Here is a 226,618-nt window from a genome sequence, read left to right as displayed (position 1 = left end):
CGGCCGCCGATTTCCACGGTCTGGGCCTGCAGCCGGTTCACGCCATCGCCGCGACGCGCGGTCGTGGGGTGGGCGAGCTGCTGGACGCCGTCTTCGCGCTCCTGCCTCCCGCTGAGCCGGATGCGGTGGGCTCCGATGGCCCAGGCGGGATTCCGGTGGCGATGATCGGCCGGCCCAACGTCGGCAAATCCACGCTGGTCAATCGCCTCCTCGGCGAGGAGCGGGTGGTGGTCTACGACGAGCCGGGCACCACCCGCGACAGTATTGCCGTGCCGTTCGAGCGCGACGGGCAGCACTACACCCTCATCGACACCGCCGGGGTGCGGCGTCGCGCGCGGGTTCAGGAGACGGTCGAGAAGTTCAGCGTGGTCAAGACCCTCGAGGCCATCGAGCGGGCCTCGGTGGTGATGCTGGTGACCGATGCCCAGGAAGGGATCACCGAGCAGGACGCGCACTTGGCCGGGCACGTCCTGCAGGCCGGGCGGGCGCTGGTATTGGTCATCAACAAGTGGGACGGCCTGGATCCCGATCAGCGCCGCAAGGTACGGCGGGATCTGGATCTGCGCTTCGCCTTCCTCGGTTTCGCCCGCCACCACTTCGTTTCGGCCCTGCACGGCAGTGGCGTCGGCCTGCTGCTCGAATCGGTGGAGCGCGCCCACGCCGCGGCACACCGGGATCTGGCCACGCCGGAACTCAACGACGCCCTGCAGGAGGCGCTGGCCAACCATCAGCCGCCGCTCTCGCGGGGGCGGCGGATCAAGCTGCGCTACGCCCACCAGGGCGGCCACAACCCGCCGGTGATCGTGATCCACGGCAACCAGGTGCAGCGGCTGCCGCGGGCCTATATGCGCTACCTGGAGAACTTCTTCCGCGACACCTTTGACCTCTACGGGACGCCGGTGCGCATCGAGTGCCGGGCCAGCGATAACCCCTTTGCCGACAAGCCCAACCAGCTTACCGAGCGCCAGCGCCGGCGGCGCCAGCGGGTGATTCACCACGCCAAGAAGCGCGAGAAGAAGCGCAAGCGCCGCCGCTAGACGGTCGGCGGGCTAGGTGCGGACCAGCACCACGGAGACGTTGTCCGGTCCGCCGGCATCCAGGGTGGCTTCGATCAGGTCCTGGGCGCGCTGGTTCAGTGAGCGGTCCTCCTCGGCCAGGATGGCGGCGATGGCGGCGTCCTCCAGGGGTTCGGTGAGGCCGTCGGAGCAGAGCAAAAACAGCTCCCCGGGCCGGCGGGGCAACCGGGTGACGTCGGATTCCGCCCAGGTCACGGCGCCAAGGGCGCGCTCCAGGACGTTGCGCTCCGGGGAGCGACGCCCCTCGGCCTCGGTCATCTCGCCGGTCTCCACCGCGCGCTGCACCGGCGTGTGGTCGCGGGTCAAGCGCTCCAGGCGGCCCTCGCTGAAGCGGTAGATGCGCGAGTCGCCCACGTGGGCCAGGGCCACCTCGTCGGGGGCCGCGCAGAGCAGGGCGAGGGTGGTGCCCATGCCCTCGTAGCGGCGGTCGCGCTCCGTGTAGGAGAGCACGGCCCGGTTGGCCAGCTGGACCAGATCCGCCGGGTCTCCACCGGACTCCAGCCAGGTGTGGTCGCTGCCGTGGTGCGTGCGCGCGATGCGGATGACCGCTTCCACCGCCAGCCGCGCCGCCTCGGCCCCGTAGGGCAGGCCGCCCATGCCGTCGGCCAGTACCGCCACCCCGGCCTCTTCATCCCAGTCGATGCGGTCCTCGTTGCGAGGTCGCTGGTGGCCGCGATGGGTCTCGCCGACGATCTCCATGGTTCGAGGCCTCCTGTCGTGGTTCCGAGCGTTCAATCCGGCCATCCTAGCCCGCAGGGCGCGACACGGGAACCGTTGACCGATTTGATATATGGAGAAACGTATATAACAATGGCGCCAGATATCGAAACCCTGGTCGCCCATCATGCTTGAGCTCTTCGCCCAGTTCGCCACCCTGATCGTTCACGAACTGCTGCGCATCGAGGCCGGTACGCCGTTCGGCGATGCGGCACACTTCTTCGTCGAGAGCACGGCGAAGATCTTCGTCCTGTTGGCCGTGCTGATCTATGTTATCGCCCTGGCCCGGGCCTCGCTCAACGTGGAGCGGGTGCGGGCCTTCCTGGCCGGTCGCAACCGCTTCCTCGGCTACTTCCTCGGCTCGACCTTCGGGGCGGTCACGCCGTTCTGCTCCTGCTCGAGTGTACCGGTGTTCATCGGTTTCACCACGGCGCGGATCCCCATCGGCGTCACCATGGCCTTTCTGATTACCTCGCCGATGATCAACGAGGTGGCCGTCGTCCTGCTCTGGGGCCTGCTCGGCTGGGAGTTGACCCTGATCTATGTGGCCGTTGGCTTTGTGATCGGTATGGTCGGCGGCGCCTTCCTCGACGCCATCCGTGCCGAGCGGTATCTGCAGCCGTTCCTGGCCAAGGCGTACGCCGAGGGCAACGCGGCGGCCGCTGGGGATGCCCGCGCGGAACGCTTGACCCTGCAGCAGCGCCACGACTTCGCCTGGAAGGAGGTGCGCGAGATCTTCGGCCGGGTCTGGAAGTGGGTCTTCATCGGCGTGGGCCTGGGGGCGGCCCTCTACGGCTTCGTTCCGGACGGGTGGATCGAGGAGAATCTCGGTGCCGGGCACTGGTGGCAAGTGCCGGCGGCGGTGCTGGTCGCCATCCCCCTGTATACGAATATCACCGGCGTGGTCCCGGTGATGGAGAGCCTGATCGTTCAGGGGCTGCCGATCGGCACCACGCTGGCCTTCTGCATGAGTACGGTGGCCGCGAGCTTCCCCGAGTTCGTGCTGCTCAAGCAGGTCATGCAGTGGCGGCTGTTGGCGATCTTCTTCGTCCTGCTGCTGGTGGCCTTCACCTTGGCCGGGTGGATCCTCAATGCGGTCGAACCGCTACTATTCGCCGGGGTGTGAGGGGCTCGGCAGCCCGTTATCATGTCTGTGCAAACGGAGGAGCTTGTCCGATGAAAGCCATCAAGGTACTGGGTAGCGGCTGTGCCAAGTGCAACAACACCGCCGAGCGGATCGAGCAGGTGGCTGCCGATCTGGGTTTGGCTGCACAGGTGCAGAAGGAGACGGGGCCGGAGGCCCTGGTTCAGTATGGTGTGATGTCGACACCGGCCGTGGTGGTGGACGAGCAACTGGTCCACAGTGGCTCGGTGCCTGAACCCGAGCAGATCAAGGAGTGGCTGCAGTGAGTCTTTTGATTTTTATCGCATTTCTCGGCGCCTGCATGGCGGCGGCGGCTACCGGAGCGATGTTCGGCCCGGGGCGCTGGTACGACGAACTGGACAAGCCGAGCTGGACGCCGCCGAACTGGCTGTTCCCGGTGGCGTGGACGGTACTCTACCTGGCGATCGCCGTGGCTGCCTGGCGGGTGGCGATGTCCGGTTCCGAGGTCCTGGCCCTGGGCCTGGCCCTGTGGGCGCTGCAGATCGCCCTGAACACCCTGTGGACGCCGGTGTTCTTCGGTCTGCAGCAGCTCTTTGGCGGCCTGGTGGTCCTCGGGGCCCTGTGGCTTTCGGTGCTGCTGACGACGGCGGCGTTCCTGGCGGCCGACTGGCTGGCCGGGCTGCTGTTCATCCCGTATCTGGCCTGGGTCAGCTTCGCCGGCGCCCTGAACTACGACATCTGGCGGCGCAACGGTGACGCGCCCTCGGCGGGTGCCACCGAGCAGCGCGGCGCCTGAGTCGTTCCCGGGGCCCCGGAGACGGGGTCCCGGGGCCGTGGAGGCGGCTGTCGAACCCACCCGCTGTGGGGTGTGACGGGCCGGACCGGCGCCGAACGAGCGCGCCCCGCTGGCGGGGTCCCTTGCGCGCCTCGCCCCGGCGGGGCCGCTCGCTTAACTCGCGGCGCTGCGCGCCGCTCGGACAAAACCTCGCTGATCAGCGCGAACCGGCAAAGGTTCGCGCTGAACCCCCGCCGGGGCTGCGGTGCTCAGCGCGCTCAATGGCGCCGGTCCGGCCCGTCACACCCCACAGCGGGTGGTGTCCGGCCGCTCGGTGTCGCGGTCAGGGCAAGACCGGCTTGAACGGCCGGACCTCCACCTGCTCGTAGACGCCCGCCGCCACGTAGGGGTCGGCATCGGCCCACGCCTGCGCCGCCTCCAGGGAGTCGAATTCGGCAACCACCAGGCTCCCCGTGAAGCCGGCGTCGCCGGGGGTCTCGGTGTCCACCGCTGGATACGGTCCGGCCAGCAACAGCCGCCCCTCGTCCCGAAGCTGCTCCAGCCGGGCCAGGTGATCCGCCCGTGCCGACTGGCGCAGCGGCAGGCTGTTCTCCACATCTTGGCTGATGATGGCGTAATACATGGCTCGTTACCTTATCGCTCCGAAAAGGGGTCCGGTACAATGAAGCCGTGCCCCGGGATGGCCGGGGCGTGTCCACGGGAGAGGAAGTCATGGCGCAGTACTTTGAAGTCCATCCGGAGACGCCCCAACAGCGCCTGATCAACCAGGCCGTGCAGATCCTCGCCGATGGTGGCGTTATCGCCTACCCGACGGATTCGAGCTACGCCCTCGGGTGTCGCCTCGGCGACAAGGCGGCCCTCGACCGCATCCGCGAGATCCGGCGTCTGGACAATAGCCATAACTTCACCATGGCGTGCAAGGATCTCAAGGATATCGGCACCTACGCCAAGATGGAAAACTACGCCTATCGCCTGCTCAAGTCCCATACCCCGGGGCCGTACACCTTCATCCTGCGGGCGACCTCCGAAGTCCCCCGGCGCTTGCAGCACCCCAAGCGCAAGACCATCGGCATCCGCGTGCCGGATCACCCGGCGAGCCGGGCGTTGCTCAACACCCTCGGTGAGCCCCTGATGAGCGTCACGCTGCAAATGCCCGGTGACGACATGCCGCTCAATGACCCCGAGGCGATCCAGGAGCGCATCGGCAAGCTGATCGATGCCGTCGTGGCCGGCGGTCCCACCGGCGGTGGCGTCAGTACCGTGATCGATCTCACCGGCGAGGCCGCCGAGGTCATCCGCGAAGGGGTCGGCGATACCCGCGTCTTCCAGGGCGCTTGAGCGCCCCGGCTCGAATCGCGAATCAACGATAAGGAGCGTTGCTTGGCTAACATCAACCAACGACCCAGCCGCGTCCTGTCGGGCATGCGCCCGACGGGACGGCTGCATCTGGGCCATTACCACGGCGTGCTCAAGAACTGGGTGCGCCTGCAGAACGAGTACGAATGCTTCTTCTTCGTTGCCGACTGGCACGCCCTAACCACCCACTACGAGACCCCCTGGGTGGTCGGGGACAATGTCTGGGACATGGTCATCGACTGGCTGGCCTGCGGCGTCAACCCGAAGCTGGCACGGCTGTTCATCCAGTCCCGGGTGCCCGAGCACGCGGAGCTCCATCTACTGCTGTCGATGATGACCCCGCTGGGCTGGCTCGAGCGGGTGCCAACGTTCCGTGATCAGCAGGAGCAGCTGAACGACCGCGACCTGTCCACCTACGGTTTCCTCGGGTACCCGTTGCTTCAATCGGCGGATGTGCTCATCTACAAGGCCACCGAGGTGCCGGTGGGCGAAGACCAGGTGGCCCACCTGGAGCTCACCCGCGAGGTGGCCCGCCGTTTCAACCACCTCTACGGCGTCGAGCCGGATTTTGAAGAGAAGGCCCAGGAGGCGGCGCGCAAGATGGGCAAGAAAAACGCCCGCCTCTACCAGGACCTGCGCCGGCGCTACCAGCAGGATGGCGATCGCGAGGCCCTGGAGGTGGCGCACGCGTTGCTCGAGGGGCAGCCGAACATCACCGTGGCCGACCGCGAGCGCCTCTTCGGCTACCTCGACGGCACCACACGGGAGCTGCTGCCGGAGCCCGAGGTGCTGCTGACGCCGACGGCGAAGATGCCCGGGCTCGATGGCCGTAAGATGTCCAAGTCCTACGACAACACCATTGGCCTGCGTGAGCCCACCGACGACGTGGTCCGCAAGCTGCGCACCATGCCCACGGACCCGGCCCGGGTGCGCCGCAATGACCCCGGGAATCCCGAGAAGTGCCCGGTCTGGGACTTCCACCAGGTCTACTCTGACGAGTCGACCCGTGCGTGGGTGCAGGAGGGCTGCACCACCGCCGGCATCGGCTGCCTGGAGTGCAAGCGCTGCATCATCGACGCCGTCGAGGCCGAGCTGTCGCCGATCCGCGAGCGGGCGCGGGAGTACGAGGACGATCCCGAGCATGTGCGCTCGGTCATCGTCGACGGCTGTGAGCAGGCCCGCGAGGAGGCGCGAGAGACCCTTGGCGAGGTGCGCAGTGCCATGGGCCTGGAGTACCGGTGAGCGAGACCGCCGCCGAGGCGACCCCTGCCGAGGATCCAGCCGGCGGCGGCGAGCCGGTGGCCCGCGTCGGCGATGAAGCGCTGCGGCGGCTGCCGGACGACCTTTACATCCCCCCGGACGCCCTCGAGGTCTTCCTCGAGGCGTTCGAGGGGCCGCTGGACCTGCTCCTCTACCTGATCCGGCGACAGAACCTCGACATCCTCGATATCCCCATCGCCGAGATCACACGGCAGTACATGGAGTATGTCGAGCTGATGCGGGAGATGCGCCTGGAGCTGGCCGCCGAGTACCTGGTGATGGCGGCCATGCTCGCGGAGATCAAATCGCGCATGCTGCTCCCCCGGCCGGCGGCGGCCGAGGAGGACGAGGAGGAGGACCACGACCCGCGGGCCGAGCTGATCCGTCGGCTGCAGGAGTACGAGCGCTTCAAGAAGGTGGCCGAGCAGATCGACGAACTCCCCCGGGTGGGGCGGGACATCTTCCCGGCGGCGGCCGAGGCGCCGGCGTGCCAGCCCCAGGCGCAACCGCCGGCGGTCAGCCTGCGCGAGCTGGTGCTGGCCTTCTCGGAGGTCATGCGCCGGGCGCAGCTGAACGAGAACCACCAGGTTGAGCGTGAGGCGATCAGCATCCGTGAGCGGATGAGCGATACCCTGAGTCGGCTCAACAATGAGCGCTACACCCCGTTCCAGGCGCTGTTTCAGGTCGAGGAGGGGCGCACCGGAGTGGTCGTGACCTTCCTCGCGCTGCTCGAACTGGTGCGCGAGTCCATGGTGGAACTGGTCCAGGCCGACGCCTTTGCCCCGATCTATATCCGCGCGCGATGAACATGCCACCACTCAAGCAGATCATCGAGGCGGCGTTGCTCGCCGCCGGCGAAGCCCTGACCTTCGAGCGCATCCAGGGTCTGTTCGATGCCGACCGGGCCCCGAGCCGGGATGACATCCGTCGGGCCGTGGCCGAGCTCTCCGCGGACTACCAGGGTCGCGGGATCGAGATCCGCGAGGTGGCCGGCGGCTACCGCATCCAGGTTGGCGCCGAGATGGCCCCATGGGTCTCGCGGCTCTGGGAGGAGAGGCCGGCCCGTTACTCACGGGCTGTCCTCGAGACGTTGGCCCTGATCGCCTACCGCCAGCCGATCACCCGGGGGGAGATCGAACAGGTGCGCGGGGTCAGCGTCAGCACCTCGATCATCCGCACGCTCGAAGAGCGCGGCTGGATCCGCGTGGTGGGGCGCCGGGACGTGCCGGGGCGCCCGGCGATGTACGCCACCACCCGGGGGTTCCTCGAACACTTCAACCTGCGCGGGCTGGATCAGCTTCCGGATCTGGCCACGCTGCAGGATCCGGACCAGGCGCATCTGGAGCTGGATCTGCGTCTGCCCGACGAGGGCGACGAAAGCGACGAGGATCCGGCAACCAGCGATGAACAACAGGGGGCGACCCGTGACGAGTGACGGTGGGAATCAACCCGCAGGGGAGAAACTGCAGAAGGTGCTGGCGCGTGCCGGGCTCGGCTCGCGCCGCGAGATGGAGGCGGCCATCCAGGCCGGACGCGTGCGCATCGAGGGGCGTACGGCCAAGCTCGGCGACCGCGCACGGCCCCGCGATCACGTGGAGCTGGACGGCCGCACGGTGCAGCGGGTCCACCGCGAGCCGCCGCGGCGGGTCCTGCTCTATAACAAGCCCGAGGGCGAGGTGACCACCCGCTCCGATCCGGAAGGTCGGTCGACGGTCTTTGAGCGGCTGCCGCGCACGCCCGGGCGGTGGATCGCCGTCGGGCGGCTGGATATCAACAGCCAGGGCCTGCTCCTGTTCACCAATGATGGCGAGTTGGCCAACGCCCTGATGCACCCCTCCACCGGTGTCGAGCGCGAGTACGCCTGCCGGATCCACGGTGAAGTCACCGAGGAGATGGTCCATCGGCTGGTGGACGGCGTCGAGCTGGAGGACGGTCCCGCCCACTTCGAGGTCGTGGAGTCGGGGATGCCGGTGGACGAACCCCAGGAGGGCACCAACGCCTGGTACCACGTCATTGTCACCGAGGGCCGCCGCCGGGAGGTGCGCCGGCTATGGGAGTCGCAGGGGGTCACGGTCAGCCGCCTGATCCGCGTGCGCTACGGGCCCATGGTGATGCCACGGGATCTGCGCCGCGGCCAGTTGCGCGAGCTGGATGAGGCCGGCAAGCGCGAGCTCTATGAGCACGTCGGTCTGACCCCGCCGGAGCCGGTCAGGCGGCCGGCCCCGCAGCGTCGCCGGCGGCGTGGGCGCAAGCGGCGTTGAGCGGGCAGTCCGGGCAGCGCGGCGTGGGGCGACAGGTGTCCTTACCCAGAGCGACGATCTGGGCGTGCAGCTCGTTGAAGGCCGCGGTGTTCGGCCCCAGGGCCGCCTCGACGCCGCCCCGTAGCCGCTCGTAGCCCTCGTCGCCCTGGATCCAGCCCAGGCGCTGGAGGATCCGCCGGGTATAGGCGTCGACCACGAACACCGGGCGGTGGAAGGCGTAGAGCAGGATGTCGTCGGCGGTCTCGCGTCCGACCCCGTTGACCGCCAACAGCTTCTCGCGCAGCGCCTCGGTGCGCTGGAGCTGCATGCCCTCCATGCAGCCTTCCTGCAGGTAGGTGATGCACAGGTTGCGTAGTCGTCTGGTCTTGACGTTGAAGTATCCCGCCGGGCGGATGGCCGTGGCCACTTCCTCCGGGTCGGCCTCGATCAGCGCCACCGGATCGAGCAGCCCGGCCACCCGGAGCTGCTCCATGGCGCGCTCGACGTGACTCCAGGCGGTGTTCTGCGTCAGGATCGCCCCGACCAGCACCTCGAAGGCGGTCTCCGCCGGCCACCAGTGCTGCTCACCGTGGTGGGCCACCAGCCGCTCGAGCAGCCAGGCCAGACGCTCCTCGGTCAGACCGGGGTGAGGGCGTGGCGCCGTCGTGCTCACGCCTGCGCGGGCTCGACGCTCAAGGCCTGGCCGTGGCAATCCCGCCCGTCGGGGCCGAGCAGGCGCAGGAAGGCCCCGGCCACCTGCTGGGGCTGGGTGAGTTCCAGCGGGTTCTCGAACGGGAACTCCTTCTGCCGCAAGCCGGTGGCGACGATGCCCGGGTCGAGGGTGTTGACGCAGACGCTGGTGTTTTCGGCCAGCTCGGCCGCGAGCACCCGCATCAGACCCTCGAGCCCGGCGTTGGCGACGGCGTAGGCGCCGCCGTAAGCCTTGCGCCCATTGCGGCCGCTGGCGTCGCTGGTGAAGAGGATGCTGCCCTGGTCGGACTCGCGCAGCAGGGGCAGGCACGCCTGGGTGAGCATGAAGGCGGCGTTGAGGTTGACCTGCAGGGTCTTGTACCAGGTCTCCATGTCGTAGAGCTCGATGGGGGCGGGCTTGCCCATGGTCGCCGCGGCGTGGAGGAGGCCGTCGAGGCGCCCGAGCCCTTCCCGGATGCGTTGTGCGACCTCGGGGAAGTTGTCGAAGGTGGCGCCTTCGAGGTTCATCGGGTAGATCGCCGGCTCCGGGTGGTTGTCCTCGACGATGCGGTCGTAGAGGGCCTCGAGGGCCTTGAGGTCCTTATCGAGGATGACCAAGGTCGCACCGGCGGCGGCGAGGCGGCGGCAGACGGCGCTGCCGATGCCGCCGGTGGCGCCGGTAACCAGGATGACGCGCCCGTCAAAGGCGTCTTGGGCGGGCTGGTAGTCGGCGGAGATCAACGCTTGTTCGGCCACGATTATCCCCTGATGGTGGTGAACGACGGGAAACGCCGTACCTTACCCAGCGCTCCGGTGGCGAGCAAGGCAGGCCGGGAGGGGCCCGGGGCCGAACACCGGGGAATGGGCGGTCCATCGAGCCCTCCGGGACAGCGGCGCTCGTCCTCAGGCAGGCGTTCCCCGGGGGTTCGTCTCCACGGGGAAGCACTTGGCTTCGGCAGCCACCAGTTCCTTGGCGGCAAGCATCCGCACCGGCGGACTGGCTTGCCCGAGGGACTCGTAGAGGGCCCGGCACTCTGGCACGTAGCGACGCGCGAAGGCGAGGTCGTGGTCAGCAATGGAGGCGAGGTTGCTGGCCAGGTCGGCGCACTTGATCGTCTGCACCCAGCCTGGCGCCTGACGCAGCTGCTTAACGGCGCGGGCCGTGCGCTGGTCGCGGGGTTCGTCTTCCTGGCTCGCGGGGCAGGTCAGCCACATCACACCGGAGCGCACCTGCTCACCAAACTGGGCGCAGAGCATCCCGGGTTCCAGGCTGGAGTCCTCGACGGCATCGTGGAGCCATGCGGTGATCAGCGCGTCGGTCTCTTCTGTCCCGAGCCGCGTCAGGGCCGCCACCTCGGCGAGGTGCTTCCAGTACGGCTCGCCGGTATAGCGCCGCCGCTGATCGCGGTGGATGTACATGGCCAGGGTGATCGCTTCGTAGAGGCGCTGCTCGTCGCGGGCCGATGGCTGCTGCGGATCGGTCATGGGCCTGCTCTCGCGGTCTGTGGTGGCCGACGGGGTCGCATTTGCTGCATCTACTTTACCGGTTTCGCAACCTGCTGCCCATGCAGGGGAGAAGGGGTGAGAGCCGCCCGGCAGGCAAGCGCTGCCAGCGGGCCTCGTGGGTAACGCGAGCAGCCGCCCTCCGGCCGCAGGCCCCGGGCCGGATCGGCGGACGCGCCCCTGCGGGGTCCCCTGTGCTGTTCGCCCGCGCAGGGCCGCGCGCAAAGGAACGGCGCTGGTGCGCCGTTCTGCGCTGCGCGCTGACCAGAGCGCGAACCAGGAAAGGTTCGCGCTGGCCCCCTGCTTGGGCTGTGCTGCTCGGCGCGTCCGCAAAGATCCGGCCCGGGGCCTGCGGCCGGGGGCTACGGCTGCCCCCGCCAAGCGACCCACACCTTGCGCAACGGCGTGAGCGTCAGCCGGCCACGGATCAGCTCCGCCGGCCCGCGGCGCAGGATCTCCGCGATCAGCGCCTGGTGCAGCGCAGCGTACGCCGTCACCGGGCGCAAGGCAGCCACCCGCCGACGGTCCTCCGGCGCCTGCCCGCGCGCCGCCGGAAACAACGGCGCGATGGCATCGGCCTGCACGGCCAGCGCCCGAAGCAACGAGGGCAGGGCCGTGCCATCGGACTGGAGCAACGGCCCCTCCGCCGGCACCCCGGCCTGGCGCAGCGTCTCCCGGGGCAGATCACTGTCGCCGTAGCGCGCAGCCAGCCCCTGCAGGCGCAGACTGCGGGTGAGCCCGACAGCGCTGCCCAGGGCCGTGGCGTACCCAGTGGCGCTAGCGTCGCCGACCAGCACCTGCGCTGCCAGACGCAGCGGGGCCGCAGCGTGGCGCTCGGCCAGACGGAGCTGCTCGGGAAAAGTCTCCGGCCGGTCGCCGTCCAGCGCACGGTCCGCCTCATCGAGGATCGCGCGCAGCTCCGCGCCCGGGAGTTGGTGCTCATGCACTGCAGCGGCCAGCGGCGCCGCCAGCGGGTGCTGCCCGCCGCCCTCGAGGATCCGGGCCAGCTCGGTGCGCCACCAGTGCAGCGTGGCGCGGCCGACTTCGGCCTCCTGGGTATGCCACGGGATGCGCCGGATCTCGCCCGTGAACGCCGCGATGGCCTGCAGCGGTTCGCGCTGGTGCGCCGGTGCCAGGCGCAGGGCGTAGTCCAGGCTCGAGCCTGGCGGCGCCGCGCGGGCCAGGGTCTCGGGAGGGATGTGGCTTGGGCTCATGATGCGCTGCTAGGCGGTGGAAGGTTCGAGTCTGGCGTTCAGCCCCGGATCGATCCAACCCAGCAACTCCGCGGGTTGCCGGATCAGCCCGTGGGCGCCCCACAGGGCGGGGCGATCGCCGGCGTGGAGGTAGCCGAACAGCGCCACCAGCCCTCGGGCGCCGGCTGCCGCTGCGGCGTCGATATCCCGCCGGGCGTCGCCCAGGCTCCAGCACGCCTCGGGCGGGCAGCCCAGGGTGGCCGCGGCGTGGCGGATCGGATCGGGGTGGGGTTTGGCCCGGGCCAGGGTGTCGCCGCAAACCACGGCCCCGGCACGGGTATCCAGCCCCAGGCGCTCCAGCAGTGGCTCCGTGAGGTCGGTGGGCTTGTTGGTCACGATGCCCCAGGGGATGCCCTGGGCCTCCAGGGTGTCGAGTACCGACGCCATACCCGGAAACAGGCGGCTCTCATCGGCGATGCGGGCCCGGTAGCGCCGGACCAGCTCCTGCTCCAGGGCGACGGCGTGCGGATCACTCGGGGGCAGCGAAAAGGCGTGGCTGACCATGATCCGCGCCCCGTGGGAGACCGTGGCCTGCAGGGCGGCGCTAGGCGCCGGGGTGCGGCCGGCCTCGGCGAGTAACCCCTGGAGGCAGGCGATCAGATCCGGCGCCGTGTCGACCAGCGTGCCGTCAAGATCGAAGAGGACGCCGTGCCGGGCCGTCATGCCTTGCGCAGATGCGCGAAGTAGTTCACCGAGGCGTCTCGCTTCAGCCAGGCCGTGCGGGCGAACGGGTTGTAGCCCAGCCCGGTCACCTGCTGGAGGGCCAGGCCGTGGGGGCGGCCCCAGCGGGCCAGCTCCGAGGGGCGCACGAAGCGCTCGTGCTGGTGGGTCCCCCGGGGCAGCAGGCCGAGGATGTACTCGGCGCCGACAATGGCCAGGGCGTAGGCGCGCAGGGTGCGGTTGATGGTCGAGAAACAGGCATCGCCGCCGTCGCGCAGCAGGGTGGCGATGGCGGCCACCACCGATTCCGGGCGCGGAGTGTGTTCGATCATCTCCATGCAGACCACGGCGTCGAAGGGCTCGATCTCGCCGCGGCGGGCTTCCTCGGCCAGTTCCTCCACCGTGCAGACGCGGTAGTCCAACGTGGTGATCTCCGCCTCCAGGGCGTGGAGCTTGGCGGTCTGCAGCGCCTGGCGTGCCGTGTCGATGCCCAGAACCTGCGCGCCCTGCCGGGCCATGGCCTCGGCCAGCAGGCCACCACCAGCGCCGACGTCGAGGATGCGCTTGCCGGCCAGCCCGCCGAGCCGTGCCTCGACCCACTCCAGGCGGATCGGGTTGATGTCGTGCAGCGCCCGCTGGCTGCCGTCCGGCTCCCACCAGTCCCCGGTGGCGTCGAACTGCGCTGTCTCGCGGGTGTCCTCGTTGCGTTCGCTGCCCTGGTCGTCGGCCCGGGTCATGGGCTTCCCTCCGTCACCGTGTGCGCCTATTGCGCCCGTTCTGCGGCGATCCGCTCCCGCCACTGCTCGGCACGGGCAATGGTCTCGGCGGTATCCAGCGTGGTCAGCTGGCCGTTGCGCACCCGGGGCTGACCGCCCACCCAGACGTCAGTGACGTGCTGGCGGTTGGCGGCGTAGACCAGCTGCGAGAGCGGGTTGTAGATCGGGTGCTGGTTGAGGTCCGCCAACGAGATGGCGGTCAGGTCGGCGGCCTTGCCGGGGACGATGGAGCCGATCTCGTCGTCCAGGCCGAAGGCCCGTGCCGCGTTGATGGTGACCATAGCCAGGGCCTGCTCGGCGGGGAGGGCAGCGGCGTCGCCGGAGACCGCCTTGGCCAGCAGGGCCGCGGTGCGCATCTCGCCGATCAGATCGAGATCGTTGTTGCTGGCCACGCCATCGGTGCCCAGGGCTACATTGACCCCGGCCCGGGTGAGCGCCGCGGCAGGGCAGAAGCCGCTGGCCAGCTTGAGGTTGGCCTCCGGGCAATGCAGCACGTGGGCACCCGCGGCAGCCAGGCGCTCGATCTCGGCGGATTCGAGCTGGGTGGCGTGGACGGCGAGCAGCCGGGGCGAGACCAGACCGACCTCATCCAGCCGCTGCAGGGGCCGCTTGCCGGTCTCACGCAGGCTCTGCTGGACCTCGTCGGCAGTCTCCTGGACGTGGATGTGGATGGGCACGTCCAGCCGCTCGGCGTGCTCGCCGATCCGGCCGAGGAAGCTGTCGTCTACGGTGTAGGGCGAGTGGGGCGCGAACAGGGTGCGCACCAAAGGGTCGTCGCGGAACTGCTCGTGGAGCGCCAGCCCCTTCTCCAGGTACTCGTCCAGGCTCTGCGCGTAGCCACTGGGGACGCCGATGACGATCATCCCGAGCAGTGCCCGCATGCCCACCTGGCGGGCGGCCTCGCCGGTGACTTCGGGGTAGAAGTACATGTCGTTGAAGCAGGTCACCCCGCCGCGGAGCATCTCGCCCATGGCCAGGGTGCTGCCGTCGCGCACGAAGGCCTCGCTCACCCAGCGCTGCTCGGCTGGCCAGATGTGCTCGGTCAGCCAGGTCATCAGCGGCAGGTCGTCGGCCATGCCGCGCAGCAGGGTCATGGCGGTGTGCGTGTGGGCGTTGATCAGCCCCGGGATGAGGACGTGCTCGCCGAGTTCGCGTTGCTCGTCGGCCTGGTAGGCTCGGCGCAGGTCGTCGTTACCGGCCACGGCCACGATGCGCCCGTCGCGTAGCGCGACCCCGTGGTCCTCAAGCACGTGCCCGGTCGGCTCGACCGGGATCACCCAGCGGGCGTGGATCAGAGTGTCGACACGTTCCATAATACGCTCCGTTTTCACTGCAGCGAGGGTACCACGACTTGAATACTGCCTCCCACGACACGGTTCGGGCGCTGGAGTGGCGCGACGAGGGGCTCTATCTGCTCGATCAGCGCCTGCTCCCCGACCAGGAGCAATACCTGTGCTGCGCCGATGCCGCCAGCGTGGCCCAGGCCATCACCGACATGGTGGTCCGGGGTGCCCCGGCCATCGGCGTGGCCGCCGGCTACGGGGCAGCGCTGGCCGGGGCGGCGGCCTGGCGGACCCATGGGTCGGGCTGGCAGGCCGGCATGGCCGAGGACATCGACACCCTGCGCCGCTCGCGGCCCACGGCCGTCAATCTCGGCTGGGCCCTGAGGCGTATGGAGGCCTTTGCCGCCCGGCTGCCCGAGGATCAGGACCCGGCGCCGGCCCTGCTCGCCGAGGCTCAGGCTATCCATGAGGAGGATGTGGCGGCCAACCGGCGGATGGGACGTTCTGGCGCCGGCTTGATCCAGCCGGGCAGCGGCGTGCTGACCCACTGCAACACGGGCTCGCTGGCGACCGGCGGGCTGGGTACGGCGCTGGGGGTGATCCGGACCGCCTGGGCGGACGGTCGGGTCGAGCGGGTCTTCGCCGACGAGACCCGCCCCTGGCTGCAGGGATCCCGGCTGACCGCCTGGGAGCTGGCCGCCGACGGCATCCCGGTGGACCTGCTGGCTGATGGCGCGGCGGCGGCCCTGATGCGCACCGGGCAGGTGCAGTGGGCCATCGTGGGCGCCGACCGGATCGCCGCCAACGGCGACGTCGCCAACAAGATCGGTACCTATGCGGTGGCCCTGGCCGCGCGCCAGCACGGTGTCCGCTTGATGGTGGTGGCCCCCACTTCGACCATCGATCTGGCCACCCCCGCCGGCGAGCAGATCCCTATCGAGACCCGGGATGCCCGGGAGGTCCTCTATGCGGGGGGGCGCCGGATCGCCCCGGAGTCCGAGGCGGTCGGCGCCTGGAACCCGGTCTTCGATGTCACGCCGGCGGAGCTGGTGGATGTGATCGTCACCGAGCGCGGGGTGGTCCACCAGCCGGACGCCGACGGCATCGCTCGGTTATTCGAGGGCGCTGGCTGACTCCCGGAAGCGGCCCCGCACCCGCCGGGGGGTGATCGGGCGCATTCCGAACGCGCCGAGCAGCGCAGCCCAAGCAGGGGGCCAGCGCGAACCTTTCCTGGTTCGCGCTGGTCAGCGCGCAGCGCAGAACGGCGCTCCAGCGCCGTTCCTTTGCGCGCGGCCCTGCGCGGGCAAGCAGCGCAGGGGACCCCGCCGGGGCGCGTTCGGCGAGCCCGATCACCCCCCGGCGGGTGCGGGGCCGCTTCCGGGGGATGGGGCGAGTCCGCGTGTTCCGTTCAGCCCCGTTGTCCGATGCGCATGCCCACCTTGGCGATGCGCCCCTCCTGGATCTCCCGGATGGTGAACTGCAGGTTGTCGATTCGCACCCGGTCGCCGACCACCGCCCGGTTGTTAAAGATCCACAGCAGGTAATCACTCAGGGACTGCTCGGGCTGGGCACCGCTCGGCATGGTAATGCCGTAGGCGCTGGCAATATCCCCCAATCGCGCCGCCCCATCCAGGGTGAACTCGCCAAAGAAGCGCTGCTCCTCAAGATACGCCGGCCCGCTGGGGGCAACGAAGAGGCGATCCAGGTCGGCAATGTCCCGGGGCAGGGCGAGCAGGTAGAGGTAGTCCCGGGGACGCAGCACCTCGCGCTGCGGATGGCGCAGCGCCTCACCGCTGCGGAATAGCGCCACCGCCTGGGCCGAGGGCGGCAGGTTGAGCCGGCTGACCGGCTCGTAGAGGGTCGGTGAGGTCTCGGTGATCCGGTAGGCGATGAACGCATAGTCGGTCTGCTGCGGCACGTCGATCACCTGCCGCTGGGATGCGCCGGTATCCGGCGGGACCTCAAGGCCCAGCAGCCGGGCTGCCGGGGCGATGGTCCAGCCCTGGACGACCAGCGACACCAGCACCACGAAGAAGGCCACATTGAAGAACAGGTCTGCCTGATCGATCCCGGCCAGCAGCGGGAACAGCCCGAGGATGATCGGCACGGCGCCGCGCAGCCCCACCCACGAGATGAACAGCTGCTCGCGCCACGGGAAACGGAACGGCGCCAGGCAGGCGAAGACCGCCACCGGGCGGGCGACCAGGATCAGGACCGCGGCCGCCAGCAGGCCCTGGGCGGCGACGGGGAGTAGTTCCGAGGGGGTGACCAGCAGGCCGAGCACCACGAACATGGTGATCTGCGCCAGCCAGGCGAAGCCGTCGTGGAAGCGGCGGATGTTCTGCGCCGCCTGCAGGCGGCGGTTGCCAACGATCAGCCCGGCGAGGTAGACGGCCAGGAAGCCGCTGCCGCCGAGGACTGCCGCGGCGCCGAAGATGGCCAGGCCGCCGCCGAGGGCGAGCAGCGGGTAGAGCCCGGGAGTGAGGTTGATGCGGTTGATCAGCCCGGCCAGGGCCAGGCCGCCCAGGGCGCCGAAGGCCGCGCCCAGGCCGAGCTGCTGGGCAAACTCCAGGGCCGCCGCCGCGGCGAGCAGGTCTGGCTGCTGGACCAGGATCTCCACCAGCATGATGGTCAGGAAGATCGCCATCGGGTCGTTGGAGCCCGATTCGATCTCCAGCGTGGCGGCCACGCGTTGTTTGAGCTCCAGGCCGCGGGCGTGGAGCAGCCCGAAGACTGCCGCGGCGTCGGTGGAGCCGACAATGGCGCCGAGGAGCAGCCCCTGTTTCCAGTCGAGGTCGAAGACCCAGGCCAGCACCCCGCCGGTGATAGCGGCGGTGATGATCACGCCGACGGTGGCGAGGGTCAGCGCTGGTTTGAGCGCTACGCGGAATGTCGAGGTCTGGGTGCGCAGCCCGCCGTCGAAGAGGATGATCGCCAGCGCCAGGCTGCCGATGAGGTGGGCGGCCTGGATGTCGTCGAAGTCGATCCCGAACAGCCCCTCCTCGCCGAGGAGCATGCCGATGCCCAGGAAGACCAGCAGCATCGGCGCGCCGACTCGATCGGAGACCACGCTGGCGAGCACGCTCACCAGCAGTAGAGCGGCGCCGAACAGGATCAGTTGGTTGGTCAAGTCCAAGCGGACGGCTCCCTGCGCTCCCGGTCGGGCGGCGGTATGATACCATCGGCCTTTTCCCCAGGAGAGTCTTGAGAAGAGCGCATGACCGGCGTTGCCCGCGAGATCCTCCCTGTAAACCTCGAAGACGAGATGCGGCAGTCGTACCTCGATTACGCCATGAGCGTAATCGTCGGGCGTGCCCTTCCCGATGTCCGCGACGGCCTCAAGCCCGTGCACCGGCGTGTTCTCTACGCCATGCGCGAGCTGGGCAACGACTACAATAAGCCGTACAAGAAGTCGGCGCGTGTGGTCGGTGACGTCATCGGTAAGTACCACCCCCACGGCGACGCCGCGGTCTACGACACCATTGTGCGCCTGGCCCAGAGCTTTAGCATGCGCTACCGGCTGGTGGACGGCCAGGGCAACTTCGGCTCCATCGATGGCGACTCGCCGGCGGCCATGCGGTACACCGAGGTGCGCATGGCGCGCCTGGCGCACGAGCTGCTGGCCGATATCGACAAGGAGACGGTGGACTTCGTCGACAACTACGACGGCTCCGAGCAGGAGCCGCACGTGTTGCCGACCCGGCTGCCCAACCTGTTGGTCAACGGCGGCTCCGGCATCGCCGTGGGCATGGCCACCAACATCCCGCCGCACAACCTGCGCGAGGTGATCGACGCCTGCGTGGCCCTGGTCGACGACCCGGAACTGCCCGTCGAGTCGCTGATCGAGTATGTGCCGGCGCCGGATCTGCCCACCGGCGGCATCATCTTCGGTACCGCGGGCATCCATCAGGCCTTCCGCACTGGCCGCGGGCGCATGGTCCTGCGCGCCCGCGCGGAGGTCGAGGAGATGACCGCCGACCGCGAGCGCATCGTGGTCACCGAGCTCCCCTACCAGGTCAACAAGGCGCGGCTGGTCGAGAAGATCGCCGAGCTGGTCAAGGAGCGCCGCCTGGAGGGCATCTCCGAGCTGCGTGACGAATCCGACAAGGAAGGCATCCGCATCGTCCTTGAGCTCAAGCGCGGCGAGGCCGGCGAGATCGTCCTCAACAACCTCTACCGCCACACCCAGATGCAGACCGTCTTCGGCATCAACGTGGTGGCACTGCACGAAGGCCAGCCGCGCACGCTCAACCTCAGGCAGGTGCTCGAGGCCTTCATCCGCCACCGCCGCGAGGTGGTCACCCGGCGGACCATCTACGAGCTGCGCAAGGCCCGCGAGCGGGCCCACGTGCTCGAGGGGCTGGCGGTCGCCCTGGCCAACATCGACGAGGTCATCGCCCTGATCAAGGGGTCCTCGGGGCCGGCCGAGGCGAAGGCCGAGCTGGTCGCGCGTGAGTGGCGCCCGGGGGTGGTCACCGAGATGCTCGAGCGCGCCGGTGCCGCCGCCACCCGCCCGGAGGATCTGGCCGATCACTTCGGCCTCGATGCCGACTCCGGCATCTACCGCCTCTCCGAGGCCCAGGCCCAGGCGATCCTCGATCTGCGCCTGCACCGCTTGACGGCCATGGAGCAGGACAAGATCGTCGAGGAGTACAGCAACCTCCTCGAGCGCATCGCCGAACTGATTCACATCCTCGACAGCGGCGAGCGGCTGATGGAGGTGATCCGCGAGGAGCTGGTGGCCATCCGCGATCAGTACGGCGACGAGCGCAAGACCGAGATCCGCGAGGACACCGCCGAGCTCTCGCTGGAGGACCTGATCAGCGAGGAGGACATGGTGGTCACGCTCTCCCACCACGGCTATGTCAAGGCGCAGCCGCTCGACGGCTACCGCGCGCAGCGCCGTGGCGGGCGGGGCAAGAGCGCCACCGCGATGAAGGACGAGGACTTCATCGACAAGCTGTTCATCGCCAACACCCACGATACGCTGCTGTGCTTCTCGAGCACCGGCAAGTGCTACTGGCGCAAGGTCTACGAGCTCCCGCAGGGCAGCCGCACCTCCCGTGGGCGGCCGATGGTCAACCTGCTGCCGCTCGAAGAGGACGAGCGCATCAACGCCGTGGTCCCCGTTCGCGAGTTCGACGAGGACCACTTCGTGTTTATGGCCACGCGCAACGGGACGGTCAAGAAGACGCCCCTGTCGCACTTCTCGCGGCCGCGTTCGAGCGGGATCATCGCCGTGGAGCTGCGCGGCGACGACACCCTGGTGGATGCCGAGATCACCAATGGGGATCGCGAGGTGATGCTGCTCTCCGACGCCGGCAAGGCGCTGCGCTTCCACGAGTCGGACGTGCGGGCCATGGGCCGCACGGCCGGCGGCGTGCGGGGCATCCGCCTGGAGTCCGGGCAGCGGGTGATCGCGCTGCTGATCCTTGGCGAGGGCGATATCCTCACCGCCACCGAGCACGGCTACGGCAAGCGCACCCCGGTGGAGGACTACCCGCGGCGGGGCCGTGGCGGCATGGGTGTGATCTGCATCCGGACCACCGAGCGCAACGGCCGGGTGGTCGGCGCGGTGCAGGCCGCCGAGGACGACGAGATCATGCTGGTCAGCCGCAGTGGCACGCTGGTCCGCACGCCGGTGGCCGATGTCTCGCGGGTCGGGCGCAACACCCAGGGGGTCAAGCTCATCAGCCTCGACGAGGCCGAGCAGTTGGTCGGCCTCGAGCGGGTCGAAGGGCTCGCCGAGGGGGAGGCACCGGAGGCGCCGGATGCGCCCGAGATGTAGGCAGTCAGGGGTCGACGGCCGGCGGTGTCGCTGCCGGGGCCCGGGTATTCGTGTTTCGCAACCGAGGATCACCGCATGAGTAGAGTCTTCAACTTCAGTGCCGGCCCGGCCATGCTCCCCGAGGCGGTGATGCGCCAGGCCGCCGAGGAGATGCTCGATTGGCAGGGCACCGGCATGTCGGTCATGGAGATGAGCCACCGTGGCAAGGCATACGTCTCCATCGCCGAGAAGGCCGAGGCCGATCTGCGGGCGTTGCTGCAGATCCCGGACAACTACAAGGTCCTGTTCCTGCAGGGCGGGGCCACCGGACAGTTCTCGGCCATCCCCATGAACCTGCTGCGTGGCGGCAAGCGCGCCGACTACATCTACACCGGTCAGTGGTCGAAGAAGGCCATCGCCGAGGCGAAGAAGTTCTGCGAGGTCAACGTTGCCGCCTCCGGCGAGCCGGACATGATGCACGTGCCGCCGCAGTCGCAGTGGCAGCTCTCCGACGACGCCGCCTACGTCCACTTCACCCCCAACGAGACCATCAGCGGCGTGGAGTTCCACTGGCTGCCCGACGTCGGCGACAAGCCGCTGGTGGCGGACATGTCCTCGACGCTGCTGTCGCGGCCGATCGACGTCAGCCGCTACGGGCTGATCTACGCCGGGGCGCAGAAGAACATCGGCCCGGCCGGCGTGACCCTGGTGATCGTCCGCGAGGACCTGCTCGGCGAGGCGATGCCGCAGACGCCCACGGTCTGGGACTACCAGCAGCAGGTCGACGCCGACTCCATGCTCAACACCCCCGCTACGTATCCGCTCTACATCGCCGGGCTGGTGTTCCAGTGGCTGAAGGACCTCGGCGGTCTCGAGGCCATGGCCGAGATCAACCACCGCAAGGCGCAGAAGCTCTACGACGCTATCGACGCCTCGCCGTTCTACTCGAACCCGGTGGATCCGCAGGCGCGCTCGTGGATGAACGTGCCCTTTGTCCTGGCCGATGACGGCCTCGACAAGCTCTTCCTCGAGGAGGCCGAGGCCGCCGGTCTGACCACGCTCAAGGGGCACCGCTCGGTGGGTGGCATGCGGGCCTCAATCTACAATGCCATGCCGGAGGCCGGCGTGGACCGGCTCGTCGAGTTCATGGCCGATTTCGAGAGGCGAAACGGGTGAATCCCATGTACCGCATCCTCACGCTGAACAACATCTCGGTGAAGGGCCTGGATCGGCTGCCGCGCGAACGCTTCGAGACCTCCTCGGACATCGCGCACCCGGACGCCATCCTGGTGCGCTCCGCCGATCTACACGGCCAGGAGATCCCCGACTCGGTGGTGGCCATCGGCCGCGCCGGGGCGGGGGTCAACAACATCCCGGTCGCCGACATGACCGAGCGGGGGGTGCCGGTCTTCAACGCCCCCGGCGCCAACGCCAATGCGGTCAAGGAGCTGGTCATCGCCGGACTGTTCCTGGCGGCGCGCAACATCTGCCCGGCCTGGGAGTACGGCCGCGGCCTGCAGGGCAGTGACGCCGAGCTGCACGAGGCCATGGAGGCCAATAAGAAGCGCTTCGTCGGCTTCGAGCTCCCGGGCCGGACCCTCGGCGTGGTCGGTCTCGGGGCCATCGGCGTCCAGGTGGCCAACACGGCCCGGGCCCTGGGGATGAAAGTCGTCGGCTTCGATCCGCAGATCACCGTGGACGCTGCCTGGGCCCTGGACTCCGGCGTCGAGGCGGCGCACAGCGTCGGCGATGTCATGGCCCGCTCGGACATGATCAGTGTCCACGTGCCGCTGCTCGATGCGACCCGCGGGCTGATCAACGCCTCGCGCCTGGCGCAGGCCCGGGAGGGGGCCACCCTGCTGAACTTCTCCCGTGCCGAGGTGGTGGACGAGGCCGACGTGCTCCAGGCGCTCAACGAGGAGCGGCTCCACGCCTACGTCTGCGATTTCCCCAGCAACGCCCTCAAGGACCATCCGCGGGCGGTGACGCTGCCCCACCTCGGCGCCTCGACCCACGAGGCCCAGGAGAACTGCGCCATCATGGTGGCCGACCAGGTGCGCGATTACCTGGAGACCGGCAACGTACGCAATGCGGTCAACTTCCCGGATATGGGCATGCCGCGCAGCGGCAAGGGTGACCGGCTGTGCGTGGTCAACGCCAATGTGCCGAACATGCTTGGTCAGATCTCCAGCCTGCTGGCGCAGCACGGGTTGAACATCGACGACATGTTCAACAAGGCCCAGGAGCAGCTCGCCTATACCCTGGTGGATGTCGAGGGGCAGGTTCCCGACGCGGTGGCCGAGGAACTGCGCGCCATCGAGGGGGTTCTGAAGGTCCGCGTGATCAGCTGAGGGGGAGCGATGTCCGTCGACAATGACGACCTCGCCGCGCTGCGGCAACGGATCGACGGGATCGACGACCAGATCCTCGAGCTGGTCAGTGAGCGGGCCCGCCTGGCCGAGGAGGTGGCCCGCGCCAAGGCCCGCCGCGGCGAGGCGCTCAAGGTCTACCGCCCGGAGCGCGAGGCGGAGATCCTGCGCCGGTTGACCGAGCACAACCGTGGGCCGCTGACCCGTGAGCAGGTCACGGTGCTCTTCCGCGAGGTGATGTCCGCCTGCCGGGCGCTCCAGCAGCCGCTGACCGTCGCCTTTCTCGGCCCCCAGGGGACCTTCACCGAAGAGGCGGCCAGCAAGCACTTCGGCCACGATGCCGGGATGTCGCCCCAGGCCACCATCGGCGGGGTCTTCCGCGAGGTGGAGTCGGGCGCGGCGCACTACGGGGTGGTGCCGGTGGAGAACTCCTCCGAGGGCGTCGTCAGTCATACCCTGGATCGCTTCCTGGATTCGGAGCTGGCCATCGTCGGTGAGGTGGAGCTACGCATCCACCACGCCCTGGCCAGTCACGCCGGGGGGCTGACCTCGATTGACCGGGTCTACTCCCACCAGCAGGGGCTGTCGCAGTGCCGCGCGTGGCTGGAGACCCACCTCCCGCAGGCCGAGCGCCACCCGGTCTCCAGCACGGCCGAAGCGGCCCGGCTGGCGGCCCTGGAGCCGAGCGCGGCGGCCATCGCCAGCGAGGCGGCCGCGGAGCGCTACGGCGTGCCGCTGCTTCAGGAGCGCATCGAGGACTACCACGGCAACACCACCCGTTTTCTGGTTCTGGGCTACCAGTCCCCGCCGCCCAGCGGCCACGACAAGACCTCGCTGGTGGTCTCCAGCGCCAACCGCTCCGGGTTGCTCTTTCAGCTGCTCGAGCCGCTGGCGCGCAACGGCATCGACATGACCCGGATCGAGTCGCGTCCGGCACGCCAGCGCGGGGTTTGGGAGTACGTCTTCTTCATCGATATCCTCGGGCACGCCGAGGACGAGAGCCTGCGCGGTCCCCTTGCGGAGATGCGCGAGCGTGCCAGCCTCTTCCGTATCCTCGGCTCCTATCCAAGGGCGATCTGATCCATGGCTGTACCCGAACCCCCGTTCCTCGAACAGGCCAACCCGGGCGTACGCGGGCTCGCTCCCTACGAGCCGGGCAAGCCCATCGAGGCGCTGCGCCGCGAGTACGGTGTCGAGGAGGTGATCAAACTCGCCTCCAACGAGAATCCGCTGGGGCCCTCGCCCCGGGCATCCGAGGCCGCTGCCGCGGCGGTGCAGGAAGGCCACCGCTATCCCGACGGCAACGGCTTCGAGCTTCGCCACGCCATCGCCGAGCGCCACGGCATCGACCCGCAGCGGGTCACCCTGGGCAACGGCTCCAACGATGTCCTCGCCCTGGTGGCCCAGACCTTCCTCGGTCCCGGGCGGTGCGCGGTGTTCTCGGCGCACGCCTTCGCCGTCTATCCGATCGTGACCCAGGCCGTGGGGGCCGAGGCGCGGGTGGTGCCGGCGCTCGCTGCCGATCACCCGGCGCAGCCCCGCGGCCACGACCTGGAGGCCATGGCGGCGGCGACCGACGATACGGTCCAGGTGGTCTTCGTCGCCAATCCCAACAACCCCACCGGCACCTGGGTCGGGGCCGAGGCCCTGCGTCGCTTCCTCGACGCCGTGCCGGCGCGGACCCTGGCCGTGGTCGACGAGGCGTACTTCGAGTACGCGGTGGAGGAGGCCGACTATCCGGACGCCAGCCGCTGGCTCGACGACTACCCGAATCTGATCGTCACCCGCAGCTTCTCGAAGGTCCACGGCCTGGGCGGGCTGCGGGCCGGGTACGCCCTGTCGCACCCGGCGGTGGCCGAGCTGATGAACCGGGTCCGTCAGCCCTTCAACTGCTCGGGTCCGGCGCAGGCCGCGGCGGCGGCGTCGTTGGCCGATGCCGAGCACCTGGAGCGCTCGGTGGCGCTGAACACCGAGCAGCGTGCACTGCTGCGCCGCGGGCTGGAGGAGCTGGGCTTTGTCCCCCTGCCGTCCGCCGGCAACTTCCTGACCTTCGACGCCGGGGCGCGGGCTGCCGAGCTCAACGAGGGGCTGCTGCGCAGCGGCGTTATCGTCCGCCCGGTGGACGCCTACGACCTGCCCGGACACCTGCGGGTGAGCGTCGGCACGCCGACGGAGAACCGCACCTTCCTGGCCGCGCTGTCCCGGCAGCTGCATGGAGGCGCGGCGTGATCCGGCGTCTGGCCATCATCGGCGTCGGCCTGATCGGCGGCTCGCTGGCCCTGTCGCTGCGCCGCAGCGGGGCGGTCGAGGAGGTGATCGGCTGCGGGCGCAGCGCCGAGAACCTGGAGCGGGCCCAGGCCCTGGGGGTGATCGACCGCGGTTGTCACGATCCGGCCGAAGCCGCCGCCGGGGCCGACCTGGTGGTGATCTGCGTCCCCCTGCGTGCCATGCGCGGTGTCTTTGCCGCCCTGGAGCATGCGGTGGAGCCCGGGACCGTGGTTACCGACGCCGGCAGCGTAAAGGGCTCGGTGGTCGAGGATGCCCGGGCTGTCTTTGGTACCCCGCCGCCGTGGCTGGTGCCCGGCCATCCCATCGCCGGCACCGAGAACAGCGGCGTCGAGGCCGCCTTTGCCGAACTCTACGACCGGCGTCGGGTGATCCTGACCCCCACGCCGCAGAACCCGCAAGACGCCGTGGAGCGGGTCGCCGCCATGTGGCGCGCCGCCGGTGCGCAGGTCGTGCGCATGGAGGCCGACCACCACGACGAGGTGCTGGCGGCCACCTCCCACCTGCCGCATGCGCTGGCCTACGCGCTGGTGGATGCCCTGGCCGGCTGGGACGATCGTCAGGAGATCTTCGAGTACGCTGCCGGCGGCTTCCGGGACTTCACTCGCATCGCCTCTTCGGACCCGGCCATGTGGCGGGATATCTGTACTGCCAATCGCGACCATCTGGTCGCGGCGCTGCGCCGGTACCAGCAGGACCTGGGGCGGCTGACCGATGCGTTGGCCGCCGGCGACGACGAGCAGGTCCTGCGTGTCTTCGAAAACGCCCAGGAGGCCCGCGCCGGCTTCCTGCGCCTGCTGGAGGGCCGCTCGTGAGCGCAATGGAGGGCGAAAACTGGCGGGTTGCCCCGGGCGGGGCCCTGCACGGCGAGGCCCGGGTGCCGGGGGACAAGTCCATCTCCCACCGGGCGGTGATGCTCGGCGCCCTGGCCGACGGCACGACACGGATCACCGGGATGCTGGAGGGGGCCGACGTCCTGGCGACCATCGATGTCTTCCGCGCCCTGGGGGTGGCCATCGAGGGCCCGGAGCAGGGTGCGGTCACGGTGCACGGGGTGGGCTGGGAAGGGCTGCGCCCGCCCGCCCGGGAGCTGGACGTGGGCAACTCCGGCACCTCCATGCGCCTGCTCGCCGGGCTACTGGCCGGATTGCCGTTCGACACCGTGCTCACCGGCGACGCCTCGCTCAACCGCCGGCCCATGCGGCGGGTCACCGAGCCCCTGGCGGAGATGGGCGCGCGGATCACCACCAGCGACGCCGGCACCGCGCCGTTGCGTATCCACGGCGGCAGCCCGCTGGCCGGCATCGACTACACGCTGCCGGTGGCCAGTGCCCAGGTGAAATCGGCGTTGCTGCTCGCCGGCATGCGCGCCGAGGGCCACACCTGCGTCACCGAGCCGGCCCCCACCCGGGATCACACCGAGCGGATGCTGCAGGGGTTCGGCTACCCGGTCTCCCGCGATCTGGCTACAGTCTGTCTCGAAGGCGGGCGGCGGCTCTACGGCACCGGCGTCGACGTGCCGGCGGACATCTCCTCGGCCGCCTTCCTGCTGGTCGCGGCGAGCATCGCCCCGGGCTCGGACTTGACCCTGCGCCACGTGGGCTGGAACCCCACGCGCACCGGCGTGGTGGAGATCCTCCGGCGCATGGGGGCCGATATCGAGGTACTGAGCACCGACGAGGTCGGCGGCGAGCCGGTGGCGGACCTGCGCGTCCGCTCCGCCGCGTTGCGCGGTATCGCCATCCCCGAGGAGCTGGTGCCGCTGGCCATCGACGAGTTCCCGGCGCTGTTCATCGCCGCCGCCTGCGCCGAGGGCGAGACGCAGCTCACCGGCGCCGCCGAGCTGCGCGTCAAGGAGTCGGATCGCATCGCGGTGATGGCCGAGGGGCTGCAGACACTGGGCGTGACCGTCGAGCCCCGCGAGGACGGTGTGCGCATCGTCGGCCAGCCCGTGCTCGGCGGCGGCCGGGTGCACAGCCATACCGACCACCGCATCGCCATGGCCTTCGCCGTCGCCGCCCTGCGCGCCGAGGCGCCCGTGGAGATCGAGGCCTGCGAGAACGTGCGCACCTCTTTCCCCGGGTTCGTGGAGCTCCTGCGCCGCCTGGGCATGGGGGTTGAGGTCGATGGCCCCCACGATCGCGGCACCGCCTGAACAGTGAACCCTGACCCCTAACCCCTGGACCCGCACAAACCTCATGACCGAAACCGACCTCCCCCCCGTACTCGCCATCGACGGACCCAGCGGCGCCGGCAAGGGCACCGTGGCCAAGGCCGTGGTGCGTGCCCTCGGCTGGCACTTCCTGGACAGCGGCGCGCTCTACCGGCTGACCGGTCTCTACTGCCAGCGCCAGGGGGTGGCACCCGACGATGCGCGGCGTGCCGCGGAGCTGGCGGCGGTGTTGCCGGCGGAGTTCCAGGTCGCCGGCGAGGCCGAGCGGATTCTCCTGGACGGCGACGATGTGTCCACCGAGCTGCGCACCGAGACCACCGGGGCTCTGGCCTCGCAGGTGGCCGCCCTGCAGGCGGTCCGCGACGCGCTGCTGCAACGCCAGCGCGATTTCCGCCGCTGCCCGGGGCTGGTGGCCGACGGGCGGGACATGGGCACCGTGGTCTTCCCCGATGCGCCGGTGAAGGTCTTTCTCACTGCCAGCGCCGAGGAGCGCGCCCGGCGGCGCTATAACCAGTTGAAGGAGCAAGGGGCCGATGTTAGCCTTGCGAGCCTGTCGGAAGAGATAGCCGAGCGAGACCGACGAGACGCCTCCCGCACCACGGCGCCACTGAAGCCCGCCCCGGACGCCGAATACCTCGATACCACTGGTCTGGACATCGAAACGGTGATCGAGCGGGTACTGGCACAGGTGCGGGGGCGCCTGGGATAATCGGCACAAATGCGCTGTCGCCTCGCGGCGGTGGCGTGTTGTCTATTCGATGAAGGAAGAGCCGGCGGCGTGGCCGCCGAAATCCACCATCAACAACTGACCGTGACACGGTCCTGGATCGACTGAGCGATGACCGAAAGCTTTGCGGAACTCTTTGAGGAGAGCCTTGCGAACACCGATATGCGGCCTGGCGCCATTGTTACGGCGAAGGTCATGGGGATCGACAACGAGGACGTGATCGTCAACGCCGGTCTCAAGTCCGAGGCGGTGATCCCTGTCTCGCAGTTCTATGACGAGGCCGGCAACCTAGAGGTGAGCGTCGGCGACGAGGTCGAGGTGGCCCTCGACACCGTCGAGGACGGCTTCGGCGAGACGCGGCTCTCCCGCGAGCGGGCCAAGCGCGCCTACGCCTGGCGCGCCCTCGAGCAGGCCTACGAGAACAGCGAGACCGTGTCCGGTCAGATCAGCGGCAAGGTCAAGGGCGGCTTCACCGTCGATCTGGGCCACATCCGCGCCTTCCTGCCGGGATCCCTGGTGGACATCCGCCCGGTGCGCGACACCACCTACCTGGAAGGCAAGGACCTCGAGTTCAAGGTCATCAAGCTCGACGCCCGTCGCAACAACGTGGTGGTCTCCCGCCGCGCGGTGGTCGAGGAGGAGTACAGCGCCGAGCGCGAGGCGCTGCTCGAGAAGCTGCAGGAGGGCGAGACCCTCAAGGGTATCGTCAAGAACCTGACCGACTACGGCGCCTTCGTCGACCTCGGCGGGATCGACGGGCTGCTGCACATCACCGACATGGCCTGGCGGCGCGTCAAGAACCCCTCCGAGGTGGTGGAAGTCGGCCAGGAGATCGAGGTCAAAGTCCTCAAGTTCGACCGCGAGCGCAACCGCGTCTCCCTCGGTCTCAAGCAGCTCGGCGCCGACCCGTGGGAGGCCATCGCCCAGCGCTACCCCGAGGGTGCGCGCGTCCCGGGCAAGGTCACCAACATCACCGAGTACGGCTGCTTCGTCGAGATCGAAGAGGGTGTCGAGGGCCTGGTCCACGTCTCCGAGATGGACTGGACCAACAAGAACGTCAACCCGGCCAAGCTGGTGGCCGTTGGCGACGACGTCGAGGTGATGATCCTCGACATCGACGAGGAGCGCCGCCGCATCTCCCTGGGCATGAAGCAGTGCCAGCCGAACCCCTGGGATGAGTTCGCCGCCAAGTACGCCAAGGGGGACCGGGTGGTCGGCCAGATCAAGTCGATCACCGACTTCGGCATCTTCGTTGGCCTCGAGGGCGGTATCGACGGCCTGGTCCACCTCTCCGACCTGTCCTGGGACGAGGCCGGCGAGGAGGCGGTGCGCAACTACCGCAAGGGCGAGGAGGTCGAGACCGTTGTCCTCTCCATCGATCCCGAGCGCGAGCGCATCTCTCTGGGCATCAAGCAGCTCGAGCAGGATCCGCTGAGCCAGTGGCTGGCTGATCACCAGAAGGGCGCCACCGTCAACGCCAAGGTCCTCTCCGTCGAGGCCAAGGGCGCCACGCTGGACGTCGGCGGCGGGGTCGAGGGCTACATCCGCGCCTCCGACCTGGCCAAGGAGCGCGTCGAGGACGCCCGTTCGGTCCTCGAGGAGGGCCAGGATCTGGAGGCCAAGTTCGTCGGCGTCGATCGTCGCAACCGGACCGTCAACCTCTCCCTGCGTGCCCAGGAGGCCGAGGAGGAGCAGGTGGCCGTGCAGGAGCACGCCCGTCCGGGGCCAAGTGCCGGCACCACGCAGCTCGGCGATCTGCTCAAGGAGCAGATGAAGGGCAATCAGGACAACTGAGTCCGGTGACACCGGGGGGCCTCGGGCCCCCCGGTCCTGCCGATCCGAGCCAGCAAGCAGAGATCCCCGATCCATGACGAAGTCCGAGCTCATCGAGGCCATCGCGTCCAAGCAGCCGCATCTGGCGCATAAGGACGTCGAGGACGCTGTCAAAAAGATGCTCGAGCACATGAGCGAGACCCTGGCCAACGGCAAGCGGATCGAGATCCGTGGCTTCGGGAGCTTCTCCCTGCACCATCGCCCAGCGCGGATGGGCCGCAACCCCAAGACCGGGGAACCCGTGGCGCTGCCAGCGAAGTACGTGCCACACTTCAAGCCGGGTAAAGAGCTGCGGGAGCGCGTGAACAGCAGCCGCCACCAGGCGCCGCTGCGCTCGCAGTGAATCGTTTCCAGCCATAGAGGGTGAGAGCCGGCCCATGCGACGCATATTCGCCATCATCGGTATCCTTCTGATTATTCTCATTGGGCTTGCCTTCTCCGTGCTGAATGCGGATCCGGTCGCCGTGGACATCTTCTTTGCGGAGTTCCAGGTGGCGCTGTCCGTGGCCCTGGTGATCACGCTCATCGTGGGTGCCGCCCTCGGTGCCCTGACCAGCATCGGCGCTGTCTGGCGCCGTCGTCGCGAAATCTCCCGGCTCCGGCGGCAGCTCGGCTACGCCGAGCGGCAGCTGCAGGCCATGCGCCGCGTGCCGCTGGGAGACAGTGACTGACACCCATGCATGAACTGTTGTGGCTACTGCTGCCAGTAGCCGCCCTTTCCGGATGGTGGATCGGCCGGCGCGGCGGGAGTGACGAGCACCACGACGCATTCTCTCCTCAGATTTCCGACGCCTACTTCCAGGGCCTGAACTACCTGCTCAACGAGGAGCGGGACAAGGCGCTGGAGGTGTTTACCCGCATGGTCGAGGTCGACAGCGATACCGCTGAGACCCACCTGGCCCTGGGCAGTGTCTTCCGCCGGCGGGGCGAGGTCGACCGGGCCATCCGCATCCACCAGAACCTCATCGCCCGCCCGTCGCTGACCCGGCGGCAGCGCACCTACGCCCTGCTGGCGCTGGGCGAGGACTACATGAAGGCGGGGGTCTTCGACCGGGCCGAGAAGCTCTTCCAGGAGGTGGTGGAGCAGGACGCCCACGTAGAGCAGGCCCTGCGCCGGCTGCTGACCATCTACGAGCATGAACGCGAATGGGATCGTGCCATCGAGACCGCCGAGCGGCTCGAGCAGGTGGGCGAGGGCGACTACCGTGTGCGGATCGGCCAGCTGCGCTGCGAGCAGGCCGCCCATGCCCTGGCGCGGGGCTACACTGAACACGCGCGCAAGGCACTGCGTCGTGCGCTGAGCGCCGATCCCGACTGTGCCCGGGCCAACATGCTGCTCGGCGACCTGGAGCGCGAACTGGGACGTTACAAGGCTGCCGTCAAGGCCTACGAGGCCGTCGGGCAGCAGGACCCGGCGCTGCTGCCGGAGGTCCTTGATGGCCTGGCCGCCGCCTACCGTGGGCTGGGTCGCTCTGGGCAGATGGAGACCTTCCTGCGGGATACCGTCACCCGCATGCCCGACGGCCGGCTGATGGTCCGGCTGGCGGAGGTCATTCGCGAGCGCCGCGGTACCCAGGCGGCGATCCGCGAGCTGACGCTGATGCTGCGGCGCCAGCCGTCACTGGACGGTATCCGCCGGCTGGTGGCCCTGACCCACTCGGTGGGTGAGCCCATCGGCCCGCGGGAGATGCAGATCCTGCTGGATCTGTTCGAGAAGCTCGAGGCCGGGCGTGCCCTCTACCGTTGCCGGCGCTGCGGATTCTCGGCGCGGACGTTGTTCTGGCAGTGCCCGGGTTGCCAGGGCTGGGCGAGCATCCGGCCGCAGACCGAGACGGAGGACCGATGAGCGTACCTGGCCCGCCGCGGTTGGTCGTGGCGCTGGACTTCCCGGCCGCAGCCCCGGCCGAGGCCCTGGCGGCACAGCTCGATCCACGCCTGTGCCGCTTAAAGGTGGGCAAGGAGCTGTTCACCCGCGCTGGGCCGCAGTTGGTGGAGCGACTTCACGCCCGGGGCTTCGAGGTCTTCCTCGACCTCAAGTACCACGACATTCCCAACACCGTGGCCGGCGCCTGCCGTGCGGCCGCGGATCTCGGCGTGTGGATGGTCAACGTCCACGCCCTGGGCGGCCGACGGATGCTCGAGGCCGCCGCCGAGGCGGTGGCGGCCGCCGAGGGTCGGACCCTGATCACCGCAGTGACCGTCCTGACCAGCCACGACGCGGCGACCCTCGAGGAGATCGGCCTGGCCGGACCGCCCCGCGAGGCGGTCCTGCGCCTGGCCGGCCTAGCCCAGGCGAGCGGGCTCGACGGCGTGGTCTGCTCCCCGGAGGAGGCGGCGGCGATTGGTGAGCGGTTCGGCGCCGGGCTGCTGCGGGTGACCCCGGGGGTGCGTCCGGCCGGTGCGGCTTTGGGGGACCAGCAGCGCATCGCAACACCGGCTGCCGCGGTAGCGGCGGGCTGCGATCACTTGGTCGTGGGGCGACCGATCACCGCGGCGGAGGATCCCGCCGCCGCCGCGGCGGCCATCGCCGCGGAGATCGCCGCCGCCGGATGAGGGCGGGCCTGGGGCTCCACCCGATTGGCGTCGTCGGGACAGACTGCTAAAGTGACTCATGCACCGTCGACACGACGGTGCGCGTCGCCAGGGAGTGGCGACCACAGGCAACCATGATCAGGGAGGATTCGATATGCCTGAGCGATTCAGTGGCGCCGGCCGTGCGCTCATCTCCACCGTATGCACCGCGACCACCCTGCTCCTTGCCGGGGCCGTACAGGCTGCCGGAGGCGTGGATATCAATGCCGCCTCGGCGGATGAACTCGCTTCGGTCCTCAACGGCGTCGGCGAGGCCCGGGCGGAGGCCATTATCGAGGAGCGGGAGGCCAACGGCCCCTTCCAGGATGCCGAGGACCTCTCCCGGGTCAGCGGGGTCGGCCCGGCCACGCTCGAGGAGAACCGGGAGCAGATCCGGGTGGACGGCGCCGACTAGGGGCGCCAGAGCGGGGGGCAGGGCGGCCTGTCCCCCGCCATCGGCGGTTACTCCATGTGCAGCCCGCCGTTGATATCCAGGTTGGCGCCGGTGATGAAGCCGGCGTTTTCCGAGGCGAGGTACTCGATCAGCGAGGCCACCTCGTCGGGCTCGCCGAGCCGCCGTACCGGGATGGTGTCGACGATCTGCTGACGCACCTCCTCTTTCATGGCCATGACCATGTCGGTGGCGAGGTAACCCGGCGAGACGGTGTTGACCGTGACGCCCTTGTGCGCCAGCTCGCGCGCCAGGGACATGGTGAAGCCGTGCATGCCCGCCTTGGTGGCGGCGTAGTTGCACTGCCCGAACTGCCCCTTACGGCCATTGACCGAGGCCACGTTGACGATCCGGCCCCAGCCGCGTCCGGCCATGTCGTCGGCGAACTGCTTGGTGACATTGAAGACGCTGTCCAGGTTGGTCCGCATCACGGCGTCCCAGTTCTCCCGGGTCATCTTCTTGAAGCTGCCGTCCTTGGTGATCCCGGCGTTGTTGACCAGGATGTCCACGGGGCCGGCCTGCTCGTGGACCGCCTCGGCCATGGCCGCGCAGGAATCCCAGTCGGCGACGTCGCACTGGACCGCGTGGATCGGAGCCGTCACGCCGCGCTCCTGCAGCCGCTCCCGCCACTGCGCAACCCGGCCGTTGTCCGCGGTGTAGGTGGTCACGACGGTGTGGCCACTGCGGCCCAGGCGCTCGCACACCGCCGCGCCGAGCCCACCGAGGCCGCCGGTTACCAGTGCCGTCTTCTGGCTCATAAGGTCTCCCCCTTTGATGCCGTTCCTTGTCCGTTTTGTTAGCGCGTGGCAGATGCCGCTGCCCGCCACTTTTTCCCCAGAATAGGGGCTATGCAACCTTTTGCAAATGACGCAGCGCAGCGTCCCCGTAGGTTATGCTGCACATCGGAAATGGCCCTGCGAACCCGATGCCCGGAGGTGGAATGACCGATATGGAGGCGCCCGCGCCCGAAGGCGGGCGGATCTACGACGACTTCGTGGCCACCATCGGCGAGACCCCGCTGGTGCGGCTGTCGCGCCTGGGTGCCGAAGCCGGTTTGGCCGCAGAGCTGCTGGCCAAGCTGGAGATGTTCAATCCGCTGAGTTCGGTGAAGGATCGCATCGCCCTGGCGATGATCGAGGCCGCGGAAGCGGAGGGACGCATCACGCCGGGGCGCTCGACGCTCATCGAGCCTACCTCGGGGAACACCGGCATTGGCCTGGCCTTCATCGCCGCGGCCCGTGGGTACCGGTTGATCCTCACCATGCCGGCGAACATGTCCGCCGAGCGTCGCAAGCTGTTTGCCTTCTACGGTGCCCGGGTGGAACTGACCGACCCGGCGGCGGGCATGCGCGGCGCCATCGACCGGGCCGAGGCTCTGCTCGAGGAGATCCCGGATAGCTTCACGCCGGCGCAATTCAGCAATCCGGCCAATCCCCGCGCACACCGCCTGCGTACCGCGGAGGAGATCTGGCGCGATACCGGCGGGTCGGTGGACGGTCTGATCGCCGGGGTGGGGACCGGCGGGACCCTGACCGGGATCGCCGGGGTGCTCAAGGAGCGCCGGCCCGGTTTCCGCGCCTACGCCGTGGAGCCGGCCGGGTCGCCGGTGCTCTCCGGTGGGGCGCCGGGGCCCCACGGTCTGCAGGGCATCGGTGCCGGCTTTCTGCCGGATACCCTGGATGCCACCCTGGTCGATGAGACCCTGCAGGTGACGGACGACGAGGCGCTGGCCATGAGCCGTCGGGTGGCGAGGCTGGAAGGGATCCCGTGCGGAATCTCCAGTGGGGCGGCGCTGTCGGCGGCGGTCCAGGTGGCCGCCCGGCCGGAGCTGGCCGGACAGCGTCTGGTGGTCATCCTCGCCTCTGGCGCCGAGCGCTATCTATCCACACCCCTGTTCGAGGGGCTGGACGACGAGGCTTAGACAGTGGCGAGGGAGCCGGTGGGCAGGCGGTCGACCGTGCTTGCGTGCCGGAACGCTCCAGAGCCGGTGGGTGCTCCGGCCGTGGGCGGTGGGGGCGTGACAACGGCGCATTGAGCGCACCGAGCAGCGCAGGGGACCCCGAAGGGGTGCGCTCGTCAGCGCCGTTGTCACGCCCCCACCGCCCACGGTTTCACGGAACTGCCCCCGGGCTTCGTCAGCCGCATCGCGCAAGCACGGTCGACCGCCTGCCCACCGGCTCCCTCAACGCTTACGCCTCGTCGTCCTCCCCCAAGGCGAAGAGGGAGGCGTTGCCGCCGGCCGCCGCCGTGTTCTCGGTGACCACCCGTTCGTTGACGAAGCGCAGCAGATAGTTCGGTCCGCCGGCCTTGAACCCGGTACCCGACAGCCCCTCGCCGCCGAAGGGCTGGGAGCCCACCACCGCGCCGACGATGTCCCGGTTGACGTAGGCGTTTCCGGCGCGGATCGAGCGCGTGGCCATCTCCCGGTGGCTGTCGATGCGGCTGTGGACGCCGAAGGTGAGACCGTAGCCGGCGGCGTTGATCCGCTCCACCACCGAGTCGAGCTCCCCCGCCCGCCAGGTGGTGTAGTGGAGCATCGGCCCGAAGAACTCCTCCTGCAGATCCTCGATGGCATCCAGCCGGTAGAGCGACGGCGGCACAAAGTGCCCGCGCTCTCCGGCCTGGCCGAGCGGTGTCCGATGGACCACGCGGCCGGCGGCGGCCATCGCCTCGTGATGGGCCTCCAGCCGCGCCCGGGCGTCGCTGTCGATCACCGGGCCGACGTCGGTGGCCAGCCAGCGCGGATCACCAACCCGCAGGGCGTCCATGGCCCCGCGCAGCATCGCCAGGAACGGCTCAGCGATGTCCTCCTGGATGCACAGCAGGCGCAGCGCCGAGCAGCGCTGGCCGGCGCTGAAGAACGCCGAGCGCAGTACATCCACCACCGCCTGCTCGGGCAGGGCGCTGGAGTCGACGATCAGGGCGTTGAGGCCGCCGGTCTCGGCGATCAGCGGAACGATGGGGCCATCGCGCTCGGCCAGGGTGCGGTGGATCTGCTGCGCCGTGGCCACCGAGCCGGTGAAGGCGACCCCGTCGATCCGCCGATCGGCCACCAGCGGCGGCCCGATGCGCCGGCCCTCGCCGGGCAGAAGGTGGAGCACGTCACCGGGGATGCCCGCCTGATGCATGAGCTCCACGGCTCGGTGGGCGATCAGCGGCGTCTGCTCCGCCGGCTTGGCGATCACCGCATTGCCGGCGGCCAGGGCGGCGGTGATCTGCCCGGTGAAGATCGCCAGCGGCAGGTTCCAGGGGCTGATGCACAGGTAGGTGCCGCGGCCGTGCAGCTGCAGGGCGTTGGTCTCGCCGGTGGGGCCGGGTAACGGGGTCGGTTCGCCCATCAGCCGCCGCGCCTGGACGGCGTAGTAGCGGCAGAAGTCCACCGCCTCGCGCACCTCGGCGATGCCGTCCTTAAGGGTCTTGCCGCCTTCCAGGGTGCACAGGGTCATCAGCTCGGCGGTGTGCGCCTCGTAGAGGTCGGCGAGGCGCTCCAGGGCTCGGGCGCGCTCGTCCACCGGCGTCGCGGCCCAGCGCGGCCAGGCCGCTGCGGCACTGGCTAGGGCCTGCTCCAGGTGCTCGTGGCCGGCCCACAGCACCCGGCCGACGTGCTGGGCGGTATCCGTGGGGCTGCAGACCTCGGCCCAGGTGCCGTCGGCCTCGGTGGCGCCCTGGCCGTTGATGATCGGCCGCGCCTCGCGGGCAGGCTCGGCGGCGGTGGTCATGGCAGCAGCCAGGGCGGCGGTCTCTTGCCGGTTGGAGAAGTCGATACCGCGGCTGTTGACCCGCTCCGGGCCGAAAATCCCGGACGGCAGCGGCAGGTGCGGGTGGCGCAGGGTCGTCCGCGAGCGCAGGTGCTCCACCGGGTCGGCGATCAGCTCTTCCACGTCGCCTTCGTGGATCCGATTGACGAAGGAGGAGTTGGCGCCGTTCTCCAGCAGCCGGCGGACGAGATAGGGCAGCAGCGCCTCGTGCTGGCCCACCGGGGCGTAGATGCGCACCGGCACCCCGCGGCCGGGGCGGGCGTCGACCAGTTGATCGTAGAGGTCATCAGCCATGCCGTGCAGGCGCTGAAACTCGAAGGGCTGCTCGTCGGCCAGTTCCATCACCGCGGCGACGGTGTGGGCGTTGTGGGTGGCGAACTGCGGATAGATCTGCTGCGGGTGGCGGAGCATGCGCCGGGCGCAGGCCAGGAAGCAGACATCGCTGGCCGCCTTGCGGGTGAAGACCGGGTAGTCGTCCAGGCCCTGGATCTGTGAGTCCTTGATCTCGGTATCCCAGTAGGCGCCCTTGACCAGCCGGATGCGCAGGCGGCGCCGGTAGTGCCCGGCCCGCTCGGCCAGCCAGTCGATCCACTCCGGGGCGCGCTTCTGGTACGCCTGCACCGCAATTCCCAGCCCGTCCCAGTCGGCGAGTTCCGGGTCGGCCATCACCGCCTCAAGCACATCCAGTGTCAGGTCGATCCGGGCGGCCTCCTCGGCGTCCACGCATAGGGCGATGCCGGCCTCCCGGGCGCGCCGGCACAGCGCCTGCAAGCGGGGGATGACCGTGGCCTGGACGCGTTCCTCCTGACCGGGCTCGAAGCGCGGGTCGAGGGCCGAGAGCTTCACCGAGACCTCGGCCCGGGCGTCCATGGGCGCATCCGGGTCGGCACTGCGCCCGAAGTGCTCGATGCCGCGGCAGTAGGCCTGGAAGAAGTGCTCGGCGTCGGCCTCGGTGCGCGCCGCCTCGCCGAGCATGTCGTAGGAGTAGCGGTACCCCTTGGCTTCGAGTTTGCGGGCGCGCCGCTGCGCCTCGGGGATGTCGCGGCCGAGGACGAAGGTCTCACCAAGCAGTCCCATCGAGCGCCGCACCGCCCGGCGGATCAGCGGGGCCCCGCGACGGGCGATGGCGGTGTGGAGGCGATCTCCAAACCAGCGCTCGGCGTCGCGGGTGTCCAGGATCCGGCCGGTCAGGGCCAGGCCGAGGGTGGCGGCGTTGACCAGCAACCGCCGGTCGCGCCCCAGGTGCGACGACCAGCCCCCGGTGCCGAGCTTGTCGTGGATCAGCTGATCGGCAGTCGGCGCGTCGGGGATACGCAGCAATGCCTCCGCCAGGCACATCAGCGCCACTCCTTCCTCGCTGGAGAGGTCGTACTCGTGGAGCAGGGCGGTCAGCGAGGACTGGCGGCGCTGGGCGCGGATCATGCCGTGGACCAGGCCCCGGGCGCGCTCCTGGATACGGGAGCGGGTCGCCGGATCGCAGTCGGCCTCCTCAAGCAGGGCGCGGCTGCGGGTGGGTTCATCGATGCGGTAGGCCGCGGCCAGGGCGCGGCGCTCGGCGGGCAGCAGCTGCTCGGGCTCCGGGTGGACGAACGCGCTCATGGCACCTCCTCTGAAGGGTCGGATCGGGCAGCGGATGGCGCTTCTCCCTGCAGGGGGCGTGCCACTGTCCGGATCGCGGGCGGTGGGCTGCGGTCGGGGTGGTCGTGGGGGGAGTGTGGTTCCTGCCAGCCGGATCGGCCAGGGGGGTATCCGGGCGCAGAGCCTTGCACGAAAGCGGTGCCTGGTATTTCATTCCCGCTCACCCGTGGTGCATTCACTGCGCCGATGACGGTCGATCCCGCGGGTGCGGGTCGCGGCACAAAAACTGCACTCAACGGGCGATGATCGTGCCCTGCAGCGGATGGGCCGCGGGGCTTTGCAAGCGAAGGGAGCGGGCTATGGAAGAGAACCTGACTGCGGCCACCTGGTTCTGGCTGTTGGTGCCCATGCTGCTGGTGGTGGCGCTCGCCCTGGTGAGCCTGGTGCGCCACAAGATGCGGGAGGAAGACCGATGAACGGCGAACTCGATCTCAACATCCCGCTACTGGCGACCTTTGTCGTCTACCTGATCCTGATGATCCTGGTGGGGCTGTTCGCCTACCGCTTCACCAAGAGCCTCGCCGACTACATCCTCGGCGGGCGTCGCCTGGGTTCGGGGACGGCGGCCCTCTCGGCCGGCGCCTCGGACATGAGCGGCTGGCTCCTGCTTGGTCTGCCCGGTGCGGTCTACGCCTCCGGGATGAACCAGATCTGGATTGCGGTGGGCCTGACCATCGGCGCCTACCTCAACTGGCAGTTCATTGCCGAGCGTCTGCGTCGCTACACCGAGGTGGCGCGGGACTCGATTACCATCCCGGCCTACTTCGAGAATCGCTTCCGGGACCAGACCTCGGCGCTGCGCGTGGTCTCGGCCCTGGTGATCCTGCTGTTCTTTACCTTCTACACCTCGGCCGGTCTGGTGGCGGCGGGGACGCTGTTCGAGGACACCTTCGGGGTGGAGTACACCCTGGCGCTGGCGATCGGCGCCTCGGTGATCCTGGTGTACACGCTGCTGGGCGGTTTCCTGGCGGTTAGCTGGACCGACTTCATCCAGGGCATCCTGATGTTCGTCGCCCTGATCCTGGTGCCGGTGATCACCGTGATGAACCTCGGCGGCTGGTCGGAGACCGCCGGCGCCGTCGGGGAGCTGGAGCCGGGCGCGCTGGACGCCTTCCACGACGTGACCCTGTTCAGCATCATCTCGCTGATGGCCTGGGGCCTGGGCTACTTCGGGCAGCCCCACGTGCTGACCCGTTTCATGGCCATCCGCAGTCCTCGGGATATCCCCGCGGCCCGGTTCATCGGCATGAGCTGGATGGTCTTCGCCCTGTTCGGCGCCATCTTTACGGGCTTTGCCGGCATCGCCTTCTTCGAGGGCACTGGCACCCTGGACAACCCCGAGACGGTCTTCATGGCCCTGATCCAGGCGCTGTTCAATCCGTGGGTGGCCGGCTGTCTGCTGGCGGCGGTGCTGGCGGCGATCATGAGCACCATCGACTCCCAGCTGCTGGTCTCCTCCTCGGCCCTGTCCGAGGACTTCTACAAGCGCTTCCTGCGTCCGCGGGCCGGTGACCGGGAGCTGGTCTGGGTCGGTCGCGGTACGGTGCTCGGCATCGGGATCTTCGCCACCCTGCTGGCGCTCAATCCGGATGCCGCGGTCCTCGACCTGGTCGCTTACGCCTGGGCCGGCTTCGGCGCTGCCTTCGGGCCGGTGATCATCCTCTCGGTCTTCTGGCGCGGTGCTACGCGCAACGGGGCCCTGGCGGGGATCATCGTCGGCGCGGTGACGGTGGTGGTCTGGGATCTGCTTGAGGGCGGGCTCTTCGATATGTACGAGATCCTGCCCGGCTTCATCCTGGGTACCCTGGCGATCCTGATCTTCAGCCGCGTTGGTGGTCGTCCGAGTGCGGAGATCGAGCGGGAGTTCGACAAGGTCGAACAAGGCACCCGCTAAACCGCGCGTCCATGCCCCCGGGCGTTGGCCCGGGGGCATGGACGGTGGTGGCCGGTTAGTGGTGGCCGATCCAGAAGATCCGGCAATCGCTCACGTAATCAATGGCTTCCGCTGTTTCGGCCAGGGCGGCGGCCTCGGCGTGCTGGCGGGCGGGGTCGCCCTCGGCCTGCCAGGCCAGGTGGAGCTCCACCTCCAGCCGCCCTTGCAGGTAGTGCAGATCGAGGCGGTGGATGCGGTCGGCCAGGGGTTGGTCCGACCAGTGTCGACGCAGGGTGCGCTCCACCTCACGGCGCCTCGGCAGCTGGCGGGTCTGCTCATGCCATGCCGGGTCCTCGTGTTCGACGTGGACCAGCACCTCGGCCACCTCCGGGTTGGCGGCAACCAGGTGCTCGCGCACCGCCTCGGCCACGCGGTGGCCCTCGGAGACGCTGATCCGCGGGTCGACCACCACATGGACATCGATCAGGGTGGATTCGGCCATGTATCGGCTGCGCAGTCCGTGCACGCCGCGGACACCGTCCAGGGCGTGGATCTGGGCCTCCAGCTCGCGCACCTGCTCGGCGGTCAGGCCGGTGTCCACCAGCTCGCGCAGGGACTGCCAGACGAAGCGCAGCCCCATATAGCCGAGCATCGAGGCGACGACGATGGCGCCGACGGCGTCGAGCCACGGCACGCCCGCCAGTACACCGAGGATGCCCACCACCACGACCACCGAGGAGAGGGCGTCGGAGCGGTGGTGCCAGGCGTTGGCGTGGATGATATTCGAGCGCGCCCGCCGGGCCACCACGCGGGTGTACTGGTAGAGGGCCTCCTTGGCGAGGATCGAGGCGAGGGCGGCGGACAGCGCCAGCCAGCCCGGCACCAGCAGGGTCTCCGGGGCGAAGAACAGGCGGTGGACGGCGTCGTAGATGAATCCGCCGGCGATCACCATCAGGGCGGCGCCGATGAACGCCGTGGCGACGGTCTCGATGCGGGCGTGGCCGTAGGGGTGTTCCTGATCGGCGCCGCGGCTGCCGTAGGTGGTGGCACCCAACACCACGCCGTCGGAGATCAGGTCGCTGAGCGAGTGGGCGCCATCGGCGATCAGCGCCTGGGACTGGCCGACGATGCCGGCGCCGACCTTGCCGATGCCGAGCAGCAGGTTGACCACGGCGCCGATCACGGTAACCCGCTGCTTGGCCGGGAGGTGCTCAGCACCGGGTGTTGCGGCATCATCCGTCACGGTGTAGCGCACTCCCTGGCTCGGGCCGGTCCCCCAAACTAGCAGCTCCGTGGTGTGGCGTCCGCGGTCGCGCTGCTGAAAACCCTTTTCAGCAGCCTGCTTTCACCGCTGACGCGGTGGGCCAGGATGAGGCGTTTCCAGGAAAGCCTGGAAAAGCAATGAGTTAGGTCTTTTTAGAGCAAGCGGAACCTGCCGGTTCCGCTTCTACCAGGGTGATGAGAAGACTTTTTCATCACCCTGCTAGAGAAGGAGCAGACCATGATCGAGATGCAACCCATCGGGGTGATTCGCACCCCGCACACCGAGCGCCGCGGCATGCCCGTTCAGCCCAGCGGTGCTGCAGACCATACCGGCGAGGTCGAGGTCGATCCCGCCTACGCCGCCGGGCTCAAGGATCTGGACGGGTTCTCCCACATCACCCTGATCTTCCTCTTCGACCGCAGTGAGGGTTACGAGCTGGAGGTGGTGCCCTTTCTCGACGACCGGCCCCACGGCGTCTTCGCCACCCGGGCGCCGCGGCGGCCGAATCCCATCGGCCTGTCCACGGTGCGCCTGGAAGGGGTGCGCGGCAACATCCTCGATATCCGCGGGCCGGATATGCTCGACGGCACGCCGCTGCTCGACATCAAGCCGTGCACGCCGGAGCTGGGGCCGGAGGAGCCGGTCCGGCGCGGTTGGCTGGATGAGGCCCGCGCGCGCTTCGCTGATGGACGTTCCGATGAGCGCTTCCAAGGAGGTGAGGCATAACGCCGCGGCAGCTGGGGCTGGGCGGTGTTCACCTTTAAAATGAACGAGAAGCGTTCGCAAATGCATGAAGGAGGCACGATGAAGCACCGGGTTCGGCGCATTGCGACCCCCTGGCGTGGCGTGTTGCCGGTGGCCGGAATCGCCGGACTGGCGGCGCCGGCCACGGTCCTGGGCGACTCGGGGGTCGAGGTCCTGCCGCAGGTGACGGTCACCGGGGATCCGCTCGGCAGCCGCACCGAAGGCGAGCTGGTCCGGCCGATCTCGGTGGTGGAGGGCGAGGCGCTGGAGCGCCGTCGCGACGGGGGGACCATCGGTGAGGTCCTCGACGGCCTGCCGGGGATCAGCAATGCCGACTTCGGTCCCGGCGTGGGGCGGCCGACCATCCGCGGCCTGCAGGGCTCCCGGGTGGAGGAGCTGCAGGACGGCATGCGGATCAGCGATGTCTCGGACGAGGGCGTCGATCACGCCGTCGGCGGCGACACCCGGCGGGCGCAGTCGGTGGAGCTGATCCGCGGCCCGGCGACCCTGATGTACGGCTCCGGTGCCGCCGGCGGCGCGGTGAATATCGTCACCAACCGGTTCGACCCGTTCATTGAGGAGCAGGTCTCCGGCAGCCTCTACGGTGCCTACACGGACAACGCCAACCAGCGCCAGGGCTATGCCGGGGTGGAAGTCCCCCTGACCGAGGGCTTCGCCCTGCGCACCGACTACAGCCTGCGCCGCAGCGACGACGCCGACATCTCCGGCTTCCAGCTCGAGGACGGCCGCGAGGGCGATCACTTGATCCGCGACACGCTGGTCAACAGCGACGTGGAGGACGACAGCTGGTCGCTGACCGGCATGTGGTCCGAGGAGTGGGGCTACATCGGCATCGGCTACGACCGCTGGGAGATCGAGTACGGCGTCCCCGAGCCCTTCTTCCCGGTGCATACGGACGATATCAATCTCTCCGACGAGTACGAGCGGATCTACGCCGAGCACGACCGCTTCGACCTGCGCAGCGAGTTCTACGATCCGTTCAACGGCTTCTCGGCGGCCCGGTTCAACCTCTCCTACACCGAGTTCGTCCAGGACGAGGTCGAGTACGACTACGATACGGACACCGGGCGGCTGGACGAGCGGGAGACCGAGGCCGCCTTCGAGCAGGACGAGCTGGACGCCCGGCTGGAGCTGACCCACGATCCCCTGGACGCCCTCGGCGGGCTGCGCGGGACCCTCGGCATCGACTTCCACGACGTGGACTACGTCGGCGCCGATCCCCGCGAGGACAGTGACGACCTCATCCGGCCCAACGAGACCACCTCCACCGGGGTCTTCCTGGTCGAGGAGCTGCCCACCGGCTTCGGCGCCGTGGAGTTCGGCGCCCGGCTGAACCACGAGCGGTCACGGCCGGCGGATGTTTATGACCCGGTGATTGACTCGGTTGGAGATGGCCTGACTGATGTTCCCACTCGGACCTTCGAAGAGGAGTTGGGCAGCCGCACCTTCACCACCGGCAGCGCCTCCGCCGGCGCCCGCTTCGACCTGGACGATCGGCACCGCCTGCGCAGTTCCGTCACCTACGCCGAGCGGGCCCCCTCCGCCGAGCAGCTCTACGCCTTCGGCCGCCACGGCGCCGCCGGTACCTGGGAGGTGGGCAACCCGGACCTCGACGAGGAGCAGTATCTCAACCTGGATATCGCCTTGGAGCGCCACCAGGGCGAGGTCCGCTACGACGCCGCGCTCTTCTACAACCGGGTGGACGACTACATCTACTTCCGGAGCTTCGACGACAACGGCGAGCCGCTGCGCGTTGACAGGGACGCAACTTACGATGCCGAAGGCGATCAGCTGGTCTACAACACCGCCGACGACGTCCACCTCTACGGCCTGGAGTTCGAGGCCGAGCGCGATCTCACGGTGGCGGACTGGCCGCTAACCGCCCGGGCCAGCGGCGACTACCTGCGCGGGCGGTTCCGGGATGGCGGGAGCCTGCCGCGGATGACGGCGCCGCGTCTGGGGATCGGCGTGGACACCGCCTGGCGGACCCTGGACTTCTCGGTGGACTGGCGCCACGTCTTCCGGCAGACCGACACCGGCCCAGCGGAGACCGAGACCGGCAGCTACAACCTGTTGGGCTTCGATATCGGCTGGGACCCCCAGGAGGTCGAAGACCTGCGTGTCTTCGTCCGCGGCCGCAACCTCCTCGACGAGGGAGGCCGGCGGCATGAGAGCTTCTTCAAGGACCGGGCGCCGATCCTCGGCCGCTCGTTCACCGCCGGGGCCCGCTACAATTTCTAGATCGCCGGCTCGCCCGCCCCAGGGCGTTGACCCGGGGCGGGCGGGCCGCTAGCTTGCAGCGATCATGAGCGACTCCTCCGCATCCCGCCTGCCCGCATCCGCGGCCCCCGAGGGGCCCCTCGGGGTGGTGATCACCGGCGGCAGCCGTGGCCTGGGGCTGGCCATGGCGCAGCGCTTCCTCGCCGCTGGTGATGCGGTGGTCCTCTGCGCCCGGGATGCGGAGCGGCTGGAAGTGGCGCGGGCGGAGCTGGTCACGGCCACCGGTGCCGGTGAGCGGCTGCACACGGTGGCCTGCGATGTGGCCGATCCCGAGGCCGCGGAGCGGCTGGCCGATTTCGCCGTCGAGCGGCTGGGGAGCATCCACCGCTGGCTCAACAACGCCGGTACCGCCGGTCGGCACAAGCGGCCGCTGGTTGAGCTGTCCGCGGCGGATATCGCCGAGACCTGCACCACCAATCTCACTGGCTCGATGCAGCTTTGCGCGGCGGCGCTGCGGCGCATGCAGGCGCAGCCGGCGGCACCGGAGCCGCGCTACCACCTGTTCAACTTCGGCTTCTCCGGGCTGGGGGCGCATTTCTCGCGGACCTCCATCCCCCATCGGGTCAGCAAGCTGGGGGTGGCGGAGCTCTCCCGACAGCTGCGCCGGGAGCTGCAGGCGAGTGGCGAGCAAGGCATCGGCGTCCACGAGCTGCGCCCGGGGCTGGTGCGCACCGAGCTGCTGCTCGCCGACCTGCCGGAGCAGGCCCGGCCGATCATCGACCGTCTGGCCGAACCCCCGGAGCAGGTAGCCGACGCCCTGGTGCCCCGGGTGCGCGGCATCACCGGGACCGGACGCACGCTCCAGTACCGCTCACCGCTGGCCACGCTGGTGCGAGCCCTGTCGGCGGTGCCGACCCTGCGCCGCGTGCGCTGACCGGGGCAGCCTGGTCAGCGCACGCGGAACTGCCCCACGCGATCCTGCAGGTCCGCGGCCAGCCGGGCCACCTCCTCGCTGGCGGATGCAACCTGGGAGGCGCCGCTGGCGGTGGCGTCAATGGTCGCCTTGATCTGATTGAGTGAGCGGTTGATCTCCTCGGAGGCCGCGGACTGCTCCTCCGCGGCACTGGCGATCTGGGTGTTCATGTCGGTGATGGTGCTCACCGAGTCGGTGATCGCGCCCAGTGACTCGGATGCCCGTGCGGCGATGGTCACCGCCTGGTTCGAGCTGCTGCGGCCGTTCTCCATCGCCTGCGCGGCGTCTTCGATGCGTCCGCGCAGGGTGTCGAGGATCTCGCGGATCTCTTCCGTGGAAGACTGCGTGCGGGTGGCTAGCTTGCGCACCTCCTCGGCCACCACCGAGAACCCGCGGCCGTTCTCGCCGGCGCGGGCCGCCTCGATGGCGGCGTTGAGGGCGAGGAGGTTGGTCTGCTCGGTGATCTCGTGGATCACGTCGAGCACCTTGGTGACCCGCTCGGCGTCCTGGTTGAGCTGCTGGACGACGCCGGCGGCGGTCTCGGCCTGCTCGGCCACCTGGCGGATCTCGTTGGCATTCTCCTGCACGACATCCGCGCCGGAGTGGGCGGCCTGATCGGATCTCCGGGCCGCCTCGGAGGCGTCCGAGGCGTTCTCGGCGACCTGCTGGATGGTGGCGGCCATCTCATTCATGGAGGTGGCCACCTGCTCGGTCTCGGACTGCTGCTCGCGCAATTGGCCGCTGGTCTCGCGCACCGAGGCGGAGAGCTCCTCGGCAGAGGCCGAGAGCTGGGTCGAAGCGTCCGAGACCGAGCCAATCAGTTCCTGCATCCGATCGACGAAGGCGTTGAAGTTGCTCGCCAGCTCGCCGACCTCATCCCGGGTCTGAACTTCCAGCCGCTGGGTGAGGTCGGCATCGCCGCTGGCGATCTCGCCCAGGGCTCGGCTGGTGGCGGCGATGGGGCGGGCGATTCGCCGGGCCACCAGTACGATGATACCGCCGAGCACCAGAACCGCTGCGCCGAAAATCACCAGCAGGTTCTGCCGCAGGTCGCGGGCCGCGGCCATCAGTTCCGACTCCGGAACGGCGATCCCCAGGGACCAGCCGGAGAGCCCGGAGACCGGGGCGAAGGATGCGGTATAGGCGGTGCCGTCGGCGTCGGTGAAGGTGCCCACGCCGCGTTCGCCGTCGACCATGCGCTGGGCGATCGCACGATAGTCCTCGTCCCCGGATTCCAGCGCGTTCTGCTCCATGCGCACGTCCTCGTCGGGGTGGGCGACGGTCAGGCCGTCGGCGCCGAGCGCCCACGGCAGGGCGCCGGTGCGGTCCGTTGCCGTGGCCACGACATCGGCCAGGGTATCCAGGGTGACGGTCACGGCCACAAGGCCGACGACCTCGCCGCGTTCATCGGTGACCGCCTCGGCGATGACGGTGATCGGGTTGCCGGTGCTGGCCGAATGAACCGGATCCGAGATGGCCTGCGTCTCTTGCTGCTCCTCGACTAGGTTCTGCCAATAGTCGCGTCCGGACAGGTCGGTTTGCTCACCGCCGTGGTGGTAGGTGGCGGTTCCTTCGGTGTCGACGAAGATCAGCACCTCGTATTCGTCGCTCATGTGCTCACCCTGCCGGGCGAGGAACTCGCTGATCCGGTCCGGCTCGTCCGAACTGAGCGCCTCGCTTTGGGCCAGGGCGGATACGAAGGCCGTGTGGGTGTCCAGCCACTGGCTGATGGCCTCGGCACCGGCCTCGCTGAGTTCCTGGGTCGAGTCGGTGATCTCGGTGCTGAACCGATCACTCGCCTGTTGGGTGACGACCCCTCCGACGATCACGAAGGCCAGCAGGGTGGGGATGCCGAACAGGATGAGGAGCTTCGGGGTCAGACGGACAGCGCTGAACATGGGGATTCGCTCTGCGGTGGCAGGCGGCGCCGGCCGCCCGCGTGGTTATTCATGGGCGATGCTATTTCCGGATGCAATACCCAGGTTTGGCGGATAATGCCTTTGGCGGGCCCCCGGGTGCAATCGGCGAGGTGCAGTGAGAAGGCCGGGGTTGGGGGCGGCCAGGCCGCCCCCAACCCCGGCGTTGCCGCGAGGTTAGCGTCGCCGGTAGCGGTCGAAGGCCCGCTCCAGCTCCTCGGGGTCGAGATCGGCGGAGTTAACCACACCGCCCTGGACCATGATCGACTCATGGTTGTCTTGCCAGCGGCGCTGCTCCTCCTCGCTGGCCCGGGGCATGAACCACCCGGTGGCCGCGAAGAACAGGCCGATGATCGGCGACAGCCAGCAGACGATGGCGAACGGCGCGTAGACCAGGGTGGGGATACCCAGGGCTCCGGCGGTAAAGGCGCCGCCTGCGCCCCATGGGATCAGCGGGTTGATCATCGTCCCGCCTTCCTCCACCGAACGCGACAGGTTGAGGGTCGACTGCCCCTGCCCCCGGTAGACCGGCGCGAACATCCGCCCCGGCAGCGCGATGGACAGGTACGGGTCGCCGGAGATGAGGTTAGTGCCGGCGGAGCTACCAGTGCTGGCGGCGAACAGCGAGAAGCGGCCGCGGATTCGCTGGATGATGGCGTTCAGGACCGCCTCGACGCTGCGCGTCTGCTCCAGGATGCCGCCGAAGGCCAGCGCGATCAGCACCAGCGAGATGGTCCACATCATCGACTGGATGCCGCCGGTGGAGAGCAGATCGTCCACTGACTCCACACCGGTTTCGCTGACGAAGCCGTCCTGCATGGCCATCACCGCGGCGGCGACGTCGGTGCCCTGGACGAGGACCGCCATCACCGCACCGGCCACGGCACCGGAGAAGAGGGTGGGTAGCACCGGGAAGCGCATCAGCGCCAGCGCCATGACCAGCACCGCCGGCAGCAGCAGGACCGGGTGCAGGGTGAACTGTGCCTCCAGGCCCTCGAGGATGGTCTCGATGCGCCCGGTTTCCAGGTCCGTGCCGGCGTAGCCGAAGCCGATGACCCAGTAGGCCGCGCCGGCCACGATCAGCGCGGGCACGGAGGTGGCCATCATGTTGCGGATGTGGCTGAACAGGTTGGTGCCGGTCACCGCCGGCGCAAGGTTGGTGGTATCCGACAGCGGCGACATCTTATCGCCGAAAAAGGCGCCAGAGACGATGGCGCCGCCGGTCAGGGCCAGCGGGATGCCCAACCCCTCGCCGACGCCGACCAGGGCCAGGCCCACGGTGCCTACCGTGCCCCAGGAGGTGCCCACGGCCATGGAGACCACGGCGGTGAGGATCATGGCAGCGAGCAGGAACAGCTCCGGGGTGATCAGCAGCAGCCCGTAGTAGATGAGCAGCGGCACCGTGCCGGAGAGGATCCACGTACCGATGATCATGCCCACCGTGATGAGGATGGCCACCGACTGCAGGCCGATGTGCACCACGTGGTAGAGCCCGTTCTCCATCCGCCACCAGCGGATGCCGTGGTACCAGCCGAGCAGGCCGGTGAAGGCGATGCCCAGGGCCAGCGGGACGTGGGGGACGAAGTCGTCGAAGGCGAGGATCTGGAAGACCATCAAGCCCATGGTGAAGGCGATGGGCAGGAGGGCTGTGGTCACGCTGGGAAGCGGGATCTCGGACTCCCGCACCGAGTTCTCTTCCTGTTCACTCATACCGACTCCAGGGTGGCTAAGGGAGCCGGCATTATCTCGATGGGGCGCGTTCTTTCAAGTGATGCGTTACGTTGAGGGGAGATCGAGGTGTCGATGAAGCCGCGGACCGGGCGTCACACTGTAATTGGCATATTCGATCAGGTGGCCGTCTTGTGAGAGATTCCATGCAGGTGCAAAATGGAATTGTTCAAAACGGCACTGGCAGGAAGCAACGGAGAAGACGATGGCAGATCAACAGAAGGCGGGCGGTTGCCCGGTGATGCACGGTGCGATGACCCAGGTCGGCGAGTCCAACCTGGACATGTGGCCCAACGCCCTGAACCTCGACATCCTCCATCAGCATGATCGCAAGCCCGATCCGATGGGTGAGGGGTTCAACTACCGGGAAGAGGTCAAGAAGCTCGATCTCGACGCGGTCAAGCAAGACCTCCACCAGCTGATGACCGACAGCCAGGCGTGGTGGCCGGCAGACTGGGGGCACTACGGCGGGCTGATGATCCGCATGGCCTGGCACGCCGCCGGCACCTACCGGGTGGCGGATGGCCGTGGCGGTGGCGGTACCGGCAATCAGCGCTTCGCCCCGATCAACAGCTGGCCGGACAACGTCAACCTCGACAAGGCGCGGCGGCTGCTCTGGCCGATCAAGAAGAAGTACGGCAACCGGCTCAGCTGGGCCGACCTGATCATCCTCGCCGGCAACGTGGCCTACGAGTCCATGGGGCTGAAGACCTTCGGCTTCTCCCTGGGGCGCGAGGACATCTGGCACCCGGAAAAGGATATCTACTGGGGCTCCGAGAAGGAGTGGCTGGCGCCGAGCGATAGCGAAGACAGCCGCTACGGCGAGGACCGTGCCTCGTTGGAGAATCCGCTGGCGGCGGTGATGATGGGGCTGATCTACGTCAACCCCGAAGGTGTGGACGGCAATCCGGACCCGCTGCGGACCGCCGAGGACGTGCGCATCACCTTCGAGCGCATGGCCATGAACGACGAGGAGACCGTCGCCCTCACCGCCGGCGGCCACACGGTCGGCAAGTGCCACGGCAATGGCGATGTCGAGAACCTCGGGCCGGATCCGGAGTCGGCGGACGTCGAGGAGCAGGGGCTCGGCTGGAACAACAAGGTGACCCGCGGAGTGGGCCGGGACACCGTCAGCAGCGGCATCGAGGGGGCCTGGACCACCTATCCCACCCGCTGGGACAACGGCTACTTCCACCTGCTGCTCAACTACGAGTGGGAACTGACCAAGAGCCCCGCCGGGGCCTGGCAGTGGGAGCCGGTGGATATCAAGGAGGAAGACAAGCCGGTCGATGTTGAAGACCCGTCCATCCGCCTCAATCCGATCATGACCGATGCGGATATGGCGATGAAGATGGATCCGGCCTACCGCAAGATCTCCGAGCGGTTCTACAACGATCCGGCCTACTTCGACGAGGTCTTCGCCCGAGCCTGGTTCAAGCTCACTCACCGGGATCTGGGGCCACGGACCCGTTATATCGGCCCGGAGGCCCCCCAGGAAGATCTGATTTGGCAGGATCCGGTGCCGGCGGGTCGGACCGATTACGACGTAGAGGCGCTCAAGGCGAAGATCGCCGATAGCGGGCTGAGCATCGGCGAGATGGTCAGCACTGCCTGGGACAGTGCCCGCACCTTCCGCGGCTCGGATAACCGGGGCGGGGCCAATGGGGCCCGGATTCGCCTGGCGCCGCAGAAGGACTGGGAGGGTAATGAGCCCGAGCGGCTGTCGAAGGTCCTCGGCGTCCTCGAGGGCATCGCCGCCGATGCCGGTGCCAGTCTGGCCGATACCATCGTGCTCGCCGGCAACGTGGGGATCGAGCAGGCGGCCCGGGCAGCCGGCCACGACATCACCGTTCCCTTCGCCCCCGGCCGCGGTGATGCCAGCCAGGAGATGACCGACGTGGACTCCTTCCAGTACCTGGAGCCGCTCGCCGACGGCTACCGCAACTGGGTCAAGAAGGAGTATGCGGTGCAGCCCGAGGAGATGATGCTCGATCGCACCCAGCTGATGGGGCTGACCGCGCCGGAGATGACCGTCCTGGTCGGCGGCATGCGGGTGCTGGGGACCAACCACGGTGGCACCAAGCACGGTGTGCTCACCGACCGCGAGGGCCAGCTGACCAACGACTTCTTCGTCAATCTCACGGACATGGCCTACACCTGGAAGCCGGTGGGCAGCAACCGTTACGAGATCCGCCAGCGCAGCAGCGATGCGGTGAAGTGGACGGCGACCCGTGTGGATCTCGTCTTCGGGTCCAACTCGATCCTGCGCTCGTACGCCGAGGTCTACGCCCAGGACGACAACCGGGAGAAGTTCGTCCACGACTTCGTGGCGGCCTGGACCAAGGTGATGAACGCCGACCGATTCGACCTGGTGGCGTAACCGCGGTGAGCCGGCTTCGGCCGGCTCGCTACCGGCGCCCGACACCGCAGCCCGGGTGTCGGGCGTCATCCGCCCCAGTCTTTGTTTCTCCCTGTACCCAGGAGCGTTCGGATGAGCGATCACGTCTACAAGATTGTCGAGCTGACCGGTTCCTCCCCGAACGGGATCGAGGAGGCCGTGAACAACGCCATCGCCCGTGCCGGCGAGACCCTCCGCCATCTACGCTGGTTCGAGGTGGTGGATACCCGGGGGCATATCGAGGGCGGCCGGGTGAACCACTGGCAGGTCACGGTCAAGGTCGGGTTTACCCTGGAAGGGGGCTGAAACGCCCTCTGGCCCGAAAAATGCTAGCAGGTGGTGCGTTGAGCCATTCTCCGCTGATTGAGCGAACCAAGGAGCACCACCATGCCAAATGTGACGTTTCGGCACCCGGAGCACGGGGACCGCACCGTGCAAGCGGTCGCGGGCAGTCATACGGAGCCGGTCCTGAAACTGGCCCGCCGCCACAACATCCCGATCTCTTTCGATTGTCAGGATGGCCAGTGTGGCAGTTGCCTCGTTTATGTCCGCTACGGTGTCACAAAAGGAACAATGGCGGGGCCGTTGACGGACCGCGAGGAGCGGGTCCTGCTGGAGCTGGGCAAGGTCACGCAGGCGGAAATCGACCGCATGCGCGTCGACGACTTCCCGACCAACTGGCGGTTGATGTGCCAGATGGTTGTTCGCGATGAGGATCTGGTGATCGAGTATGGCCACCGCTGACCATGAGGCCACTGGCCTGGACTGTGACCACGCGATCCGGCGGCTGCTCCGCCGGATCGATGCCCACATCGCGGATGAGCCCCGGGACAGTCCGGTGAGGCGCTACCTGGAGCGTGAACTCGGCGGGCGAGAGGGCACGGAAGCGGATACCCGGCTGGTGGTCCATGCGCAGATCAATGTCGTACGGGAGCTGTTCGAGCGGCGCTCGGACGCGGACGGCCTGAGGCTCTTGTCGAATATCGAGCGGGAGTGTTGCTGAGCAGCGGTCCGATCAGCTCGAACTCGGCTGATCAACAGGGGTGTCGATGAAAAGAGGAGGGATTGGCTCCCCGGGACGGATTCGAACCGCCGACCCAGTGATTAACAGTCACTTGCTCTACCGCTGAGCTACCGGGGAAACGCTGATCGTGTCTCACGATTCGCTGCGTATTCTGCCGATGTCGGATTGCCGGGGTCAAGCCTTGATTGGCCGCGCCGCACCCTGGCCCCACCCCCGCCCGCAACGCGCAGGCGGGGGTGGCTGGGGGCGTCAGCCGCCCAGGGCTTGCTGCAGCCGATCCATGGCCCGCTCCAGGTTCTCCATGCTGGTCGCATAAGAGATGCGGGCGTATCCCGGCAGGCCGAAGGCCGAGCCCGGCACCAGGGCTACACCGGCGTCGTTGATCAGCTGCTCGGCGAAGGCGACGTCGTCCTCGGCGCCGGTGCGGTTCATGGCCTCTTCCATGTGCGGGAAGCAGTAGAAGGTGCCGTCGCACGGCGTGCAGCTTACCCCCGGCATGGCGTTGAGGCGCTCGACGACGAAATCGTGGCGCGCCTTGAACTGCTCCAGCATGGGCTGGATGCAGCCCTGATCGCCGTTGAGGGCGGCCAGCGCAGCGGCCTGAGAGATCGAGGCCGGGTTGGATGTGCTCTGCGACTGCACCTTCTTCATGGCGCCGATCAGCGGGGCCGGGCCGGCCGCGTAGCCGATACGCCAGCCGGTCATGGCGTACGCCTTGGAGACGCCGTTGACCACGATGGTCCGCTCGAAGAGCTGCGGTGCCGCCATGGCGATGTTGGAGAAAGCCTCGTCGCGCCAGAGGATGTGCTCGTAGATGTCGTCACTGACCACCACGACCTGCGGATGGCGCTCGAGGACCGCGCCCAGCGCCGCCAGCTCGTCCCGGGTGTAGGCGGTGCCGGTGGGGTTGGACGGACTGTTGAGGATGACCATGCGGGTCTTGCGGGTCAGCGCCTGCTCAAGCTGCTCCGGGGTGATCTTGAAACGGCTCTCGGCACCGGCGGCCACGAAGACCGGCTGTGCGCCGAAGACCAGGGCCATGTCCGGGTAGGAGACCCAGTAGGGCGCCGGGATGACCACCTCGTCGCCCTCGTTGAGGACGGCGGCCATGGCGTTGAACAGCGACTGCTTGGCGCCGCTGGAGACCAGGATCTGGTTGGCTTCGTAGCTCAGCTGGTTGTCGCGCTGGAGCTTGTCGATGACCGCCTGCTTGAGTTCGGTGGTGCCGTCCACGGCGGTGTAGCGCGTCTGCCCCTGCTGGGCGGCCTGGACGGCGGCCTCGATGATGTGTGCCGGGGTGTCGAAGTCCGGCTCGCCGGCGCCGAGGCCGATGACGTCGTGGCCGGCGGCGCGCAGCTCCGCGGCGCGGGCGGTGACGGCGAGCGTCGGCGATGGCTTGATGCGCTGGACGCGATCGGCAAGCTGAAGGTCCATGGTTTGGCTCCGCGTTGAAAGTTGGGCTCGGGGAGTATGATAAGGGTTTTGGGTTCAGTGTTCAGGGTTCAGACTTTATGACCGCCGGAGTCAGAGGTGTAGCTTGCAGAGCGTGATGCGGAACGACCTGCCGAAGGCGTGTGCGGGGGGGGAATGACTGAGCGGTTCAAGCTGAACGCCCGTTTCCAGCCCGCTGGGGATCAGCCCCAGGCGATCGACGAGCTCGTCGACGGGATCGAGTCGGGGCTCTCGGACCAGACCCTGCTTGGGGTGACCGGTTCGGGCAAGACCTTCACCGTCGCCAACGTGATCGAGCGGCTGCAGCGTCCGGCGATCCTGCTGGCGCCGAACAAGACCCTGGCCGCGCAGCTCTACGGCGAGATGCGCGAGTTCTTGCCGGAGAACCGCGTCGAGTACTTCGTCTCCTACTACGACTACTACCAGCCCGAGGCGTACGTGCCCTCCTCGGATACCTTCATTGAGAAGGACGCCTCGGTGAACGAGCACATCGAGCAGATGCGCCTGTCCGCCACCAAGGCGGTGCTCGAGCACAAGGATACGGTCATCGTCGCCTCGGTCTCCTCCATCTACGGGCTGGGCGACCCGCAGGCGTATATGTCGATGCTCCTGCACCTGGTGCGCGGTGAGCAGATCGACCAGCGGGCGATCCTGCGCCGGCTGGCCGAACTGCAGTACACCCGCAACGACACCGAGCTGACCCGGGGCACCTACCGCGCCAGGGGCGAGGTGATCGACATCTTCCCCGCCGAGTCCCCCGAAGAGGCGGTCCGGGTGCAGCTCTTCGACGACGAGATCGAGGAGATCAGCTGGTTCGATCCGCTCACCGGCGAGGTGCTGCGCCGGGTGCCGCGTGTGACCATCTACCCCAAGACCCACTACGTCACCCCGAAGGAGCAGATCCACCAGGCCGTGGAGCAGATCAAGGAGGAGCTGCGCGAGCGCCTGGATGAGCTGCGGGCTGCCGACAAGCTGGTGGAGGCGCAGCGGCTGGAAGAGCGGACCCGCTTCGATATGGAGATGATGCTCGAGCTCGGCTACTGCAACGGCATCGAGAACTACTCCCGCTATCTCTCCGGCCGCGGGCCGGGAGAGCCGCCGCCGACTCTGTTCGACTACATCCCGCCGGAGGCCGTGCTGTTCATCGATGAGTCCCACGTCACCGTTCCGCAGATCGGCGGCATGTACAAGGGCGACCGCTCGCGCAAGCAGACCCTGGTCGAATACGGGTTCCGGCTGCCCTCGGCGCTGGACAACCGGCCGCTGAAGTTCGAGGAGTTCCGCCGCCTGGCGCCGCAGACGGTCTACGTCTCGGCCACGCCGGGCCCCTTCGAAGAGGAGCACGCCGGGCAGGTGGTGGAGCAGGTGGTCCGCCCCACCGGGCTAGTGGACCCGGAGGTGGAGGTGCGTCCGGCTACTGCCCAGGTCGACGATGTCTACGGCGAGATCCGCGCGCGCGCCGAGCGGGACGAGCGGGTGTTGGTCACCACGCTGACCAAGCGTATGGCCGAGGACCTGACCGAATACCTGGAGGAGAACGGCGTCCGGGTCCGCTACCTCCACTCCGACGTGGACACGGTCGAGCGCACCGAGATCATTCGTGACCTGCGCCTGGGCCACTTCGATGTGCTGGTCGGCATCAACCTCCTGCGCGAGGGGCTGGACATCCCCGAGGTCTCGCTGGTGGCTATCCTCGATGCCGATAAGGAGGGCTTTCTGCGTTCTACCCGCTCGCTGATCCAGACCATCGGTCGGGCCGCCCGCAATATCGATGGACGGGCGATCCTCTACGCTGATCAGATGACGGACTCCATGCGCCGCGCCATCGACGAGACGGAGCGGCGGCGGGCCAAGCAGATCGCCCACAATGAGGCCCACGGCATCACCCCGCAGGGGATCCGCAAGGAGGTGCCCGACATCATGGAGCGCGGTGGTGTGCCGGCGCCGGGGGCCCCGCAGCGGGCGGCCCGGGTGGCCGAAGAGGCGGGCGAGTACGCCGGGCTGTCCCCCGCCGAGGCGGTGCGGCGGATCCGCGAGCTAGAGAAGCGTATGCAGGAGCACGCCCGGGAGCTGGAGTTCGAGGAGGCGGCCCGGGTGCGCGACGAGATCCGCCGCATCGAGCAGCACGCCCTGGGCGGAGGCGGCGCCGCGGCTGCCGCGTCCTGAACCGGCCGCGGCCTCAGCTCGGGCGGCGGTTCTGCATCAGCGTTTCGATATCCAGCTGCTTGTCGCCGTGGCGGGTGCGCATGAGCACGTCGTGCTCGTAGTGGTAGTAGCGCGCGATGAAGTACGCCGAGCGCAGGGCCGCGATCTCGCTGTGCGAGTTGCCGATGTGCTGGACACGGCCCTGCTCGTCGTAGAAGACCACCTCCCAGCCGTTGTCCCGTTCCTCGATGATCAGCCGGTAGGTGGTGCGCAGTCGCGGCTTGTGCGGCTGAGGGGTCAACAGTAGCCCTCCTGACAGGTTGAAACAGACTCCATCCTCCCATGGATCGGCACGGCTGTGGTGATCTTCAGCCCGGGGGGTGTCTGTCTGTAAGTGTTCTAAAAAGTCTTCCCTTCCCCGATTGGAATATGTACCCTCTGGGTACGGATTGAGGGAAATCAGACACCATGCTCCGAATCAACCGCGAGACTGACTATGGCGTGGTCATCCTCTCGGCGATGGCGCGCCGCCCGGGGGAACGGGTCAATGCCGCCCAGCTGGCGGGGGCCCACGGGCTGCCCCAGCCGATGGTGAGCAAGGTCATGAAGCAGCTGGTGCACGCCGGACTGCTGTGCTCCTATCGCGGCGCCAAGGGCGGCTACGGACTGGCCCGGCCACCCGAGGAGATCTCGGTGGCCGAGGTCATCGAGGCCCTTGAGGGACCCATTGCCTTCACCGAGTGCGTCGAGAGCGGGACCGATACTTGCACGCATGTTGAGGATTGCAACGCCAGCGCCGCCTGGTCGCGGATCAGCTCTGTGGTCCGTCAGGCCCTGGCGGCGGTGAGTCTGGCGGAGATGGGCGAACCGGCCAGCGCGCCGGTGGGGATCTACCCCCGTCAACAGGTTATTGGCCACTGAGCAGCCGGAGGCTTGGGCGACATGGCGAGCAGCAACGAGACCATCGAACGGTTCACCAGCCGGGGTTACGAGGCCGGCTTCTTCACCGATATCGAGCAGGAGTTTGCACCACCGGGGCTCAACGAGGAGACCATCCGGTTCATCTCCGAGAAGAAGGGCGAGCCGGAGTGGATGCTCCAGTGGCGGCTCGAGGCCTACCGCGGCTGGCTGGAGATGGCCGTTCCGGAGTGGCAGAACGTACAGTTCCCGCCCATCGACTTCCAGGCCATCTCCTATTACGCCGCTCCCAAGGAGGGGCCGAAGAGCCTCGATGAGGTCGATCCCAAGCTGCTCGAGACCTATGAAAAGCTCGGCATCCCGCTGCACGAGCAGAAGATGCTCGCCGGTGTCCAGGAGGCGGAGGAGGGGACCGAGCGCCCCAACGTGGCGGTGGATGCGGTCTTCGACTCGGTCTCCGTGGCCACCACCTTCAAGGAGGAGCTGGCCAAGCACGGCGTGATCTTCTGCTCGATCTCCGAGGCGCTGCACGAGTATCCGGAGCTGGTGCGGCAGTACATCGGCAGCGTTGTGCCGCGCAAGGACAACTTCTTCGCCGCCCTGAACTCGGCGGTGTTCTCCGATGGCTCGTTCGTCTACATCCCCGAGGGGGTGGAGTGCCCCATGGAGCTCTCCACCTACTTCCGCATCAACGCCGGGCATACCGGGCAGTTCGAGCGCACGCTGATCATCGCCGAGAAGGGCAGCTCGGTGTCCTACCTGGAGGGGTGCACCGCACCGCAGCGTGACGAGAACCAGCTCCACGCCGCCGTAGTTGAGCTCTACGCCCACGATGATGCGCAGATCAAATACTCCACGGTGCAGAACTGGTACCCCGGCGACGCCAACGGCGTCGGTGGCGTCTATAACTTCGTCACCAAGCGCGGCCTGTGCGCCGGTAAACGCTCGAAGATCTCCTGGACCCAGGTGGAGACCGGCTCGGCGATCACCTGGAAGTACCCGAGCTGCGTGCTCAAGGGCGACGACTCCATAGGTGAGTTCTACTCCGTGGCGGTGACCCGGGGCCGGCAGCAGGCCGATACCGGCACCAAGATGATCCACATCGGCAACAACACCCGCAGTCACATCATCTCCAAGGGGATCTCGGCGGACTACGGGCAACAGAGCTACCGTGGTCTGGTCAAGGTGCTGCCCACGGCGGGCAACGCCCGCAACTATTCGCAGTGCGACTCCATGCTGATGAGTTCCCACTGCGGTGCCCACACCTTCCCGTACATCGACATCCAGAACCCCACGGCGCAGCTCGAGCACGAGGCGACCACCTCCAAGATCGGCGATGACCAGATCTTCTACTGCAAGCAGCGCGGGATCAGCGAAGAGGATGCGGTCTCCATGATCGTCAACGGCTTCTGCAAGGAGGTCTTCCAGAAGCTGCCCATGGAGTTCGCCGTCGAGGCGCAGAAGCTGCTCGAGGTCACCCTCGAGGATAGCGTTGGATAAGACAGAATCCCAGGAGAGGCAGACCATGCTGAAGATCAACAACCTCCATGCCAGCGTCGAGGCGACCGAGATCCTCAAGGGCATCGATTTCGAGATGGGCCCCGGCGAGGTCCACGCCATCATGGGGCCCAACGGCTCGGGCAAGAGCACGCTGTCCAAGATCCTCGCCGGCGACGAGAGCTACGAGGTCACTGACGGCTCGGTGACCTTCGACGGGCAGGACCTGTTCGAGATGGAGCCCGAGGAGCGGGCCCGGGCCGGTGTCTTCCTCGGCTTCCAGTACCCTGTGGAGATCCCCGGGGTGAGCAACAGCTACTTCCTCAAGGCTGCCGTCAACGCCGCCCGCGAGGCTCGGGGCGAGGGCGAGATCGACCCGGTCAGCTTCCTCAAGATGGCCCGCGAGCGGGCGCAGTGGGTGAAGCTGGATGAGTCGCTGCTCAGCCGGCCGGTCAATGCCGGCTTCTCCGGCGGCGAGAAGAAGCGCAACGAGATCTTCCACATGGCCATGCTTGAGCCGCGGCTGTGCATCCTCGACGAGACCGACTCGGGGCTGGACATCGACGCGCTGCGTGCCGTGGCCGATGGCGTGAACAGCATGCGCGATCCGCAGCGCTCGTTTCTGATTATCACCCACTACCAGCGGCTGCTCAGCTACATCGTGCCGGACCATGTGCACGTCATGGTCAACGGGCGCATCGTGCGCTCCGGCGGCAAGGAGCTGGCCGAGGAGCTGGAGCGGACCGGCTACGCTCTGTTCGAGGACGAGGAGGCTGCCTGACATGGGAGCAGTGGAAGAGCTCAAGAGCGTGCCCCGCGCCGTCTTCGACGGCCGTACGGCACGGGGGCCGGAGTGGCTGGCCGAGCGCCGCCGCGCGGCCATGGCCACCTTCGATGCCCACGGCTTCCCGACCCGACGCTGGGAGGCGTGGAAGCACATCGATCTGACCCCGGTGCTGCGCAGCGACTTTCATCCGCCGCAGACCGCCGGGGCGGTGGATGACGGTCTCGCCGGCCGGGTCGATCAGCTCCTGCCGCGCTCGGATGGGCCGCGGCTGGTCTTCATCGATGGTTACCTGGATGCATCGCGTTCGGACTACGCCGAACTGCCGGCCGGCCTCTCCGTCCAGCCCCTGAGCCAGGCGCTGGCCGACGACGTGGCGTGGCTGCAGCAGCACCTGGCGGCCCATGCCGACCCGGCCAACAGCCCCTTCATTGCCCTCAACACGGCACTGATGGACGAAGGGGTGGCGATCCACGTTGCCCGCGGGGCGATGATCGAGGCGCCACTGCTGATTGTCTGCTACACCAGTGCGGCCTGCGCCGGGCACGCCGTCTATCCGCGGGTGATCGTCCACGGTGAGGAGGCCAGCCACCTGCGCGTGGTGGAGTACCACAGCGGTGACCCTGAGGCCGCCTACCTAAGCTGCCCGGTCACCGAGTTGGTGGCCGATGCCGGCGCCCAGGTGGATCTGACCCGGATCAGCGAAGAGGGCGATGCCGGCTGCCAACTTGGCGCGGTCAGCGGCACCGCCGCGCGCGACGCCCGGGTCGGCGCCCACTCCTTCGTCTGGGGGGGCGACAAGGTGCGCGTGGACATCGAGGCGACGGTCCAGGGCGACAACGGCGAGGGGGATCTCACCGGGGTCCACCTCAGTGACGGCCAGCGCTTCGTGGACCACCACACCTGGGTCCACCACGACGCCGAGCACACCCGCAGCCGTCAGGTCTTCAAGGGGGTGCTCGACGGCCGCTCGGAGAGCGTCTTCGATGGACTGATCAAGGTCCACCCGGGGGCGCAGAAGACCGACGCGGAGCAGGAGAACCGCAACCTGCTCCTCAGCCCGCGGGCGTTCGCGCACTCCAATCCGCGCCTGGAGATCTTCGCCGACGACGTCCGCTGCACCCACGGCTCCACCGTGGGGGAGCTCGACGAGCAGGCGCTGTTCTACATGCGCGCCCGCGGCATCGATCCGCTGGTGGCCAAAAGCCTGCTTACCTACGCCTTTGTCGCCGAAGTCCTGGAGACCGTGCGCTGTTCGCAGGCCGCCGACTACGAGCGTGCGCTCCTGCGTCGGTTTCTGCCCGGTGGCGAGCAACTGGAGGGGTTCGAGGCATGAGCATGGTCGAGGAGCCGGCCCGTGAGGGGCTCGTGGACATGGATCGGCTGCGCGCCGAGTTTCCGGTGCTCCGCCGGGAGGTCAACGGACGGCCGCTGGTCTACCTCGACAGCGCGGCCAGTGCGCAGAAGCCGCAGTCGGTGATCGATGCCGAGCTCGATTGTTATCAGCACTACTACGCCAACGTGCACCGCGGGGTGCACACCCTCTCCCAGGAGGCCACCACCGCCTTTGAAGGGGCGCGGAGCGAGGCCCAGCGGTTCCTCAATGCCCCCAGCGAGCGGGAGATTATCTTCCTGCGCGGGGTGACCGAGGCGATCAACCTGGTGGCCCACAGCTTTGTGGCGCCGCGGGTCGGTCCCGGTGACGAGATCCTGGTCACCCACATGGAGCACCACTCCAACATCGTCCCCTGGCAGCTGGTCTGTGAGCGCACCGGGGCGCAGCTGCGGGTGGTGCCCATCGACGACAACGGGGATGTGGACCTGGAGACGGTGCGCGGCATGATCCACGAGCGCACCCGGCTGGTCAGCGTGGTCCACGTCTCCAACGCCCTGGGGGCGGTCAATCCGGTGGCGGAGATCGCCGCCATGGCCCGAGCCCAAGGCGTGCCGGTGCTGCTCGACGGCGCCCAGGCGGCCCCGCATCTGCCGGTGGATATTCAGGAGCTGGGAGTCGACTTCTACGCCTTTTCCGGGCACAAGGCCTACGGCCCGACCGGGATCGGCGTCCTCTGGGGCCGCTATGAGCACCTGGCGGGCATGGTGCCCTACCAGGGGGGCGGCGACATGATCCGCCACGTCTCCTTCTCCGGCACCGAGTACGCCGCGCCGCCGGCGCGTTTCGAGGCGGGGACGCCGAATATCGCTGGCGCCATCGGTCTGGGCGAGGCCCTGCGCTACATCGACGCCATCGGCCGTGAGCGGATCGCCGCCCGCGAAGAGGACCTGGTCAACCACGCCGCCGAGGCCATCGCCGCCGTGCCGGGGGTGCAGCTGATCGGCCGGCCCCAACGCCGGGCCGGTGCCGTGTCTTTCGTGATGGAAGGGACGCACCCCAACGATCTGGCCATGCTCCTCGATGAGCAGGGGATCGCGATCCGCGCCGGCCATCACTGCGCCCAGCCGGTGATGGAGCGCTTCGGTGTGCCCGCCACGGCGCGCGCCTCGTTCGGGGTCTACAACACCCACGATGAGGTGGAGAGCCTGGTGGTCGGCCTGGAGAAGATCCGCCGCCTGTTCGGCTGACCGACCGTCGGCGGCGGGATGGCTCCCGCCGCCGCGCGGTGGTGGTCGCGGTTCCGCGAGCAGCTACGGTTCGTAGAGCATCCGCACCGCCCCCCAGTGCTTGCCGCGGACGCGGACGGGGGCGGAGACGTCGCGGATCAGGTCGAAGCGGCCGCCGCCCATGTCCCGCCGATAGGTCTGGAGCAGGAAGGGCTGCTCGTTGCGTGCCGCCGACTGGGCGGTGCGATCCTCCCAGATGCGCCGCTGCCGGGCGTGGCGGGCGTTCCACTGCGGGTCGCCGGGCCGCTGCGGGTGGGATACGTGGCGGTTGTGGGTGGGGATGTAGCCGCGGTTGTCGATGACGAAGCAGCCGGAAATGTGGGCATCCTCCAGCGGCGGCTCCTGGATCTCCGGCAGGACCCGGTCGGTGAAGGCCACGAAGCGGGTCTGGTACTGCTGCGGGTCCGTCCCCGGGATCGGCTGGTAGTCGCGGTCAAACAGGTCCGCCTCGCTGATCTCGCCTGCGCGGATGGCCGCCTCGAAGCGCTCCGACACCTGCCGCGCCACCTCCATGACTCGGTGGATGTACGGGGTGTCCTCCGTCTCCAGATCCGAGGCGTTGGCCAGATTCATTAGATCCTCGGTGAAGGCCAGGAAGCGGTCGATCTGGGCCCGCCCGCGTTCGAGGTCGGCGTGGGAGGCCTCCAGCTCAGCGGTGTTGTCGTCGAATCGCTCGATGGTGCGCTCGCTCTGGGTGTCGATCTCCTGGACCGCCTCGGCGATCCGTGCCGACTCCGAGTCGACGGCCCCCATGGAGTGCTCGAGCTGCTCGAAAAGGCTCTGCATCTGCCCGGTGGCCTGCTCCACTCGCTGGGCTCGCCGCGTGCTTTGGTGGCCGACGGTGATCAGCTCCTGGGTCTGCTCGGTGAGGTTCTGCAGGGTGCGGTCCATGTCCCCGGTGGCCTCGCTGGTCTGGGCGGCCAGGGATTTGACCTGCTCGGCCACCACCGCGAAGCCCTGGCCGGCGTCGCCGGCGCGGGCCGCCTCGATGGAGGCGTTGAGGGCGAGCAGGTTGGTCTGCTTGGCGATCGCCCCGATCCCCCGGGCCACCTTGGTGACCCGCTGCATGGCCTCGTTGAGGTGCTCCAGGTCGCTCTCGATCTCGCGCACCGAGGTGCTGAGCCCGGCGATCCGCTGCAGGGCGTCCCGGATGCGGTCCTCGGAGCGGCGCATATCGGCGCGGGCCGCTCCCGAGACGTGCTGTGCGTTGCGCGCGGCCGCGTCCACGACCTTGTTGGCTTCGGAGAGGCGCTGACACGACTCACGCAGCTCCTGGAACAGGCGGGCCTCCCGCTCCATCTGCGCCGCGGTGTCGTCCACGTTGCCGTGGACATCGGAGACCTCCAGGCCCAGTTGGCTGGTCTCCTCGGAGACGCCGCGGATCGCCTGGGCCAGGGCGTGCTCCCGCGCGTCCCGGCCGGCGCCGCGCTGGGGGGGGCTGGAAGCGCGCGGTAAGCCGCGGCCCTTCAAAAAGTCGATGAACGCCATATCCGCTGCTCCGTCGCTGTCCGTCACTCGCCGCCGTAAATCACCCGCAGGCAGCCCCAGGTCTGCCCCCCGACCTGCACGGGGGCGCTGATCTCCTGGACCACCGGGCCCTCGCCGCCGTACTGCAGCCGGTAGGTCTGTAGCAGGTACGGCTCACGGCTGCGCAGGGCCGAGCGGGTCGGGCGGTCGTCCAGCTGCTGTCCCTGCACGGCGTCGCGCAGCGCCGGTGCGCCGCCGCTCGGCAGGCTGGCGATCGGGCAGTAGCCCTGGCTGTCGCAGATCAGGGCCACGCGGACCCCGGTCTCGTCGTGGGCGAGCTGTTCGAGTCCGGATTGTGCCTGGTTGGTCACCTGCTCGGCCCCGGCGCCGACCGGCAGGGTAGTGCCGAGTTCACTGGCGATCTCGCGGATCCGGCGAATCAGCCGCGTGTCCCGGGTCTCGACCCCGTCGACGGCGGTGCGCCGGATCAGCTCGTGGGCATGGCCGCTGATCTTCTCGGCCCGCTGGTCCGCCGCCTGTAGCGTCTGGGTGGCCTGGCGCACGGCTTCGGCCAACTCCTCCAGGCCCTCGACGGTGCGCCGGCAGTAGTGATCGATGGTGTGGACGGATTCGCGCACACGGCCGGAGTCGGTATCGATGTCGGCCATGGCGCTGCCGGCGGTCTCCATGATCTCCTGGATCGCCTCGGTGCCGTCGCGCACGGCCTCGGCCTGCAGGGTGCTCTCGCCGCCTTTCTGGACCAGGCGATCGATGATCTGGGTCAGCTCATCGAGGATGGTGTGGATATCATCGGTGGCGTCGGCGGTCTGTTTGGCCAGCGCCTTGACGTGTTCGGCCACCACGGCGAAACCGCGCCCCACCTCACCGGCGCGGTTGGCCTCGATGGTGGCGTTCAGCGCCAGCAGGTTGGTCTGCTTGGCGATGGTGGCGATCTCGCTGGAGACCTTCGAGACCCCCTGCAGCGCCTCGTTGAGGGCGCCGAGCTGGCGCTCCACCCGGGTGACCGAGTCGGCCAGCTCGCGGATCTCCTCCAGCGCCTTGTCGATTTGAGCGCGGGAGTGCTCGACGTTGCTGCCCGCCTCGGTGGCCACCTGCTGGGCGCGGTCCACGGCCTGGTGGACCACCTCGTTGCTCTTGGCCATGCTGCGGGCGTTGGCGCGCAGATCGCTGAAGGACTCGTTCTGGCGCTCGAAGGCAGCGGCCAGGGTGTTGAGGACCTCGGTGATCTGCACCGCCTCAATGCCGATCGCCGAGCTGCGCTCGGCCACCTGCTCGGCCACTTCCTGGCGCGAGCGGGTGGCGGTCTGGGGATCGGGGTGTGCGTTTTCCGGGGGCGTGGCCATGCGTTCTGTCCTGGCTGTGGTTGCCGTGCGGGCGCGGTTCCCGCCGCCGGTGGCGCAGGGTTGTGGCGCCCGCGCGTGCCCCTTATAGCGTGGCGGCTGTCCGGCCGTAAAGGTCCACGCCCGGCGGGCTCCGGCTCTGGTATCCTTGGCGGCAGCGAAGCCCGGATCTGAAACGAGGCCCCGAGATGACGCGATGGCGGATGTTCTCCGCGCTCCCGGCCCTGGTATTGCTGGCGCCGGTGGCTTGTTATGTGCCGCCTGATGACGGGATCGCCCGGAGCGATCATGATACGGCCGAGCAGGCCGATGCGTCTCGGGGGGATGCCCCGGAGCGAGAGACGGAGCAAGAGCAGGAGGATCAGGGCGGCTGGTGGTCGCAGCCGCAGCCCGCGCCTCGGCAGGAGGAGGACCAGACCCGGGGCGACGACGTGGCGACGCTGGCCCAGCGGGCCCGGGAGGCGTACGAGGGGCGCGACTACGACGGCGCCGTGCGGCATCTGGAACAGGCCCTGGACCAGGCCCCGGAACAGGGGGTGCTTTGGCAGAACCTGGCTGCGGTGCGGTATCAGCAGGGTCACTACCAGCGAGCGGAGGAGCTGGCCCTGCGCGCTGTGGATACCGGCGATCAGGACCTCGCCGTGATGCGTGAGGCGTGGTGGCTGGTGGCGGCGGCGCGCATGGAGCGGGGGGATCGTGGCGGGGCGCGGGATGCGGCGTCCACGGCGCGACGCTTCGGCGAGGCCGGAGACGGCGGCCTTGGTGGATTCTAGCCCGGCTACCGGGGCCTTCGCCGAGGCGGTGGTCTCCGAGCTCGACGTCGGCGGGGCGGTCAGCCGGGCCATCGAGGGCTTCGCCCCGCGCCCGGGGCAGCTACGCCTGGGGGCGGCGGTGGCCGACGCCCTGGCCGATGACGAGGTCCTGGTGGCGGAGGCCGGCACGGGCATTGGCAAGACCTACGCCTACCTGGTGCCCACGCTGCTCGACGGGCGCCGGGTCATCATCTCCACCGGGACGCGCACCCTGCAGGATCAGCTCTACCACCGCGATCTCCCGCGGGTGCGGGCGGCGCTGCAGGCTGCCACGCCCCGCCCGATGCGTGCGGCGCTGCTCAAGGGGCGGGCCAACTACCTGTGCCGCTATCGGCTGCAGCGGGCGGTGGAGGAGGGGCCGTTCACGGCCCCTGATGAAGTTGAGCAGATCGAGACGGCCGCGCAGTGGGCCCGGCAGACGGAAAGCGGCGATCTGGCCGAGGCGCCGGAGGGCGTCGAGGGCGTGGCCGAACGCATCACCTCCACCCCGGAACGCTGCCTCGGTCAGGGGTGTCCGGCCTACGACGAGTGCTTCTTCTACGAGGCCCGCCGGCGCGCCCACGAGGCCGACGTGCTGGTGGTCAACCACCACCTGTTGCTGGCCGACTGGGCGGTCAAGGACGCCGGTTACGGCGCCGTGCTGCCCGAGGCGCAGGCGGTGGTCCTCGATGAGGCCCATCTCCTTCCGGACACCGCCGCACGCTTCTTCGGCCACTCGGTCTCGGCGCGGGCCCTGCGCGATCTGGTGCGGGACGTGCGCATCGCCGATCGGCGCGAGGCCGGTGACATGCCGGACCTGCGCGCGGCCGTGGATACGCTGGAGAGCGCGGTCGCCGAGCTGCGCCTGGCCCTGGAGGGCGGGGAGCAGCGGGATGCCTGGTACGTGGTGGCCGAGCAGGGGGCCGCCGAGGCGGCCGCGGCCCTGCGCGGCGCGACCGCCGGCCTGGAGCGGGTCCTCGCCGCGGCGGCCGAGCGCGGCCCCGAGCTGGAGGCGTGCCACCGGCGCGCCGGTGAGCTGGGCGAGGCGCTCGGGCGCTTCCTGGCTCCGGAGGCGGAGGGCGAGGTGCAGTGGTACGAGACCCGCGGGCGGGGCTTCGCCCTGCACCTGACGCCGCTGGATGTGGGCGGCAGCTTCCGCCGGCGCATGGAGCGCGAGGCCAGCGCCTGGGTCCTGCTCTCGGCCACCCTCGCCGTGGGCAGCTCCTTCGCCGCCTTTCGCCGCCGCCTGGGGCTGGCCGAGTCGGTGCGCACCGAGCAGCTGGCCAGTCCCTTCGACTACGCCCGCCAATCCCTGCTGTACTGCCCCAGCGGTCTCCCGCTGCCCAATCAGGCGGGGTACGATCAGGCAGTGGTGGCCCGGGCGCAGGAGGTGATCGACTGTACGCCTGGCGGGGTCTTCCTGCTGTTCACCAGTCATCGGGCCCTGCGGCTGGCCCGTGAGCAGCTGGAGACGAGCCTGACGCGCCCTCTGCTGGTTCAGGGTGATGCCCCCCAGGGGCGGCTGCTGGACGCCTTTTCGCGGGCGGGTGATGCCGTCCTGCTCGGTACGGCGAGCTTCTGGCAGGGGGTAGACATCCGCGGGGCGGCGCTCTCGGCGGTGATCATCGACCGCCTGCCCTTCGCCGCTCCCGGGGACCCGGTCACCGCCGCGCGTCAGCGCGCAGTGGAGGAGGCCGGGGGCGTGGCGTTTCGGGATATCCTCCTGCCCGAGGCGGTCATCGCCCTGAAGCAGGGGGCCGGGCGCCTGATCCGCGACGATGCCGACCGCGGCGTGCTGATGATTGCGGATCCGCGCCTGCTCGGTAAGCCGTACGGCAGGCTGTTCCGGAGCAGCCTGCCGGAGATGCCGCTCACCCGCCGTGTTGAGGATGTACAAGCCTTCTGGGAGGACGAGTCGTGAGCCTCATCGACCAGATTGCCGAGCGTCGCCTGGAGGAGGCCGTGGAGCAGGGCGAGCTGCAGGATCTCCCCGGGGCCGGGCAGCCCTTGGTGCTCGATGACGACTCCATGGTTCCTGAGCACCTGCGCACCGCCTACCGGGTGCTCAAGAACGCCAACTGCATCCCGCCGGAGCTGGCCGAGCGTCAGGAGATCCGCAGCCTCGAGGATCTCATCGACGCTCTCTACACCGACGCCTCCGACCAGGCGGCGGAACAGCGTAGCCAGGCCGAGCGCCGGCTGTCGCTGCTACGGGCCCGGCTCGAGAGCAGCGGCCGGGGGGACGACGCCCTGTGCGTCGCCGAGCAGCGCTACCGGGAGCGGCTGCTGCATCGGTTCAGCGGCCCCGACCGGGGCGACGACAGCGGCTGAGGGCCGTGCTTTTCTCGGTGTGGACCCTTCCCTTCAGTGACAAAGCGAGTACAATGCCCGGTTTACTCAAGTACGTATCAGAAGCCCCCACTTGGGGGCCGATGACTCAACGTAACGGGAATCGCAAGGGCGCATATGGTTACCATTCGACTGGCAAGGGCGGGCGCGAAGAAGCGGCCCTTCTACCACATCGTAGTTACCGAGGCGAAGAAGCCGCGGGACGGCGCCTTTATCGAGCGCCTGGGCTACTTCAATCCGGTGGCCTCGGGGCAAGAGGCGCCGCTGAAGCTGGACGTCGAGCGCTCCAAGGCGTGGATCGCCAAGGGGGCGCAGCCGACGGAGCGCGCCGCGCAGCTGATCCGCCAGGCCGAGCGCGCCGAGCAAGCGGCTCAGTAAGTCGGTTCGCGATCCATGCCGGATCGTGAGCCCAGGCGGGTCATCGTCGGCCGGGTTGTCGGCCTGTTCGGTGTCAACGGCTGGGTCAAGGTCTACTCTTACACCCAGCCCAAGGCCGGGCTGTTCGAGTACCCCGATTGGCACCTGGCTACCGCCGATGGCTGGCAGGCTGCGCGGCTCGAAGCGGGACAGGAGCAGGGCAAGAGACTGATCGCCCGTATCGCCGGCGTAGAGGATCGCGACCAGGCGAGGCAGTGGGTCGGCAGCGACATCGCGGTGGCGCGGGAGCTGTTGCCGGAGCCGTAACCCGGCGAGTACTACTGGGTCGACCTGGAAAGTCTCACGGTCCGGACCGTCGACGGCGTCGAACTCGGCGTGGTCAGCCATCTGTTCGAGACCGGCGCCAACGATGTGATGGTCGTGCGCGGCGAGCGAGAGCGGCTGATCCCGTTCACCCTCGACCACGTCGTTCAGCGGGTCGATCAGCAGGAAGGCGTCATCGAGGTTGACTGGGACCCCGAATTCTAGACGCATCGACGTCATCACCGTCTTCCCGGAGATGGTCGAGCAGGTGGCGCGCTTCGGGGTGGTCGGGCGCGCGGCCGAGCGGGGCCTGATCGAGCTGAGCGCCTGGAATCCGCGGGATTATGCCGAGGACCGCCACGCCACCGTGGACGATCGGCCCTACGGCGGCGGGCCGGGCATGGTGATGAAGGTGGCGCCGCTGCACCGGGCCATCCAGGCAGCGCGGGCGGCCGATCCCCGCCCGGCCCGGGTGATCCACCTCAGCCCCCAGGGGGCGCGGCTGGATCAGGATAGGGTGGCGCGGCTGGCGGCCTGCGAACGCGTGATCTACCTCTGCGGCCGCTACGAGGGCATCGACGAGCGGCTGCTCGAGGCCGAGGTGGACGAGGAGTTGTCCATCGGCGACTACGTCCTCAGCGGTGGCGAGCTGGCGGCCATGGTGGCCATCGACGCCGCCACGCGACTGGTGCCGGGGGCGCTCGGCCACGAAGATTCGGCGGCCGAGGACTCCTTCGCCACCGGGTTGCTGGACCACCCGCACTATACGCGCCCGGAGGTCTACGAGAGGCGCGGCGTGCCGGAGGTGCTGCGCTCCGGTGACCACGGGGCGGTCGACACCTGGCGGCTCAAGCAGGCCCTGGGGCGGACTTGGTTGCGTCGCCCGGATCTGCTCGCCGGGCGGGAGCTGGACGAGCGGCAGCGCCGCTTGCTGGATGAATTCATCGCCGAGCACCGCGCTGAGGCGCGGGCCGGCAACGATCACGACGAAACGTAGAACCGAGGGGAATCGTCATGAACGTCATCGACGAACTGGAGCGCGAGCAGATCGAGACGTGCAAGCACACGGTGCCGGAGTTCGCCCCGGGCGACACCGTGCTGGTGCAGGTGTGGGTGCGTGAGGGCGGTCGCGAGCGCGTCCAGCCCTTCGAGGGCGTGGTCATCGCCAAGCGCAAGCGAGGCCTGAACTCCTCGTTCACCCTGCGCAAGACGTCCCACGGCGAGGGTGTGGAGCGCGTCTTTCAGACCTACAGCCCGCAGATCGAGAGCATCAAGGTCAAGCGTCGCGGCGACGTGCGCCAGGCCAAGCTCTACCACCTGCGCGAGCTCAGCGGCAAGGCGGCGCGCATCAAAGAGAAGATCAACTAAGGGCGTCGATCGCCCGGCTCATCCGGCTGGCGGCGGGTTCGTGGGCGGTGTCGCGCACGGACTCGGCCGCCCGCTCCGGATTGTCCAGGATGCGCTCCCGGGTCTCCTCGGCCAGGGCGCGTGCCTCCTCCCGATCACGCGGTACCTCCCCGGTGGCCGATTCCGGCTGCGAGGCGGTGACCGCCACCCGATCGTCGACACGCATCGACGTGGGGTCCCGATCGCGGCTCCCGCCCACGCGCTGTTCGTCCTGGATCCGTTCCGCAGTCCCCCCAACGGTCCCGTCCCGCTCCGCCCGTAGGGCCTCTTCGCGACGTTGCTCGGCGCCCCGCTCGGCGTGGTGCGGGCGTGACGCCTCGTGGCTGGCTGTGGCGGGGTCGATTTCGGTCATGGCTGCCTCCCTCGTTCCATCCCATCAAGATAGCACGTGGGCGGCGGAGGGAAGGGTCGCTCAGGCCTGGGTGATGCGCCGGGAGCGATCGCTGGTGGTGTAGCCGCCGTGGGTCCCGTAGGTGAGCTCGTCGGTGCGCTGGTGGGCCCCGGTGGCGAGGTCGAGCAGGCGTCGGGTGTGGTCGAGGTTGCGGTGGATGAGGCGGCCGTTGGCCTCGTTGCGGGCCTGGATGGTTCGCAGCAGCTGCTCCAGCTCGCCCCAGGCGGTGCGGAGCGACTCGGGCGCCGTGCGGAGCATCGCCCGCACGCCGGCGGTTCCTGCCGGGTAACCGGCCTCGGTGAGGACGCGGCGCAGTTGCTGCTCGGCCTCTTCCAGTGCCTCCACCTGCGCGGCCTTGTGACGCAGTATCTCATCGAAGCCGTCGAGTTCCCGGTCGATCAGTCTCCGGGCCTCGAGCTCAAGAGTCTCGGCGAGCTCGCCAGCCCGCACCTGGCAGCGTTCGACACGCACAGCCAACCTCTGCGCCAGCTCCGTATCCAGGGGCTGGCGGGGTGGATGACCACTGCGGTCATGCTCCGCCGGGGTCATCACGACTCGACCAGGGCCTCAAGCTCAGCGAACTTCTTGGCGACCTTCTCGGCGTCGACCGGGTAGTCGCCGTTGGCGATCCGTTCCTTGATGGCCTCGACCCGGTCCCGGTCGACTTCCGGGGTCTGGTCGATGCGCTCGCGGACCGTCTGCAGTCGTTCCGAGGTCGCTGCCTCGTCGGCGCCGCCAGCGGCGCCCTTGCTCGGGGCGTTCGGCGCCTCATCAGCGCCGCCGCTCTTCTGCCCCTTGCCCGGTTGCGCAGTAGCGGGTCCGACGGGGCGTGGACCCCCTCCTTCAATCGGATTGGACATCGGGCTCTCCTCAAAACCTTTCCTGTGCGGGCTGCACCACCGATCCCTGGCGTGCATGGACCCGTGCTATCCGTTTCTATCGGCGGGCCAGGCAGGAACTTGAGTCCTCGCTGCCGACACTTTGGCCCAGGACGTCGCCAACAGCAACTCCTTGCGTATGCGGTCTAATCGCCGACCCGGACCTGCCCCTCGCCGACCACGCGTGCCTGGATCTCCCGTCCGGAGTCCAGGTTCTCCACCCGGATCCGCTCGCCCTCCTGCCCGTGCTCTAGCGCGCGACCTCGGCTGCTGATCTGAATGGCGCCGCCGTTGCCGGCCGTGATGGTCACCCGATCGTTGCGCTCGACCAGGCGCGGGGGCTGAACATGGTTGCCGGTGATCGCCGCCCCCTCGCGCAAACTACGCCGCACCGCCTGGCCGATGAGTGGCGCCGGGTCGCGGTAGAACTCGCCGCGGATCCGCCGTGCATCCCGCGTGGCGGTGCGCAGATCCCCCGCCGACACCCGCTGCCCCCGCCGCAGGTTGCGCGTGGCCACTACCATCTCGGTCTTCAGGGTGGTCTCCATGCGCACGTAGACCGTCCACGGTGCCTCGCCGCCGCAGCTCACGCCGACGGTGCTCGTCTGCTGGGGGCTGCGGCCGCGAGGGATAAACGCCTCCAGGTCGCCCTCGTCACAGGCGCGCAGATTCAGTCGCTGGTCCACCCCGCGCGCTTCGACCGCCACCTCGTCGTACTCCCCGATCAGTTCCTCCCGCAGGAACGACTCCGCCGCCTCGCGGATCGCATCCGGCGACTGGGTGTTGGCCTCCACTGTCGCCGCCGGCGTCCACAGCGACAGCGCCAACAATACGACGCCGAGGCGCCAGCCGGGCGACGGTGGCACGCCGCCCCGGGGACGGCGGGCGTGGGCGGTGCCGGCGGGTTGGTTCATCGTCTCGGGTGCAACCTCCATTCGATTCGCGGTCCCCGCACAAGAATGCAAAGGGCATGCCGCAGCGGTGCCGGCTTTCCCTCATCCGGCTGCCGGATTAACATGGCGCGAGTGGACGGGGGGTCCTCCCCCGAGGCGCACGCCGAGTAAGGAGCTGTCAGTGATGGCCGGAATCATGAGCTCCGTCGACCAGCGGACCCAGCTGGCCGGCCATAACCGCATGGAGTTGCTGCTCTTCCGCTTCGAGGGGCGGCAGCGCTACGGGATCAACGTGTTCAAGGTCCGCGAGGTCATTCCCGCGCCGGAGCTGAGCTACGTGCCCCACGCCCATCCGGCCTCCTGCGGCATCGCCTACATCCGCGGCCACACGCTCTCGGTTCTGGACCTTAGCTACGCCACTGGTAACGGTCCCGTCACCAAGGAAGAGGGCAACTACATCATCGTCACCGAGTACAACCGTCAGGTCCAGGGGTTCCTGGTCGGCGGTGTGGACCGGATCGTCAACATCAACTGGCAGGATGTCCTTCCGCCGCCGAGTGGCGGCAGCGCCGGCAGCTACCTGACCGCCGTGGCGCGCTACGATGGACAAATGATCCAGATCGTCGACGTCGAGAAGGTCCTGGCCGAGGTCCAGCGCGCCGGCGGCGCCGATCCCGAGGTCACCGAGGGCGGCGGTGTGGATCGTGCCGAGGGGTCTGAGGCTTACAAGGTCCTGGTGGTGGACGACTCGGCGGTGGCTCGGGGGCAGATCAAACGCACCCTCGAGGAGATCGGCGTGCGCGTAGTCACCAAGAACAACGGGCGCGAAGCGCTGGAGCAGCTGCGCGCCTGGAAGGACCAGGACCCCTCGGGGCTCCGCGATCTGCTGATGGTGGTCTCCGATATCGAGATGCCGGTGCTCGACGGCTATACCCTGACGCGCTCCATCCGGCAGGATCCGGGGCTTTCCGGGGTTCACGTCTTGCTCCACTCCTCGCTCAGCGGTGTGTTCAACACCGAGATGGTGCGCCGGGTGGGAGCCGACGAGTTCCTGGCCAAGTTCCACTCCCAGGAGCTGGCCGAGCGGGTCGGCGCCCGGCTGGCCGAGCGAGGTGGGTGAGCATGAAAGGAGGACGGTTTGGCCGCGCTTTCCATCGGTGAGGAGGAGTACCAGGCGTTTGCGCGGTTTCTGGAGCGCGCCTGCGGCATCGTGCTTGGCCCGAGCAAGCAGTACTTGGTCGCCAGCCGGCTCGGGCCGCTGCTTGAGGCCGAAGGCATCCCGGATCTGGCCACCCTGGTCCAGCGCCTGGAGCAGCGGCCCACGGCGGATCTCAAGGGCCGGGTGATCGAGGCGATGACCACCAACGAGACCCAGTGGTTCCGCGACAGCTTCCCCTTTGACGTGCTGCGCAAACACCTGCTCCCCGAGATGGAGCGCCGCCGCGTCTGGCCGGTGCGCATCTGGTCCGCCGCCTGCTCGTCGGGCCAGGAGGCTTATTCAATCAGCATGACCGTGGACGAGTACAACGATGGTGGTGGCCGCATGGAGGCGGAGATTGTCGGGACCGACATCTCCGCCGGCATGGTTGAGGAAGCCCGCCGTGGGCGGTATACCGCCAATGTGGCGCGCCGGGGGCTGGCGCCCGAGCGTCAAAAGCGGTTCTTCGATGCCGTGGGGGAGAACGCCTGGGAGGTCAAACCGGCCGTCCGTCGGCGGACCAGTTTCCGCGTCCATAACCTGCTGGAGAGCTACGCCGGCCTGGGGCGTTTCGATATCGTTTACTGCCGTAACGTGCTGATCTACTTTGGGTGGGAGTCGCGGCGGGATATCGTCCAGCGGATCGCCGGGGTGACGCGACCTGGCGGGTATCTGATTGTCGGTGCCTCAGAGTCCCTCGCCCGTCACTCCGATGAGTTCGAACTCGTCCGTCTCGACGGCGGGGTGATCTACCGGCGGCGCGGCTGACGGAGGCATCCTGCCGCCGGGCGGCAAAGGTGTGCCGCCTATTGCCGCCGTGTTCCGCCTTAGTCGTTGATCTGTAACCCCCGTGCGTCTGGCACGCGAACTGCATAGAAATCCCGTGGACGAACAACACGGGAGCCCGCCACCATGCGGATCGGCTTCGATCAGGCCTTCTCGGTACCCGAGCAGGCCATGCGACTGCGCGGCGAGCGCAACGAGCTGCTCGCCTCCAACATCGCCAATGCGGACACGCCCGGCTACAAGGCGCGGGACATGGACTTTCGCGAGGCCATGCGCCAGGCCAGCGAGCCCCAGCCCCAACCGCTTCAGGCGACGAGCCCGCAGCACGTTCAGCCGCCGCCTTCATCCTCCATGGCGGCGGGTGATCCGAAATCTTTATACCGGGAGCCCCACGCCGCCTCCCTCGACGGCAACACCGTCGAGATGCACGTCGAGCAGGCCAAGTTTGCCGAGAACGCGGTGAACTACCAGGCCGCCGTGGACTTTCTCAACGGCCGGATCCAGAAGCTCACCGGCGCGATCCGAGGGGAGTAATCCGATATGTCCTTGATGAACGCCATCGACGTCGCCGGGACCGGGATGAACGCCCAGCAGCTGCGGCTCAATACCGTGGCCAGCAACCTCGCCAACGCCGAGACCGTGGCTTCCAGCCCCGAGGAGGCGTACCGCGCCCGGCAGCCGGTGTTCGCTGCGGCCCTGCATCAGGCCCAGGGCGGCTATCCCCAGGGGGGCGGTCCGCAGCCGGCGCATACGCCGACCTGGGCCGAGTCCGGTGGCCCCGTGGACCGGATCAGCCCGGTGAGCTTCCAGCGTCAGTTCTTTGGCGGCGAGCCCGCCGGTGTGCCGTCGGCCGGCGACCCTTACGCCAGTCCGTCGCCCAGCGTGCCGGTGTTCATGCCGGGGGTGGTGGAGAGCGATGCCGAGATCGAGCCGCTCTACCAACCGCACCATCCCCAGGCGGATGACGACGGCTACGTCTACCGCTCCAACGTCAATACCGTCGAGGAGATGACCAACATGATCTCGGCCTCGCGGTCGTTCCAGAACAACGTCGAAGTCATGAATACCTCGCGGGATCTCATGCTCGAGACCCTGCGGCTCGGCCGCTGATACCGGGAGGAGCGACGATGCTCGATCCGAGTCAACTGATGGGCGGGGCCGCCGGTGGCGGCCAGAAGGCCCCCAAACCGCCGAGCGCCGGTGACAGCGGCGCGGCAGGCAAACAGGGGGGTGGCGGGCCCGCGGAAGGCGTCCAGGCGGCCCAGAAGGCGGCCGAGAAGCCCGTTGGCAGCGGTCTCTCGGGCGGGTTGTCGGGCGGCGACCGGGCCGAGTCTGCCGCCAAGTCCGGCTACGAGGCATTACCCGAGGATCTGCGCAGCATCCCCGAGGACAAGGACGAGGGGGATCCGCAGAGCATCGGGCACGAGGACTTCCTCGAGCTGATGATGGTCCAGCTCCAGAACCAGGACCCGACCGATCCCCAGGACACCGAGCAGATGATGGGGCAGATCGCCCAATTCACGACGGCCTCGGGGATCGAGCAGCTGCAGTCGGACTTCCGGGAATTCTTCGAGCACATGCGCTCGGATCAGTCCCTGCGTGCCTCGCAGCTGGTTGGTCGCGAGGTGGTGACTGAGAGCCGCCAGGCCTACCTGCCCGAGGACGGCGAGATGGAGGCGCTGCTGCAACTCGAGCGCTCGGCGCCGAACCTCACCGTGGAGATTGAGAACGCGGCCGGAGAGCGGGTCCATCGCGAGCAGCTCGGCGAGATGGAAGAGGGCGAGCACCCCTTCGCCTGGGATGGGACCAATAACGACGGTCAGCGCCTGCCGCAGGGGACGTACCAGGTCAACGCCTACGTCGAAGACGGTGATGAGCGCGAGCCGGTGCCTACCCTCGTCGGTGCGCCAGTGACCAGCGTCTCGGTGGGGATGGATGGCCGGCCGCCGGAGCTGAGCGTGGCCGGTCTGGGCGAGATGTCGCTGTCCGACGTCAAGCGCATCCGATAAGACGAACAAGAGCAGCGGGGATCGAGGAGATTAGCCATGTCATTCAACATCTCGCTTACCGGGATCAACTCCGCCTCCAAGGATCTGGAGACCACCAGTAACAACCTGGCCAACGCCGGTACGACGGGCTTCAAGGAGTCCCGGGCCGAGTTCAATGACCTCTTCGCCATGGGGCCGATGGGTATCCCGCAGCTGGCTGTCGGACAGGGCTCGCGGCTGGCCAATGTCGGCCAGATGTTCAGCCAGGGGTCCTTCGACTTCACGGAGCGCAGTCTCGACCTGGGCATCGAGGGGCGCGGCTTCTTCCGCATGGAGGACGATGGCGAGGTGAGCTACACCCGGGCCGGTCAGTTCGAGGTGGACCGTGACGGCTACATCGTCAACAACACCGGTAAGCGCCTGACCGGTTTCCAGACCGACGAGGACGGCAGTCGCATCGGCGATGGTCGCGACCAGCTCCAGCTACCCACCGACGGCATTCCGGCCCGGGCTAGCGAGAACGTCGAGATTGCGGCCAATCTCAGCGCGGACGCCGACGTGATCGACGAGGGGGTGGCCTTCGATCCGGACGACAACGAGACCTTCACTGAGTCCACAACGACCACGCTCTACGACTCCCAGGGATCGGCCCGGGATGCGACCTTCTACTTCCGCAAGGTCGGCAATAACGAGTGGGACGTCTACACCCAGGTCGACGGGGTGGACTACGAGCAGGCCGATACCGAGGGCGACTACTTCGGCCCGCACCGGCTCTCCTTTGATACCTCCGGGTCCCTGGTCGATGCCGAGGGCGATGACGAAGGGCGGATCGCCAGCCTCGAGGATGTCCCGCTGCTCGCCGAGGTGGACGACCTGGACCTCGACATCGACTTCGGTGAGATGACCCAGTTCGCCCGGCCGTTCAACGTCACCAACGTCTCCCAGGACGGCTACGCCGCCGGGGAGTTCGAGAACATCAACGTCGAGGGCGACGGCACCATCCTGGCCCGTTACAGCAACGGCGAGGCCCAGGCCGTGGGTCAGGTGGCGCTGACCAGCTTCCCGTCGGAGGAGAAGCTCCAGTCCGTCGGTGAGACCTCCTGGCAGGCCACCCGCGACGCCGGCGATCCGCTGATCGGTGTCCCCGGCCAGGGGCAGTTCGGTCGGGTGGAGAATGGCGCCCTGGAGCAGTCCAACGTGGAGGTCTCCGATCAGCTGGTGAACATGATCACCGCGCAGCGCAACTTCTCCGCCAATGCGCAGATGGTCAGCACCCAGGACCAGGTGACCCAGGAGATCCTCAACATCCGCTAAGGCGGGTCTTCCTCCCGCTGATGCGGGGTAGAACGGGGCAGGGCGTATGGATCGTCAACTGTATGTGGCCATGACCGGGGCGAAGCACTCCCTGGAGGCGCAGCATCACAACAACCAGAACCTGGCCAACGCCAGCACCCCCGGGTTCCGTGCCGATCTGGACAGCTTCTACCAGGCGCCGGTCTACGGGCCCGGCTTCGCGACGCGCGCCTACGCCGAGGAGCTGCGGGCCGGGACCGACTTCAACCCGGGGCCGATCGAGACCACCGGGCGCGATCTCGACGTGGCCATCCAGGATGAGGGCTGGTTCGTGGTCCAGGCCCCGGACGGGGACGAGGCGTACACGCGGCGCGGCGACTTCCAGACTACCCCCGAGGGGCTGCTGACCACCGGCGATGGCCACATGGTCATGGGGGAGGCGGGGCCGATCTCCATCCCGCCGGATACCAAGGTGGACATCGCCGACGACGGGGTGATCACGGCCACCCCCCAGGGTGGCGCCGGGGCGCCCATCGAGCTTGACCGGCTGCGCCTGGTCAATCCGGACCCGACGCAGCTGGTCAAGGGCGAGGATGGACTGATCCGCCACGCCGAGGGCGAGCCGGCCGCCGACGACGCCCAGGTGAGGGTCCGCGGCGGCGCGCTGGAGGGCAGCAACGTGAACATGGCCGAGTCGCTGGTGAACATGATCGACCATGCGCGGCAGTTCGAGACCCACATCAAGATGCTCACCGCGGCCGAGGAGAACGAGCAGACCAGCGCCCAGCTCCTCAACCACCCGGGCTGAGGCGGCACGCTCCGTCCGGCACCGCGATAACCGAACAACAATGAGGTGACGCCATGGATCCCGCGCTCTGGGTAGCCAAGACCGGACTCGACGCCCAGCAGAAGAGCATGCAGGTGACGTCGAACAACCTGGCCAACGTCAACACCAACGGCTTCAAGAAGGACCGGGCCAACTTCGAGGATCTGTTCTACCAGACCGTCCGGCAGCCCGGCTCCCGCGCCAGCCAGGACAACCTGCTGCCCTCGGGGCTGATGCTCGGCACCGGCTCGCGGGTCATGGGCACCGAGAAGATCCACTCCCAGGGCAATGTGCAGCAGACCGAGCGCAGCCTCGACGTGGCCATCGAGGGCAAGGGCTTCCTGCAGGTCCTTCGCCCCGACGGCCAGGTGGGCTACACCCGGGACGGCGCCCTGCAGCTCAACGAGAATGGCGAGATCGTCACCTCCGGTGGCTACCTGCTCGAGCCGGGCATCCAGGTCCCCGAAGAGGCCGAGACCATCAGCATCGGCAGCGACGGCACGGTCAGCGCCAAGATCCCCGGCGACGAGGAGCCCGAAGAGATCGGTCAGATCGAGCTGGCCGACTTCATCAACCCCTCCGGGCTGGAGCCGGTGGGCGAGAACATGTTCCTCGAGACCGCTGCGAGCGGTGCTCCCGAGGTCGGCGCCCCCGGGGAAGGGGCGCTGGGCAATGTCATGCAGGGGGCCCTGGAGACCTCCAACGTGAACATCGCCGAAGAGCTGGTGAACATGATCGAGAACCAGCGCGGCTTTGAGACCAACACCCGGGCCATCTCGACCACCGACGAGATGCTGCAGTTCCTCAACCAGAACGTCTAAGGGGACCGAGATGGGCGCACGGCCTCGGCTGATACGCGGTTGCGCCGCGGCCCTGGTGGCCGGGGTGGCAGCGGCGGCGTGTACGCCGTTGCCGCAAGAGGCGCCGGAGCCGTCGCCGATCACGGCGCCGCGGGTCGATGTCCCCGACGACCCGGACGAGCGCACCGGCTCGGTCTTCGACGAGGAGCGCAGCATGCGCCTCTTCGAGGACCGCAGCGCGCGACGCACTGGTGATCTGATCACGGTGGTCATCGAGGAAGAGATCGCCGGTGATCGCTCGATCAATTCGGAGATGGCGCGCCAGCAGGAGGCGGACATGCCCGCGCCGCAGATCGGCGGCGAGGACCTGGAGATCTTCGGCCGCCCCTTCGCCTTCGAACAGGAGGGTGAGGCGAGTTTCGAGGGCGGTGGCAGCGCGGACCAAGAGACCAATCTCACCGGGACCATCAATGCCGTGGTGGTGGACACCACCCCCAATGGCCATTTGGTCATACGCGGCGAGAAGAACGTGCGGGTGAGCCAGGGTCAGGAGACGTTGCGGATCTCCGGGATCGTGCGGACTGACGATGTGGGGGCGAACAACGAGGTCTCGTCCAATCGGGTGGCGAACATGCAGGTCGGCTACACCGGCGAGGAGGCGCTCAGTGACTCGGCGCAGCCAGGGTGGCTGACGCGTTTCCTGATGAGGCGCTACTGACTGATCGTCGCGGCCGCCTCAAAGCGGCGCGCACGGGAGGACGCGAGGCTATGGGCATGCGCAGAATCGATACACGCTGGCTTCAGGGGGCCGTGGGGGTGGTCCTGGTGCTGCTCGCGGCGAGTGTCTCCGCCGCCGAGCGCATCAAGGATATCGCCTCGGTGGGCGGTGTGCGCAGCAACCAGTTGGTCGGCTACGGCCTGGTGGTGGGGCTGGATGGCACCGGTGACGACACCCCCTTCACCGAGCAGAGTGTGCGCTCGATGCTCGCCAGCCAGGGGGTCAACATCCCCCACGACGTGGACCCCGATGCCGATAACACCGCGGCGGTGATGATCACGGCGGAGCTGCCGGCGTTTACCCGCCCCGGGCAGCAAATCGACGTCAGCGTCTCGTCCCTGGGCGACGCCGACAGCCTGCAAGGCGGCGAGCTGCTGATGACGCCGCTGCGCGCCGCCGACGGCGAGGTCTACGCCGTCGCCCAGGGGCGTGTGGTGATCGGCGGCTTCGGGGCCGAGGATACCGAGATCCCCGTGGACAACCAGCTCGGCGGCTCGATCCCCAACGGCGCCATGGTCGAGCGCCGCATCGATACCGGCTTCCAGGATCGGGACGAGGTGGTGCTCAACCTCCACGAGCCCGATTTCACCACCGCCCGCCGGACCGCCGAGGTGATCAACCACAACCTGGGGCCGCGCACCGCGCGGGCCGAGGATGCCGGGTCGGTTCGCGTGCGCGCCCCGCAGGACTCGGATCAGCGGGTGAGCTTCATCTCCTTTCTGGAAGAGCTGCGTGTCGAGCCGGGCGAGGCGCCGGCGGAGGTGATCGTCAACGCCCGTACCGGGACCATCGTCATGGGCTCCAACGTCCGGGTACGCCCGGCGGCGGTCAGTCACGGCAACATGACCGTGGCCATCGGCGCCGGCGGCCCCGAGCAGATCGCCGAAGACCCCTTCGGCCTGGACGAGCCCCTGATGGTCCCCGACGAGGAGATGGACGAGGGGCTGGAGGGCGAGAACCCGGCCTTCGTCTTCCAGGCCGGCGCCGATCTCGACGAGATCGTCGACGCGATCAACGCCGTGGGGGCGGCCCCCGGCGACCTGGTGGCTATCCTCGAGGCCCTCAAGCGTGCCGGCGCCCTGCGCGCCGAGCTGACCATCATCTAGGAGGGGCACCATGCACAACGCCGGCGGCGCCCTTGGTAACGCCCTTGAACCCCAGGGGCTGCAGCAGCTTCGCTCGATGACGCGCAACCCCAGCGAGGAGGACCTCGCCGAGGTGGCGCGGCAGTTCGAGGCGGTCTTCGTCGAGATGATGCTCGGCCAGATGCGCCAGGCGACCCCGGGCGACGAGATCTTCGGCGGCAACGCCGAGGAGACCTACCGCGATCTGTTCGATCGGCAGATGGCGGTGCAGATGTCCCGCGAGGGCGGGGGCATGGGCCTGGCCCCGATGATCGAGGAGCAGCTGCGCGAGAACGCCGGCTTCGAGACCGACCGCACCCAGGGGCTGCCCCGGGATGTCGCCGACTACCGCCACTCGGCGGTGCCCGTCCAGCCCGACGACGAAGAGCGGGCAGCGGCCGCCGAAGAGGGGGACGAGACGGGCCGTGGTGGCGGTCTCGGCGGCAAGGGGGCCGGCTGGTCGAGCCCGCAGGCCTTCGTCGAGGAGATCACCCCGGCGGCCAAGGAGACCGCCGAGCGCCTGGGGGTGCCGGCGGTGGCCCTGGTGGCCCAGGCAGCCCTGGAGACCGGCTGGGGGCAGCACATGGTGGCCGACAGCGACGGGCGCAGCTCCAACAACCTGTTTAACATCAAGGCCCACTCGGCGGATTGGCAGGGCGATGCCGTACGGGTGCCCACCCTCGAGTACCGCAACGGCATCCCCCAGCGCGAGATGGCCGACTTCCGCGCCTACGAGTCGGTGGCGGACAGCTTCGCCGACTACGCCGACTTCCTCGAGCGCAACCCGCGCTATCGCGAGGCGCTGGAGGTTGGCGAGGACGCCGGGCAGTATGTCGAGGCCCTGCAGCGGGCCGGGTACGCCACCGATCCGCAGTACGCCGAGAAGCTGCAGCGGATCATGGAGCTCGGCGACGACAGTCACGGGGTGCGGATTGGAGGCGAGACCCTCAAGATTTCCGATTCCGTGCCGAAAGGCTAGATAGGGCAGGGTGGGCCCGCGGGCCCCAACGAGGCGGAATCTATGGTCGATATCCTGCAGACGGGCATCTCCGGGCTGCGCGCATCGCAGCGCGGCCTGGCGACCACGTCGCACAACATCTCCAACGTCAACACCGATGGCTACAGCCGCCAGCGGGTGGAGCAGGATACGAGCATCCCGCACTACCACTCCCGAGGGGCCATCGGCACCGGCACGCAGGTGCAGACCATCCAGCGTCTGAGCGAGGACCACCGCGTCGACGCCCTGCGCAACAACCACGCCGAGTACGAGCGGCTGGACCGGCTGGCCGAGATGACCGGGCGCATCGACAATCTGGTCGCCGACCAGGACGCCGGCCTCAGCCCGTCCCTGCGTCAATTCTTCGACGCCGTCGAAGAGGTGGCCAACGACCCGTCGAACACCGTCTCGCGGCAGCAGCTGCTCACCCAGGGCCAGGCCCTGGCGGACCGTTTCCACACCCTGGACAACCGCTTGCTGACCCTGGAGGAGGACGTCAACAAGCGGGTGCGGGCCGAGGCCGACAAGATCAACGGCCTGGCCGAGTCCATCGCCGAACTCAACGGCGAGATCCGCAGCCGCTGGACCAACCCGCAGCGTCCGCCCAACGACCTGCTCGACCAGCGCGACGAAAAGATCCGCCAACTCTCCGAACACGTGACTGTCCGGGTCACCGAGCAGGACGATCGCTCGCTGAACGTCGGTATCGGCAACGGCCAGCCGCTGGTCACCGGCGACCGGGCCAATACCCTGGAAGTCACCCGTAACGCCTTCGACCCGGAGCGCCCGGAGCTGGCTGTCCGCCGCGGCGACCGCGAGGTACAGATCACCAGCGCCGTGCAGGGCGGCTCCCTGGGCGGGCTGCTGGAGTTCCGCAACGGCGTGCTGGACGAGACCCGCGATGAGATCGGCCGGGTGGCCACCTCGCTGGCCGGGGCCATGAACGAGCAGCACCGCAGCGGCATCCAGTTCGACAGCGGCTACCCCGAGGCCGGCGACGACTTCTTCGACTACGCCCGCGAGGCCGGCGTCTCGGCCCACCGGGGCAACGCCGGTGACGGCCAGCCCCAGGTGGTCATCGACGAGGAGCGCATCGGCGATCTGCGCCGCGAGAACTATCAGGCGCGGGTGGTCGACGGGCAGCTGCAGGTCCTCACCGAGGACACCAATGAGGTGCGCACCCTGGGCACGGGCGAGGATGCGGACATCCAGCCCGATGCCGACGGCGGCTACCGCTTCGACGGGCTCATCCTCTATCCGCCGGACCCCGAAGCCGGCGATCTCCAGGAGGGGGATCGCTTCCTGATCGAGCCCACACGCAACGCGGCCCAGGGCATCGAGGGGCGGCTCTCCCGCCCGACCCAGGTGGCCGCCGCCGCCCCGGTGGTCACCGGCGAGGCGCCCCGCGAGGACGGCCAGACTGAGAACACCGGTCGGGCGCGCATCGGACCGCCGGATGTCGGCCGGGCCGACGGCGTGATGGCCGCCCTGGAGGAGGGGGGTGCCCTGCAGCAGGGGGTCGAGATGACCTACTCGGACGACGGCACCTTCAACGTGACCATCGGCGGCGACACCGTCGGGACGTTCGAGTACGATCCCGAGGATCCCGAGCGCGGCCAGGTGGTGAATCTGTCCGAGGACGTGGAGCCGGTCAGCGGCGCCGCGGCCGAGGCGCTGGCCGAGCTGGACATCTCGGTGCGCATCTCTGGTGTGCCGGATGACGGCGACCGCTTCGGGCTCTACGGCAACTACGAGGGCGTGGGCGACAACACCAACGCCCTGCGCATGGCCGAGCTCATGGAAGACACCGTCATGGACAACGGCAACAGCACCTTCCAGGAGGCCTACAGCGCCATGGTCGGCGAGCTCGGCGGCTTCAGCCAGCGCGTGCAGACCAACCGCGATGCCCAGGAGGCCCTGCTCAACCAGGCCAAGGAGCAGTGGGAGGAGCTCTCCGGCGTCAACCTGGATGAGGAGGCGGCCAACATGATGGAGTATCAGCAGGCCTATCAGGCCGCCGCTCAGATCATCACCAGTGCCGATGAGGTCTTCCAGGAGATGCTCAACGCGGTGCGTCGTTAGGGGGTGAGCCGTGCGCGTATCCACGAGTCACATGCAGAACACGGCCGTTCAGAACATGACCGGCCAGCAGAGCGAGATCAACGACACCCAGACCCAGCTCTCCAGTGGGCGCCGGGTGCTGCGGCCGTCGGATGATCCCACCTCGGCGGCGCGCACCCTCGACCTCAAGCGGGCCACCGAGTCGTTGGAGCGGTTCAACCGCAACGGCGACCTGGCGCGCACCCGGCTGTCCATGTCCGAGTCCGCCCTGGAGCAGGCCGGCAACGAGCTGCAGCGGATCCGTGAGCTCACCGTGCAGGCGGCCAACGGGACCCAGGATGCCAGCACCCGGAGCTACATCGCCTCGGAGATCGAGGAGCGCTACAAGCAGCTGGTGGAGCTGGGCAACAGCCGCGACGGCAACGGCGAGTACCTCTTCTCCGGATCACGCACCCGCACCCAGCCGTTCAACATGGGGACCGACGGCCACGTGACCTACCACGGCGACCAGAACAGCCGCGAGGTGCGCATCGGCCCCGGCCGGCAGATCGGGGTCGACCACTCCGGCTTCGACGCCTTCATGAAGGTCCCCGATGGCAACGGCCAGTACCAGGCCTTCCAGGGCGAGGGCAACCGCGGAACCGGCGTGGTCAGCGTCGTCGACGGCAAGGTGCGCAGCCCCACCGCCGAGCAGTACCGCATCCGCTTCGCCGAGGACGAGGACGGTAACACTCGCTACGCCGTGCAGCGCACCGACAATCCTGAGGACGAGAACGCCTGGGAGTGGGTGGGCACTGAGGACGGTGGCCCACCGGCGGTGGAGGATGCCCCGCTCTACGAGCCGGGGGCGACCATCGAGGTCGACGACGGGGTGCGGGTGAAGATCGAGGGCCATCCGGAGCCCGGGGAGGACGGTGACGGCGATTTCTTCACCATCACCGGCAGTCGGTCGCAGTCGATCTTCGCCACCGTCAACGAGCTGATCGGGGCCCTCAAGGAGGGCGAGGGCCCCGACTTCCGCAACGCCGCTGACCGTGCCCTGGGCGACCTCGACCTGGCCATGGAGAACACCTACCGGGTCCGCTCCGAGATCGGCGCCCGCCTGTCTACCCTGGACAGCGAGAAAGCCAGCAACGAGGCGGCGATCATCGATCTCAAGCAGGCCACCTCCGACGAGCGCGACCTCGACTACGCCGAGGCCACCGGCCGCTTCAACCAAGAGCTCACCGGCCTCGAGGCGGCCCAGTCCACCTTCGGCCGCGTGCAGAACCTCTCTTTGTTCGACTACATCTGATCTCTGCTACCTTCTGGGCTGGGTTTCCGCTCGGCGTGATCCGGGCAGGCCTCAAGGTTTCGGCCTGCCGGCCGACCCCTATCGTAAGAGACACTCAATTGTGGACAGAGAGGCCAACGCCATGCGGCGACCGGGTATCGGTGTAAGGAGAGGGGCCATCACGCTGGCCGCGGTTGCAGGGATCGTTGCGCCGTCCCTGGCCAGCGCGCAGTTCGGCCAGCAGAACACCACCGGATTCTTCGACCGCACCCTGCCGTTCGAGGGGCCCTACTTCGGCATCCATGCTGCAGCGACCCTGCCCTCGGTGGCCATGGAAGTAGGCGCCTCCGGGTTTGACGTCGACGACGTCTCTTTTGACGAGGGTGACGCCACCCTGAGCTTCAGCACCGATGCGGTGGGTGCCCGGGGCGAGCTGTTTGTCGGCGCCGGCCTGCAATCCCAGTCGCTCTATTACGGTGCCGAGATCAACTACGCCCTGGGCCATGCCATGGCCGACGACGCACTCGAGGCTGCGGAAGGCCTGACGGCGCAGGTGAGCGACGGGTACGGCCTTTCGGTCCGGCTTGGCGGGGTCCTCGAGGAGGGCACCAGCATGCTCTACGGCAGGCTCAGCTATCAGGTGCGGAACCTGGAAGTCCAGGCCGAGAGTGGCGGCGATCAGGCGTCGGATGACACCACGTTCGTTGGCATCGGTGTCGGGGTGGGGCTCGAGTACCGCTCCACCCAGCTGCCGGTGATGATGCGTGTCGAGGGCAACCTCTACCAGTACGGGGATGAGGACCTCTTCTCTGGTGCCCATGAAGTCGAGTTTACCGAAGCTGCCATGAACCTCGGCGTCGGCTACGCCTGGTAAACCAGCACACCGACCCAACCCGCTCCCGGGCGTCTCCCACGGCGTCCGGGTACACCGCCCTCAACGACCCCACCGCCTCCGTTCCCGCCATTGATTTGCGCTGGCTCAATCCTGGGCGCCCTGGTTATCGAGAATAGCGATGGGGAAAGCCCGCCTGAGGCCCTCTTGTGTATTGGAAACGCGAATCGTTCTCACTAGAATGCGCAAAAGCACATCACAGTGACAGCGCCACGCATAGGGGGGGGCATGAACCAGACCGTGAAACCTTGGGGGGTTGCTGCTGCTGCAGTCATGGCCGGAGGGACCCTGGGCGCCGCCCAGGCCGATGCCGACGACGGGTCCTCACGACTGCTCGATCGGATCATGATCACCGGCGGCCCGGACCGGGTGCAGGATACCGCCGGATCGGCCCAGGTGCTCAGCCGCGAAGACATCGATCGGCAGGGATACAGCGACCCCCACCGCATCCTGCGCCAGATCCCTGGCGTCAATGTTGCCGAGGAGGAGGGCTACGGCCAGTTCCCGCATATCAGCATGCGCGGCGTGAACCCGGAGCGAAACGGCCGCATCACGGTTATGGAGGACGGGGTGCTGACGGCTTCGCCGGCGCCCTACGCCGCCCCGGCGGCCTACTACTTCCCGCCCATGGGGCGCATGGACAACGTGGAGGTGCGCAAGGGCTCGAGTGCGATCAAGCACGGCCCCTACACCGTGGGCGGCGCCCTGAACATGACCTCCACCCCGATCCCGCAGGAGACCTCCGGCAAGGTCGAAGGGCGTCTGGGGTCGGACAATGGGCGGCGAACCCACGCCCACATCGGCGGGCGTGAGGGGCAGTTCGGGTGGTTGCTGGAGAGTTACACGGAGCAGAGCGACGGCTTCAAGGAGCTCGATCACCCGCTCTCCGGGGATCAATCCAACAAGCCGAACAACCCGGTGCCGAACACGGGCTTCGATCGCAACAACTTCGTCGCTAAGGGCCTATGGGCCAGCGATCCTACTGCCGAGGTCTATCAGGAACTCGAGTTCAAGTACGCCCGCGACCGGCGCACTATCTACGACACCTACCTCGGCCTGCTTCCCGGGGACTTCGACGACAACCCGCACCGGCGCTACGCCGGCTCACAGCTCGACGAGATCAACACCGAGAACGACCTCTATCAGGTCCGCCACTACATCCAGCCCACGGTGGACACCGACGTCACCACCACCGTCTACCGCACCGACACCGTGCGCAACTGGTACAAGCTGCATGAGGTGGATGGTGACGGTACCGGTGATTTTACGGGCATCTCCGACATCCTCCGCGACCCGGGTGATCATGAGGACGAGCTGGCGTGGATCCTCGGCGGTTTCGATACTGCCTATGACGGGGATCTGAGCATTGATGACGATGCCCGCGGCAATGTCCGCGCCAACAACCGCGAATACTACGCCCAGGGCATCCAGGTGCAGGTGGGTCATCTCTTCGAGGCCTTCGGCTGGGACCACGACATGGAGGTGGGCTTCCGCTACCACGAGGACGAAGAGGACCGGGAGCAGTGGCAGGACTCGTTCGAGATGACCGACGATGGCTACATGGTGCTCGACGAGCAGGAGAACCCGGGTGAGACCACCAACCGGGTTACCTCCGCCGAGGCTTACGCCTTCCACGTGCAGAACACCATGGAGCGCGGTTCGTGGACCCTGGTCCCCGGCGTGCGTTACGAGCACATCGACATGGAGCGCAAGCAGTGGGCTGACCTGGGGCGCGCCAATCTCGATGCGGACGGCTCCTACTCCAACACCTATCGGGTCTGGGTCCCCGGTATCGGCGCCACCTACGCCATCGATGATCAGTGGAGCGTGCTTGGCGGAGTGCACCGCGGTTTCGCCCCGTCCGGCGCCAACCCGGATGCCGACGAGGAGCGCAGCGTTAACTACGAGGCTGGTTTCCGTTTCAACGACCAGTACACGCAGGCCGAGGTGATCGGCTTCTTCAACGACTACTCCAACATCAACTACGAGTGCACCAATGTGGGCGGTGCCTGCGAGACTGAAGACGATCTCGTCTCTGCCGGTGAGGTCCACATCTGGGGCCTCGAGGCGCTGTGGCTTCACGACCTCGGGGAAAGTCAGGGCCTCGACGTTCAGCTACCGGTTCGTATCGGGTACACCTGGACCGACAGCGAGTTCCGGCAGGATATCGACGACGGCCCCAACCAGCTGGCCAACGCCCGCGAAGGCGACCGTCTGCCGGAGATCCCCGAGCACCAACTTAACCTGAGTGCCGGTGTCGGCCAGGCCGACTGGCGCGTCAACCTGAATGCCAATTACGTCTCGGAGACGCGTGCCCTGGCCGATCGCGATTACAGTGATCTGAAGATGGACGCCCGCTGGCTGTTCGACCTCTCCGCCCACTATCAGTTGAAAGATAACGTGCGGTTGCTCGGCAGTATCGAGAACCTCACCGACGAAACCTATGTCGCGCACCACCGTCCGGCGGGGGCGCGTCCCGGCGCGCCGCGGACCTACTGGGCCGGCATGCGCGTCGACTTCTGATCTCACGTCACGGGTCACCCGCTACTCAGGGGTGCTCATGCTTGCCGCCTCGGCGGCTCCCTCCAGCCGATTGATCGGCGCTTGATTGCCGGGAAGGGTTGCCTTCCCGGCATTTTTTTGCCCGCCCAACGCGCCCCGTTGTTGCCGCCTGTCGAACTCCCGGGATCCGTCCGGCTCCCTCGGTGACCGTGGCCATGCCTCCGCCGGCAACCGGCCGCCGTTCGCAACCCTACAGCCGCCAACGGGTTGCACGCCGATGGCCGAGTGTTGCCGCTGTCTTGCCGCTGCGGTTGCCGCTTGGGAAAATTTTTGCCGCCCAGGGGTAAAGCCTTGCCGCCTAGCGCCGATACGCTCAGTGAAGGCGAAAGAATGGGTACCGACAGGCGGCAACAACCGGCCGCCCGGGCCTTCCGAACAGCGGAGTATAAGGAGCAAAGGCAATGGCACAGGTCATCAACACCAACATTGCGTCCCTGACCGGTCAGCGGCACCTGAGCAGCAGCCAGGCCGAGCAGCAGCAGGCCCTGGAGCGGCTCTCCTCGGGGCAGCGGATCAACTCCGCGGCCGACGACGCCGCCGGCCTGGCGATCAGCGAGCGCTTCACCTCGCAGATCGGTGGCATGAACCAGGCGGAGCGCAACGCCAACGACGGCATCTCCTACGCCCAGACCGCCGAGGGGGCCATGGAGGAGATGGGCAACCTCCTGCAACGGGTCCGTGAGCTGGCGGTGCAGTCGGCCAACGACACCAACACGGCCGAAGACCGTCAGGCCCTGGAGGCCGAGGTGCAGCAGGCGGTGCAGGAGATCGACCGGATCGCCTCCAGCACCCAGTTCAACAACCAGAACATCCTGGACGGCTCGCTGGATGAGCTGGTCTTCCAGGTGGGCGCCAACCGTGCGCAGAGCATCAACACCGGCGGTGTCGATGTGCGCGGCCACAACCTGGGTGCCGAGATCGGTGAGGGGCAGGCCGTGCAGCGGGCCCTGGACGAGAACGGTGACTACGGCGATCTCGACCTGGACGGCTCGATCAACATCAACGGGCTGGATGTTGATGTCAGCGGCTCGCGGAGCGTCTCCGACGCCATGGACGCCATCAACGCCCAGTCCCGTGCCACGGGCGTGACGGCCTTCCGGGCTGACCGCGCTACCACCGAGGCGTTCGACTTCAACAACGACGGCGGCTCCAGCCTGGAGATCAACGGCACCACCGTCAGTGTGGGCGAGGACGCCGGGGTGGGTGAGTTCGTCGACGAGGTGAACGCGGCCTCGGGCAACACGGGTGTGCGGGCCGAGATGGTCGGCGATGACCAGGTGCGCTTCGTCTCCGAGTCCGACTTCCGCATCGAGCCGGGTGACAACAGCCCGATCGGTGATCTGGGTCTCGAGGCTGAAGAATCGGGGATGCGCTTCGAGCGGGGTGTCCAGCTCTCCACCGATCTGGGGCAGCGCCTGGATGTCAATGGGGATGCGGACACACTGGCGGCTCTGGGCATGAGCGACGAGCAGATGGACATGAGCCGTCACCGGGTCAGCGGGCCGGATGCGCTGAGCGTGGCCACCCGCACCGATGCCGATGACGCCATCCGCACGGTGGACTTCGCCCTGGGGCAGATCAACGACGCCCGGGCCGACCTGGGTGCGGTGCAGAACCGCTTCGAGGCCACCACCAGCAACCTGCAGAACGTCTCCGAGAACATGGAAGCCTCCCGTTCCCGGATTCTGGATGCGGACTTCGCCGCCGAGACCGCCGCCATGACCCGCGCCCAGGTGCTCCAGCAGGCCGGCACCTCGGTCCTGGCCCAGGCCAACGAGGCACCGCAGAACGTCCTGACCCTGCTGCAGTAAGACCCGAGGCGGAGCCCGGCTTGACCCCCCGGGCTCCGCTTTCGGCTCGCTGACCCCGAGCCGTCTCCCCAGCTCAAAGCAGGCCAGGATTACTCCTGAACCGATCGAAAGAAACTCGGAGGTGACATCCGGAGCATGACCTGAACTCACGCGGACTGACCCGGCGGTTGCCGTTTCCAGCAAACGGGACCGTTAAAGCTTTGTCAGGGAGCGCCGATACGTTTGGGCAAGAGCGCGAGACGCGAGCCCAAGCGAACAGGGTCGCTCGCGCTGGGGTCAGCGAAACGGCGTCGATACGGCGTCAGACGTGAGGAGACGGGTCATGGCACAGGTGATCAACACCAACGTTGCATCGCTGAACGCGCAACGGCACTTGAATTCTTCCCGGGGCGACCAGGAGGTGGCCCTGGAGCGGCTCTCCTCGGGGCTGCGTATCAACAGCGCCCGGGACGATGCCGCCGGTCTGGCGATCAGTGAGCGCTTCACCGGCCAGATCAACGGCATGGATCAGGCCGCCCGCAACGCGAATGACGGCATCTCGTTTGCCCAGACGGCGGAAGGCGCCATGGAAGAGATGAGCAATCTGCTCCAGCGGGTCCGCGAGCTGGCGGTGCAGTCGGCCAACGACACCAACTCGCCGTCGGACCGTGCCGCTCTGGACCGCGAGGTGCAGGCTGCCGTGCAGGAGATCGGCCGGATCGCCGAGAGCACCCAGTTCAACCAGCAGAACGTGCTCAACGGCACCCTGCGCGAGCTGGTCTTCCAGGTGGGGCCGAACCGCGGGCAGACGATCAATGCCGGGGGCGTTGACGTGCGTGCCGAGAACCTCGGGGCCAATGTGGCCGAGGGTCGTGCCGTGCACCAGACCGCCGGCGGCGAGGGAGTGCAGCTCCCGAGCGGCCTGCAGGTCAACGGCCAGGAAATCGATCTCGGCGACGCCCGCGAGCTTAACGACGTGGCGAGCGAGATCAACGAGCGTCAGGCCGAGACCGGGGTCTCCGCCATGCGCGCCGACCGTGCCGAGACCCAGGCGGTGGAGTTCGACGGTCTCGCGGAAGGGGAGCGTGCCCAGCTGCGGATCAACGACCACGCCATTGAGCTCGATGGCGACATGGAGGACATGAGCGACTTTGCCGCTCGGGTCAACGACCAGGCCTCGGAGACCGGGGTGCGTCTGGAGAACGGCGAGAACGGCTGGTCCTTCGTCTCCAACAGCGACTTCGAGCTGGAGTACATCTCGGACGATGCCGAGGGAGCGCTCTCCGTCGGTGGCACCACGGTCGGACAGGGCCTGGATCGCACCGACGAGGAGAGCACCGGGCTGATTGTCGAGCGGGGCATCACCCTGTCCACGGAGATCGGTGGTGAGCTCCGGGTCGATCCGCTGGAGGGGGACGACGACGCCGACCTCGGGGCGATCGGGCTCAAGAACTGGCAGCCCGGCGGCGACTATGAGGATCTTCAGGCTGAGGCGTACACGGTGGGTGGCGTGGATCCGGTGGATGTGCGCACCCGGGAGACTGCGTCGGATACCATCGTGGCGGTGGACTTCGCCCTGCAGCAGATCAACAACACCCGGGCTGATCTGGGTGCGATCCAGAGCCGGTTCGATGCCACGATCAACAATCTGAACATCTCCTCGGAGAACCTGAGCGCATCCCGCTCGCGGATCCTGGATGCCGACTTCGCCGAGGAGACGGCCGAGATGACCAGGACGCAGATCCTGCAGCAGGCGGGCACCTCGGTGCTGGGTCAAGCCAACGAGATCCCGCAGCAAGTGGCACAGCTGTTGCAGCAGTAACGACGGCCGGGACATCCGGGACGCCTTCCGGAACCCGGCCCCAGGGCCTGGTAGCAGGGCCGGTCGGGAGGCTGTATGAGTGAAATGCACAAGGTGAGCTCCGTGGCCAGCAGCATGGCCTGGTCGCGGCCGACGGAGCATCAGGAGGGCAGGCGCCTCGCTCCCGAGCAGGACTCGGCAGCGCCCATTGCCGCCGCCGAGGTCGAGGACGGGTCCCGGGTGCCGCTGAGGGAGCTCGAGCCACTGGAGCACTTCAAGGCGGATGACCCGGAGGCGCTGGCCAAGGCGGTCGAGCGCATGGAGAAGTTCATGCAGCAGGTGGGCCGCGACCTGGAATTCCGGGTCGACGACGCCACCGGCAAGACGGTGGTCACGGTCTACGTCCGCGGTACCGACGACGTGGTGCGCCAGATCCCCCCGGAAGAGATGCTGGCCATCGCTGCGCGCATGCGCGAGGTGCAGGGGCTGCTCTTCAACGGGGAGGCCTGAGCGCGGGCGGAACGGGTGTGCCGCCGGCACGGTCAGCCGGACAGGCCCTTTAGCGATACCGGAAGAGGCGACCTCCTATGGTCTCACCACTGGATCAGATGCCGAATATGCCGAGCCAGATGGACGTCGGCTCCGGCATCGATACCAACAAGATGGTCCAGGATCTAGTGCGAGCCGAGCGGGCTCCCACCGAGCAGCGCTTGGATCGGCGTGAGCAAGAGCTCCAGGAGAAGCTCGAGGCCCTCGGGCAGATGCGCGGGACCATCGGCGAACTGCAGGAGGCCGTGCAGGGGTTGGGGGATCCGAGTGCCTACTCCGGCATCGACGCCGAGTCGAGCAATGCCGGTGTGGCGGCGGTCTCGGCCAGCGAAGAGGCGCGCCCCGGTCAGTACGACGTGGAGGTCGAGCAGCTGGCGCGGACCCAGCGCCTCGCCACGGCCAGCGGTGCCTTCGAGGACAGCGCCGATGCGGTGGGCACTGGCCGGCTGGTGATCACCGACGGCGAGGGCAACGAGCAGGCAGTGACCATCGACGAGGAGTCGGGCACGCTGCTCGGCATCCGCGACGCCATCAACGCCCAGGCCGAAGGGCTTCGCGCCTCGGTGGTGGACGACGGGGCGGGGCCGCGACTGGCGATCGCCACCGAGCAGACCGGCCGGGCGAACGCCATCGCCCAGATCCGTGCCGAGCAGGACCCGGAGGACGATCAGGGCAACCTGTCAGCTCTGCAGTACAACGTCGCGGACCCCCAGAGTGGCGAGCCCATGGGCGCCTTTCAGGAGGTCCGGCCAGCCAGTGATGCCGTTGTGACCATCGACGGCATGCAGATCACGCGACCCGAGAACCGCATCGAGGGGGCCATCGAGGGCGCCACCCTCAGCCTCAAGGAGGAGGGCCGCAGCCGCGTCTCCATCGAGCAACAGACGGGGCTGGCCGAAGAGAACATCCAGCGTCTGGTGGACTCGTTCAACCAGGTGCGGGCCCAGCTCAACCAGCTCTCCGACTACGACCCCGAGGCCGAGAAGGCGGGTCCGCTGCAGGGGGATCACACCCTGCGTAACCTCCTCTCGCAGCTCAGTCGGGCCGTCAACGAACCAGTGGAGGCGCTGGACGGGGCGCCCATTTCCTCCCTCGGCGACCTCGGTGTGCGCACCAACCGTGACGGCACCCTGGATCTTGATGGTGAGCGCATGCAGCAGATGGTCGGTGAGCACTCAGAGCTGGTGACGCGCATGATGACCGACCCGGAGAGCGGGGTGATGTCGCGGCTTGAGGGGGTGCTTGAGAACGCCCTCGGCCGGGATAGCGTGATCGACATGCGGACCGACGGGGTCGAGAGTCGGCTCGACCGCATCGCCGATGATCGCGAGCGCCTGGATCGGCGCATGGAGCGGCGCGAGGACCAGCTGCGGAGCGAGTTCTCGCGCATGGACTCGAGGGTGGCTGAGCTCAATCAGACCTCGGAGTTTCTTGAGCAGCGCCTGGCTGCCATGAACAGCAGGGATTAACACGCTCGGCGGGGTGCCGGAAAAGGGGTTCCTCCCCCACCCCTCAAGAATCACGGGTAGCAGCCGCTAAACGGAGAGAGCGCGCAACAACTACCCCCAAGAGTAGGAACGGGATATGAGCATGCATCGCGGCATAAACCAATACCAACAAGTCGGGACCTACTCCAGCGCGGCCTACGCCGACCCTTACCGGTTGGTGCAGTTGCTCATGGACGGGTTTCTGGATCGCGTGGCCCAGGCCCGCGGCGCCATGGAGCGCCAGGAGATCGCGGTCAAGGGTGAGTTGATCAGCAAGGCCATCTCCATCCTCGACGGCCTGCGTTCCGGGCTCGACCACGAGCGCGGCGCCGAAATCGCCGGCAACCTGGAGGAGCTGTACACCTACATGCAGCGCCGCCTGGTCGAGGCGAATGCGCAGAACGAGGTGCAGTATCTGGACGAGGTCGCCTCCTTGATGCGCGAGATCAAGAGCGCCTGGGACGCCATCCCACCGGAGGTGCGGACCCGCGAGGCCGCCGCGGCGGCCGCCGCCCGCGGCGAGTAGGAGGCGCAGCCGTGGCCGGCGGCGAGGGCTCCGGAGGCGGCGAGGAGCGGGCGGCGGTGGCCGTGACCGCTCGGCGCCTCCGCGAGCTGTCCCGGCAGATGCGCCGCTGCGCCGAAGCCGGCGACTGGGACGGGGTCATGGAGCGCAACGGACTGCGCGAGAAGCAGGCCCGGCAGCTGCCCGAGGACCCGAACCACCCCGGCGCCGATCTGGCTCGTCAGGCCCTCGCCGAATCCCTGGAGTGCGATCGGGCCGTCCGAGCCTGGATGGAGGCCGAGCGGGATCGCCTTGGCGCCGCGTCCCGCGATGAACACCACCAGCGCGAGGCCCGCGACGCCTACTCGCGTTATTCCGACTAGGCAATTCCTTGCCGCCGAGTGTGACGATTTTTTGACGCCCCCGCGTGGCCCGCGTAAACTCCCCCTTTCTCAGATAGGTGTTCCGGCATCGGAGGGGTGCGTTGGTCCAGGTTCTGGTCGTCGACAGTGACGCGGAGCGTCGTTGGGGTATCGAGACGGTGCTCCAGTTCCTTGAACACGAACCTATCCCCGCCGAAGTCACCGACGCCGGCAGCACAGCCACCCATTATTCCGGCCTGGCCATGGCCCTGGTCGGTATCGATGGCAACGAGCGAAGCTGTCTGCAGCGGCTCATCGACAGCCGCCCCGAACTCCCGGTCTTCCTGGTGGCCCCGGATGCGGACGCCCGTCGCCGCGGCGGCGATATCCAGCACGGGGTGCTCGGGGTCCTCGACCTGCCCCTGCGCCAGGGGCAGCTCACCGCTGCCCTGCGTCAGGCGCTCAGCCACAACATTCGCCACCGCGAGCACGGCGGTGCCGGCCGGGCGCCCCGGCTCGCCGGCGAAAGCCGCGGTGTGCAGCGGGTGGCCAGCCTCATCGAGCAGGTGGCTGATACCGATGCCAGCGTGCTGATCCTCGGCGAGTCCGGGACCGGCAAGGAGGTGGTGGCACGGAATATCCACGCCCGCTCCTCCCGCCGAACCCGCCCCTTTGTGCCGATCAACTGCGGGGCCATCCCCGCCGAGTTGCTCGAGAGCGAACTCTTCGGCCACGAGAAAGGGGCGTTCACCGGCGCCATCAGTGCCCGGCAGGGCCGCTTCGAGATGGCCCAGGGCGGGACCGTCTTCCTCGATGAGATCGGGGACATGAGCATGCACATGCAGGTGAAGCTGCTGCGCGTGCTCCAGGAGCGGACCTTCGAGCGGGTCGGCTCCAACAAGCCCATCCACGCGGATGTCCGGGTGATCGCCGCCACCCACCGCAATCTCGATACCGGCATCCGTGACGGCAGCTTCCGTGAGGACCTGTTCTACCGGCTCAACGTCTTCCCCATCGAGATCCCGGCCCTGCGCGAGCGCTCGGGGGATATCCCGGTGCTGGTCGAGGAGATCATCCGCCGGATCGAGGACGAAGGGCGGGGGTCGGTCCGGGTCAGCCCGGCGGCCATGTCCTGCCTCTCGGCGTACCATTGGCCGGGCAACGTGCGCGAGCTGGCCAACGTGGTCGAGCGTCTGGCCATCCTCTGCCCCTACGGTGAGGTGGGGGTCGAAGACCTGCCCAAGAAGATCCGCGATGCCGCCCGTGAGGAACTCGATAGCGGTGATGGGGCGGCGGCTGCGGCGGAGCCCGTCAACGGTCAGGCGGGGGTGCCGCTGCCGGCGGTGGACTGGTCCGAGGGCATCGACCTCAAGGGGTACCTGACCGAGGTGGAGCAGGAGTTGATCCGTCAGGCCCTGCAGACCACCGACGGCGTGGTAGGGCGCGCCGCACGACTCCTCGGGCTGCGCCGCACCACCCTGGTCGAGAAGCTGCGCCGGCTCGACGTGGAGCGCCCCGCCTGAGGCGGCACGGGCGGGCCGCATGCGGCAAGAGCGAACCGTCAAGCGGCAAACGGTTGCCGCCTTGGCCGGTCGACAGAACTTTGACTGCCACTCCCGTCCGCCGCAGCGGCAGCGCCTCGCCGGCCGGGCGGAATCCGACGCTTAGCCCATCAGGCCGCTTCTGGCATGGCCCTTGCAAAAGTTGGGGCCGCCGCGGGGCAATGCCGCGGCACGGATTTGCGCTGAGGGGGACAATCCATATGGGTCAGCAACGCGTGCTCGTGGTGGCCCGCGAGCCGGGCCGCCGCAGCGAGCAGCGGCGGCGCCTGGACGACGCCGGGTTCGTGACAGCCGAGGCGGAAGACAGCGGCTCCGCCCACGAACTCCTGGAGCAGGGGGGGATCGCTGCCGTCGTCTGCTTCGAGGAGGGCAGCGAGGGGGACAACTGGCGGGTGCTCACCCGCCATCCCATGGCCCCGCCGGTGATCGTCATCTCCGCCCGTGCCGAGGTCAGTGGTGCCGTCGCTGCCATGCGCGACGGGGCGGCCGACTACGTCGCCGAGGACGCCCCGGCTGGTGAACTCGCCGCCGCCGTGGCCCGGGTCACCGATGCCGGTCCCGAGCTGGTGGCCGAGGATCGCAGCAGCCGGCAGCTGATGGCGCTGGCGCAGCGGGTGGCCGGCAAGGACGTGACCGTCCTGCTGACCGGCGAGTCCGGGACCGGCAAGGAGATCTTCGCCCGCTACATCCACGATCGCTCGCCCCGTGCCGACGGCCCGTTCATCGCCGTCAACTGCGCGGCGATCCCCGAGAACATGCTTGAGGCGCTGCTCTTCGGTTTCGAGAAGGGCGCCTTCACCGGCGCCAACCGCGCCCACGCCGGCAAATTCGAGCAGGCCCAGGGCGGCACCCTGCTGCTCGATGAGGTCTCCGAGATCGAGCCGGGCCTGCAGGCCAAGCTCCTCCGCGCCCTGCAGGAGAAGGAGATCGAGCGCCTCTGCGGACAGACGCCGATCCCGCTCGACGTCCGTGTCCTCGCCAGCAGTAACCGCGACCTGCGCGAGGCCGTGCGCAACGGGCGCTTCCGCGAGGATCTCTTCTACCGGCTGCACGTCTTCCCGATCCATTTGCCGCCTCTGCGCGAGCGTGCCGCGGACATCATCCCGTTGGCACGCTCCTTTGCTCACAAGTACGCCCAGCTTGGCGGCGGCTGCGGCGCAGACTTTACCCCCGAGGCGGAGCGACTGCTCATCCAGCACTCGTGGCCGGGCAATGTCCGCGAGCTGGAGAACGTCGTGCAGCGTGCGCTGATCCTCGCCGAAGGCAGTGCCATCGACGCTGAGGCGATCCGCTTTGAGCCGGTCACCGTCAGTGCCGGTGCCGCGTCCGAGCCGGTGGCTCCGAGTGCCCCCGCCGCCGGCCCCGCTGCGCCGGAGGGCGCGCCCGGTCCCGCCGTTGGCCCCGGTGCCGCTGCGGGGCCGGAGGCCGCGGCGACGCTGGAGGAGGACCTCAAGAGTCGCGAGTACCGCCGCATCCTCGAGACGCTGGACCGGGTCGGCGGCAACCGCAAGGAGGCCGCAGCGCGGCTGGGCATCAGCAGTCGCACCCTGCGCTACAAGCTGGCGCGCATGCGTCAGGAAGGCGTCGAGATCCCGGAGCGCTCCGGGATGCTCTACGCCTACGGCAACTGAGGTCGCACCATGTCGGATTTTCGGATCGAACAGGCCCTGGCCGAGATGCGCGCCATTGGCGGGCAGCCGGTGCAGCAGCCGCAGCAGGACAGCCCGCCGGTGGAGGAGTTCTCGGATCTCCTGCGCCAGGCGGTCGAGCAGGTCAATGACAATCAGGTGGACGCCAAGGGCATGACCGATGCCTTCATGAACGGCGAGGATGTTCAGCTCACCGACGTCATGATGTCCGTGCAGAAGGCCGATGTCTCCTTCGAGGCCATGAAGGAGGTCCGCAACCAGCTCCTGGAGGCCTACCAGGAAATCGCCAACATGCAGGTGTAACGCGTGAGGGGTCGCCATGGCGGATAGCCAGGCCATGACCGAATCGAGCGGCTCCTCGCCGCCGTCGCCGCTCGATAGCGGCGGCCAGGGTGGAGCCGGAACCGAGGGCGGCGGATTTGCCGGCGTCGGCCGGTTCGTGCCCGAGGACTGGCGCGAGCAGCTGACCCGCGTCCTCGGCGACAACCCGCTGCGCAAGCTCGGCCTCGGGGCCGGGCTGCTGGCCGTGGCCGGACTGGGTGTGGCGATCTTCTTCTGGGCGCAGGAACCCGCCGAGCTGCGTACGCTCTACGCCGACCTCTCCTCCGACGATGCCGCCGAAGTCATCAACGCCCTTGAGGAGCAAGGGGTGCGCGTCGAGTTCGACGAGCGCACCGGGGACATCAAGGTCCCCGAGAACGCCGTCCACCGGGCACGCATCTTCCTCGCCTCCGAGGGGCTGCCCCGGGGGAGCGGTTTCGGCTACGAGATGCTCGAGGACGATCCCGGCTTCGGCGTCAGCGAGTTCATGGAGCACGCCCGCTTCGATCGAGCGCTGGAGACCGAACTGGCCCGTTCCATCGAGACCCTGCGCGGGGTGGTCAGTGCCCGGGTGCACCTGGACGACCCTCAGGAGTCGGTCTTCGTCCGCGACCGCCGCGATGCCAAGGCGTCGGTGGTCCTCGAGCTGGATCAGGATCGCCAGCTCCCGGACCGCCAGGTCGAGGGCATCATCCACCTGGTGGCCAGCGCCGTCTCCGACCTGGAGCACGGTAACGTCAGCGTGGTTGACCACCGCGGGCGCCTGCTCACCGCCGAGGACGAGCCCACCGAGGCGACGCGCTCGGCGCAGCAGTTCGAACTGACCCGGCGGCTTGAGGAGCGCATCCAGCGCCGGGTCGAGGACATGGTCGAGCCAATCATCGGCCCGGACCGGGTCCGGGCCCAGGTCAGCGCCCGGCTCAATTTCGACGAGCGCCGCCAGATCGAGGAGCTCTTCGACCCGGAGAGCAGCGCTATCCGCAGCGAGCAGATGAGCGAGCGCAGCGGCGGGGGCGGGCAGTGGCCCATCGGCATCCCCGGTGCCCTGACCAATCAGCCCCCGGGGCCGGGGACCCTCGACGGCGAGGAGCTTGAGGGCGGTGGTGGGACGCCGTTCAGCTCCGACGAGACTCGCAACTGGGAGGTGGGGCGGACCCTCAGTGAGGTCCAGCCGGCCATCGGTGTCATCGATCGGCTGACCGTCGGTGTCCTGGTCGATCACCGCTACGTCCAGAACGAGGACGGCGAGGTGGTCCGCGAGGCCCTCTCCGACGAAGAGATCCAGACCCTGGAGAACCTGGTCCAGGACGCCGTCGGCTACGATGCCGATCGCGGCGATGCGGTGAGCGTGGCTACCGTACCCTTCGCCGAGATCGTCGAGCCGCCGGATCCGCCGGAAGAGGTCTGGGAGCAGGAGTGGGTGCGCGACTTGATCCGCCTGGCGGTGTTTGCTGCCATCGGCCTGCTGATCTACATCGTCGCGATCCGGCCGATCGTCAACCGCATGCTCGGTGGAGAGGACGAGTTGGATGAAGAGTCCGGTGGCGCCGAGACCGAGGGCCTGGAGCGCCCGGCCGGCGAGAGCCTGGCCAGCCCCGGGCGCGGGCAGGAGGGCGAGGCTGCCCTGCAGCTGGCGGGGATCAGCGGCGAGCAGCTCAGCGACATGCGCGAGCGCCCCTACGAGGCCAAGCTCCAGGCGGTGCTCGAGCTCGTCGAGAACGAGCCGGAGCTGGCGGCCAACGCCGTCAAGGCCTGGCTCGACGAAGACGACAAGCGCAAGGGCTGATGGCGATGATGAAGGGTACCGACCGCGCCGCGGTCCTCATGCTCACCCTCGGCGAGGACGCCGCTGCCGAGATCATGCGCTACCTGGGCCCTCGCGAGGTGCAGAAGCTCGGCCTGGGCATGACGCAGATCGGCAACGTCAGCCGCGAGCAGGTCGACGAGGTCCTCGACGAATTCATCCAGACCGCCGCCGAGCAGACCTCGCTGGGCATCGGCTCGACCGACTTCATCCGCAGCACCCTGGTCAAGGCCCTGGGCGAGGAGAAGGCCGGGTCGATCATCGACCGCATCGTCATGGGCGGGACCACCCGCGGTCTGGATCAGCTCAAGTGGCTGGACCCGCGGACCATCGCCGAGATGATCCGCCTGGAGCACCCGCAGATCATCGCCATCGTGCTCTCCTATCTGGAGGCCGATCAGGCCGGGCTGGTGCTGGCCGAGATGCCCGAGCGCGTCCGCCACGACATCGTCATGCGCGTGGCCACCCTCGAGGGCATCCAGCCGCGCGCGCTGCAGGAGCTCGATGAGATCATGGAGAAGCAGTTCTCCGGTCAGCAGCGGCTCAAGTCCTCCACCATCGGCGGTCTTCAGTCGGCGGCCAACATCCTCAACAACATGGACGGTCAGACCGAGACGGCCATCCTGGACAACGTCAAGGAGCTGGACGAGGAGCTGGCCGACCGCATCCAGGAGCTCATGTTCGTCTTCGAGGACCTCAAGCAGATGGACGATCGCTCCATGCAGCAGGTCCTGCGCGAGATCGATACCGGCTCGCTGACCCTGGCCCTGAAGGGCGCCAGCGAGGAGCTGCAGGCCAAGTTCATGAACAACCTCTCGCGTCGCGCCGGCGAGATGCTCCAGGAGGACCTGGAGGCCATGGGTCCGGCGCGCCTGTCCGACGTCGAGGCCGCGCAGAAGGAGGTCCTCGCCGTGGCCAAGCGCATGGCCGACGAGGGCACCATCAACCTGGTCAGCAGCTCCGACCAGTACGTCTGACTCCCAGCCCCCGGAGCCGCTGAGCCCGGGGTGTCTTCGCAGCCTGGAGGGCGCGGATGGATAGTGGCGATCGACGCCTGCGCATCATCCCCGGAGAGTTCGCCGAGACGGCCGAGGCGTGGGAGACGCCCGACTTCGACCAGCCCGAGATCGACCGGCAGCGCCAGGCCGAGCAGGAGCAGGCCCGGCGGATCGAGCGTGAGAAGCGCCGGCGCCGGCGCGAGCGCCGCCGCCAGGCCGTGGCCGAGCGGCTGCGCATGGAGGACGAGGCGCGGCGCGCGCTGCCCACCGTCGAGGAGATCGAGGAGATCCGCGCCACCGCCCGGCGCCAGGGGCATCAGGAGGGTTACGAGGCGGGGCGCCACGAGGGCTTCCACGCCGGCTACCCCGAGGGGCTGCAGGCCGGGCAGAGCGACGGGCGGCGGGCCGGTGCGGTGCTGGTGCGCCGGCTGCGGACGCTGCTCGATACCCTGGGGCGCCCCCTGGAGCAGCTCGATCGGGACGCCGAGGACGAGCTGCTGCACCTGGTTTTCGCCGTCGCCCGGCGGCTGGTCCTCGAAGAGCTGCGGGCGGAGCCCAAGCACGTCCTGGCCGCCGTGCGCCAGGCGCTGCGCGAGCTGCCAGCCCAGGGGCGCGGACTGACCATCCAGGTCCACCCGGATGAGCACGGTTTCATCACCGAGCAGCTCGGCACCGAAGTCGGCGACAAGGGCTGGTCGGTGGTCGCCGACGCCCACCTGACCCCCGGTGGCTGTATCGTGACCACCGAGACCTCGCGGGTCGATGCCACCGTCGAGCGGCGTCTGGACGCCGTCGCCGAACAGCTGCTCGGCGACGCCCACGCCGTCGAGGCGGGCGAGACCGTGGAGCGCAGCTACCGCGGGCGCGCCCCCGATGCGGCGGAGAGCGATTCGGAAGGCGCAACCGATTCCAGCGAGACTGCCAAGGCTCAGGCCGGCGACGAAGAGGGCGGCCGATGAGCGTCGTCTCCGGCCTGGGTCAGGACTGGACCGCCCGGGTACGCCGTCGGGTCGAGCACGTCGAGGCCGTGCGCCCGCCGGTGGAGGGGGTGCTGCGGCGCATGGTCGGGCTGACCCTGGAGGCCGAGGGGTGCCGGGCGCCCCTCGGCGCCCGCTGCACCATCGAGGACGGCCAGGGCGGTGTCGAGGCCGAGGTGGTCGGCTTCGCCGGCGACCGCCTCTACCTCATGCCTACCGGCGATCTGCGCGGCGTCATGCCCAACGCCCGGGTCATTCCCCGGGGCAGCGGCGCCCAGGCCCGGGTCGGCGAGGAGCTGCTCGGCCGGGTCATTGATGGCGGTGGCCAGCCCATCGACGGCGGCGGCCCGCTCAAGGCCCGGGAGCGCACGCCGCTCATGGCCGAGCCGATCAACCCCCTCGAGCGCGCACCGATCGCTGCGCCGCTGGACGTCGGCGTACGTTCGATCAACGCCCTGTTCACCGTCGGACGCGGGCAGCGCATGGGCCTGTTCGCTGGCTCCGGTGTGGGCAAGAGCGTGCTGCTGGGGATGATGACCCGCTACACCACCGCCGATGTGGTGGTGGTCGGGCTCATCGGCGAGCGGGGGCGCGAGGTGCGCGAGTTCATCACCGAGATCCTCGGGCGGCACGGCCTGGCCCGGGCCGTGGTGGTGGCGGCGCCCGCCGATACCTCGCCGCTGTTCCGGCTCCACGGCGCCATGCGCGCGACCAGCATCGCCGAATACTTCCGGGACCAGGGCTACAACGTCCTGCTGCTGATGGACTCGCTCACCCGCTACGCCCAGGCGCAGCGCGAGATCGGTCTGGCCATCGGCGAGCCGCCCACTACCAAGGGGTACCCGCCGTCGGTCTTCGGCCTGCTGCCGCGCCTGGTCGAGCGCGCCGGCAATGGCCCCGACGGCGGCGGCTCGATCACCGCCTTCTACACCGTGCTGGTCGAGGGCGACGACCAGCAGGAGCCCATCGCCGATTCGGCCCGGGCCATCCTCGACGGCCACCTGGTGCTCTCCCGTAGCCTGGCCGATTCCGGGGTCTATCCGGCGGTGGATGTCGAGGCCTCCATCAGCCGCGCCATGATGGCCATCACCGAGGGGCGGCACCAGAAGGCGGCGCAGCGCTTCCGGGAGCTCTATGCCGCCTACCGCCAGAACGAGGACCTGATCAGTGTCGGCGCCTACCAGCGCGGTTCGGACCCGCTGGTCGATCAGGCTATCCAGTACCAGCCGCGGCTGCGCGCCTTTTTGCAGCAGGACGTCAGCGAGGCGGTGGATTTCGACGAGTCCCTGGCGTCCCTGGGACGATTGACCGGTGAGGTGAACGGATGAGCAAGGGGGCGGAGCGGCTGCGTCCGGTGGAGCGGCTGACCGATCAGCGCAAGGAGCAGGCCGCCAGCCAATTGGCGCGGGCCGAGGGGGAGCTGCGTCAGGGCGAGGCGCGCCTGGAGGAGATCCTGGAGATGCGCCAGGAGTACCGCCGCCAACTCAACCAGGATGGCGCCATCGAGGCGGCCCGCCTGCGCGATTACAACGCCTTCCTGACCCGTCTCGACGAGGCCATCGTCCAGCAGCGCCAGCAGATCGCCCAACTGCAGCGACGGGTCACCCAGCTGCACAAGGAGTGGCTACGCCGCTGGGGCGAGCACCGCACCATCGAGAAGGTGGTGGAGCGCCGCGCCGAGGCCGAGCAGGCGGAGGCCGAGCGGCGCGAGCGCCAAAAGTCCGACGAGGTGGCGCGTATGCTCTACCACGCCGTGCAGCGGGGGGATCTGCCCGGCAAGGGCGGCTAGCGGCCCCAGCGCCCGGGTCGCCGGGCTGGTTCGGATCTTGCTTCATTCCCGGGACGCGACCGCTGCCACCCCTGGAGGAACCCCCATGCCCCTCACCGACCTCGCCGCCCTCGATCTCGAAGCCGCGGGCCGCAAGCGCCCGGAGGGCGCCGCCCTGGACGGTAAGGGCGAGGCCGGCGGGTTCCTGGAGGCGCTGCTGGAGACCCCGGCGCTCAAAGAGGCGGGCATTGATGAGGCCGACCTCAAGGGCCTGCTTGACGCCCTCGGCGGCAAGCTCGACGGCGAGGGCTTGCCGCTGGACGGCGAGATCCTGCCGTCCGAACTTGAGGAGCTCGGCCTGGATGTCGACGAGCTCCCCGAGAAGCTGCAGGCGGTCATGGACGCCCTGGCCGGGGTCGGCGAGGGTGATGCCGAGCAGGCCCTGGAGGGGCTCGATCCGGCGGTGCTCAAGGAGCTGGGCAGCGCCGACCCCGAGGAACTCTCCGCCAAGCTCAAGGCGCTGCTTGAGGGGGAGTCGGACAAGCTCGAGCGGGTCGAGGCGTGGCTCGAGGGCCAGCGCCAGCTGGCGGCCGAGCGCGCCGAGGTCCTCCAGGCCCTGGCCGAGCTGGAAGACGAGGGGCTCTCGGGCAAGGAGCTGATCGCCACGCTGCAGGAGCGCCTGGCCCACCTGGACGACCCCGAGCACACTGCCGACGCCGAGGGCCTGGCCGCCGTCGCCGCCAGCACCGCCACGCTCTTCGGCGGGGGCATCGGTGACGAGCCGGAGGGCGGGCGCAACACCGCCCTCGGCGATCAGATCACCCGGGAGCTGCGCGCCGGCGGGCTCCTCCATGCCGCCTCGGGCGGGCTGGATCTTTCCGGCGGGCAGACCGGCACCCAGGGCGGGCAGACCGGTAGCGGCGAGCGCAGCCCCGCCGCCGAGGCCCTGCTCCAGGCGCTGCAGCCAGGCAGCCGCGGCGGTGACGAGGGCAGTGCCGCCCGCGGTGAGTTCAGCGGGCTGCTGGCTGCCGCCCAGGGGCTGGACGGCAGCCAGCGCGGGGGCGGCATGCAGTTCACCGTGCAGCAGCCGGTGGGCCAGCAGGGCTTCACCCCGGCCGTTGGCGAGCGGGTGGTGTGGATGGTCAACGAGAACATCCAGCAGGCCCGGTTACAGCTCAACCCCCCCGGGCTCGGCCCGCTGGATATCCAGATCAACGTCGGTGACGAGCGCACCACGGTGAATATCACCACCCACAACGCCGCCACCCGCGAGGCGCTGGAGCAGGACCTGGAGCGGCTCAAGCAGCTCCTCGCCGACCAGGGCCAGGGCGAAGTGGACGTGAACATCTCCCAGGGCGAGGGCGGTGAAGCCGAAGACACCGACCCGGAGACCGGCGAGCCCCTACAGGCCGCCGCGGGTCCGGGCGAGGAGGGCGATGAGGCCGCCGCCGGTAGTGCCGGCCGCGGCCTGGTGGATCACTACGCCTGATGCCGGCCGCCGAGTCGGCCCGCGGCCAGGCGCAGCGGTGCCAGGGCTGCGGCGATGCCCACCAGCACCGTGGCGAAGGGTAGGTCCAGGGCCATCGCGGTCACGAACGACGCGGTGTAGATCGCTGCCGCCAGCCCCGCGGTCCAGGCCACGGCACGTCGCCACCCCCCGGCCAGGGCGAAGGCCAGCCACGCCGGGATGAAGACCAGGGCGAAGGCGGCCATCACCCCCATTACCAGCGCGGTGATCGCCACCACCGCCGCAGCGATCAGATCGAAGCCCAGGGTGACCGGCCACAGCGGCTTGCCGTTGGCAGCGTCGTGGCCGGGGAAGAGCTCGTGGCGCAGCAGCCGCCGCGAGAGCATCGGCAGCACCAGTGCCGTGGTGCCGGCGACGGCCAGCGTGGCCCACAGCTCCTCCGCGCCGACGAAGTAGAGTTGCCCCTCGATCAGGTTCTCGCCAAGGAGCTTGGCGTGGTAGGTCATCGAGGCGCCGAGCATCATGGCCGCCCAGCCGAAGAGGATCAGCCAGGCGTAGACGTCGTTGCCGGTGCGGTGCAGGGCGCCCTTGATCGCCACCGCTACCGCACTCGCTCCCAGGGCGGCCGCCAGCGGCGGTGCGCCCAGCAGCAGTCCCGCCACGCCGCCGGCACCGGCCAGGTGGGCGAAGCCCAGGGCGGCCAGCCACTCGCCGCGCAGGCGCAGGTACAGCCCGACCACCGCCACCGCCACGGCGGCGGTCAGTCCGGCGAAGAAGGGCAGGCGGAACAGCGGGTCGAAGAGCAGCTCCATTACGCCGCTGCCTCCGTCTGCTGCAGGCGTCCGCCCGGCTCCAGGGTGACGACCCGGTGGCAGACCTGGCGGATGAAGTCGGCGTCGTGGCTGATGACCAGAGCGCCGCGCCGGGCGTCGAGCCGGGTCAGTCCCTCGATGAGCAGCTGCCGGCCGCGGGCGTCGAGGTTGTTGGTGGGCTCGTCGAGGAGTACCAGGCCCCCGGGGTGGCCGAGCACCGACCAGACCAGCAGGCTCTGCCGCTGGCCGCCGCTGAGCCGGTCGATGCGCCGGCGCAGCAGCGGCTGCAGGGGCTCCGGCAGGATGCCCGGGTCGGCGCCCATGAGCGCCAGGAGCTCATCGCCGCGCAGGGGTAGCTCGCCGCCCTGGTAGGGGGCCTGGGACTGGCAGGCGATGCCGGCGCCGCTGCGGGTGTGCACCCGGCCGCCGAAGCGCTGCGCCCGGCCGGTAAGGACACTGAGCACGGTGCTCTTGCCGGAGCCGTTGGGGCCGGCCAGGCCGATGACCTCGCCGGGGTGGACCTGGAGCGAGATCGGGCCGACCACCGGCTCGGCATAGCCGGCCTGCAGCTGCTCGACCTCGAGGAGCGGTTGCGCCACGGTGGAACCTTCTGGTTCGGGGGAACGAAACGGGCGGGGGTGCCCCGCCCGAGGCCGCCTTATGGTAAGGGGCACGGCGCCGGCTGACCAGCCTGCGCCGCGCCCATCGGTCGGCTCAGGAGGCTGGCGAGGCGATGGCCTCAACCAGGTCGTCGATGACCTGGAAGTAGTCCTCGGCGTCGCCGTCCACCGGCACCTGGGTGGGCAGGCTGTAGTAGGACCAGCCCAGCTGGCGTTCGATAAAGCGCGCGCCGTCCGCCGGCTGGAAGTCGGTGAACAGGGTGACCCCCCGCTCGTCGCCCAGCTCGTTAACCAGCCGCCGGAGGTGGCGGGCCGTTGGCGGCACCCCGGGCAGCGGCTCCAGGTAGCCGTGCAGCGGTACATCCAGGCGGTGGAGGAGGTAGTCGATGTCCTCGTGGAAGAGGAGCACCCCGGGGGCGTCGGCGACGCGCGCCTCCCAGTCCGGCATCCGCTCCTCGACGGCGGCCTGGAAGGCGTCGGCGTTGTCGTAGAAGGTCTCGGCGTGCTCCGGGGCCAGGTCGGCCAGACGCGAGGCGAGGGCCTGGCCGACCTCGGCCAGGCGCACCGGATCCAGGTAGACGTGGGGGTTGCCCGCCGGGTGGACGTCGCCCCGGGCGCGGTCGGCGTGGCCGGTCTGGCCGATCAGCTCCACCTGGGCGGCGGCCTCGAAGTAGCCGTCCTGGCCGATCTGTACATCCGGGTTGTTGGCCCCGCGGATGGCGGCGGGCACCCAGCCCTCCTCCAGTTCGGCGCCCACGGAGACGATCAGATCGGCCCCGCGCAGGGCGGCCATCATCGACGGCCGCGCCTCGAGGTAGTGGGCGTCGCGGTCCGGCGGGGCCATGGTGGTGACCTCCACATGGTCGCCCCCCACCTCCTGGGTGATCATGGCCATGTTGGTGGTGGTCGCGGCCACCTCCAGCCGCTCCGCCGCGGCCGGGCCGGCGGCGAGGGCGGTGCTGAGGACCGCGGCGGCAAGGATGCGCTTGAACATCATTCGACTCCCTCTGCGATTGCGGCGCGGCGCGCTCAGAACGGATGGGCGCCGTGGGCGCCGAGGCTCAGGTTGTACTGGAGCATGACCTGCCAGGCGTCCTCGTCGTGCGTATCCGGGTCGTCCGGCGTGCCGTCAGCAAAGTCCGAATAGTTCACCTGCGCCCGGATGTAGGAGAAGTGCGACGGGTAGAAGGTCACATTGGCGGAGTAGCGGTAGGAGGTGTCCAGGTCCGTGTAGCCGTTGCCGTCATCCCGATCATGCCACGCCTGGTTCTCGAGCAGGCCCAGCGCCTCGGCGCGGATGCCGGAGCGCCAGCGCGGGGCAATGCCATAGACGGCCTGCACGTAGAGACCATCCTGTTTGAAACTGCCCGAGGTCCCGTCGGCATCTGCAGTCTCTCGTTCCCAGTTGTTGGCATCGTCGTGGTTGTAGTAATAGAAATCGGAATCGATGTTCCTGTAGAAGTACTCGCCTTGGAGCGTCAGTTGGCCGGCGCCCTGGTAGCTACCTGGCGGATCGAACTTGTAGACGGCATCGAGGCCAGCAAACCAGGCGTCCCCATCCCAGGCTTCGACGCGAAGGCCTTCGCTGTGCTCTTCCATCCGTTGCCACGCGCTGGCGTATCCAGCCGAGGCGCCAAACTGCGCGGCGTGGTTGAAGCCCAGGTCGGGCCCCCACTTGGCGAAGAGCGTGGCAAGCCGAGGTCCCGTTGAGTCGGAGAAGGGGAGATCCAATTCTTCCGTCCTGTGGCGCTCCGGCGCGCCGTCTCCATCGATCCAACCGGGCCGTGTGCTTGTCTCGCCCTCATAGGCCGCAATCCCGCTCGTCTCCCCCTCCAGGATCTCGGCGCCGAACTTCAGGTAGGTCCGGGTCGGTGCCAGCCAGTTGAGTTGCACGCCGGTCTCCTGGATGCCGTGGTCGCCGAAGAGGTGTTCGCTGACCAGCGGGCGGTCCACGAAGTCCCACTCGTGGGGGTGCTGGCTGTTGATGTAGCCGATATCCGAGAGGAAGCGCCCGGCCTTCACCTGCAGGCCCCAGGGCAGGGCGCGGGTGGTGAAGTACGCCTCCTCCAGGTCGATGTGGTCGGTGCCCTCGACCACCAGCATGGCGAAGGCGTCGAAGTACGGGTCCACCGAGGCCTCGAAGGCGAACTCCGTCTCGCGCAGCTGGAAGCCGTCCTCAATGCCGTGGGCGTGATCGTGGCCGTGGCCATGCCCGTGGCTGTGGCCCATGCCGAAGCCGCCGGGGTCGCCGACGTGGCCGGAGAACTCGTTGCCGTAGACGCCGTCGAAGATGACCGAGATCGACGGGTTCATCAGCGTGCCGGCGCCGATCTGTTCGCTGGAGGCGCTGGCCCGTTGCATCGGCCCCGGATCGGCGCTGACCGTGGGCTCCGGACCCGGCTCCACGGCGGGGTCGTCAGCGGGCGACTGGGCGTGGGCGCTGCCGAGCAGCAGCGTCGCACTGCCCAGGCCGGTGGCCAGCAGGGCCGGCCGGCGGCGGTGGGCGTGGTATCGTGGCATGGTTTGGCTCCCCCCCTGGATTGAGTTGGTCGCCGGACGGTGGCGGTCGATCCCGCCTCGGGTGTAGATCAAGTTCCCGGCGGCGGCGGCCGATAGCATCGGAAGAGGGACAGGCCGTCCGGCGTAGGATGCAAGGTATTTGCATCTGCAATACGGTGTCAAGAGACAGCGTCGCCGGGTTATGCGGTAGCATGGGGGTGCCGGCAGCAAGGGCGCCGACGTCACGGCACAGTCAGTGCATCACAGGGCACGGGGAGGCATGCCAGTGCCGAAGATTGTCTACATATTCATGGGGATCATGGCGTTGATGATGGTCGCGACCATGGGCACCGTGGGGGCCCTGGCCTTCGGCTACATCACACCGCCGGGGATGCATGCGGAGGCCGAGCCGGATCTGGGCGATCCGCAGTATCTCAAGCTCGAGCCGCCGCTGACCGTCAACTTCGAGCGCGGGCAGCGGATCAGCTACCTGCAGGCCGAGGTCGAGGTGATGGCGCGGGCCGACGAGCCGCTATCCGGAGTCGAGCGGCACATGCCAGTGATCCGTAACAACCTGCTGATGCTCTTCTCCGACCAGAGCTTCGAGGATCTCAATACCCGGGCCGGGCGGGAGGAACTGCGCCACGCCTCGCTCGAGGAGATCAACAACATCCTCGATGAGCGCGGGGTCGATGGCGAGATCGAGGCGGTCTACTTCACCAGTTTCGTGATGCAGTAGCGGGCGGTCGTCATGTCGCAGCAGGATATCCTCAGCCAGGACGAGATCGACGCGCTCCTCCACGGGATCGACGACGGCGACGTCGATACCGAGGAAGAAGAGGATTCCGGCGAGCTCCGGCCGTATACCTTTACCGCCGAGGAGCGCATTGTCCGGGGTCGGATGCCGACCCTGGAGATGATCAACGAGCGCTTCGGGCGGCTGTTCCGCATCGGCCTGTTCAACATGCTCCGTCGCACGCCGGAGGTCTCGGTCACCGGCGTGGAGATGATGAAGTTCGGCGAGTACGTCCACACCCTGTTCGTGCCCACCAGCCTGAACATCATCCGCGTGCCGCCGCTGCGCGGCTCCGGGCTATTCGTCATCGACCCCAAGCTGGTCTTCCTGGTGGTGGACAACTTCTTCGGCGGCGGCGGGCACTTTTACCTGAAGGTGGAGGGGCGCGAGTTCACGCCCACCGAGCAGCGGGTCATCCGCCTGATGCTCGACCAGGCCTTCGACGACCTGCGCGAGGCGTGGAACCCGGTGCTGGGCGTGGACTTCGAGTACGTGAACATGGAGGTCAACCCCCAGTTCGCCAACATCGTCAGCCCCACCGAGGTGGTGGTGGTCAGCAAGTTTCACGTCGAGCTCGACGGCGGCGGCGGGGATATCCACGTCACCCTGCCGTACACCATGGTCGAGCCGATCCGCGAGATCCTCGACGCCGGCGTGCAGTCCGATCGCAACGACGTCGACGACCGCTGGGCCAAGGCGCTGCGCGAGGAGATGAAGACCGCGCCGGTGACCCTGCACAGCACCCTGGCTCGCTCCGAGATCACCCTGCGCGATCTGATGCACCTCAAGGCCGGCGATGTCATCCCCATCGAGATGCCCGAGCGGGTGGTGGTTGAGGTTGAGGAGGTGCCGGTCTTCTACGGCACCTACGGGGTGTGCGAAGGGAACGCCGCCCTGCGCATCGACGAGAAGGTGCAGGCGCCGGAGCGCGAGACGCTGCTCCCGGAGCGCGATCAGGTCCGCCGCGAGGAGCGCGAGCGGGACGATGAGCCGGTGCAGCAGCGCATCAACCGGATCACCGCCGAGCAGCGCAGCAGCGTCGCCGAGTCGGACGAGGCGCCGGAGCGCCCCCAGAGCAGCCACAGGGTGGATGAGTCATGAGCGACGAGAAAGACAAGCAATCGTCGGCCGAAGACGACTGGGCCGACGCCCTGGCCGAGCAGGAGGGCCAGGGGGGAGAGGGCATCGACGACGAAGCCCTGGCCGAGGAGTGGGCGGCCGCCATGGAAGAGGGCGGCGGCGCGGCCGAGGAGCCCCCCGAAAAGGGTGCGAAGGGCGCCGGCAAGGGCAGCAGCGGGGCCGGCCGCTCGGTGGATCTCGATGAGTTCGACCCGGCTGCCACGCGCGCGGGGGGCGAGGATGATCAGAACATCGACGTCATCCTCGACATCCCCGTCACGCTGTCTATGGAGATCGGCCGGACGCAGATCAGCATCCGTCACCTGCTGCAGCTCAACCAGGGCTCGGTGGTGGAGCTCGACCGCCTGGCCGGCGAGCCACTGGATGTCATGGTCAACGGCACCCTGATCGCTCACGGCGAGGTGGTCGTGGTCAATGAGCGCTTCGGCATCCGCCTGACGGACGTCATCAGCCCGGCGGAGCGGGTGAAGAAGCTGCGCTGATGGCGTTGCGACTGCGCTCCCCGGCGTCGCTTTTCCGGCGCCCGCGCCGGGCGACGGTGGCGCTGGGCGTCAATCTGCTGGCGCTCCCGGCGCCGGCGTGGGCCGAGACCGTCCCTGGGGTCGAGGCCGAGGCCATTGCCCGGGTGATCGTCGCCCTGCTGGTGGTGCTGGCGGTGATCATCGGGCTGGCCTGGCTGCTGCGCCGCTTCGGTGGCGGCGCGGTGGGCGGCACGGGGCAGATGCGCGTGCTCGGCTCGCTGCCGGTGGGGCAGCGTGAGCGCGTGGTGCTGGTTCAGGTTGGTGACACGCAACTGCTGCTCGGTGTGGCGCCCGGGCGGGTACAGACCTTGCATGTGCTGGAGACCCCAGTGACCGGCGTCGGTGGCGAGACCGGCGACGGGCAAGGCGGCCCGTTCGCGGCGCGGCTGCGTCGCTTGATGCAGCAATCCGATCAGCAGTAGTCCATGCCCACACTCCGAATCCTGCTCCTTGTGGCGTTGCTCCTCTGCCCCGCGCTGGCCTATGGCCAGACGGGGCTGGAGGCGCTGACCATCGAGGAGACCGAGGACGGGCAGACCTGGAGCCTCAGCGTCCAGGTCCTCGTCCTGATGACCCTGCTGACGCTGCTGCCGGCGATGGTGCTGATGATGACCGCGTTCACGCGCATCATCGTCGTCCTCGCCATCCTGCGTCAGGCCCTGGGCACCGCCTCAACCCCGTCGAACCAGGTGCTCATCGGGCTGGCGCTGTTCCTGACCCTGTTCGTGATGATGCCGGTCTTCGACGAGATCAACGAGACCGCGCTGCAGCCGTACATGGCCGAGGAGATGGGGGCGGAGGAGGCGCTGGAGCAGGCCAGCGAGCCCATGCGCGAGTTCATGATCCGCCAGACCCGCGAGGACGACATCGCCCTGTTCCTGCGCATCGCCGATTACGGCGAGGTGGACAGCCCCGACGATGTCCCCATGTCGGTGCTGATCCCGGCGTTCATGACCAGCGAGCTCAAGACGGCGTTCATCATCGGCTTCGTGCTGTACCTGCCGTTTTTGGTCATTGACCTGGTGGTGGCCAGTACGCTGATGTCCATGGGCATGCTGATGCTCTCGCCGATGATCATCTCGCTGCCGTTCAAGATCATGCTCTTCGTTCTGGTCGACGGCTGGTCACTGATCATGGGCACCCTGGCGTCCAGTTTCTTCCTGTGACCGGCAGGGTGCGCCGCCGGGTGGCAAGAGTTTGCCGCCCGGCGGCAAGTGCAAGGCGGGACGCGGCAACGCCGTGCCGCATTAGCCCGGGCCGGGCGGTCGGCGCCGGCCGCCATCGGTCAGGCTTTAATGGAGGTTGTCTATGACACCGGAGCGGGCGATTCAGCTGGGCACCGATGCGCTGACCGTGGCCACGCTCCTGGCCGGCCCCATCCTGCTGGCGGCGCTGATCATCGGCCTGATCGTCGGCATGTTTCAGGCCGCGACGCAGATCAACGAGCAGACCCTCTCGTTCGTGCCCAAGCTGGTCGGCCTGGCGGTGGTGCTGTTCCTGCTCACGCCGTGGATGACCCAGGTGCTGACCGATTTCACCGAAGGGCTCATCCGCAGCATCCCCGAGATCCTGCGCTGAATGGAGATCAGCAGCGCCGAAGCCGCCGCCTGGGTGGGGACCTTCATGTACCCGCTGATGCGCATCGGCGCGGCGGCCCTGGTCGCGCCGGTGTTCGGCAACGACATGGTGCCGCTGCAGGTGCGGGTGTTCATCGGCGTGGCCCTGACCATTGCCGTCCTTCCGGCGGTGGGCGAGGTGCCGCCGGTGGATCCGCTCTCCCCCGACGGTCTGCTGATCGCCGTCCAGGAGATCCTGGTGGGGCTGACCATTGGCATGGTCCTGGCCCTGGCGCTGAATACGGCGGTGATCGCCGGCGAGAGCATCGCCCTGGCCATGGGGTTGGGCTTCGCCACCATGGTGGATCCGCAGACGGGCATGTCCGTGCCGGTGATCTCGCAGTTGCTGTTGACCATCGTCACGCTGCTCTTCCTCGCCGTCGGCGGGCACCTGATGCTGATCCAGCTGCTGGCGGACAGCTTCTCGGCGGTGCCCATCGGCGAGATCGTCCTGGATCGGGACGTCTTCTGGGGTGTGGCCGCCTGGGGAACGCAGATGTACGCTGGCGCCGTGCTCATCGCGCTGCCGCTGGTGACGGTCCTGCTGGTCATCAACCTGTCGCTGGGTGTCATGACCCGCGCTGCGCCGCAGATGAACGTCTTCTCGGTCGGCCTGCCGCTGACCATCCTGGTCGGCGGGGTCCTGATGCCCATCCTGGTTCTGCCGGCGCTGCCGGCGCGCATGGCGATGATGTGGAGCGAGGCGTACAACACCATCGGGCAGTTGCTTGGCACACCGGGGATCGGGGGGTAGGCCGTGGCCCAGGAGAGCGAAGACGGGCAGGAAAAAACCGAAGACCCGACCCCGAAACGGCGCGAGGAATCGCGCAAGAAGGGGCAGGTCCCGCGCTCGCGGGAGCTGACCACCATGCTGCTGCTGCTCGTGGCCGCCGGTGCGTTGCTGGCGCTGGGGCCGTTCATGGGCAATCAGCTGACCGCGCTGCTGGAGTGGTCGTTCACCATCGATCGCAGCCACATCTACGACCCCGGGATCGTCATCGAGCGGCTGCACGAGGCGCTGGGGCGTGGATTGCTCACTGTGTTGCCATTCATCGCGGTGATGCTCGCCGCTGCGGTGATCGCGCCCACCGCCCTGGGCGGGTGGAGCTTCTCCTTCCATCCGATGCAGCCCAAGCCCGAAAAGCTCAGCCCCATCAAGGGGTTCCAGCGCATGTTCGGGACCAAGGCGGCGGTGGAGCTGGGTAAGGCCTTGGGCAAGGTGCTGGTCATCGGCGGCACCGCCGTCGGGCTGTTCGTGCTCTTCTGGGACAACTTCTACACCATGAGTCGCGCCCCGCTCGAGCCGTCCATGGCCGAGGGTATGCGGCTGTTCTATATCTTCTTTTTCCTGTTGGCGCTATCGATGCTGGTGGTGGTGGCCATCGACATCCCCTACCAGATCTACGACCACACCCAGAAGATCCGCATGACGCGGCAGGAGGTGAAGGAGGAGTTCAAGCAGACCGAGGGTAAGCCGGAGGTCAAGCAGCGGGTCCGCGAACAGCAGCGGGAGATGACCAACCGGCGGATGATGGAGAATGTTCCCGATGCCGACGTGGTCATCACCAACCCGGCCCACTACGCCGTGGCGCTCAAGTATGATCAGTCGACCATGCGCGCCCCCACCGTGGTGGCCAAGGGCGCCGATCTGCTCGCCGCGCGCATCCGCGAGCTGGCCGAGGAGAACGACATCCTGATCTTCCAGGCCCCGCCGCTGGCGCGCGCGTTGTATCATTCCGCCGATCTGGACCAGGAGATCCCGGGCGCGCTCTACTTCGCCGTGGCCCAGGTGCTGGCCTACGTCTATCAGTTCCAGGCCGCGCAGCGCCGCGGCTGGACGCCGCCGCAGCGGCCGGAGCCAGAGGTCCCGTCCGGCTACGACACCGGCGGCGAGGCGTCATCCGACGAGCGAGGAGGGGATAGCCGCCGATGAATTCGGCCATCGCCGATCAGATCCGCAACATCGGCTCGCGCGGGCTGGGCACACCGCTGCTGGTCATCGCCCTGCTGGGGATGATGATCGTGCCGCTGCCGCCGCTGGCGCTGGACATGCTGTTCACCTTCAACATCGTCCTGTCGCTGTCGATCCTCCTGGTCACCGTCTACATCATGCGGCCGCTGGAGTTCGCGGTCTTCCCGACCATCCTGCTGGTGGCCACGCTGCTGCGCCTGGCGCTGAACATCGCCTCGACCCGGATCATCCTCCTGGATGGCCACACCGGCACCGACGCGGCGGGCAACGTCATCCAGTCCTTCGGCGAGTTCGTCGTCGGCGCCAATTACGTGGTGGGTTTCGTGGTCTTCGCCATCCTGGTGATCATCAACTTTGTGGTGGTCACCAAGGGTGCCGGGCGTATCTCCGAGGTCTCAGCGCGTTTCACCCTGGATGCGCTGCCGGGTAAGCAGATGGCCATCGACGCCGACCTCAACGCCGGCATCATCAGCCAGGAGGAGGCGCGCAACCGGCGCCAGGAAGTGGGGCAGGAGGCCGACTTCTACGGCTCCATGGATGGTGCCGCCAAGTTCGTCCGCGGCGACGCCATCGCTGGCATCTTGATCCTGCTGATCAACATCGTCGGCGGCTTGATCATCGGCATGACCCAGCACGGCATGCCGGTCGACGAGGCCGCCCGCAACTACACGCTGCTGACCATCGGCGACGGTCTGGTGGCGCAGATCCCCTCACTGGTGCTCTCCAGCGCCACGGCCATCCTGGTCACCCGCCGCTCGGATACCCGGCGGATGACCGACGACATCCTCGAGCAGCTGTTCAGCAACCCGCAGGTGCTCTGGGTGGTCGCCGCGATCATCGGCCTGCTCGGCCTGGCTCCGGGGTTGCCGCCGGTGCCGTTCCTGTTTTTCGCCGGGCTGTGCGCACTGGGGGCGTGGTACGCCGGGCAGCGCCAGGTCGAGGCCGCGACGGCGGCGCAGCAGTCGACCGAGGCCGAGCGGACCGCCTAGGAGCCGGAGGATCCCGAGAAGAAGGAACTGACCTGGGACGACGTCCCGCCGGTGGATCCAGTGGGGCTGGAGGTGGGGTACGGCCTGATCCCGCTGGTCGACCGCAACCAGGGCGGGCAGCTGCTGACGCGGATCAAGGGCGTGCGCAAGAAGCTCTCCCAGGATCTGGGCTTCCTGGTTCAGCCGGTGCACATCCGCGACAATCTGGATCTCGGGCCGAACATCTACCGCGTCAGTATCCACGGCGTCCCGGTGGCCGAGGGCGACGTACAGCCTGGCCGCGAGCTGGCCATCAACCCCGGGACGGTCCACGGCGAGCTCTCCGGCTCGCCGACCAAGGATCCCGCCTTCGGCCTTGACGCGGTGTGGATCGAGCCGTCCCAGCACGATTACGCGCAGACCCTGGGCTACACGGTGGTGGACGCCAGCACGGTGATTGCCACCCACCTCTCCCAGGAGGTGCAGCGTAACGCCCATCAGCTCTTCGGCCACGAGGAGGCGCAGAAGCTGCTCGACATGCTCGGCCAGAGCCAGCCGAAGCTGGTCGAGGAGTTGGTGCCCAACACCCTCTCCCTGTCCGTGGTGGTGAAGGTTCTTCAGAACCTGCTCGAGGAGGGTGTGCCCATCCGCGACATGCGCACCATCGTCGAGGCGATGGCCGAGCACGGGCAGAAGACCAAGGATCCGGGGCAGCTCACCCAGCACGTGCGTGAGGCGCTCAGCCGTATGATCCTCCAGGAGATCGTCGGCATGGAGCGTGAGGTGCCGGTGATCACCCTGGAGCCACAGTTGGAACAACTCTTGCTTAATTCTGTACAGGGTGCCGGGGACGGAGGCGGCGGCATCGAGCCCGGGCTGGCTGAGCGCATGCAGCGCTCGATCTCCCAGGCGGTGCAGCGTCAAGAAGCCGCCGGTCAGCCCGCCGTATTGCTGACGTCACCGCCGCTGCGTCACTGGCTGCGACGGCTGACCCGCAACGTGGCGTCGGGGCTTTACGTCCTGTCCTACAACGAGGTCCCGGACGACCGGCAGGTGCGCATCATTGCCAACGTCGGCCAGGGGCAGGAGGAATCGGGCAAGCAGGGGTAACGCACCATGCGAATCAAGCGAATCTTCGCCGCCAATACCCGCGAGGCGCTGCGTAAGGTCAAGGAGCAGCACGGCCCGGACGCCGTGGTCATCTCCTCGCGCAACGTCGATGGCGGCGTGGAGGTGATCTCGGCGGTGGACTACGATGAGCGCGCCGTTCAGGCGGCGGCCCGCGCACAAGATCCGCGGGCGGCCGAGATCCCGCCCCTGGACGGGTCCCCGGGGCCGCGCCCCGGGGAGCCGGATCTGCCTGCGGCCGGCGGTGAGCCCGCCGGGGAGGCCGGGGAGGCCGGTGAGACCGAGGATGAGGCCGGCCGCGCCCGCGAGGCGGCGCTGGCCCGGCTGCGCAGCCTGCGGGCGGGTGGCGCCGTGGCCGACGACGCCCTGCCGCAGCGCGAGGGCGGGTCGGCGTCCCGTGGGCGGCCGCGCATCGATTCCGGCGCGGCGGAGCGGGCCCGCGCCAATGCCGCCGCCCACCGCAGCGCCGGTCAGGAGCGCGGCGCCGCCGCCGGGGGCGAACGCCGCGAGCCGCGGATCGACCTGCGGGTCGGTGGTGCCGACGAGGACGCCGAACTCTTCGACGCCCTCAGCCGTGAGCACCAGGAGGTGGAGCGCAAGCGCGCCGAGCAGCCGCGGCGCGATCCGGCGTCCCGCCCGGAGCGGAGTCAAGGCGGCGTCGGCGGGGGCAGTGCCGGGCAGCGTCACCACGGGCTCGGTGGCGCGGAGCACGCTGCGGCGATAGGCGCCGCCGCGGAGGCGGCCAGCAGCGGCGCCCAGAGTGGTGCCGCCGCGGCGAGCGGCGGCGGCGCAAGCCGGCGGCGTGTCGAGGAGGAGCCGGCCTTCCAGGAGATGCGCGAGGAGATCCGTACCCTGCGCAGCCTCTTCGAGAACCAGCTCTCGCTGCTCGAGTGGAATCGCATGGGCCACCGCCACCCGGCGCGGGCCGCGGTGATCAAGCGGCTTACCGACCTCGGTATGGGTACCGAGGTCAGTCGTAAGCTGGCCGATCACATCGGCGGCGACGAGAACCCCGACACCGCCTTCCGCAAGGCCCTGGCCCTGATCGCCCGGCATCTGCCCATCGCCGGTGATCAGATCGTCGATCGCGGCGGGGTCTACGCCCTGGTCGGCCCCACCGGCGTCGGCAAGACCACCACGGTGGCCAAGCTGGCGGCGCGCTACGCCCTGCGTCACGGCCGCGAGCAGGTGGCGCTGGTCAGCACCGACAACTACCGGGTCGGCGCCCAGGATCAGCTGCTCACCTATGCCCGTATCCTCGACGTCCCGGTCTACACCGCCACCAATCGTCACGAGCTGCGCACGATTGTCGACGATTTGATGGATCGTGGTCTGGTGCTCATCGACACGGTGGGCATGAGTCAGCGCGATGTCCGCCTGGCTGAGCAGTTCAAGACCCTGGGCAGCGCGGAGGGCCTGGTGAAGACGTACCTGGTGCTCTCGGCGGCCACGCAGATGGCGACCCTGACCGAATCGGTCAGCGCCTTCGCCGGCGCCGAGCCGGTGGGCTGCATCTTCACCAAGGTCGACGAGGCCTCGAGTCTGGGCGGGGCGATGACCTGCGCCCTGCGCACCAAGCTGCCCATCGCCTACCTGGCCGTGGGCCAGCGGGTGCCGGAAGACCTCCAGGCGGCCAGGGGTGATACACTCGTCCACCGGGCATGTGCCCTGCTGGACGAGCACGTCCAGGAGGCGGATGAGGAAGCCCTGGCATTGGCGCTCGGTGGGGGAGGCGCATGTTCCTGACTGAGCCGGGCCTCGATCAGGCGGCGGGGTTGCGCAGGATGGCGAAAACCAGACCGGTCAAGGTGGTCGCCGTCACCGGCGGCAAGGGCGGAGTCGGCAAGACCAACGTCTCCGTGAATCTGGCCACCGCGCTCAGCCGCATGGGCCAGGAGGTGATGCTGTTCGACGCCGACCTGGGCCTGGCCAACGTCGATGTGGCCCTGGGGCTGTCGCCCAAGCTCAACCTCTCCCACGTGCTCTCCGGTGACGCCAGCCTCGACGAGGTCCTGGTGGAGGCCCCCGGGGGCTTTACCATCGTGCCCGCCTCGTCGGGTACCCAGCGCATGGCCGAGCTCACCGCCGCCGAGCACGCCGGGTTGATCCGCTGCTTCAGCGAGCTCCAGCGCGATGTCGACGTGCTGCTGGTCGATACCGCGGCGGGCATTTCCGAGAGTGTGGTCAGCTTCGTGCGCGCCTGCCGCGAGCTGGTCATCGTCGCCTGCAACGAGCCCTCGTCGATCACCGACGCCTACGCCCTGATCAAGGTGCTCAACCGCTACGGGGTCGAGCGCTTCCATCTGGTTGCCAACCGCGTGCGCAGTCGCCGCGAGGGGCAGATGCTGCACCAGAAGCTGTCCGTGGCCACCGAGCGCTTCCTCGACCTGAATCTGGACTTCATCGGCGCCATCCCTGAGGATGATCGTCTGCGCCGGGCGGTGCAGAAGCAGCAGCCGGTGGTGGAGACCTACCCGAACAGCCCCTCGGCGCGTGCCTTCAACGACCTGGCGCGGCGCATCGATGCATGGCCGACGCCCTCCGGTGCCACCGGCAACCTGGAGTTCTTCGTCGAGCGACTGATTGAATACAGCAGCATGGGGGGAGAGGTGACCTGATGAATGGTCACGCGATGTACACCGCGGTGGCGCAACAGGGCGACGAGGACCTCGTCACCCGCCACGCCTCCCTGGTCAAGCGGATCGCCCACCACCTGGCCAGCCGCCTGCCGCCGAGCGTGCAGCTCGAGGATCTGATCCAGGCCGGCATGATCGGCCTGCTCGAGGCGGCGCGCCAGTACGACTCCTCCCAGGGCGCGAGCTTCCAGACCTACGCCGGGATCCGCATCCGCGGCGCCATGCTCGATGAGATGCGCCGGCTTGACTGGACGCCGCGATCGGTCCACCGCAAGGGCCGCGAGGTGGCCGAGGCGATCCGCACCATCGAGCACCAGACCGGGCGGGACGCTCGCGACCACGAAGTGGCCGAGGCCCTGGGGATCTCGGTGGCGGAATACCACAATATCCTGCAGGATGTGTCCTCGGCGAAAGTCTTCAGCATCGATCAGGAGGATCCGGGCACCGGCGAACCCCACGAGCCCGCCGGGCACGAGCCGGGGCCGCTGGCGATGCTGCAGGACGAGGCGTTTCAGGGTGAACTGGCCGAGGCGATCCGCGAGCTGCCTGAGCGCGAGCGTCTGGTCATGGCGCTCTATTACGATGAGGAGCTCAACCTGCGCGAAATCGGTGAGGTCCTCGGGGTCTCGGAGTCGCGGGTCAGCCAGATCCACGGCCGGATCATGCTCAAGCTGCGCAATCGCCTCGGCGAGTGGCGGCGCGAGCAGCAGGAACGAACGGCTTAGCACGGCTTGGCAAGGCCTCGAGATAGGGGGGCAATGTGGCAGCGGACAAGAACATCAAGATCCTCGTGGTGGATGACTTCTCCACGATGAGGCGCATCATCAAAAACCTGTTGCGCGAGCTCGGCTACAACAACGTGGTTGAAGCCGACGACGGCAACACGGCGCTGCCCATCCTGCAAAAGGGCGGGATCCAATTCCTCATCACCGACTGGAACATGCCCGGCATGACCGGCCTGGAACTGCTCAAGCACGTTCGTGCCGATCCGAACCTCAAGGATCTGCCGACGCTGATGGTCACCGCCGAGGCCAAGCGCGAGCAGATCATGGAGGCAGCGCAGGCCGGGGTGAACGGCTACATCGTCAAGCCCTTCACGGCGGCCACGCTGCGCGAAAAGATCGACAAGATCTTCGAACGGGTCCAGGCAGGTGGGGGTTGAACAGCATGCGCCGGGAGCAGGGCAGCGGCGGCGCCGATCTCGAAGCGTACCGGCGGGCGGCCCAGCAGCTGCTGGAGCACGTCGATGCCGGGGATAGCGAGGGCGCCCAGGCGGTCATCGACGATCTGACCCACCTGCGGGAGACGGAGCTCTTCCGCGAACTCGGCACCCTGACGCGGGACCTGCACGAGGCGATCAAGGCGTTCAACTACGATGAGCGCCTGGCCGATATCACCTCCCAGGAGATCCCCGACGCCCGCGAGCGCCTGAACTACGTCATCACCATGACCGAGCAGGCCGCGCACCGTACCCTGACGGTGATCGAGGGCAGCGCGCCGCTGGCGCAGCAGTTGGCCGAGGAGGGAGCGCGGCTGGCCGAGCGCTGGCAGGCCTTCCAGCGCCGCGAGCTCAACGTCGAGGACTTCCGCGAACTCTCCCGGGATCTGGAAGCCTTCCTGGGTCGGGTTCAGGCCGACAGCCGGCAGATCAGCGATCAGCTCAACGAGGCGCTGATGGCCCAGGACTACCAGGACCTGACCGGGCAGATCATCCGCAAGGTCATCGCCCTGGTCGAGGAGGTCGAGGGGAACCTGGTCCAGTTGGTAAGGATCTCCGGGCAGCGCTTCGAGGAGGATGGTCTCCAGCGCCCGGGGCGTGCCGCCGAGGACGCCGAGGCGGCCAGCGAGCGCATGCGCCGCGGCGAGGGGCCGACCCTGCCCGGGCAGGGCGGCGATGATGTGGTCAGTGGACAGGACGAGGTGGACGACCTCCTGTCGAGTCTGGGGTTCTAACCCGGGCACCGAGAAGCCCAACAACAGCGGAGGCCGAGCATGGCCATCGACCTCGACGACGACATCGTGCAGGACTTCCTGGTCGAGTCTCGGGAGATCCTCGACCGGCTGGGCGAGCAGCTGGTGGACCTGGAGCAGCACGGCGAGGATAAGGACCTGCTCAACTCGGTCTTCCGCGGCTTCCACACCATCAAGGGCGGCGCCGGGTTCCTGGGGCTCGACCCGCTGGTGGACGTCTGCCACCGCACCGAGGACGTCTTCAACCTGCTGCGTAATGGCGACAAGCAGGTCTCCCAGGAACTGATGGACTCCGTCCTGCGCGCCCTCGATGTGGTGGTGGCGCAGTTCGGACAGATCGAGAGCGGCAGCGACCCGGAGCCCGCCCCGGCGGAGCTGCTCCAGGAGCTCGACCGCCTCAAGAAGCCGGATGCCGGCGGCTCTGCGCCGCCGGCTGCCGGTGCCGAGCCGGCGCCGGCCGCCGCACAGCCGGCAACGCCGGGGCAGGGCGGCGATGGGAGTGACGCCGAGTTCGACGAGCTGCTGACAGCCCTCGATGAGGGGGATGAGGCCTCCGTCGATACCGGCGGAGACGAGATCTCCGACGCCGAGTTCGAGCAGCTCCTCGACGAACTGCACGGCAAGGGGCAGCACCAGGGCAAGCCGGCGGCCGAGCAGCCGGCCGCCGACGCCCCCGCCGGGTCGGACTCGGGTGGGGGCGGTGAGGAGATTACCGAGGAGGAGTTCGAGCAGCTGCTCGACAGTCTCTACGGCCCCGGCGCCGCGCCGGGCAAGGATGCGCCGCCGCCGGCGGTGGACGGCGCGCAGGAGAGTACCCCGGAGCCGGCCCCGCCCCAGCCGTCGCCGTCTAGTCCATCCGCCCCCGAACAGCCGGCGGCCGAGTCGCCGCAGCCTGCCACGGGCCAGGGGAGCGGTGGTGCCGAGAAGCCCGCCCGGCAACCCGCCGCCGGTGGCGGTGGCAACAAGGGCGGCGGGGGTGGCGGCGCCGCCGATAAAGGTGGCGCCGCCGGTGCCGATGCCGGCGGTGGCGGCAACAAGGTCGAGGCCTCGGTGCGGGTGGATACCGCCAAGCTCGACGAGATCATGAACCTGGTCGGCGAGCTGGTGCTGGTGCGCAACCGCCTCTCCAATCTGCGCAACGAGGTCGACGACGACCGCCTCGGCCAGGCGGTCAGCGATCTCGAGCTGGTCACCTCCGACCTGCAGTCTTCGGTGATGAAGACGCGCATGCAGCCGATCAAGAAGGTCTTCGGGCGTTTCCCCCGAGTGATCCGCGACCTGGCGCGCCAGCTCGACAAGGAGGTCACCCTGGAGACCCACGGCGAGGACACCGACCTGGACAAGAACATGGTCGAGGCCCTGGCCGATCCCATGGTCCACCTGGTGCGCAACGCCGTCGACCACGGCGTGGAGTACCCCGATGAGCGCGAGGCCGCCGGCAAGCCGCGCCAGGGCACGGTGACCCTGGCCGCCGAGCAGGAGGGCGACCACATCCTGCTGACCATCGCTGACGACGGGCGCGGCATGGACCCGGACAAGCTGCGCGGCCTGGCGGTGAAGAAGGGCCTGATGGACGAGGAGTCGGCCTCGCGGCTCGACGACAAGGAGGCGTTCAGCCTCATCTTCCACGCCGGTTTCTCCAGCAAGGAGGAGATCTCCGACGTCTCCGGACGCGGCGTGGGCATGGACGTGGTCAAGAACAGCCTCTCGCGGCTCAACGGCACGGTGGACATCGACTCGGAACTGGGCCGCGGCACGGTCATGCGCATCCAGCTGCCCCTGACCCTGGCCATCCTGCCGACGCTGATGGTCAAGATCTCCGGGCGCAAGTTCGCCCTGCCCATGTCGGTAGTCCGCGAGATCTTCGAGCTCCAGGACGTGCGTACCAACGTGGTCAACAACCGCCTGGTGGCCATCGTCCGCGACAAGGCCATGCCACTGTTCTTCCTCGAGCGCTGGCTCAGCCAGGCGGGCGAGCCGGTGTTGACCACCAAACGCGAGATGGCCAACGGTGAGGAGTCCGAGGACGAGCGCCAGGTCATCACGGTGATCGTCGGCAATCAGGCGGTGGGCTTCGTCGTCGATGAGGTCATCGGTCTCGAGGAGGTGGTCATCAAGCCCCTCGGTGCGCTGCTCCACGGCCTGCCCGGGTTGGCTGGGTCCACGATTACCGGCGACGGGCAGATCGCCCTGATCGTCGACATTCCGAGCCTGATCAAGGCGTACGGCAAGCGGCTGTAGGCCTCCCGGGCGCGGGGCGCGCGTCGCTGGTCGAGGAGGACTGGGTGAGCATTCGGGTTCTGGTGGTCGACGATTCCGGTTTCTTCCGCCGGCGCATCCGCGCCATGGTCGAGCAGGACCCGCGTCTCGAGGTCTGCGGCGAGGCTGCCGACGGCCGACAGGCCGTGTCGCTGGCCCAGCGGCTGTGCCCGGACGTGATCACCATGGACATCGAGATGCCCGAACTCGACGGCATCTCGGCGGTCCGCGAGATCATGCAGCGCCGACCCACCCCGGTGCTGATGTTCTCCTCGCTCACCCACGAGGGGGCTCGGGCGACCATCGAGGCGCTTGAAGCCGGCGCCGCCGATTTCATCCCCAAGCGGTTCGCCGACATCTCCGGCGACATGGAGGCGGTCCAGCGTCAGCTCTGCGGGCGGCTGGTCGAGCTCGGCGGCGGCCGGCGCGGGGGTGGCCCCCGGGGCGGGCAGGCTGCGGTTTCCCAGGCCCGGGCGCCGGCGGCTGCGCCTCCGGCTACCGGCGAGGCCCCGACGCCCAGCCGCACCCCGCCGGCGGCTCGCTCACGCCCGGAAGGCGAAGCCGCGGCGCGGGCGCCGGCCCCTGCAGCGCAGCCGGCCCCGGCCACTGGGGCGCGGCGCGCCGGCCGCGGCGGTCCGCGCCTGGCCGATCTGCAGGCGGTGGTCATCGGGTGCTCCACCGGCGGGCCGGTGGCGCTGCAGCGGGTGCTGACCCGGCTACCGGCGAGCTTCCCGGTGCCCGTGCTGGTGATCCAGCATATGCCGGCCTCCTTCACCCCGGCCTTCGCCGAGCGCCTCAATGAGCTCTGCCAGGTGCAGGTCCGCGAGGCGGATGACGACGACCTGCTGCGCCCTGGCGAGGTGCTCCTCGCCCCCGGCGGCCGGCACCTGGGGGTACGCGGGCGCAGCGGCGCGCTCAGTGTCTACACCTATGAGGGGCAGAGCGACCACCACTACAAGCCGAGCGTCGATATTGCCTTCAGCGAGCTGGCCCGGCTGGCCCCGGCAGGGGTGCTGGGGATCGTGCTCACTGGTATGGGCTCGGACGGGGCCAAGGGGGCCAAGCTGCTCAAGGACAACGGTTGCTGGGTGTGGAGCCAGGACGAGGCGAGCAGCGTCATCTACGGCATGCCAGCGGCGGTGGCCAAGGCCGGGCTCAGTGATCAGGTGCTGCCCCTCGAGCGGATCGGAGACGAACTCGCCCGCCTTCGCTAGCGGGCAGGATCGGCAGGCCTATGCGCATCTGGACAGTGGCCAATCAGAAGGGCGGCGTCGGTAAGACCACGGTCGTCACCAGCCTCGCCGGGCTGCTTGCCCAGCGGGGGCGTTCGGTTCTGGTGGTTGACCTCGATCCCCACGGGTCGCTGACCAGCTACTTCGGCTACGATCCGGAGGTGGTGGAGCCGAACCTCTACGAGCTCTTCCGCCACCAGGGCCGGGGCATCGATCCCGAGGCGATGAGCGTGCCCACCGCCGTGGAGGGCCTGCACCTGCTGCCGGCCTCCACCTCGCTGGCGACTCTGGACCGACAGTTGGGCAGCCGCAAGGGCATGGGGCTGGTGATCCGCCGGGGGCTGAGCACCATGGCCCACCGCTTCGACTACACCCTGCTCGACTGCCCACCGATGCTCGGGGTGCTGATGGTCAACGCCCTGGCCGCCTGCGATCAGCTGATCGTGCCGGTGCAGACCGAGTTCCTCGCCCTCAAGGGGCTGGAGCGGATGGTGCACACCCTGGAGATGATTGAGCGCTCGCGGCCCCGCGCGCTGCCTTACACCATCGTCCCGACGCTGTACGACCGGCGGACCCGGGCCGCCACCCGGGCCCTGGAGGATCTGCAGCAGCGCCACGGCGAGCGGGTCTGGCCCGGCGCCATCCCGGTGGACACGCAGTTCCGTGAGGCCAGCCGGGACGGCCTGCCGCTGACCGTGATGCAGCCCTGGTGCCGGGGCAGCCTCGCCTTTCGCAAGCTGCTCGAACACCTGACCCGGGCCGAGCGCGAACGTGATAACGAGGTGGCCGGCCATGTCTGAAGAGGACCCGGGGAAGGGGCTGCCCGATCACCAGCACGCCCTGGGGGAGTATCTTCAGGCGCTGCTCGACGAGGTTGAGGACTTTGTGCCGGAGGCGGAGGCGTCTCCGGGCGGGGAACAGCCGCCCCCGGAGCCGGAGGCGGCTGCCGCAGAGGCGGCGTCGTCCCCGGGTGAATCCGCGGAGCGCGAGATACCAGCGGCCCCGGAAGCAGCTCGAGCGCCCGCCCCTCAGGCGCCCGCGGCGCAGAGCCGCATGGCCGAGCGGCCGCGCCTGCCCCAGGCGCCGCTGCCGACCGTGGCACCGCCGGAGACGGCCTCCGAGCCGCAGCCCGAGCCCGATCCCCCGCCTGCCAAGACCGCTGCCCCGGCGCCACCGCGCACCCAGGCGGGTGCCGGTGCCGGTGGCAAGGAGCCCCCGGCCGATCCGACGCCGGCCTGGGCCCGGCCTTTCTTTCAGGCGCTGACCCTGCATGTGGGGGCCCTGCGCCTGGCGGTGCCGCTGGTCAAGCTCCACCGGGTGGTGCCGTGGGAGGATCCGGACGAGGTTGAGCCCACGGTCGGGCAGCCGGCGTGGATGCATGGGCTGCTCGACCACCGTGGGCGCTACGTGCAGGTGGTCGATACCGCCGAGGTGGTCCTCCCCGAGGACCGCCGGCCACCGCTCGAGGAGCGCCGCGCCGGGCGGATCATCATCGTCGGCGACGGCCATTGGGGACTGGCGTGCCGGGAGGTGGGGGCGGTGCTCAAGCTAACCCCGGAGCAGGTACAGTGGCGCTCGGCCGAGGGGCGACGGCGTTGGCTGGCGGGCACGGTGCGGGAACACCTCTGTGCGCTGGTGGATACGGACGCCTTCGCCGATATGCTCGAGCGGGAGGGCGGGGTTGGCGGCACCCTGGCATCCCCAGCCTCCCGCGGGCAGAATAACCCCGCCGGTTCCGGTTAACCCGTAGCGAGGGGAATACATGGCTTACGAACAGGCACAGTACGAAGACGATGCCGAACTCGCTGAGGGGCCGACCTCCCAGTGGGTGACGTTCAAGCTCGGCAACGAGCACTACGGCATCAACGTGATGCAGGTCCAGGAGGTCCTGCCGCTGTCGGAGATCGCGCCGGTGCCGGGGGCCCCGGAGTTCGTCCTGGGGATCATCAATCTGCGTGGCAAAGTGGTGACGGTGATCGACACGCGGCTGCGCTTTGGCATGAAGCCTCGGGAGGCGGACAAGCAGAGTCGGATCATTGTCATGGAGGTGGCGGAGAACGTCGCCGGTATCCTGGTCGACAGCGTCGATGAGGTGGCCAGCGTTCGCGAGGCGCAGATCGATACGGCGCCGAACGTCGGCAATGAGGAATCGTCGCGCTACATCTATGGGGTGGTCAGTCGCGAGGACGGGCTGCTGATCCTGGTTGATGCCAACAAGCTCCTGACCGAGGACGAGTGGCAGGAGGTGGCCGCCCTCTGATCACCACGGCCAGCCGCCCGCCGAGAGGCACCCCGCCGCCATCCGGCGCAGGCAACAAAGCCCGCCGGCGCGCCGTGGGTGGGGGCCCTGCCACCCCGCCATTGGGCGCGCCGAGCAGCGCAGCCCCGGCGGGGGATCAGCGAGGTTTTGTCCGAGCGGCGCGTAGCGCCGCGAGTTAAGCGAGCGGCCCCGCCGGGGTGAGCCGCGCAGGGGACCCCGCCGTCAGGCGGGGCGCGACCGTCAGGCGGGGTGGCAGGGCCCCCACCCACGGCAGCGTCCGGGCACCAACCGCGGGGCAGCGCCGGATGGCGGCGGGGTGCCTCTCGGCGGGCGGCTGCGGCTGCATCACCCCGGCCGCTGGACGGACGGGGGGCGCTCCGGCTGGATCTCCGCGGTCTTCACCCGATTGCCCTGGGTCTGCACGATGGTCACCGGATAGCCGTCGATGAGCAGGCTCGTGCCCGCCTCGGGGATGGTTTCCAGCCGCTCCAGGATCAGCCCGTTGAGGGTCTTCGGTCCGCTGGTCTCCAACTCCCAGCCCAGGACCCGATTCAGCTCCCGGACCGTCGCGCTGCCCTCGACCAGATAGGTCCCGTCATCCTGCCGGTTGATCGAACGGGTCAGGGTGCCCGGGTCCGTCGTGAACTCGCCGACGATCTCCTCCAGGATGTCGTCCAGAGCGGCCAGGCCCAGGATCTCGCCGTACTCGTCCACCACCAGGCCGACCCGCTCACGCTGGCGCTGGAACTTCAGCAGCTGGGTGTGCAGCCCGGTCCCTTCCGGGATGAAGAACGGCTCCTTCAACCGCGCCTGGAGATCCTCCGGGGTGAAGTTGCCGCGGACCAGGTCACCCACGATCCGCCGTACATGCACGAACCCCATGACGTGGTCCACCGTCCCCCGGTAGACCGGCATGCGGGTGTACTGACTGTTGGTCAGCCGCTCCAGTGTCTCTGACCACGGGTCGTCGAGGTCGATGCCGACGATCTCCGTGCGCGGGATCATGATGTCCTCCACCGTCGCCTCCTCCAGATCGAGGATGCTCACCAGCATGTGCCGGTGGCGACGGGGGATCATGTCGCCGGCCTCATTGACCACTGTGCGTAGCTCGTCCTGGCTGAGTTCTGCGGCGCTGACGTCTTCCACCCGCACCCGGATGATGCTCAGCAGGGCGTTGGCCGCCGTATTCACCAGCCAGACCAGCGGATAGAGCAAGCGCAGGAGCAGCCACAGGACGTAGCTGGCCGGGAACGCGACGCGCTCCGGATGGACCGCGGCCAGGGTCTTGGGGGCCACCTCGGCGAAGATCAGGATCACCAGTGTCAGCAGCCCGGCGGCTACGGCGATCGCACTCTCGCCGTAGAGGCGCAGGGCGATCAGCGTCGCCAGGGACGAGGCGGCGATGTTGACGAAGTTGTTGCCGAGCAGGATCACCCCGAGCACCCGGTCCGGACGCTGCAGCAGCCGCTCGGCGATGCGCGCCCCGCGGTGCCCCTGTTTGGCCAGGTGGCGCATGCGGTAGCGGTTGAGCGACATCAGCGCCGTCTCCGAGCCGGAGAAGCAGCCGGAGAGGATGATCAGACCGCCGAGGGTGGCGAAGAGTAGGCTGACGGGGATCGCTTCCAAGGGGTGCTCTGGGCCTCGGTGGCTTCAGGTACGGATGCGCCGGGCGACGGCCGGGTCGGCACAGAGGCGCGCCAGATCGTCGGCGTCCGGGCGCTGTGGCCGATCGCGGTCGCTGTCGACGATGCACAGGAATCCCAGCGGCTCGTTGGCCCCGGTGGCGTGGATCTGGTGCCAGGCGTGGGGGGCGATGTAGACACAGTCCAGCGGCGTCAGGGGCTCGACCCGGTCGTCCAGGACCACCTCGGCGTGGCCCCGGACCACGATGACCACGTGGGTGTGCTCATGGCGCTCCAGGGTGGTGTAGCCCCCGGGTTCCACTTCGAAGTAGCGGGTTTCGAAGGCCGGCGCCTCCTGCCCGGCCGGGCGGCCGACCAGGGTCTGGCGGCGGGCACCGCTGAAGTGGGTGCCCTCCGCCTTGTAGGCCTCTTCCTCGGTGCCTTCCCAGCGGTAATCCCGCTCACGCAGGACGCGGGAGGCCTCGTGCTCGCCGCTGCTCATGCCGTTACTGACCCTCTACCACATCCTGCAGACGGCGTGCGGCGGCGGCCCGATCGCCCTGGGCGTAGAGGCTGCCACCGATCAGCAGTACCACGTCGGGCCCGTAGCGCTCGGCCCAATACGGCGCGCGTGCGGCGTCCACACCGCCGCCCGGCGTGGGCAGAGCCGGGCGGATGTCGCCCAGGGGGCGGCGCAGCCGGTCGTTGATGCGGTCGCACAGCGCCTGATCGTAAGTGGGGAAGCGCCCCTCGGCGTTGGTGTAGACCACCATATCCGCACCGAACAGGCGGGTGATCTCGCCGAGCAGCAGGGCGGGGTCGATGCCGTGCTCGGCGCCGGCCACCGCGCCGGCGAAGGCCGGGTGGGCCATCAGGGCCATGTCGTAGCGTTCGCGGGCCCAGATCAGCGCATCGAGACCGGTGAGGAAGGGGCAGATGAGGACCGCCTTGCAGCCGGCCTCCTGCGCGGCGTCGAGGCGCTTGTCCAGCTCCCAGCGGGGGCCGGTGACATTGGGTAGGTAGAGCGAGCGGCCGCCGGTCTCGGCATTGACCTCGTTGACCGCCCGCTGGCAGGCCTGCACGCGATCGACGAAGCGGGAGGTGTCCTGGTCGCAGAGCCCGTGGTCGTCTTTGATCAGGTCGATGCCGCCGCGGGCAAAGTCGGCGCAGAAGCCCGCCAGCGTGGCGGTGTCCAGGCCCAGGGGTTTGAGCGCCGTGGAGCTGATCGGCCGCTCGCCGATGCCGAGCATCTCGCGTACGCCGGCGGTCCCGTAGCGCGGCCCGCCCAGGGCGCGCAGGAGGTTGGGCGTCCACTCCACGTCGGCCAGGCGGATCCCGCTCTTGAGCGAGATATTGCCGAACAGGTTGTTGATCAGCTGGGTCGGTTCGAGGCCGGTGATCGCCTCCGGGAAGTCGAGAACCAGGCGGTGGCGGCCGTCCTCCAGCGCTGTTAGCTCCTGGATCGTCGGCACCACGTCGTCGTAGACGTGCTCCGGGATGCAGCGCGAGGGCAGCTCGGCGCTCTGCTCGAGCGCGATGCCCTTGGCCTTGTCGTGGGGATCTTCGCCGGGGCGGCAGGTCAGGTAGTAGGTCACGCGCAGGGTTTCGGCAGACAAGGTGGCTCCTTTCTCGATTCGGTCAGATCTGGTTGGGATTGGGGGGCGAGACGAGCTCAGCGATGCGCAGCACGTCGCCGCCTTCGTCGCGGGCCCGGGTGACCGCGCTCTCGGCGGCATCGAGCAACAGGTCCCGGTTGCTGCTGTGATCCGGATAGGCGGCGACGCCGGCGGAGACCGTCACCGGCCCGAGGGGGCGACCGCGCTGATGGATGCGCAGCTCGGCGAGTTCCTCGCGCACCGCCTCGGCGCGCATGGCGCCGTTATCCAGGCTGGCATCGGGGAGCAGGATACCGAAGCCGTCATCACCGGCCCGGCAGCAGACGTCCGAGCCGCGGAAGGCGTGGTGGACGGCGTCGGCCATGGCCTGCATCAGCCGGTCCGCGGTTTCGCTGCCGTGTTCGGCGGCGAAGGCATCCAGGGTGTCGACCTCCAGGCGGATCAGCACCAGCCCGGCGTTCACCCGGCGGGCGCGGTGGAGTTCGCGCTCGAGGGTGTCCTCGAGGTAGCGCCGGTTGAACAGGCCGGTGAGCGGATCCCGGACATTGCGGTGGCGGACCCGGCGCTGCAGCAGGTGACCGGAAAGGCTGATGGCCGCGGCGGTGCTCAGGGTCTGCAGCAGCTGCTGCTCCTGCTCCGACTCAAGGCCCTCATAGGGGGCCCGGACCTCGCCGACGGTCAGGCCGTGGGCCTGCAGGGGCAGGCGCAGTTCGTCGGTGGGGCCCCGGGGCAGCGTCGCCCGCAGGGTGTACCCCTGCGGTGGCAGGACGGTGCCGGTCTGCCAGCCCCCGCCGTGGTACCAGCCCTCGCGATCGAGCGAGAGCTGCCAGAGCTCGCCACAGCTGCGCGGCAGCGTCTGGGTGGCGATCTCGCACAGGGCCTGTGCGACCTCGTCCTGGCCGTGGCTCTCGGCCAGGGTGGTGAGATACGCTCCCAGGGCGGTGATGGTGTCGGCTTGCGCGTGCGCGGCGTGCTGTGCGCTCATGGCCTTTGGTACCCAGTCGGCGTTCAGACGGTTACCTTAAACCAACACCCTGCACACCAGCCAGTTGGAGTACGACAGGAGGCGCCATGGCGCTGCTCACCACCGATCTTTGTGATGCCTACGCCGACGAGCCGGGGGCGCAGCTGCGCGCGATGAACCCGATGCTGATCGGCTACGGCGGGCGTGCGCGCTTCGGCGGCCCGGTGACCACGCTCAAGCTGTTCGAGGATAACGTCCGCGTGCGCGAGCTGCTCAGCGCACCCGGGGACGGCGGCGTGCTGGTGGTCGACGGCGGCGGGTCCATGCGCTGCGCCCTGCTCGGCGACCGACTGGCCGAGCTGGGGCGGGAGAACGGCTGGTCCGGCGCCATCATCTACGGCTGTGTGCGCGACAGTGCCGAGCTGGCGCAGATCGACTTCGGCGTCCAGGCGCTCAATACGCACCCGCTCAAGAGTCAGAAGAAGGGGCTCGGGGAGCGCGACGTCTCGGTGACCTTCGCCGGGGTCACCATCCAGTCCGGTGACTGGCTCTACGCGGACGAAGACGGCGTGGTGGTGGCGAGCCGCGAGCTGACGCTCTAGGGGGGCGGCAGCGCGACCACGGAGCCGTACGGCAGAGGGGCATTGGCATGAGTGATGGTTCGGCATCGGTGCGCCTGGATCGGTGGTTGTGGGCGGCGCGGTTCTTCAAGACCCGCCGTCTGGCCGTCGAGGCGGTGCAGGGCGGCAAGGTCGACGTCGGCGGCGGCAAGGCCAAGCCGAGCCGGGCGGTGCGCCCTGGGGATCGGCTGACCATTACCAAGGCGCAGCAGCGCTTCGAGGTGATCGTCCGCGATGTGGCCGAGGAGCGTGGCCCTGCCAAGGTGGCCGAGACCCTCTACGAGGAGACCGAAGCCAGCCGCCAGCGGCGTCAGCAGCAGGCCGAGCAGCGCCGTGCGGCCGCCGCGTCCATGCCGCGGCCCAGCCATCGCCCCGACCGGCGTGAGCGGCGCCGCCTGTCGGCCTTCAAGAAGGGCGGTTAGCCGAAGTCGCGGGAGCGGACGTCCAGTTCGCCGATCAGTCCCGACAGATCCTCCAGCCGGCCGGCGATCAGGTGCCCGACGCCGTGCCGGTACTGCCAGGTGCCGGCCACCCCCAGAAGCCGGGCCTCGAGCAAGGGGCGGGACTGGGCCTCGGCGGTGGCGCGGCGCACCACCAGATTGATCCGACCGGTCTCATCCTCCAGCGTAACGAAGGTGATCCCCCCGGCCGAGCCGGGGCGCTGGCGGTTGATCACCAGCCCGGCAGCCCGTATCGAACGGCCGTCCTCTGCGGTGGCGAGCTCGGCGGCACTGCGGTAGCGCCGAGCCCGGAGCTGCCGGCGCAGGAACGCGAGCGGATGGCGGCGCAGGGTGAAGCCGGTGCTGGCGTAGTCGGCCAGGACTGCCTGGGACTCGCGGGCGGGGGCGAGGCTCGGTCGGCCGGCCTCGGCCGGCGGGGGAGGGATCAGGGCGGTCCCCTCGTCGGCGCCCAGGGCTGCCCAGCTGGCCGCCCGGCGGTGCCCGGCGATGCCGCGCAGCGCGTCGGCGCGGGCCAGGGCGTGAATATCGGCCCGGGACAGGTGCGCGCGGCGCTTGAGGTCGTTGACCCCGGTGAAGGGCGCCCGGGAGCGGGCGGCGGCGATCCGCTCGGCGCCGGCGGTGGACAGGCCGCGGATCTGGTTCAGCCCCAGGCGGAGGGCCGGTTGCGAGCCGGCGCCTGATGGGCTGTCCGGCGGCTGCGGGGGTTCGAGCGTGCACGCCGGCTCGCTGAAGCGCACGTCCACCGGGCGCACCGCCACGTCGTGCTCCCGGGTGTCGCGGATGATCTGCGCCGGGGCGTAGAAGCCCATCGGCTGGCTGTTGAGCAGGGCGGCGGCGAAGGCCGCCGGCTCATGGCACTTGAGCCAGGCCGAGGCGTAGACGAGCAGCGCGAAGCTGGCGGCGTGGGACTCCGGGAAGCCGTACTCGCCGAAGCCCTCGATCTGCCGGTAGAGGCGTTCGGCGTAGGCGCTGGAGTAGCCGCGCTCGCGCATCCCCTCGATGAGCCGCTCACGCAGCGGTGCCAGTCCGCCCTTCTTGCGCCAGGCGGCCATGGAGCGACGCAGCCGGTCGGCCTCGTCCGGGGTGAAGCCGGCGGCCACGACGGCCAACTCCATGGCCTGCTCCTGGAAGATCGGTACCCCGAGGGTGCGCTCCAGAACTCCACGGACCTCCTCGGATGGGTAGTCCACCGGCTCGCTGCCCTCGCGCCGGCGCAGGTAGGGGTGGACCATATCGCCCTGGATGGGGCCGGGGCGGACGATGGAGATCTCGATGACCAGGTCGTAGAAGCAGCGCGGGCGCATCCGCGGCAGCATGGCCATCTGCGCCCGCGACTCGATCTGGAAGACCCCCAGGGTGTCAGCGCGCTGGATCATGGCGTAGGTGGCCGGATCGGCCGGCGGCAGAGTGGCCAGGGTCCAGGCATGGCCGCGCCAGTGGTGGATGAGCTCGAAGGCGCGGCGGATGACGCTGAGCATGCCCAGGGCCAGGACATCCACCTTGAGCAGTCCGAGCGCCTCCAGGTCGTCCTTGTCCCACTGGATCACCGTGCGCCCGTCCATGGCGGCTGGTTCCACCGGTACCAGCTCGGTGATTGGGCAGCGGGCGATGACAAACCCGCCGACGTGCTGCGAGAGGTGGCGCGGGAAACCGAGGAGCTCCCCGGCCAGTATCCGCAGTCGGCGCGCAATGGGGCCGTCGGGGTTGAGCCCGGCCTGGCGGAGCTGCTCGTCGTTGGCGGCGGAGTGGTCCCAGGGCTGCAGCCCCTTGGCCAGGCGCTCGACGCTCTCGCGCTCCAGGCCCAGGGCCTTGGCCACGTCCCGCACGGCCGAGCGGGGCCGGTAGGCGATGACCGTGGCCGCCAGAGCGGCCCGGTGGCGGCCGTAGCGCTGGTAGATGTACTGGATGACCTCTTCGCGCCGGTGGTGCTCGAAGTCCACGTCGATATCCGGCGGCTCGCCACGTTCGCGGGAGACGAAGCGCTCGAAGAGCACCGACTGGTGCGCCGGATCCACTTCGGTGATCCCCAGGCAGAAGCAGACGACGGAGTTGGCCGCCGAGCCGCGCCCCTGGCAGAGGATGCCCCGCCCGCGGGCGAAGGCGACGAGATCGTGGACGGTCAGGAAGTAGTGCTCGTAGCCGAGCTCGGCAATGATCGCCAGTTCGCGTTCGTAGCCGGCCTGCACGGCTGCCGGCACCCCGTCGGGATAGCGCCGGCGGGCCCCGGTCTCGACCAGCTGGCGCAGGTGTGCCGTCGGTGTCGTGCCCTCGGGAACGACTTCCTCGGGGTACTCGTAGCGCAACTCGTCCAGCGAGAAGGTGCAGCGGTCGGCGATGGCGGTGCTCTGTGCGAGCAGGTGGTGGGGGTAGCGTTCGGCCAGGGCCGGACGCCGGCGCAGGTGGTGCTCGCCGTTACTGGCCAGGTGGGCGGTGACCTCGGCGACCGGGCGGCCGTGGCGGATGGCGGTCAGGGTGTCGTGCAGGGCCCGGCGGCCCCGGGTGTGCATCTCGGCGCCGGTGGCCGCGACCGCCGGCAGGCCCGCGGCGGCGGCACGGGCCTCAAGCATCCGGCAGCGGGCGGCATCGTCGGGGCCGCCGAGTAGTTCCACCGCCAGGTAACCGCGTCCGGCAAAGCGGCGGGCGAACCAGCGGGTCTGGGCCTCGGTCTCGGTCCCTTCCTGGTGGGGGGCGTCCGGGATGAGCAGCCCCAGGCAGTCCGGTGCGCCGCTGTCCAGGTCCTCCCGGGTGAGGTGGTAGCCGCCCTTGGCCGCGCGGCCGCGGGCCAGGCTGATCAGGGCGCAGAGCTGTCCGTAGGCCTGACGGGTGGGGGCGAGGAGGACGACCCGCGGGCCATCGGCCGGGCGCAGTTCGGTGCCGACGATCAAGTGCAGGCCGTGGCTCCGTGCCGCCTGCCAGGCGCGTACGGCCCCGGCCACCGAGCACTCGTCGGTGATGGCCAGGGCGTGGTAGTCCAGTTGTGCGGCCCGGGCGACCAGCTCCTCGGGCTGCGAGGCGCCGCGGCGGAAGGTGAAGGCGCTCAGGCAGTGGAGTTCGGCGTACGCCGGAGATGTGGTTGTTTGTACAGTGGTCATGGCAACAGTAGATTGCCGCCTTGCCCGCCGGAAGGCAAGGGGGAGACTCAGCGCCAGACGATGGGGAAGCGGCCGCTGGTGGCGTGGCGGAAGGCGTCGCTGCTGCGCTGTATGGCCACCACGGTGACCGCCGGGCAGAGGACGATCAGCAGCACGCCGAGTAATCCCGCCGGTGGGTAGAGCAGGGAGACGGCCAGCACCGGGATCAGCATCAAGACCAGGAACCACTCCAGGCTGGCGATGCGCTGAAGCATCCGCCGGGCGATGGGACGCCCCTCGCGGATGCGCCCGTCGCTGCGCAGCAGGACCACCGGCGGCCACAGCCAGGTGGCCGAGATGGTGAGCATGGCCGTGTGCAGCACCAGTCCGGTCGCGATCTCCAGTGCTGGCGCCGTGGTCCACGGGGCGGCGGCGCGCAGGTCAGCGTACTCGGCCACCGGTGCGCGCACGGCATCACCGAGCAGCGCGGCCACGGCGGCGATGAGCAACGCCGCCGGGATGAGCCACACGGCCTGCACGATCCACAGCCGCACCAGCCGCCAGAAGCCGGCCAAGTAGTGGGTGCGGGGCAAGCCGCTCTGGGCCGCGGTCAGTAGCGTGCCCAGGGCGATGACCCCAGCGACGGCCACGCCGGCCACCCAGGCGCTTAGCGCCAGGCGCAGCGGGAAGGCGAGCTCCGCGAGCTCGGCGTAGACGGCACCGGTGCCCTGGAGGGCGAGCAGGATCAGGGCGATCAGGGGCAGGGTGACGACGAGCAGGCCGCGCAGGAGCAGGGAGGTGGCGTCGCGCAGCGTGGCGAGGATCAGAGCGATCATCGAAGTACCGACTTCATAGGACGCTTTAGTCTAACATCCCGTCCCGACGCATCGGTTTTTGGCGACAGGAGTCCTCGATGGGGGGCATGCAGGTCTTCACGTTCCTGGGCGGTATCGGCCTGTTTCTGCTGGGTATGCGGCTGATGAGCGACGGCCTGCGTGCTGCTGCCGGGGGCGCGCTGCGCGATATCCTTGCCGCCTCGACGCGCTCGCGGTTGCGGGGGCTGTTCTCCGGGGTGTTGATTACCGCCGCGGTGCAGTCGTCGAGCGCGGTGATCTTCGCCACCGTCGGCTTCGTCAACGCCGGGCTGCTGACCCTGACCCAGGCCATCGGGGTGATCTACGGCGCCAGCCTGGGGACCACCCTGACCAGCTGGATCGTGGCCCTGATCGGCTTCAACGTCGACCTCCAGGCGCTGGCGCTGCCCGCCGTCGGCATCGGCATGGGGCTGCGGGTGGTTGCTGGCTCCCGGCGTCGGCAGGCGCTCGGGGATGCCATCGCCGGGCTCGGGCTGTTCTTCCTGGGGCTGGATATCCTGCGCGGGACGTTTGCCGACCTCGGTGACCCGGGCATGCTCGCCGTCCTGGCCGGCTACGGGGTGCTGAGCCTGCTGCTGTTCGTCGCCATCGGCATGGTGCTGACCACGCTCACCCAGTCTTCCTCGGCGGCGCTGGCCATCACCCTGACCGCTGCTGCCGGCGGGCTGGTCCCCGAGCAGGCGGCGGCGGCCACGGTGATCGGAGCAGCGGTGGGGACTACCTCGACGGCGGTCTTCGCCACGTTGGGGGCCACCGCCAATGCCCAGCGCACCGCCTCGGCCCAGGTGATCTTCAACACGGTGGCCGGGATGGCGGCGTTGGCGGCCCTGGTCCCGCTGCTGGAACTGGCCCACCACATCGTCGGCTGGCTGGGTCTGGCGGCGCACAAGGCGGTGGTGCTGGCCGTTTTTCACACGCTGATGATGCTCCTCGGCCTGGCCCTGATGTGGCCGGCCACACCCCGCCTGGTGGCGTGGCTGGAGCGGCGCTTTCGCCGGGGCGATGACGGCCACAGCCGGCCGCGCTACCTGGATGACAACGTCCTCGCCACCCCGGCCCTGGCCCTGGATGCCGCGCGCCTGGAGGCCGAGCGCACCGGGGCCATAGCGCGCGGTATGGTCACCGCGGCGATCAGTGGCGGCGGGCCGGCCCAGCGCGAGTGGCTCGAGGGCGAGTACCGGGTCCTGGAGCAGTTGACCCTGACCATTAACGAGTTCGCCAACCGCATCGAGCGCAGCCAGAGTGATCCGGCCTTCGCCAACAGCCTGGCCCACCTGCTGCGGGTGACGCAGTACCAGCAGGACATGGCCGAGCGGGCTGTGGCCCTGGCGAAGCTGGACGCGGGGGGTGAGACGCGCATCGACGATCCGGAGTTGGCCGCCGCAGTGGACCGCCTGCTCGCCGAGGCAGTTCGCGGCATCGAGGCCACCGGTGAGGACCTCTCCGCCTGGGATCGGCAGGCAGTGAAGGCCGTGCGGAAGGGCTTCGACCGCCAGTATCAGCCGATCAAGGAGCGCCTGCTGCGTGCCGGCGCCGAGGGGCGCCTGCCGGTCCGGCGGATGGTGGCGGTGCTCGATCGCCTCTCGGCGGTGCGCCGGGCGCTGGATCAGGCCACCAAGTCCGCCCGTTATCTGCGCAAGTTCCAGAACGCCGAACGCGAACTGGTCGACAGCGGGGGTGCGGACGAGGTGGGACTCCCCTGAATGCTACACTGCAACATTCTGGGATAACCTCAAGGCGGGAGGTGGTATGCGCGAGGGTGCAGGGCAGGCTGAGCAGCGGCAAGCGGACTGGCACGCGATACACTCCGAGGAGGTGGTTAGCCGCCTTGAGGCGCAGCCGGGCAGCGGGCTGAGCAGCGAGCAGGCCGAGCAGCGGCTCGAGCATTACGGCCCCAATCGGCTCCGCCCGCCGGAGCGCGAGGGTCCGATCAAGCGCTTCCTCAAGCAGTTCCACAACGTCCTCATCTACATCCTCATCGTTGCCGGCGTGGTCACCGCGCTGCTCGGTCACACCCTGGACAGCGCGGTCATCTTCGGCGTGGTGCTGATCAACGCCATCATCGGTCATGTCCAGGAGGGCAAGGCCGAGAAGGCCCTGGACGCGATCCGTGGCATGCTTTCGCCACGGGCGGTGGTCCTGCGGGATGGCGAGCGCATGACCGTCAACGCCGAGCATCTGGTGCCCGGCGATATCGTCCTGCTCGAGGCTGGGGACCGAGTACCCGCCGATGTGCGCATCCTCGAGGCGCGCAACCTGCGCCTCGACGAGGCTGCGCTGACCGGGGAGTCGGTGCCGGTGGAGAAGGCCGACGAACCGGTGGCCGTCGATGCCGAGCTCGGCGATCGCAAGTCGCTGGCCTTCTCCGGAACCCTGGTTGCCTACGGCCGCGGCCAGGGCGTGGTGGTGGGCACCGGCGAGGCCACTGAGATCGGCAAGGTCAGCAGCCTGATTGCCGGGGTCGAGTCGATCACTACACCGCTGCTGCGCCAGGTGGCCGAGTTCGGGCGCTGGCTGTCGGTGGCCATCGTCCTGCTCGCCGCGGCGACCTTCCTGATCGGCTACTATCTGCAGGCGTATACCGCCATCGAGACCTTCCTCGCCGCCGTGGCCCTGGCCGTTGCCGCCATCCCCGAAGGCCTGCCGGCGATCATGACCATCACCCTGGCCATCGGTGTGCAGCGCATGGCCGGGCGCAACGCCATCATCCGGCGCCTGCCGGCGGTAGAGACTCTCGGTTCGGTGACCACCATCTGCTCGGACAAGACCGGGACGCTGACGCGCAACGAGATGACCGTGCGCAGTGTGGTGACCGCCGAGCAGGCCTACGAGGTCAGCGGCGTGGGCTACGTCCCCGATGGGGCGTTCCACCGCAACGGGGGCGAAACGGTCAGCGCCGGCGAGGAGCCGGTGCTGGCGCAGATGCTGCGTGGCGTGGCGCTGTGCAACGAGGCTGCGCTCTACCATCGCGACGGCAATTGGCGCCTGGAGGGGGATCCCACCGAGGGTGCGCTGATGGTGGCGGCGGTCAAGGGCGGCTTTGAGCGCCGCGAGCTCGATCGCTCCTTCCCGCGGGTCGATGTGATCCCGTTCGAGTCGTCCTACAAGTTCATGGTGACCCTCCACCGCGAGCGCGAGGACGGCGGGCTGCTGATCATGAAGGGTGCCCCGGAGCGGGTGCTGGCTGCCTGTACCCGGGAGCGGACCGCCGACGGCGATCGCCCCCTGGACCGCGATCATTGGCAGGAGGTGCTCGACGGCATCGCCTCCCGGGGGCAGCGGCTGCTGGCGGTGGCGGTCAAGGAGACCGACCCCGATCACCGCGAGCTGCTCTTCTCCGATGTCGAGGAGGGTATGGTGTTCCTCGGGGTCATGGGGATCATCGATCCGCCGCGGGAGGAGGCGATCGAGGCCGTGGCCGAGTGCCACCGGGCCGGCATCGGCGTGAAGATGATCACCGGCGACCACGCCCTGACCGCCGGCGCCATCGGTGAGCAACTGGGTATCCGCGGCAAGCCGCTGGTCGGTCACGAGATCGAGGCCATGGACGACGAGGAGCTCGGTCGCCGCTGCCTGGAGACCGACGTCTTCGCCCGCACCACGCCCATCCACAAGCTGCGCCTGGTCCAGGCGCTGCAGGGGCACGGCCAGGTGGTGGCCATGACCGGGGACGGGGTCAACGATGCCCCGGCGCTCAAGCGCGCCGATGTCGGCATCGCCATGGGCAACAAGGGCACCGAGGCGGCCAAGGAGGCCTCGGAGATGGTCCTCGCCGACGACAACTTCGCCTCCATCGCCTACGCGGTGGAGGAGGGGCGCACGGTCTACGACAACCTCAAGAAGGCGATCCTCTACCTGCTGCCCACCAACGGCGGGCAGGCGTTCACCATCGTCATCGCCATCATGTTTGGGCTGACTCTCCCGGTGACGCCGGTCCAGGCGCTGTGGATCAACATGGTCACCGCCGTGACCCTGGCCCTGGCGCTGGCCTTCGAGCCGCCGGAGCCGGGGCTGATGGAGCGCCGACCGCGGGATCCGGCCAAGCCGATCCTCTCCGGGTTCCTGATCTGGCGGGTCCTGTTCGTCTCGGTGCTGTTGGTCATGGGCACCTTTGGCCACTACGTCTACATGGAGGCGCAGGGGGTCTCTGACGAGTTGGCCCGCTCGGTGGCCATCAATACCCTGGTTATGGGTCAGGTCTTCTACCTGTTCAACGCCCGCTACATCCTGGAACCGGTGACCAGTGTCGCCGGCCTGCTCGGCAGCCGGGCGGTGTTGATCGCCATCGGCGTGCTCATCGTTCTCCAGGGGCTGTTCACCTACGCCCCGCCGGTGCAGGCGCTGTTCGGCACCGCCGGACTGGGTCCCGAGGAGTGGCTGCGGGTGCTGGTCTTCGGTGTCCTGCTGTTCGGCGTCGTCGAGCTGGAGAAGGCGGTCCTGCGGCGACGGATCTCGCCGGAGGATTGACTGGCGCAAGTGCGGTGCCCGGCGGTCCGGGTTCGGGCAGCGCCGGGTGCCGCGTGGTTGGCGCTGCGCCGCCCGGCCGCCGGGCGGTCGGACCGCCCCACTGCCTTGAAGTAGCGTTGCTCCCCTTGCCTGTCAAGACTTGAAATCACAACCGGTTGGGGTAAGCTGACCCGGTAACTACTACATATGGTGTTTCCCGCGAGCATCCTGAAAACCGGGCCAGCGCGCGCCGCGCCGGCCCACGGGCTGCTTTATGCTCGCGATTCACGCAACACAGGCAGGCCAAGGGAGACGATCCATGACCAAGCGCGCCGAGAGCAAGGTCCAGGCGATGCGCCAGTCGGCCGGCGATGTGCCGATCCAGAGCGCCTCCCTCGACATTTGGGACAAGAAGTACCGGCTCAAGACCAAGACCGAGGAGGCGGTCGACAGCAGCATCGATGAGACCTATCAGCGCGTTGCCCGGGCGCTGGCCGAGGTCGAGGAGACTGAGGCCAAGCAGGAGCACTGGTTCGAGCGCTTCCTCTGGGCGCTGCGTCACGGTGCCGTGCCGGCGGGGCGGATCATCTCCAACGCCGGGGCCTGGGACCACAAGCCGGCCACCTCGACGATCAACTGCACCGTCTCCGGGACCATCCACGACTCCATGGACGGCATCCTCAAGCGCGTCCACGAGGCCGGTCTGACCCTCAAGAGCGGTGCCGGCATCGGCTACGAGTTCAGCACCCTTCGCCCGCGCGGGGCGTACGTCTCCGGCGCCGGGGCGTACACCTCCGGGCCGCTGTCGTTCATGGACATCTACGACAAGATGTGCTTCACCGTCTCCTCCGCCGGCGGGCGGCGCGGCGCGCAGATGGCCACCTTCGATGTCGGCCACCCGGACGTGACCGACTTCATCCGCGCCAAGCGCGAGGACGGTCGGCTGCGCCAGTTCAACCTGTCGCTGCTGATCACCGACGCCTTCATGCAGGCCATGGAGGCCGACGAAGAGTGGCCGCTGGCCTTTCCGCTGACCGACGACGAGGTCGCCGCCGAGGGGATCGACCTACAGGATCCGGAGCAGGTGCTCTGGCGCGAGTGGCCGACCCGCGAGGGGTATGTGACCGACGGCGAGGGCCGGGTCGCCTGCCGCATCTACCGTCGGGTGAAGGCGCGCCACCTGTGGAACCTGATCATGACCTCCACGTACGACTACGCGGAGCCCGGGTTCATCCTGATCGATCAGTACAACGAACTGAACAACAACTGGTTCTGCGAGGAGATTCGGGCCACAAACCCGTGTGGTGAGCAAGGTCTTCCCCCCTACGGCGCCTGCCTGCTCGGGTCGATCAACCTGACCATGTTTGTCCGCGACCCGTTCACGCCGCAGGCGCGCTTCGATTGGGAGGAGTTCCGCGAGGCGGTGGCGGTGTTTACGCGGATGCTCGACAACACCGTCGAGATCAACGGTCTGCCCCTGGAGCAGCAGCGCGCCGAGATCCAGCGCAAGCGCCGCCACGGCATGGGCTTTCTGGGGCTGGGCTCCACCGTGACCATGCTGCGCATGAAGTACGGCGATGCCGCCTCGGTGGCCTTCACCGAAGAGGTGGCCAAGCAGATGGCGCTGACCGGCTGGCGCACCGGGCTCGAGCTGGCCAAGGAGAAAGGGCCGGCGCCGATCATGGAGGAGATCTACGAGATCACCCCGGAGCTGATGCGCAAGCGACCCGAGTTGCGCGAGGACGGCTACGAGGTCGGCGAGCAGATCCCGGGCCGCGTGCTGTGGGGCCGGTACTCGCGCTACATGCAGCGCATCGCCGACGAAGAGCCGGAACTGGTGGACGAGCTCGCCCAGATCGGGGCGCGCTTTACCCACCACAGTTCCATCGCGCCCACGGGCACGATCTCGCTGTCGCTGGCCAACAACGCCAGTAATGGCATCGAGCCGTCGTTCGCCCACCACTACGTGCGCAACGTCATCCGCGAAGGGCGCAAGACCAAGGAGCCGGTGGACGTCTTCTCCTTCGAGCTGCTGGCGTACCGCCACTTCATCGACGGTGACGCCCTGCCGGAAGGCGGTGAAGAGGGGCAGGGCAAGCTGCCGGATTACTTCATCAGCGCCGATCAGGTGACCCCGAAGCAGCACGTGGATATCCAGGCGGCGGCGCAGAAGTGGGTGGACTCGTCCATCTCCAAGACGGCCAACGTGCCGACGGACTACCCCTACGAGGACTTCAAGGACATCTACCGCTACGCCTATCAGCAGGGCCTGAAGGGGTGCACCACCTTCCGCTTCAACCCGGAGGTCTTCCAGGGCGTGCTGGTCAAGGAGAAGGATCTCTCCGAGACCACCTACCGCTTCCATCTGGAGGACGGCACGGTCCTTGAGGCGCAGGGGGATGAGGAGATCGAGTACGACGGCGAGACCCACAGCGCTGCCAACCTCTACGAGGCGCTGAAGGAGGGGTATTACGGTAAGTTCTGACCCGTCGGCGCTCCGCGTCCGTGGGCGCGGAGTGAACCGCGGTCACCCAAGGATTGCCCCATTCCCTGAACCCGAATCGGAACCCCACCGGGGGGAGCGAGTACATGGCCAAGAAGATCGAGAAGAGCATCGTCGACTACGAGGTGGTCCGCAACGAGGCCGAAGCGCCGGAGCCGAGCCAGGATGCGGCGGGCCAGCCGGAGTCCGACATCCAGCATATGCACGAGCACATCGAGCGCCCCGAGGCGCTCCACGGCTCGACCTACAAGATCAAGACGCCGCTCTCGGAGCACGCCCTGTACGTCACCATCAACGACGTCATCCTCAACCCGGGGACCGAGCACGAGATCCGCCGCCCCTTCGAGATCTTCATCAACTCGAAGAACATGGACCACTTCCAGTGGATCGTGGCCCTGACGCGCATTATCTCGGCGGTCTTCCGCAAGGGGGGCGACTGCACCTTCCTCGCCGAGGAGCTGCGCTCCGTCTTTGATCCGCGGGGTGGCTACTTCAAGCGCGGGGGCCGCTTCATGCCCTCGCTGGTGGCGGAGATCGGCGATGTCATCGAGACCCACCTGCGCGAGATCGGCATGATGGAGCCGGAGGGGCTCGATGAGCACCAGAAGCGTTTCATCGAGCAAAAGCGCGCCGAGGTCGAGGGTGGCGGACCGGCAGCCAACACCGGGGATGGTGAGCCCGGCGCCTTCCCGGAGGGATCGCAGCTCTGCAACAAGTGTCACACCAAGGCGATGGTGCAGATGGAAGGCTGCCTGACGTGCCTCAATTGCGGGGAGTCGAAGTGCGGCTGAGGAGTTCGCCGGGGGTATGGCTCCGGGCGGTCCGCCGCCAGCCCTGCAGCCGTGGGCCGCGGCGTTCCGGGGTCGAATGGCCCGGCTTGCGCTTCCCGCCGCTGCAGCTGTGGAATGCGCCGCCGAGCCCCGCCATGCTGCGTGAGTTGGCAAGGGAGCGTTAGCGAAGAACGGCATGGTGAATGAGCAGAAGGCGAAACCGCGGGTGGCCCTGGCGCTGGGCAGCGGCTCGGCGCGGGGTTGGGCCCATATCGGTATCATCCGCGCCCTGGAGCGGGCCGGAGTGCGCCCGCAAGTGGTGGTGGGGACCTCCATCGGGGCCCTGGTGGGGGCTTTCTACGCCGCCGGCAAGATCGATGTGCTCGAGCCGTGGGTGCGTAAGCTGACCCGTCGCGACGTGTTGGGCATGCTCGACCCGAGCCTGCGCTCCACCGGTGGGCTGATCGAGGGGCGCCGGCTCTACGACTTCTACCAGGAGCACCTCTCCGGAGCGGCTATCGAAGGGCTGGCCATGCCCTACGCCGCTGTGGCCACCACGCTCGGTCGGGGCACCGAGGTGTGGTTGCGCGAGGGTGATCTGGCGGACGCCGTGCGCGCCTCGAGCGCGCTGCCCGGGGTGTTCAGCCCGGTGCGCCGGGGGGGTGACTGGCTGGTCGACGGCGGACTGGTCAACCCGGTGCCGGTGAGCGTCTGCCGCGCCCTCGACGCCGACGTGGTCATCGCGGTGAATCTCAATGGCGATCTGGTGGGGCGCCACCTGCGAGAGAGCGCCCATCACGCCGGTACCGGGGTCGACCCGGAGCGCTGGCTGCAACAGCTGCCCGCCGGCGTGCGTAGCCACGCCAAGACGCTGGTCGGGCTCTGGGGCGATTGGACCGGGGCGCGGGACGCCGAGCGCAGCGAGGCGCCGGGCGTCTTTGAGGTGCTGGCCGGATCGCTGAACATCATGCAGGACCGCATCACCCGCAGTCGGATGGCTGGCGATCCCCCCGAGCTGATGCTCGCGCCGCGCCTGGCCCACATCGGGCTGCTGGAGTTCCACCGTGCCGAAGAGGCGATCGGCATCGGCGAGGCGATGGTCGAGCGGATGTTGCCCTCCATCCAGGATCTGATCCAAGGAAGCACGGGCGATCAGGTAGGATAACGCGACGCTGGCGTTCGCCGGCGGTAGCGATCGAGGCGAAAAACGATGAGAGCAGGAGCAGTCGTGCTGATGCTGGGTGGGATTGCCACCTTGGGCCTGAGCGGGTGCGCCCCCGGCACGCAGACGGTGAAACTGGCACCCGATACCGAGCAGATCGAGGAGCGGGAGCGGGCGGAGCCCGGCGAACTGGCGCTGCGGGTGGTCGATCGGCGTCCGCGGGAGATCTTCGGTTACCGGGACGAGGGCGGTGGTGTGACCCTCTCCGGTGACCGCGATCTGTCCGAGGCCGTCGGCGACGGCCTGGCGGAGGCCTTCGAGCGCCAGGGGATCGCCGTGACCGAGTGGGACGGCGAGGCCGAGCGGCGTCTGGAGGTGGAGATCTTCACCTTCCACTATCAGCGCGCCGGCGGGTTTCTCAATCGCCGGGCGAGCCTGAGCAGCGAGTGGGTGGTCAGCGGCCACATCGACGGTGAGCGCTACAGCTCCGAAGCTCGAGTCCGTACCGAGACCCGCGCGCTGTTCGGGCCGAGTGAGGCCAAGAACGAGGAGCTGGTCAACCAGGTGCTCTCCCGGGGGGTGCGTCAGGTGGCGACCCAGAAGGATCTGCTTCGATTGCTGGAGGATGAGACGTGAACGACAAGCGCAGTCCGGCGAGCAACTCCCGGGATCCGCAGCAAATCCGTGAGCGCCTGGTCTGGCGCGCTGCGGTGGTGATGCTCCTGGCGATCACTGGCTGGCTGAGCTATGTGGCCTTCGACGCCCAGGAGCGGGCCGAGGAACTGGAGGCCGAGATCGCGGCCCACGACGACCGTGAGGCGTTGCTCACCCAGTTCGGCCTGAGTACCGAGGCGGTGCGGCGGTTCGAGGTGGCCGGTATCGACGCCGATCCCGAGCGCTATCTGATCGAGGATCTGAAGCAGCGCCGGGAGTGGCTGGCCGATCAGGCAGCCCGCCTGAAGGAGCCGCTGGAGGTCGATGCGGAGCGGAGCGCGGTGCTCTCCGACCGCTGGGTCTGGGCCACCATCGACACCGAGACCGGCGGTGGATCGGCGCTGCTGGCCTACGAGCTCAGCGAGTCCGGCGAGCTGACCTGGGAGCTGCTGGCCTACGCCTCCGAATATAAATAGACGGTGGCCTGCCGAGGCGGCCGCCCGGGTCGCCTTTTTCGCCATTGAAAACGATTCGCAATAGCATTACTTTATGACGGTCATCGACCGCAACCCCCCGAGTGATCGCCCATGAGTGAGACCGATACAGCTGGCCCTTTTGCCGACGGTAGCGTGGTCGAGCGGCTGATGACCCTGCTCGACGACGGCGGGCCCGTCCTGACGCTGCTGGCCATTCTCTCGGTGTTCACCCTGGCCCTGATCCTGATCAAGCTCTGGCAGTTTGCAGCAGCGCGTCTCTACGACCGGCGCACTCTCAACGACGCCCTGGCCGCCTGGCGGGCCGGGCAGGCCCAGGAGGCGCTGCAGCGGCTGGAGGCCAGCAAGCACCTGGGTGCCGAGCCGCTGGCGGTGGCCATGCGTGGACGTCTGGAGTCGCCCGACGACCAGGATCGGGTCCGGGAAGAGGTGACCCGGCTGGCCAGCGGGCGGCTGGAACAGCTACGCGCCTACCTACGCGGCCTCGAGGCCATCGGGGTGCTCAGCCCGCTGCTCGGCCTCCTCGGTACGGTCCTCGGCATGATCGAGGCGTTCCGCCAGCTCGAGGCAGCCGGCAGTCAGGTGGACCCGTCCATGCTCTCCGGCGGCATCTGGGAGGCGCTGTTGACCACGGCCGCCGGACTGGCCCTGGCGATCCCCGCGGTGGCCGCGCTCACCTGGCTTGAGCGCATTGTCGAGCGCTTCCGCCACCGCGTCGAGGATTCGGTCACTCAGGTCTTTACCACGGCGCCGCCGCCGCTGCGCCATGCGGATTGAAGAGACCCCCCGTCGCCGACGGCTGGTGAGTCTGACCCCGCTGATCGACGTCGTCTTCATCCTGCTGATCTTCTTCATGCTCGCTTCGACCTTCGTCGAGTGGCAGGCCTTCGGGGTCGATGCCCCCGCCGAGGGGGCCGCGGACGCGGAGCAGGACGAGGAGCCGCTGCGGTTGCACGTGACCACCGACGGCTACCGGATCGGGGACGAATCGGTCGCTGCGGACGACCTGCGGAGCCGGTTCGAGGAGGCCTATGAGGCCGACGCCGATCGCCGCCTGCTGGTCATTCCGGCCGCCGGTGCGCCGGTGCGGGCCGTCATCCGGGCTCTCGACAGCGCCGCGTTGGCGGGGCTGGAGGACGTCGCTGTGCTGCGCGAGGAGGAAGAGGGATGAAACTGCCCGAACCGCCGCGCCGCGAGCCGGAAGAGAACGTCATACCGATGATCAACATCGTCTTCCTGTTGTTGATCTTCTTCATGGTGGCGGGAACCCTCGAGCCCGACTCGCCGCTGTCCGTCGATCCGGCGGACAGCGAGCAGGGGGCGGAGCTGGTGGATGAGCCCCTGCGGGTGCTGATCGACGCCGAGGGACAGCTGGCCGTAGATCAGGACGTGGTCGACAACCGTGAGCAGCTTCTGGAGCGGCTCAAGACGGCGCTGAAGGAGGCGCCGGAGCGCCCGGTAGAGGTCAAGGCCGACGCCGATGCCGATTCGGCCCGGCTGCTCGACGTGATGGACGACCTGCGCGAGGCCGGCGCCGAGCGCATGCAGCTGATCACCCGGCGGGAGCACTGAGATGGAGCCGCGCTGGATCCACTGGTTGGTTGCGGGCACCGTCGCCGTCGGCGCCCACGCCGCGATCCTGGCCTGGGTGCCCCGGGATGCCGAGGAGGAGGTCGAGGAACGGCACGCCCCGGAGGGGGTGGAGGTGCAGCTCTCCGCCGTTCCGCCGCAACCGGAGGAGGAGGCGGTGGACGAGCCGGAAGAGGATGAACCGGAGCCGGAACCCGAACCCGAACCCGAACCCGAACCGGAGCCGGAGCCTGAACCTGAACCTGAACCTGAACCTGAACCTGAACCTGAACCTGAACCCGAGCCGGAGCCGGAGCCGGAGCCCGAGCCCGAACCGGAACCGGAGGAAGAGGTCGACCCCGAGCCGGAAGAGGACGAGGTCGAGGAGGAGGACGACGAGCCGGACGAGGGGCCGCCGCAGGAGGCAGAGGTGGGGACCGAGTCTGACGTCTCCGACTCCTTCCTGGCGGATGTGCACCGGACCCTGCAGGCCGAGCAGCGTTATCCGCGTTCCGCCGAGCGCCGGCGCCTGGAGGGATCGGTGGGGCTGACCTTTGTCCTCGACGCCGAGGGCAACGTGCTCGAGTGGGAGATCGCCGAGCGGTCGGAGCACGAGCTCTTCGATGAAGAGGTCGAGCGCATGATCGAGTCCGTGCAGATGCCCGAGATCCCCGAGGACGAGTCCTTCGAGCGCCTCGAGCTCAGCGTCACCATCGAGTTCCGGCTGCGCTGAGTGGGGGCTAACCGAAGGCGAGGTCGCGCAGGAACAGGGCGATCTCCGGGAAGAAGATCACCAGCAGCGTGGCCAGGATCATGATGGCGATGAACGGCGGCGTCCCGCGGATCACCTCGAGGTACGGCCGCCGGAAGACGGCGATCGCCGTAAACAGGTCGACCCCAAAGGGCGGCGTCGCCGAGCCGATGGCCGCCTGCAGCACCACCAGCGTTCCCACCAGGACCGGGTCGAGCTGAGCGGCCTCGACCAGCGGTGCCAGGATCGGCGTGAAGACCAGGATCACCACGATCGGGTCGACGAACATGCAGCCGATGAAGTAGATCAGCGCGATGGCCAGCAGGGCCAGGGTCGGGTCGTGGGCGACGGCGTCGATCAGCGGCCCGACCAGCTCCTGCGGGATCTGCGCGAAGGAGAGGCTGTAGGCGAAGGCCTGCCCAGCGCCGACCAGGATGAAGACCACCGCGGTGATCAGCCCGGTGGAGCGGGCCACCTCCAGCAGATCCCGCCACCCCAGGCTGCGGTACGCCCCGAACTCCAGGATGGCGGCGTAGAGCACCGAGATGGCCGCCGCCTCGGTGGGCGTGAAGAAGCCGCTATAGATGCCACCGACGATGATCACCGGGAACCCCAGCGCCGGCAGCGCGCGCAGCAGCGCCTGGCCGCGTGCGCCCCAGCCGGCCCGTTCGGAGCCCTCGATGCCCTGCCAGCGGGTGTAGATGTAGCACCACAGGCTGATCAGCAGCAGGATCAAGAGCCCGGGGCCGATCCCGGCGATGAACAGCTGTGCCGGCGAGGTCTGGGCCACCACGCCGTAGATGATCATGCCGATGCTCGGCGGGATCAGCAGCGCCACATCGCTGGCGTTGACGATCAGCGCCAGGTTGAAGCTGTCCTTGTAGCCCGCCTGCTGCAAGCGCGGGCGCAACGGTGTGCCCATGGCCACCACGGTGGCCTGGGTCGAGCCGGAGACGGCGCCGAACAGCGCGCAGCTCACGGCCGTGGTGATCGGCAGGCCACCACGGATGTGGCCGATGGCGGTTGCCACCAGATCGAGCAGGGTGTTGGCCGTGCGCCCGCGGGTCATGATGTCGGCGGCGAGGATGAACAGCGGCACCGCCGAGAGCACGACCGGCTGGATGCCGGTGATCATCTGCCGGACAAGGGCGTCGGCCCCGATGAACGGCAGCTCGACGATGAGGATCAGCAGGGCCCCGGCGAGCAGCGGCACCATCAGTGGGAAGCCGAGCAGCAGCAGGATGAGCATGACGGTGATGACCAGCGTCGTCATAGCCGGGCGTCCCCCGCCGGGTCTTCGCCATGCTCGTACGTCTCAAGCTCGCTGTAGGAGCGGTAGAGGGCGCGGTGGGTGAGGTTCTTCCAGGCGCTGAGGGTGTACTGCACGCCACCGGCGAACAGCCCGATGGGCACGATCAGGTAGGCCAGCCCCATGGGAATGCCCAGCGCCGTGCTGGTGCGCCCGCTCTCGTGGACCTCCCAGACGTAGTGCCCGGCGTGCCACGCCATGTAGAACAGCAGTCCGGCGGTGCCCACGTGGGTGAAGATCAACAACCCCTTGCGCGCCAACCCGCGGAGCTGATCGTAGACCGCGTTCATACAGATGTGCCGGGCCCGGCGCACACCGTAGGCGAGCCCGCCGAAGGTGATCCAGACCATGAGGATCTCGGTGAGCTCGAAGGTTCCTGGGACGGTGTTGCCGGTGAGGTTGCGCGAGAGCGTGTTGGCGATGGAAAGACCGGCCAACAGCAGCACGCCGCCGCCGAGGATGAACGCCTCGACTCGGGCGATGCCGCCGTCGAGCCGTTCGAGCCAGGTCCGCTTCCGTGTGCCCATGCAGGGGTCCCAACTGGATCGATGGCGTGAACATATCGAATCCCCGGGGGATACGTACAGTCCAGCCGCTTATGCTAGGGTTCAAAACGATCACCATGCTGACGGGAGATCATCCCCATGCACCGTTATGCCATCGCTACCGTGCTGCTTGGCAGCGTCGCCTTCGCCGGAGCCGCCCACGCCGATCAGTGGCGGATCGCCCTGGAGGAGGTGGAAGGCAGCATCCAGTACCAGTACGCCGAGCGCTTTGCCGAGGAGGTGGAGGCCCGCACCGACGGCGAGGTACAAGTCGATCTCTTTCCCTACGGCACCATCGGCGAGATGGGAGATATCTACGAGCAGCTGCAAGGCAATGTGGTGCAGTTCGCTTTCGGCTCCGGGGCGCTGGGCGCGACCGTACCGGAGAGTCAGCTGTTCAGCGTCAATTTCGTTCTCAGTGATGACGAATACGTCAATACCCGGGCGTTGAACGATCCCCACTTCCTGCACAGCGAACCGGTCCAGCAGGCCTTCGGTGAGCGCGGGATGGAGCTGGTCTCGGTCCTGCCCGAGGGCTGGCAGGTGTGGAGCGCCAATGAGCCGATCCGCACCCCCGAGGACTTCGACGGCGTGCAGATCCGCACCATGGACAACCGGCTGCTGCGCGAGACGTACCGTCAGTACGGCGCGGATCCGACCCCCATGGCCTACGGCGAGGTCTACGGCGGGCTCGAGCAGGGCGTCATCGACGGCAACGTCCAGCCGTACTTCGCCCACCAGGAGATGGGCTTCTACGAGGTCCAGGACTACTTCATCGAGGCGCGCCAGGCGCAGTTCATCGCCGGTTTCATGGCCAGCTCCATGTTCTTCGACGCGCTCCCCGACGAAAAACAGGAGATGATCCGCGAGATCACCGCCGACATGGTCGACTGGGCCCACGACATGCAGCAGGAGGTCAACGAGCAGCGGCTGGCCGACATGAAGGCCAACTCGGATATCGAGGTCATCGCCCTCGATGAGGACGAGCGGGACGCCTTCCGCGAGCGGGCCCTGCCGACCCGCGATACCTACATCGACGAGGTCGGCGTCCGCGGCGAGCAGGCCCTGGATCGACTGCTCGAGGCCGTCGATCAGGCCGAGGACGAGCACGGCGCCTCGTGACGGCGGCGGGGGTCGGGGCATGCGCCGCCTGCTGATGGCCATCGTCGCCGCCGCCGGCGTGGGCGTCGGTTGTGGCGAGGATCCCCCAGAGCAATGGCGCATCGCCCTGGAGGAGAAGGCGGGTGGCGTGCAGTACGAGTACGCCACCCGCTTCGCCGAAGAGGTCGAGGAGCGGACCGACGGCGCGGTGGAGGTAAGCATCTACCCCTACGGCGCCATCGGCGACACCGAGGCCGTTCACCAGCAAGTGCGTCGGAACGCGGTGCACTTCGCCTTCGGGTCCGGCGACCTCGCCGGCGCTGTCCCCGAGAGTCAGGTCTTCGGCCTGCACTTCATCTACTCCGACGACGCCTACGTCAACGCCCGGGCCCTGAACGACCCGGAGCTGCTCCAGAGTAAGGCCCTGCAGGGCGCCTACCAGGACGCGCGGCTGCGGCCGCTGGCCCTGGTGCCCGCCGGCTGGCAGGTGTGGGCGGCGCAAGGGCCGCTGGATGAGCCGGCGGACTTCCGCGATTTGCGCCTGGGGGTGGCGGACAGCCCGGTGCTGCGCGAGAGCTATCGCGCCTACGGCGCGCGGGCTGAGCACGTCGAGTACGGGGAGCTCCACCAGGCCCTGGTCGAAGGGCGGGTGGACGCCACCGCGCAGCCGATCTACATCCACGAGGCGCTCGGGGTCTACGAGCACGCCCGGTACTGGACCCTGCCCCGGGCGGCGCCGCACGTCTCCGCCTTTCTGGTCAGCGAGATCTTCTACCAGCGCCTGCCGCGCGGGCGGCGGGAGATGCTGCGCGAGATCGGCGAGGACCTGGTGGACTGGGCCCACGACATGCAGCAGGCGCTCAACGACGAGCGGCTTGAACAGATCCAGCAGTCAGAGGATATTGCCCTGGAGGAGCTCGACGCAGCGCAGCGCGAGGCCTTCGCCGATCCGGCCCGCCCCCTCCGTGCGGTCTACACGGCCCGCGGCGGACCGGACGCCGAGCGGATTCTCGCTCGGCTGCTCGATGCCCTGGAGCGCGCCGAGGACGAGCACGGTGGCGGCTGATCGCCCCCCGCGCTCAAGGTCGGCGGCGCGCCGATGATCCATCACCGACGCAGTACGCCAGGAGGAGAACCAGGATGGTACGCACCGAATCCACCATGCTGCCCATCGGCACCCCGGCCCCGGATTTCACCCTCACGGATACCGACGGTCGGCCGGTTTCCCTGCGCGAGGATCTGGCTGGCGGGGAAGGGGTGCTGATCGCCTTCATCTGCAACCACTGTCCCTTCGTCAAGCACCTGCGCGATCACCTAGCTCACTTCGGCCGGGAGTGCCAGGAGCGCGGGATTGCGGTGGCCGCGATCAGCGCCAACAACCCCGAAACCCACCCGGACGATGGTCCGGAGCGCATGGCCGAGGAGAAGGAGGCCGCCGGCTACACGTTCCCGTACCTCTTCGATCCGGACCAGTCCGTGGCCAAGGCGTACCGCGCCGCGTGCACGCCGGATTTCTACCTCTTCGACGCCGGACTGAAGCTCTACTACCGAGGGCGGTTCGACGACAGCACGCCGCGCAACGATCGGCCGATCACCGGCGCCGACCTGCGCGGGGCGGTGGATGCACTGCTCGAGGGGGCCGTGCCACCCCATCCGCAGTACCCGAGCATCGGCTGCAACATCAAGTGGCGCGAGGGCAACGAGCCCGACTACTTCACTGCTGGAGGATAAGCTCCAGCACGAACTTGCTGCCGAAGTAGCCGAGCATCAGGGCGAGGAAACCGATGACGGTCCACCGGATCGCCGTCTGTCCTCGCCAGCCCCACACCGCGTGGCCGATCAGCAGGGTGGCGAAGGCCAGCCATGAGGCCATGGACAGGGAGGTCTTGTGGATCATCATCCCCTCAAGGAGGCGATCCATGAAGAACAGGAAGCCAGAGCCCAGGGCCACGGTCAGGGCCACGAAGCCGACGGTGATCAGCCAGAAGAGCTGCTTTTCCATGGTGCGCAGGGCCGGCAGCTGTCGCACGAAACCGGTGGCCCGCCGGTGGCGCAGCCGGTAGTCCAGGGCACCCAGGATGAGCGCCTGGAGGACCGCGGCCAGCAGGGTGGCGTAGGCGGTCATGGAGATCACGATATGGATCTGCACCGCCATCTCGCGATCCAGGGTGGCCTCCGGGGGCGCGAACAGCGTCAGAGCCACCGCCATGGCCGACAGCGGCCAGAGCAGGATGCCCAGGTGCTCGACCCGCTGGCGCAGACTGACGATCACCAGCCCGGTGCTGGTGATCCAGGAAACCAGTGATAGCGCGCTGAAGATGCTCAGGTTGAGCCCGTCATCCACCCAGGTGGTATCGCCGACCACCACCACGTGCGTACCGACCGCCGCGGCGGCCAGCGCCAGCGCCGTCGAGCGGGCCGGGCTGCGCTCCTCGTGCAGCAGCAGACGGGCGCCCAGGGCGGCCGTGGCAGCCAGGTAGAGGAGGGTGGTGACAACGGTGAGGGCAGAGATAACCATAGTGCCTCGGATGATGGCATAAACCGTGCCACCCGGGAACCACCCTGCGACAAGCCGCAACGGCACACTGGATTCGCACGCCGGCGCAGCGGACCCGTATAATGCGGCCTGTTTCAGGTTTCCGAACGGATAGGCCGGACCATGTTTGAGAATCTCACCGGACGCTTCGACTCCGTCACGCAGCGCATGAGCGGGCGGGGCCGGATCACCGATGAAAATATCCAGGAGACGGTCCGTGAGGTGCGCAAGGCGCTGCTCGAGGCCGACGTGGCGCTGCCGGTGGTGCGCAGCTTCACGGAAGAGGTCAAGAAGCGCGCCGAGGGCGCCGAGGTGGCCAAGAGCCTGACGCCGGGGCAGGCCTTCATCAAGATCGTCCAGGACGAGCTCGTCCGCGTCATGGGCGCGGAGGCCGAACCGCTCAACCTCAACGTCCAGCCCCCGGCGGTGGTGCTGGTCGCCGGCCTGCAGGGGTCGGGCAAAACCACCTCCATCGGCAAGCTCGCCCGCTACCTGCGCGAGCGCGAGAAGAAAAAGGTCCTGGTAGTCAGCTGCGACGTCTACCGCCCGGCGGCGATCGACCAGCTCGAGACCCTCGCCGGCCAGGTGGAGGTCGACTTCTTCCCCTCCAAATCCGGCGACAAGCCCGAGCGCATCGCCAAGGACGCGGTCGACCACGCCAAGCGCCATTACTACGACGTCCTCCTCGTCGACACCGCCGGCCGGCTGACCATCGACGAGGCGATGATGGACGAGGTCAAGCGCCTGCATAAGACGGTGACCCCGGCCGAGACCCTGTTCGTGGTCGACGCCATGACGGGTCAGGATGCGGCCAAGACGGCCCAGGCTTTTGGTGAGGCCCTGCCGCTGACCGGCGTGGTGCTGACCAAGACCGACGGCGATGCCCGCGGCGGTGCGGCCCTGTCGGTCCGTCATGTGACCGGCGCGCCGATCAAGTTCCTCGGCATCGGCGAGAAGACCGACGCGCTAGAGCCTTTCCACCCCGAGCGGGTCGCCTCGCGGATCCTCGGCAAGGGCGATGTCGTCAGTCTGGTCGAGGAGGTCGAGCGCAGCGTCGATCAGGAGAAGGCGAAAAAGCTTGAGAAGAAGCTCAAGAAGGGCGGTAAGGGGTTCGACCTCAACGACTTCAAAGAGCAGATGCAGCAGATCGACAAGCTCGGCGGCCTGGGCGGGGTGATGGACAAGATGCCGGGCATGGGCAAGCAGTTCGATAAGGTCAAGGATCAGCTCGACGACCGTATCGTCCGCCGCCAGCTGGCCATGATCAACTCCATGACCCCGGCCGAACGCGCCAAGCCGGATATGATCAATGGCTCGCGGAAGAAGCGCATCGCCGCCGGCTCTGGGGTTCAGGTCCAGGACCTGAACCGCCTGCTCAAGCAGTTCAAGCAGATGCAGAAGATGATGAAGCAGGTCAAGAAGAAGGGCGGCCCGCAGCGCATGTTCCAGCAGCTGATGGGCGGCGGCGGTCCCGGTGGGCCGGGTGGTCCCGGTGGCCCCGGGGGGCTGCCCCCGGGGATGGGGCGCTAGGGCGCAAGCGCGGCGCGTGGCCCTATAAGGTGTGTTAGATTCGCGCCGATAACCGGGTCAGGGCCTGCGCCTTTCGGCCGGCTGCAACGGGAGACCACAATGAAGCTGCTGCGCCGCGTCCACGACATCCGCATCTGGATCCGCCTGCTCGTCGGCATCTGGCTGATGCTGGTCCTCGCTTGGACGAGCATGATCGCCTACGCGGCTTGGGAGCAGCGCAATGTGGCGGTGGATCAGGCCATCGAGTTCACCGATACGATGAACCAGATGACCATGGCCGGCCTCACCGCCATGATGTGGACCAATACCATGGACCAGCGCCACGAGTTCCTGGATCAGATCCAGGAACTGCCCAACGTATCCGGGCTGCGGGTGCTGCGCGCCGAGCTGACCGAGGAGTGGTACGGGCCCGGCGAGGAAGGGCAACAGCCGCAGGACGAGGTCGAGGCCCAGGTGCTGGAGACCGGTGAGCCCTACATCGCGCAGATCGACGGCGGGCAAGCCCTGCGGGCGGTCATCCCCAACTTCAACGAGACGGACTTCCTCGGCAAGTCCTGCGTCGAGTGCCATGGCCCGGGCAACGAGGGCGAGGTCCTCGGCGCGGTCACCATGGAGATCTCCCTTGAGGACGTGAACCAGGCGGTGATCGGCTTCGGCACCACGATCTTCGGGATCGCCGTGCTGCTCAGCCTGCCGTTCCTGCTGGTGGTCTACCTCTTCATTCAGCGCTCGGTCACGCGGCCGATCAACACCATGACCGACAGCCTCAACGCCATTGCCAGCGGCGGCGGTGATCTCACCCGGCGGCTGGATGTGCACAGCGGCGATGAGATCGGTCAGGCGGCCAGCGCCTTCAACCGCTCCATGGCCGTCTTCCACGACCTCATCGGCCGGGTGGTCGAGATGGCCGAACGCCTGGATCGTTCCGCCCAGCAGGTTTCCGAGGTCACCGACCGGAGCAACGACCGCATCGACCGCCAGCGCTCGGAAATCGAGCAGGTGGCCACGGCGATGAACGAGATGACCTCCACCGCCCACGAGGTGGCCCGCAACGCCCAGCACGCCGCCGAGGCGACGCAGAGCGGCGAGGATGCGGCCCAGCGCGGCAAGCAGGTGGTGCAGCAGACGGTCAGCGGCATCAACCAGTTGGCCGATGATGTCTCCCGCGCCGCCGGAGCGATCCAGAAGCTGGCCGACGACAGCGAGCAGATCGGTACGGTGATCGACCTGATCCGCGAGATCGCCGAGCAGACCAACCTGCTTGCCCTCAACGCCGCCATTGAGGCGGCCCGGGCCGGCGAACAGGGCCGGGGCTTTGCCGTGGTTGCCGACGAGGTGCGCAAGCTGGCGACGCGCACCCACGAGTCCACGCAGCAGATCCAGGACATGATCAGCGCGCTGCAGGAGGAGACCAAGAGCGCCCAGGCGGCCATGGAGCAAGGCCACGCCCAGACCCAGGAGACGGTGAACCAGGCCTCCGAGGCCGACGGCGTGCTCGGCGACATCCAGCAATCGGTGACCACCATCAGTGAGGTGAACACCCAGATCGCCAGTGCCGCCGAGGAACAAAGCCAGGTGGTCGAGGAGATCAACCGCAACGTCACCTCCATCAACGACGCGGCCGAGACGACGGCCCGGGAGAGCCACGAGACGAAGCAGGCCGGCGACGAGCTCGAAGTGCTCGCCCGCGACCTGCGCAAGCTGGTCGAGCAGTTCAAGGTGTGAGTACGAGCACGAACCCGAGCGCTGCGCGCAGACGCTGGATTGGCCTGATCGGCGGCCCCCTGGCCGCCGCGGCCATGCTGCTCGCCGGGCCGCCGGCCGGACTGGAGCCGGAGGCCTGGTATGTGGCGGCGCTCACCGTGCTCATGGCCACCTGGTGGGTGAGCGAGGCCTTGCCCATCGCGGCCACCGCGCTGCTGCCGGCCGTCGCCCTGCCGTTGCTCGGCGTCGCCAGCCCCGAGCAGGCGATGGCCTCCTACGCCAATCCGATGATCTTCCTGTTCCTCGGCGGGTTCCTGATCGCCATGGCGATCCAGCGCTGGGGGCTGCACCGACGGATCGCGCTGCTCATCCTCTCGGCCACCGGCGGGCGTGACGATCTCCTGGTGGCCGGGTTCATGGGCGCCACCGCCATGCTCTCCATGTGGGTGAGCAATACCGCCACGGCGGCGATGATGCTGCCCATCGGCCTGTCGGTCATCAGCCTGGTGGAGACCAGCAGCGGCAAAACGGATCGCCACTTCACCCTGGCACTGCTGCTAGGCATTGCCTTCGGCGCCAACATCGGCGGTCTCGGAACCCTGATCGGCACCCCGCCGAACGCTTTCCTGGCCGGCTACATGGGCGATCGCTTCGATATCCAGATCGGCTTTGCGCAGTGGATGGTCGTCGGCGTGCCGGTCTCCGCCATCATGCTGGTTCTGGCCTGGTGGGTGCTGACGCGCTGGGTGTTTCCCCTGCCCGGCCAGGCGATCGAAGGCGTTGGCGAGCTGATCGAGCAGGAGCGCCGGCAGATCGGGCCCATGCAGCGCACCGAGCGCCGGGTGGCGGTGGTCTTCGTGTTGACTGCGCTGGCTTGGGTGATGCGCCCCTGGTTGGAGAGCGTCCTGCCTGGCTCGGTGGCGATCAGCGACGCCGGCATTGCGCTGCTCGGGGCCCTGGCCCTGTTCCTGGTGCCGGCCGATGTGCGCCGCCTGAAGTTCCTCCTCGACTGGGAAGACACCCGCGGTCTGCCCTGGGGGGTGCTGGTGCTGGTCGGTGGTGGCCTGGCCCTGGGCGTGGCCATCGACGAGAGCGGCCTGGCTGGTGCCATTGCGGCACTGCTCAGTGGCATGGGGAGTTGGCCGGCGCCGCTGCTGGTGCTCTCGGTGGCGATACTGGCGGCCCTGATGAGCCACGTGACCAGCAATACCGCAACGGCCGCCACGCTGCTGCCGCTGGTTACCTCCCTGGCGCTGGCCATCGATATCCACCCGCTATTACTCGGTGTACCGGTGGCCCTGGCCGCCTCGGCGGCGTTCATGCTGCCGGTGGCGACGCCGCCCAACGCCATCGTCTTCGGCAGCGATCGCATCACCGTACCGGACATGGTGCGTGCCGGGGCGCTGCTGACCTTCGCCGGTGCGGGTATCGCCACGCTGGCTGCCTTCCTCCTGGCCCCTTGGGTGCTTGGTTTCTAACAGACGGGTATTCTGAATCGGGTATTTTTCTGCGGCGAAACCCATCCGTGGGGATCCGTTTCTCGCCTGGGTGATCCCCCTCCGTTTACAATTCCATCGTTTTTCGCTAATTTCCCGCCGTGGAGCGATATTCCAAAGCGGAGGAAGCGGAGAATGACAACCACTGACGAAGCCCTTGAAACGATCCGCCAGGCGGCGGAAGAACTCGACTTCGTGGACCTGCAAAAGGCCTCGCGGATGATCGAGAAGGAGCAGAAGCGCCGCGAGAAAGAGGCCCGCAAGCAGGCCCAGCAGGAAATGAAACAGGTGGCCCAGAAATACGGGCTCGATCTCGACGAGATCGTCTCAGGGGTGAGCAAGGGCGCCGGCGCCAAGGCCACCAAGGGCAACAAGGTCCCGCCGAAGTTCCGCCACCCTGAGGATCCGGATCGCACCTGGACCGGGCGCGGCCGCAAGCCGAAATGGGTCGTCCACTGGGAAGAGGAACTGGGCCGGGATATCGAAGAGCTGCGCATTCCGGACGCCTGAGCGTCCGGTTTCCGTCGGTTTTCGAAACCATTACACGGATGAATACCCTGGACGATACAGCGGTCTGTGATCGAGCTCGGTGAGTGGGTTCTGGCAACCCTGGTGCTGATTGCAGGCACGGTCGTTCAGGGTTCAATTGGTTTCGGGGTGGCCCTCTTGGGTGCGCCCGTTCTCTACTGGATCGATCCGGTGCTGGTGCCCGGGCCGATGCTCGTCGTCGGCATGGTGACACCGCTGATGATCCTCATCCGGGAACGCCGCGCCCTGGATGTTGGCGGGATCCGCTGGGCCATCCCGGGGCAACTCTCCGGCGCCGCACTCGCCGGTGTCGTCCTTGCCCGCGCGGATGAATCCCACCTGTCGCTGATCTTCGGAATCCTGGTTCTGCTCGCCGTGGCGTTGAGCCTGGTGGCGGGGTCTCCGCGCCCCACCGGCGGGCGCCTGCTGGCCGGGGGGACCCTGTCCGGCTTCATGGCCACGGCCACCTCCATCGGTGGCCCGCCCCTGGCCCTGGCCTACCAAGGGGTGAGCGGCGCACGGCTGCGTGCATCGCTGTCGGCGGTGTTCGTGGTGGGGGCGTTCGGCTCCCTGGGGGCGCTGGCCTGGATCGGCCGCTTCGGCCTTACCGAGCTGCTCCTCGGCCTGAGTCTGCTGCCCGGCATCGCGATCGGCTTCTGGCTGTCCGGCTATACCGCCCGAGCACTGGATCGGCGCTGGTTGCGCGGGGCGGTGCTGGGCGTGTCCGCAGTGGCCGGGTTGGGGGCTGTGGTGCAGGCTGTGTTGTAAGACGCTGCAGGCGTCAGTGGGTGGAGTTGGGGAGTCTCCATGGACCTCACGCCTGCTCGTCGATGTTCAGCCCCTTGCGCTCGAGGGCCTCAAGCTGTTCCGGCTCGATGGCGCCACTGTCATTGACCTGCTCCAGCGCCTTCTCGACGGCGCGCAGGGCGTCGGCGTACTCATGCTTTTTCTCGTGGGCCACCTCGAGCTGCTCGCGCAGGAGGTTGGTCTGATCCTCACGCGTCTCCTGGGCGCGCTGCTGCGCCTGGTACCCCTGGTAGGCGCCGAACAGACCGGCTACCGTGCCGACACCACTGACAATGCTCATTGATCGACCCTGACTGGGAGCGAAAGTGAAACCAGGCTCACTGACCCTCAGCAGAGGTGTCGGCACTTCGTCTGATTTCTTGAGTCATCAGCGTGGATTTTCCGTGGCGCGGTTGCTCGGGGGTCTGCTGGTGGTGATCGTGTTGGCGGCGTTCGTCGGGCCCGTGTGGGCGGACAACCCGACGGAGCGCTTCAATCAGGGCGTGACCGAGTATCAGGCCGGCGAGTACCGGGTGGCCGAGCGGGCTTTTGCAGCCGTCCTCGGCGATCCGGAGTTGGGCGCGCTGGCCGCCTTCAACCTGGGGCGCGCTGCGGGGCAGCGGGGGGACTGGGCGGCGGCTGAGTACTGGTGGCGGCGGGCTCAGCAGCAGGCCCGCGCTGAACGCCTGCAGCGCTTAGTGGCGTCTCGGCTGGAGGAGCTGGAACACGCCCGCCCGGCGGTCACTGGCTACATGCAGATCGGCGCGGGCTACGACTCGGACCTGACCCTGGACAATGCGCGCGCCTTCGCCGGCGACGGCGATCCCTTCCTCGACCTGTTCGGCCATGCGGCCTGGCAGGCCCGGGGGACCCGGCGCGACGGTGTGGTCGCGCAAGGCAGTGTCTACCACCGCAGCCACGGCAGCGAGGGCGATTACGACTTCACGGACGCAGCCGTGGATGTCCTGCGCGAGCGGCCCGTGGGGCGGGTGGAGCTTGGCTACGGCGTCGGCGCCGGGGCCATGAATCGCGGGATCGGTGGTGTCGATCGGCGCGTCGAGGGCCAGGTTCAGGGGCGCTGGAACAGCCCCGGGCGTGGCTGGCTCGTGGCGCGCTATCGGCTGCGCGCCCACCGCGGAGGCAATGACCGGGGCTATCTCGATGGCCTGGAGCACCGGCTGCGACTGGGGGTGGAGGATCGGGTTGGCGCCCTGCGCTGGTTGGCTTACTACCAAGTGGAGCACCACGACCGCGAGGATTGGTCCGGCAATGGGGCGTTCGTCAGCTATTCCCCGGTACGCCAGCGCCTTGGTGCCCGGCTGGCCTGGCAGGCTGCGCCGGCGTGGTCGTTGACTGCGCGTCCGGAATGGGTCCATGCCGATTACCGGGACCGACACGACTACGGTGACGATCGTCGGCGCCGTACCGATACTCGCTACCGGCTGGATCTGATGGCGATCCATCAGCCCGCCGGACGCGCCTGGCGGCTCGGGGCGCAGCTGCGCCTTGAGCACATCGACGATCTGCGGACCTACGGGACCGTGGAGGAGGGTGGTCTGGAGACCTATACCGCCCAGCGCGCCGAGGTGAGCCTGTTCATCGACCGAAGCTTCTAAAGGGAACCGCCGGGGTGTCTCCTGCGTGGGGGTGAGTATGGCCACGCTATTGAACCTGTGGAGACGCCGCGGCGAGCAGACCGCCTTCGAGACCGTCATCGGTCGCCACCTGGGCAGCCTCTACGGCTTCGCGCGCCGGCTTTGCGGCGACGATGCCGAGGCCGAGGAGCTTATCCAGGAGCTGCTCAGTCGACTTTACCCGCGCAGTCATGAGCTGTTGGCCCTCGATCAACCCTACCCGTGGCTCGCCCGGTCGCTCCATAACCTCTGGGTGGATCGCTACCGACGCCGTCGGGCGCGTCCGCCCTGGGAGGATCAATCCCAGGACGATCCCCATGCCCCCTATACCGTGGCTGAGCCGGGTGACGGTCCGGCGGAGCTGGTCGAGCAGGCGCTGACCCGCGAGCGGTTGCAGCGCGCCCTGGACGCGCTGCCCGAGGCGCAACGCAGCGTGGTTATTCTCCATTACGTCGAGGGCTTCTCGCTGGATGAGGTGGCCGAGATCTCGGCGGTGAGCAAGGGCACCCTGAAATCGCGGCTGGCACGGGCGCGAGATCGCCTGCGCCGACGCCTGCTGGACGGAACCGAGTCCGGAGCCGGCGCGTGTTGGGACGGGGAGGGCACGCAGTGATGACGGAGCGGACCATGGATTGCCGGGAGTGTCGCGCAAGCCTGTTGGAGCTGGAGGCGGGGGAGCTGGACAGCGCCCGGGCGGAGCGCTGCCACGCGCACCTGGCAGCCTGCCCGGCGTGCCGGGCCTGGCACCACGATGGTCTCCGCCTCCGTCGGCACCTGGCCAGCCTGGATCGCCGGGATGCGGTCTCGCCCGGCTGGGTGGCGGCGCAACTGCGTCGGGCGCGAGTCGAGCACACCACCGGGTCCACGGTCCGGCAGCGCCTGGTGGCCGGCGTGGCGGCGGTGGCGATCCTCGCCGGAGGCGGGTTGGCCCTCTACGACCGGCAGCCTACGCATCCAGAGCCACCGCTGGCTGAAACGGGAGAGGGCGAGGTCCAGGAGGTCCGGTTGGCCATTGACGCCGAGCGGCGTATGGAGGGGGTCCGGTTCCACGTCGAGGTCCCCGACGGCTTCGAGTTGGCGGGCCAACCCTCCCGGCGGCTGATCAGCTGGGAGGGTGATCTGGAGCCGGGCGCCAACCGGTTGACCCTCCCGGTGCGCGGCGTGCCAGGGGCAGGGATCGAGGAGGGGGAATTGGTGACCCGCATCGAGCACGAGGGCCGTTCCCGGGAACTGCGGTTGCCGGTCACCCTCGCGCAGCGCCGCGAAAGTGAGTCTTGAGCGCGTTGATCCGTCAACGAGCGATGTTTCCCAGAGGAGGACGCCACGATGATGATCAAGCTGAACAGTACCAGCCGCACCCTGCGCTACGGGCTGTTGCCGGCGGGGCTGTTGATGGTCTCGCTGGCCGTGCCGGTGGCCGCGGAGGAGTCGGAGGACGACGCCCTGGACGCGACCATGCGTCTGCTCGATGAAGAAACCACCGAGGAGGAGGTGGCACAGGAGATCGAGCTGCCGGAGGAGGCCGCGGATCAGGCCCAGGAGCGCGCCGCAGAGGGCTTGGAGACGGCCAACGAGGCGCGTGAGGACGGTCGGGGATTCGGTCAGGAACGTGCGGAAGAAGCCCGTGGCCAGGGCGAGGAACGTGCGTCGCAAGCGCGGGAAGCCGGTCAGGAACGCGGCGAAGAGGCCCGCGAAGCGGCTCGTGAGCAAGCGGAAGAGGCGCGGGAGCAGGCCCGCGAATCGGCCCGGGAGCAGGCAGATGAGGCCCGGGAACAAGGTCGGTCGGCGCAGGACGACGCGCGCCAGGAGGCTGAGCAGCGGGCCGATGAGGCGCGGGGTAATGCTCCGGAGAACCCGGGCAACCAGTAACACTCGGGCCTGACGTCGGCGACCCCCGACGAAAAAGGCCGCGGAACGATCCCGTTCCGCGGCCTTTTGGTGTTTGGTCGGGGCGGCAGGATTTGAACCTGCGACCCCCTGCACCCCATGCAGGTGCGCTACCAGACTGCGCCACGCCCCGACTCAGGTCGCAGAGTATACGGATCGCGTCCTGGGGAGACAAGGGATCAGCGCTTGAGGATGTTGAGCACACCCTCGAGTTCGATGCGCATCTGCCGGATGATCTGCTGGCTCTGGGCGACGTCCTCGCGCTCTTCGCCACCTTCCAGCTTCTGGCGGGCGCCGCCGATGGTAAAGCCCTCCTCGTAGAGCAGGGCGCGGATACGGCGGATCAGGATGACATCGTGGCGCTGGTAGTAGCGCCGGTTACCGCGGCGCTTGACGGGTCTCAGCTGCGGGAATTCCTGTTCCCAGTAGCGCAGTACGTGAGGTTTGACGGCACACAGCTGGCTGACCTCGCCGATGGTGAAGTACCGCTTCGACGGGATCGGCGGGAGGTCGCCCTCACTGCTCTTCTCGGGTTCCGGCATAGCTCTCGACGCGGCTCTTGAGCTTCTGGCCGGGGCGGAAGGTCACCACGCGCCGGGCGGAAATGGGGATCTCTTCCCCGGTCTTCGGGTTGCGGCCGGGCCGTTCGTTCTTGTCGCGCAGCTCAAAGTTGCCGAAGCTGGAGAGCTTGACCGGTTCCCCGTTCTCGAGGGCGGTACGGATCTCCTCGAAGAAGAGTTCGACCAGCTCCTTGGCCTCGCGCTTGTTCAAGCCGACTTCCTCGAAGAGCCGCTCGGCCATGTCCGCCTTGGTCAGCGACATCCTACTCCCCTCTCAAGCTCGCTCCGAACTGTTGCTGCAGGCGGGAGACCACGCCCGCCATGACGTCGTCCACGTCGCGATCCGTAAGCGTGCGGGAATAATCCTGCAAAATCAAGCCCATGGCGATGCTTTTCTGGCCATCCGGGACGCCCTTGCCGCGGTAGACGTCGAACAGCCGGCCGCCGACGGCGCAATCGCCGGCTGCCTCGCGGGCGGTGCGCAGCAACTCGCCCGCGGGAACGTGGTCGTCCACCAGCACCGCCAGATCCCGGCGGATGGACGGATACCGCGAGATGGGCTGGAAGCGCGGCAGCTCCGCCCTGCTCAGCGCCTCCAGGGTGATCTCGAAGAGCACCGGGGCGCCGTGGAGCTCCAGGGCGTCGGCGTGCTCGGGGTGCAGGGTGCCGAGCCAGCCGACCGAGACCCCGTCGCGCAGGATCCGGGCGCTCTGGCCCGGGTGCAGGGCCGGGTGCTGTGCCGGCTCGAAGGTGAACGCGGAGGCGTTGCCGGTCTGGGCGATCAGGGCTTCGAGGTCGGCCTTGACGTCGAAGAAGTCCACGCTCCGGCGTGGCGCATCCCACTGCTCGGCGTAGCGGGGCCCGGCGGCCAGGCCGGCGAGCATGGGGGTCTGGGCCAGATCGTCGAGGTGGCCGCGGAAGGTGCGCCCGCACTCGAACAGTCGCACGCGCTCATGCTGGCGGTGCTGATTGCGCTGTGCCGCCATCAGCAGGCCGGGCCACAGGGAGGTGCGCATCACCGCCAACTCCGCCGAGAGCGGGTTGGCCAGCGGCAGGGCCTCGGATTCCGGGTCCAGGCGCTGTTGGAGTTGCGGATCGACGAAGGCGTAATTGATCGCCTCGAAGTAGCCGCGTTCGACCAGCGTAGTGCGCAGCGGACGGTCGTCGAGTTGTTGCTCCGGGGCCGTGGCCACGTGCAGCGGGGCGCGCAGGGGCCGCTCCGGCACATTGTCGAAGCCGTAGAGGCGGGCCACCTCCTCGATCAGGTCGACCTCGCGCTCCATGTCGAAGCGCCAGCTCGGCGGCTGAACCCGCCACCCATCGGCGCTGGGTTCAGGTTCCGTGCCCAGGCGCCGGAGCATGCCGGTGACCTGTTCCGGCTCGATGGACCAGCCGAGCAGTCCCTCCAGCCGTTCTCGGCGCAGTTCGATGGGTGCGCGTTGCGGCAGTGCCTGATGGGCCACGGCCTCGTTGATCGGCCCGGGCCGGCCACCGCAGATTTCGATAACCAGCTGCGTGGCGCGCTCGCTGGCCGCGCGCGGCGCCTCGAAGTCCACCCCTCGCTCGAAACGGTGGGAGGAATCGGTGTGCAGGCCGTAGCGCCGGGCGCGTCCGGCGATGGTGGTGGGGTGGAAGTGCGCCGCCTCCAGGAAGATGCTCGTGGTCTCGTCACTCACGGCCGTCGTCTCGCCGCCCATGACGCCGGCGAATGCCACCGGCCCGTTAGCATCGGCGATGACCAGCACCCCGTCATCGAGTTCCACCTGCTCCCCGCCGAGCAGGGTGAGGGTCTCGCCGGAGTGCGCCCGCCGTGCCGTGACGGGCGGTGCCAGGCGGTCCAGGTCGAAGGCGTGCAGCGGCTGACCGGACTCGAGCATCACGTAGTTGGTGATATCGACCAGGGCCGAAACGCTGCGGATCCCGGCACGGCGCAGGCGTTCACGCATCCAGATGGGGGTGGGCGCCTGCGGGTTCACGTCGTGGATCACCCGGCCGGTGTAGCGCGGGCAGTCCGCCTCGGCCTGGAGCGAGATCTCCAGCTGCGCATCGCAGGCCGCCGGCACCGGCAGCGGCTCGGTGGACTGCATCTCGGCACCCGTGCGCGCCGCCACATCCCGGGCAATCCCGGTCATGCCCAGGCAGTCGGCGCGGTTTGGCGTGAGGTCGATCTCAAGGATCGTGTCATCCAGTGCCAGGGCCTGGCGCAGATCGTTGCCGAGCGCGAGGGTCTCGGGCAGCTCCAGCAGGCCGCCGGCCTCGTCGGCCAGGCCGAGCTCGCTGGCCGAGCAGAGCATCCCGGCCGAGGCCACACCGCGCACCTCGGTGGCCTGGACCTGAAGCCCGCCCGGGAGCTCGGCACCCGCACGCGCCAGGGGGGCGTGCAGCCCGGGGCGGGCGTTGGGGGCCCCGCAGACGATCTCCAGCCGCTCGCCTCCCGCGTCCACCGTGCAGACCTGGAGGCGGTCGGCCTCGGGATGGGGTCGGCAGTCGGTGATCGCGCCGACCACTACCCCGCTGAAGGGCGGGGCGGCGGGTTCGACGGCGTCGACCTCGAGGCCCGCCATGGTCAGGGCTTCCGCCAGCGCCTGGGTCGAGAGCGACGGGTTCACCCACTCGCGCAGCCACTGCTCACTTACACGCATGGTTCACCGGAATTGGCCGAGGAAGCGCAGGTCGTTGTCGAAGAACAGCCGCAGGTCGTCCACGCCGTAGCGGAGCATGGCCAGGCGCTCGACGCCCATGCCGAAGGCGTATCCCGTCCACTGCTCGGCGTCGATGCCGGCATGCTCGAAGACCGCGGGATGGACCATGCCGCAGCCGAGCACCTCGAGCCAGCCGGAGTGCTTACACACCCGGCACCCCTCACCGCCGCAGATCACGCACTCGACGTCGACCTCGGCGGAGGGCTCGGTGAACGGGAAGTACGAAGGCCGAAAGCGCACGGCCACCGGGCGCTCGAAGAAGGCGTTGAGGAACTCGTGGAGTACGCCCTTGAGATCGGCCAGGCTGACGTCGCGATCAACCAGCAACCCCTCCACCTGGTGGAACATCGGGGTGTGGGTGAGATCGGAGTCGCAGCGGTAGACGCGGCCCGGGGCCACGACGCGGATGGGAACCCCATCGCGCTCCATCACGCGGATCTGCACCGGCGAGGTATGCGTGCGCAGTAGCCGCGTGGCGTCGAAGTAGAAGGTATCGTGCATCGCCCGCGCCGGGTGGTGGGCGGGGATGTTCAGCGCCTCGAAGTTGTGGCGGTCGTCTTCGACCTCGGGGCCATCCGCGGCGTGAAAGCCGGCCCCGGCGAAGATCGCCTCGATGCGCTCCAGGGTACGGGTCACCGGATGGAAACCGCCGCGTTCGGTGCCGCGGCCGGGGAGGGTGACATCGATCCGTTCGGCCGCCAGGCGCTGCTCGAGCGCAGCCCGCTCCAGCTCGCTCCGACGCGCCTCGATGCGCTGGCTGACCCGCTCCTTGGCGGCATTGATGGCCGCGCCGGCCTGGGGGCGCTGGTCGGCGGGCAGTTGCCCCAACCCCTTGAGCAGGGCGGTCAACTTGCCTTTCTTGCCGAGGTAGGCGACCCGGACCTGATCGAGACCCGCCAGGTCAGAGGCGCCGTCCACGGCGTCCTCTGCCTCTCGGGTCAGCGCGCTGAGTTCATCCTGGTAGTCGGCACCCATGCCCTGGCGAGTCGCCCTCAGTTGCTGAGGGCGCCCTGGGCACGCTCGGCCAGCGCCGCAAAGGACTGCGGCTCGTGGACGGCCAGGTCAGCCAGCTGCTTGCGATCGACCTCGATGCCGGCCTGCTGCAGGCCGTTCATCAGGCGGCTGTAGGACAGCCCGTGCTGACGCGCCGCCGCGTTGATGCGCTGGATCCACAGGCTGCGGAACTCGCGCTTGCGCAGACGGCGGTGGGCGTACGCATACTGCCCGGACTTGATCACCTGCTGGCGGGCGATGCGGAAGGCGCTGCCCCGCATGCCGTAGTAGCCCTTGGCAGCCTTGAGGACCTTCTTGTGCTTGGCGCGGTTGGTGACGCCCCGCTTGACTCGTGACATGGAAGAACGCTCCCGTATTTACTTGGCGACCATGCGCCGGACCATCGGCGCATCGCTCGCGTGGACCTCGGTCAGCTCGCGCAGACGGCGCTTCCGCTTCGGGTCCTTCTTGGTCAGGATGTGGCTGTGGTTGGAGCGCGCGCGGGAGATCCGGCCGGAGGCCTTCACCTTGAAGCGCTTCGCTGCGCCACGATTGGTCTTGAGCTTGGGCATTGCTGCCTCCCCCTCATCACAAAAAGAAGCGAGCGCGCCGCCTGACTAGCGGAACGCGCCCGCAGCGTGGTTCGACACCCTACTTGCCCTTGCGCGGGCTCATCATCATGACCATCAGCCGCCCTTCCATTCGCGGCCGCTGGTCCACGGTACCGACATCGCCGAGCTCTTCCTCGAGCCGATCGAGCAGGCGCTTACCGAGCTCTTGGTGCGCCATTTCCCGGCCGCGGAAGCGGATCGTGACCTTCGCCTTGTCGCCTTCCTCGAGGAACCGACGCAGGTTGCGAAGCTTGACCTGGAAGTCGCCTTCGTCCGTGCCCGGACGGAATTTGACCTCCTTGACCTGGATCTGCTTTTGCTTCTTGCGCGCCGCCTGCTGCTTTTTGCTCTGCTCGAACTTGAACTTGCCGTAGTCCATGGCTCGGCAGACCGGCGGGTCCGCGTTGCCATCGATTTCCACAAGATCGAGCCCTTCGTTCTCGGCCTGCGCAAGGGCGTCTTCAGTGGCCAGTACGCCGACCTGTTCGCCGTCCGAGCCGATCAGCCGCACCTGCGGTACCGTGATCTGCTCGTTGAGACGGCGATTGTCGCCGCTACTGCCGCCACGCCCGCGTTTCGGTCTCGTTGCGATCCTCTAATCCTCCTGTTCGCGCTCGTGACCCGCGATATCGTTGCTAAGCCGCGCTACGAGCTCTTCCAGTTCCATGGAGCCGAGGTCGGTGCCGTCGCGGTGGCGGACGGCCACCGTACCACTTTCCAGCTCCCGGTCCCCGAGCACCAGCATGTAGGGGACCTTCTGCAACGTATGCTCGCGGATTTTATAGCCGATCTTCTCGTTCCTCAAGTCGGCCTCGGCGCGGAAGCCGGATTCCAGCAGCTGTTGTTCCACCGAGCGGGCGTAGTCGGCCTGGCGGTCGGTGATGTTGAGCACCACCGCCTGGACCGGAGCGAGCCAGGTGGGCAGGGCGCCGCCGTAGTGCTCGATCAGGATGCCGATAAAGCGCTCCAGGGACCCGAGAATAGCCCGGTGGAGCATCACCGGCGTACGCCGCTCGCCGTCGTCATCGACGAACTGCGCCCCCAGCCGGCCCGGCATGGAGAAGTCCACCTGAATGGTGCCCAGCTGCCAGACGCGCTCCAGGCAGTCGCGCAGGGAGAACTCGATCTTCGGCCCGTAGAAGGCTCCCTCACCGGGCTGCAGGGTGTAGTCGAGCCCGTGCGTCTCCAGCGCGGTGGCCAGGGCCGACTCGGCCTTGTCCCAGAGGGCGTCGTCGCCCACCCGCTCGTCCGGGCGGGTGGAGAGGGCGATGAGTACGTCCTCGAAACCGAAGTCGCGGTAGGCGCGGTAGACCAGGTCGATGAAGGTGCGCACCTCCTCCTGGATCTGGTTTTCGGTGCAGAAGATATGCGCGTCGTCCTGCACGAAGCCGCGCACCCGCATCAGCCCGTGGAGCGTGCCGGAGGGCTCGTTGCGGTGGCAGGAGCCGAACTCCGCCAGGCGCAGGGGCAGGTCGCGATAGCTCTTCAACCCCTGCTTGAAAACCTCGACGTGGCATGGGCAGTTCATCGGCTTGACCGCGTAGTCGCGGGACTCCGACTCGGTGACGAACATGTTCTCGGCGAACATCGCCCAGTGCCCGGAGCGCTCCCACAGGCTGCGATCTACCAGCATCGGCGTGTGGATCTCCTGGTAGCCGTTGTCGCGCATCAGCCGGCGGATGTAGTCCTGTACCTCCAGGTAGAGCCGCCAGCCGCGCGGGTGCCAGAAGACCATCCCCGGCGACTCCTCCTGGACGTGGAAGAGATCCTGGGTCCGGCCGAGGCGCCGGTGGTCGCGCCGCTCGGCCTCGGCGAGGCGGTCCAGGTAGGCCTTGAGCTGCTTGCGGTCCGGCCAGGCGGTGCCGTAGACGCGTTGGAGCATCTCGTTGTTCTGATCACCGCGCCAGTAAGCGCCCGCCACCTTAGTCAGCTTGAACGCCTTGAGCTTGCCGGTGCTCGGCACGTGGGGGCCGCGGCACAGATCGGCAAAGTCGCCCTGGCGGTAGACCGTGATGGTCTCGCTCTCGGGCAGGTCGTCGATGATCTGCGCCTTGTAGGTCTCGCCTTGCTCCAGGAAGAACTGCCGCGCTGCCTCACGGTCCCAGACCTCGCGCTCGACGGGGTGATCCGCCTCGGCCAGCTCGCTCATGCGCTGCTCGATGGTCTCGAGCTCGTCCTCCGAGAGGGAGCGCTCGCCGGCGAAGTCGTAATAGAAGCCGTTATCCACCGTCGGGCCGATGGTGACCTGCATCTCCGGGTGGAGCTGCTTGACCGCCTGGGCCATCAGGTGCGCCGTCGAGTGGCGGATCACCTCAAGCCCGTCCGGGTCGTTGCTGGTGACGATCTCGACGTAGGCGTCGTGCTCGATGGGGCGATCCAGGTCGATCAGCTCACCGTCCACGCGCCCGACAATGGCGTCCTTGGCCAGCTTGCGGCCGATGGACTCGGCGATCTCGCGGGTGGTGACCGGGTGGTCGAACGCTTTGACGGAACCGTCAGGGAGGGTAATGGCGGGCATGGCTGAACCTCCACAGTGGTGACCGATACGAGGGGCCACGTGCATGAAAAGCTGCGCCCGGCGCGATGGGGCCCTGAGAGCAGGGGTCGCGACCGGGCGCAGTACGGCGTATCTGGTAGGCGCGAGTGGACTCGAACCACCGACCTCCACCATGTCAAGGTGGCGCTCTAACCAGCTGAGCTACGCGCCTGTCGATGTGCTGGGCATTCTAACGGCGTGCAGTGAGGAGTCAACCCCTGGGGCCGCGCTGAGGTGGACCTGGCCCTGGGCCGATTGGCCCGGCGTTACGGCGTAACGAAGCGGGCGATGGTCGAACGCCTGATCGTTGAAGCCGACGAGGCGGAGCTCCGGCGCATGGATCCGGACGCCCCGGAGTGGGCCGCCTACTTCGGGTCTCAGCACGACTAAGGCGTCCTCCTTGTGGGCCAGGAATTGACAACGCTGATCGGTCGCACCTGCAAGGATCCGAATTCTGCACAGGCCCCGAGCTTGACGGCGCTAACTGCCTGACTCGCGGTGGCCCGTTTGCAACCTGCTGATTTCTCTGGCGTTAGGGTCTGGCTACTCTTTGTCCAATAGACCGCAAGGCCGCTCGGCTGGCCCCGTCGCGTGGCTCTCTCCACAAGGTTTTCCACAGGTTCTGTGGAAAGGGGGGTCGAAAGAGGTAACCTCGATCGGCGGCGGATGCGCGACAAGGGGGGGGCGACCCATGAGAGATGCGCTGTGGCTCGATGGGGGGGGTGGGTCGGACGGGTGTGATCGCCTGCAGACTGCTCGTTGAGCGAGGCGTGGCACCTGAACAGGCGCTGCGTCAGGTCCGAGCGGCGCGGCGCGGCGCTGTGGAGACTCGGCAGCAGGAGGTTTACGTGCGCGGTCTCAGCCCACCCGTTTAGTCGGATTCCGGCGCCGGTCGTGCGACATGGCCTGTCGCGGCCATGTTCCAGCCTACGCACAGAACCAGTCGGTCTGGAGGAAGCATGGCCAGCGCACAACAGGCATCGTCGAGGCATCCGATCGAGCGTGCACCGGGGCGCGATCACGGTGGAGGTGCGGCACTCGCCGGTGAGTCGTCGTCGGCGGTGTGCATTTCCCGGCGCCGTGCCGAAGAGCAGGCGGACTTGCGTCGGCAGGCGATGCGCGTGGCGTTGTCGCCGGCTGGCGGTGGGACGTTCAAGGAATCCGGTTTAAATGGTTAGGTCCTGCAGTCCCCCGACGGTTAGTCCGTCACGAAGGCGCCTCGGCTACGTACCGAATGGCTTCAATGTGCCACGCCGGCAGCCCGTGCTCGATCGCGCCGTTGAGTACGTAGCGGTAATACGTCGCTGTCGGCTGGAGTCCGTCCATCACCGCGTCGGGCTTGGCCCGGTAGGTGAAGGCCTCCATGGGCGTGTCGTCGTCGTTTTGGACCGTGACGTCGATGCGGTCATAGCGCGGTCCTTCGGCGTCGTCGAGTGCCGGCAAATGCGCGGCATCCATGCGAAAGACGACGCCCGGTAGCCAGTGTTCCGGCTGACCGGTCCAGAAGGCGTCGCACTTGGCCGAGCCGTCGGCGCCTCGTTTGTGAAAGGCGAGTTGGTGGCCCTGTAAAAATGCCCGAGTCACAGGGGTTGCCGAGGGCACCCGTGCCTGGAGTCTGCTGGTGAGCATGTTGGAGCCAAACGCGAAGTAGAGCATCATCCCTCCTGGTAAAACCGCTGCACCAGGGCCCACTGTTCGTGCCCGAGGCGCGTCTGCACGAGTTCCACCGCCCAATCCGGCACGCCGAATCGAGCTTCGGCAACACCACCGGCGATGCACGCGAGGGTGTCGGTATCGGCATCGAGGGTTAGGCAGGTCGACATACACGCTTCGAAAGAGGCACTTTGGCAGGCGACCTGAATGGCCGGGGGCACCGTGCCCTGACAGGTCTCGTTGTAGCGACTGCTTGCCCGCAGGGCGTCCAGGGAGGGCGTCGTCTCGTAGCCGTAGCGCTCGCATACCGCAGCCAGAATCGCGTCGCCGGTCCTGCCGTCGCGGGCCTGTTGAATCGCATCGACCGTCGCCTGCGCCCCTTTGATACCTTCCGGGTGGTCGTGAGTTACGGCCGCGGAGGCGGCGGCAGCTTCGAGGGCCTGCTGACGGTCTTGGAACCACAGCGCGATGGGGCTGACCCGCATCGCCGAGCCGTTGCCGAAGCTGTTGTAGGGAGCGGCGCCCGGTTCCCGGGCCCACTGCTGAAAACGCGCGCCCCAGGACTGGTTCGGCTCGGCCTCCCATGCCCGACGGTAGACGCTGGCGTAGTCAGCGCCCTCCAGTAATGCCTCCATGGTGGCGAGGGTCAGCAGCGTGTCGTCGGTGTAGTGGGAGCGTGGATCCACCAGCGGCGTCCCTGGCGGGGCCGGTGGGCCGAACTCGTGGATCGAGCCGATGATGTCGCCGGCGATGGCTCCGAGCATGATTCGTCCTTGTCCATGGCGGATGGGTCCCGGTGGCGTCCTTGCCAAGGATATACCCCGTTCGTCGATGGGTGTATCCCGCCCGGGACCAGGCCATTCCAACCGATTGCGGCGACAGCTGATGTCGCGGGGTCCCCGCGGCTTCATATAGAAGCTTGGCGTCTCAGGTACGCAGCAGCCGATCAGTCCGGCAAACCGTGGCCCGATGGGTGGTAGGGTGTTTGGCATGAGCCAGAGCGCGAATGCGTTCGAACCAGGGACGGCGGAGCGGGGTGCGTCATGGCGCATGTTCACCCTTCCAACATCGACACCCTTCGGCTGGCCGGTGCGCCGGAGCGCGAGCTTAGGACGCTGGAGTGGCTGGGCGACTCGCTGCCGCAGAGCTACACCGTCTACCACGGCGTGCACTGGAGTGCCGGGTCCGGGCGGGGCGCCGTGTTCGGTGAGGTGGATTTTGTCGTCGTTAACGCCGCCGGCGAGGTCCTGCTGATTGAGCAGAAGAACGGGGCTTTGGCTGAGAGCGACGGCCTGCTCGGCAAGGACTACGGGCATGAGCGCGGCCCCAAGGACGTGGTCCGGCAGCTGCACCGCAGCCGCGAAGGGTTGCTCGGAGCCCTCGAGCGCGGTCTCGGTGGCCGCAAGCCGCCGGGTATGAGCCTGCTGCTGTACTGCCCGGCGCACCGGCTGCAGGGGGACGCACCGGCTGGGCTCTCTCGCGAGCAGATCGTCGATGCTTCAAGAGTCCAAGAACTCCCCGCATCCGTCGAGGCGCAGCTCGGGCCGGGGCAGGACGCGCCGGATACAGCCCGGACGGTTCGGCGCGTGCTCGCGCAGGAGCTGGATTTGGCACCGGATCTCGGCGACGAGGTCACGCTTCAGGAGCAGACCTTCCAGCGTCTCGCTGGTGGCATCACCGAGCTGGTCCAGGGGCTGGAGATGAGCCCATGGCGCCTTCGGGTTATCGGTGCTGCGGGTAGCGGGAAGACGATTGCCGCGATCGAGTTTTTCGAGGCTGCGCAAGCCCGGGGAGAACGACCGGCGCTGGTCTGTTTCAACCGCGTCCTGGGCGACCGGCTGCGCGCACGACTGGAGGGCAACGCTGACGTCGGCAATTTCCACCGCCTTTGTCATGCCTGGCTTGAGGCCGTTGGTGAGAGCTTCGATGCGCAGCGGGCGCGGCGGGAGCCCCAGGAGTATTGGAGCGAGGTGGCGGACCGGCTCATCGAGCATTCCGAGCGATTGCCCTGTTTCGACCGATTGATCGTCGATGAAGGGCAGGACTTCTCCGAAGAGTGGTGGGAGCTCCTGCGCATCTGTCTCGTCGACGATGATGCACCGGTCTTGTGGCTGGAAGACCCCCAGCAGGATCTCTACGGGCGCAACGACCAGCAACAGTCCGCGTTCGTCACCTACCGAACGGGCAAGGCTTTTCGGACGCCACGCCGGATTGCGCAGTTCGTCCGTCGCCTGCTCGAGGTCGATATCGACTGGCGTAATCCGCTCGACGGCCATAAGCCGCGGGTTACCCGGTACGCAACGGCCGATGAGCAGCGCGAGGCCCTTCTTCAGGCTGTGGAACACCTCGAGAGCGAGGGCTTTCGCAAGGATCAGATGGTGTTGCTGAGCCTGCACGGTCACGGCCGTGATCCACTGGCGGAGACGGCCCGGCTGGGTCGTTACCGCCTCAAGCGGTTTACGGGGGATTTCACCGAAGACGGCCAGCCGGTGTACTCGAAGGGCGATTTACGCGTCGAGACGGTCTATCGCTTCAAGGGCGAGCAGCGCCCCGCCGTGATCCTGATGGACGTCGATTTCGACGGTAGCCGGCCCGAGCGTGAGCAGCGTCTGCTCTACTGTGCGCTCACCCGGGCCTCGGTGGCCTGCGAGGTGCTGGTCGCTGAGGGTTCCGCGTGGCGGAAACGGCTGGAGAACGCGGCATCGTGATGGGAGGCGGGCCGACGGAGTCGGGTGGCGTTTGTCGGATAGGGGGGAGCAGGGAACTGGCTCCGGCGGTGTCACAGCTCTCCGGCGGCACGCAGTAACGCCTCGCGCAGTCGCACCATGGCCAGCGTGTCGGTGAAGCAATATTCGCGGAGGGCTTGGGCGAGCCGATCGCGTTCCTCGTCGCAATCCGTGTCGAGCATCTGGATCCAGGCCTGCGCGGCGGCCTGGCCATCGGCCACTTCCAGGGCGGTGTAGTCGAGGTCTTGAACCAGTACGGGCAGGACCCGCTTGATGGAGTAGGAGCCCTTGAAAGCCGGGTGGTAGTAGTGGTTCCGCAGGACCCGTAGCAGATCCCACAGCCGCTCCTGAAGGGCGGCTAAGGGCTCAGCGAGATCCGGCAGCGCATCGGCGAGTTCGCCGAGGACCCGCCGCTCAAAGCTGGAGTAAACGACGATCGATCCGCGGTCACCGAGTGCGTTGAGCAGTGCCTCGGCAAGTGGGCGGCGGGGGTCGGTATCGGCGGTGGCCAGAAAGTCCGTGTGCTCCGGGGCGACCCCGGGGGCTCGTTGGATATGGCAGGAAAACTGGAACGGCAAGGCCTGAAACGGGGAGGTTCCGGGGTAACGGGGTAAGGCCGGCTGTGCGGTCTCGAAATCCAGGAAGAAGAGAGGCCACTCCACACCCTGAACGGCTTCACCCAGGTCGGGATCGGTCCAGGGATGCCCCTTGGCAACGGCGTCTCGGATCCGCTTCTGAGCGACGGTAAGCGGGTAATCGTCGGGGATGGCGTCGATGGTTGTGACACCCCGCTCGAGGAGGCCCTGGTAACGCTCGCCGGCCAGATACGGTAGCTCCTCGATCGGGTGCTCGGGCCACTCCCTGTCAGCAGAGCAGTGGTTGTAGAACGGGCAGGGGTAAGGGCTGAAGCACTGCTGCCCGATTTCGATCTGGGGTGGTGTTGTACGGGCGGCAACCTCCTGGAAGGAGACGGCCTGCGCCTCGATCCACTCAAGCCAGTGCTCGCAGGTTCTGGTCAGCGGTTCGAACCGGAAGAACTCCTGCGGGTCGTGCGCGCCGCCCGGATAGACGTAGTCACGGTCGATCAACAGCAGCCCGGCATCGCGTACCGGGATGCCGGCACCGGTGAGGATCCAATACTGGATCGCCACGTCGAGCTGGAAAACCTCCTTGGCACGCGTGGCGCCCTTGACCTCGACCAGGTCCCACCCGTCCCCGTTTCGAACGAGCGCGTCCACTCGGGTCAGGACCTGGTCGTGCTCCAGAGCGGCTTCAAAGATCGCCGGCACGCCCGGGTCGGCCATCAGCACCTGCGTTTGCTCGAGGGCCTGGCGCGTGTGTCGGTAATCCGCTTCGACGAGCACCCCGGATGGATAGCGCTGCTGAGCCAATTGCCCGAGTCGGTGGCCCTGGTCGAAGATCGCTTGCAACTGGGGATCAGGCGGCGTGGCTCGCCAGGGCTCGTGGACCGTGTACCAGAGCCGAAGCGGGCACTGCCAGCCGGCTATGAAGCGGGATTTGGACAGGCGGGGCATGGCAAGGGAGCTCTTCTAGGCCAGGTCGGTATTAGCGTGATGCGTCGAGGTAATCTGGATTTTGGGTCGCCTTAACGAACTCCTCGATGGGAAACCAATTGCGGTTGGGGGGCACATCATCAGTACTCACCTCGTACATTTGAGCTTGCCAGGTCGTGGGAGAAGCGATGTCGCGCTTCAGATCGGCTCCAGTAAAGCCACCGTTGCGACCCATCACGCGAAAGGGGAAGCTCTCCGGTTCCTCAAGGAATCGCCGGACGATCTCACCCCCTGGCAGTTTGGCCTGAGCATTGGTGCCCGACTCTGTGCCTTGTGAGACGAGGTCATCGAAATGGTGCAGCGCGACCCCGAGCGCTTCGGCGAAGAGGTGGCTCGGGGTTTCTCGGCCCTCAATGCATTTGTACCAGTATTCGAGGACTCTGTCCCAGAGCAAGAGGTCCTCTGGGGCGATGGCCTCAGGCGTGTCTTCCGCCTCCTCTAGCAGGCTGCTGAAAAACTCGGCTGCGCGGTATCATAGAGGGTGTCGTTGACGGCGGAACAGGAGGTCTCCGGATGCGCGGTGAGGATGTCGAGCAACAGCACATGTTCAGCTACGTCAGCCTCGAAGATCGCATCCCCAAGAATCACCCTCTTCGCGAGATCCGTGTCCTCGTTGATCGGCTGCTCGACTCGATCTCGGACGAGCTGGACGCGGTGTACTCGGGCACCGGTCGGCCGTCGATCCCGCCGGAGCGACTGATCCGGGCGCTTTTGCTTCAGGCCCTGTACTCGATCCGCTCGGGGCGGCTGCTCATGGAGCAGCTCGACTGCAACCTCCTGTTCCGCTGGTTCGTCGGGCTCCAGGTCGATGACCCCGTCTGGCACCCGACCACCTTCACCAAGAGCCGGGACCGCCTGATCGAGGCGGAGGTTGCGCAGCGCCTGCTGCGCTCGTTCACGGAACTCGAGGAGGTTCGGCCCCTGCTCTCCGACGAGCACTTCTCGGTCGATGGCACGCTCATCGAGGCCTGGGCCTCGATGAAGAGCTTCAAGCCGATCAGCCAGGACGGCGACAGCTCGGGTGATGATGACTTGCAGAGCGGCGGGCGCAATCCGACGGTCAACTTCCGGGGTCAGCAGCGGCGCAACGATACCCACGCCTCGAGCACGGACCCGAATGCTCGGCTCTACCGCAAGGGCCAGGGGCAGCCTGCGCGGCTTTGCTATATCGGCCATGCCCTGATGGAGAACCGTCATGGGCTCATCGTCGATACCCGCCTAACCCAGGCCTGTGGCACCGCCGAGCGGGAGGCGGCCCTGGAGATGATCCGCGAGATCCCTGCAGAGCGAGGCCGGCTGACGCTTGCTGGCGACGCCGGCTACAACACCCGAGATTTCGTCCAGGCCCTGCGCGAGTACGAGGTTACGCCCCATGTTGCCGAGAAGCGCCGGTTCAATGCTGTGGATGGTCGGACGACGCGCCACCCCGGCTATGCGGTCAGCCAGCGCATCCGCAAGCGCGTCGAGGAGTTCTTCGGCTGGTCCAAGACCGTCGGTGGCCTTCGCAAGACCCGCTTCATCGGACCAGACAGGGTGGGGTGGGACTTCGGGTTCCATGCCCTGGCCTACAACCTGGTCCGCACACCCAAACTGCTCGGGGCTGGCTGAGATGGGGGCGGAGTGCCTCCATCCCCTGCTGCCCGGCCCCTTCCGGGCGCAGGCGGGTTGGGGCACCGCCGGGTTGGCGGGTATCACCCCCCGCTTGGAACGCCACCCGGCCATCGTAGATCACCTTCGACACCCCTCGGTGGCCACGCAGAAGACCGTTTCTCAGCACCCTGCTAGTCAAAGGAGGGCCCGGCTCGGAGCGTGGTTTGTTGATCTCTTCCGCCGCCCGAGGCTTCCAGATCCATGGTCACGTCCCCGGCTTTGGCCCGGGGCTGGTGGAGCTGCTCATTGCGCGTATCCTGCGCGCTGCCGCCCCTGAGTCCGGCCTCGCCTGCGGCGAGAAAGGCCCCCCACCACTGGCAGATTCTAGCCGCGGTGGCCACTCACCTCCCTGAGGCCCACGTCCTCCGGTGTTCCCCTCTATGCCTTGCGCACTCCGGGGCCCCCGCTCAAAACAACTTGACAAGATAGTCGCAATGATACGAATCTAACTCGGACCATGTGATCTGGACGGCCCTATGCTCGACACTCCATTTTTCAAGAAGCTTTCCCATAATGACACGGGAAAAGCACGCGGCCACCAAGCGGGCTTCTTAATACCCAAGGCTATTTCGCGTTTCTTCCCCCCCCCTCCGGGGTGTGGCCACCCGCGAGGAACCTACGTTGAGCTTGAACCTCGTCGCGGATCTGTTTGTAAATGGCCAGAGGGTTGGTACTGCCAAAGCACGCTACCAGTATCAGACTTGGGGAGGCAAAAGGTCGCCTGAAAGGCGACTTACTGATAACCTCGGGCCCCTCCGGAACAAAGCCAAAAAGGATGATATTCTTCTCTTCACGAAAGACCTTGATGACGATGGATATATCCAGCTTCATCTGATTGAACGGGGAACCCCCGAATATGACGCAATCAACACCAAGATTGGCAGTTCCAGGTGTGGGTGCTTAGACCTGGATAACCCGCCGGTCGAGAGTGACGAGATCGAGGAGGCTGAAAAATATCTCGACAGGCAGGTCGCTGAAACTCCCTTCGCTTTCGATGAAAACCGAGAGATCATCGAGGCCAAAACAGTTCGGAAGGCACGCGATAGGGCGTTCCGAGGAAAAGTTCTTTCACTGTATGATAATAGGTGCGCTTTCACTGGGCGAAAGTTCATATCACCGGTTGGGGACAACGTTCTGGGTTTGGACGCTGCACATGTGATCCCTGTAAGCAGAGCAGGGTCGGATCATCCTGCAAATGGGCTTCCGCTGACCAAAGACCTGCATTGGGCATTTGATCGTGGATTGATTGGCGTGGCGCCTGACCGAAAGATATTGGTCCCCGAGTCGGTCCGTGATCTACCGGGTAATGAGTTCTTGGTCGGCCTCCATACCCGACCCGTCACGGAACCGAGTGATTGCAACATGCGGGTAATGGATGAAGCGTTAGAATGGCACCGGGAAAACCGGTTGGTTGAATAGTTGCTTTCGCACTTGGCGCGTAAAACATGATCCGGGATCCGACAGCATTGGAACACAGGTGGGTCTTCACGTATCCCATCACGCGAATGCGTGAGGTTGAGTCAGAGAGGCGGGTGTATCGTGCCCCGTTTGCTGGACACCCGGTAAGCTGATCACGCCGCCATCGGCGTGGCTGCAGGGTAGCCGGCCCGGACCGGCGCCCCCGAGTTCCACAGCCGCGCGCATAACTTATTGATGCGCCGGATGGGCGCCTCTGGGTTGGCACAACTCAAGCGACGTCGGATTGCCTCGGCGGCTTCACCTCCAGTTCCTGAAAGAGCTGTCGTTGCTCTGGGGAGATCGACACCCCGGTGTGGGCTTCCCCGTTGATCTCGACCGCGTGCCTTTGCACGGTCTCCAGCGCTTCTAACGCGCGCTCGACGCTGAAGGCGGAGTCCCTGGATTTCAGGCGCATGCGCAGCACCCGGTAGAGCACCAGGGCGAGGAAGCAGATCAGCGCATGGGCGCGGATGCGCTCGGGCAGCCGGTGGTAGACCGGGGCGATGTCCAGGGTGCTCTTCAGTGCCCGGAATCCGCGCTCGATATCGGCCAGGGAACGGTAGCGGGCGACGATCGCCTGCGCTTCCCAGCCGTCCAGGCTCGTGACCAGCAGCAGCTTACCGTCGAGACGTTCGGCAGCTGTCCAGGCCTCGTCATCAATGTCGTAACGAAACTGCTCGCCCGACTTCCGCAGCAGAGCTCTGGCACATCCCCGGTGTGCGGGGGATAACCTGCTGATCTTCCAATTTTGTCTCTACATGAAGCGCGGACCAGCTGTTGTCACACGCATCAATCGATAGAGCCCGTGAAAGCAGGCCGTAGGATTTATAGGGTCGTGTCATGTACGTACGCATCGTCCGATCGGGTCCTCGCCGCTACGTTCGCCTCGTCGAGGGCGACCGCGACGACAACGGACGGGTGAAGCAATGCACCGTCGCGAACCTCGGGCGGGCCGACCAACTCAGCGATGACGAGGTCGACGGCCTCATCAAGGGCCTGCAACGCGCTGTTGGGCGGTCTGAGCGCCGGAGCGCGGAACCGGAGTTCCAGCGTGCTCGCGCCTCTGGGGACCTTTGGGCGCTGCACCAGCCCTGGCAGGAACTCGGCCTGGATGAGGCCCTCCGCAAGGCGCTGCGTTCGTCACGGCGCGAGTTCGACGCGGAGGCGTTGATCCGCGCCATGGTCTTCAGCCGGCTGGCTGCACCGCGGAGCAAGCGCGGCGTGCTCGACTGGCTTCAGGAGGATGTCAGCCTCCCTGGCGTGGATGTCGAGCAACTGCACCACGGGCAGCTGCTTCGTGAGGGTGCGGAAGAACCGCTCGATGACCCCAGTACTCTCCAGGGCGTGGACGAACGCCGGCGAGAACTCGAAGCCCGGGAAGCCGAGCTCGCGCTGGAAGATGTCGCTGATGTGTGGCTTCCATGGTCGTGACGCAGGGCTACCCCGGTGGCGATACCCTGCTGGAAGAGCCCGAAGATCGCCGGACCGCCTGGCGCAGCAGCTCCAGCGCCTCGGAACGGTCCCGCGGGCGGGCCGCGTGGATCCCCAGCCTCTCGGCGTTATAGTGGTCCACGACGGCGAAGACCGACACCTGCCCATTGTCCGCTAAGAAGGTCGTGGTCGCAGCCCTGGTCCTGCCCTGTCCGGCGCCTCGGTGATGATGGTTCCGTCGTGCAAGTCGGGCCCGAGATTGCGCCGAGCCCGGCACGGGGCGAGCAGCCCGTGGTCGCGCATCACCCGAAGCAGGCGCGGACCTCCGTCTCAACCCGCGCGGGAGCAGCCCAAGGGGGGGCGCCTTGGGTATAGCCCCCCCCCCCCCCGGAGGAGGTTGTCCGAGCCACACGGGGGCGGGCGGAGGACTGGTCGGTGCCGCGGCCGCGACCGGCTTTTTCGATGCCGTAGCGCTTCCCGCGTACCGTGATCGCATACGGAGTCCGCCAATGGCCTCTTCGCGAAACGGTATGCACAGTGTGCTTCGGCTTCAAGGGAAGGTTGATGGGTTCCTGGGGCCGCGACACCATCCTGCTTGCTATCCGCCCCCGGCACTGTAAGCATAGCAATCCAGTCCCGCAGATGAAGCCGCGCCCTATAGGTGGCGTGGGCGAACTTCGATATCCTCCAGCTTCGATATCAGGATGGTGGCTTCACATCCCAGAACATCCAGGATGGCGAACAGGGTCCGCCATGAGGTTACATGTGGCCCGATACGCTCGATCTTGCTCAGGGTCGATTGGTCTATGCCCGCATCCATGGCCAGCTGCTCTTGGCTGAGGCCGTTCTCTTGACGGATCTCGCGGATGGAAGCGCCCGCCGCAGCCAAAAGGCTCTCTTGTTGCCGGTTTCTATCAGGCATTTTAGGTATCGGGACTGTTTAAGCGGGTACCCCCCTGTGTATTTCAATGATGGATGATCCAGCCCTGCCGTGACAAGCGGGCCAGCCCGGGATCCGTCGTATGGCCGCCAGGCTGTGAGAAAGGGGGGGTCGGGCAAGCGCGGTGCGAAGGAGCCATCGTGCTGGACAGGCGGGAATCAATCCGGGCACAATGTCCGGAACGAATCCCAGAGGATCTGCCATGCACTCTTCCAATGCTGCGACCGCACTGCTTTACTCGGCCTTGGAGCTGGCCACGAGGGCGGATGTGGCCCGTGAACTCGGGGTGGACGAACGTACGGTCCGGCGGTGGGCGAAAGGCGAGATCCCGATGCCCAATCGTTGGGAGCCGGCGCTGAGCCAGCTCCTGCTCCGGCGGGCTCCCCTGCGGTCTGACGTTGACGGGCAGTTCTCCTTCATTGACCTGTTCGCCGGAGTGGGGGGTATCCGACAGGGGTTTGAAAGCGTCGGTGGCCACTGCGTCTTTTCCTCCGAATGGGACCGTTTCGCCCTCCAGACCTACCGTGCAAACTTTGGGAACGAGGGCGAAGAGATCCAGACGGACATCCGTCAGATTACGGCGGTCTCAGATGACGCGGATGAGAACAGCCGCTCTATCGACGAACGCATTCCTCAGCACGACGTCCTGTTGGCCGGATTCCCGTGTCAGCCCTTTTCGCTGGCCGGCGTTTCCAAGAAGAACAGCCTGGGACGCGAGCATGGGTTCCTGTGCGAGGCGCAGGGAACCCTGTTCTTTGACGTTGCGCGGATCATCGAGGTAAAGCGTCCACGGGCATTCCTCCTCGAGAACGTGAAAAACCTGCGAAGTCATGATGGCGGACGTACCTACGAAGTGATCCGCCGCGTGCTGGAAGAGCTCGGTTATCGCGTGCATGATCGGGTCATCGACGGCAAGGGGTTCGTGCCCCAGCACCGCGAGCGGATCTACATGGTTGGCTTCCGTAAGGATACGCCCTTCACCTGGAACCAACTGGACTTCCCCGCACCGGACGCCCGCACCCTCCGGGAGGTCCTGCACCCGGAGGACGGATCGGAAGCCGCGGAACCCCCTTATACCGAGGGTGACTTGGCCACCGTAGGCGACAAGTACGTCCTGAGCGAGAAACTCTGGAAATACCTGCAGGACTATCGGGCCAAGCATGAGCACGCGGGCAACGGCTTCGGCTACAGTAAGGTCGGCCCGGAAGACACCGCACGGACACTGTCCGCCCGGTACCACAAGGACGGCTCCGAGATCCTGGTTGACCGGGGAGCTGGCGAGCGGCCGCGTCGGCTTACGCCACGCGAGTGCGCCCGACTGATGGGCTTCGATGACAGTTTCCGGATCCCGGTGAGTGACACGCAGGCTTATCGCCAGTTTGGTAACTCCGTTGTCGTTCCGGTCATCCGTGAGATCGCGTCTGCGATGGCGCCACACGTCCTCGCGGACATCCGCTCCGACCAGGATGGCCATCAGCTGGCGCTGCCGATGGAGTTCAGGGAGACGGCGTGAGCGACAGGCTCTCTCCGGAACATCGCAGCCGGGTAATGAGCCGGGTGCGCGGGCACGACACGAAGCCCGAGCTCGTCCTGCGCCGCGCGCTCCATGCGCGGGGCTTCCGATACAGACTCCATGTACGCGACCTCCCCGGATGCCCCGATCTCGTTTTCCCTCGGTATTCGGCGGTGGTGTTCGTTCACGGATGTTTCTGGCATGGGCATGACTGCCACCTTTTCCGCATGCCCTCAACCCGCGAGGAGTTCTGGGAAAAAAAGATCGGACGCAATCGGGAACGCGACCGGAAAAATCGGGCCGAACTGCTTGATCGCGGGTGGCGCGTCTTGGAAGTTTGGGAATGCGCGATGAGAGGGAAGGATCGTCTTCCATCCGGTGAAATGCTTGAAAGGGTGGAGACATGGCTGACCGGCCGTACAGTTACCCATGAGATCCGCGGTCTTGGGGGGCGGCACCCGGGGGCGAACGACGACAGTATTTATGGGGAGCAGGCGTAGTGATCGACTCGATTTCGGAACTTTTCGAAGGGGCGGCGGCGAAATGGCTCAGCGCCGTAGACGCCGAACCGGACAGATCGAACCAGCATGAGATCGGAGGCCTGCCAAGCGCCGGATTCAGGAGCCATCTCGGCGAACCCTCGAAGAACGATGTCGCCCGGTTTCCAGCCACAATGGCTTACCTTGGGGACCATGAGCCTCCGGAAATCGTCCGCGATACCGTGTCTTGGTACGACTGCCGGTGGAAACAGGCGCACCGCTCCCCAGAGTACCGGCTCTATTACCGCAGCAATTCGGTAACGCTGCGGCTCAGTGCCGGTGATCTGATGGTGATCGCGAAGGCCCGTGACGGTAGTCTGCTCATCGTTTTCGCGCCGGCGGAGTCGGATGTCGAGGCCCAGGTACGCCAAGTGTTCGGGTTCGGCGAGATGGGGCAGCGCTTCCAGGCCGCCAGAATGCCTCCATCCTCTCTTACGCTGCCACTGAAACTGCTGCTGGAAGACGTCGGCGTAGAAGCCTTCGAACCGGACGATGCGGCGGACGATCTCGAACTTGTCCTGAACCGTTTCCCAGAGCGTTTTCCCTCGACCGCAGAATTCTCCGCGCTTGCGCGTGAGGTCACTCAGGGCGATCCCGTAGGCGAGCCGGATCGGACACTCTTGGCATGGATGGAACGGGAGGAAGCGCTCTTCCGGGCCTATGAGCGCGAGATCGTTCAGGAACGCCTCGAACGGGGGTTCGCCGGCGATGTCGACGAATTCATAAGGTTCTCACTAAGCGTCCACAATCGGCGGAAATCCCGGGTCGGTCATGCCTTCGAGAACCATCTGACTGAACTGTTTGAGCGGCACGGCCTGCGTTTCGAAAAAGGGGGGGTGAACCGGGTCACGGAGAACAAATCAAAACCTGACTTCCTGTTTCCCGGCTTCACCGAGTATCACGATCCGCAGTTTCCGAATTCCCGCCTGTTCCTCCTTGGTGCAAAGACCACCTGCAAGGAACGATGGCGGCAGGTCCTCGCCGAGGGCGAACGACTCAAACGGAAACACCTCGCGACGCTCGAGCCTGGGATAAGTCGTACCCACACCGACGAAATGTCGGCGCACGGCCTCCAGCTTGTGGTGCCACTACCCATCCATGCGACATATTCGGAAACACAGCGTATGAAAATCATGGGAATCCAGGATTTTATCAGCCATGTCAGGCCCAAGGTATTCAAGACTCGGCCAGGCTGACCGCTCTTGCGGGGGGGGCGTGGGACCCCCGACTGGACGATTGGTCTTACCCAGCGAACTTGGACACGGTGTTGGCTACTAAGTCGGCGTTATCCAAATCTGTGTGGGTGACGCCCCATCACCTCAGACCGCGGCAGCCCTCGATGTTGGGCCGTAGGGTGAGGCTGGCAGATGGGTGAGCTTGCCGCAGACCAGGTAGCTGACGGTGATCAGGCTGCGCGTCGTGCGAAAGCTCCCCCGACTTCCACAGTAGAGCTCTGGCACATCCCCGGTGTGCGGGGGATAACCTGCTGATCTTCCAATTTTGTCTCTACATGAAGCGCGGACCCGATGTTGTGACACGCATCGATCGAAGGGGCCCGTGCAAGCAGGCTGCAGGATTTATAGTGTCGTGTCATGTACGTATGCATCGTCCGATCGGGTCCCCGCCGCTACGTCCGCCTCGTCGAGGGCTACCGCGACGACAACGGACGGGTGAAGCAACGCACCGTCGCGAACCTCGGGCGGGCCGACCAACTCAGCGATGACGAGGTCGACGGCCTCATCAAGGGCCTGCAACGCGCTGTCGGGCGGTCTGAGCGCCGGAGCGCGGAACCGGAGTTCCAGCGTGCTCGCGCCTTTGGAGACCTTTGGGCGCTGCACCAACTCTGGCAGGAGCTCGGCCTGGATGAGGCCCTCCGCAAGGCGCTGCGTTCGTCACGGCGCGAGTTCGACGCGGAGGCGCTGATCCGCGCCATGGTCTTCAACCGGCTGGCTGCACCGCGGAGCAAGCGCGGCGTGCTCGACTGGCTTCAGGAGGATGTCAGCCTCCCTGGCGTGGATGTCGAGCAGCTGCACCACGAGCAGCTGCTGCGCGCCATGGACGCGCTGATGAACCACCCCGAGCGGGTCGAGCAGGCCATTGCCGGGCAGCTCAAGCCCCTGCTCGATCAGGAGCTCAGCGTCGTCATCCACGGTGTGGAGGAGGTCGCGGGACGATCTGCGCCAGCGCGGCAAGAGCAAGGACACAGGCGGCGTTGCCCGCCAATTCGCCCTCGGGGTCGTGCAGACCTCCGATGGCCTGCCGATCGCCCACGAGGTCTTCGAGGGCAATGTCGCGGAGACGCGCACCCTGGCACCCATGCTCCAGCGCCTGCTCAGCCGCTACCCGATCAGGCGTGTGGTCGTGGTCGCGGATCGGGGGCTGCTCAGCCTCGACAATGTCGACACGCTGGAGGCGCTCAGCGCGCAGCACGACCTGGCTATCGATTACATCCTGGCGGTGCCCGGACGCCGGTATGCGGAGTTCACCGGCTTGATGAGCGAGCTGCAGCCGCAGCTCGAGAAGCAGGCGGCAGAGCATGAGGGCGAAGCCGTCACCGAGACCACCTGGCAGGGGCGCCGGCTGATTGTGGCGCACAACCCGCAACGGGCTGCCGAGAAGCAGGCCTCGCGCCGGCACAAGATCCACCGGCTGGAGCAGATCGGCGAGGCCCTGGCCCAGCGACTCGACAACCAGGATGCGGGAAAGCCCGGCCGCGGGCGGCGCTCGACTGATCGCAGCGCCCATCGGCGCTTCCATCAGCACGTCCTGCGCAGCAGCCTCTCGAGCATCGTCAAGGCCGACCTCAGTGCCGAGCAATTCCGCTATGACATCGACGAAGAGGCGTGGGCGGCCGCCGAGCGGCTCGACGGCAAGCTGCTGCTGGTCACGAGCCTCAACGAGTACTCGCCGAGCGAGATCGCCGACCGCTATCGGGCCCTTGCGGACATTGAGCGCGGTTTCCGCGTGCTCAAGAGCGACATCCAGATCGCGCCGGTCTACCACCGGCTGCCGGAGCGCGTCCGTGCCCACGCGCTCATATGCTTCCTGGCCCTGGTTCTGCATCGCATCCTGCGCCGGCGTCTCAAGGCGGCTGGTAGCGGTTACTCACCGGAGAACGCGTTACGGGCGCTGCGCCGTATACAGCGCCACAAAGTTCACCTCGCCGGGCAGGACTACGAGGGGGTGACCAAGCCGACACCGGAGCAACTCCAGCTCTTCGAGGAACTGGGTGTGGAGGTGCCTCAGCACCTGGCTTGAAGGCCTGTTGTGACATTTTCGGGGGTCGCGCTGTTGGCGACTCAACAACTTAAGCGCATAGCTGTGGAACTCGGGGGGGATGTAGCCGTCTACGAAGCTTCTCAGGAGGTTGGCCCGATCCCGGGGCGGTATTCCGCGATGGTTTCCGTCGCCGTATAGGAGGTGCCAGGTTGTTTTCGCTCGGCCGTGCTCGTTCCGAGGTGCTCGGCTCGGCCCGCCGCTGCTGCTGCAGGTCGGTGAGACGTTGGAGTAGATCCTGCGGCAGCATGGTCTCAAGCGGCAGGATGCGTTGAGCGTTGCCACTTCTGCTGGAGGGCTGCCCGCGGGAGGACGACCAGGCGGGCGTGGGCGCCGTCGGCGCGGTCCTTCTCCTGGAGGGCGAGATTCTGCACAAGCCCGACGGTTGACACCGCTAACTGCCTGACTTCTCGTGAGGCGCGCGTAACCCGCTGATTTATCGCGCAGCCTGGGGCGGGTAATCTCTATCCAATCGACCGCAACGTCGCTGGATGCGCCCGTCAGCGCGAGTTTCTTCACAGGGTTTTCCACAGCTTTTGTGGAAAGGGGCAGCCGAGCAGCCACCAGCGCAGTCAATCCGCTTCGGTGCGGAGCCGGTGTAGGGGGCTATATGGAGGTGAGCCAGCGATACATGATCAGCGCGTCGACGTCGCCGTGACGCGGATGGCGGAAGGCGCCGGGCAGGCGGCCGATCACCGTCATGCCGTTTCGCTGCCAGGTGCGGATGGCCGATTCGTTGGTGGCGACGACCAGGTTGTACTGCATAGCTCGGAACCCGAACTGCAGTGCCACGCGCTGGGAGTGGCGGCACAGCGCTCCACCGATGCCGCGTCCGCGGGCGGACCCGGCGACGATGTAGCCGCAGTTGCAGACGTGGTCGCCGAGGCGCGGTTGATTCGGCTTGAGGTAGTAGCATCCGACCAGGCCCTGGCGCTCGTCTTCGGCGACCCATGTGGCGGTGGGAGTTTGCACCCACAGCTGGTAGGCCTCGTCCTCCTCCAGTTCCGGGGAGAAGGGGAAGGTTTCCCCGGCCCGCAGGACGGGCTCGATGATGGCCCAGACCCGGGGCCAGTCGTCATCGGCAAACGGTCGGATGGTGAGTTCGCCGGCTGGTGCGGTCACGGGTATCGGTGCTAGGCACTAGATTGTCGGCGAAGACGTCTTCGACGCGATCAGCATCCAGGATCCGGTCGAGTTTGCTCGAGAGCATGGCGGACGTCATCCTCTTCGATGCTGCCATACACCCTGGCAATATACACCAGCAGCGGCTTCTCCAGCGGGTGCCCGGGTGGGAGGTCCCGGAGAATGCGGACGAGGTCTACAGCTGGATGACCGCTGCGGGCGAGTAATCTGAGGCTGTCGGCCCTCGGCGTCGATGGGTCGGCAAGGCCCCAGGCCTGGGGTCCCGGCGCACCCTGGGGTCTGCTAGTGTCCGAAGAAGGTCTTCCCGAAGTTGTATCGGGTTGAGGGTGCGCCGAGCAGCGTGGGTGCAGTACGAGCCGTCGCGGCGTGACGGGACAACGAACGAGGAGCATTCAATGGGCAGTGGCCACTCATCTTCCAACGACGATCGTCCCTCGCCCATCGATGCGATCCGCTCGGAGATTGAGCGTGCCCTCGGCGATCAGCCGTTCTCCTCCGAGCAGGAGCTGCGGGATGCTGTAGCGGAGAAGGTGGCCGAACTCAATCAGTCGCCGGTGGCCGATTTTCAGGGGCTCTCCCGAGAGCAGATGCACTGGCTTCTCTATGCGCCGTTCGACGCCCCGGATCTGGTGCGCTTCGCCGAGGGCATCGAGGCGCGCCCCGCTGCGGCGGCGTTCCGGCTCCTGGAGGTCATCGTCGAGGCGGCCGGCGAGGGCGGGATCAAGCTGACGGCCAAGGGGAACCTGCCGCGTGCTGTGGTCCTCGAGGCCAAGCAGGCGCTGGAGGCGGAAGGGCTCAAGCGGGAGTGGCTGCCGGGTGTGATCCGCAACGAGGACGACTTCCTCGAGCTCCACCTCATCAAGGTCACGGCTGGCCTGGCCCGGTTCACGCGCAAGGAGCGCGGGCGGCTCAAGGCGACCCGTGCGACGCAGAAGCGCTTTCGCAAGGGCGAGTGGGCGGCGATCTACGATGCGCTGCTCCAGGCCTATTGCCGTCAGTTCAACTGGGCGTATGCCGATGGCTGGCCCGATCTGCGGATCGTGCAGGACTCGTTCGGCTTTTTCCTGTATCTCCTCCATCGCTTCGGCGACGAGCCGCGGCCGGTCCCGTTCTACCAGCAGTGCTTCGTGCAGGCCTTCCCGGCGGCCCTTCAGGAGGTCGGTGACGGGGGGCTGTTGCCGGGCGAGCGCGCCGAGCGGGTTGTGGAGAGCTGCTGGTCGGTCCGCACCGTGCTGCGCTTCGCGATGCCTTTCGGGCTCGTCGAGGAGGCTGGAGGTGAAGGCGACGTCCCTTGGCTCGCGGGAGACCCGAATAGCCTGGTCATCCGCAAGAGTGCGCTCTACGACCGGGCGGTCTCCTGGAAGCTCACCTGAGCCGGAAGGGCACGGGGGTGGCGGAAGGCGCCGGGCAGGGGGCCGACCCCCCGTCATGCCGTTGCGCTGCTAGGTGCGGATGGCCGAGGCGTTGATGGCGACAACCCGGTTGTACTGCATGGCCCGGAACCCGAACTGAGGTGCCACGCGCTGTCAGTGGCGGCACGCTGCCGCTCCACCGATGCCACGACCGCGGGCGGACTCGGCGACCATCTACCGGTAATGAAAGCGGCAGGCGAGCACGCGGATGGACGTCTCGCTCACCTCATAGACCAGCCGGTGCTCGAGGTTGATCCGCCGGGACCAGCAGCCCGAAAGCTCGAACTTGGGGGCTTCGGGCTTGCCCCGTCCCTCGAAAGGGTTACGAGCCGCTTCCTCGATCAAGTCCAGAATCTTGCGGGCGGTGCGGTGATCATGCCGGAGCCACCACTGGAGGTCTTCCAGGGCAGCTGGGTCCAGAAGGACCTGCCTCACCGCGCGAGCCTCTCCTTGGCGTCCTCCAGCGACACCGCATCCTCTTCCCCGCGGGCCCGGGCCTGGCGCAGACGCTCGGCGTTGGCGGGGTTGCCTAGCAGGTACAGGGTCTCCTGCAGCCCGGTGTAGTCCTCTTCGGCCATGATGACGGCTGCGCTACCCCCGCGGCGCTCGATCCGCACGGGGGTGTGGTCTGTCCCGACCCGGTCGATGAGCTCCTTCAGGTGGTTCCGGGCATCCGTATAGCTGATGGTTTCCATAGCTTCTCCTGAGGTGACAGGTTTTCTGTCAGTTTAATAGGGGCAGCGCGCGGAGAGCAAGGCTTCGAGCAGGGGCACGCTCCTCGGGGGCCGCCATGCGAGTACGGTTCGTTGCGCTCACCTGCGGTCCGGTGAGCTCGCCGCTGCCCCAATGCCCTGGGCTTCCGGGCATTGACAGTTGCGATGACCGATCCCCCAGCGGATGTGGATTCTGCACAAGCCCGCCGGTTGACAGCGCTAACTGCCTGACTCTTCGCGGACGGCGTGTAACTAACTGAAAATGCGGCATATTGGTGGCGGATAATATCTGTCCAATCGACCCCAAGCCCCCTGAGTGCGCCTATCGGCGCGACTTTTTTCACAGGGTTTTCCACAGGTTTTGTGGAAAGGCTCATCACGCCCTCCTCCGCGGTCAGGTAAGGCCCGACGCGGTCGTTCGAGCATCACCCGCGCTCGACCATTCGGCAGCGGGTCGTCGCAGTGCCCCGTGGCGGGCAGGCATGCCTGCTGATAAGACCATACACTCAGTCAGGGCGACGGCCACCACCTGAAGCCGCTGGCTTTGGAGGGGGTCGGTAGCACCACTCCGGAATCTGCTGATCCTGCTTGAGCCGGATGCGGCGCAGATTCAGGGCGGAAAAAATGTTGTCCAGGTCATCCGACTGGGCATCCCGCAGGCCGGGGAGCGTCGCGGTGGCTTCGCGCCGGAAACGCTCTGCAAGCGTTGGGTGTTGTGCGCATTGCCAGGCGCGCTCCCACCAGCTTTTGAGACGGTCTTCCGCATCCTGAAGGGTTGCTGCGTCGGGCAGCTTTGCTCCTTTGTTGCCGTTGACTTGGGGGTTGGCTGGCACCAGGTTCCAGAGGTCATCGCAGGGCCATGCCGCCCAGGGAATGCAGTGGTCGACCTCGAAGGCGGCCTGCCTGAGGAGGCGGCCGCTCCAGACACAGTAAATCGGTTCGCCGGCCTCGCGCAGCGCCTCAATGCGTTCGCGGGCAAGACGGACATCGCGCTGCGGCTCACGCCAGTCGAGGGCGTGCTCCATCATGGCCGGTGCCGTCATCCGGCAGCCGGATGGCGACCTCGGCCCAGGAGACCTCCGGCCGGCCCAGGGCATCGGGGCTCTCGCTGACGTGATCGACATAGGCCCCGTGCTCGGCGGCCAGCTGCCGGAGTTCGGCTACCGAGACTGCCCGCAGGCCCCGCTCCGGGTCCTCGGGGCCCAGGCGGAGCGTAAAGGCGAGCAGGCCGCCCGGTTTGAGCAGGGTGATGAGCTTGCGGAAGGCGCGGGCGCGTTGGCTCTCCGGTACGTGCATCCAGATCGCGCTGAGCAGGATGGCATCGAAGCACAGGCCCAGGCGGTGGACGTGCTCAAGCCCGGGTAGCTGGTCGTCGAGCCACCGGATGCGCGGGTGGGGGTGGCGACGGGCGGCCTCGCGGCGCAGGGCCGCTGCTGGTTCGACGGCGACCACCTCGTGGCCACGCTCGGCGAGCCAGGCGGCATCACGCCCCGAGCCAGCACCGACGTCCAGGACAGTGCTTTCGCCAACGGGTGGCAGACGGTAGATGAGCCAGTTGTGGACGTCCGGGAACGAGAGCGACTCGTAGTCCTCTGCAACACGCTCGGCGCGCTCGTGGTACCAGCGGATCGCCGGATCCTGCTTGCTGTCCTGCATGCCGGGGGTGGCTCCTCAAGGCCGGTTCGGCTCTCTGTCATCCAATGTGCCATGAGTCGCCGCATCTCGTCCCGGCGTGACGGGACAACGAACGAGGAGCATTCTGGATCCCGAGATCAGTGATCGGAAGTCCGTGAAAGCGGCAACCCGCGGCCTGGATATGGCGCAGCTGGTCGCGCATCCGGTCAGCTCGCGGGTGAACACACCCAGGTCCGGAGAACTCGTTGTCAACCCAATGCCCTGGGCTTCCGGGCATTGACAAGTGCGATGAGCGACCACCCCGAGGATGTGGATTCTGCACAAGCCCCCCGGTTGACAGCGCTAACTGCCTGACTTTTCGTGCGTGGTTTGTAAGTCTCTGAAAATGGTGCGGATTGCTGGCGGGCAATATCTATCCAATCGACCTCAAGCCCCCTGAGTGCGCCTATCGGCGCGACGTTCTCCACACGGTTTTCCACAGATTGTGTGGAATGTGGCCGCCGCTGGCTTGAGGCACCACACCGCCCTCGTCGGTTGGGGGTAAGAGCGGCAGGACTGCTAGCCTGAGTCAGGGAGCGGCATGGGCATCCGCCCTCCGCTGGAAGTCCGTCATAATGGGGGTCGTCCTCCTGCTCGAGGTGCATCATGAAGGTCGTTTATTGGGGGTTGGGTATTGCGGTCGTTCTGGTGGTGGGCGCCATCGTCGCCTGGTGGGTCGTGGTCCGCGGTGTCGAGACGCCGGACTACACCGTGGTTCTGCAGGACGGTGACCGCGAGCTGAGGGATTACCCGGCGCTTCGGGTGGCCGAGGTCGAGCGCAGCGGCAGTCGAGGCGAAGCGGTGAGCGCGGGGTTCCGGCCGCTGGCGGGTTACATCTTTGCGCGTGAGCGCGAGGGCGATTCCATTGCCATGACGGCCCCGGTGACCCAGACGCCGGAAGGTGAGGGGCGCTGGCTGGTGCGTTTCATCATGCCGGAGCAGTACACGCTTGAGGATCTGCCCCGGCCGACAGGCGAGGAGATCGCCCTGCGCGAGCTCGATGCGCAGCGTATGGCGGCCATTCGCTTCTCGGGCCGTGCCAGCGATTCGACGGTCGAGGAGCACGAACGCGGGCTCCGGGCGTGGATGGCGGAACAGGGCCTGGAGGCCGCGGGCGAGCCGGTGTACGCCTACTACGATGATCCGATGACGCCGGGGTTCCTGCGCCGGAACGAGGTCCTCATCCCGGTCGAGAGTGCCCCGGGGGCGGAGGCGCCCTGAGCGCCGATCAGCGCATCCAGCACCGTCTCTTCCGATAGCTCCGACCTGATTCGCGGAAAGGGCGGACCCCTCTGGATTGCTGGCCGTGGCGCTGTATCATGACGCTCCTTTGGCACGGACATGAAGGGAGCCGATGCGCACCCAGCGTTTAGATTTCCCCGGTGCCGAGGGCCACACGCTCTCGGCCCGGCTCGACGAGCCCGATGGAGCGCCGCTGGCCTACGCGCTGTTCGCCCACTGCTTTACCTGCGGCAAGGACATTAAAGCGGCTTCGCGGCTGGCGGCGGCCCTCGCGGAGGAGGGGATCGCCACCCTCCGCTTCGACTTCACTGGCCTCGGCGACAGCGAAGGGGATTTTGGCAATACCGGCTTCCGGTCCAATGTCGCCGACCTGATCGCGGCCGCGGGGTTTATGCGTGACTCGGGGCGGCCGGTGAGGATCATGGTCGGCCATAGCCTCGGTGGTGCAGCAGTCATCGCCGCGGCCGGCGACATACCGGAGTGCCGTGCGGTGTGCTCGATTGGTGCGCCGTTCGAGGCTCATCATGTCCTTGAGCACCTCGGTGACAAGCGCGAGGAGATCGAGCGCAGTGGCGAGGCCGAGGTCAACCTGGGCGGTCAAACCTTCCGCATCGGCCGTTCATTCATCACGGAGACGCTCAACCACGACCAGGCCAGCCGGATTGCGGACCTGCGCCGCCCGTTGCTGGTTATGCACGCCCCCCTCGATGAGGTCGTGCCGGTGCGCGAGGCCCGGCGGATCTTTGAGACCGCCAAGCACCCCAAGAGCTATATCTCCCTCGACGATGCCGATCATCTGCTGACCCGGGCAGCGGATGCCCGTTACGCCGCGACACTGATCGCCGCCTGGGCGGCCCGCTACCTGCCCGAGGCGGAGCAGGGAGGGGGCTGACCCGCTTCCCCAAGGCCTCGACGCCGCGTATTCTCCGGAAAGTTTTCTTTTTTGCGTGGGGAAAGGATGGTTCCGTTTCAGAAGATCCTGATCGCCAATCGCGGTGAGATCGCCATTCGGGTGATGCGTGCGGCCAATGAGCTCGGCAAGCGCACCGTCGCCATCTACGCCCAGGAGGACAAGCTCGGGCTGCACCGCTTCAAGGCAGACGAGGCTTATCAGGTGGGCGAGGGCATGGGGCCGGTGGAGGCGTACCTCTCCATCGACGAGGTCATCCGGGTCGCGAAGATGGCCGGGGCGGACGCCGTGCACCCGGGCTACGGGCTGCTCTCCGAGAATCCGGAACTGGTCGACGCCTGCGAGGCCGCCGGCATCACCTTCATCGGGCCGCGTGCGGACACCATGCGCGCGCTCGGCGACAAGGCGAGTGCGCGCCGTGTGGCTATCGAAGCGGGCGTGCCGGTCATTCCCGCCTCCGAGGTGCTGGGCGACGACATCGAGGCCGCCCGGCGCTGGGCCGACGAGATCGGTTACCCGATGATGCTCAAGGCCTCCTGGGGCGGGGGCGGGCGCGGTATGCGCCCGATCCGTGAGCCCGAGGAGCTGGAGGCCCGGGTCCTGGAGGGACGGCGCGAGGCGGAAGCGGCCTTCGGCAGTGGCGAGGGCTACCTCGAGAAGATGATCGAGCGGGCTCGCCACGTCGAGGTGCAGGTGCTGGGGGATACCCACGGCGGTCTCTACCACCTCTTTGAGCGGGACTGCACGGTGCAGCGGCGCAACCAGAAGGTGGTGGAGCGGGCCCCCGCGCCCTATCTCACCGAGGCGCAGCGCGCCGAGGTCTGCGATCTGGGGCTGAAAGTGGCCCGCCACGTCGGCTACCAGAACGCCGGAACGGTCGAGTTCCTCATGGACATGGACACCGACACGTTCTACTTCATTGAGGTGAACCCGCGCATCCAGGTGGAACACACCGTGACCGAAGAGGTTACGGGGATCGACATCGTCAAGGCGCAGATCCGTATCGCGGAAGGCGAGCACCTGGCCGCCGCCACCGGCAAGGCCGATCAGGGGGCGCTCTGGCTGAACGGTCACGCCATGCAGTGCCGGGTGACCACCGAGGATCCTCAGAACAACTTCATCCCCGATTACGGTCGCATCACCGCCTATCGCTCGGCCACCGGCATGGGGATCCGGCTGGATGGGGGCACGGCGTACGCCGGCGGCGTCATCACCCGCTACTACGACTCCCTGCTGGTCAAGGTCACCGCCTGGGCCCCCACGCCGCAGGAGGCCATCTCGCGGATGGATCGCGCCCTTCGCGAGTTCCGCATCCGCGGCGTGTCCACCAACATCCCCTTCGTCGAGAATCTGCTCAAGCACCCGGCATTCCTGGACAACAGCTACACCACGCGCTTCATCGACACCGCGCCGGAGCTGTTCGATTTCGACAAGCGCCGGGACCGGGCCACCCGGCTGCTCACCTACCTGGCGGAGATCACCGTCAACGGGCACCCGGAGACCCTCGGTCGTCCCCAGCCGGCGGCGGGTCTGCCGCTGCCGGTGCCGCCCGAACCCCGGGACGAGCCGGCGCCGGGCACCCGCAATCTGCTGGAGGCCCAGGGCCCCCAGGCGGTGGCCGACTGGCTGGCCGGTCGCAAGGAGCTGTTGCTGACCGACACCACCATGCGCGACGCCCACCAGTCGCTGCTGGCGACGCGCATGCGCAGCTTCGACATGGCGCGGGTCGCGCCTGCGTACGCGGCCAACCTGCCGCAACTGTTCAGCGTGGAGTGCTGGGGCGGGGCCACCTTCGATGTCGCGTACCGTTTCCTGCAGGAGTGTCCCTGGCAGCGGCTGCGGCAGATCCGCGAGGCCATGCCGAACGTGATGACGCAGATGCTCCTGCGCGGTTCCAACGGCGTGGGCTACACCAATTACCCGGACAACGTGGTCCGTGCCTTCGTCCACCAGGCCGCCGATTCCGGCGTGGACGTCTTCCGCGTGTTCGACAGCCTCAACTGGGTCGAGAACATGCGCGTGGCCATGGATGCGGTGCTGGAGTCGGGGAAGGTGTGCGAGGGGACGCTGTGCTACACCGGCGATATCCTCGATCCGGGCAGGGACAAGTACGACCTCAAGTACTATGTGGCGATGGGCAAGGCGCTCCGCGATGCCGGCGCCCACATCCTCGGGGTCAAGGACATGGCGGGCCTGCTCAAGCCGGCGGCGGCGCGGGTGCTGTTCCGGGCGCTCAAGGAGGAGGTGGGGCTGCCCATCCACTTCCACACCCACGACACCAGCGGCATTGCCGGCGCCACCGTGCTGGCGGCGGCCGATGCCGGGGTGGATGTGGCCGATGTGGCCATGGACGCCTTCTCCGGGAATACCTCCCAGCCGGTCTTCGGCTCCATCGTCGAGGCGCTGCGGCACACGGAGCGGGATACCGGCCTGGACATGAGCGCGGTCCGCGAGATCTCCAATTACTGGGAACAGGTGCGTGCCCATTACGCCGCCTTCGAGACCGGCCAGCAGTCGCCGTCGTCCGAGGTCTACCTCCACGAGATGCCGGGCGGGCAGTTCACCAATCTCAAGGCCCAGGCCCGCTCCCTGGGACTGGAGGAGCGCTGGCACGAGGTGGCCCAGGCCTACGCCGATGCCAACCAGATCTTCGGTGACATCGTGAAGGTCACCCCCTCATCCAAGGTGGTGGGGGACATGGCGCTGATGATGGTGAGCCAGGGCCTGACCCGCGAGCAGGTCGAAGACCCGGCAGTGGACGTGAACTTCCCGGATTCGGTGATCGACATGCTCCGCGGCAACCTGGGGCATCCGCCGGGCGGCTGGCCGGAAGGGATCCAGAAGAAGGCGCTCAAGGGGGAACAGCCCCTGCAGGATCGCCCCGGCAAGTACCTGGAGCCCCTGGACCTGGAGGCGGTTCGGCAGCAGGCGAGCGACGAGCTCGACGGCGCCGAGATCGACGACGAGGACCTCAACGGCTACCTCATGTATCCGAAGGTCTTCACCGAGTATAAGCGCCGTCGTGAGCGCTTCGGTCCGGTGCGCACCCTGCCGACGCGCAACTTCTTCTACGGCATGGAGGCCGGAGAGGAGATCAGCGTGGACATCGATCCCGGCAAGACGCTGGAGATCCGTCTGATGACCGTCAGCGAGCCGGGCGAGGATGGCGATCGCCGCGTGTTCTTCGAGCTGAACGGCCAGCCCCGCACCGTGCGCGTGGCGGACAACCAGGCCAAGGCGCAGGTGGTGCAGACCCCCAAGGCCGAGGAGGGCAACCCGGCCCACGTCGGTGCCCCGACGCCCGGCGTGGTGGCCTCGGTGGCGGCCACCCCGGGGCAGAACGTGAAGGCCGGGGATGTGCTGCTGATCATCGAGGCCATGAAGATGGAAATGGGGCTGCACGCCGAGCGGGACGGTGTGGTGAAGGCCGTGCACGTGCAGCCGGGCAGCCAGATCGAGGCCAAGGATCTGCTGGTGGAGTTCGAAGCCTAGCCTGCGGGCTCCACCCCCGAATCGTCACTCGAAGCGGTAGGCGCTGTGGCAGGCCACGCAGGTGTCCTGGACCTCGGTGAGCTGGTGCTGGGTGTGGGCCGGATCCGCCACCTCGCGGGCGTCCCGGGCGATCTCCTGAAAGGCCTCGTGCTGGTGGTGCATCATTCCCTGGTAGGCCTCGGGCGTGGCCGCTTCCATGCGGTCCGGGCGCCCGGAGCCTCCCTCACCGGCCCCGCCGCCGCGGCCTTCCCCTTGGCCCCGGCCGTCCGCCGCCGTGCCCCGCGCCGGCACCTCGGCGTCGGCCAGGTCGTCCTCGCGGTAGCGGCGGGGCACCGCGGCGAGGGCGTGGCTGCGCACCGCGTCCATGTCGGATTCGAGTGTGGCGCGCAGGATCTCGTTGGTTACCTCTAGGTACGTGCGCATGCGCTCGAGGCAGTGCGTCCGGTCCTCTTCGGTGAGTTCGATGGCCTCGCGGTCGTCGGCGCCGGCGGCCCCGGCGGTGATGCCGAGGCCGAAGATGGCCGCGATCCCGAGCGAGCGCCAGGGCAGTCGGTGGGTCATGGCGTTCTAGCCCTCCTTAGAAGTTTGCCCGCAGTCCGAAACGGGCGTAGCGGCCCGGGTCGGCGTAGAGCGAGGTGTCGTTGCTGGTGTCGAAGAGGTTGTCGATCCCGGCGTAGAGGCGAACATGCTCCCAGGCCCGCGGGTTGTAGTGCCCCTGGATATCGACCTGGGTGACGCCTTCCTGCTCGTCCTGGTCATCCTCATCGACATGGGAGCCGGTGTACCGCACCTGGGTCCGCCAGCCGTAGCGTTCGCCGGGGTCTCCGGCCAGCGCCGCTCGGGCGCTCCACTCCGGGGCGTAGGGGAGGTCGCGTCGTGTGCCGCGCTCGATGGCGTCGAGCCAGGTCACACCCAGATCGACGCGCAGCCCGGCGGGCAGCGCCAGTTCCAGGCTCCCCTCGCTGCCGCGGATCCGCGCGTCGTCGTCGAGGTTGTAGAAGCTGACGTACGGTTCGCCCCGCCGCTCCCGCGTGATGCGGTCCTCGATGACGGTATGGAAGACAGCCACGTCGTAGCGGCTCTCGCGTACCGGGCCCAATCGGCCCAAGTCGCCAGCGAGGCCGATCTCGAGGCTCTCGCTGCGTTCCGGGTCGAGGGTGTGGGATTCCTGCTTCTCTCCGGCGACCACCGAGGCGCCCAGCTGCCGCCGCCCAGAGGGCTGTGCCGTGTCGGCATACAGGTCTCGTTCCGTGGGCAGGCTGTACCCCTGGGCGTAATTCATGCGCAGGCGCGCCGCCGGGGCGAGGGCGTAGACGATGCCGCCCTCGACGGCCGTATTGTCGGCGCTGTCCAGGCTGCTGTCGTCGTAGCGGGCGCCGTAGATGACGTCCAGCCGCTCTGTGGCGGCTCACTCGTGCTGGGCGAAAACGGCGGCATCCCAGCGCGTCTCGCTGCCACCGGCGAGCTGGTGGTCCTCGTACTCGTGATCGCGATGCTCGGCGCCGAGTTGCAGGGTGTGCCCCGGGTCCGGAGTCCAGCTGGCGATCAGTTCCTGCCGCCAGTCGGTCAGGGTAACGTCCCGATCGCGTTCCTCGGGGCGCTCACCCGTCGGGTAGCCGAGGTCCGTCCACGGCTCACTGGTCACCACCCGTTCCTTCTCGTAGACGCTGCGGTAGCTGCGGAAGAAGAGGTTGAGGGTCTCGGTGGCCTGCCAGTCGGCCGCAGCGGAGAGCCCGATCCGCTCGTTGTCATCCAGCCAGCGGGCGGGGATGTTTTCGACGGCGCCCCGGCCGCCATCATCGAGCTGTGTCGGCCCCGTGTTGATGTAGTTGCGCTCCCGGTCCTCGCGCAGGTAGTCGGCCTGCAGGCTCACGCGGAGGTCGTCGGAGAAGAAGTGCTCCAGCGTGCCGGCGAGGGTGTAGACGTCGGCCTCGTCCCGGCGGTCCTCGTCAATGGTATAGCGCTCCTGGACGTCGTAGTTCTTAAGGTCGCCAGAGCTTACGCCAGCTCGTCCATCGGGAGCGGCCGTCGCGGTCTCACTGTACGCCGCCCGGGACATGGCCTGGGCGTCTAGCCGGAAGCGGGTGTCCAGGGAGCCGCCGTGCAGCCCGAGGGCGGCGTTGTAGCGCTCGGCCTCGGCGTCTTCTGTGCGGGCCCCGGCCTGCAGATCGATGTCGCCGTGGAAGCCGGGCTCGGGGTCGCGGGTGATGACGTTGATCACCCCGCCGAGGGCGTCGGCGCCGTAGAGGACGCTGCCCGGGCCCTTCACGACCTCGATGCGCTCGATGTTCCCCGTGGGGATGCGGTTCAGCTCGTAGCGGCCACTGGGCTCGCCGGCCACCCGGCGGCCGTCGATCAGAATGACGTTGTCCTCGCGCCGTGCCCCGCGGATGCTGGCCTGCGTGCCGTCGGGGCTAACAAAGAGGCTCGACTCCCCGCGCAGGACCCCGCCGAGATCGGTCGCACCGCTGCGCTCGATCTGCTCACGGCCGATGACCTCGACGCTGCCGGGGCTGCGTTCCCGGGCCCGCTCGCTGCGGGTGCCCGTCGTGACGGTGACCGACGGGAGCGCCTCGCTCCCGGCCGCGACCTCACTGACCGCGCTATCGGTCGTGGCGGCGGACACCAAGCCGGGGGCTGTTGTCGCTCCGGCCGTCAGTGCTGCCGCAATGCAGCGTCTCCGAATCCCGATGGGCATGCGTCACCCCTGAGTCATGGCTGGATGCGCCGAAAATCTACATGAGAATGGTTCGCATTGCTATTGATGTGCCGCAATCACCTCCGGCGGGTGTGCAATCGCGACAGTCGGCCGCAGTCAGCGGCCCCTTGGTGTGTCCGCTTCCGCACAGACGACGCTGGCTTGTTCGGATCATCCTGCAGTCCTGGAAGGTGATCGCTGGGATGCGGCTGGAGATCTGAAACCGCCCTGAAAGGCGGAGGAAGGCGTAATGAATGTGCAAGCGTCACAAGCCAGTGTCATAAGCGACCCGCAAGCGCTGCGGCGCTCGTTGAGCCACTACAGCGGGCCCCGGGTCTCGCGCAGTGTTGTGGAAATCCTGATTACGGTCATCCCGCTCGTACTGCTGTGGGGGGTGGCGTGGGCTGCCCTGAACGCCGGGTACTGGGTGGGTCTGATCGCCACCGTGCCGGCAGCCGGTTTTCTCGTGCGCTTGTTCATGATCCAGCACGACTGCGGCCACGGATCGTTTTTTCGCTCCCGGCGCGTCAACAACTGGGTCGGACGGGTCATCGGGGTGCTGACCCTGACGCCCTTCGACTATTGGCGTCGCAGTCACGCGATCCACCACGCCAGCGCCGGGAACCTGGACCGCCCGCAGATTGGTGGGATCGAGACGCTGACCGTGCGTGAGTACCAGGCCCTGCCGTGGCTGCATAGACTGCGCTACCGCCTCTACCGCCACCCCTTGGTCCTGTTCGGTGTCGGCCCGATTTACGTCTTTCTGCTGGCCTACCGCCTGCCCCTTGGGCTCATGCAGTCGGGTTGGATGCCGTGGGTCAGCACCATGGGGACCAATCTGGCCATCGCCCTCCTCGTGGCCGGCATGATCGGGCTGGTTGGCCTGGGGCCGTTCCTGCTCGTGCAGGTCTCCATCACACTGCTCGCTGCGGTGGTGGGCGTCTGGCTGTTCTACGTCCAGCACCAGTTCGAAGACACCTACTGGAAGCACCAGGACGACTGGAGCTTCGATGAGGCAGCCGTCCACGGCAGCTCCCACTATGTATTGCCGGGTGTCCTGCGGTGGTTCAGTGCCAATATCGGTGTCCACCATGTCCACCACTTGAGCTGCCGGATACCGTCCTACCGGCTGCCCGAGGTCCTGCGGGATTATCCGGAACTCCGGGACGTGGGCCGAATCAAGCTTCGGCAGAGCGTGGCGTCCGTCCCGCTGGCTCTATGGGATGAAGACGAGCAACGCCTCGTGTCCTTCAAAGAGGCGTGGGCCGGAGAAAGAGGATCCGACTGTAAATCAACCTGACACTAAGTCTTCGGAGCGGCGCCGGTGAGCCGGGCAGCCGACGGTGGTGGCCAGGCGGATTGTCGGTGGATTTTACCGTGCCGCTTTAGCCACCCCTGGGAATCTCGCGCAAACGCTGGCCTGTCGGCCCGTCTAGCCGGATGGCATGTAATCTGCTTGAGGCAAGGTTCACCGGAGCGGTGCTACCGAGGGAGCGGTCTGACGATGTCGGCAATTCGCAGCTCGACCGAACTTGAGGCGCTGTGCACCTGCCTGACCCAAGAGGCAGAGTCCCAGAGTCGCCAATTAATCCTCGCATTGAACGTCTCGGCAGGAGCCCTGGCTGCCGAGCGGGTGGCCGTGGCCCAGCTCAACGACTTCGCCGAGCACGTCCAGTGTCGGTTGGACGAGAGCTGCTGTGAGACGGTCCTGGACCCTCGCGGCCAGGTCGGCCGCTTGCTGCGGGAAGCCCGGGCGCTGATCGAGCGCTACCACCACGGTCTGGTTGCGGCACGCAAGGTCGTGCTGGTTGACCCGCAGCTGGCGTGGTCGGCGCGCAAGCACTGGTTCGAGGAGATCGTGCGAGCAGAGACAGAGCACGAAGTGCTACTGTCGGCGCTGGAGGGGATCGAGTACCTGGTGCAAGATCACGATGCCGGGGTGGCGGTGGCTGCTGCGACCAACGACGCCGACTGGCGCCGGGCCTGGGCGGTGCTGGCGGGGTTCTAGTGAGGCATCGGGTGTGGCCCTGATAGGGGTAACGGCTCCCATGCGACGGCCCGCACAGCACGCATGCGCTGGCTAGCCGTGTCGGGGGCGGGTGGCGCACCGCGCCGGCGGCGGGTGGCGCGGCCGCCGGCGCCGGCCAAGGCGGGGCCCTATCAGTCAACTATAGGGCGCGGCGCCCGCTGATCAGCTGCACCAGCACGATGATGATCGCGAATATCAGGAGCGCATGAACGAACCCCCCCACGGTGACGCCAGACATCAGCCCCAGGGCCCATAGGGCGAGCAGGATGAGTGCGATGGTGACGAGCATGACGGTCTCTCCTCTGGTTGAGTGGCGGCGCCCGGGAGAAGGCCCCGCGTGCAGGAACCATCCTGCGCCCGAAGCCGGCAACGAGTCTGTGCGGTTTCGCACCTGGCCTGCATCTCGCGGCTCTTGGTGCTCCTGCCCGTTACTGAGCAACGTACCGGCCCGGGGCCGTACCGAGGTGGCAACTCCATGAAAAGTGGGCAAAACAGAACCCCGGACGGTCCGGCCGGGAATCAACTACTGGCGGCGCTTCCGCCTGACGAGTTCAAGCGCCTTTTGCCCAATCTGGAGCGGGTGGCGCTGCCGCTCGATGAGACAGTCTGTGAAGCGTACTTCGAGATGAAGTACGTGTATTTCCCGGTGGATTGTATTGTCTCCTTGCTGGGTATCACAGAAGACGGCGGTTCGGCCGAGATCTCCGTCGTTGGTAATGAGGGCATTGTGGGTGTTTCTTTGTTCATGGGGGGGGAAACCACGCCAGCGAGGGCCGTGGTTCAGGCAGGGGGGCAGGCTTACCGCCTCAGTGGCAATGAGCTGAAGGAGGAGTTCTACCGGGGAGGTCCGATGCAGCGGCTGCTGCTGCGTTACACCCAGGCGTTATTGACCCAGATGGCGCAGACCGTTATCTGCAATCGGCACCACACGCTGGATCAGCAGCTCTGCCGCTGGTTGTTACTGAGCATGGATCGGCTCGGCAATAACCATCTGATGATGACCCAGGGGCTGATCGCCAACATGCTGGGTGTGCGCCGCGAGGGGGTCACTGAGGCCGCGGGTAAGCTGCAGAAGTCCGGCCTGATCAGCTACCACCGCGGCCATATCGAGATCCTGGATCGGGAGGGCCTTGAGGATCGCACCTGCGAGTGTTACGGCGTGGTAAGACGGGAGTACGATCGATTACTGACGAATTTCCCGCAAAGCTGATGCGAACAAGATCTTGTCACCCGCCCCGGATGAATAGCATGATCAACCCACTGATGCTCGCCGCGACACCGAGGATGAGATACCAGGTGGTTGAGTCCGTGAACCGGCCTGTGAAGGTCTCGAAAATCTGCTCACCGGCACTCTGAGTGGCTTGGTAGCCGAAGTAAAGAAGGACGGCTCCGGTGATGAGCAGGACAATGCCGATGATCTGTATGATGCTCATGGTGGTTGAACCCCGCTGGTCAATGTTCAGGGCTGACACGTCCCTGTGCCAGCATTGCGCCCTTTAGAAGTTGTAACCCATGCCCAAGGTGTAGGCCCAGGCGCCGTCGTCTCTGAATGCGTCATCGACGTCGCTGGAGCTGCTGAACAGCCACTGGTATTCCACGCGTCCCAGCAGATAGGTTTTCTCGCGTACGTAGTATTTGCCGCCCAGCTCGAGGCCGGCAAAACCACTGTCCTTGACGCCATCGCCGTAGATCACGCCGAGGCTTCCGCCAAGGAATGGTCTCATGCGCTCTGATGGCGCGAATTGGTAGTTGAGGTAACCACGGGTGGTGCCGTTCCAGAAGTCGTCTTTAATACTCTCTCCTTCGATGCTGGCGTAGTTGACGCTCTGCCGGGCGCCAACAATGAGGGGATCACGCAGATACCAGCCGATATCGGCCGAGGCACCAAAGCTGCTACTGTCGAGATTCTTGTCACTAATGCCTGTGCCGGAAATGGAGAACTCCCGATCACCGGCGGTACCACCGTACGGCCAAGAGTGATCTTGTGCGGAGGCTACGATCGGGGCTGCGCTCACGATGCCCACGAGAAAGGTTGTTGCTGTTAGGGCTTTCATTGCGTTCGTCCTCTTCTGTGTCCCTCCGGTTCGGTAGTCCGGAGGGCCTCTACCTTTGCCGGATTCCGCTGCGCGGAGGCCGGAGCGATGGAGTAACGCTTAGTTCGAAGTCTGAGCCCTCCGGTGCGTCCGGTCTGTACGGTGGTGCACCGAAGGGTAGGCGGGGGCTTTTTTTAAAGGGGCGCGGTGCCGGCCCTCGTTCTGATCCTCACAGACCAACAGGTTTCAACGAAGGGGGCTGATATGAATCGGCTGCGTAGACGGTTAAGAGCGCTGAGCAGCCCGGGTGGGCTGCGTCGTCATCCGGTGCTGGCAGCGGGGCTGGCGCTGATCGTTGTCCTGCTGATCATCGGTCTGGTCTTGCGGCCGATGTGACGGGGGCGGCCCGCCCAGGGTTCCAGGGTCTTTGACACGCAGCCACCGATGCGCCCACAATTAGACGGAACGGTCTATATAAAACGGGGGTGTAAGGTTGGCAGGCACGAAACGAGACACCCTGCTCGACACCGCCGAGCAGCTCTTCTACCGAGAGGGGTTCCACGCCACGGGTGTCGACCGGGTCATCGCCGAGGCGGGCGTCGCCCGGATGACACTCTACAACCACTTCCCCTCGAAAGAGGCGCTGATCCAGGCGGTTCTCGCCCGTCGGTACGAGCGCTATCTCGACGATCTGCGTAACGCCGCGGACCAGGCGGGGGCAGGTGATGCCGTCGGGGCGCTGACCGAGGCGCACTGCCGCTGGCTGGAGACGACCTCGAACCGTGGCTGCATCGTGATCAAAGCCATCGGCGAGTTCGAGCAGCACCAGCCGGCCATTGCCGAGCAGGGGCGTCGGCTCAAGCGCGAGCTGCTCCAGGTCATCGGTGATGCGGTCTCCCGGGACCGCTCGGCGAGCGATCCGCCCCTTGCCGAGCGCCTGCTGCTGGTGCTGGAGGGCGCCGACGCGCTGGCGCCGGTCCTCGGTGCCGCCGCCGTGACCGAACACCTGCGGGCCATCCTCCCCGCCGTACTCGCCAGCCGGAACGAGGTATGAGCATGCGAGCTGTCAATGCCACCGGTTTCGCCATCCTCGGCGCGGGGCTCATCGCCATCGCCTACGGGCTTGCGCGTTATGCGTACGGGTTGTTCGTCCCGTCGATTCGCTCGGAGCTCGGGTTGTCCGCCGACGCGGTCGGGGTCGTCGGATCCATGGCCTTTATCAGCTTCTGCCTGGCCAGCGTCGTGGCGCCACTGATTGTCGACCGGCTCGGCGCACGCTACTCGGCGGTGCTCTCCGGTCTGTTTGCTTTGGCCGGGCTGACCCTGATCAGCCAGGCCGGTGACGCGATCACCCTCGGCGCCGGGGTGTTTGCCTGCGGGATCTGTACCGGCCTGATGATGCCGGCCCTGTCCTCCGGCGTGCAGACGAACATTCGTCCGGACCTCCGCGGCCGCGTCAACGCCGTCATGAATGCCGGTACCAGTGCCGGCCTGATCCTCTGCGTGCCCGCCGTGCTTCTGCTCAGCGGCGCGTGGCGTATGGCCTACGGCTCTTTCGCGGTGCTCGCGGCCCTGGGCATTGTCGCGGCCCTCCTCCTGCTCCCTTCGGCCTCGAAGGTCGGTGGCGGAAAGGCCAAGCCGGCTCCCTTGCCGCTGGATACTCAGCGGTGGCTGACTGTCGGGCGGCTGACGGTGTTCTGCTTCGCCATGGGGGTGGCCGGTTCGGCCTACTGGATCTTCGCACCCGATTTGGTGGTCGAGATCGGCGGGCTGTCCGAGCGGTTGACCGGAATGCTCTGGCTCGTGGTCGGCATTGCCGGGCTCGCCGGCGCCTGGGCGAGCGACCTCGGCGATCGGCTGGGGGCGCCTGCCACCCAGGCCATCGCGTTGGTGGCTCTGGGGGCGGCGACGGCGCTGGTCGCCGCGGCACCGGGTGACGTGTGGATGGCACTGGTGTCGGCCGCCGTGTTCGGTTGGGCCTTCATGACCCTGACCGGGCTGTATCTGGTCACCGGCATCCGGCTGTTGCGCGAGCGCCCGTCCATGGGGCCGGTCGTGCCGTTCCTGGCCATCACCGTCGGGCAGGCTGTCGGATCGCCCTTGGTCGGGTGGGCCATCGGCAACGCGGGCTATGTGGAGGCGTTCCTGATGTTCGCAACGCTGGCGGTTCTGATTGCGGCCTTTTCGTTCCTGTTCCCCCGTCCTGCCAGCGACGCAGCGGATGAAGGGGGGGAGGGCGCGGCCGAGTCGCGGATGGCCGCGGCCCCTGCCACGTCGAAGCGGGCTATGCAGGATGGACAGTCCGAAACGGAATCCATCTGACGATGGATTGATTCTGCACAGCCCCGCCGGACGGCGGCGGTGCTGAACTCACGGATAACCCCAAGAGAGGAGAGCGGCTTCATGACCCAGGAAAGAGATGTCGTACTGCTGGACGGCGGGATGGGCCAGGAGCTCCGGCGGCGCAGCAGTCAGCCCGTCACACCGCTTTGGTCGGCCCAGGTCATGCTGGACGAGCCCGATCTGGTCACCGCCGCCCATCGTGATTTCATCCAGGCCGGCGCGCGGGTCATTACGGCCAATACCTATAGTGCGACGCCGCAGCGCCTGGCCCGCGACGGGGCGCCCGAGCTGTTCGATTCGCTCCATGCCGCTGCGCTGGACGCGGCCCGCCAGGCGCGCGACGCGTCCGGTCAGCAGGATGTGCGCATCGCCGGTTGCCTGCCGCCGCTGGTAGCCAGCTATCGCCCGGATGTGGCACCGAACGACGCCGACTGCCTCGAGGGCTATCGCCGCATGGTGGAGGCCCAGGCCCAGGCCCAGGGCGTCGATCTTTTCATCTGCGAGACGATGTCCCTGGCCCGCGAAGCGCGGGCGGCGACCGAGGCAGCGGTCGAGAGCAACCTACCGGTGTGGGTGGCCTTCACGGTGGACGATGGCGACGGTACGCGCCTGCGCTCGGGCGAATCGCTAATCCAGGCGGCCCAGGCGGTTGTGGCCGCCGGTGCCGAGCGCGTGCTGGTCAACTGCGCCATCCCCGAAGCGGTCACCACCGCGATGGGTGAACTCACCGGACTGGGGGTGCCGTTCGGCGGGTATGCCAACGCGTTCACCTCCGTGGCCGCGCTTCAGCCCGGTGGTACCGTGGATGTGCTCGAGTCGCGCACGGATCTGGACCCGGCCGCCTACGCCGAGCACGCGCTTCACTGGGTGGAACAGGGCGCGACCCTGGTGGGCGGTTGCTGCGAAGTGGGCCCGGCCCATATCGCGGAACTGGCGGAGCGATTGACTGCTGCGGGGTACCGGGTCGTGTCTTCCTGACCGCGCCGTCGAACGCTCGACCCCGGTCCCCCAGCACCCGCTCCTCTCAGGCGGAGCAGGTGCTGGGGGAACCGGGGCTTTGCGGTGGCCCCTGAAATGGGGCGATTACCGCATCCAGCGGCAGCGGCTCAGCGGCGGGGGGACACGTCCACGCCGGCCGCTGGCCGATCGCACGATCGCCACGCCCTGCTCGATGCGGAGCACCCAGACCGGATCGCCAGCGGTCAGTTCACCGCGATCCTCAAGCATGGCCGGGATGGGTGCGATCTCGGTGGTGGGCTGCACGTAGGGCGTGCCGTCTTCGGTGACGTCCACCTCGACAAGCTCGTACTCCCTTGCGGCCTCCTTCCGGAGGCGGTGATGCCGGCGTTGAAGGGCCGGGGGCAGAAAGCGCGCCGCCGCCGCGCCAACGAGCAGCGCAATCACGAACTGATGCACCTCGGCCAGGGCGAGACTGGCGACGGCTGCGGCCAGGCCGCCGAGCGCCGCGGCAAGCAGATACCCCCGCTGCAGGCTGGAGGGTCGGGCACCGAGGTCGATGGCCGCCAGGACGCCGGCAATCAGCAGCCAGACGAGCATGCCCTAGACGCGATCCCGTTTCAGGCGCTCTGCCGCGCGGCGGCGCGCCTCGTTTCGGGATAGCCTCCGGCCCGCCCGTTCCTGCTCGGCCGCCTCCAGGCGGTCGGCCTGCTCCTGATCGCCGTGACAGGCGCGGGTCAGAGCATCGTCTCCGCCCGGTGTCAGGCGACCGCCGCGCCGCTGGATGACGATGGCCGCGACGAGCGCCGCAAGCGCAAGACCGACCACCGTGAAGAGTTCAAACGCCAAAACTTGCGCCTCCGCCCGGCCTAGCGAGCAATCTAGCCGATTCTCCGGCCGTGAGCAAAGCGTGGGAGTCGGCTTTCGTCGATCGATCGGGTGCCCACCTTCATGACTCGGGGGGGGGGGGGCGCCTTAGTTGGAAAACGTAATGCGAATCGTTATCATTGGGGCGTTCTGAGCCAGCCAGGTGCATCGACACTCTCCGCGCCTAGCCAGCCATGAGTGGCCGAGTAACCGGTTGAGTCCCTGGTGACGACCCGGATCGGCCTTTGAGTTGGCAATCAGGAGGTCGAAGTCGATGCATCCGAGGCGATCGTGTACAGCCCCCTTTTTCAGGTCCCTTACGCTTTTCAGCGGTGGTTTGGTGACGCTCCTTCCCGTATCGTTGCCCGCCAAAGATGCGGATGACTTGCCTGTTGTGCGTGTCGAGTCCAGCGTCGATTCGCTGGGGCGGGGCTCGAGCCGCGAAGAATTCCAGAGGCGCCAGTCCTCGCGCAGCGGCGAGCTCTTTCGGGGTGATGCGTCAGCCACCGTAGGGGGCGGCAGTCGCAACGCCCAGCGCCTCTACCTGCGCGGGGTTGAGTCAAACAACCTCAACGTGACCGTCGATGGTGCTCGGCAAGGTCGCGACCTCCACCAGCACCGTGGTGGCCTAACCGGTCTCGATCCGCAGCTGCTCGATGACGTGGAAGTCGATACGCGGCCTGCGGCGGATCAAGGTCCCGGCGCGCTGGGTGGCAGCGTACGCTTCCGGACGGTCGACGCGCAGCAGCTCCTCGATCCTGATGAGCAGACGGGTGCACGCTTGAGGGCCGGTTACGCAACAGCCGATTCTTCCGAGCAGGGATCAGCCACTGTCTTTCAGCGGTTGGGTTTCGATTGGGGCGCCCTCGCCCATGTGAGTGGGGCGAACCGGGACGATTACGAGACCGGGGGCGGTGACAACATGCCGTACTCGGGCGGAGGCGATCGTAGCTACCTGCTGCAGGCTAGCCGAATGCCTGTGCACGGGCATGAACTGCGCCTCGGTGTCCAGCGGCACAGCTTTGAGGGCGATACGCTCTCCGGTGGGGCGGGCAGTGATTTTGGCGATCCCCGGGTAGAGCACCGAGGGGAGCCGGAAAAACAGGAGCTGCGACGGGACACGTGGACGGTGGAGCACCGTTACGACCCCACCGACCCCAACGTGGACTGGCAGGCACGGGTTTATCGCAACGATAATCGGCTCAAACGTCTGGATCAGGGCACCGAGACGCGCGCACTTGAGCACGGCGGCGATCTTCGCAACACCTTCTCCCTCAATGCCGGACCGACGCGTCACCAGCTCACCGCGGGTTTCGACTACTACACCGAGGATGGTCGTCTCGAGCAGGACGACGGCCCGCGGCTGAGCTACACGGACCGCAACTTCGGTGCCTTCCTGCAGAACCGCATGGAGTGGGAACGACTCCGCCTTTCGAGTGGCCTGCGTTTCGATGACTACACCAGTGCCCTGGGAGAGCGGAACCCCGAGGGTGACGCTTTTTCCCCCAACCTGAGTGCAGAACTCGATCTTGCGGCGGGCTGGGCGGTCTTCGGCGGTTACGGGGAGGCAGCCAGAGGTCCTGGCGGCACAATGCCCATCGGCTGGGTGCAGTACATCGAAGAGGGCAACGACGATCAGTCTTTAAAGACCGAGGAGTCCCGCCGCAGCGAGGGCGGCCTGCGGTATCAGGGCCGGGGTCTGGTCGCCTCCCGTGATCGCCTGAACCTCGAGGCGACGGTTTTCGAGACGCGCATCGACAACAGCCTTGAACGCGTTGGCGGTGGTCCCCCGCACCAATCGGGTGTTCGTCTCGGGCAGCGCGATGTCCGGATCAGCGGCTATGAGCTGCGGGCCGCATGGGGGGTGAATGCCTATGACACGCGGCTGTCGTTCCTGAGCGCCGAGACGGAGGACGACGATGGCGACCCGGCTGGGGTTAGCCGTCGTCTGGCCGGAAGTGGTGGTGATCGTCTGGTCTGGGATCACCGTTGGGCGGCTCATGAAACCCTGACCCTGGGGTATACGCTCACCTGGGTGGGGGATGACACCGATGTACCTGACGATGAGCCGGAGCGCGACGGTTATCACCTTCACGACATCCAGGTCCAGTGGCAGCCGTGGGCGGATGAGCAGGTCACGCTGGGGGTGGTCGTGAACAACCTCTTTGACGAACAGTATGCCGAGCACACATCGCTGGTGTCGGAGCAGGATGGTGAGCTGATTGTTCGCGATGAGCCGGGGCGGGATATCCGCCTGGAAGCGGCGCTGCGTTTTTGACTCTTGATGAAGCAGGACACCCGACCCCGCGCGCAAAAAGACTGCAGCGTTGGGCAGCCATCGTCCGCCGCCCAACGCGCTGTCCTGGAGGAGACCAAATCGTGAGGTGCCAAACATCATTCAAGAAATCGTTCGCTGCTCCCGTCGCGGGAGGACTGGTACTGGCTCTGGTATGGGTGAGTGGTGCCGATGAGGCCGCAGCAGAAGATCGCATCGCGGTGGAGCGGGAGGCCGAAGAATACTTCCGCTACCACGAGCGCATGCGCGGTTTTCAGCAGGCACTCAGAGATATTCTGGAAGACGCGTTAGACGGGGATATGGAGGCCGTTGAAGCGCATGCCCTCGAGGCCGTTCCGGGTGGTTCGCCCACAGAGGAGGGGGCACAGGAGCAACAGGGCGAACCGACCGAGGAAGAGGAGTCCAGGCGGGAAGCGCGTCGTGAGGCGACCCCAAGAGCTTTTCAAGGCATGATGCAAGAGACACACGGTCAATTCCGAAATTTGGCTCAGGATGCCCGTGAACTTGGTGATCCGGCGCATACCAAGCGGCAGCTGGTCGGTATACAAGATGTGTGTGTCTCCTGCCACAGCGCCTACCGTTTCGAGAAGCGCTGAGCTACCCCGTGGGGTTTAGGGAGCGCGGCCGGGGGCGCCTATCGGGGCCCCCAACCCGCGACGCCCCCTAGAACTGCACCTTGGCGCCGAGGCGCATGTCCCGTCCCGGCTCCCGCAGGTAGTCACTGTCCGCCACGGTCTCTCCGGCTTCGTACTGCGGTATCGCCGTATGGCCGGCGTACTCTTCATCGAACAGGTTGTGGACTACGAAGTAAACGGTGACATCCGTCTCGCCCGGGGGCTGCCACCGCATTTGCACGTCGTGGATGTTGTAGCCGTCACGTTCTCCATCCCCGGGGATCACCCGCTCCAGATCGGCGACCATCTTCAGGGTGTAGCCCACTTGGAAGGCGGGGTGGAGCTGGTAGACGTTGTCCCAGACGAGGCGGTCGCCCTGCGGGCCGACCGTCCGAACCAGCTGCTGACGTGCATCGGGGCGGCTGGTACCTAGCGCATTGCCACTGTCGAGGCCGCGGACCTTGTCGTGGGTGAAGCTCAATGCGCTGTAGAGGTCCTCCCCCCGCCACGCTGCCTTGAGGGTATAGCCCTCCGTGGTGATCTGTTCGTCGAGGTTGTAGACGCTCTGAGGCGTTTGTCGTCCCAGGTTCGTCGGCCGCTCGTACTCGTAGAGGATCAGATCGTCGATGTCGGTCCGGAACAGGGTGCCCGACAGCTCCAGATAGCCTCCGGCCAGCGGTTGCTCGGATTGGATGCCGGCCTCCGCCGTGGTGCTGGTCTGCGGCTCGTCGTAGTCGATCCGCGTTTCGGTGTCGATGTTGCGGTCCAAATGCAGTGCGACCGTCTCGGAGCGGCCCTGGGCGGACTCGCCGTAGCCGGCGAAGATCTCCGTGGAGGGGGTGGCCCAGTAGCCGATGCGGGCGTTGGTGGAGAGTTCCGAGAAATCCACCGACTCGCCGGGTTGCTCGTAGTCGGTCTCCATCCAGTCGCCGCGCAACCCGAAGGATAGATCCAGTCGCTCGCTCTCCAGCCGGTTCTGCACGAACAGCCCCTGAGCGTCGTAGGTCAGGATGTCTCCGTGGTCCGCCTCACCCGTGTCCTGGTACAGGTCACCGCCGACCGTCAGGCGGTTCTCACTGTGGCCCAGGGGACCGAGTGAGCCCCGTGCCAGGGTGGCGGTGTTGGCCAGGCGGCCGCCGACGCCGTCGCTGAGGAAACCGGTATCGTCGTCGCGATTCTCCCATTCGCTCTTGTTGCGATAGAGGTCGAACTCCAGGCCGACCCACCGCGTTTCCGGGTGGTACTCGTAGTTGAGGCTGGTGGTCTCCCGCACCATGCGCTGGTCGGCGATGTCGTCCTCGCGGATGTGCCCATCGGCGCCCCGGACCCGGTCGCCGGCATTCATTGGCAGTTCCCCCCGGTTCTCGTTTTCCTCGTAGCCGAGGCGGACCCGTTGGTTGTGGCCGTCGTCGGCGTTGAGCCGCAGCAACAGGTTGCGGTCGTCGTAGCCGGTGTACTCCTTGATATCCCCGCCGCCGACGCGGTAATCGTCCAATGAAGTGTAGCTGCCCCCGACCAGCAGGCCGACGCGATCCGTGGGTTGGATGGCGCCCGCGGCGCTGGTGGTCAGGGAATCGGCGGCGCTGCCCCGAACGCCGCGGGCGAAGCCCCCGTAGCCGGTCTCGGGATCGACCAGGTCGCCGGCGTCGATGGTCTCGAAGCGCACGGAGCCTCCGGTGGCCCCGTGGCCGTCATCGGCCGCCGGCGGACCGGGTTCGGCATCAGCCCGGCGCAGGAAGGCGGGGTCGATCCCGCTCAGGCCGCCGCGGTGGTTGTGCAGGTCGCGGCCCTGGCGGGCGCCGTCGATGGTGATCTGGGTTTGACTGCCCTCGATGCCGCGCAGATAGAGGCGCTGGGCCTGCCGCGGGCCGCTGACGTGGGTCTCGGAATCCCCACGGAAGAGGTCGTGCAGGCGATGGGATTGCTGGCGTGCGCTCCGCTCGGTGCCGCTGCCTTCCGTCTCCTCGGGGGGTTCGACCAAGACCTCCGGCAGTTCCGCCGGGGGGTCATCGGCTTTGACCGCCGCGCTGAGTGTAACGAGCGCGACCAGGCTGGAGTACGTGAACAGCGGCCGGATGGTGCGGATTTGTCTCGGGTGCATCGTGATCACTCTCCTCTTGGCCAGTCGTCAGCCCGTCCGGGGTGTGGAGTGCTCCACGAACGGACCCCGTATCGGGTTGGCTGGCTGGGTGCGGAGAGGGGGGGTGCACCTGGCTTGCTAAAATGGAATACAAAACGGTAGAAAGTGGCCCGCGGCGCAGTGCGTGAGAGGCGCCGGTACCTACTTGGTCAGGATGAGCTTGCCCTGGCGGGTTGCCCGGAGCTGGTAATCCTCGCCGCGGTGGTGGATGAGAACACGCTGCCCGCCGTTGAAGAGGGTCGCGCTGTCGATGCGCGGAATCTGCGGCCGCTGTTCCCGATCGGTGCCGGGGGCGCGGGCCTCTTGGTGTACGCGGGATTTCGTCGGCTCCTGATCCTCTCTGGTCATGGCTCCTTCCCTTCGATAGCCGTTCGTTTTTGCCCGTGTCTCCGGGCGCACACCCGCTTTAGTGCGGATGAGAATCATTGTCGGTAGCGATTCTAGCCCGCCGCGATGGGGCGGGCAAGCGATGGTTCCTGACCCGGGTCAGTATGCAGGGTTGACTCCGGAATACGAATCGTTATCGTTTACGTAATCCTAGCCAGCCGCCAGTCAGCGCGGGCCAGCCAGGTCTGGGAGGGGGTGCGCTTGATCTGCACCCGCCTTGACTGCTGGCTCTTTGGCCTGACTGGAGGTGGCAATGGGGTACAGATCCTGTGGAGCGCTGGGGCGGTGCCGGTCGATGGGTCTGGCCTGCCTTGGCTTGGGCCTGTGTACCGGAAGCGGTGTGGTCTGGCCTGCCGGGAACGATGGGGAGGGCCGTAGCGACGCGGGGCTGGATCATGTCGTGGTGACCTCCGCCCTGGATGCAGTGCGCCGCGAGCAGGCGCCTGCCGGCTACAGCGAGGTTTCCCGGGAGGACATCGCGCGTCGGCCGGTCACCACCCTGGACGAGATCCTGCGCGATACCCCGGGTGTGGACACCACGGCCGTCCGGGGTGGTCGCGAACGGCCCCAGATCCGGGGGCTTGAGCCTCGCCATACGCTGATGCTGATCAACGGGCGTCGGCTCAATAACCTCGACGAACTCTTCCCGCACAATGATTTCCGCACCGGTGCTCTGCCACCCACCGCCGCCATCGAACGCGTCGAGGTGGTCCGTAATCCCGCCTCTGCCGTGCACGGGGCCGACGCGCTCGGTGGCGTCATCAACATCATCACTCGGCCCCCCACCGATGAGTGGCAAGGCACCGCAACCGCCCGTTTCGGCAGCCTGGATTCGGGCTATGACGGCGAGGAGCAGCATTACTCGCTGTTTGCCGGTGGGCCACTCAGTGAGCGCTGGAGTGCGATGGCGGGTCTGGACTTTGTCGATACCGAGCCGGCGTTGCTGCCCGATTATCACGACGACAGCGAAGACCAGTACTACCAAGAGGGGCGCGAGGCGCTAAGCGGCTACACAAGCCTGTTCTACGATCTGGCTCCCGGGCAAGAGCTCGAATTCTTCCTCAGTGCAGGGGAAGAGGAGCGGACCGGGCGGGACCAGCCCCGGGACGAGGAACTCCCCCCGTGGCAGCAGATGTACGGCGCGATCTGGGATCTGGATGAGCTTGGCGACGCGCCTACGCGCGTCGAATGGACTCGCTACGCGTTTGGCGCGGCCTACGAACTGGAACGCACGGATTGGGATGGCCAGGTTCAGCTCTACCGCTCCCGCGTGGAGGCCGAGGAACCGGAGCGGGAGCAAATCCGAGCATTTGTCGACTGGCCGCCAGCATCTCCCGGAGAAAGCCCGTCTTCCGATCAAGAAGCGGTGCCGGTCTTTGAAATGGCGCCCCGCGAAATGCAGCACACCGAGGATATCGCGCAGGCGCGCGGTGGGCTGTGGTGGAGCGAGCTGCAGCGTCTGAGCGCGGTTGTTGATTATCGGCGCGAGACCTTCGAGCGGGAGGTGGCTGACGAGCCCGAGGTACCCCGAAAGCGGGCCCACCATTACGGCGTGGGGCTCGAGAACCGCAGCCACCTGCTCGGTGATCGCCTGTTGGTCACCCTTGGTGCCCGCCTGGACGGGCACAGCGAGTATGGCGGGGAAGTGAGCCCCCGGGTTAGCGGCGTATACGCCATCAACGACGAGGTACGGATCAAGGCTGATTACGCGGAGGGGTTCGCCGCACCTAACCTGCTCCAGCTCTCCGAGGATTACGAGATGGACCACTCGCACATGCCGGACCCGGAGGCGCAATTCCATCTCTACGGCAACCCGGACCTCGACCCGGAACGCTCCCGCAGCTACAGCCTGGCCCTGGAGCGGATCAGCGACCATCGCCGCGCGGCCATTACGCTGTTCCGCACCGAGGTGGAGGATCAGATTGTCGAGCAGCGGACGGGTGAGGCGCGACCCGACGGAGCCCATGTGCGCCGCTACGACAACATCGACGAGGCCCGCACCAAGGGGGTGGAACTGGACGCCGGCTGGCGCTGGCCGGACGGGAGCCAGGTCCGTGCCAACTACACCTACCTGGCCGCCCACGATCGAGAGACCGGCGACCGGCTTGAGAGCCGCCCGCGTCAGCGCGCCAGCCTGCTTGCCGAGACACCGCCTTGGTTCAGAGCCATGGCTCACACGCGGGTCGAGCATGTCGGTGACCAGGCCGGAATCGGCGAGCCTTATACGCTGCTGCACTTGGGGCTGCGCCAGCAACTGCCGGCGGGGGTCACCTTGGGCATCGGCGTCGAGAACGCCACCGATGAACGCCCCTACGGCACGGATCCCGCGCAGGTCGGCCTCTCTCGTGAGTCAGACGAGGCGAGTCACCTTTACGGCCTGATGCCGGATCCAGTGCGCGGGCGCTTCTACTACGTGTCCGCGGAACTCGACTGGTAGGGGGGGTACCATGCGCGATCTGCTGGGAAGCCTTTACCCCGCGGTTACGAGCGATCCGTTGCGCTACGCGTTCACCGCGCGCAGCCCGGTCATGCCCCGGCAGGACAAACAATCGGTATCTGCGCCAGAGATCCCCGACCACTGGGCCGGGGTGGCGCAGCGGGAGCCGGCGGCCGGCAAGCGTCTGGCCTACGTGCACATCCCCTTCTGCAGGGGCAACTGCCTGTACTGCGGCTTTTACCGCCACCGCTCCGCGGCGCCGCGCCTGAGCCGGTATATCGACTGGCTGATCGAGGAGATTCGGCTTGATGCGGGTCAGCCACTGGTCGGGGAGCGGCCCATCCAGGCGGTGTATCTGGGTGGTGGTACGCCTAGCGACCTGCCGGCGGAAGATCTGGCGCGGCTGCTGGAGGTGCTCCGCGAGTACCTACCTCTCGCCGCAGATTGCGAGATTACTCTGGAAGCCCGCGTCGTCGGGTTAAACGAGGAGAAGGTCCGCGCCGCCTTTGCCGGCGGGGTCAATCGGGTCTCGGTCGGTGTGCAGAGCTTTGATACCGAGGTGCGCCGCCGACAGGGCCGCATCGCCACCGCGCAGGAGGTGGCCGAGCGCCTTGCGCTGCTATCCAGCGAAGAGCAGGGCGCCGTGATCACCGACCTGATGTTCGGTCTGCCGGGGCAGGACATGGACAGCTGGCACCGTGATCTGGACAGCTGTCAGGAGCTGGGGCTGGACGGCCTGGACACCTACGCGCTCAAGCTCATCCCGGGGACTCCGCTGCAAAAGCAGGTCGAGCGCGGGAGCATCGAGCAGCCGGCCGGGCTCCCGGAGCAGGCAGCGTTCTACGCGGAGGCGGTCGAGGCGCTGACGGCTGCGGGTTGGCGGCAGATCAGTAACAGCCACTGGGCCCGGACGCCGCGCGAGCGCAACCTCTACAACCTCCTGATCAAGTCCGGCGCCGAGACACTCGCTTTCGGTGCCGGAGCCGGCGGCAGTCGAGAGCCCTACAGCTACGCCAACACCCCGGATCTGGAGGCCTACGAGCGAGCTGTCTCCCGGGGTGACAAACCGGTGGCCATGATGCGGGTTTCGGATGCCCTGCAGCCCCTTCGTGACGCCTTGATGGGCGGCGTTGAGGTTGGTCGTCTCGAGGTGCCTGCCCTCCGTGCGCGCATGCCGATGCCGGTCCGGGCCGATCCACGGCCCGGGCAACTGATCGAGCGTTGGGTGGAAGCGGGTTTAGTCGTATGGAGCGGCGAGGACCTCCATCTGACGGTGGCAGGGCGGTTCTGGGCGCCGAATCTCATTTCGGGTTTTCAGCAGATTTGTGGCCAGGCACTGGATGCCGAGAGGAGGGTACATGCAGGTTGAGGACACGAGGCAGCGGGCCCATGCGGCCGTCCGTCAGGAGCTTGCGGAACAACCGGATGCGGTGATCGAGGAGGTGGCTCGCCGTCACGGGCTGCCTCCCCTCGATGCCACCCGCTGCCTGCCGGGGTCGTTCTGGTGCGAGGTTTCCGGCGAGCACTTCGAGTCGGTGCTCCAAGAGGTGAGTGACTGGGGCGAGGTTCTGGTCATCGTTCACAACCAGGATCTGATCCTGGAGGTCCGGTGCCGTATGCCGCCCGGCCAGTGTGCCCACGGGTTCTACAACCTGAAGGGACAGGGGGCTTTGGGAGGCCATCTGCGTCCTGAACGGTGCGCCGCGATTCTCCTGGTCCGTCGTCCCTTCATGGGGTGCGATACGGCTTCGCTGCAGTTCTTCAACACGGAAGGGGAGGGCATGTTCAAGATCTTCCTCGGGCGAGACGAGCAAAGGCGCGTGCGACCGGATCAGCTGCAGCGTTTCCAGACCCTGGCTGCGGAAAGAACCGGTCGTCCGCGCCTGTGGGTCGGGGACGGCGAGGAGGCGCCATGACTATGCGGACGGTGCTGTTGTTCGGGGCCACGCGGGGCGTGGGATGGTTGCTGGCCGAGCGTCTGCGGGACCGCGGCCGAAGGGTGGTGGCGCTCGCCCGTGCCTTGCAGCAGGCCGAGGGACTCGAGCGGTTGGGGGTCGATGTCATCGAGGGCGATGTCACCGATGCGGATTCGGTGCCCCGTGCGTTCGAGGCTGCGGGCCGGGGCGCAGCCGTGGTCTCGACGGTGTCCGGGATGCTCGAGAGGGGCCGCTTCGTGGATGAGATGGGGAACATGCTGATCACGGATGCGGCCCGCGGCTGGGATCCCTACCGTGTGGTGCTTGTCACCGCCATCGGCTGCGGTGAAACGCGCCCCTACCGATCGCGCCAGGCGATCGAGGCGTTCGGGCAGATCGTCGATGCCAAGACCCGCGCGGAGAACTATCTGCGGGGTTCGGGGCTGCCCCACTTGCTGATCCGTCCCGGCGGTTTGCTGGATGGGCCACCGTCGGGGCAGGCCGAACTTACGCGGGCCGTTGATGCCCACGGCAACATCCGGCGTGCCGATCTCGCGGCATTGCTTGAGGCGGTCATCGACCAGCAGGACGGTGATGGTCAGGCCTTCTCGGCCATTGATCCGACCCAGCCCTCCGCGGCGCGGCGACGCCAAACCGTAGATCCGGAGAAGGGGGCGTCGCCATGAGCACCATCGACCCCCGCGTTTCGGACCTCAGTGCAGCCTCAGCGCCAGGGTCCCTCCGGCGAGGCCGTCGTTATTGGTCCGTCTCGGATCTGGTGATGGTGGGCACCTTCGCCGCGTTGGCGAAGGTTACCGGACTGCTGATCGTGCTCTTCGGCGGCGGCATGAATCCGGTCACGCTCATGGCCAGCAGCATCGTATCGACGGCGCTGCTTCTGGTGCTACTGCACAGGGTCCAGCGCCTGGGCACGTTGACCATCTTTCTGCTGGTCAGTGCCGTGGTTGACATCCTGATCCTCGGTGGTAATCCGGTACGCATACCGGCGTCGTTGCTAGCCGGTGTTCTAGCCGAGGGGGTCATCTGGCTGCTCGGCGGTTATCGGCGCATGGTCGGGTTGCTGATCGGGATCGCCGTCCATGAGTTCCTGGTCCGTGCCATCAGTCTCGGGGTGGGCGCATTGATGGTTCGCGAGGAGCCACGTCTGCTGATGATGGTTGCCGCTGTGGTGACGTTGAGTTATCTGGGCAGCCTGCTCGGACTATGGCTGGGTCGACGGTTCATTCAGGAGCTGCGTCATGCCGGTATCATCCATCACTGATGCGCCCGAGGGGCGGCAGACCCCGCTGCACCGGGTGTCGATGCGGACCAAGATGCTGATCAGCGTAGCTGCTGCGGTAACCGTAATCGTGCTCGAGTCGCCGGGGGTGCTGCTGAGCCTGTTCGCCGTCAGTGCTGCCTACGCCGCTCTGACTCGACGGTACGGGATCCTGATCGGGGCCTACCTGCTCTTCGCGATCCTCTGGCTCATGGCTATGGGGTTCATGCAGCTGATGGGGCTCGTCCTCCCGCGGCTGGGTTATGGCGACATCGCCGACGTCATCGTTCCATTCCTCCGCTCAGCGATTCTGCTCAATACCGTGCTGGCGATGGCGCTGTCATCCCGCGTCCAGGGGGCACTGTCCGCCCTGAAGTCGCTGTACCTGCCGTATTGGCTCTACCTGCCCGCGGTCTCCATGGTGCGCTTCGTACCGGCGTTCCTTTTCGATATCCGGCAGGTCGGTGAGTCGGTGCGGCTCAAGGGGTATAAGCCCGGCCCATTCCTGCTGTTGCGCCACCCGATTGCCTCGCTGCGCTTGATCTTCATGCCGTTGCTCTTCCGCGCGCTGCGAACCGCGGATGACCTCGCGGTGGCCGCGGAACTCAAGGGGCTCGGTGGCGGCACACAGGCGTCTCGCTATCGTGCGGACCGTCTCCGTAGCTCGGACTGGGCATTCCTGGTCATGGCGGCCCTGGTGGTCGCCGGTTCGCTGTGGCTCGAACAAGGAGCGGGGTGGTCATGATCACGTTAGACGACATCACCTACATCTATCCGTTCCAGAGTCAGGCTGCGTTAACCGGGGTTCGCCTGCACGTGGCCCGCGGCGAGGCCATCGCAGTCACGGGCGCTTCGGGGTGTGGTAAGAGCTCTCTGGTTCGCGTCATCAATGGCCTGATCCCGCACCATTACCAGGGCGAGTGGGACGGGCAGGCCCGAATTGCCGGTTACAGCCCCCGGGAAGCCAGCCTGGCCGAGATCAGCAGCCGGGTCGGCACGCTGTTTCAGGACCCCGAGCAGCAGTTCTTCGCGTTGCATGTAGAAGATGAGCTGGCCTTCGCGCACGAGCAGCGCGGCGAGGACCCCGCGGTCATTGAGGCGCGGGTGCGTTGGGCGATGGGGCGGTTCCAGCTGACCGGTCTGGCCGATGCCAGTGTCTACGACCTTTCCGACGGGCAGAAGCAGCGGGTGGGGCTGGCTGAAGTGATGTCGCGTGCCCCGTCCGTCCTGGTTCTGGATGAACCGACCGCCAATCTCGACCCTGAAGCGACCCGCGAGCTTGCTGACCACCTCGCTGAACTGCGCGAGGAGGGCGTCACGTTGGTGATTGTCGACCACCGGCTCTATTGGTTGACCGATTTGGTCGACCGCATCCTGGTCATGGAGGGGGGGTGTCTGGCTATGTCCGGGTCCGCATCGGAAGTCGCGCGGGAGCGGCTTCGTTTTGGGCTGCGTCGGCTCGAGGTGGTGGATCAGCGCGGTGCACTGCCTGAAGTTCCTGCGTCCGGCGAGGGGCATCTACGGGTTTCCGGACTCGCCTTCGCTTATCGCAACGGGCCGACGGTGATCAAGGGCATGGACCTTTGCCTGCCCTCCGGGGAGATTGTCGGGGTCCTCGGCCCCAACGGGGCCGGTAAGACGACCCTGGCCCGGCTACTGACCGGCCTGCTGAGGCCGGATGCCGGCGAAATCCGGGTACGAGGCCGCGTCCTGAGCGGCTGCGCGCTGATGCACCGTACGAGTGTGGTTCTCCAGAACACCGACCATCAGCTGCACATGCGCACGGTGGAGGAAGAGATCACGAGCGCCGCGCAAGGGGCTCGAGTGCAAACAGACCCGGCCTGGATCGCAGGGCTGCTGCACGAGTATGGACTGACCGCTTTAAGGCACCGCCACCCGCAGTCTTTATCCGGTGGCGAGAAGCAGCGACTGGTCGTGGCATGCGGTCACGCCCGCAAGCCAGAGCTGTTCGTGCTGGATGAGCCCACCAGCGGGTTGGATGGCGCCAACCTGGCGATCATCGTGCAGAATCTGCAGCGCATCGCCGACTCTGGCACATGCGTGATGGTGATCACGCACGATCTGGAGTTGATCGAATGCGCGTGCACACGTCAGCTGACCCTCCCCGGTTGCTGACGGGAGATGGTGATCAGTCCGCAATGAACTGGTGCAGATGCTTGACCGCGACAGCAACCGCGAGTTCCTCGCTGATGCCCAGCCTGGCTGCGCACTCGGTGAGTTCCTGACGAAACTCGCCGGAGGCTGTGAGGCTCTGCAGTTCATGGAGTTCATGGAGTTCATGGAGTTCATGGAGTTCATGTACATCGGGGAGTTCGTGTCTCTCAGCTCGACCTCGTTGTGGGGCGGATGCTCTGGAGTGCCAGCTTGCGCGTCTTCCCTGCCGGAATCGCTCGCTTGCATCGATGATCATAGCTCGTTCTCCGTATCGAGAATCGGCCCGGCCTCGGGACTGGACCGGGCTGGTATGGTCGTCTGATCATAAATGCGAATGACTCGCGTTTGCAAGTAGCAGGAGTCAGCGGGGTGGGCTCCCTCAGTGTGCGCGGCAGAGGGACTCCGGCGCTCCGGGGAACCGCCCCTTAGCCGCCGGATGCCCCTCGAACCCGGGCAGGGCGAGTGGCAGCCTTGATAGGCTGGGGTTCTGCCGCCACGCAAGAGGCCACTGATGCTGATCAAATCACTCAAGATCCTCCACACCCTCGGTGCCATTGGCCTCACCGGGGCCGTCGCTGTCCATCTGATCCTGCTCGGCATCGCCCCGGATCCGGAGGCTATACAGGAGTACGCCGTCATTCGGGGTAGCATCGCCGCGATCGCCAACTGGCTCCTGCTCCCGTCGCTGGCCGTGGTGTTTCTATCGGGGTTGCTCAGCATGGCGCTGTACGCCGGGTTCCGGCAGGCAGGCTGGGTCTGGATCAAGGGGATTCTCAGCTTCAGCATCTTCTCGGCCACCCTGGCCTTTATCCACGGCAACGCGATGCAGACTGCTGCAGCGGCCGAGGCGGCCGCCGCCGGACGCATCGGCGTCGATGAGATCCCGCGCTACGTCAACAACGAACCGCTGGTGCTCTGGGTGGTGCTGATCATCTGTATCGCCAATGTGGTGCTCGGTGTCTGGCGGCCGCGCTGGCGCTCCTACCTGGATCGGCCGCGTAGGTCCGTAGATGCCGAACAGGGCGGGGCCGGCGCGAGCTGATCCTCAGGAACGGTTCAGGTATGGCGACCGGTCCGCTGCCCCGGAGGTCTCGCTGCGGCGGGCCGACCGGGCTTCGGTCTCGACCCGCTCCATGAGTTCGGTCATGTCGCGCATGAAGGTACGCTGCATCTGGCGGGGCCCGATCCCGGGCGGGACCCAGAAATCGGGGCGTAGGCGCGCATGGACGGTCACGTGCGTGGCTTCCCCGTGATCCTCCAGCAGCCAGTCGGTCACGCCGTGTCGCAGGTCACTGTGCTCCGGCAGGATGCGGGCCCGGATCCGTCCCGGTGGGTCTTCCTCCATGGCCTCGACGCGTTGCACCTTGCGACAGAACAGGAGCAGGCAGCCTTCGGTGACGGTGGCCACGAGGATTTCCCGGGCCTCGTCATTGGCGATGATCCGGCTCTCCAGAAGCCCGGGAGAGAGCTCGGCCAGCCGCTCGTAGTCCGTGAGCACCGCCCAGACCGCCTCCCGTGGCGCATCCAGTCGGGCGACGACCCGTAACTCGAAGTCCGGACGGCGCACCTCGAAGTCACGTTCCAGGATCTCGGCGGCGCCGATGGGTGGGGCGATTAACAGCGAGAGGGCCGCGACCAGGGCCGTGTGGCCGATCGCTCCGAGGCGCGAGGTACGCCGGCCGCCGATGGAGCGGCGGGGGGAGGATCGGCGGTCGTCCATCGGCGTGTCCCCTCCAGACCGGCGTTGGGGGCGAGCAGCCCTTGGTCGGCGATTGGTATCACGACAAGCATAGGCCACAATCGCCGCGATCGGTGAGGAATACCCGCCAACCGTCCTGGCTAGGCGTCGGGGGACGCCTTGTCCCATACCACGGAGGCCCCGATGGATTCCGACTGGCGACCCGAGCGCACCGCCTCCTGCCCCTACTGCGGTGAGCCCTTCCTGCTGGTAGTGGATACGGACGGCGCGGAGGCCGATTACGTCGAGGATTGTCCGGTCTGTTGCGCCCCCATCGAGGTGGCGGTGCGCTGGCCCCTGGGCGCCGATGAGCCCGAACTGACCCTGCGCCGCGGCGACGACTGAGCCGCCGGGCTTGAGCAGGGTGATCCGTTTGGGGAAGGCGTGGGGTCGTTGCCCCTCGGGGCGGTGGGTCCAGGCGCCGAAGGTCGATTCCGCGGCCAACTCGTAAGCAATCGGTGCAGGCGTTGGTCCGGGCGGGCGTATAGACTGGGGGTATGCGCATTTTTGCTAATCCAGTGGGTGGCGGTTCCCTGTGGTTCGACAACCTGGCCACGGCCGACGGGACGCCGGTCGCCTACGACCCCCAGGCCCGGGCTTTCCTGCCCATGAGGCCGTTCTGTGCCAATCGCGAACGGATCGGCTGTAACTGGATCGCGCCCGAAGAGGGCGCATTCTGCCGCTCGTGCGCCATGACCGAGTTGGCCCCGGATCCGGGCATCCCCAATGCCATCCCCAACTGGGCACAGACCGAGGCAGCCAAGCGCTGGGTGTTGGATAACCTCGGCCGCTGGCACTGGTTCCGACCGGAGGACCCGGGGGCCCGGCCGGTGTTTCACCTGCTGGCGGAAGGCCCGACCCCGGTGCCGATGGGCCACGCGGAGGGGGTGGTGACCATCAGCGTGGCGGAGGTGGAGCCAGTCCTGGTCACCACCCGCCGCGAGGCGCTGGACGAGCCTTATCGCACCATGATCGGCCACATGCGCCACGAGATCGCCCACATGCTCTGGTGGCGGCTGAGCCTGCGCAAGGACTTTCTCGATGCGTTCCGCGCCATGTTCGGTGACGAGCGGATCGACTATCCAGCAGCGCTCCAATACCACTACGAGAACGGTCCGCCGGCGGGGTGGCAGCAGTACTATCTGACCAGCTACGCCTCCGCGCATCCCCATGAAGACTGGGCGGAGACGGCGGCG

215 protein-coding genes, 3 tRNA genes and 6 pseudogenes (2 of these 224 only partly in view) are annotated in these 226,618 nt (G+C 67.8%); 154 read left to right on the top strand and 70 right to left on the bottom strand.

The features are described 5' to 3' along the window. On the top strand, window positions 1-1,037 hold the 3' portion of the coding sequence (gene der / locus HHAL_RS03005) for a ribosome biogenesis GTPase Der (protein WP_011813400.1). It extends 382 nt beyond the left edge of the window; only the last 1,037 of its 1,419 coding nucleotides appear in the window; its start codon lies beyond the left edge, outside the window; the stop codon is at window positions 1,035-1,037. A 12-nt stretch (window positions 1,038-1,049) separates the two neighbouring features. Here the strand turns inward: der and HHAL_RS03000 are convergent, their stop codons facing one another. Beyond that, window positions 1,050-1,775 (bottom strand): PP2C family protein-serine/threonine phosphatase, encoded by a 726-nt coding sequence (locus tag HHAL_RS03000; RefSeq protein ID WP_011813399.1) that lies wholly within the window; start codon window positions 1,773-1,775, stop codon window positions 1,050-1,052. Window positions 1,776-1,920: 145 nt separating this feature from the next. Here HHAL_RS03000 and HHAL_RS02995 point away from each other — a divergent pair, with 145 nt between their 5' ends. The 3 genes from HHAL_RS02995 to tspO are packed head-to-tail and all read left to right on the top strand — an operon-like array spanning window position 1,921 to window position 3,694. Then, window positions 1,921-2,919 (top strand): permease, encoded by a 999-nt coding sequence (locus HHAL_RS02995; RefSeq protein WP_011813398.1) that lies wholly within the window; start codon window positions 1,921-1,923, stop codon window positions 2,917-2,919. 50 nt (window positions 2,920-2,969) lie between these two features. After that, on the top strand, window positions 2,970-3,203 hold the full coding sequence (locus HHAL_RS02990) for a thioredoxin family protein (protein ID WP_011813397.1): 234 nt from the start codon (window positions 2,970-2,972) through the stop codon (window positions 3,201-3,203). Next, window positions 3,200-3,694 carry a tryptophan-rich sensory protein TspO gene (gene tspO / locus HHAL_RS02985; RefSeq protein ID WP_011813396.1) on the top strand — a complete coding sequence of 165 codons (495 nt, stop codon included), beginning with the start codon at window positions 3,200-3,202 and terminating at the stop codon, window positions 3,692-3,694. Before HHAL_RS02990 ends, tspO begins: the two co-directional genes overlap by 4 nt. Before the next feature lie 322 nt (window positions 3,695-4,016). On the opposite strand, the gene HHAL_RS02980 is transcribed toward tspO, so the two are convergent. Further along, the gene (locus HHAL_RS02980) at window positions 4,017-4,316 is read right to left on the bottom strand and encodes a YciI family protein (RefSeq protein WP_011813395.1); all 300 of its coding nucleotides are present in this window, start codon (window positions 4,314-4,316) and stop codon (window positions 4,017-4,019) included. Window positions 4,317-4,405: 89 nt separating this feature from the next. On the opposite strand from HHAL_RS02980, the gene HHAL_RS02975 reads away from it, so the two are divergent. From HHAL_RS02975 to rluB, 5 genes are read left to right on the top strand one after another with little or no spacing between them, the layout of a single operon-like run. After that, window positions 4,406-5,032 carry an L-threonylcarbamoyladenylate synthase gene (locus tag HHAL_RS02975; RefSeq protein WP_011813394.1) on the top strand — a complete coding sequence of 209 codons (627 nt, stop codon included), beginning with the start codon at window positions 4,406-4,408 and terminating at the stop codon, window positions 5,030-5,032. Between the two features lie 42 nt (window positions 5,033-5,074). Continuing rightward, a complete protein-coding gene (locus HHAL_RS02970) occupies window positions 5,075-6,292 on the top strand; it encodes a tryptophan--tRNA ligase (RefSeq protein WP_011813393.1) in 1,218 nt (405 codons plus the stop codon). After that, a complete protein-coding gene (locus tag HHAL_RS02965; RefSeq protein WP_011813392.1) occupies window positions 6,289-7,116 on the top strand; it encodes a segregation and condensation protein A in 828 nt (275 codons plus the stop codon). The genes HHAL_RS02970 and HHAL_RS02965 overlap by 4 nt, the downstream gene beginning before the upstream one ends. Beyond that, window positions 7,113-7,745, top strand: a complete 633-nt coding sequence (gene scpB, locus HHAL_RS02960) for an SMC-Scp complex subunit ScpB (RefSeq protein WP_011813391.1) — start codon at window positions 7,113-7,115, stop codon at window positions 7,743-7,745. The genes HHAL_RS02965 and scpB overlap by 4 nt, the downstream gene beginning before the upstream one ends. Beyond that, entirely contained in the window at window positions 7,735-8,571 is an 837-nt protein-coding gene (gene rluB, locus HHAL_RS02955) for a 23S rRNA pseudouridine(2605) synthase RluB (RefSeq protein WP_011813390.1), read from the top strand. Before scpB ends, rluB begins: the two co-directional genes overlap by 11 nt. Here rluB and HHAL_RS02950 read toward each other — a convergent pair. The 7 genes from HHAL_RS02950 to HHAL_RS02920 form a co-directional block, all read right to left on the bottom strand. Continuing rightward, entirely contained in the window at window positions 8,519-9,223 is a 705-nt protein-coding gene (locus HHAL_RS02950) for an endonuclease III domain-containing protein (RefSeq protein ID WP_011813389.1), read from the bottom strand. The two genes, rluB and HHAL_RS02950, sit on opposite strands and share 53 nt — an antisense overlap. Beyond that, window positions 9,220-9,996, bottom strand: coding sequence for an SDR family NAD(P)-dependent oxidoreductase (locus tag HHAL_RS02945; RefSeq protein WP_011813388.1), 777 nt, complete (start codon window positions 9,994-9,996; stop codon window positions 9,220-9,222). Before HHAL_RS02945 ends, HHAL_RS02950 begins: the two co-directional genes overlap by 4 nt. 147 nt (window positions 9,997-10,143) lie before the next feature. Further along, a complete protein-coding gene (locus HHAL_RS02940; RefSeq protein ID WP_011813387.1) occupies window positions 10,144-10,725 on the bottom strand; it encodes an HD domain-containing protein in 582 nt (193 codons plus the stop codon). A gap of 380 nt (window positions 10,726-11,105) precedes the next feature. After that, the gene (locus HHAL_RS02935) at window positions 11,106-11,957 is read right to left on the bottom strand and encodes a phytoene/squalene synthase family protein (protein WP_011813386.1); all 852 of its coding nucleotides are present in this window, start codon (window positions 11,955-11,957) and stop codon (window positions 11,106-11,108) included. Between the two features lie 9 nt (window positions 11,958-11,966). After that, window positions 11,967-12,659, bottom strand: a complete 693-nt coding sequence (locus tag HHAL_RS02930) for an HAD-IA family hydrolase (protein WP_011813385.1) — start codon at window positions 12,657-12,659, stop codon at window positions 11,967-11,969. After that, window positions 12,656-13,393: a bifunctional 2-polyprenyl-6-hydroxyphenol methylase/3-demethylubiquinol 3-O-methyltransferase UbiG gene (ubiG, locus tag HHAL_RS02925; RefSeq protein WP_011813384.1), complete on the bottom strand. Its 738-nt coding sequence runs from the start codon at window positions 13,391-13,393 to the stop codon at window positions 12,656-12,658. The genes HHAL_RS02930 and ubiG overlap by 4 nt, the downstream gene beginning before the upstream one ends. 26 nt (window positions 13,394-13,419) lie before the next feature. Beyond that, window positions 13,420-14,745: a TRZ/ATZ family hydrolase gene (locus HHAL_RS02920; RefSeq protein WP_011813383.1), complete on the bottom strand. Its 1,326-nt coding sequence runs from the start codon at window positions 14,743-14,745 to the stop codon at window positions 13,420-13,422. Between the two features lie 38 nt (window positions 14,746-14,783). Between HHAL_RS02920 and mtnA the strand changes: the two genes are divergently transcribed. Further along, complete coding sequence (mtnA, locus tag HHAL_RS02915; protein WP_011813382.1) at window positions 14,784-15,848, top strand: S-methyl-5-thioribose-1-phosphate isomerase; 1,065 nt, start codon at window positions 14,784-14,786, stop codon at window positions 15,846-15,848. 275 nt (window positions 15,849-16,123) lie between these two features. On the opposite strand, the gene HHAL_RS02910 is transcribed toward mtnA, so the two are convergent. After that, entirely contained in the window at window positions 16,124-17,851 is a 1,728-nt protein-coding gene (locus HHAL_RS02910; RefSeq protein ID WP_011813381.1) for a potassium/proton antiporter, read from the bottom strand. A gap of 81 nt (window positions 17,852-17,932) precedes the next feature. On the opposite strand from HHAL_RS02910, the gene gyrA reads away from it, so the two are divergent. The 14 genes from gyrA to HHAL_RS02840 all read left to right on the top strand — a co-directional run bounded on the left by gyrA (window position 17,933) and on the right by HHAL_RS02840 (window position 32,856). Beyond that, a complete protein-coding gene (gene gyrA / locus HHAL_RS02905) occupies window positions 17,933-20,503 on the top strand; it encodes a DNA gyrase subunit A (protein WP_011813380.1) in 2,571 nt (856 codons plus the stop codon). 75 nt (window positions 20,504-20,578) lie between these two features. Further along, entirely contained in the window at window positions 20,579-21,658 is a 1,080-nt protein-coding gene (gene serC / locus HHAL_RS02900; RefSeq protein ID WP_011813379.1) for a 3-phosphoserine/phosphohydroxythreonine transaminase, read from the top strand. Window positions 21,659-21,663: 5 nt separating this feature from the next. Further along, window positions 21,664-22,833, top strand: a complete 1,170-nt coding sequence (locus HHAL_RS02895; protein ID WP_011813378.1) for a phosphoglycerate dehydrogenase — start codon at window positions 21,664-21,666, stop codon at window positions 22,831-22,833. Window positions 22,834-22,842: 9 nt separating this feature from the next. Beyond that, complete coding sequence (pheA, locus tag HHAL_RS13210; protein WP_011813377.1) at window positions 22,843-23,931, top strand: prephenate dehydratase; 1,089 nt, start codon at window positions 22,843-22,845, stop codon at window positions 23,929-23,931. A gap of 3 nt (window positions 23,932-23,934) precedes the next feature. Beyond that, window positions 23,935-25,080: a histidinol-phosphate transaminase gene (gene hisC, locus HHAL_RS13205; RefSeq protein ID WP_011813376.1), complete on the top strand. Its 1,146-nt coding sequence runs from the start codon at window positions 23,935-23,937 to the stop codon at window positions 25,078-25,080. Then, the gene (locus HHAL_RS02880; protein ID WP_011813375.1) at window positions 25,077-25,952 is read left to right on the top strand and encodes a prephenate dehydrogenase; all 876 of its coding nucleotides are present in this window, start codon (window positions 25,077-25,079) and stop codon (window positions 25,950-25,952) included. Before hisC ends, HHAL_RS02880 begins: the two co-directional genes overlap by 4 nt. Window positions 25,953-25,957: 5 nt before the next feature. Further along, window positions 25,958-27,292: a 3-phosphoshikimate 1-carboxyvinyltransferase gene (gene aroA, locus HHAL_RS02875; RefSeq protein ID WP_011813374.1), complete on the top strand. Its 1,335-nt coding sequence runs from the start codon at window positions 25,958-25,960 to the stop codon at window positions 27,290-27,292. 43 nt (window positions 27,293-27,335) lie between these two features. Beyond that, window positions 27,336-28,019 (top strand): (d)CMP kinase, encoded by a 684-nt coding sequence (cmk, locus tag HHAL_RS02870; RefSeq protein WP_011813373.1) that lies wholly within the window; start codon window positions 27,336-27,338, stop codon window positions 28,017-28,019. Between the two features lie 129 nt (window positions 28,020-28,148). Beyond that, complete coding sequence (rpsA, locus tag HHAL_RS02865) at window positions 28,149-29,831, top strand: 30S ribosomal protein S1 (RefSeq protein ID WP_011813372.1); 1,683 nt, start codon at window positions 28,149-28,151, stop codon at window positions 29,829-29,831. 73 nt (window positions 29,832-29,904) lie between these two features. Continuing rightward, window positions 29,905-30,213, top strand: a complete 309-nt coding sequence (locus HHAL_RS02860; RefSeq protein ID WP_011813371.1) for an integration host factor subunit beta — start codon at window positions 29,905-29,907, stop codon at window positions 30,211-30,213. Window positions 30,214-30,247: 34 nt separating this feature from the next. Beyond that, window positions 30,248-30,541 carry a LapA family protein gene (locus HHAL_RS02855; protein WP_011813370.1) on the top strand — a complete coding sequence of 98 codons (294 nt, stop codon included), beginning with the start codon at window positions 30,248-30,250 and terminating at the stop codon, window positions 30,539-30,541. Window positions 30,542-30,546: 5 nt separating this feature from the next. After that, entirely contained in the window at window positions 30,547-31,716 is a 1,170-nt protein-coding gene (gene lapB, locus HHAL_RS02850) for a lipopolysaccharide assembly protein LapB (protein WP_011813369.1), read from the top strand. Continuing rightward, window positions 31,713-32,423 carry an orotidine-5'-phosphate decarboxylase gene (gene pyrF / locus HHAL_RS02845; protein ID WP_011813368.1) on the top strand — a complete coding sequence of 237 codons (711 nt, stop codon included), beginning with the start codon at window positions 31,713-31,715 and terminating at the stop codon, window positions 32,421-32,423. Before lapB ends, pyrF begins: the two co-directional genes overlap by 4 nt. 133 nt (window positions 32,424-32,556) lie before the next feature. Further along, the gene (locus HHAL_RS02840; protein WP_011813367.1) at window positions 32,557-32,856 is read left to right on the top strand and encodes a ComEA family DNA-binding protein; all 300 of its coding nucleotides are present in this window, start codon (window positions 32,557-32,559) and stop codon (window positions 32,854-32,856) included. Between the two features lie 47 nt (window positions 32,857-32,903). Here the strand turns inward: HHAL_RS02840 and phbB are convergent, their stop codons facing one another. Beyond that, complete coding sequence (phbB, locus tag HHAL_RS02835; protein WP_011813366.1) at window positions 32,904-33,650, bottom strand: acetoacetyl-CoA reductase; 747 nt, start codon at window positions 33,648-33,650, stop codon at window positions 32,904-32,906. A gap of 182 nt (window positions 33,651-33,832) precedes the next feature. On the opposite strand from phbB, the gene cysK reads away from it, so the two are divergent. Continuing rightward, window positions 33,833-34,813 (top strand): cysteine synthase A, encoded by a 981-nt coding sequence (gene cysK / locus HHAL_RS02830; protein ID WP_041595022.1) that lies wholly within the window; start codon window positions 33,833-33,835, stop codon window positions 34,811-34,813. A gap of 268 nt (window positions 34,814-35,081) precedes the next feature. Here the strand turns inward: cysK and putA are convergent, their stop codons facing one another. Beyond that, the gene (gene putA / locus HHAL_RS02825) at window positions 35,082-38,249 is read right to left on the bottom strand and encodes a bifunctional proline dehydrogenase/L-glutamate gamma-semialdehyde dehydrogenase PutA (protein WP_011813364.1); all 3,168 of its coding nucleotides are present in this window, start codon (window positions 38,247-38,249) and stop codon (window positions 35,082-35,084) included. Window positions 38,250-38,700: 451 nt separating this feature from the next. Here putA and putP point away from each other — a divergent pair, with 451 nt between their 5' ends. After that, window positions 38,701-40,182 (top strand): sodium/proline symporter PutP, encoded by a 1,482-nt coding sequence (gene putP / locus HHAL_RS02820; RefSeq protein WP_011813363.1) that lies wholly within the window; start codon window positions 38,701-38,703, stop codon window positions 40,180-40,182. 55 nt (window positions 40,183-40,237) lie between these two features. Here the strand turns inward: putP and HHAL_RS02815 are convergent, their stop codons facing one another. After that, on the bottom strand, window positions 40,238-41,404 hold the full coding sequence (locus tag HHAL_RS02815; protein ID WP_011813362.1) for a cation diffusion facilitator family transporter: 1,167 nt from the start codon (window positions 41,402-41,404) through the stop codon (window positions 40,238-40,240). Window positions 41,405-41,662: 258 nt separating this feature from the next. Between HHAL_RS02815 and tsaA the strand changes: the two genes are divergently transcribed. The 3 genes from tsaA (at window position 41,663) to HHAL_RS02800 (ending at window position 45,344) form a co-directional block, all read left to right on the top strand. Further along, on the top strand, window positions 41,663-42,151 hold the full coding sequence (tsaA, locus tag HHAL_RS02810) for a tRNA (N6-threonylcarbamoyladenosine(37)-N6)-methyltransferase TrmO (RefSeq protein ID WP_011813361.1): 489 nt from the start codon (window positions 41,663-41,665) through the stop codon (window positions 42,149-42,151). A 78-nt stretch (window positions 42,152-42,229) separates the two neighbouring features. Beyond that, complete coding sequence (locus tag HHAL_RS02805; protein ID WP_011813360.1) at window positions 42,230-44,431, top strand: TonB-dependent receptor; 2,202 nt, start codon at window positions 42,230-42,232, stop codon at window positions 44,429-44,431. A gap of 64 nt (window positions 44,432-44,495) precedes the next feature. Next, window positions 44,496-45,344: an SDR family oxidoreductase gene (locus HHAL_RS02800; protein ID WP_011813359.1), complete on the top strand. Its 849-nt coding sequence runs from the start codon at window positions 44,496-44,498 to the stop codon at window positions 45,342-45,344. A gap of 14 nt (window positions 45,345-45,358) precedes the next feature. Here the strand turns inward: HHAL_RS02800 and HHAL_RS12490 are convergent, their stop codons facing one another. Both HHAL_RS12490 and nhaC read right to left on the bottom strand, forming a co-directional pair. After that, a complete protein-coding gene (locus HHAL_RS12490) occupies window positions 45,359-47,281 on the bottom strand; it encodes a methyl-accepting chemotaxis protein (RefSeq protein ID WP_011813358.1) in 1,923 nt (640 codons plus the stop codon). Between the two features lie 195 nt (window positions 47,282-47,476). After that, window positions 47,477-49,009, bottom strand: coding sequence for a Na+/H+ antiporter NhaC (gene nhaC / locus HHAL_RS02790; protein WP_011813357.1), 1,533 nt, complete (start codon window positions 49,007-49,009; stop codon window positions 47,477-47,479). A 223-nt stretch (window positions 49,010-49,232) separates the two neighbouring features. Between nhaC and katG the strand changes: the two genes are divergently transcribed. The 4 genes from katG (at window position 49,233) to cowN (ending at window position 52,428) form a co-directional block, all read left to right on the top strand. Continuing rightward, on the top strand, window positions 49,233-51,407 hold the full coding sequence (gene katG / locus HHAL_RS02785) for a catalase/peroxidase HPI (protein ID WP_011813356.1): 2,175 nt from the start codon (window positions 49,233-49,235) through the stop codon (window positions 51,405-51,407). Window positions 51,408-51,518: 111 nt separating this feature from the next. After that, window positions 51,519-51,731, top strand: coding sequence for a dodecin (locus tag HHAL_RS02780; protein ID WP_011813355.1), 213 nt, complete (start codon window positions 51,519-51,521; stop codon window positions 51,729-51,731). Window positions 51,732-51,812: 81 nt separating this feature from the next. After that, window positions 51,813-52,169 (top strand): 2Fe-2S iron-sulfur cluster-binding protein, encoded by a 357-nt coding sequence (locus HHAL_RS02775; protein ID WP_011813354.1) that lies wholly within the window; start codon window positions 51,813-51,815, stop codon window positions 52,167-52,169. Next, window positions 52,156-52,428 (top strand): N(2)-fixation sustaining protein CowN, encoded by a 273-nt coding sequence (gene cowN, locus HHAL_RS02770; RefSeq protein ID WP_011813353.1) that lies wholly within the window; start codon window positions 52,156-52,158, stop codon window positions 52,426-52,428. The genes HHAL_RS02775 and cowN overlap by 14 nt, the downstream gene beginning before the upstream one ends. Window positions 52,429-52,491: 63 nt before the next feature. On the opposite strand, the gene HHAL_RS02765 is transcribed toward cowN, so the two are convergent. Together HHAL_RS02765 and HHAL_RS02760 are read right to left on the bottom strand one after the other, a co-directional pair. After that, window positions 52,492-52,566 (bottom strand) — tRNA-Asn (locus tag HHAL_RS02765). 132 nt (window positions 52,567-52,698) lie between these two features. Beyond that, window positions 52,699-53,883 (bottom strand): pyridoxal phosphate-dependent aminotransferase, encoded by a 1,185-nt coding sequence (locus tag HHAL_RS02760; RefSeq protein ID WP_011813352.1) that lies wholly within the window; start codon window positions 53,881-53,883, stop codon window positions 52,699-52,701. Window positions 53,884-54,036: 153 nt separating this feature from the next. On the opposite strand from HHAL_RS02760, the gene uvrB reads away from it, so the two are divergent. Then, the gene (gene uvrB / locus HHAL_RS02755; RefSeq protein ID WP_011813351.1) at window positions 54,037-56,067 is read left to right on the top strand and encodes an excinuclease ABC subunit UvrB; all 2,031 of its coding nucleotides are present in this window, start codon (window positions 54,037-54,039) and stop codon (window positions 56,065-56,067) included. 13 nt (window positions 56,068-56,080) lie between these two features. On the opposite strand, the gene HHAL_RS02750 is transcribed toward uvrB, so the two are convergent. After that, window positions 56,081-56,347 (bottom strand): hypothetical protein, encoded by a 267-nt coding sequence (locus tag HHAL_RS02750; protein ID WP_011813350.1) that lies wholly within the window; start codon window positions 56,345-56,347, stop codon window positions 56,081-56,083. A gap of 167 nt (window positions 56,348-56,514) precedes the next feature. Here HHAL_RS02750 and HHAL_RS02745 point away from each other — a divergent pair, with 167 nt between their 5' ends. Genes HHAL_RS02745 through HHAL_RS02725 form a run of 5 tightly spaced genes read left to right on the top strand, consistent with a single transcriptional unit; the run spans window position 56,515 to window position 61,828 of the window. Next, window positions 56,515-56,967 carry an SUF system Fe-S cluster assembly regulator gene (locus HHAL_RS02745; RefSeq protein WP_011813349.1) on the top strand — a complete coding sequence of 151 codons (453 nt, stop codon included), beginning with the start codon at window positions 56,515-56,517 and terminating at the stop codon, window positions 56,965-56,967. A 21-nt stretch (window positions 56,968-56,988) separates the two neighbouring features. Beyond that, the gene (gene sufB, locus HHAL_RS02740) at window positions 56,989-58,464 is read left to right on the top strand and encodes a Fe-S cluster assembly protein SufB (RefSeq protein ID WP_011813348.1); all 1,476 of its coding nucleotides are present in this window, start codon (window positions 56,989-56,991) and stop codon (window positions 58,462-58,464) included. 25 nt (window positions 58,465-58,489) lie between these two features. Continuing rightward, a complete protein-coding gene (gene sufC, locus HHAL_RS02735; protein ID WP_011813347.1) occupies window positions 58,490-59,242 on the top strand; it encodes a Fe-S cluster assembly ATPase SufC in 753 nt (250 codons plus the stop codon). 1 nt (window position 59,243) lies between these two features. Further along, window positions 59,244-60,581 carry a Fe-S cluster assembly protein SufD gene (sufD, locus tag HHAL_RS02730; RefSeq protein WP_011813346.1) on the top strand — a complete coding sequence of 446 codons (1,338 nt, stop codon included), beginning with the start codon at window positions 59,244-59,246 and terminating at the stop codon, window positions 60,579-60,581. Next, on the top strand, window positions 60,578-61,828 hold the full coding sequence (locus HHAL_RS02725; RefSeq protein WP_011813345.1) for an aminotransferase class V-fold PLP-dependent enzyme: 1,251 nt from the start codon (window positions 60,578-60,580) through the stop codon (window positions 61,826-61,828). Before sufD ends, HHAL_RS02725 begins: the two co-directional genes overlap by 4 nt. 63 nt (window positions 61,829-61,891) lie before the next feature. Here HHAL_RS02725 and HHAL_RS02720 read toward each other — a convergent pair whose 3' ends face one another. Both HHAL_RS02720 and HHAL_RS02715 read right to left on the bottom strand, forming a co-directional pair. Further along, window positions 61,892-63,355 (bottom strand): methyl-accepting chemotaxis protein, encoded by a 1,464-nt coding sequence (locus HHAL_RS02720; protein WP_011813344.1) that lies wholly within the window; start codon window positions 63,353-63,355, stop codon window positions 61,892-61,894. Between the two features lie 23 nt (window positions 63,356-63,378). Further along, window positions 63,379-64,698, bottom strand: a complete 1,320-nt coding sequence (locus HHAL_RS02715) for a methyl-accepting chemotaxis protein (protein WP_011813343.1) — start codon at window positions 64,696-64,698, stop codon at window positions 63,379-63,381. Window positions 64,699-64,883: 185 nt separating this feature from the next. Here HHAL_RS02715 and HHAL_RS12485 point away from each other — a divergent pair, with 185 nt between their 5' ends. The 7 genes and pseudogenes from HHAL_RS12485 to rplS all read left to right on the top strand — a co-directional run bounded on the left by HHAL_RS12485 (window position 64,884) and on the right by rplS (window position 69,884). Next, window positions 64,884-65,468, top strand: a complete 585-nt coding sequence (locus tag HHAL_RS12485) for a tetratricopeptide repeat protein (RefSeq protein WP_011813342.1) — start codon at window positions 64,884-64,886, stop codon at window positions 65,466-65,468. After that, a complete protein-coding gene (gene yoaA / locus HHAL_RS02705) occupies window positions 65,458-67,407 on the top strand; it encodes a DNA repair helicase YoaA (protein WP_011813341.1) in 1,950 nt (649 codons plus the stop codon). The genes HHAL_RS12485 and yoaA overlap by 11 nt, the downstream gene beginning before the upstream one ends. After that, complete coding sequence (locus HHAL_RS02700; protein WP_011813340.1) at window positions 67,404-67,817, top strand: DnaJ family domain-containing protein; 414 nt, start codon at window positions 67,404-67,406, stop codon at window positions 67,815-67,817. Before yoaA ends, HHAL_RS02700 begins: the two co-directional genes overlap by 4 nt. A 135-nt stretch (window positions 67,818-67,952) precedes the next feature. Next, window positions 67,953-68,213 carry a 30S ribosomal protein S16 gene (rpsP, locus tag HHAL_RS02695; protein ID WP_011813339.1) on the top strand — a complete coding sequence of 87 codons (261 nt, stop codon included), beginning with the start codon at window positions 67,953-67,955 and terminating at the stop codon, window positions 68,211-68,213. Between the two features lie 15 nt (window positions 68,214-68,228). Beyond that, a pseudogene (gene rimM / locus HHAL_RS02690) lies at window positions 68,229-68,741 on the top strand (ribosome maturation factor RimM). Continuing rightward, the gene (gene trmD, locus HHAL_RS02685) at window positions 68,719-69,513 is read left to right on the top strand and encodes a tRNA (guanosine(37)-N1)-methyltransferase TrmD (protein ID WP_011813338.1); all 795 of its coding nucleotides are present in this window, start codon (window positions 68,719-68,721) and stop codon (window positions 69,511-69,513) included. The pseudogene rimM and the gene trmD overlap by 23 nt, the downstream one beginning before the upstream one ends. 17 nt (window positions 69,514-69,530) lie before the next feature. Further along, window positions 69,531-69,884: a 50S ribosomal protein L19 gene (gene rplS / locus HHAL_RS02680; protein WP_011813337.1), complete on the top strand. Its 354-nt coding sequence runs from the start codon at window positions 69,531-69,533 to the stop codon at window positions 69,882-69,884. Here rplS and HHAL_RS02675 read toward each other — a convergent pair. The 4 genes from HHAL_RS02675 to flgA form a co-directional block, all read right to left on the bottom strand. Next, window positions 69,877-70,275, bottom strand: coding sequence for a hypothetical protein (locus HHAL_RS02675; RefSeq protein ID WP_011813336.1), 399 nt, complete (start codon window positions 70,273-70,275; stop codon window positions 69,877-69,879). The two genes, rplS and HHAL_RS02675, sit on opposite strands and share 8 nt — an antisense overlap. Window positions 70,276-70,335: 60 nt before the next feature. After that, window positions 70,336-70,863: a flagella synthesis protein FlgN gene (locus HHAL_RS02670; RefSeq protein WP_011813335.1), complete on the bottom strand. Its 528-nt coding sequence runs from the start codon at window positions 70,861-70,863 to the stop codon at window positions 70,336-70,338. Next, window positions 70,863-71,174, bottom strand: a complete 312-nt coding sequence (flgM, locus tag HHAL_RS02665) for a flagellar biosynthesis anti-sigma factor FlgM (RefSeq protein ID WP_011813334.1) — start codon at window positions 71,172-71,174, stop codon at window positions 70,863-70,865. Before flgM ends, HHAL_RS02670 begins: the two co-directional genes overlap by 1 nt. A gap of 164 nt (window positions 71,175-71,338) precedes the next feature. Continuing rightward, on the bottom strand, window positions 71,339-72,106 hold the full coding sequence (gene flgA / locus HHAL_RS02660) for a flagellar basal body P-ring formation chaperone FlgA (RefSeq protein WP_049751403.1): 768 nt from the start codon (window positions 72,104-72,106) through the stop codon (window positions 71,339-71,341). Window positions 72,107-72,269: 163 nt separating this feature from the next. Here flgA and HHAL_RS02655 point away from each other — a divergent pair, with 163 nt between their 5' ends. The 30 genes from HHAL_RS02655 (at window position 72,270) to HHAL_RS12470 (ending at window position 105,722) form a co-directional block, all read left to right on the top strand. Next, the gene (locus tag HHAL_RS02655; RefSeq protein WP_011813332.1) at window positions 72,270-73,205 is read left to right on the top strand and encodes a chemotaxis protein CheV; all 936 of its coding nucleotides are present in this window, start codon (window positions 72,270-72,272) and stop codon (window positions 73,203-73,205) included. Window positions 73,206-73,223: 18 nt separating this feature from the next. Beyond that, window positions 73,224-74,051, top strand: coding sequence for a CheR family methyltransferase (locus HHAL_RS02650; RefSeq protein WP_011813331.1), 828 nt, complete (start codon window positions 73,224-73,226; stop codon window positions 74,049-74,051). 144 nt (window positions 74,052-74,195) lie between these two features. Next, the gene (gene flgB / locus HHAL_RS02645) at window positions 74,196-74,603 is read left to right on the top strand and encodes a flagellar basal body rod protein FlgB (protein ID WP_011813330.1); all 408 of its coding nucleotides are present in this window, start codon (window positions 74,196-74,198) and stop codon (window positions 74,601-74,603) included. Window positions 74,604-74,609: 6 nt separating this feature from the next. Continuing rightward, window positions 74,610-75,179, top strand: a complete 570-nt coding sequence (gene flgC, locus HHAL_RS02640; RefSeq protein ID WP_011813329.1) for a flagellar basal body rod protein FlgC — start codon at window positions 74,610-74,612, stop codon at window positions 75,177-75,179. A gap of 17 nt (window positions 75,180-75,196) precedes the next feature. Next, entirely contained in the window at window positions 75,197-76,078 is an 882-nt protein-coding gene (locus tag HHAL_RS02635) for a flagellar hook assembly protein FlgD (RefSeq protein ID WP_011813328.1), read from the top strand. Window positions 76,079-76,114: 36 nt separating this feature from the next. After that, window positions 76,115-77,371, top strand: a complete 1,257-nt coding sequence (flgE, locus tag HHAL_RS02630; protein ID WP_011813327.1) for a flagellar hook protein FlgE — start codon at window positions 76,115-76,117, stop codon at window positions 77,369-77,371. Between the two features lie 46 nt (window positions 77,372-77,417). Further along, the gene (gene flgF / locus HHAL_RS02625; protein WP_011813326.1) at window positions 77,418-78,158 is read left to right on the top strand and encodes a flagellar basal-body rod protein FlgF; all 741 of its coding nucleotides are present in this window, start codon (window positions 77,418-77,420) and stop codon (window positions 78,156-78,158) included. A gap of 53 nt (window positions 78,159-78,211) precedes the next feature. Further along, window positions 78,212-78,997, top strand: coding sequence for a flagellar basal-body rod protein FlgG (flgG, locus tag HHAL_RS02620; RefSeq protein ID WP_011813325.1), 786 nt, complete (start codon window positions 78,212-78,214; stop codon window positions 78,995-78,997). A gap of 10 nt (window positions 78,998-79,007) precedes the next feature. Then, a complete protein-coding gene (locus tag HHAL_RS02615; RefSeq protein ID WP_011813324.1) occupies window positions 79,008-79,694 on the top strand; it encodes a flagellar basal body L-ring protein FlgH in 687 nt (228 codons plus the stop codon). Between the two features lie 56 nt (window positions 79,695-79,750). Next, window positions 79,751-80,860: a flagellar basal body P-ring protein FlgI gene (locus HHAL_RS02610; protein WP_041595324.1), complete on the top strand. Its 1,110-nt coding sequence runs from the start codon at window positions 79,751-79,753 to the stop codon at window positions 80,858-80,860. Between the two features lie 10 nt (window positions 80,861-80,870). Continuing rightward, window positions 80,871-81,857 (top strand): flagellar assembly peptidoglycan hydrolase FlgJ, encoded by a 987-nt coding sequence (gene flgJ, locus HHAL_RS02605; protein WP_011813322.1) that lies wholly within the window; start codon window positions 80,871-80,873, stop codon window positions 81,855-81,857. A gap of 42 nt (window positions 81,858-81,899) precedes the next feature. After that, window positions 81,900-83,957, top strand: a complete 2,058-nt coding sequence (gene flgK / locus HHAL_RS02600; RefSeq protein ID WP_011813321.1) for a flagellar hook-associated protein FlgK — start codon at window positions 81,900-81,902, stop codon at window positions 83,955-83,957. 10 nt (window positions 83,958-83,967) lie between these two features. Continuing rightward, on the top strand, window positions 83,968-85,230 hold the full coding sequence (gene flgL, locus HHAL_RS02595) for a flagellar hook-associated protein FlgL (RefSeq protein WP_011813320.1): 1,263 nt from the start codon (window positions 83,968-83,970) through the stop codon (window positions 85,228-85,230). A gap of 121 nt (window positions 85,231-85,351) precedes the next feature. Then, window positions 85,352-86,083: an outer membrane protein gene (locus tag HHAL_RS02590; RefSeq protein WP_011813319.1), complete on the top strand. Its 732-nt coding sequence runs from the start codon at window positions 85,352-85,354 to the stop codon at window positions 86,081-86,083. A 246-nt stretch (window positions 86,084-86,329) separates the two neighbouring features. Further along, window positions 86,330-88,624 carry a TonB-dependent receptor family protein gene (locus tag HHAL_RS02585; RefSeq protein WP_011813318.1) on the top strand — a complete coding sequence of 765 codons (2,295 nt, stop codon included), beginning with the start codon at window positions 86,330-86,332 and terminating at the stop codon, window positions 88,622-88,624. A gap of 440 nt (window positions 88,625-89,064) precedes the next feature. Next, a complete protein-coding gene (locus HHAL_RS02580) occupies window positions 89,065-90,474 on the top strand; it encodes a flagellin N-terminal helical domain-containing protein (protein ID WP_011813317.1) in 1,410 nt (469 codons plus the stop codon). A gap of 322 nt (window positions 90,475-90,796) precedes the next feature. Further along, the gene (locus HHAL_RS02575; RefSeq protein WP_011813316.1) at window positions 90,797-92,275 is read left to right on the top strand and encodes a flagellin N-terminal helical domain-containing protein; all 1,479 of its coding nucleotides are present in this window, start codon (window positions 90,797-90,799) and stop codon (window positions 92,273-92,275) included. Between the two features lie 75 nt (window positions 92,276-92,350). After that, complete coding sequence (locus HHAL_RS12480; protein ID WP_011813315.1) at window positions 92,351-92,764, top strand: flagellar protein FlaG; 414 nt, start codon at window positions 92,351-92,353, stop codon at window positions 92,762-92,764. 77 nt (window positions 92,765-92,841) lie between these two features. After that, entirely contained in the window at window positions 92,842-94,272 is a 1,431-nt protein-coding gene (gene fliD, locus HHAL_RS02565; protein ID WP_011813314.1) for a flagellar filament capping protein FliD, read from the top strand. A gap of 121 nt (window positions 94,273-94,393) precedes the next feature. Then, the gene (gene fliS / locus HHAL_RS02560; RefSeq protein ID WP_011813313.1) at window positions 94,394-94,816 is read left to right on the top strand and encodes a flagellar export chaperone FliS; all 423 of its coding nucleotides are present in this window, start codon (window positions 94,394-94,396) and stop codon (window positions 94,814-94,816) included. A gap of 11 nt (window positions 94,817-94,827) precedes the next feature. After that, a complete protein-coding gene (locus HHAL_RS02555) occupies window positions 94,828-95,175 on the top strand; it encodes a flagellar protein FliT (RefSeq protein WP_011813312.1) in 348 nt (115 codons plus the stop codon). A 101-nt stretch (window positions 95,176-95,276) separates the two neighbouring features. Further along, window positions 95,277-96,677, top strand: coding sequence for a sigma-54 dependent transcriptional regulator (locus tag HHAL_RS02550; RefSeq protein WP_011813311.1), 1,401 nt, complete (start codon window positions 95,277-95,279; stop codon window positions 96,675-96,677). Window positions 96,678-96,916: 239 nt separating this feature from the next. Beyond that, window positions 96,917-98,347 (top strand): sigma-54 dependent transcriptional regulator, encoded by a 1,431-nt coding sequence (locus HHAL_RS02545; protein ID WP_011813310.1) that lies wholly within the window; start codon window positions 96,917-96,919, stop codon window positions 98,345-98,347. A 9-nt stretch (window positions 98,348-98,356) separates the two neighbouring features. After that, window positions 98,357-98,668 (top strand): flagellar hook-basal body complex protein FliE, encoded by a 312-nt coding sequence (fliE, locus tag HHAL_RS02540; protein WP_011813309.1) that lies wholly within the window; start codon window positions 98,357-98,359, stop codon window positions 98,666-98,668. A gap of 16 nt (window positions 98,669-98,684) precedes the next feature. Next, the gene (fliF, locus tag HHAL_RS02535; protein ID WP_011813308.1) at window positions 98,685-100,472 is read left to right on the top strand and encodes a flagellar basal-body MS-ring/collar protein FliF; all 1,788 of its coding nucleotides are present in this window, start codon (window positions 98,685-98,687) and stop codon (window positions 100,470-100,472) included. A 5-nt stretch (window positions 100,473-100,477) separates the two neighbouring features. Continuing rightward, window positions 100,478-101,467 (top strand): flagellar motor switch protein FliG, encoded by a 990-nt coding sequence (fliG, locus tag HHAL_RS02530; protein ID WP_011813307.1) that lies wholly within the window; start codon window positions 100,478-100,480, stop codon window positions 101,465-101,467. A 56-nt stretch (window positions 101,468-101,523) separates the two neighbouring features. Further along, window positions 101,524-102,447: a flagellar assembly protein FliH gene (locus tag HHAL_RS12475; protein WP_011813306.1), complete on the top strand. Its 924-nt coding sequence runs from the start codon at window positions 101,524-101,526 to the stop codon at window positions 102,445-102,447. Next, window positions 102,444-103,793 carry a flagellar protein export ATPase FliI gene (gene fliI, locus HHAL_RS02520; RefSeq protein WP_011813305.1) on the top strand — a complete coding sequence of 450 codons (1,350 nt, stop codon included), beginning with the start codon at window positions 102,444-102,446 and terminating at the stop codon, window positions 103,791-103,793. Before HHAL_RS12475 ends, fliI begins: the two co-directional genes overlap by 4 nt. Next, a complete protein-coding gene (gene fliJ / locus HHAL_RS02515) occupies window positions 103,790-104,254 on the top strand; it encodes a flagellar export protein FliJ (RefSeq protein WP_011813304.1) in 465 nt (154 codons plus the stop codon). The genes fliI and fliJ overlap by 4 nt, the downstream gene beginning before the upstream one ends. 85 nt (window positions 104,255-104,339) lie before the next feature. After that, entirely contained in the window at window positions 104,340-105,722 is a 1,383-nt protein-coding gene (locus tag HHAL_RS12470; protein WP_011813303.1) for a flagellar hook-length control protein FliK, read from the top strand. Here HHAL_RS12470 and HHAL_RS02505 read toward each other — a convergent pair. The 4 genes from HHAL_RS02505 to HHAL_RS02490 form a co-directional block, all read right to left on the bottom strand. Then, window positions 105,713-106,513 (bottom strand): metal ABC transporter permease, encoded by an 801-nt coding sequence (locus HHAL_RS02505; protein WP_011813302.1) that lies wholly within the window; start codon window positions 106,511-106,513, stop codon window positions 105,713-105,715. The genes HHAL_RS12470 and HHAL_RS02505 overlap by 10 nt on opposite strands. Beyond that, window positions 106,513-107,112: an ATP-binding cassette domain-containing protein gene (locus tag HHAL_RS02500; protein ID WP_041595017.1), complete on the bottom strand. Its 600-nt coding sequence runs from the start codon at window positions 107,110-107,112 to the stop codon at window positions 106,513-106,515. Before HHAL_RS02500 ends, HHAL_RS02505 begins: the two co-directional genes overlap by 1 nt. A gap of 115 nt (window positions 107,113-107,227) precedes the next feature. Next, on the bottom strand, window positions 107,228-108,130 hold the full coding sequence (locus tag HHAL_RS02495; protein ID WP_011813300.1) for a metal ABC transporter substrate-binding protein: 903 nt from the start codon (window positions 108,128-108,130) through the stop codon (window positions 107,228-107,230). A gap of 32 nt (window positions 108,131-108,162) precedes the next feature. After that, complete coding sequence (locus tag HHAL_RS02490) at window positions 108,163-109,653, bottom strand: porin (RefSeq protein ID WP_011813299.1); 1,491 nt, start codon at window positions 109,651-109,653, stop codon at window positions 108,163-108,165. A gap of 259 nt (window positions 109,654-109,912) precedes the next feature. Between HHAL_RS02490 and HHAL_RS02485 the strand changes: the two genes are divergently transcribed. The 19 genes and pseudogenes from HHAL_RS02485 (at window position 109,913) to HHAL_RS02395 (ending at window position 128,131) form a co-directional block, all read left to right on the top strand. Next, the gene (locus HHAL_RS02485; RefSeq protein ID WP_011813298.1) at window positions 109,913-110,371 is read left to right on the top strand and encodes a flagellar basal body-associated FliL family protein; all 459 of its coding nucleotides are present in this window, start codon (window positions 109,913-109,915) and stop codon (window positions 110,369-110,371) included. 12 nt (window positions 110,372-110,383) lie between these two features. Next, window positions 110,384-111,346 (top strand): annotated as a pseudogene (fliM, locus tag HHAL_RS02480) (flagellar motor switch protein FliM); the annotation flags it as partial. Between the two features lie 179 nt (window positions 111,347-111,525). Further along, window positions 111,526-112,050, top strand: a complete 525-nt coding sequence (fliN, locus tag HHAL_RS02475) for a flagellar motor switch protein FliN (RefSeq protein WP_011813296.1) — start codon at window positions 111,526-111,528, stop codon at window positions 112,048-112,050. After that, a complete protein-coding gene (fliO, locus tag HHAL_RS02470; RefSeq protein WP_011813295.1) occupies window positions 112,050-112,511 on the top strand; it encodes a flagellar biosynthetic protein FliO in 462 nt (153 codons plus the stop codon). Before fliN ends, fliO begins: the two co-directional genes overlap by 1 nt. A 3-nt stretch (window positions 112,512-112,514) precedes the next feature. Beyond that, window positions 112,515-113,255: a flagellar type III secretion system pore protein FliP gene (gene fliP / locus HHAL_RS02465; RefSeq protein ID WP_011813294.1), complete on the top strand. Its 741-nt coding sequence runs from the start codon at window positions 112,515-112,517 to the stop codon at window positions 113,253-113,255. Window positions 113,256-113,397: 142 nt separating this feature from the next. After that, window positions 113,398-113,667, top strand: coding sequence for a flagellar biosynthesis protein FliQ (fliQ, locus tag HHAL_RS02460; protein WP_011813293.1), 270 nt, complete (start codon window positions 113,398-113,400; stop codon window positions 113,665-113,667). Next, entirely contained in the window at window positions 113,668-114,459 is a 792-nt protein-coding gene (gene fliR, locus HHAL_RS02455; protein ID WP_011813292.1) for a flagellar biosynthetic protein FliR, read from the top strand. A gap of 3 nt (window positions 114,460-114,462) precedes the next feature. After that, window positions 114,463-115,638: a flagellar biosynthesis protein FlhB gene (gene flhB / locus HHAL_RS02450; protein WP_011813291.1), complete on the top strand. Its 1,176-nt coding sequence runs from the start codon at window positions 114,463-114,465 to the stop codon at window positions 115,636-115,638. Next, a pseudogene (flhA, locus tag HHAL_RS02445) lies at window positions 115,635-117,755 on the top strand (flagellar biosynthesis protein FlhA). The gene flhB and the pseudogene flhA overlap by 4 nt, the downstream one beginning before the upstream one ends. Before the next feature lie 6 nt (window positions 117,756-117,761). Then, window positions 117,762-119,519: a flagellar biosynthesis GTPase FlhF gene (flhF, locus tag HHAL_RS12465; protein WP_011813290.1), complete on the top strand. Its 1,758-nt coding sequence runs from the start codon at window positions 117,762-117,764 to the stop codon at window positions 119,517-119,519. Between the two features lie 38 nt (window positions 119,520-119,557). Then, window positions 119,558-120,391, top strand: coding sequence for a MinD/ParA family protein (locus tag HHAL_RS02435; RefSeq protein ID WP_011813289.1), 834 nt, complete (start codon window positions 119,558-119,560; stop codon window positions 120,389-120,391). Continuing rightward, window positions 120,391-121,134, top strand: coding sequence for an RNA polymerase sigma factor FliA (locus HHAL_RS02430; protein ID WP_011813288.1), 744 nt, complete (start codon window positions 120,391-120,393; stop codon window positions 121,132-121,134). Before HHAL_RS02435 ends, HHAL_RS02430 begins: the two co-directional genes overlap by 1 nt. Before the next feature lie 53 nt (window positions 121,135-121,187). Next, window positions 121,188-121,571: a chemotaxis response regulator CheY gene (locus HHAL_RS02425; RefSeq protein ID WP_222702535.1), complete on the top strand. Its 384-nt coding sequence runs from the start codon at window positions 121,188-121,190 to the stop codon at window positions 121,569-121,571. Window positions 121,572-121,576: 5 nt separating this feature from the next. Further along, window positions 121,577-122,362, top strand: a complete 786-nt coding sequence (locus HHAL_RS02420; RefSeq protein WP_011813286.1) for a protein phosphatase CheZ — start codon at window positions 121,577-121,579, stop codon at window positions 122,360-122,362. Between the two features lie 39 nt (window positions 122,363-122,401). Beyond that, a complete protein-coding gene (locus tag HHAL_RS02415) occupies window positions 122,402-124,621 on the top strand; it encodes a chemotaxis protein CheA (RefSeq protein ID WP_011813285.1) in 2,220 nt (739 codons plus the stop codon). 44 nt (window positions 124,622-124,665) lie between these two features. Next, window positions 124,666-125,853 (top strand): protein-glutamate methylesterase/protein-glutamine glutaminase, encoded by a 1,188-nt coding sequence (locus tag HHAL_RS02410; protein WP_011813284.1) that lies wholly within the window; start codon window positions 124,666-124,668, stop codon window positions 125,851-125,853. A 20-nt stretch (window positions 125,854-125,873) separates the two neighbouring features. Then, entirely contained in the window at window positions 125,874-126,671 is a 798-nt protein-coding gene (locus HHAL_RS02405; protein ID WP_011813283.1) for a ParA family protein, read from the top strand. Next, window positions 126,664-127,614 (top strand): chemotaxis protein CheW, encoded by a 951-nt coding sequence (locus HHAL_RS12460; RefSeq protein WP_011813282.1) that lies wholly within the window; start codon window positions 126,664-126,666, stop codon window positions 127,612-127,614. The genes HHAL_RS02405 and HHAL_RS12460 overlap by 8 nt, the downstream gene beginning before the upstream one ends. A gap of 19 nt (window positions 127,615-127,633) precedes the next feature. Next, entirely contained in the window at window positions 127,634-128,131 is a 498-nt protein-coding gene (locus HHAL_RS02395; RefSeq protein WP_011813281.1) for a chemotaxis protein CheW, read from the top strand. A 345-nt stretch (window positions 128,132-128,476) separates the two neighbouring features. On the opposite strand, the gene HHAL_RS02390 is transcribed toward HHAL_RS02395, so the two are convergent. From HHAL_RS02390 to HHAL_RS02375, 4 genes are read right to left on the bottom strand one after another with little or no spacing between them, the layout of a single operon-like run. Then, entirely contained in the window at window positions 128,477-129,757 is a 1,281-nt protein-coding gene (locus tag HHAL_RS02390; RefSeq protein ID WP_011813280.1) for an HlyC/CorC family transporter, read from the bottom strand. A 24-nt stretch (window positions 129,758-129,781) separates the two neighbouring features. Beyond that, window positions 129,782-130,255 carry a cupin domain-containing protein gene (locus HHAL_RS02385; protein ID WP_011813279.1) on the bottom strand — a complete coding sequence of 158 codons (474 nt, stop codon included), beginning with the start codon at window positions 130,253-130,255 and terminating at the stop codon, window positions 129,782-129,784. A 4-nt stretch (window positions 130,256-130,259) separates the two neighbouring features. Continuing rightward, entirely contained in the window at window positions 130,260-131,369 is a 1,110-nt protein-coding gene (locus HHAL_RS02380) for a RuBisCO large subunit C-terminal-like domain-containing protein (protein WP_011813278.1), read from the bottom strand. Window positions 131,370-131,391: 22 nt separating this feature from the next. Then, the gene (locus HHAL_RS02375) at window positions 131,392-132,354 is read right to left on the bottom strand and encodes a GGDEF domain-containing protein (RefSeq protein ID WP_011813277.1); all 963 of its coding nucleotides are present in this window, start codon (window positions 132,352-132,354) and stop codon (window positions 131,392-131,394) included. An 86-nt stretch (window positions 132,355-132,440) separates the two neighbouring features. Here HHAL_RS02375 and rraA point away from each other — a divergent pair, with 86 nt between their 5' ends. Then, window positions 132,441-132,935, top strand: coding sequence for a ribonuclease E activity regulator RraA (gene rraA / locus HHAL_RS02370; protein WP_011813276.1), 495 nt, complete (start codon window positions 132,441-132,443; stop codon window positions 132,933-132,935). A gap of 47 nt (window positions 132,936-132,982) precedes the next feature. Next, window positions 132,983-133,375 (top strand): RNA-binding S4 domain-containing protein, encoded by a 393-nt coding sequence (locus tag HHAL_RS02365; RefSeq protein WP_011813275.1) that lies wholly within the window; start codon window positions 132,983-132,985, stop codon window positions 133,373-133,375. Here the strand turns inward: HHAL_RS02365 and HHAL_RS02360 are convergent. Beyond that, a complete protein-coding gene (locus HHAL_RS02360) occupies window positions 133,372-136,506 on the bottom strand; it encodes an error-prone DNA polymerase (RefSeq protein WP_011813274.1) in 3,135 nt (1,044 codons plus the stop codon). The two genes, HHAL_RS02365 and HHAL_RS02360, sit on opposite strands and share 4 nt — an antisense overlap. 47 nt (window positions 136,507-136,553) lie before the next feature. Continuing rightward, window positions 136,554-137,321, bottom strand: coding sequence for a hypothetical protein (locus HHAL_RS02355; protein ID WP_011813273.1), 768 nt, complete (start codon window positions 137,319-137,321; stop codon window positions 136,554-136,556). A 77-nt stretch (window positions 137,322-137,398) separates the two neighbouring features. On the opposite strand from HHAL_RS02355, the gene HHAL_RS02350 reads away from it, so the two are divergent. From HHAL_RS02350 to HHAL_RS02300, 11 genes are all read left to right on the top strand, one after another. Next, the gene (locus tag HHAL_RS02350) at window positions 137,399-139,063 is read left to right on the top strand and encodes a Na/Pi cotransporter family protein (protein ID WP_011813272.1); all 1,665 of its coding nucleotides are present in this window, start codon (window positions 137,399-137,401) and stop codon (window positions 139,061-139,063) included. Between the two features lie 46 nt (window positions 139,064-139,109). After that, window positions 139,110-141,827, top strand: a complete 2,718-nt coding sequence (locus HHAL_RS02345; protein WP_011813271.1) for a cation-transporting P-type ATPase — start codon at window positions 139,110-139,112, stop codon at window positions 141,825-141,827. Window positions 141,828-142,125: 298 nt separating this feature from the next. Continuing rightward, window positions 142,126-144,291: an adenosylcobalamin-dependent ribonucleoside-diphosphate reductase gene (locus HHAL_RS02340; RefSeq protein WP_011813270.1), complete on the top strand. Its 2,166-nt coding sequence runs from the start codon at window positions 142,126-142,128 to the stop codon at window positions 144,289-144,291. Window positions 144,292-144,395: 104 nt separating this feature from the next. Further along, window positions 144,396-145,100 carry a TSCPD domain-containing protein gene (locus HHAL_RS02335; protein WP_011813269.1) on the top strand — a complete coding sequence of 235 codons (705 nt, stop codon included), beginning with the start codon at window positions 144,396-144,398 and terminating at the stop codon, window positions 145,098-145,100. Window positions 145,101-145,275: 175 nt separating this feature from the next. Then, window positions 145,276-146,244, top strand: coding sequence for a patatin-like phospholipase family protein (locus tag HHAL_RS02330; protein WP_011813268.1), 969 nt, complete (start codon window positions 145,276-145,278; stop codon window positions 146,242-146,244). 69 nt (window positions 146,245-146,313) lie between these two features. After that, window positions 146,314-146,877 carry a YajG family lipoprotein gene (locus tag HHAL_RS02325; RefSeq protein WP_242464268.1) on the top strand — a complete coding sequence of 188 codons (564 nt, stop codon included), beginning with the start codon at window positions 146,314-146,316 and terminating at the stop codon, window positions 146,875-146,877. Next, a complete protein-coding gene (locus tag HHAL_RS02320; protein ID WP_011813266.1) occupies window positions 146,874-147,371 on the top strand; it encodes a hypothetical protein in 498 nt (165 codons plus the stop codon). The genes HHAL_RS02325 and HHAL_RS02320 overlap by 4 nt, the downstream gene beginning before the upstream one ends. A gap of 111 nt (window positions 147,372-147,482) precedes the next feature. After that, on the top strand, window positions 147,483-148,166 hold the full coding sequence (locus HHAL_RS02315; RefSeq protein WP_011813265.1) for a MotA/TolQ/ExbB proton channel family protein: 684 nt from the start codon (window positions 147,483-147,485) through the stop codon (window positions 148,164-148,166). A gap of 25 nt (window positions 148,167-148,191) precedes the next feature. After that, a complete protein-coding gene (locus HHAL_RS02310) occupies window positions 148,192-148,560 on the top strand; it encodes an ExbD/TolR family protein (protein ID WP_187147879.1) in 369 nt (122 codons plus the stop codon). Next, on the top strand, window positions 148,557-148,961 hold the full coding sequence (locus HHAL_RS02305; protein WP_011813263.1) for an ExbD/TolR family protein: 405 nt from the start codon (window positions 148,557-148,559) through the stop codon (window positions 148,959-148,961). Before HHAL_RS02310 ends, HHAL_RS02305 begins: the two co-directional genes overlap by 4 nt. Before the next feature lies 1 nt (window position 148,962). After that, window positions 148,963-149,691 carry an energy transducer TonB gene (locus HHAL_RS02300; RefSeq protein ID WP_011813262.1) on the top strand — a complete coding sequence of 243 codons (729 nt, stop codon included), beginning with the start codon at window positions 148,963-148,965 and terminating at the stop codon, window positions 149,689-149,691. Window positions 149,692-149,698: 7 nt separating this feature from the next. On the opposite strand, the gene HHAL_RS02295 is transcribed toward HHAL_RS02300, so the two are convergent. Next, window positions 149,699-150,982: a TRAP transporter large permease gene (locus tag HHAL_RS02295; protein ID WP_011813261.1), complete on the bottom strand. Its 1,284-nt coding sequence runs from the start codon at window positions 150,980-150,982 to the stop codon at window positions 149,699-149,701. Continuing rightward, on the bottom strand, window positions 150,979-151,545 hold the full coding sequence (locus HHAL_RS02290; RefSeq protein WP_011813260.1) for a TRAP transporter small permease: 567 nt from the start codon (window positions 151,543-151,545) through the stop codon (window positions 150,979-150,981). Before HHAL_RS02290 ends, HHAL_RS02295 begins: the two co-directional genes overlap by 4 nt. Window positions 151,546-151,662: 117 nt before the next feature. On the opposite strand from HHAL_RS02290, the gene HHAL_RS02285 reads away from it, so the two are divergent. The 3 genes from HHAL_RS02285 to HHAL_RS02275 all read left to right on the top strand — a co-directional run bounded on the left by HHAL_RS02285 (window position 151,663) and on the right by HHAL_RS02275 (window position 154,395). Beyond that, window positions 151,663-152,685, top strand: coding sequence for a TRAP transporter substrate-binding protein (locus HHAL_RS02285; RefSeq protein WP_011813259.1), 1,023 nt, complete (start codon window positions 151,663-151,665; stop codon window positions 152,683-152,685). 19 nt (window positions 152,686-152,704) lie between these two features. Next, complete coding sequence (gene dctP / locus HHAL_RS02280) at window positions 152,705-153,730, top strand: TRAP transporter substrate-binding protein DctP (protein WP_011813258.1); 1,026 nt, start codon at window positions 152,705-152,707, stop codon at window positions 153,728-153,730. Window positions 153,731-153,804: 74 nt separating this feature from the next. Next, on the top strand, window positions 153,805-154,395 hold the full coding sequence (locus HHAL_RS02275) for a thioredoxin family protein (RefSeq protein WP_011813257.1): 591 nt from the start codon (window positions 153,805-153,807) through the stop codon (window positions 154,393-154,395). Here HHAL_RS02275 and HHAL_RS02270 read toward each other — a convergent pair. After that, the gene (locus HHAL_RS02270; RefSeq protein ID WP_041595013.1) at window positions 154,379-155,182 is read right to left on the bottom strand and encodes a cytochrome C assembly family protein; all 804 of its coding nucleotides are present in this window, start codon (window positions 155,180-155,182) and stop codon (window positions 154,379-154,381) included. The two genes, HHAL_RS02275 and HHAL_RS02270, sit on opposite strands and share 17 nt — an antisense overlap. Before the next feature lie 141 nt (window positions 155,183-155,323). Between HHAL_RS02270 and ffh the strand changes: the two genes are divergently transcribed. From ffh to HHAL_RS02245, 5 genes are all read left to right on the top strand, one after another. After that, the gene (gene ffh, locus HHAL_RS02265; RefSeq protein WP_011813255.1) at window positions 155,324-156,730 is read left to right on the top strand and encodes a signal recognition particle protein; all 1,407 of its coding nucleotides are present in this window, start codon (window positions 155,324-155,326) and stop codon (window positions 156,728-156,730) included. A gap of 99 nt (window positions 156,731-156,829) precedes the next feature. Next, complete coding sequence (locus tag HHAL_RS02260) at window positions 156,830-158,455, top strand: methyl-accepting chemotaxis protein (protein ID WP_011813254.1); 1,626 nt, start codon at window positions 156,830-156,832, stop codon at window positions 158,453-158,455. Further along, the gene (locus HHAL_RS02255; RefSeq protein WP_011813253.1) at window positions 158,452-159,912 is read left to right on the top strand and encodes an SLC13 family permease; all 1,461 of its coding nucleotides are present in this window, start codon (window positions 158,452-158,454) and stop codon (window positions 159,910-159,912) included. The genes HHAL_RS02260 and HHAL_RS02255 overlap by 4 nt, the downstream gene beginning before the upstream one ends. A 153-nt stretch (window positions 159,913-160,065) precedes the next feature. After that, window positions 160,066-160,440 carry an H-NS histone family protein gene (locus tag HHAL_RS02250; RefSeq protein ID WP_011813252.1) on the top strand — a complete coding sequence of 125 codons (375 nt, stop codon included), beginning with the start codon at window positions 160,066-160,068 and terminating at the stop codon, window positions 160,438-160,440. 66 nt (window positions 160,441-160,506) lie between these two features. Further along, on the top strand, window positions 160,507-161,226 hold the full coding sequence (locus tag HHAL_RS02245; RefSeq protein ID WP_011813251.1) for a sulfite exporter TauE/SafE family protein: 720 nt from the start codon (window positions 160,507-160,509) through the stop codon (window positions 161,224-161,226). A 46-nt stretch (window positions 161,227-161,272) separates the two neighbouring features. Here the strand turns inward: HHAL_RS02245 and HHAL_RS02240 are convergent, their stop codons facing one another. Next, window positions 161,273-161,545 carry a hypothetical protein gene (locus HHAL_RS02240; protein ID WP_011813250.1) on the bottom strand — a complete coding sequence of 91 codons (273 nt, stop codon included), beginning with the start codon at window positions 161,543-161,545 and terminating at the stop codon, window positions 161,273-161,275. Between the two features lie 103 nt (window positions 161,546-161,648). Between HHAL_RS02240 and HHAL_RS02235 the strand changes: the two genes are divergently transcribed. Genes HHAL_RS02235 through HHAL_RS02220 form a run of 4 tightly spaced genes read left to right on the top strand, consistent with a single transcriptional unit; the run spans window position 161,649 to window position 164,747 of the window. Next, entirely contained in the window at window positions 161,649-162,860 is a 1,212-nt protein-coding gene (locus tag HHAL_RS02235) for a tetratricopeptide repeat protein (protein ID WP_011813249.1), read from the top strand. A 37-nt stretch (window positions 162,861-162,897) separates the two neighbouring features. After that, window positions 162,898-163,491: an RNA polymerase sigma factor gene (locus HHAL_RS12455; protein WP_011813248.1), complete on the top strand. Its 594-nt coding sequence runs from the start codon at window positions 162,898-162,900 to the stop codon at window positions 163,489-163,491. Continuing rightward, window positions 163,491-164,156 (top strand): anti-sigma factor family protein, encoded by a 666-nt coding sequence (locus HHAL_RS02225; protein WP_011813247.1) that lies wholly within the window; start codon window positions 163,491-163,493, stop codon window positions 164,154-164,156. The genes HHAL_RS12455 and HHAL_RS02225 overlap by 1 nt, the downstream gene beginning before the upstream one ends. 48 nt (window positions 164,157-164,204) lie before the next feature. Beyond that, window positions 164,205-164,747, top strand: coding sequence for a hypothetical protein (locus HHAL_RS02220; RefSeq protein ID WP_011813246.1), 543 nt, complete (start codon window positions 164,205-164,207; stop codon window positions 164,745-164,747). 74 nt (window positions 164,748-164,821) lie between these two features. Here HHAL_RS02220 and HHAL_RS02215 read toward each other — a convergent pair. The 12 genes from HHAL_RS02215 to HHAL_RS02160 all read right to left on the bottom strand — a co-directional run bounded on the left by HHAL_RS02215 (window position 164,822) and on the right by HHAL_RS02160 (window position 174,584). Then, window positions 164,822-164,898: transfer RNA gene (locus HHAL_RS02215), tRNA-Pro, on the bottom strand. 46 nt (window positions 164,899-164,944) lie between these two features. Continuing rightward, window positions 164,945-165,307: a MerR family transcriptional regulator gene (locus tag HHAL_RS02210; protein WP_011813245.1), complete on the bottom strand. Its 363-nt coding sequence runs from the start codon at window positions 165,305-165,307 to the stop codon at window positions 164,945-164,947. After that, on the bottom strand, window positions 165,282-165,587 hold the full coding sequence (ihfA, locus tag HHAL_RS02205) for an integration host factor subunit alpha (protein ID WP_011813244.1): 306 nt from the start codon (window positions 165,585-165,587) through the stop codon (window positions 165,282-165,284). Before ihfA ends, HHAL_RS02210 begins: the two co-directional genes overlap by 26 nt. A 1-nt stretch (window position 165,588) precedes the next feature. After that, complete coding sequence (gene pheT, locus HHAL_RS02200) at window positions 165,589-167,967, bottom strand: phenylalanine--tRNA ligase subunit beta (protein ID WP_011813243.1); 2,379 nt, start codon at window positions 167,965-167,967, stop codon at window positions 165,589-165,591. Between the two features lie 3 nt (window positions 167,968-167,970). Continuing rightward, the gene (gene pheS, locus HHAL_RS02195) at window positions 167,971-169,002 is read right to left on the bottom strand and encodes a phenylalanine--tRNA ligase subunit alpha (RefSeq protein WP_011813242.1); all 1,032 of its coding nucleotides are present in this window, start codon (window positions 169,000-169,002) and stop codon (window positions 167,971-167,973) included. Between the two features lie 17 nt (window positions 169,003-169,019). Next, entirely contained in the window at window positions 169,020-169,379 is a 360-nt protein-coding gene (rplT, locus tag HHAL_RS02190; RefSeq protein ID WP_011813241.1) for a 50S ribosomal protein L20, read from the bottom strand. Window positions 169,380-169,397: 18 nt separating this feature from the next. Further along, complete coding sequence (gene rpmI, locus HHAL_RS02185) at window positions 169,398-169,592, bottom strand: 50S ribosomal protein L35 (RefSeq protein WP_011813240.1); 195 nt, start codon at window positions 169,590-169,592, stop codon at window positions 169,398-169,400. 79 nt (window positions 169,593-169,671) lie between these two features. After that, window positions 169,672-170,223, bottom strand: a complete 552-nt coding sequence (gene infC, locus HHAL_RS02180; RefSeq protein ID WP_081432143.1) for a translation initiation factor IF-3 — start codon at window positions 170,221-170,223, stop codon at window positions 169,672-169,674. Between the two features lie 3 nt (window positions 170,224-170,226). Beyond that, a complete protein-coding gene (gene thrS / locus HHAL_RS02175; protein WP_011813238.1) occupies window positions 170,227-172,149 on the bottom strand; it encodes a threonine--tRNA ligase in 1,923 nt (640 codons plus the stop codon). A gap of 113 nt (window positions 172,150-172,262) precedes the next feature. Next, a tRNA-Val gene (locus tag HHAL_RS02170) sits at window positions 172,263-172,339 on the bottom strand. 1,034 nt (window positions 172,340-173,373) lie between these two features. Next, window positions 173,374-173,826: a gamma-glutamylcyclotransferase family protein gene (locus HHAL_RS02165; protein WP_041595011.1), complete on the bottom strand. Its 453-nt coding sequence runs from the start codon at window positions 173,824-173,826 to the stop codon at window positions 173,374-173,376. Continuing rightward, window positions 173,823-174,584, bottom strand: a complete 762-nt coding sequence (locus HHAL_RS02160) for an ADP-ribosylglycohydrolase family protein (RefSeq protein ID WP_011813235.1) — start codon at window positions 174,582-174,584, stop codon at window positions 173,823-173,825. Before HHAL_RS02160 ends, HHAL_RS02165 begins: the two co-directional genes overlap by 4 nt. Before the next feature lie 279 nt (window positions 174,585-174,863). On the opposite strand from HHAL_RS02160, the gene HHAL_RS02155 reads away from it, so the two are divergent. Beyond that, window positions 174,864-176,528, top strand: a complete 1,665-nt coding sequence (locus tag HHAL_RS02155; protein WP_011813234.1) for an ATP-binding domain-containing protein — start codon at window positions 174,864-174,866, stop codon at window positions 176,526-176,528. Window positions 176,529-176,599: 71 nt separating this feature from the next. Here HHAL_RS02155 and HHAL_RS02150 read toward each other — a convergent pair whose 3' ends face one another. Further along, entirely contained in the window at window positions 176,600-178,081 is a 1,482-nt protein-coding gene (locus tag HHAL_RS02150) for a DUF2779 domain-containing protein (protein WP_011813233.1), read from the bottom strand. A gap of 31 nt (window positions 178,082-178,112) precedes the next feature. Next, window positions 178,113-178,514: a hypothetical protein gene (locus tag HHAL_RS13195; protein WP_011813232.1), complete on the bottom strand. Its 402-nt coding sequence runs from the start codon at window positions 178,512-178,514 to the stop codon at window positions 178,113-178,115. Window positions 178,515-178,633: 119 nt separating this feature from the next. On the opposite strand from HHAL_RS13195, the gene HHAL_RS02145 reads away from it, so the two are divergent. Beyond that, a complete protein-coding gene (locus HHAL_RS02145; protein ID WP_011813231.1) occupies window positions 178,634-179,728 on the top strand; it encodes an IS5-like element ISHha2 family transposase in 1,095 nt (364 codons plus the stop codon). A 663-nt stretch (window positions 179,729-180,391) separates the two neighbouring features. Continuing rightward, entirely contained in the window at window positions 180,392-181,189 is a 798-nt protein-coding gene (locus HHAL_RS12860) for an HNH endonuclease (protein ID WP_187147878.1), read from the top strand. A gap of 268 nt (window positions 181,190-181,457) precedes the next feature. Here HHAL_RS12860 and HHAL_RS12855 read toward each other — a convergent pair. Continuing rightward, window positions 181,458-181,907: pseudogene (locus tag HHAL_RS12855) on the bottom strand (IS1634 family transposase); the annotation flags it as partial. Between the two features lie 161 nt (window positions 181,908-182,068). On the opposite strand from HHAL_RS12855, the pseudogene HHAL_RS02125 reads away from it, so the two are divergent. Together HHAL_RS02125 and HHAL_RS13410 are read left to right on the top strand one after the other, a co-directional pair. Beyond that, a pseudogene (locus HHAL_RS02125) lies at window positions 182,069-182,527 on the top strand (IS1634 family transposase); the annotation flags it as partial. A 122-nt stretch (window positions 182,528-182,649) separates the two neighbouring features. Then, on the top strand, window positions 182,650-182,793 hold the full coding sequence (locus HHAL_RS13410) for a hypothetical protein (RefSeq protein WP_187147877.1): 144 nt from the start codon (window positions 182,650-182,652) through the stop codon (window positions 182,791-182,793). A gap of 521 nt (window positions 182,794-183,314) precedes the next feature. On the opposite strand, the gene HHAL_RS02120 is transcribed toward HHAL_RS13410, so the two are convergent. Next, window positions 183,315-183,581, bottom strand: coding sequence for a helix-turn-helix domain-containing protein (locus HHAL_RS02120; RefSeq protein ID WP_011813228.1), 267 nt, complete (start codon window positions 183,579-183,581; stop codon window positions 183,315-183,317). Window positions 183,582-183,801: 220 nt separating this feature from the next. Between HHAL_RS02120 and dcm the strand changes: the two genes are divergently transcribed. The 4 genes and pseudogenes from dcm to HHAL_RS02100 all read left to right on the top strand — a co-directional run bounded on the left by dcm (window position 183,802) and on the right by HHAL_RS02100 (window position 188,909). Continuing rightward, a complete protein-coding gene (gene dcm, locus HHAL_RS02115) occupies window positions 183,802-185,112 on the top strand; it encodes a DNA (cytosine-5-)-methyltransferase (protein ID WP_011813227.1) in 1,311 nt (436 codons plus the stop codon). Then, window positions 185,109-185,612, top strand: a complete 504-nt coding sequence (locus HHAL_RS02110) for a very short patch repair endonuclease (protein WP_011813226.1) — start codon at window positions 185,109-185,111, stop codon at window positions 185,610-185,612. Before dcm ends, HHAL_RS02110 begins: the two co-directional genes overlap by 4 nt. Beyond that, window positions 185,612-186,847, top strand: coding sequence for a type II restriction endonuclease (locus tag HHAL_RS02105; protein ID WP_011813225.1), 1,236 nt, complete (start codon window positions 185,612-185,614; stop codon window positions 186,845-186,847). Before HHAL_RS02110 ends, HHAL_RS02105 begins: the two co-directional genes overlap by 1 nt. Before the next feature lie 396 nt (window positions 186,848-187,243). Continuing rightward, window positions 187,244-188,909, top strand: a pseudogene (locus HHAL_RS02100) (IS1634 family transposase). 624 nt (window positions 188,910-189,533) lie between these two features. On the opposite strand, the gene HHAL_RS02095 reads toward HHAL_RS02100, so the two are convergent. After that, window positions 189,534-190,049, bottom strand: coding sequence for a GNAT family N-acetyltransferase (locus HHAL_RS02095; RefSeq protein WP_011813224.1), 516 nt, complete (start codon window positions 190,047-190,049; stop codon window positions 189,534-189,536). A 74-nt stretch (window positions 190,050-190,123) separates the two neighbouring features. Between HHAL_RS02095 and HHAL_RS13405 the strand changes: the two genes are divergently transcribed. Further along, window positions 190,124-190,276: a hypothetical protein gene (locus HHAL_RS13405; protein WP_187147876.1), complete on the top strand. Its 153-nt coding sequence runs from the start codon at window positions 190,124-190,126 to the stop codon at window positions 190,274-190,276. A 189-nt stretch (window positions 190,277-190,465) separates the two neighbouring features. Next, window positions 190,466-191,443 carry a hypothetical protein gene (locus tag HHAL_RS02090; RefSeq protein WP_011813223.1) on the top strand — a complete coding sequence of 326 codons (978 nt, stop codon included), beginning with the start codon at window positions 190,466-190,468 and terminating at the stop codon, window positions 191,441-191,443. Window positions 191,444-191,656: 213 nt separating this feature from the next. Here HHAL_RS02090 and HHAL_RS02085 read toward each other — a convergent pair whose 3' ends face one another. From HHAL_RS02085 to HHAL_RS02070, 4 genes are all read right to left on the bottom strand, one after another. Further along, window positions 191,657-191,917 (bottom strand): Txe/YoeB family addiction module toxin, encoded by a 261-nt coding sequence (locus tag HHAL_RS02085; RefSeq protein ID WP_011813222.1) that lies wholly within the window; start codon window positions 191,915-191,917, stop codon window positions 191,657-191,659. Beyond that, entirely contained in the window at window positions 191,914-192,177 is a 264-nt protein-coding gene (locus HHAL_RS02080) for a type II toxin-antitoxin system Phd/YefM family antitoxin (RefSeq protein WP_011813221.1), read from the bottom strand. Before HHAL_RS02080 ends, HHAL_RS02085 begins: the two co-directional genes overlap by 4 nt. Before the next feature lie 524 nt (window positions 192,178-192,701). Then, window positions 192,702-193,223: an HNH endonuclease domain-containing protein gene (locus HHAL_RS02075; RefSeq protein ID WP_187147875.1), complete on the bottom strand. Its 522-nt coding sequence runs from the start codon at window positions 193,221-193,223 to the stop codon at window positions 192,702-192,704. Further along, on the bottom strand, window positions 193,195-193,851 hold the full coding sequence (locus tag HHAL_RS02070) for a class I SAM-dependent methyltransferase (protein WP_081432139.1): 657 nt from the start codon (window positions 193,849-193,851) through the stop codon (window positions 193,195-193,197). The genes HHAL_RS02075 and HHAL_RS02070 overlap by 29 nt, the downstream gene beginning before the upstream one ends. A gap of 624 nt (window positions 193,852-194,475) precedes the next feature. On the opposite strand from HHAL_RS02070, the gene HHAL_RS02065 reads away from it, so the two are divergent. The 3 genes from HHAL_RS02065 to pyc all read left to right on the top strand — a co-directional run bounded on the left by HHAL_RS02065 (window position 194,476) and on the right by pyc (window position 199,513). Beyond that, window positions 194,476-195,090, top strand: a complete 615-nt coding sequence (locus tag HHAL_RS02065; protein WP_011813220.1) for an SOUL family heme-binding protein — start codon at window positions 194,476-194,478, stop codon at window positions 195,088-195,090. A gap of 133 nt (window positions 195,091-195,223) precedes the next feature. Next, window positions 195,224-196,003, top strand: a complete 780-nt coding sequence (locus HHAL_RS02060) for an alpha/beta hydrolase family protein (protein WP_011813219.1) — start codon at window positions 195,224-195,226, stop codon at window positions 196,001-196,003. Between the two features lie 66 nt (window positions 196,004-196,069). Then, window positions 196,070-199,513, top strand: coding sequence for a pyruvate carboxylase (gene pyc, locus HHAL_RS02055; RefSeq protein ID WP_011813218.1), 3,444 nt, complete (start codon window positions 196,070-196,072; stop codon window positions 199,511-199,513). Window positions 199,514-199,537: 24 nt separating this feature from the next. Here pyc and HHAL_RS02050 read toward each other — a convergent pair whose 3' ends face one another. From HHAL_RS02050 to HHAL_RS13640, 3 genes are read right to left on the bottom strand one after another with little or no spacing between them, the layout of a single operon-like run. Beyond that, entirely contained in the window at window positions 199,538-200,074 is a 537-nt protein-coding gene (locus tag HHAL_RS02050) for a cytochrome c (RefSeq protein WP_011813217.1), read from the bottom strand. Window positions 200,075-200,090: 16 nt separating this feature from the next. Further along, window positions 200,091-200,906, bottom strand: a complete 816-nt coding sequence (locus HHAL_RS12450) for a TonB-dependent receptor domain-containing protein (RefSeq protein WP_081432138.1) — start codon at window positions 200,904-200,906, stop codon at window positions 200,091-200,093. A gap of 15 nt (window positions 200,907-200,921) precedes the next feature. After that, window positions 200,922-202,139, bottom strand: a complete 1,218-nt coding sequence (locus HHAL_RS13640) for a TonB-dependent receptor plug domain-containing protein (RefSeq protein ID WP_187147874.1) — start codon at window positions 202,137-202,139, stop codon at window positions 200,922-200,924. 322 nt (window positions 202,140-202,461) lie between these two features. On the opposite strand from HHAL_RS13640, the gene HHAL_RS02040 reads away from it, so the two are divergent. Together HHAL_RS02040 and HHAL_RS02035 are read left to right on the top strand one after the other, a co-directional pair. After that, window positions 202,462-203,511 (top strand): fatty acid desaturase, encoded by a 1,050-nt coding sequence (locus HHAL_RS02040; protein ID WP_011813216.1) that lies wholly within the window; start codon window positions 202,462-202,464, stop codon window positions 203,509-203,511. A 204-nt stretch (window positions 203,512-203,715) separates the two neighbouring features. Continuing rightward, entirely contained in the window at window positions 203,716-204,219 is a 504-nt protein-coding gene (locus HHAL_RS02035) for a hypothetical protein (protein WP_011813215.1), read from the top strand. A gap of 160 nt (window positions 204,220-204,379) precedes the next feature. Here HHAL_RS02035 and HHAL_RS13185 read toward each other — a convergent pair whose 3' ends face one another. Beyond that, entirely contained in the window at window positions 204,380-204,529 is a 150-nt protein-coding gene (locus tag HHAL_RS13185) for a lmo0937 family membrane protein (protein WP_144446069.1), read from the bottom strand. Window positions 204,530-204,715: 186 nt separating this feature from the next. On the opposite strand from HHAL_RS13185, the gene HHAL_RS02030 reads away from it, so the two are divergent. Next, window positions 204,716-205,450 (top strand): Crp/Fnr family transcriptional regulator, encoded by a 735-nt coding sequence (locus HHAL_RS02030; RefSeq protein ID WP_011813214.1) that lies wholly within the window; start codon window positions 204,716-204,718, stop codon window positions 205,448-205,450. A 16-nt stretch (window positions 205,451-205,466) separates the two neighbouring features. Here the strand turns inward: HHAL_RS02030 and HHAL_RS02025 are convergent, their stop codons facing one another. Both HHAL_RS02025 and HHAL_RS02020 read right to left on the bottom strand, forming a co-directional pair. After that, window positions 205,467-205,673, bottom strand: coding sequence for a DUF3185 family protein (locus tag HHAL_RS02025; RefSeq protein WP_041595007.1), 207 nt, complete (start codon window positions 205,671-205,673; stop codon window positions 205,467-205,469). A 63-nt stretch (window positions 205,674-205,736) separates the two neighbouring features. After that, window positions 205,737-206,294, bottom strand: a complete 558-nt coding sequence (locus HHAL_RS02020; protein WP_011813212.1) for an outer membrane beta-barrel protein — start codon at window positions 206,292-206,294, stop codon at window positions 205,737-205,739. Window positions 206,295-206,537: 243 nt separating this feature from the next. Between HHAL_RS02020 and HHAL_RS13635 the strand changes: the two genes are divergently transcribed. The 4 genes from HHAL_RS13635 (at window position 206,538) to HHAL_RS02005 (ending at window position 209,594) form a co-directional block, all read left to right on the top strand. After that, entirely contained in the window at window positions 206,538-206,669 is a 132-nt protein-coding gene (locus HHAL_RS13635) for a hypothetical protein (RefSeq protein ID WP_276569384.1), read from the top strand. 97 nt (window positions 206,670-206,766) lie between these two features. Further along, the gene (locus HHAL_RS02015; protein WP_011813211.1) at window positions 206,767-207,327 is read left to right on the top strand and encodes a TetR/AcrR family transcriptional regulator; all 561 of its coding nucleotides are present in this window, start codon (window positions 206,767-206,769) and stop codon (window positions 207,325-207,327) included. Further along, entirely contained in the window at window positions 207,324-208,595 is a 1,272-nt protein-coding gene (locus HHAL_RS02010) for an MFS transporter (RefSeq protein ID WP_144446068.1), read from the top strand. The genes HHAL_RS02015 and HHAL_RS02010 overlap by 4 nt, the downstream gene beginning before the upstream one ends. An 81-nt stretch (window positions 208,596-208,676) precedes the next feature. Beyond that, entirely contained in the window at window positions 208,677-209,594 is a 918-nt protein-coding gene (locus HHAL_RS02005; RefSeq protein WP_011813209.1) for a homocysteine S-methyltransferase family protein, read from the top strand. A 105-nt stretch (window positions 209,595-209,699) separates the two neighbouring features. Here the strand turns inward: HHAL_RS02005 and HHAL_RS02000 are convergent, their stop codons facing one another. After that, window positions 209,700-210,173, bottom strand: a complete 474-nt coding sequence (locus HHAL_RS02000) for a hypothetical protein (protein WP_011813208.1) — start codon at window positions 210,171-210,173, stop codon at window positions 209,700-209,702. 3 nt (window positions 210,174-210,176) lie between these two features. Then, window positions 210,177-210,422 carry a hypothetical protein gene (locus HHAL_RS01995; RefSeq protein WP_011813207.1) on the bottom strand — a complete coding sequence of 82 codons (246 nt, stop codon included), beginning with the start codon at window positions 210,420-210,422 and terminating at the stop codon, window positions 210,177-210,179. A 412-nt stretch (window positions 210,423-210,834) separates the two neighbouring features. Between HHAL_RS01995 and HHAL_RS01990 the strand changes: the two genes are divergently transcribed. Together HHAL_RS01990 and HHAL_RS12850 are read left to right on the top strand one after the other, a co-directional pair. Then, a complete protein-coding gene (locus tag HHAL_RS01990; RefSeq protein ID WP_049751377.1) occupies window positions 210,835-212,718 on the top strand; it encodes a TonB-dependent receptor domain-containing protein in 1,884 nt (627 codons plus the stop codon). 101 nt (window positions 212,719-212,819) lie between these two features. After that, on the top strand, window positions 212,820-213,332 hold the full coding sequence (locus HHAL_RS12850) for a cytochrome c (protein ID WP_011813205.1): 513 nt from the start codon (window positions 212,820-212,822) through the stop codon (window positions 213,330-213,332). Window positions 213,333-213,399: 67 nt separating this feature from the next. Here the strand turns inward: HHAL_RS12850 and HHAL_RS01980 are convergent, their stop codons facing one another. Continuing rightward, a complete protein-coding gene (locus HHAL_RS01980) occupies window positions 213,400-215,451 on the bottom strand; it encodes a TonB-dependent receptor plug domain-containing protein (protein ID WP_011813204.1) in 2,052 nt (683 codons plus the stop codon). Between the two features lie 180 nt (window positions 215,452-215,631). Further along, on the bottom strand, window positions 215,632-215,838 hold the full coding sequence (gene hemP, locus HHAL_RS01975) for a hemin uptake protein HemP (protein WP_011813203.1): 207 nt from the start codon (window positions 215,836-215,838) through the stop codon (window positions 215,632-215,634). Between the two features lie 379 nt (window positions 215,839-216,217). On the opposite strand from hemP, the gene HHAL_RS01970 reads away from it, so the two are divergent. From HHAL_RS01970 to HHAL_RS01930, 9 genes are all read left to right on the top strand, one after another. After that, window positions 216,218-218,314, top strand: a complete 2,097-nt coding sequence (locus HHAL_RS01970; protein WP_187147873.1) for a TonB-dependent receptor plug domain-containing protein — start codon at window positions 216,218-216,220, stop codon at window positions 218,312-218,314. A gap of 10 nt (window positions 218,315-218,324) precedes the next feature. Further along, window positions 218,325-219,683: a heme anaerobic degradation radical SAM methyltransferase ChuW/HutW gene (gene hutW, locus HHAL_RS01965; RefSeq protein WP_011813201.1), complete on the top strand. Its 1,359-nt coding sequence runs from the start codon at window positions 218,325-218,327 to the stop codon at window positions 219,681-219,683. Further along, window positions 219,673-220,230, top strand: coding sequence for a heme utilization cystosolic carrier protein HutX (gene hutX / locus HHAL_RS01960; protein WP_011813200.1), 558 nt, complete (start codon window positions 219,673-219,675; stop codon window positions 220,228-220,230). Before hutW ends, hutX begins: the two co-directional genes overlap by 11 nt. Next, window positions 220,227-220,916 carry an SDR family oxidoreductase gene (locus HHAL_RS01955; protein ID WP_011813199.1) on the top strand — a complete coding sequence of 230 codons (690 nt, stop codon included), beginning with the start codon at window positions 220,227-220,229 and terminating at the stop codon, window positions 220,914-220,916. The genes hutX and HHAL_RS01955 overlap by 4 nt, the downstream gene beginning before the upstream one ends. Then, a complete protein-coding gene (locus tag HHAL_RS01950) occupies window positions 220,913-221,512 on the top strand; it encodes an MptD family putative ECF transporter S component (RefSeq protein ID WP_011813198.1) in 600 nt (199 codons plus the stop codon). The genes HHAL_RS01955 and HHAL_RS01950 overlap by 4 nt, the downstream gene beginning before the upstream one ends. Further along, entirely contained in the window at window positions 221,490-222,254 is a 765-nt protein-coding gene (locus HHAL_RS01945) for an energy-coupling factor transporter transmembrane component T family protein (RefSeq protein WP_011813197.1), read from the top strand. The genes HHAL_RS01950 and HHAL_RS01945 overlap by 23 nt, the downstream gene beginning before the upstream one ends. After that, window positions 222,251-223,645 (top strand): ABC transporter ATP-binding protein, encoded by a 1,395-nt coding sequence (locus HHAL_RS01940; RefSeq protein WP_011813196.1) that lies wholly within the window; start codon window positions 222,251-222,253, stop codon window positions 223,643-223,645. Before HHAL_RS01945 ends, HHAL_RS01940 begins: the two co-directional genes overlap by 4 nt. A 37-nt stretch (window positions 223,646-223,682) precedes the next feature. Continuing rightward, the gene (locus HHAL_RS01935) at window positions 223,683-224,006 is read left to right on the top strand and encodes a hypothetical protein (RefSeq protein WP_041595003.1); all 324 of its coding nucleotides are present in this window, start codon (window positions 223,683-223,685) and stop codon (window positions 224,004-224,006) included. A gap of 189 nt (window positions 224,007-224,195) precedes the next feature. After that, entirely contained in the window at window positions 224,196-224,726 is a 531-nt protein-coding gene (locus HHAL_RS01930) for a DUF2269 family protein (protein ID WP_011813194.1), read from the top strand. A gap of 3 nt (window positions 224,727-224,729) precedes the next feature. On the opposite strand, the gene HHAL_RS01925 is transcribed toward HHAL_RS01930, so the two are convergent. Beyond that, entirely contained in the window at window positions 224,730-225,404 is a 675-nt protein-coding gene (locus HHAL_RS01925) for an SRPBCC family protein (protein ID WP_011813193.1), read from the bottom strand. Between the two features lie 162 nt (window positions 225,405-225,566). Between HHAL_RS01925 and HHAL_RS01920 the strand changes: the two genes are divergently transcribed. Both HHAL_RS01920 and HHAL_RS01915 read left to right on the top strand, forming a co-directional pair. Further along, window positions 225,567-225,767, top strand: a complete 201-nt coding sequence (locus HHAL_RS01920; protein WP_011813192.1) for a CPXCG motif-containing cysteine-rich protein — start codon at window positions 225,567-225,569, stop codon at window positions 225,765-225,767. A gap of 152 nt (window positions 225,768-225,919) precedes the next feature. Next, window positions 225,920-226,618: the 5' portion of a zinc-binding metallopeptidase family protein gene (locus tag HHAL_RS01915; protein ID WP_011813191.1), read on the top strand. Its footprint extends 267 nt past the window's final position; the window shows 699 of its 966 coding nt (coding positions 1-699); its start codon is at window positions 225,920-225,922; its stop codon lies off the right edge, out of view.

The organism is Halorhodospira halophila SL1 (assembly GCF_000015585.1).
GTDB classification, from domain to species: domain Bacteria; phylum Pseudomonadota; class Gammaproteobacteria; order Nitrococcales; family Halorhodospiraceae; genus Halorhodospira; species Halorhodospira halophila.
Note: the sequence above shows the minus strand (reverse complement) of the source record. Positions and strands in the feature narration are given on the sequence as shown.

Bases quoted from the DNA above. Each gene is read 5' to 3' on its own strand.
- HHAL_RS03000 (WP_011813399.1), bottom strand. From the start codon at position 1,775: ATGGAGATCGTCGGCGAGACCCATCGCGGCCACCAGCGACCTCGCAAC.
- HHAL_RS02995 (WP_011813398.1), top strand. From the start codon at position 1,921: ATGCTTGAGCTCTTCGCCCAGTTCGCCACCCTGATCGTTCACGAACTG.
- HHAL_RS02990 (WP_011813397.1), top strand. From the start codon at position 2,970: ATGAAAGCCATCAAGGTACTGGGTAGCGGCTGTGCCAAGTGCAACAAC.
- HHAL_RS02980 (WP_011813395.1), bottom strand. From the start codon at position 4,316: ATGTATTACGCCATCATCAGCCAAGATGTGGAGAACAGCCTGCCGCTG.
- HHAL_RS02975 (WP_011813394.1), top strand. From the start codon at position 4,406: ATGGCGCAGTACTTTGAAGTCCATCCGGAGACGCCCCAACAGCGCCTG.
- scpB (WP_011813391.1), top strand. From the start codon at position 7,113: ATGAACATGCCACCACTCAAGCAGATCATCGAGGCGGCGTTGCTCGCC.
- HHAL_RS02940 (WP_011813387.1), bottom strand. From the start codon at position 10,725: ATGACCGATCCGCAGCAGCCATCGGCCCGCGACGAGCAGCGCCTCTAC.
- HHAL_RS02935 (WP_011813386.1), bottom strand. From the start codon at position 11,957: ATGAGCCCAAGCCACATCCCTCCCGAGACCCTGGCCCGCGCGGCGCCG.
- HHAL_RS02930 (WP_011813385.1), bottom strand. From the start codon at position 12,659: ATGACGGCCCGGCACGGCGTCCTCTTCGATCTTGACGGCACGCTGGTC.
- ubiG (WP_011813384.1), bottom strand. From the start codon at position 13,393: ATGACCCGGGCCGACGACCAGGGCAGCGAACGCAACGAGGACACCCGC.
- HHAL_RS02920 (WP_011813383.1), bottom strand. From the start codon at position 14,745: ATGGAACGTGTCGACACTCTGATCCACGCCCGCTGGGTGATCCCGGTC.
- gyrA (WP_011813380.1), top strand. From the start codon at position 17,933: ATGACCGGCGTTGCCCGCGAGATCCTCCCTGTAAACCTCGAAGACGAG.
- serC (WP_011813379.1), top strand. From the start codon at position 20,579: ATGAGTAGAGTCTTCAACTTCAGTGCCGGCCCGGCCATGCTCCCCGAG.
- HHAL_RS02895 (WP_011813378.1), top strand. From the start codon at position 21,664: ATGTACCGCATCCTCACGCTGAACAACATCTCGGTGAAGGGCCTGGAT.
- pheA (WP_011813377.1), top strand. From the start codon at position 22,843: ATGTCCGTCGACAATGACGACCTCGCCGCGCTGCGGCAACGGATCGAC.
- hisC (WP_011813376.1), top strand. From the start codon at position 23,935: ATGGCTGTACCCGAACCCCCGTTCCTCGAACAGGCCAACCCGGGCGTA.
- aroA (WP_011813374.1), top strand. From the start codon at position 25,958: ATGGAGGGCGAAAACTGGCGGGTTGCCCCGGGCGGGGCCCTGCACGGC.
- cmk (WP_011813373.1), top strand. From the start codon at position 27,336: ATGACCGAAACCGACCTCCCCCCCGTACTCGCCATCGACGGACCCAGC.
- rpsA (WP_011813372.1), top strand. From the start codon at position 28,149: ATGACCGAAAGCTTTGCGGAACTCTTTGAGGAGAGCCTTGCGAACACC.
- HHAL_RS02860 (WP_011813371.1), top strand. From the start codon at position 29,905: ATGACGAAGTCCGAGCTCATCGAGGCCATCGCGTCCAAGCAGCCGCAT.
- HHAL_RS02855 (WP_011813370.1), top strand. From the start codon at position 30,248: ATGCGACGCATATTCGCCATCATCGGTATCCTTCTGATTATTCTCATT.
- lapB (WP_011813369.1), top strand. From the start codon at position 30,547: ATGCATGAACTGTTGTGGCTACTGCTGCCAGTAGCCGCCCTTTCCGGA.
- pyrF (WP_011813368.1), top strand. From the start codon at position 31,713: ATGAGCGTACCTGGCCCGCCGCGGTTGGTCGTGGCGCTGGACTTCCCG.
- HHAL_RS02840 (WP_011813367.1), top strand. From the start codon at position 32,557: ATGCCTGAGCGATTCAGTGGCGCCGGCCGTGCGCTCATCTCCACCGTA.
- phbB (WP_011813366.1), bottom strand. From the start codon at position 33,650: ATGAGCCAGAAGACGGCACTGGTAACCGGCGGCCTCGGTGGGCTCGGC.
- cysK (WP_041595022.1), top strand. From the start codon at position 33,833: ATGACCGATATGGAGGCGCCCGCGCCCGAAGGCGGGCGGATCTACGAC.
- putA (WP_011813364.1), bottom strand. From the start codon at position 38,249: ATGAGCGCGTTCGTCCACCCGGAGCCCGAGCAGCTGCTGCCCGCCGAG.
- putP (WP_011813363.1), top strand. From the start codon at position 38,701: ATGAACGGCGAACTCGATCTCAACATCCCGCTACTGGCGACCTTTGTC.
- tsaA (WP_011813361.1), top strand. From the start codon at position 41,663: ATGATCGAGATGCAACCCATCGGGGTGATTCGCACCCCGCACACCGAG.
- HHAL_RS02805 (WP_011813360.1), top strand. From the start codon at position 42,230: ATGAAGCACCGGGTTCGGCGCATTGCGACCCCCTGGCGTGGCGTGTTG.
- HHAL_RS02800 (WP_011813359.1), top strand. From the start codon at position 44,496: ATGAGCGACTCCTCCGCATCCCGCCTGCCCGCATCCGCGGCCCCCGAG.
- HHAL_RS12490 (WP_011813358.1), bottom strand. From the start codon at position 47,281: ATGTTCAGCGCTGTCCGTCTGACCCCGAAGCTCCTCATCCTGTTCGGC.
- nhaC (WP_011813357.1), bottom strand. From the start codon at position 49,009: ATGAGTGAACAGGAAGAGAACTCGGTGCGGGAGTCCGAGATCCCGCTT.
- katG (WP_011813356.1), top strand. From the start codon at position 49,233: ATGGCAGATCAACAGAAGGCGGGCGGTTGCCCGGTGATGCACGGTGCG.
- HHAL_RS02780 (WP_011813355.1), top strand. From the start codon at position 51,519: ATGAGCGATCACGTCTACAAGATTGTCGAGCTGACCGGTTCCTCCCCG.
- HHAL_RS02775 (WP_011813354.1), top strand. From the start codon at position 51,813: ATGCCAAATGTGACGTTTCGGCACCCGGAGCACGGGGACCGCACCGTG.
- cowN (WP_011813353.1), top strand. From the start codon at position 52,156: ATGGCCACCGCTGACCATGAGGCCACTGGCCTGGACTGTGACCACGCG.
- HHAL_RS02760 (WP_011813352.1), bottom strand. From the start codon at position 53,883: ATGGACCTTCAGCTTGCCGATCGCGTCCAGCGCATCAAGCCATCGCCG.
- uvrB (WP_011813351.1), top strand. From the start codon at position 54,037: ATGACTGAGCGGTTCAAGCTGAACGCCCGTTTCCAGCCCGCTGGGGAT.
- HHAL_RS02745 (WP_011813349.1), top strand. From the start codon at position 56,515: ATGCTCCGAATCAACCGCGAGACTGACTATGGCGTGGTCATCCTCTCG.
- sufB (WP_011813348.1), top strand. From the start codon at position 56,989: ATGGCGAGCAGCAACGAGACCATCGAACGGTTCACCAGCCGGGGTTAC.
- sufC (WP_011813347.1), top strand. From the start codon at position 58,490: ATGCTGAAGATCAACAACCTCCATGCCAGCGTCGAGGCGACCGAGATC.
- sufD (WP_011813346.1), top strand. From the start codon at position 59,244: ATGGGAGCAGTGGAAGAGCTCAAGAGCGTGCCCCGCGCCGTCTTCGAC.
- HHAL_RS02725 (WP_011813345.1), top strand. From the start codon at position 60,578: ATGAGCATGGTCGAGGAGCCGGCCCGTGAGGGGCTCGTGGACATGGAT.
- HHAL_RS02720 (WP_011813344.1), bottom strand. From the start codon at position 63,355: ATGGCGTTCATCGACTTTTTGAAGGGCCGCGGCTTACCGCGCGCTTCC.
- HHAL_RS02715 (WP_011813343.1), bottom strand. From the start codon at position 64,698: ATGGCCACGCCCCCGGAAAACGCACACCCCGATCCCCAGACCGCCACC.
- HHAL_RS12485 (WP_011813342.1), top strand. From the start codon at position 64,884: ATGACGCGATGGCGGATGTTCTCCGCGCTCCCGGCCCTGGTATTGCTG.
- rpsP (WP_011813339.1), top strand. From the start codon at position 67,953: ATGGTTACCATTCGACTGGCAAGGGCGGGCGCGAAGAAGCGGCCCTTC.
- rplS (WP_011813337.1), top strand. From the start codon at position 69,531: ATGAACGTCATCGACGAACTGGAGCGCGAGCAGATCGAGACGTGCAAG.
- HHAL_RS02675 (WP_011813336.1), bottom strand. From the start codon at position 70,275: ATGACCGAAATCGACCCCGCCACAGCCAGCCACGAGGCGTCACGCCCG.
- HHAL_RS02670 (WP_011813335.1), bottom strand. From the start codon at position 70,863: ATGACCCCGGCGGAGCATGACCGCAGTGGTCATCCACCCCGCCAGCCC.
- flgM (WP_011813334.1), bottom strand. From the start codon at position 71,174: ATGTCCAATCCGATTGAAGGAGGGGGTCCACGCCCCGTCGGACCCGCT.
- flgA (WP_049751403.1), bottom strand. From the start codon at position 72,106: ATGAACCAACCCGCCGGCACCGCCCACGCCCGCCGTCCCCGGGGCGGC.
- HHAL_RS02655 (WP_011813332.1), top strand. From the start codon at position 72,270: ATGGCCGGAATCATGAGCTCCGTCGACCAGCGGACCCAGCTGGCCGGC.
- flgB (WP_011813330.1), top strand. From the start codon at position 74,196: ATGCGGATCGGCTTCGATCAGGCCTTCTCGGTACCCGAGCAGGCCATG.
- flgC (WP_011813329.1), top strand. From the start codon at position 74,610: ATGTCCTTGATGAACGCCATCGACGTCGCCGGGACCGGGATGAACGCC.
- HHAL_RS02635 (WP_011813328.1), top strand. From the start codon at position 75,197: ATGCTCGATCCGAGTCAACTGATGGGCGGGGCCGCCGGTGGCGGCCAG.
- flgE (WP_011813327.1), top strand. From the start codon at position 76,115: ATGTCATTCAACATCTCGCTTACCGGGATCAACTCCGCCTCCAAGGAT.
- flgF (WP_011813326.1), top strand. From the start codon at position 77,418: ATGGATCGTCAACTGTATGTGGCCATGACCGGGGCGAAGCACTCCCTG.
- flgG (WP_011813325.1), top strand. From the start codon at position 78,212: ATGGATCCCGCGCTCTGGGTAGCCAAGACCGGACTCGACGCCCAGCAG.
- HHAL_RS02615 (WP_011813324.1), top strand. From the start codon at position 79,008: ATGGGCGCACGGCCTCGGCTGATACGCGGTTGCGCCGCGGCCCTGGTG.
- HHAL_RS02610 (WP_041595324.1), top strand. From the start codon at position 79,751: ATGCGCAGAATCGATACACGCTGGCTTCAGGGGGCCGTGGGGGTGGTC.
- flgJ (WP_011813322.1), top strand. From the start codon at position 80,871: ATGCACAACGCCGGCGGCGCCCTTGGTAACGCCCTTGAACCCCAGGGG.
- flgK (WP_011813321.1), top strand. From the start codon at position 81,900: ATGGTCGATATCCTGCAGACGGGCATCTCCGGGCTGCGCGCATCGCAG.
- HHAL_RS02590 (WP_011813319.1), top strand. From the start codon at position 85,352: ATGCGGCGACCGGGTATCGGTGTAAGGAGAGGGGCCATCACGCTGGCC.
- HHAL_RS02585 (WP_011813318.1), top strand. From the start codon at position 86,330: ATGAACCAGACCGTGAAACCTTGGGGGGTTGCTGCTGCTGCAGTCATG.
- HHAL_RS02580 (WP_011813317.1), top strand. From the start codon at position 89,065: ATGGCACAGGTCATCAACACCAACATTGCGTCCCTGACCGGTCAGCGG.
- HHAL_RS02575 (WP_011813316.1), top strand. From the start codon at position 90,797: ATGGCACAGGTGATCAACACCAACGTTGCATCGCTGAACGCGCAACGG.
- HHAL_RS12480 (WP_011813315.1), top strand. From the start codon at position 92,351: ATGAGTGAAATGCACAAGGTGAGCTCCGTGGCCAGCAGCATGGCCTGG.
- fliD (WP_011813314.1), top strand. From the start codon at position 92,842: ATGGTCTCACCACTGGATCAGATGCCGAATATGCCGAGCCAGATGGAC.
- fliS (WP_011813313.1), top strand. From the start codon at position 94,394: ATGCATCGCGGCATAAACCAATACCAACAAGTCGGGACCTACTCCAGC.
- HHAL_RS02545 (WP_011813310.1), top strand. From the start codon at position 96,917: ATGGGTCAGCAACGCGTGCTCGTGGTGGCCCGCGAGCCGGGCCGCCGC.
- fliE (WP_011813309.1), top strand. From the start codon at position 98,357: ATGTCGGATTTTCGGATCGAACAGGCCCTGGCCGAGATGCGCGCCATT.
- fliF (WP_011813308.1), top strand. From the start codon at position 98,685: ATGGCGGATAGCCAGGCCATGACCGAATCGAGCGGCTCCTCGCCGCCG.
- fliG (WP_011813307.1), top strand. From the start codon at position 100,478: ATGATGAAGGGTACCGACCGCGCCGCGGTCCTCATGCTCACCCTCGGC.
- HHAL_RS12475 (WP_011813306.1), top strand. From the start codon at position 101,524: ATGGATAGTGGCGATCGACGCCTGCGCATCATCCCCGGAGAGTTCGCC.
- fliI (WP_011813305.1), top strand. From the start codon at position 102,444: ATGAGCGTCGTCTCCGGCCTGGGTCAGGACTGGACCGCCCGGGTACGC.
- fliJ (WP_011813304.1), top strand. From the start codon at position 103,790: ATGAGCAAGGGGGCGGAGCGGCTGCGTCCGGTGGAGCGGCTGACCGAT.
- HHAL_RS12470 (WP_011813303.1), top strand. From the start codon at position 104,340: ATGCCCCTCACCGACCTCGCCGCCCTCGATCTCGAAGCCGCGGGCCGC.
- HHAL_RS02505 (WP_011813302.1), bottom strand. From the start codon at position 106,513: ATGGAGCTGCTCTTCGACCCGCTGTTCCGCCTGCCCTTCTTCGCCGGA.
- HHAL_RS02495 (WP_011813300.1), bottom strand. From the start codon at position 108,130: ATGATGTTCAAGCGCATCCTTGCCGCCGCGGTCCTCAGCACCGCCCTC.
- HHAL_RS02490 (WP_011813299.1), bottom strand. From the start codon at position 109,653: ATGCCACGATACCACGCCCACCGCCGCCGGCCGGCCCTGCTGGCCACC.
- HHAL_RS02485 (WP_011813298.1), top strand. From the start codon at position 109,913: ATGCCAGTGCCGAAGATTGTCTACATATTCATGGGGATCATGGCGTTG.
- fliN (WP_011813296.1), top strand. From the start codon at position 111,526: ATGAGCGACGAGAAAGACAAGCAATCGTCGGCCGAAGACGACTGGGCC.
- fliO (WP_011813295.1), top strand. From the start codon at position 112,050: ATGGCGTTGCGACTGCGCTCCCCGGCGTCGCTTTTCCGGCGCCCGCGC.
- fliP (WP_011813294.1), top strand. From the start codon at position 112,515: ATGCCCACACTCCGAATCCTGCTCCTTGTGGCGTTGCTCCTCTGCCCC.
- fliQ (WP_011813293.1), top strand. From the start codon at position 113,398: ATGACACCGGAGCGGGCGATTCAGCTGGGCACCGATGCGCTGACCGTG.
- fliR (WP_011813292.1), top strand. From the start codon at position 113,668: ATGGAGATCAGCAGCGCCGAAGCCGCCGCCTGGGTGGGGACCTTCATG.
- flhF (WP_011813290.1), top strand. From the start codon at position 117,762: ATGCGAATCAAGCGAATCTTCGCCGCCAATACCCGCGAGGCGCTGCGT.
- HHAL_RS02435 (WP_011813289.1), top strand. From the start codon at position 119,558: ATGGCGAAAACCAGACCGGTCAAGGTGGTCGCCGTCACCGGCGGCAAG.
- HHAL_RS02430 (WP_011813288.1), top strand. From the start codon at position 120,391: ATGAATGGTCACGCGATGTACACCGCGGTGGCGCAACAGGGCGACGAG.
- HHAL_RS02420 (WP_011813286.1), top strand. From the start codon at position 121,577: ATGCGCCGGGAGCAGGGCAGCGGCGGCGCCGATCTCGAAGCGTACCGG.
- HHAL_RS02415 (WP_011813285.1), top strand. From the start codon at position 122,402: ATGGCCATCGACCTCGACGACGACATCGTGCAGGACTTCCTGGTCGAG.
- HHAL_RS02405 (WP_011813283.1), top strand. From the start codon at position 125,874: ATGCGCATCTGGACAGTGGCCAATCAGAAGGGCGGCGTCGGTAAGACC.
- HHAL_RS12460 (WP_011813282.1), top strand. From the start codon at position 126,664: ATGTCTGAAGAGGACCCGGGGAAGGGGCTGCCCGATCACCAGCACGCC.
- HHAL_RS02395 (WP_011813281.1), top strand. From the start codon at position 127,634: ATGGCTTACGAACAGGCACAGTACGAAGACGATGCCGAACTCGCTGAG.
- HHAL_RS02385 (WP_011813279.1), bottom strand. From the start codon at position 130,255: ATGAGCAGCGGCGAGCACGAGGCCTCCCGCGTCCTGCGTGAGCGGGAT.
- HHAL_RS02375 (WP_011813277.1), bottom strand. From the start codon at position 132,354: ATGAGCGCACAGCACGCCGCGCACGCGCAAGCCGACACCATCACCGCC.
- rraA (WP_011813276.1), top strand. From the start codon at position 132,441: ATGGCGCTGCTCACCACCGATCTTTGTGATGCCTACGCCGACGAGCCG.
- HHAL_RS02365 (WP_011813275.1), top strand. From the start codon at position 132,983: ATGAGTGATGGTTCGGCATCGGTGCGCCTGGATCGGTGGTTGTGGGCG.
- HHAL_RS02360 (WP_011813274.1), bottom strand. From the start codon at position 136,506: ATGACCACTGTACAAACAACCACATCTCCGGCGTACGCCGAACTCCAC.
- HHAL_RS02355 (WP_011813273.1), bottom strand. From the start codon at position 137,321: ATGATCGCTCTGATCCTCGCCACGCTGCGCGACGCCACCTCCCTGCTC.
- HHAL_RS02350 (WP_011813272.1), top strand. From the start codon at position 137,399: ATGGGGGGCATGCAGGTCTTCACGTTCCTGGGCGGTATCGGCCTGTTT.
- HHAL_RS02345 (WP_011813271.1), top strand. From the start codon at position 139,110: ATGCGCGAGGGTGCAGGGCAGGCTGAGCAGCGGCAAGCGGACTGGCAC.
- HHAL_RS02340 (WP_011813270.1), top strand. From the start codon at position 142,126: ATGACCAAGCGCGCCGAGAGCAAGGTCCAGGCGATGCGCCAGTCGGCC.
- HHAL_RS02335 (WP_011813269.1), top strand. From the start codon at position 144,396: ATGGCCAAGAAGATCGAGAAGAGCATCGTCGACTACGAGGTGGTCCGC.
- HHAL_RS02330 (WP_011813268.1), top strand. From the start codon at position 145,276: ATGGTGAATGAGCAGAAGGCGAAACCGCGGGTGGCCCTGGCGCTGGGC.
- HHAL_RS02325 (WP_242464268.1), top strand. From the start codon at position 146,314: ATGCTGGGTGGGATTGCCACCTTGGGCCTGAGCGGGTGCGCCCCCGGC.
- HHAL_RS02315 (WP_011813265.1), top strand. From the start codon at position 147,483: ATGAGTGAGACCGATACAGCTGGCCCTTTTGCCGACGGTAGCGTGGTC.
- HHAL_RS02305 (WP_011813263.1), top strand. From the start codon at position 148,557: ATGAAACTGCCCGAACCGCCGCGCCGCGAGCCGGAAGAGAACGTCATA.
- HHAL_RS02300 (WP_011813262.1), top strand. From the start codon at position 148,963: ATGGAGCCGCGCTGGATCCACTGGTTGGTTGCGGGCACCGTCGCCGTC.
- HHAL_RS02295 (WP_011813261.1), bottom strand. From the start codon at position 150,982: ATGACGACGCTGGTCATCACCGTCATGCTCATCCTGCTGCTGCTCGGC.
- HHAL_RS02290 (WP_011813260.1), bottom strand. From the start codon at position 151,545: ATGGGCACACGGAAGCGGACCTGGCTCGAACGGCTCGACGGCGGCATC.
- HHAL_RS02285 (WP_011813259.1), top strand. From the start codon at position 151,663: ATGCACCGTTATGCCATCGCTACCGTGCTGCTTGGCAGCGTCGCCTTC.
- dctP (WP_011813258.1), top strand. From the start codon at position 152,705: ATGCGCCGCCTGCTGATGGCCATCGTCGCCGCCGCCGGCGTGGGCGTC.
- HHAL_RS02275 (WP_011813257.1), top strand. From the start codon at position 153,805: ATGGTACGCACCGAATCCACCATGCTGCCCATCGGCACCCCGGCCCCG.
- HHAL_RS02270 (WP_041595013.1), bottom strand. From the start codon at position 155,182: ATGGTTATCTCTGCCCTCACCGTTGTCACCACCCTCCTCTACCTGGCT.
- ffh (WP_011813255.1), top strand. From the start codon at position 155,324: ATGTTTGAGAATCTCACCGGACGCTTCGACTCCGTCACGCAGCGCATG.
- HHAL_RS02260 (WP_011813254.1), top strand. From the start codon at position 156,830: ATGAAGCTGCTGCGCCGCGTCCACGACATCCGCATCTGGATCCGCCTG.
- HHAL_RS02250 (WP_011813252.1), top strand. From the start codon at position 160,066: ATGACAACCACTGACGAAGCCCTTGAAACGATCCGCCAGGCGGCGGAA.
- HHAL_RS02240 (WP_011813250.1), bottom strand. From the start codon at position 161,545: ATGAGCATTGTCAGTGGTGTCGGCACGGTAGCCGGTCTGTTCGGCGCC.
- HHAL_RS12455 (WP_011813248.1), top strand. From the start codon at position 162,898: ATGGCCACGCTATTGAACCTGTGGAGACGCCGCGGCGAGCAGACCGCC.
- HHAL_RS02225 (WP_011813247.1), top strand. From the start codon at position 163,491: ATGACGGAGCGGACCATGGATTGCCGGGAGTGTCGCGCAAGCCTGTTG.
- HHAL_RS02220 (WP_011813246.1), top strand. From the start codon at position 164,205: ATGATGATCAAGCTGAACAGTACCAGCCGCACCCTGCGCTACGGGCTG.
- HHAL_RS02210 (WP_011813245.1), bottom strand. From the start codon at position 165,307: ATGCCGGAACCCGAGAAGAGCAGTGAGGGCGACCTCCCGCCGATCCCG.
- ihfA (WP_011813244.1), bottom strand. From the start codon at position 165,587: ATGTCGCTGACCAAGGCGGACATGGCCGAGCGGCTCTTCGAGGAAGTC.
- pheT (WP_011813243.1), bottom strand. From the start codon at position 167,967: ATGCGTGTAAGTGAGCAGTGGCTGCGCGAGTGGGTGAACCCGTCGCTC.
- pheS (WP_011813242.1), bottom strand. From the start codon at position 169,002: ATGGGTGCCGACTACCAGGATGAACTCAGCGCGCTGACCCGAGAGGCA.
- rplT (WP_011813241.1), bottom strand. From the start codon at position 169,379: ATGTCACGAGTCAAGCGGGGCGTCACCAACCGCGCCAAGCACAAGAAG.
- rpmI (WP_011813240.1), bottom strand. From the start codon at position 169,592: ATGCCCAAGCTCAAGACCAATCGTGGCGCAGCGAAGCGCTTCAAGGTG.
- thrS (WP_011813238.1), bottom strand. From the start codon at position 172,149: ATGCCCGCCATTACCCTCCCTGACGGTTCCGTCAAAGCGTTCGACCAC.
- HHAL_RS02165 (WP_041595011.1), bottom strand. From the start codon at position 173,826: ATGATGCTCTACTTCGCGTTTGGCTCCAACATGCTCACCAGCAGACTC.
- HHAL_RS02160 (WP_011813235.1), bottom strand. From the start codon at position 174,584: ATGCTCGGAGCCATCGCCGGCGACATCATCGGCTCGATCCACGAGTTC.
- HHAL_RS02155 (WP_011813234.1), top strand. From the start codon at position 174,864: ATGGCGCATGTTCACCCTTCCAACATCGACACCCTTCGGCTGGCCGGT.
- HHAL_RS02150 (WP_011813233.1), bottom strand. From the start codon at position 178,081: ATGCCCCGCCTGTCCAAATCCCGCTTCATAGCCGGCTGGCAGTGCCCG.
- HHAL_RS02145 (WP_011813231.1), top strand. From the start codon at position 178,634: ATGCGCGGTGAGGATGTCGAGCAACAGCACATGTTCAGCTACGTCAGC.
- HHAL_RS13410 (WP_187147877.1), top strand. From the start codon at position 182,650: ATGGTCGTGACGCAGGGCTACCCCGGTGGCGATACCCTGCTGGAAGAG.
- HHAL_RS02120 (WP_011813228.1), bottom strand. From the start codon at position 183,581: ATGCCTGATAGAAACCGGCAACAAGAGAGCCTTTTGGCTGCGGCGGGC.
- dcm (WP_011813227.1), top strand. From the start codon at position 183,802: ATGCACTCTTCCAATGCTGCGACCGCACTGCTTTACTCGGCCTTGGAG.
- HHAL_RS02090 (WP_011813223.1), top strand. From the start codon at position 190,466: ATGGGCAGTGGCCACTCATCTTCCAACGACGATCGTCCCTCGCCCATC.
- HHAL_RS02080 (WP_011813221.1), bottom strand. From the start codon at position 192,177: ATGGAAACCATCAGCTATACGGATGCCCGGAACCACCTGAAGGAGCTC.
- HHAL_RS02075 (WP_187147875.1), bottom strand. From the start codon at position 193,223: ATGATGGAGCACGCCCTCGACTGGCGTGAGCCGCAGCGCGATGTCCGT.
- HHAL_RS02070 (WP_081432139.1), bottom strand. From the start codon at position 193,851: ATGCAGGACAGCAAGCAGGATCCGGCGATCCGCTGGTACCACGAGCGC.
- HHAL_RS02065 (WP_011813220.1), top strand. From the start codon at position 194,476: ATGAAGGTCGTTTATTGGGGGTTGGGTATTGCGGTCGTTCTGGTGGTG.
- HHAL_RS02060 (WP_011813219.1), top strand. From the start codon at position 195,224: ATGCGCACCCAGCGTTTAGATTTCCCCGGTGCCGAGGGCCACACGCTC.
- pyc (WP_011813218.1), top strand. From the start codon at position 196,070: ATGGTTCCGTTTCAGAAGATCCTGATCGCCAATCGCGGTGAGATCGCC.
- HHAL_RS02050 (WP_011813217.1), bottom strand. From the start codon at position 200,074: ATGACCCACCGACTGCCCTGGCGCTCGCTCGGGATCGCGGCCATCTTC.
- HHAL_RS02040 (WP_011813216.1), top strand. From the start codon at position 202,462: ATGAATGTGCAAGCGTCACAAGCCAGTGTCATAAGCGACCCGCAAGCG.
- HHAL_RS02035 (WP_011813215.1), top strand. From the start codon at position 203,716: ATGTCGGCAATTCGCAGCTCGACCGAACTTGAGGCGCTGTGCACCTGC.
- HHAL_RS13185 (WP_144446069.1), bottom strand. From the start codon at position 204,529: ATGCTCGTCACCATCGCACTCATCCTGCTCGCCCTATGGGCCCTGGGG.
- HHAL_RS02030 (WP_011813214.1), top strand. From the start codon at position 204,716: ATGAAAAGTGGGCAAAACAGAACCCCGGACGGTCCGGCCGGGAATCAA.
- HHAL_RS02025 (WP_041595007.1), bottom strand. From the start codon at position 205,673: ATGAGCATCATACAGATCATCGGCATTGTCCTGCTCATCACCGGAGCC.
- HHAL_RS02020 (WP_011813212.1), bottom strand. From the start codon at position 206,294: ATGAAAGCCCTAACAGCAACAACCTTTCTCGTGGGCATCGTGAGCGCA.
- HHAL_RS13635 (WP_276569384.1), top strand. From the start codon at position 206,538: ATGAATCGGCTGCGTAGACGGTTAAGAGCGCTGAGCAGCCCGGGTGGG.
- HHAL_RS02010 (WP_144446068.1), top strand. From the start codon at position 207,324: ATGAGCATGCGAGCTGTCAATGCCACCGGTTTCGCCATCCTCGGCGCG.
- HHAL_RS02005 (WP_011813209.1), top strand. From the start codon at position 208,677: ATGACCCAGGAAAGAGATGTCGTACTGCTGGACGGCGGGATGGGCCAG.
- HHAL_RS02000 (WP_011813208.1), bottom strand. From the start codon at position 210,173: ATGCTCGTCTGGCTGCTGATTGCCGGCGTCCTGGCGGCCATCGACCTC.
- HHAL_RS01980 (WP_011813204.1), bottom strand. From the start codon at position 215,451: ATGCACCCGAGACAAATCCGCACCATCCGGCCGCTGTTCACGTACTCC.
- hemP (WP_011813203.1), bottom strand. From the start codon at position 215,838: ATGACCAGAGAGGATCAGGAGCCGACGAAATCCCGCGTACACCAAGAG.
- hutW (WP_011813201.1), top strand. From the start codon at position 218,325: ATGCGCGATCTGCTGGGAAGCCTTTACCCCGCGGTTACGAGCGATCCG.
- hutX (WP_011813200.1), top strand. From the start codon at position 219,673: ATGCAGGTTGAGGACACGAGGCAGCGGGCCCATGCGGCCGTCCGTCAG.
- HHAL_RS01955 (WP_011813199.1), top strand. From the start codon at position 220,227: ATGACTATGCGGACGGTGCTGTTGTTCGGGGCCACGCGGGGCGTGGGA.
- HHAL_RS01950 (WP_011813198.1), top strand. From the start codon at position 220,913: ATGAGCACCATCGACCCCCGCGTTTCGGACCTCAGTGCAGCCTCAGCG.
- HHAL_RS01945 (WP_011813197.1), top strand. From the start codon at position 221,490: ATGCCGGTATCATCCATCACTGATGCGCCCGAGGGGCGGCAGACCCCG.
- HHAL_RS01940 (WP_011813196.1), top strand. From the start codon at position 222,251: ATGATCACGTTAGACGACATCACCTACATCTATCCGTTCCAGAGTCAG.
- HHAL_RS01935 (WP_041595003.1), top strand. From the start codon at position 223,683: ATGCTTGACCGCGACAGCAACCGCGAGTTCCTCGCTGATGCCCAGCCT.
- HHAL_RS01930 (WP_011813194.1), top strand. From the start codon at position 224,196: ATGCTGATCAAATCACTCAAGATCCTCCACACCCTCGGTGCCATTGGC.
- HHAL_RS01925 (WP_011813193.1), bottom strand. From the start codon at position 225,404: ATGGACGACCGCCGATCCTCCCCCCGCCGCTCCATCGGCGGCCGGCGT.
- HHAL_RS01920 (WP_011813192.1), top strand. From the start codon at position 225,567: ATGGATTCCGACTGGCGACCCGAGCGCACCGCCTCCTGCCCCTACTGC.